The 230686-nt window shown below is 57.7% G+C and carries 219 protein-coding genes, 3 tRNA genes and 2 pseudogenes (2 of these 224 running past the window's edge); 121 read left to right on the top strand and 103 right to left on the bottom strand.

Annotated features, from left to right (window positions below):
* The 5 genes from G538_RS0102790 to hisC form a co-directional block, all read right to left on the bottom strand.
* Positions 1-323 carry the 5' end (the start) of a 2-oxo acid dehydrogenase subunit E2 gene (locus G538_RS0102790; RefSeq protein ID WP_029068112.1) on the bottom strand. The gene continues 1363 nt to the left of window position 1, outside the view, so the window shows 323 of its 1686 coding nt (coding positions 1-323); its start codon is at positions 321-323; its stop codon lies off the left edge, out of view.
* A gap of 30 nt (positions 324-353) precedes the next feature.
* A complete protein-coding gene (locus tag G538_RS0102785; protein WP_029068111.1) occupies positions 354-1376 on the bottom strand; it encodes an alpha-ketoacid dehydrogenase subunit beta in 1023 nt (340 codons plus the stop codon).
* Positions 1373-2713 carry a thiamine pyrophosphate-dependent dehydrogenase E1 component subunit alpha gene (locus tag G538_RS0102780; protein WP_029068110.1) on the bottom strand — a complete coding sequence of 447 codons (1341 nt, stop codon included), beginning with the start codon at positions 2711-2713 and terminating at the stop codon, positions 1373-1375. Before G538_RS0102780 ends, G538_RS0102785 begins: the two co-directional genes overlap by 4 nt.
* 426 nt (positions 2714-3139) lie before the next feature.
* A complete protein-coding gene (locus G538_RS0102775) occupies positions 3140-4399 on the bottom strand; it encodes an MFS transporter (protein WP_029068109.1) in 1260 nt (419 codons plus the stop codon).
* 305 nt (positions 4400-4704) lie between these two features.
* Positions 4705-5787, bottom strand: a complete 1083-nt coding sequence (hisC, locus tag G538_RS0102770; RefSeq protein WP_029068108.1) for a histidinol-phosphate transaminase — start codon at positions 5785-5787, stop codon at positions 4705-4707.
* A 78-nt stretch (positions 5788-5865) separates the two neighbouring features.
* On the opposite strand from hisC, the gene G538_RS0102765 reads away from it, so the two are divergent.
* The gene (locus tag G538_RS0102765; RefSeq protein ID WP_029068107.1) at positions 5866-6264 is read left to right on the top strand and encodes a phage holin family protein; all 399 of its coding nucleotides are present in this window, start codon (positions 5866-5868) and stop codon (positions 6262-6264) included.
* 124 nt (positions 6265-6388) lie between these two features.
* On the opposite strand, the gene G538_RS0102760 is transcribed toward G538_RS0102765, so the two are convergent.
* Positions 6389-7369, bottom strand: a complete 981-nt coding sequence (locus tag G538_RS0102760) for an LLM class flavin-dependent oxidoreductase (RefSeq protein ID WP_029068106.1) — start codon at positions 7367-7369, stop codon at positions 6389-6391.
* 295 nt (positions 7370-7664) lie between these two features.
* On the opposite strand from G538_RS0102760, the gene G538_RS0102755 reads away from it, so the two are divergent.
* The gene (locus G538_RS0102755; RefSeq protein ID WP_029068105.1) at positions 7665-9215 is read left to right on the top strand and encodes a GAF domain-containing protein; all 1551 of its coding nucleotides are present in this window, start codon (positions 7665-7667) and stop codon (positions 9213-9215) included.
* Here G538_RS0102755 and G538_RS0102750 read toward each other — a convergent pair.
* The 3 genes from G538_RS0102750 to G538_RS0102740 all read right to left on the bottom strand — a co-directional run bounded on the left by G538_RS0102750 (position 9205) and on the right by G538_RS0102740 (position 11999).
* Complete coding sequence (locus tag G538_RS0102750; protein WP_029068104.1) at positions 9205-10128, bottom strand: alpha/beta fold hydrolase; 924 nt, start codon at positions 10126-10128, stop codon at positions 9205-9207. The genes G538_RS0102755 and G538_RS0102750 overlap by 11 nt on opposite strands.
* A gap of 141 nt (positions 10129-10269) precedes the next feature.
* Positions 10270-11760, bottom strand: coding sequence for an alpha/beta hydrolase family protein (locus tag G538_RS0102745; protein WP_029068103.1), 1491 nt, complete (start codon positions 11758-11760; stop codon positions 10270-10272).
* Complete coding sequence (locus G538_RS0102740) at positions 11757-11999, bottom strand: hypothetical protein (protein WP_029068102.1); 243 nt, start codon at positions 11997-11999, stop codon at positions 11757-11759. Before G538_RS0102740 ends, G538_RS0102745 begins: the two co-directional genes overlap by 4 nt.
* Positions 12000-12247: 248 nt before the next feature.
* On the opposite strand from G538_RS0102740, the gene purB reads away from it, so the two are divergent.
* The 5 genes from purB (at position 12248) to G538_RS0102715 (ending at position 15825) form a co-directional block, all read left to right on the top strand.
* Positions 12248-13696, top strand: coding sequence for an adenylosuccinate lyase (gene purB / locus G538_RS0102735; RefSeq protein ID WP_035832789.1), 1449 nt, complete (start codon positions 12248-12250; stop codon positions 13694-13696).
* A gap of 191 nt (positions 13697-13887) precedes the next feature.
* Positions 13888-14364 carry a hypothetical protein gene (locus G538_RS0102730; protein ID WP_157544273.1) on the top strand — a complete coding sequence of 159 codons (477 nt, stop codon included), beginning with the start codon at positions 13888-13890 and terminating at the stop codon, positions 14362-14364.
* Between the two features lie 99 nt (positions 14365-14463).
* A complete protein-coding gene (locus G538_RS0102725; RefSeq protein ID WP_035832788.1) occupies positions 14464-14952 on the top strand; it encodes a glutathione peroxidase in 489 nt (162 codons plus the stop codon).
* Positions 14953-15017: 65 nt separating this feature from the next.
* A complete protein-coding gene (locus G538_RS0102720) occupies positions 15018-15425 on the top strand; it encodes a hypothetical protein (RefSeq protein ID WP_029068098.1) in 408 nt (135 codons plus the stop codon).
* Between the two features lie 37 nt (positions 15426-15462).
* Entirely contained in the window at positions 15463-15825 is a 363-nt protein-coding gene (locus tag G538_RS0102715) for a hypothetical protein (protein ID WP_029068097.1), read from the top strand.
* Between the two features lie 27 nt (positions 15826-15852).
* Here the strand turns inward: G538_RS0102715 and G538_RS0102710 are convergent, their stop codons facing one another.
* The 4 genes from G538_RS0102710 to G538_RS0102695 form a co-directional block, all read right to left on the bottom strand.
* Positions 15853-18033, bottom strand: a complete 2181-nt coding sequence (locus G538_RS0102710) for an alpha-galactosidase (protein ID WP_029068096.1) — start codon at positions 18031-18033, stop codon at positions 15853-15855.
* Between the two features lie 90 nt (positions 18034-18123).
* Positions 18124-19149: a LacI family DNA-binding transcriptional regulator gene (locus G538_RS0102705; protein ID WP_029068095.1), complete on the bottom strand. Its 1026-nt coding sequence runs from the start codon at positions 19147-19149 to the stop codon at positions 18124-18126.
* A gap of 231 nt (positions 19150-19380) precedes the next feature.
* Entirely contained in the window at positions 19381-19638 is a 258-nt protein-coding gene (locus tag G538_RS0102700) for a helix-turn-helix domain-containing protein (protein WP_051196496.1), read from the bottom strand.
* A complete protein-coding gene (locus G538_RS0102695; protein WP_029068093.1) occupies positions 19638-20273 on the bottom strand; it encodes a hypothetical protein in 636 nt (211 codons plus the stop codon). The genes G538_RS0102700 and G538_RS0102695 overlap by 1 nt, the downstream gene beginning before the upstream one ends.
* A 213-nt stretch (positions 20274-20486) precedes the next feature.
* Here G538_RS0102695 and G538_RS0102690 point away from each other — a divergent pair, with 213 nt between their 5' ends.
* Positions 20487-21314 (top strand): SDR family NAD(P)-dependent oxidoreductase, encoded by an 828-nt coding sequence (locus tag G538_RS0102690; RefSeq protein WP_029068092.1) that lies wholly within the window; start codon positions 20487-20489, stop codon positions 21312-21314.
* On the opposite strand, the gene G538_RS0102685 is transcribed toward G538_RS0102690, so the two are convergent.
* Positions 21301-22248 (bottom strand): YwiC-like family protein, encoded by a 948-nt coding sequence (locus G538_RS0102685; RefSeq protein WP_157544272.1) that lies wholly within the window; start codon positions 22246-22248, stop codon positions 21301-21303. The genes G538_RS0102690 and G538_RS0102685 overlap by 14 nt on opposite strands.
* Positions 22249-22393: 145 nt before the next feature.
* Here G538_RS0102685 and G538_RS0102680 point away from each other — a divergent pair, with 145 nt between their 5' ends.
* Together G538_RS0102680 and G538_RS14765 are read left to right on the top strand one after the other, a co-directional pair.
* Complete coding sequence (locus G538_RS0102680) at positions 22394-23269, top strand: hypothetical protein (RefSeq protein WP_029068090.1); 876 nt, start codon at positions 22394-22396, stop codon at positions 23267-23269.
* Positions 23262-23666 carry a GntR family transcriptional regulator gene (locus tag G538_RS14765; protein WP_051196494.1) on the top strand — a complete coding sequence of 135 codons (405 nt, stop codon included), beginning with the start codon at positions 23262-23264 and terminating at the stop codon, positions 23664-23666. Before G538_RS0102680 ends, G538_RS14765 begins: the two co-directional genes overlap by 8 nt.
* A gap of 46 nt (positions 23667-23712) precedes the next feature.
* Here the strand turns inward: G538_RS14765 and G538_RS14760 are convergent, their stop codons facing one another.
* Positions 23713-25095, bottom strand: coding sequence for a glutamyl-tRNA reductase (locus G538_RS14760; protein WP_051196493.1), 1383 nt, complete (start codon positions 25093-25095; stop codon positions 23713-23715).
* Positions 25096-25157: 62 nt separating this feature from the next.
* Between G538_RS14760 and hemE the strand changes: the two genes are divergently transcribed.
* The 4 genes from hemE (at position 25158) to G538_RS14745 (ending at position 30759) form a co-directional block, all read left to right on the top strand.
* The gene (gene hemE / locus G538_RS0102665; protein WP_029068089.1) at positions 25158-26219 is read left to right on the top strand and encodes a uroporphyrinogen decarboxylase; all 1062 of its coding nucleotides are present in this window, start codon (positions 25158-25160) and stop codon (positions 26217-26219) included.
* The gene (locus tag G538_RS14755) at positions 26216-27625 is read left to right on the top strand and encodes a protoporphyrinogen/coproporphyrinogen oxidase (protein WP_051196492.1); all 1410 of its coding nucleotides are present in this window, start codon (positions 26216-26218) and stop codon (positions 27623-27625) included. The genes hemE and G538_RS14755 overlap by 4 nt, the downstream gene beginning before the upstream one ends.
* Before the next feature lie 196 nt (positions 27626-27821).
* Positions 27822-28121 (top strand): hypothetical protein, encoded by a 300-nt coding sequence (locus G538_RS0102655; protein WP_029068088.1) that lies wholly within the window; start codon positions 27822-27824, stop codon positions 28119-28121.
* A 499-nt stretch (positions 28122-28620) separates the two neighbouring features.
* A complete protein-coding gene (locus G538_RS14745) occupies positions 28621-30759 on the top strand; it encodes a glycosyl hydrolase family 18 protein (RefSeq protein ID WP_169514081.1) in 2139 nt (712 codons plus the stop codon).
* A 119-nt stretch (positions 30760-30878) separates the two neighbouring features.
* On the opposite strand, the gene G538_RS0102645 is transcribed toward G538_RS14745, so the two are convergent.
* The gene (locus tag G538_RS0102645; protein ID WP_029068087.1) at positions 30879-31193 is read right to left on the bottom strand and encodes a pore-forming ESAT-6 family protein; all 315 of its coding nucleotides are present in this window, start codon (positions 31191-31193) and stop codon (positions 30879-30881) included.
* Between the two features lie 84 nt (positions 31194-31277).
* Positions 31278-31613: a hypothetical protein gene (locus G538_RS0102640; protein WP_029068086.1), complete on the bottom strand. Its 336-nt coding sequence runs from the start codon at positions 31611-31613 to the stop codon at positions 31278-31280.
* 161 nt (positions 31614-31774) lie between these two features.
* Here G538_RS0102640 and G538_RS17185 point away from each other — a divergent pair, with 161 nt between their 5' ends.
* From G538_RS17185 to G538_RS0102590, 9 genes are all read left to right on the top strand, one after another.
* The gene (locus G538_RS17185; RefSeq protein ID WP_051196491.1) at positions 31775-33163 is read left to right on the top strand and encodes an FHA domain-containing protein; all 1389 of its coding nucleotides are present in this window, start codon (positions 31775-31777) and stop codon (positions 33161-33163) included.
* Positions 33160-33414: a hypothetical protein gene (locus tag G538_RS0102625; RefSeq protein WP_029068085.1), complete on the top strand. Its 255-nt coding sequence runs from the start codon at positions 33160-33162 to the stop codon at positions 33412-33414. The genes G538_RS17185 and G538_RS0102625 overlap by 4 nt, the downstream gene beginning before the upstream one ends.
* A gap of 1 nt (position 33415) precedes the next feature.
* The gene (locus G538_RS0102620; protein WP_035832783.1) at positions 33416-34786 is read left to right on the top strand and encodes an EsaB/YukD family protein; all 1371 of its coding nucleotides are present in this window, start codon (positions 33416-33418) and stop codon (positions 34784-34786) included.
* Positions 34783-35544 carry a hypothetical protein gene (locus G538_RS18410; protein ID WP_029068083.1) on the top strand — a complete coding sequence of 254 codons (762 nt, stop codon included), beginning with the start codon at positions 34783-34785 and terminating at the stop codon, positions 35542-35544. The genes G538_RS0102620 and G538_RS18410 overlap by 4 nt, the downstream gene beginning before the upstream one ends.
* A complete protein-coding gene (locus G538_RS0102610; protein ID WP_029068082.1) occupies positions 35541-39512 on the top strand; it encodes a type VII secretion protein EccC in 3972 nt (1323 codons plus the stop codon). The genes G538_RS18410 and G538_RS0102610 overlap by 4 nt, the downstream gene beginning before the upstream one ends.
* Positions 39513-39627: 115 nt before the next feature.
* Positions 39628-40092, top strand: a complete 465-nt coding sequence (locus tag G538_RS0102605; protein WP_029068081.1) for a hypothetical protein — start codon at positions 39628-39630, stop codon at positions 40090-40092.
* Positions 40093-40246: 154 nt separating this feature from the next.
* Complete coding sequence (locus G538_RS0102600; protein ID WP_029068080.1) at positions 40247-40471, top strand: DUF2188 domain-containing protein; 225 nt, start codon at positions 40247-40249, stop codon at positions 40469-40471.
* Positions 40472-40887: 416 nt separating this feature from the next.
* On the top strand, positions 40888-41856 hold the full coding sequence (locus G538_RS0102595) for an AAA family ATPase (RefSeq protein WP_029068079.1): 969 nt from the start codon (positions 40888-40890) through the stop codon (positions 41854-41856).
* Positions 41849-44377: a S8 family peptidase gene (locus G538_RS0102590; protein ID WP_029068078.1), complete on the top strand. Its 2529-nt coding sequence runs from the start codon at positions 41849-41851 to the stop codon at positions 44375-44377. The genes G538_RS0102595 and G538_RS0102590 overlap by 8 nt, the downstream gene beginning before the upstream one ends.
* Positions 44378-45814: 1437 nt before the next feature.
* Here G538_RS0102590 and G538_RS0102575 read toward each other — a convergent pair.
* A complete protein-coding gene (locus G538_RS0102575) occupies positions 45815-46330 on the bottom strand; it encodes a hypothetical protein (protein WP_029068077.1) in 516 nt (171 codons plus the stop codon).
* Positions 46331-46674: 344 nt separating this feature from the next.
* On the opposite strand from G538_RS0102575, the gene hemC reads away from it, so the two are divergent.
* The 4 genes from hemC to hemL are packed head-to-tail and all read left to right on the top strand — an operon-like array spanning position 46675 to position 50912.
* Positions 46675-47706: a hydroxymethylbilane synthase gene (gene hemC / locus G538_RS0102570; RefSeq protein WP_029068076.1), complete on the top strand. Its 1032-nt coding sequence runs from the start codon at positions 46675-46677 to the stop codon at positions 47704-47706.
* A complete protein-coding gene (locus tag G538_RS0102565) occupies positions 47699-48613 on the top strand; it encodes a uroporphyrinogen-III synthase (protein ID WP_029068075.1) in 915 nt (304 codons plus the stop codon). Before hemC ends, G538_RS0102565 begins: the two co-directional genes overlap by 8 nt.
* Positions 48613-49584, top strand: a complete 972-nt coding sequence (hemB, locus tag G538_RS0102560) for a porphobilinogen synthase (protein ID WP_035832778.1) — start codon at positions 48613-48615, stop codon at positions 49582-49584. Before G538_RS0102565 ends, hemB begins: the two co-directional genes overlap by 1 nt.
* Entirely contained in the window at positions 49581-50912 is a 1332-nt protein-coding gene (gene hemL / locus G538_RS0102555; RefSeq protein WP_029068073.1) for a glutamate-1-semialdehyde 2,1-aminomutase, read from the top strand. Before hemB ends, hemL begins: the two co-directional genes overlap by 4 nt.
* A 103-nt stretch (positions 50913-51015) precedes the next feature.
* On the opposite strand, the gene G538_RS14735 is transcribed toward hemL, so the two are convergent.
* On the bottom strand, positions 51016-51675 hold the full coding sequence (locus G538_RS14735) for a TetR/AcrR family transcriptional regulator (protein WP_051196488.1): 660 nt from the start codon (positions 51673-51675) through the stop codon (positions 51016-51018).
* A gap of 319 nt (positions 51676-51994) precedes the next feature.
* Positions 51995-52216 carry a hypothetical protein gene (locus tag G538_RS0102545; protein ID WP_157544270.1) on the bottom strand — a complete coding sequence of 74 codons (222 nt, stop codon included), beginning with the start codon at positions 52214-52216 and terminating at the stop codon, positions 51995-51997.
* Between the two features lie 540 nt (positions 52217-52756).
* On the opposite strand from G538_RS0102545, the gene G538_RS18265 reads away from it, so the two are divergent.
* From G538_RS18265 to G538_RS0102520, 5 genes are all read left to right on the top strand, one after another.
* Positions 52757-53005 (top strand): metal-sensitive transcriptional regulator, encoded by a 249-nt coding sequence (locus G538_RS18265; protein ID WP_029068071.1) that lies wholly within the window; start codon positions 52757-52759, stop codon positions 53003-53005.
* Positions 53006-53099: 94 nt separating this feature from the next.
* The gene (locus G538_RS0102535) at positions 53100-53465 is read left to right on the top strand and encodes a heavy-metal-associated domain-containing protein (protein ID WP_029068070.1); all 366 of its coding nucleotides are present in this window, start codon (positions 53100-53102) and stop codon (positions 53463-53465) included.
* 248 nt (positions 53466-53713) lie between these two features.
* Positions 53714-56227: a heavy metal translocating P-type ATPase gene (locus G538_RS0102530; RefSeq protein WP_084617994.1), complete on the top strand. Its 2514-nt coding sequence runs from the start codon at positions 53714-53716 to the stop codon at positions 56225-56227.
* Positions 56228-56270: 43 nt separating this feature from the next.
* Positions 56271-56894 carry a copper resistance CopC family protein gene (locus G538_RS14730; protein WP_051196487.1) on the top strand — a complete coding sequence of 208 codons (624 nt, stop codon included), beginning with the start codon at positions 56271-56273 and terminating at the stop codon, positions 56892-56894.
* On the top strand, positions 56891-57739 hold the full coding sequence (locus tag G538_RS0102520) for a CPBP family intramembrane glutamic endopeptidase (protein ID WP_084617992.1): 849 nt from the start codon (positions 56891-56893) through the stop codon (positions 57737-57739). The genes G538_RS14730 and G538_RS0102520 overlap by 4 nt, the downstream gene beginning before the upstream one ends.
* On the opposite strand, the gene G538_RS14725 is transcribed toward G538_RS0102520, so the two are convergent.
* Positions 57713-58519 (bottom strand): HdeD family acid-resistance protein, encoded by an 807-nt coding sequence (locus tag G538_RS14725; RefSeq protein WP_051196486.1) that lies wholly within the window; start codon positions 58517-58519, stop codon positions 57713-57715. The two genes, G538_RS0102520 and G538_RS14725, sit on opposite strands and share 27 nt — an antisense overlap.
* Here G538_RS14725 and G538_RS18110 point away from each other — a divergent pair.
* Positions 58518-58679: a hypothetical protein gene (locus tag G538_RS18110; RefSeq protein ID WP_169514080.1), complete on the top strand. Its 162-nt coding sequence runs from the start codon at positions 58518-58520 to the stop codon at positions 58677-58679. The genes G538_RS14725 and G538_RS18110 overlap by 2 nt on opposite strands.
* A 9-nt stretch (positions 58680-58688) precedes the next feature.
* Positions 58689-61259, top strand: coding sequence for a lysylphosphatidylglycerol synthase transmembrane domain-containing protein (locus tag G538_RS0102505; protein WP_029068067.1), 2571 nt, complete (start codon positions 58689-58691; stop codon positions 61257-61259).
* Positions 61260-61266: 7 nt separating this feature from the next.
* Here the strand turns inward: G538_RS0102505 and G538_RS14720 are convergent, their stop codons facing one another.
* Positions 61267-62688, bottom strand: coding sequence for a YibE/F family protein (locus G538_RS14720; protein WP_245566768.1), 1422 nt, complete (start codon positions 62686-62688; stop codon positions 61267-61269).
* A 157-nt stretch (positions 62689-62845) separates the two neighbouring features.
* Positions 62846-63127, bottom strand: a complete 282-nt coding sequence (locus G538_RS0102495; RefSeq protein ID WP_029068066.1) for an HU family DNA-binding protein — start codon at positions 63125-63127, stop codon at positions 62846-62848.
* A gap of 223 nt (positions 63128-63350) precedes the next feature.
* Here G538_RS0102495 and G538_RS14715 point away from each other — a divergent pair, with 223 nt between their 5' ends.
* A complete protein-coding gene (locus tag G538_RS14715; RefSeq protein WP_051196485.1) occupies positions 63351-64517 on the top strand; it encodes a class I SAM-dependent methyltransferase in 1167 nt (388 codons plus the stop codon).
* 94 nt (positions 64518-64611) lie between these two features.
* Here G538_RS14715 and G538_RS14710 read toward each other — a convergent pair whose 3' ends face one another.
* Positions 64612-65832: a MalY/PatB family protein gene (locus tag G538_RS14710; RefSeq protein WP_051196484.1), complete on the bottom strand. Its 1221-nt coding sequence runs from the start codon at positions 65830-65832 to the stop codon at positions 64612-64614.
* 24 nt (positions 65833-65856) lie between these two features.
* Between G538_RS14710 and G538_RS17880 the strand changes: the two genes are divergently transcribed.
* Positions 65857-65994 (top strand): hypothetical protein, encoded by a 138-nt coding sequence (locus G538_RS17880; protein WP_157544268.1) that lies wholly within the window; start codon positions 65857-65859, stop codon positions 65992-65994.
* A gap of 11 nt (positions 65995-66005) precedes the next feature.
* Positions 66006-66539: a MarR family winged helix-turn-helix transcriptional regulator gene (locus tag G538_RS0102475; protein WP_029068065.1), complete on the top strand. Its 534-nt coding sequence runs from the start codon at positions 66006-66008 to the stop codon at positions 66537-66539.
* A 122-nt stretch (positions 66540-66661) separates the two neighbouring features.
* Here G538_RS0102475 and G538_RS14705 read toward each other — a convergent pair whose 3' ends face one another.
* Positions 66662-67483 carry an ABC transporter permease gene (locus tag G538_RS14705; protein ID WP_051196483.1) on the bottom strand — a complete coding sequence of 274 codons (822 nt, stop codon included), beginning with the start codon at positions 67481-67483 and terminating at the stop codon, positions 66662-66664.
* Positions 67480-68436: an ATP-binding cassette domain-containing protein gene (locus G538_RS14700; RefSeq protein ID WP_051196482.1), complete on the bottom strand. Its 957-nt coding sequence runs from the start codon at positions 68434-68436 to the stop codon at positions 67480-67482. Before G538_RS14700 ends, G538_RS14705 begins: the two co-directional genes overlap by 4 nt.
* Before the next feature lie 148 nt (positions 68437-68584).
* Here G538_RS14700 and G538_RS14695 point away from each other — a divergent pair, with 148 nt between their 5' ends.
* Genes G538_RS14695 through G538_RS14690 form a run of 3 tightly spaced genes read left to right on the top strand, consistent with a single transcriptional unit; the run spans position 68585 to position 71112 of the window.
* Positions 68585-69841, top strand: a complete 1257-nt coding sequence (locus G538_RS14695) for a histidine kinase (RefSeq protein ID WP_169514079.1) — start codon at positions 68585-68587, stop codon at positions 69839-69841.
* On the top strand, positions 69838-70524 hold the full coding sequence (locus tag G538_RS0102455) for a response regulator (RefSeq protein WP_035832776.1): 687 nt from the start codon (positions 69838-69840) through the stop codon (positions 70522-70524). The genes G538_RS14695 and G538_RS0102455 overlap by 4 nt, the downstream gene beginning before the upstream one ends.
* 51 nt (positions 70525-70575) lie before the next feature.
* Entirely contained in the window at positions 70576-71112 is a 537-nt protein-coding gene (locus G538_RS14690; protein WP_051196480.1) for a MarR family winged helix-turn-helix transcriptional regulator, read from the top strand.
* A gap of 37 nt (positions 71113-71149) precedes the next feature.
* Here G538_RS14690 and G538_RS0102445 read toward each other — a convergent pair whose 3' ends face one another.
* The gene (locus G538_RS0102445) at positions 71150-71845 is read right to left on the bottom strand and encodes a LysE family translocator (RefSeq protein WP_245566767.1); all 696 of its coding nucleotides are present in this window, start codon (positions 71843-71845) and stop codon (positions 71150-71152) included.
* A 25-nt stretch (positions 71846-71870) separates the two neighbouring features.
* Here G538_RS0102445 and G538_RS0102440 point away from each other — a divergent pair, with 25 nt between their 5' ends.
* On the top strand, positions 71871-72419 hold the full coding sequence (locus G538_RS0102440; RefSeq protein ID WP_029068062.1) for a CGNR zinc finger domain-containing protein: 549 nt from the start codon (positions 71871-71873) through the stop codon (positions 72417-72419).
* A 94-nt stretch (positions 72420-72513) separates the two neighbouring features.
* On the opposite strand, the gene G538_RS0102435 is transcribed toward G538_RS0102440, so the two are convergent.
* The 4 genes from G538_RS0102435 to dnaB form a co-directional block, all read right to left on the bottom strand.
* Positions 72514-73071: a hypothetical protein gene (locus tag G538_RS0102435; RefSeq protein ID WP_029068061.1), complete on the bottom strand. Its 558-nt coding sequence runs from the start codon at positions 73069-73071 to the stop codon at positions 72514-72516.
* Between the two features lie 297 nt (positions 73072-73368).
* Positions 73369-73968 carry a 1-acyl-sn-glycerol-3-phosphate acyltransferase gene (locus G538_RS0102430; protein WP_029068060.1) on the bottom strand — a complete coding sequence of 200 codons (600 nt, stop codon included), beginning with the start codon at positions 73966-73968 and terminating at the stop codon, positions 73369-73371.
* Between the two features lie 98 nt (positions 73969-74066).
* Entirely contained in the window at positions 74067-74822 is a 756-nt protein-coding gene (locus G538_RS0102425; RefSeq protein ID WP_029068059.1) for a tetratricopeptide repeat protein, read from the bottom strand.
* Positions 74823-75007: 185 nt separating this feature from the next.
* Entirely contained in the window at positions 75008-76381 is a 1374-nt protein-coding gene (gene dnaB / locus G538_RS0102420; protein WP_029068058.1) for a replicative DNA helicase, read from the bottom strand.
* 316 nt (positions 76382-76697) lie between these two features.
* Here dnaB and G538_RS0102415 point away from each other — a divergent pair, with 316 nt between their 5' ends.
* Positions 76698-78047 carry an MATE family efflux transporter gene (locus tag G538_RS0102415; RefSeq protein ID WP_029068057.1) on the top strand — a complete coding sequence of 450 codons (1350 nt, stop codon included), beginning with the start codon at positions 76698-76700 and terminating at the stop codon, positions 78045-78047.
* Between the two features lie 142 nt (positions 78048-78189).
* On the opposite strand, the gene rplI is transcribed toward G538_RS0102415, so the two are convergent.
* The 5 genes from rplI to G538_RS14685 form a co-directional block, all read right to left on the bottom strand.
* Complete coding sequence (rplI, locus tag G538_RS0102410; RefSeq protein WP_029068056.1) at positions 78190-78642, bottom strand: 50S ribosomal protein L9; 453 nt, start codon at positions 78640-78642, stop codon at positions 78190-78192.
* 19 nt (positions 78643-78661) lie between these two features.
* Positions 78662-78898, bottom strand: a complete 237-nt coding sequence (gene rpsR, locus G538_RS0102405; protein ID WP_015772766.1) for a 30S ribosomal protein S18 — start codon at positions 78896-78898, stop codon at positions 78662-78664.
* 61 nt (positions 78899-78959) lie between these two features.
* Entirely contained in the window at positions 78960-79535 is a 576-nt protein-coding gene (locus G538_RS0102400) for a single-stranded DNA-binding protein (RefSeq protein WP_029068055.1), read from the bottom strand.
* Positions 79536-79586: 51 nt separating this feature from the next.
* Positions 79587-79874: a 30S ribosomal protein S6 gene (rpsF, locus tag G538_RS0102395; RefSeq protein ID WP_029068054.1), complete on the bottom strand. Its 288-nt coding sequence runs from the start codon at positions 79872-79874 to the stop codon at positions 79587-79589.
* A gap of 206 nt (positions 79875-80080) precedes the next feature.
* Positions 80081-82384 carry a transglycosylase domain-containing protein gene (locus tag G538_RS14685; protein WP_051196479.1) on the bottom strand — a complete coding sequence of 768 codons (2304 nt, stop codon included), beginning with the start codon at positions 82382-82384 and terminating at the stop codon, positions 80081-80083.
* 216 nt (positions 82385-82600) lie between these two features.
* On the opposite strand from G538_RS14685, the gene G538_RS0102385 reads away from it, so the two are divergent.
* The 4 genes from G538_RS0102385 (at position 82601) to G538_RS0102370 (ending at position 87019) form a co-directional block, all read left to right on the top strand.
* Positions 82601-83209: a PadR family transcriptional regulator gene (locus tag G538_RS0102385; protein ID WP_029068053.1), complete on the top strand. Its 609-nt coding sequence runs from the start codon at positions 82601-82603 to the stop codon at positions 83207-83209.
* A gap of 48 nt (positions 83210-83257) precedes the next feature.
* Positions 83258-84349: an inositol-3-phosphate synthase gene (locus G538_RS0102380; protein WP_029068052.1), complete on the top strand. Its 1092-nt coding sequence runs from the start codon at positions 83258-83260 to the stop codon at positions 84347-84349.
* A gap of 104 nt (positions 84350-84453) precedes the next feature.
* Positions 84454-85719: an MFS transporter gene (locus G538_RS0102375; RefSeq protein WP_029068051.1), complete on the top strand. Its 1266-nt coding sequence runs from the start codon at positions 84454-84456 to the stop codon at positions 85717-85719.
* Positions 85720-86047: 328 nt separating this feature from the next.
* On the top strand, positions 86048-87019 hold the full coding sequence (locus tag G538_RS0102370) for a DUF559 domain-containing protein (protein WP_169514078.1): 972 nt from the start codon (positions 86048-86050) through the stop codon (positions 87017-87019).
* Between the two features lie 375 nt (positions 87020-87394).
* On the opposite strand, the gene G538_RS0102365 is transcribed toward G538_RS0102370, so the two are convergent.
* Complete coding sequence (locus tag G538_RS0102365) at positions 87395-87784, bottom strand: immunity 22 family protein (protein ID WP_029068049.1); 390 nt, start codon at positions 87782-87784, stop codon at positions 87395-87397.
* 311 nt (positions 87785-88095) lie between these two features.
* Between G538_RS0102365 and G538_RS17875 the strand changes: the two genes are divergently transcribed.
* The 9 genes and pseudogenes from G538_RS17875 (at position 88096) to G538_RS0102325 (ending at position 97911) form a co-directional block, all read left to right on the top strand.
* On the top strand, positions 88096-88404 hold the full coding sequence (locus G538_RS17875) for a hypothetical protein (RefSeq protein ID WP_157544267.1): 309 nt from the start codon (positions 88096-88098) through the stop codon (positions 88402-88404).
* Between the two features lie 174 nt (positions 88405-88578).
* Complete coding sequence (locus tag G538_RS0102360; RefSeq protein ID WP_029068048.1) at positions 88579-89034, top strand: hypothetical protein; 456 nt, start codon at positions 88579-88581, stop codon at positions 89032-89034.
* A 44-nt stretch (positions 89035-89078) separates the two neighbouring features.
* Positions 89079-90137, top strand: a complete 1059-nt coding sequence (locus G538_RS0102355; protein WP_169514077.1) for a peptidoglycan-binding domain-containing protein — start codon at positions 89079-89081, stop codon at positions 90135-90137.
* 2 nt (positions 90138-90139) lie between these two features.
* Positions 90140-90808 carry an ABC transporter ATP-binding protein gene (locus G538_RS0102350; RefSeq protein WP_051196478.1) on the top strand — a complete coding sequence of 223 codons (669 nt, stop codon included), beginning with the start codon at positions 90140-90142 and terminating at the stop codon, positions 90806-90808.
* 65 nt (positions 90809-90873) lie between these two features.
* Positions 90874-91950, top strand: a complete 1077-nt coding sequence (locus G538_RS0102345) for an FtsX-like permease family protein (protein ID WP_029068045.1) — start codon at positions 90874-90876, stop codon at positions 91948-91950.
* Between the two features lie 334 nt (positions 91951-92284).
* A pseudogene (gene glf, locus G538_RS0102340) lies at positions 92285-93472 on the top strand (UDP-galactopyranose mutase); the annotation flags it as partial.
* 257 nt (positions 93473-93729) lie between these two features.
* Positions 93730-96177, top strand: a complete 2448-nt coding sequence (locus G538_RS0102335) for a glycoside hydrolase family 3 C-terminal domain-containing protein (RefSeq protein ID WP_029068043.1) — start codon at positions 93730-93732, stop codon at positions 96175-96177.
* A 78-nt stretch (positions 96178-96255) separates the two neighbouring features.
* Positions 96256-96888: a hypothetical protein gene (locus G538_RS14680; protein WP_051196476.1), complete on the top strand. Its 633-nt coding sequence runs from the start codon at positions 96256-96258 to the stop codon at positions 96886-96888.
* Between the two features lie 6 nt (positions 96889-96894).
* Entirely contained in the window at positions 96895-97911 is a 1017-nt protein-coding gene (locus G538_RS0102325; RefSeq protein ID WP_029068042.1) for a glycosyltransferase family 2 protein, read from the top strand.
* On the opposite strand, the gene G538_RS14675 is transcribed toward G538_RS0102325, so the two are convergent.
* The 6 genes from G538_RS14675 to G538_RS0102295 all read right to left on the bottom strand — a co-directional run bounded on the left by G538_RS14675 (position 97904) and on the right by G538_RS0102295 (position 106189).
* The gene (locus G538_RS14675) at positions 97904-99397 is read right to left on the bottom strand and encodes an alanine racemase (RefSeq protein WP_035833016.1); all 1494 of its coding nucleotides are present in this window, start codon (positions 99395-99397) and stop codon (positions 97904-97906) included. The two genes, G538_RS0102325 and G538_RS14675, sit on opposite strands and share 8 nt — an antisense overlap.
* 26 nt (positions 99398-99423) lie before the next feature.
* Positions 99424-101283 carry an FAD/NAD(P)-binding protein gene (locus G538_RS0102315; protein ID WP_029068041.1) on the bottom strand — a complete coding sequence of 620 codons (1860 nt, stop codon included), beginning with the start codon at positions 101281-101283 and terminating at the stop codon, positions 99424-99426.
* Positions 101280-102329: a pyridoxal-phosphate dependent enzyme gene (locus G538_RS0102310; protein ID WP_029068040.1), complete on the bottom strand. Its 1050-nt coding sequence runs from the start codon at positions 102327-102329 to the stop codon at positions 101280-101282. Before G538_RS0102310 ends, G538_RS0102315 begins: the two co-directional genes overlap by 4 nt.
* Before the next feature lie 138 nt (positions 102330-102467).
* Positions 102468-104063, bottom strand: coding sequence for an ABC-F family ATP-binding cassette domain-containing protein (locus G538_RS0102305; protein WP_029068039.1), 1596 nt, complete (start codon positions 104061-104063; stop codon positions 102468-102470).
* A gap of 343 nt (positions 104064-104406) precedes the next feature.
* On the bottom strand, positions 104407-105270 hold the full coding sequence (locus G538_RS17180) for a DUF559 domain-containing protein (RefSeq protein ID WP_157544265.1): 864 nt from the start codon (positions 105268-105270) through the stop codon (positions 104407-104409).
* A 328-nt stretch (positions 105271-105598) separates the two neighbouring features.
* Positions 105599-106189, bottom strand: a complete 591-nt coding sequence (locus G538_RS0102295) for a hypothetical protein (RefSeq protein WP_029068038.1) — start codon at positions 106187-106189, stop codon at positions 105599-105601.
* Positions 106190-106406: 217 nt separating this feature from the next.
* Between G538_RS0102295 and G538_RS14665 the strand changes: the two genes are divergently transcribed.
* Together G538_RS14665 and G538_RS0102285 are read left to right on the top strand one after the other, a co-directional pair.
* On the top strand, positions 106407-107054 hold the full coding sequence (locus tag G538_RS14665) for a TetR/AcrR family transcriptional regulator (RefSeq protein WP_157544264.1): 648 nt from the start codon (positions 106407-106409) through the stop codon (positions 107052-107054).
* Between the two features lie 93 nt (positions 107055-107147).
* Positions 107148-108113: a DUF5692 family protein gene (locus tag G538_RS0102285; protein WP_029068037.1), complete on the top strand. Its 966-nt coding sequence runs from the start codon at positions 107148-107150 to the stop codon at positions 108111-108113.
* A gap of 164 nt (positions 108114-108277) precedes the next feature.
* Here the strand turns inward: G538_RS0102285 and G538_RS0102280 are convergent, their stop codons facing one another.
* Positions 108278-109759 carry a CCA tRNA nucleotidyltransferase gene (locus G538_RS0102280; protein ID WP_029068036.1) on the bottom strand — a complete coding sequence of 494 codons (1482 nt, stop codon included), beginning with the start codon at positions 109757-109759 and terminating at the stop codon, positions 108278-108280.
* 130 nt (positions 109760-109889) lie between these two features.
* Between G538_RS0102280 and G538_RS0102275 the strand changes: the two genes are divergently transcribed.
* From G538_RS0102275 to G538_RS14660, 8 genes are all read left to right on the top strand, one after another.
* Entirely contained in the window at positions 109890-110510 is a 621-nt protein-coding gene (locus G538_RS0102275; RefSeq protein ID WP_029068035.1) for an NUDIX hydrolase, read from the top strand.
* A 34-nt stretch (positions 110511-110544) separates the two neighbouring features.
* On the top strand, positions 110545-112956 hold the full coding sequence (locus tag G538_RS0102270) for a DUF6049 family protein (protein WP_029068034.1): 2412 nt from the start codon (positions 110545-110547) through the stop codon (positions 112954-112956).
* A complete protein-coding gene (gene murJ, locus G538_RS0102265; protein WP_029068033.1) occupies positions 112953-114614 on the top strand; it encodes a murein biosynthesis integral membrane protein MurJ in 1662 nt (553 codons plus the stop codon). The genes G538_RS0102270 and murJ overlap by 4 nt, the downstream gene beginning before the upstream one ends.
* A gap of 73 nt (positions 114615-114687) precedes the next feature.
* Complete coding sequence (locus G538_RS0102260) at positions 114688-116343, top strand: hypothetical protein (protein ID WP_029068032.1); 1656 nt, start codon at positions 114688-114690, stop codon at positions 116341-116343.
* A 118-nt stretch (positions 116344-116461) separates the two neighbouring features.
* Positions 116462-117403 carry a thioredoxin-disulfide reductase gene (trxB, locus tag G538_RS0102255; protein WP_029068031.1) on the top strand — a complete coding sequence of 314 codons (942 nt, stop codon included), beginning with the start codon at positions 116462-116464 and terminating at the stop codon, positions 117401-117403.
* A 24-nt stretch (positions 117404-117427) separates the two neighbouring features.
* Positions 117428-117751, top strand: coding sequence for a thioredoxin (trxA, locus tag G538_RS0102250; RefSeq protein WP_029068030.1), 324 nt, complete (start codon positions 117428-117430; stop codon positions 117749-117751).
* A 169-nt stretch (positions 117752-117920) separates the two neighbouring features.
* A complete protein-coding gene (locus tag G538_RS0102245; protein WP_029068029.1) occupies positions 117921-119231 on the top strand; it encodes an aminotransferase-like domain-containing protein in 1311 nt (436 codons plus the stop codon).
* Positions 119228-120211, top strand: a complete 984-nt coding sequence (locus tag G538_RS14660) for a D-alanine--D-alanine ligase family protein (protein ID WP_035832770.1) — start codon at positions 119228-119230, stop codon at positions 120209-120211. The genes G538_RS0102245 and G538_RS14660 overlap by 4 nt, the downstream gene beginning before the upstream one ends.
* Before the next feature lie 205 nt (positions 120212-120416).
* Here G538_RS14660 and G538_RS0102235 read toward each other — a convergent pair whose 3' ends face one another.
* From G538_RS0102235 to rpmH, 8 genes are all read right to left on the bottom strand, one after another.
* A complete protein-coding gene (locus G538_RS0102235; protein ID WP_029068028.1) occupies positions 120417-121559 on the bottom strand; it encodes a ParB/RepB/Spo0J family partition protein in 1143 nt (380 codons plus the stop codon).
* A gap of 35 nt (positions 121560-121594) precedes the next feature.
* Entirely contained in the window at positions 121595-122503 is a 909-nt protein-coding gene (locus tag G538_RS0102230; RefSeq protein WP_281170245.1) for a ParA family protein, read from the bottom strand.
* Positions 122504-122915: 412 nt separating this feature from the next.
* Positions 122916-123542 (bottom strand): 16S rRNA (guanine(527)-N(7))-methyltransferase RsmG, encoded by a 627-nt coding sequence (rsmG, locus tag G538_RS0102225; RefSeq protein ID WP_035832768.1) that lies wholly within the window; start codon positions 123540-123542, stop codon positions 122916-122918.
* A 66-nt stretch (positions 123543-123608) separates the two neighbouring features.
* Positions 123609-124109 carry a Jag family protein gene (locus G538_RS0102220; RefSeq protein WP_029068025.1) on the bottom strand — a complete coding sequence of 167 codons (501 nt, stop codon included), beginning with the start codon at positions 124107-124109 and terminating at the stop codon, positions 123609-123611.
* 32 nt (positions 124110-124141) lie between these two features.
* Positions 124142-125089, bottom strand: coding sequence for a membrane protein insertase YidC (yidC, locus tag G538_RS0102215; RefSeq protein WP_029068024.1), 948 nt, complete (start codon positions 125087-125089; stop codon positions 124142-124144).
* 67 nt (positions 125090-125156) lie between these two features.
* Positions 125157-125429 carry a membrane protein insertion efficiency factor YidD gene (gene yidD, locus G538_RS17660; protein WP_084617984.1) on the bottom strand — a complete coding sequence of 91 codons (273 nt, stop codon included), beginning with the start codon at positions 125427-125429 and terminating at the stop codon, positions 125157-125159.
* Positions 125429-125791, bottom strand: coding sequence for a ribonuclease P protein component (rnpA, locus tag G538_RS17655; RefSeq protein WP_084617982.1), 363 nt, complete (start codon positions 125789-125791; stop codon positions 125429-125431). The genes yidD and rnpA overlap by 1 nt, the downstream gene beginning before the upstream one ends.
* A gap of 5 nt (positions 125792-125796) precedes the next feature.
* Positions 125797-125934, bottom strand: coding sequence for a 50S ribosomal protein L34 (rpmH, locus tag G538_RS17650; RefSeq protein WP_084617980.1), 138 nt, complete (start codon positions 125932-125934; stop codon positions 125797-125799).
* A 542-nt stretch (positions 125935-126476) separates the two neighbouring features.
* Between rpmH and dnaA the strand changes: the two genes are divergently transcribed.
* From dnaA to G538_RS0102155, 11 genes are all read left to right on the top strand, one after another.
* The gene (dnaA, locus tag G538_RS0102205; protein WP_029068023.1) at positions 126477-127898 is read left to right on the top strand and encodes a chromosomal replication initiator protein DnaA; all 1422 of its coding nucleotides are present in this window, start codon (positions 126477-126479) and stop codon (positions 127896-127898) included.
* Between the two features lie 611 nt (positions 127899-128509).
* Positions 128510-129640, top strand: coding sequence for a DNA polymerase III subunit beta (gene dnaN / locus G538_RS0102200; RefSeq protein ID WP_029068022.1), 1131 nt, complete (start codon positions 128510-128512; stop codon positions 129638-129640).
* Positions 129641-129720: 80 nt separating this feature from the next.
* Positions 129721-131028 (top strand): DNA replication/repair protein RecF, encoded by a 1308-nt coding sequence (gene recF, locus G538_RS14655; protein ID WP_084617978.1) that lies wholly within the window; start codon positions 129721-129723, stop codon positions 131026-131028.
* Positions 131015-131563 carry a DciA family protein gene (locus tag G538_RS0102190; RefSeq protein ID WP_084617976.1) on the top strand — a complete coding sequence of 183 codons (549 nt, stop codon included), beginning with the start codon at positions 131015-131017 and terminating at the stop codon, positions 131561-131563. The genes recF and G538_RS0102190 overlap by 14 nt, the downstream gene beginning before the upstream one ends.
* A 254-nt stretch (positions 131564-131817) precedes the next feature.
* Complete coding sequence (gyrB, locus tag G538_RS0102185) at positions 131818-133860, top strand: DNA topoisomerase (ATP-hydrolyzing) subunit B (protein ID WP_029068020.1); 2043 nt, start codon at positions 131818-131820, stop codon at positions 133858-133860.
* A 71-nt stretch (positions 133861-133931) separates the two neighbouring features.
* Positions 133932-136553 carry a DNA gyrase subunit A gene (gene gyrA, locus G538_RS0102180; RefSeq protein WP_029068019.1) on the top strand — a complete coding sequence of 874 codons (2622 nt, stop codon included), beginning with the start codon at positions 133932-133934 and terminating at the stop codon, positions 136551-136553.
* Complete coding sequence (locus tag G538_RS18260) at positions 136550-137401, top strand: DUF3566 domain-containing protein (protein ID WP_245566766.1); 852 nt, start codon at positions 136550-136552, stop codon at positions 137399-137401. The genes gyrA and G538_RS18260 overlap by 4 nt, the downstream gene beginning before the upstream one ends.
* Before the next feature lie 143 nt (positions 137402-137544).
* Positions 137545-137618: transfer RNA gene (locus G538_RS0102170), tRNA-Ile, on the top strand.
* A 22-nt stretch (positions 137619-137640) separates the two neighbouring features.
* A complete protein-coding gene (locus G538_RS18195) occupies positions 137641-137760 on the top strand; it encodes a DLW-39 family protein (RefSeq protein ID WP_211218573.1) in 120 nt (39 codons plus the stop codon).
* Positions 137761-137775: 15 nt separating this feature from the next.
* Positions 137776-137848, top strand: a tRNA-Ala gene (locus G538_RS0102160).
* A gap of 253 nt (positions 137849-138101) precedes the next feature.
* A complete protein-coding gene (locus G538_RS0102155) occupies positions 138102-138437 on the top strand; it encodes a hypothetical protein (protein ID WP_029068017.1) in 336 nt (111 codons plus the stop codon).
* 57 nt (positions 138438-138494) lie between these two features.
* Here the strand turns inward: G538_RS0102155 and G538_RS0102150 are convergent, their stop codons facing one another.
* From G538_RS0102150 to G538_RS14650, 3 genes are read right to left on the bottom strand one after another with little or no spacing between them, the layout of a single operon-like run.
* The gene (locus G538_RS0102150; protein ID WP_029068016.1) at positions 138495-140147 is read right to left on the bottom strand and encodes an ABC transporter permease; all 1653 of its coding nucleotides are present in this window, start codon (positions 140145-140147) and stop codon (positions 138495-138497) included.
* Positions 140144-141112, bottom strand: a complete 969-nt coding sequence (locus G538_RS0102145; RefSeq protein ID WP_051196473.1) for an ABC transporter ATP-binding protein — start codon at positions 141110-141112, stop codon at positions 140144-140146. The genes G538_RS0102150 and G538_RS0102145 overlap by 4 nt, the downstream gene beginning before the upstream one ends.
* Positions 141112-141834, bottom strand: coding sequence for a TetR/AcrR family transcriptional regulator (locus G538_RS14650; protein ID WP_084617974.1), 723 nt, complete (start codon positions 141832-141834; stop codon positions 141112-141114). Before G538_RS14650 ends, G538_RS0102145 begins: the two co-directional genes overlap by 1 nt.
* Before the next feature lie 244 nt (positions 141835-142078).
* Between G538_RS14650 and G538_RS0102130 the strand changes: the two genes are divergently transcribed.
* The 4 genes from G538_RS0102130 (at position 142079) to G538_RS0102110 (ending at position 144945) form a co-directional block, all read left to right on the top strand.
* Positions 142079-142540 carry a hypothetical protein gene (locus tag G538_RS0102130; RefSeq protein WP_157544262.1) on the top strand — a complete coding sequence of 154 codons (462 nt, stop codon included), beginning with the start codon at positions 142079-142081 and terminating at the stop codon, positions 142538-142540.
* Between the two features lie 95 nt (positions 142541-142635).
* Positions 142636-143703: a CueP family metal-binding protein gene (locus G538_RS18190; protein WP_084617972.1), complete on the top strand. Its 1068-nt coding sequence runs from the start codon at positions 142636-142638 to the stop codon at positions 143701-143703.
* A gap of 147 nt (positions 143704-143850) precedes the next feature.
* Complete coding sequence (gene nrdI / locus G538_RS0102115) at positions 143851-144270, top strand: class Ib ribonucleoside-diphosphate reductase assembly flavoprotein NrdI (protein ID WP_029068012.1); 420 nt, start codon at positions 143851-143853, stop codon at positions 144268-144270.
* 27 nt (positions 144271-144297) lie between these two features.
* Entirely contained in the window at positions 144298-144945 is a 648-nt protein-coding gene (locus G538_RS0102110; protein WP_029068011.1) for a hypothetical protein, read from the top strand.
* Positions 144946-144997: 52 nt separating this feature from the next.
* On the opposite strand, the gene G538_RS14640 is transcribed toward G538_RS0102110, so the two are convergent.
* Positions 144998-146725 carry a BCCT family transporter gene (locus tag G538_RS14640; protein WP_051196471.1) on the bottom strand — a complete coding sequence of 576 codons (1728 nt, stop codon included), beginning with the start codon at positions 146723-146725 and terminating at the stop codon, positions 144998-145000.
* A gap of 193 nt (positions 146726-146918) precedes the next feature.
* Between G538_RS14640 and G538_RS0102100 the strand changes: the two genes are divergently transcribed.
* On the top strand, positions 146919-148133 hold the full coding sequence (locus G538_RS0102100; protein ID WP_029068010.1) for an amidohydrolase: 1215 nt from the start codon (positions 146919-146921) through the stop codon (positions 148131-148133).
* Positions 148134-148142: 9 nt separating this feature from the next.
* Positions 148143-149171, top strand: coding sequence for a pirin family protein (locus G538_RS14635; RefSeq protein ID WP_342664636.1), 1029 nt, complete (start codon positions 148143-148145; stop codon positions 149169-149171).
* A 50-nt stretch (positions 149172-149221) separates the two neighbouring features.
* Here G538_RS14635 and poxB read toward each other — a convergent pair whose 3' ends face one another.
* Positions 149222-150943: a ubiquinone-dependent pyruvate dehydrogenase gene (poxB, locus tag G538_RS0102090; RefSeq protein ID WP_029068009.1), complete on the bottom strand. Its 1722-nt coding sequence runs from the start codon at positions 150941-150943 to the stop codon at positions 149222-149224.
* 387 nt (positions 150944-151330) lie between these two features.
* Here poxB and G538_RS0102085 point away from each other — a divergent pair, with 387 nt between their 5' ends.
* Both G538_RS0102085 and G538_RS0102080 read left to right on the top strand, forming a co-directional pair.
* On the top strand, positions 151331-152677 hold the full coding sequence (locus tag G538_RS0102085; protein WP_029068008.1) for an AAA family ATPase: 1347 nt from the start codon (positions 151331-151333) through the stop codon (positions 152675-152677).
* 1 nt (position 152678) lies between these two features.
* Positions 152679-154202 (top strand): tetratricopeptide repeat protein, encoded by a 1524-nt coding sequence (locus G538_RS0102080; RefSeq protein ID WP_029068007.1) that lies wholly within the window; start codon positions 152679-152681, stop codon positions 154200-154202.
* Positions 154203-154249: 47 nt separating this feature from the next.
* Here G538_RS0102080 and G538_RS0102075 read toward each other — a convergent pair whose 3' ends face one another.
* Genes G538_RS0102075 through G538_RS0102065 form a run of 3 tightly spaced genes read right to left on the bottom strand, consistent with a single transcriptional unit; the run spans position 154250 to position 156893 of the window.
* The gene (locus G538_RS0102075) at positions 154250-155680 is read right to left on the bottom strand and encodes a glycosyltransferase family 2 protein (protein WP_029068006.1); all 1431 of its coding nucleotides are present in this window, start codon (positions 155678-155680) and stop codon (positions 154250-154252) included.
* On the bottom strand, positions 155677-156534 hold the full coding sequence (locus G538_RS0102070; protein ID WP_029068005.1) for a HEAT repeat domain-containing protein: 858 nt from the start codon (positions 156532-156534) through the stop codon (positions 155677-155679). The genes G538_RS0102075 and G538_RS0102070 overlap by 4 nt, the downstream gene beginning before the upstream one ends.
* Positions 156531-156893 (bottom strand): response regulator transcription factor, encoded by a 363-nt coding sequence (locus tag G538_RS0102065; protein ID WP_029068004.1) that lies wholly within the window; start codon positions 156891-156893, stop codon positions 156531-156533. Before G538_RS0102065 ends, G538_RS0102070 begins: the two co-directional genes overlap by 4 nt.
* A gap of 173 nt (positions 156894-157066) precedes the next feature.
* Between G538_RS0102065 and G538_RS17640 the strand changes: the two genes are divergently transcribed.
* Positions 157067-159016: an ATP-binding protein gene (locus G538_RS17640; RefSeq protein ID WP_169514076.1), complete on the top strand. Its 1950-nt coding sequence runs from the start codon at positions 157067-157069 to the stop codon at positions 159014-159016.
* On the opposite strand, the gene G538_RS0102055 is transcribed toward G538_RS17640, so the two are convergent.
* On the bottom strand, positions 158990-159517 hold the full coding sequence (locus G538_RS0102055) for a GNAT family N-acetyltransferase (protein ID WP_084618033.1): 528 nt from the start codon (positions 159515-159517) through the stop codon (positions 158990-158992). The two genes, G538_RS17640 and G538_RS0102055, sit on opposite strands and share 27 nt — an antisense overlap.
* A 160-nt stretch (positions 159518-159677) precedes the next feature.
* Here G538_RS0102055 and G538_RS14625 point away from each other — a divergent pair, with 160 nt between their 5' ends.
* The 4 genes from G538_RS14625 to G538_RS0102035 all read left to right on the top strand — a co-directional run bounded on the left by G538_RS14625 (position 159678) and on the right by G538_RS0102035 (position 162562).
* Positions 159678-160151, top strand: a complete 474-nt coding sequence (locus G538_RS14625) for a GNAT family N-acetyltransferase (RefSeq protein ID WP_051196469.1) — start codon at positions 159678-159680, stop codon at positions 160149-160151.
* 121 nt (positions 160152-160272) lie between these two features.
* Positions 160273-161295: an LLM class flavin-dependent oxidoreductase gene (locus tag G538_RS0102045; RefSeq protein ID WP_029068002.1), complete on the top strand. Its 1023-nt coding sequence runs from the start codon at positions 160273-160275 to the stop codon at positions 161293-161295.
* 122 nt (positions 161296-161417) lie between these two features.
* On the top strand, positions 161418-162080 hold the full coding sequence (locus G538_RS0102040) for a hypothetical protein (protein WP_029068001.1): 663 nt from the start codon (positions 161418-161420) through the stop codon (positions 162078-162080).
* 409 nt (positions 162081-162489) lie between these two features.
* Positions 162490-162562, top strand: a tRNA-Ala gene (locus G538_RS0102035).
* A gap of 349 nt (positions 162563-162911) precedes the next feature.
* On the opposite strand, the gene G538_RS0102030 is transcribed toward G538_RS0102035, so the two are convergent.
* The 3 genes from G538_RS0102030 to G538_RS0102020 all read right to left on the bottom strand — a co-directional run bounded on the left by G538_RS0102030 (position 162912) and on the right by G538_RS0102020 (position 166451).
* Positions 162912-164240 carry an ApeA N-terminal domain 1-containing protein gene (locus G538_RS0102030; protein WP_029068000.1) on the bottom strand — a complete coding sequence of 443 codons (1329 nt, stop codon included), beginning with the start codon at positions 164238-164240 and terminating at the stop codon, positions 162912-162914.
* A 331-nt stretch (positions 164241-164571) separates the two neighbouring features.
* Positions 164572-165192: a response regulator gene (locus G538_RS0102025; RefSeq protein ID WP_029067999.1), complete on the bottom strand. Its 621-nt coding sequence runs from the start codon at positions 165190-165192 to the stop codon at positions 164572-164574.
* Positions 165189-166451 (bottom strand): sensor histidine kinase, encoded by a 1263-nt coding sequence (locus G538_RS0102020; RefSeq protein ID WP_029067998.1) that lies wholly within the window; start codon positions 166449-166451, stop codon positions 165189-165191. The genes G538_RS0102025 and G538_RS0102020 overlap by 4 nt, the downstream gene beginning before the upstream one ends.
* A 150-nt stretch (positions 166452-166601) precedes the next feature.
* Here G538_RS0102020 and G538_RS0102015 point away from each other — a divergent pair, with 150 nt between their 5' ends.
* From G538_RS0102015 to G538_RS0102000, 4 genes are all read left to right on the top strand, one after another.
* Positions 166602-167693, top strand: coding sequence for an ABC transporter permease (locus G538_RS0102015; RefSeq protein WP_029067997.1), 1092 nt, complete (start codon positions 166602-166604; stop codon positions 167691-167693).
* Complete coding sequence (locus G538_RS0102010) at positions 167690-168391, top strand: ABC transporter ATP-binding protein (RefSeq protein WP_029067996.1); 702 nt, start codon at positions 167690-167692, stop codon at positions 168389-168391. Before G538_RS0102015 ends, G538_RS0102010 begins: the two co-directional genes overlap by 4 nt.
* A gap of 284 nt (positions 168392-168675) precedes the next feature.
* Positions 168676-170298: an SDR family oxidoreductase gene (locus tag G538_RS0102005; RefSeq protein WP_084617968.1), complete on the top strand. Its 1623-nt coding sequence runs from the start codon at positions 168676-168678 to the stop codon at positions 170296-170298.
* Between the two features lie 179 nt (positions 170299-170477).
* On the top strand, positions 170478-170864 hold the full coding sequence (locus G538_RS0102000) for a hypothetical protein (RefSeq protein ID WP_051196468.1): 387 nt from the start codon (positions 170478-170480) through the stop codon (positions 170862-170864).
* A 9-nt stretch (positions 170865-170873) separates the two neighbouring features.
* Here the strand turns inward: G538_RS0102000 and G538_RS0101995 are convergent, their stop codons facing one another.
* Entirely contained in the window at positions 170874-171995 is a 1122-nt protein-coding gene (locus G538_RS0101995) for a DNA alkylation repair protein (RefSeq protein WP_029067993.1), read from the bottom strand.
* 56 nt (positions 171996-172051) lie between these two features.
* Positions 172052-173224 (bottom strand): TIGR04053 family radical SAM/SPASM domain-containing protein, encoded by a 1173-nt coding sequence (locus G538_RS0101990; RefSeq protein ID WP_029067992.1) that lies wholly within the window; start codon positions 173222-173224, stop codon positions 172052-172054.
* 582 nt (positions 173225-173806) lie between these two features.
* Here G538_RS0101990 and G538_RS0101985 point away from each other — a divergent pair.
* Positions 173807-174514 (top strand): YitT family protein, encoded by a 708-nt coding sequence (locus G538_RS0101985; protein WP_084617966.1) that lies wholly within the window; start codon positions 173807-173809, stop codon positions 174512-174514.
* 301 nt (positions 174515-174815) lie between these two features.
* Here G538_RS0101985 and G538_RS0101980 read toward each other — a convergent pair whose 3' ends face one another.
* From G538_RS0101980 to G538_RS0101950, 7 genes are all read right to left on the bottom strand, one after another.
* Positions 174816-175628, bottom strand: coding sequence for an ABC transporter ATP-binding protein (locus G538_RS0101980; RefSeq protein WP_051196467.1), 813 nt, complete (start codon positions 175626-175628; stop codon positions 174816-174818).
* A 72-nt stretch (positions 175629-175700) separates the two neighbouring features.
* Positions 175701-176657 carry an ABC transporter permease gene (locus G538_RS0101975; protein WP_084617964.1) on the bottom strand — a complete coding sequence of 319 codons (957 nt, stop codon included), beginning with the start codon at positions 176655-176657 and terminating at the stop codon, positions 175701-175703.
* Between the two features lie 7 nt (positions 176658-176664).
* Complete coding sequence (locus G538_RS0101970) at positions 176665-177630, bottom strand: ABC transporter substrate-binding protein (protein WP_029067988.1); 966 nt, start codon at positions 177628-177630, stop codon at positions 176665-176667.
* 104 nt (positions 177631-177734) lie between these two features.
* The gene (gene atzF, locus G538_RS0101965) at positions 177735-179498 is read right to left on the bottom strand and encodes an allophanate hydrolase (protein WP_051196466.1); all 1764 of its coding nucleotides are present in this window, start codon (positions 179496-179498) and stop codon (positions 177735-177737) included.
* A complete protein-coding gene (locus tag G538_RS0101960) occupies positions 179498-180253 on the bottom strand; it encodes a GntR family transcriptional regulator (RefSeq protein ID WP_051196465.1) in 756 nt (251 codons plus the stop codon). Before G538_RS0101960 ends, atzF begins: the two co-directional genes overlap by 1 nt.
* 123 nt (positions 180254-180376) lie before the next feature.
* Positions 180377-181102: a M48 family metalloprotease gene (locus tag G538_RS0101955; RefSeq protein WP_029067985.1), complete on the bottom strand. Its 726-nt coding sequence runs from the start codon at positions 181100-181102 to the stop codon at positions 180377-180379.
* The gene (locus G538_RS0101950; RefSeq protein ID WP_029067984.1) at positions 181095-181469 is read right to left on the bottom strand and encodes a BlaI/MecI/CopY family transcriptional regulator; all 375 of its coding nucleotides are present in this window, start codon (positions 181467-181469) and stop codon (positions 181095-181097) included. Before G538_RS0101950 ends, G538_RS0101955 begins: the two co-directional genes overlap by 8 nt.
* A 122-nt stretch (positions 181470-181591) precedes the next feature.
* On the opposite strand from G538_RS0101950, the gene G538_RS14620 reads away from it, so the two are divergent.
* Complete coding sequence (locus G538_RS14620; protein WP_035832765.1) at positions 181592-182986, top strand: PepSY-associated TM helix domain-containing protein; 1395 nt, start codon at positions 181592-181594, stop codon at positions 182984-182986.
* Here the strand turns inward: G538_RS14620 and G538_RS14615 are convergent.
* Positions 182922-184463, bottom strand: coding sequence for an MFS transporter (locus G538_RS14615; protein WP_051196527.1), 1542 nt, complete (start codon positions 184461-184463; stop codon positions 182922-182924). The genes G538_RS14620 and G538_RS14615 overlap by 65 nt on opposite strands.
* 227 nt (positions 184464-184690) lie before the next feature.
* On the opposite strand from G538_RS14615, the gene G538_RS14610 reads away from it, so the two are divergent.
* Positions 184691-185248: a TetR/AcrR family transcriptional regulator gene (locus G538_RS14610; RefSeq protein WP_051196464.1), complete on the top strand. Its 558-nt coding sequence runs from the start codon at positions 184691-184693 to the stop codon at positions 185246-185248.
* A 128-nt stretch (positions 185249-185376) separates the two neighbouring features.
* Positions 185377-185627, top strand: a pseudogene (locus G538_RS17635) (alcohol dehydrogenase catalytic domain-containing protein); the annotation flags it as partial.
* Here the strand turns inward: G538_RS17635 and G538_RS0101930 are convergent.
* Positions 185606-186532: a LysR substrate-binding domain-containing protein gene (locus G538_RS0101930; RefSeq protein ID WP_029067983.1), complete on the bottom strand. Its 927-nt coding sequence runs from the start codon at positions 186530-186532 to the stop codon at positions 185606-185608. The pseudogene G538_RS17635 and the gene G538_RS0101930 overlap by 22 nt on opposite strands.
* Before the next feature lie 70 nt (positions 186533-186602).
* Between G538_RS0101930 and G538_RS14605 the strand changes: the two genes are divergently transcribed.
* Positions 186603-187511: a YeiH family protein gene (locus tag G538_RS14605; RefSeq protein ID WP_051196463.1), complete on the top strand. Its 909-nt coding sequence runs from the start codon at positions 186603-186605 to the stop codon at positions 187509-187511.
* Here G538_RS14605 and G538_RS14600 read toward each other — a convergent pair.
* From G538_RS14600 to G538_RS0101895, 5 genes are all read right to left on the bottom strand, one after another.
* A complete protein-coding gene (locus tag G538_RS14600) occupies positions 187501-189663 on the bottom strand; it encodes a catalase (RefSeq protein ID WP_051196462.1) in 2163 nt (720 codons plus the stop codon). The two genes, G538_RS14605 and G538_RS14600, sit on opposite strands and share 11 nt — an antisense overlap.
* A gap of 295 nt (positions 189664-189958) precedes the next feature.
* Complete coding sequence (locus G538_RS17865; RefSeq protein WP_157544261.1) at positions 189959-190135, bottom strand: hypothetical protein; 177 nt, start codon at positions 190133-190135, stop codon at positions 189959-189961.
* Between the two features lie 143 nt (positions 190136-190278).
* The gene (locus G538_RS0101905) at positions 190279-190725 is read right to left on the bottom strand and encodes an effector binding domain-containing protein (protein ID WP_029067982.1); all 447 of its coding nucleotides are present in this window, start codon (positions 190723-190725) and stop codon (positions 190279-190281) included.
* 154 nt (positions 190726-190879) lie between these two features.
* The gene (locus G538_RS14590; protein WP_157544260.1) at positions 190880-191401 is read right to left on the bottom strand and encodes a hypothetical protein; all 522 of its coding nucleotides are present in this window, start codon (positions 191399-191401) and stop codon (positions 190880-190882) included.
* 306 nt (positions 191402-191707) lie between these two features.
* Entirely contained in the window at positions 191708-192727 is a 1020-nt protein-coding gene (locus G538_RS0101895; protein ID WP_029067981.1) for an alpha/beta hydrolase family protein, read from the bottom strand.
* An 85-nt stretch (positions 192728-192812) separates the two neighbouring features.
* Here G538_RS0101895 and G538_RS0101890 point away from each other — a divergent pair, with 85 nt between their 5' ends.
* A complete protein-coding gene (locus G538_RS0101890; RefSeq protein WP_029067980.1) occupies positions 192813-193616 on the top strand; it encodes a PaaX family transcriptional regulator in 804 nt (267 codons plus the stop codon).
* Positions 193617-193664: 48 nt separating this feature from the next.
* Here the strand turns inward: G538_RS0101890 and G538_RS0101885 are convergent, their stop codons facing one another.
* The 9 genes from G538_RS0101885 to G538_RS0101840 form a co-directional block, all read right to left on the bottom strand.
* On the bottom strand, positions 193665-194000 hold the full coding sequence (locus tag G538_RS0101885; RefSeq protein ID WP_029067979.1) for a type II toxin-antitoxin system HicB family antitoxin: 336 nt from the start codon (positions 193998-194000) through the stop codon (positions 193665-193667).
* A complete protein-coding gene (locus G538_RS0101880; RefSeq protein WP_029067978.1) occupies positions 194000-194248 on the bottom strand; it encodes a toxin HicA in 249 nt (82 codons plus the stop codon). The genes G538_RS0101885 and G538_RS0101880 overlap by 1 nt, the downstream gene beginning before the upstream one ends.
* 773 nt (positions 194249-195021) lie before the next feature.
* Positions 195022-195225: a hypothetical protein gene (locus G538_RS0101870; RefSeq protein ID WP_029067976.1), complete on the bottom strand. Its 204-nt coding sequence runs from the start codon at positions 195223-195225 to the stop codon at positions 195022-195024.
* A gap of 63 nt (positions 195226-195288) precedes the next feature.
* Complete coding sequence (locus tag G538_RS0101865) at positions 195289-195747, bottom strand: hypothetical protein (RefSeq protein WP_029067975.1); 459 nt, start codon at positions 195745-195747, stop codon at positions 195289-195291.
* 117 nt (positions 195748-195864) lie between these two features.
* Entirely contained in the window at positions 195865-196203 is a 339-nt protein-coding gene (locus G538_RS0101860) for a hypothetical protein (protein WP_029067974.1), read from the bottom strand.
* Positions 196204-196257: 54 nt separating this feature from the next.
* Positions 196258-196530: a hypothetical protein gene (locus G538_RS14585; protein ID WP_051196460.1), complete on the bottom strand. Its 273-nt coding sequence runs from the start codon at positions 196528-196530 to the stop codon at positions 196258-196260.
* A gap of 191 nt (positions 196531-196721) precedes the next feature.
* Complete coding sequence (locus G538_RS0101850; RefSeq protein WP_029067973.1) at positions 196722-197072, bottom strand: hypothetical protein; 351 nt, start codon at positions 197070-197072, stop codon at positions 196722-196724.
* Between the two features lie 114 nt (positions 197073-197186).
* Positions 197187-197849 (bottom strand): Fic/DOC family protein, encoded by a 663-nt coding sequence (locus tag G538_RS0101845; RefSeq protein WP_029067972.1) that lies wholly within the window; start codon positions 197847-197849, stop codon positions 197187-197189.
* 12 nt (positions 197850-197861) lie between these two features.
* Entirely contained in the window at positions 197862-198065 is a 204-nt protein-coding gene (locus G538_RS0101840; protein ID WP_029067971.1) for a hypothetical protein, read from the bottom strand.
* A 234-nt stretch (positions 198066-198299) separates the two neighbouring features.
* Here G538_RS0101840 and G538_RS0101835 point away from each other — a divergent pair, with 234 nt between their 5' ends.
* From G538_RS0101835 to G538_RS0101820, 3 genes are all read left to right on the top strand, one after another.
* Positions 198300-198608 carry a helix-turn-helix domain-containing protein gene (locus tag G538_RS0101835; RefSeq protein WP_029067970.1) on the top strand — a complete coding sequence of 103 codons (309 nt, stop codon included), beginning with the start codon at positions 198300-198302 and terminating at the stop codon, positions 198606-198608.
* Positions 198609-198826: 218 nt separating this feature from the next.
* The gene (locus G538_RS0101830) at positions 198827-199096 is read left to right on the top strand and encodes a hypothetical protein (RefSeq protein WP_029067969.1); all 270 of its coding nucleotides are present in this window, start codon (positions 198827-198829) and stop codon (positions 199094-199096) included.
* A 578-nt stretch (positions 199097-199674) separates the two neighbouring features.
* On the top strand, positions 199675-200259 hold the full coding sequence (locus G538_RS0101820; RefSeq protein ID WP_211218579.1) for a DUF1349 domain-containing protein: 585 nt from the start codon (positions 199675-199677) through the stop codon (positions 200257-200259).
* Between the two features lie 82 nt (positions 200260-200341).
* Here G538_RS0101820 and G538_RS14580 read toward each other — a convergent pair whose 3' ends face one another.
* On the bottom strand, positions 200342-200557 hold the full coding sequence (locus G538_RS14580; protein ID WP_035832752.1) for a PLD nuclease N-terminal domain-containing protein: 216 nt from the start codon (positions 200555-200557) through the stop codon (positions 200342-200344).
* Positions 200558-200720: 163 nt separating this feature from the next.
* The gene (locus G538_RS14575; protein ID WP_035832750.1) at positions 200721-200951 is read right to left on the bottom strand and encodes a PLD nuclease N-terminal domain-containing protein; all 231 of its coding nucleotides are present in this window, start codon (positions 200949-200951) and stop codon (positions 200721-200723) included.
* A 283-nt stretch (positions 200952-201234) separates the two neighbouring features.
* On the opposite strand from G538_RS14575, the gene G538_RS0101805 reads away from it, so the two are divergent.
* The 12 genes from G538_RS0101805 to ptsP all read left to right on the top strand — a co-directional run bounded on the left by G538_RS0101805 (position 201235) and on the right by ptsP (position 214723).
* The gene (locus tag G538_RS0101805; protein WP_084617958.1) at positions 201235-201882 is read left to right on the top strand and encodes a biliverdin-producing heme oxygenase; all 648 of its coding nucleotides are present in this window, start codon (positions 201235-201237) and stop codon (positions 201880-201882) included.
* A 322-nt stretch (positions 201883-202204) separates the two neighbouring features.
* Positions 202205-204598, top strand: a complete 2394-nt coding sequence (locus G538_RS14570; protein WP_084617956.1) for an Svx/AvrXca family virulence/avirulence protein — start codon at positions 202205-202207, stop codon at positions 204596-204598.
* 186 nt (positions 204599-204784) lie between these two features.
* On the top strand, positions 204785-205684 hold the full coding sequence (locus G538_RS14565) for an HtaA domain-containing protein (protein WP_051196458.1): 900 nt from the start codon (positions 204785-204787) through the stop codon (positions 205682-205684).
* The gene (locus G538_RS0101790) at positions 205681-206865 is read left to right on the top strand and encodes a heme/hemin ABC transporter substrate-binding protein (protein ID WP_245566764.1); all 1185 of its coding nucleotides are present in this window, start codon (positions 205681-205683) and stop codon (positions 206863-206865) included. The genes G538_RS14565 and G538_RS0101790 overlap by 4 nt, the downstream gene beginning before the upstream one ends.
* Positions 206862-207893: a FecCD family ABC transporter permease gene (locus tag G538_RS0101785; protein WP_029067964.1), complete on the top strand. Its 1032-nt coding sequence runs from the start codon at positions 206862-206864 to the stop codon at positions 207891-207893. Before G538_RS0101790 ends, G538_RS0101785 begins: the two co-directional genes overlap by 4 nt.
* Positions 207890-208750 (top strand): heme ABC transporter ATP-binding protein, encoded by an 861-nt coding sequence (locus tag G538_RS14560; RefSeq protein ID WP_245566763.1) that lies wholly within the window; start codon positions 207890-207892, stop codon positions 208748-208750. Before G538_RS0101785 ends, G538_RS14560 begins: the two co-directional genes overlap by 4 nt.
* A 290-nt stretch (positions 208751-209040) precedes the next feature.
* Positions 209041-209802 (top strand): DeoR/GlpR family DNA-binding transcription regulator, encoded by a 762-nt coding sequence (locus G538_RS0101775; RefSeq protein WP_029067963.1) that lies wholly within the window; start codon positions 209041-209043, stop codon positions 209800-209802.
* Positions 209799-210746, top strand: a complete 948-nt coding sequence (locus G538_RS0101770; RefSeq protein ID WP_029067962.1) for a 1-phosphofructokinase family hexose kinase — start codon at positions 209799-209801, stop codon at positions 210744-210746. The genes G538_RS0101775 and G538_RS0101770 overlap by 4 nt, the downstream gene beginning before the upstream one ends.
* A gap of 1 nt (position 210747) precedes the next feature.
* A complete protein-coding gene (locus tag G538_RS0101765; protein ID WP_029067961.1) occupies positions 210748-211200 on the top strand; it encodes a fructose PTS transporter subunit IIA in 453 nt (150 codons plus the stop codon).
* The gene (locus G538_RS0101760; protein WP_029067960.1) at positions 211197-212714 is read left to right on the top strand and encodes a PTS fructose transporter subunit IIC; all 1518 of its coding nucleotides are present in this window, start codon (positions 211197-211199) and stop codon (positions 212712-212714) included. The genes G538_RS0101765 and G538_RS0101760 overlap by 4 nt, the downstream gene beginning before the upstream one ends.
* A gap of 30 nt (positions 212715-212744) precedes the next feature.
* A complete protein-coding gene (locus G538_RS0101755; protein ID WP_029067959.1) occupies positions 212745-213017 on the top strand; it encodes an HPr family phosphocarrier protein in 273 nt (90 codons plus the stop codon).
* Complete coding sequence (ptsP, locus tag G538_RS0101750; protein ID WP_029067958.1) at positions 213014-214723, top strand: phosphoenolpyruvate--protein phosphotransferase; 1710 nt, start codon at positions 213014-213016, stop codon at positions 214721-214723. Before G538_RS0101755 ends, ptsP begins: the two co-directional genes overlap by 4 nt.
* Before the next feature lie 95 nt (positions 214724-214818).
* Here ptsP and G538_RS17170 read toward each other — a convergent pair whose 3' ends face one another.
* From G538_RS17170 to rpmB, 7 genes are all read right to left on the bottom strand, one after another.
* Complete coding sequence (locus G538_RS17170) at positions 214819-216129, bottom strand: HipA domain-containing protein (protein ID WP_169514075.1); 1311 nt, start codon at positions 216127-216129, stop codon at positions 214819-214821.
* The gene (locus tag G538_RS17630) at positions 216122-216637 is read right to left on the bottom strand and encodes a helix-turn-helix transcriptional regulator (protein ID WP_035832748.1); all 516 of its coding nucleotides are present in this window, start codon (positions 216635-216637) and stop codon (positions 216122-216124) included. Before G538_RS17630 ends, G538_RS17170 begins: the two co-directional genes overlap by 8 nt.
* A 195-nt stretch (positions 216638-216832) precedes the next feature.
* A complete protein-coding gene (locus G538_RS0101735; RefSeq protein ID WP_029067957.1) occupies positions 216833-217270 on the bottom strand; it encodes a hypothetical protein in 438 nt (145 codons plus the stop codon).
* A gap of 50 nt (positions 217271-217320) precedes the next feature.
* Positions 217321-217857 carry a hypothetical protein gene (locus tag G538_RS0101730; protein ID WP_029067956.1) on the bottom strand — a complete coding sequence of 179 codons (537 nt, stop codon included), beginning with the start codon at positions 217855-217857 and terminating at the stop codon, positions 217321-217323.
* 144 nt (positions 217858-218001) lie between these two features.
* Positions 218002-218304: a 30S ribosomal protein S14 gene (gene rpsN / locus G538_RS0101720; RefSeq protein WP_029067955.1), complete on the bottom strand. Its 303-nt coding sequence runs from the start codon at positions 218302-218304 to the stop codon at positions 218002-218004.
* Positions 218304-218474, bottom strand: coding sequence for a 50S ribosomal protein L33 (gene rpmG / locus G538_RS0101715; RefSeq protein ID WP_029067954.1), 171 nt, complete (start codon positions 218472-218474; stop codon positions 218304-218306). The genes rpsN and rpmG overlap by 1 nt, the downstream gene beginning before the upstream one ends.
* A complete protein-coding gene (gene rpmB / locus G538_RS0101710; protein ID WP_029067953.1) occupies positions 218474-218710 on the bottom strand; it encodes a 50S ribosomal protein L28 in 237 nt (78 codons plus the stop codon). The genes rpmG and rpmB overlap by 1 nt, the downstream gene beginning before the upstream one ends.
* A 60-nt stretch (positions 218711-218770) precedes the next feature.
* On the opposite strand from rpmB, the gene G538_RS0101705 reads away from it, so the two are divergent.
* From G538_RS0101705 to ykgO, 3 genes are all read left to right on the top strand, one after another.
* Complete coding sequence (locus G538_RS0101705) at positions 218771-219073, top strand: type B 50S ribosomal protein L31 (RefSeq protein WP_029067952.1); 303 nt, start codon at positions 218771-218773, stop codon at positions 219071-219073.
* Positions 219070-220146 (top strand): GTP-binding protein, encoded by a 1077-nt coding sequence (locus G538_RS0101700; RefSeq protein WP_029067951.1) that lies wholly within the window; start codon positions 219070-219072, stop codon positions 220144-220146. Before G538_RS0101705 ends, G538_RS0101700 begins: the two co-directional genes overlap by 4 nt.
* Before the next feature lie 132 nt (positions 220147-220278).
* On the top strand, positions 220279-220401 hold the full coding sequence (gene ykgO / locus G538_RS0101695; protein ID WP_029067950.1) for a type B 50S ribosomal protein L36: 123 nt from the start codon (positions 220279-220281) through the stop codon (positions 220399-220401).
* A gap of 25 nt (positions 220402-220426) precedes the next feature.
* Here ykgO and G538_RS0101690 read toward each other — a convergent pair whose 3' ends face one another.
* The gene (locus G538_RS0101690; protein ID WP_245566762.1) at positions 220427-221377 is read right to left on the bottom strand and encodes a GlxA family transcriptional regulator; all 951 of its coding nucleotides are present in this window, start codon (positions 221375-221377) and stop codon (positions 220427-220429) included.
* A gap of 182 nt (positions 221378-221559) precedes the next feature.
* Here G538_RS0101690 and G538_RS0101685 point away from each other — a divergent pair, with 182 nt between their 5' ends.
* From G538_RS0101685 to G538_RS0101675, 3 genes are all read left to right on the top strand, one after another.
* Positions 221560-222189, top strand: coding sequence for an isochorismatase family protein (locus G538_RS0101685; protein WP_029067948.1), 630 nt, complete (start codon positions 221560-221562; stop codon positions 222187-222189).
* Positions 222190-222311: 122 nt separating this feature from the next.
* Positions 222312-223670, top strand: a complete 1359-nt coding sequence (locus G538_RS0101680) for a dihydrolipoyl dehydrogenase family protein (protein ID WP_029067947.1) — start codon at positions 222312-222314, stop codon at positions 223668-223670.
* Between the two features lie 69 nt (positions 223671-223739).
* Positions 223740-224666 (top strand): hypothetical protein, encoded by a 927-nt coding sequence (locus tag G538_RS0101675; protein WP_029067946.1) that lies wholly within the window; start codon positions 223740-223742, stop codon positions 224664-224666.
* A gap of 83 nt (positions 224667-224749) precedes the next feature.
* Here G538_RS0101675 and G538_RS0101670 read toward each other — a convergent pair whose 3' ends face one another.
* Complete coding sequence (locus tag G538_RS0101670) at positions 224750-225784, bottom strand: glutathione S-transferase family protein (RefSeq protein WP_029067945.1); 1035 nt, start codon at positions 225782-225784, stop codon at positions 224750-224752.
* A 152-nt stretch (positions 225785-225936) separates the two neighbouring features.
* On the opposite strand from G538_RS0101670, the gene G538_RS0101665 reads away from it, so the two are divergent.
* Positions 225937-226362: a YciI family protein gene (locus G538_RS0101665; protein ID WP_029067944.1), complete on the top strand. Its 426-nt coding sequence runs from the start codon at positions 225937-225939 to the stop codon at positions 226360-226362.
* A gap of 63 nt (positions 226363-226425) precedes the next feature.
* Here G538_RS0101665 and G538_RS0101660 read toward each other — a convergent pair whose 3' ends face one another.
* From G538_RS0101660 to G538_RS0101650, 3 genes are all read right to left on the bottom strand, one after another.
* Positions 226426-227946 carry a SulP family inorganic anion transporter gene (locus G538_RS0101660; protein WP_051196456.1) on the bottom strand — a complete coding sequence of 507 codons (1521 nt, stop codon included), beginning with the start codon at positions 227944-227946 and terminating at the stop codon, positions 226426-226428.
* A 175-nt stretch (positions 227947-228121) separates the two neighbouring features.
* Positions 228122-229450 carry an MFS transporter gene (locus tag G538_RS14545; RefSeq protein WP_051196455.1) on the bottom strand — a complete coding sequence of 443 codons (1329 nt, stop codon included), beginning with the start codon at positions 229448-229450 and terminating at the stop codon, positions 228122-228124.
* On the bottom strand, positions 229447-230686 hold the 3' portion of the coding sequence (locus tag G538_RS0101650) for a peptide chain release factor 3 (RefSeq protein WP_051196454.1). It continues 344 nt past the right edge of the window; the window shows 1240 of its 1584 coding nt (coding positions 345-1584); the start codon falls outside the window, past its right edge; it ends in the stop codon at positions 229447-229449. Before G538_RS0101650 ends, G538_RS14545 begins: the two co-directional genes overlap by 4 nt.

Here is a 230686-nt window from a genome sequence, read left to right as displayed (position 1 = left end):
GCGGGAGCGTCAGTGGCAGCCGCCACCTCGGCGGTGGCGCCACTTTCCGGTGCAACTGGTTCAGCAGGTTCACCATTGGGGTCAACATCCACCACCATAATGACCGTGCCCACCTCAACGGTGTCCCCCTGAGCACCATGAATCTGCGTGACCACACCAGCAAACGGTGACGGCAAATCCACCAAAGACTTCGCCGTCTCCACCTCAAGAATCACCTGGTTCACGGTAACCGTGTCACCAACGGCAACGTGCCACTCAACGATTTCAGCCTCAGTGAGGCCTTCACCGGCATCAGGCATACGGAACTGTTCAAACGTGGGCATTAGGGTCCTGTCCTCAGGGTTGCAGCGCGGTCAGTGAGCCATGACGCGGTCAACAGCGTCTAACACACGGTCCAGCGAGGGAAGATAATCGTGTTCAAGCTTCGCCACCGGGTACGGGTGATGGAACCCACCAACCCGCAACACAGGAGCCTGCAACTCATAAAAGCATCGTTCTGTGACCCGCGCTGCGATCTCCGCGCCCGGACCCATGTAACTCACGGCCTCATGAACCACAACGCACCGGCCTGTGCGCCGCACCGACTCAACAATGGTGTCCGTGTCCAGCGGTGAGATAGCACGCAAATCCACCACCTCAATGCTGATGCCCTCCTGGGCGGCAGCCTCCGCCGAACGCAACGCCGTAGCAACAGTTGGGCCATAAGCCACCATCGTGACGTCACTACCAGCGCGCGCAATAGCGGCTTTGTTCAGGGTGCCGGCCTCCACGCGTGGACCCACCGACAAATCGACGGGACCCTTCTCCCAGTACCGACCCTTCGGCTCAAAAAACAGAACCGGATCAGGGCTCGCAATAGCCTCCTGAATCATCGTGTACGCGTCATGCGCAGACCCAGGTGACACCACCCGCAACCCAGGAGTGTGCGCAAACAACGCCTCCGGGCTTTCCGAGTGGTGCTCAACAGCACCAATGCCCCCACCAAACGGAACACGAATCACAATAGGGAGCTTAATCCGCCCCTTCGAGCGGTAATGCATCTTCGCTAACTGCGTGGTGATCTGGTCATATGCCGGGAAAATAAACCCATCAAACTGGATCTCCAACACCGGGCTATACCCGCGCATCGCCAAACCAATAGCCGTACCCACAATGCCAGACTCCGCCAACGGGGTGTCCACCACACGGTGGTCACCAAACTCCGCCTGCAACCCCTCCGTCACACGGAAAACACCGCCCAACTTGCCGATGTCCTCACCCATGAGCATGACCTTGTCATCACGGCGCATCGCCGCACGCAAACCCTCAGTGATCGCTTTCGCAAACGGAAGGCGCTGAGTTGTCTCAGCAGTAGTGTCAGAAACTGTCGCGGTCACTGGGCTTCTCCTTGCGCGTCAACAAACGACGCCTCATACTCGGCGAACCACGCCTTATCCTCAGACACCAACACGTTCTCGGTGGCATACACGTGCTCAAACATGCTGGACTTCTCCGGCGCACCCAAACTCCGCACATAACCGCGCAAGTACTCACCAAAGCCCTCAAGCTCAGCGGACAAAGCAGCATCGTCAGTCTCAGACCATGCGCCCTCGGCCTCCAACGCCAAACGAATCCGATCAATCGGATCCTTCGCGCGCCAGTGCGCCTCTTCCTCGCGCGAACGGTACTTCGTGGGGTCATCCGAAGTAGTGTGCGCACCCATCCGGTACGTCACAGCCTCAATGAACACCGGACCATTGCCGTGACGCGCATGCTCCAACGCCCACCGAGTTGCCGCGTGCACAGCCAACACGTCATTACCGTCCACCCGTACCCCTGGCACACCAAACCCAGAACCGCGCAAATACAACGGCGCCTTAAACTGCAACGAGTTCGGTACGGAAATAGCCCACTGGTTGTTCTGGCAAAAGAACACCACCGGTGCATTGTTCACAGCAGCAAACCCCAGCGCCTCAGACACGTCACCCTGTGAGGTGGCTCCATCTCCGAAATACACCATGACAGCCTCTTGTGGAGCCTGCCCAGTGTGCGAGGCGTCCTGGCTTGTGTCGCCACGGAACGCCGCCGATGCTGAATCCGGTGAGGAAGCATCGGCCTGCGGTTGTGTTGTTCCCTGCTCACCAGCATCTGCGTCACCAAAGTGAGCGCCCGCCTGGGCGTCACTGTGTTGGGTAGCCGCATCATGCTGGGCTGCCGCGTCGCGCTGGGCAGTCATACGGGCGTCCTGCTGGATACCCATGGCATAACCGACCGCGTGCAACGCGTGAGACCCGATGACCAAGGTGTACAGGTGGAAGTTGTGCTCGAAGGAATCCCAGCCACCGTGGTCAACACCACGGAACAACTGCAAAATCTTCGCCATATCCATGCCCCGCGTGTGCGCAACACCGTGCTCGCGGTAGGACGGGAAAACCATGTCAGAAGCCGCCAACGCCTGCCCGGAACCAACCTGAGCGGCCTCCTGCCCAAGCAGGGGCGCATACAAGGCAAGTTCACCTTGGCGTTGCAAAGCGGTAGCTTCAATGTCGAACCGGCGAACAACCATCATGTCGCGGTAGAAGTTTTTGAGGTCATCCACATTCAAGTGCTCGAGATATCGCACAAACTGCGCGTTCTGCTGATTCTCAACACGCTCGCCGCGTTCATTAATGAACTGCAATGGCGCGTGCTCTGCAGTGAATTCCACCAGTGGGTGGTGCAACAAGTCAGTCACGCGACCCCCTTCTGTTCTACCGGCTGTCCGCTTAACGGGGTTTTCCCGAGCGATTCCTTCAACCTACGAAACCGTAGGCTACGCCAGCGTAACTTACGGATGCGTAGCCATGCCAGACGTCAGCGCCAACAAGGTTTTCCGTCGAAATTGTGGACATCGTACAACTAGGCACAGCAACCCGGTGCGAACTGGCTTAACTCCGCGACACCTCGGCGTGGCGCATGGAGGTATACAACAAAACACTACAGCCGATACCCGGCGAAAATCCACCGGTCGCAAGGGACCTCCGTCCCCTCTGTGGCGGGTTCTCAGTCAAGGCGCCGCCCCTGTGTGGCAGGTTTTTGGCGTATGTGGCACGTCAAGGACGTGCCACACGGTCCCAAAACATGCCACATGACCTGTGGCGGGCTCTAGGAGTCGGTTATTTCATGACGATGCAAGTTCTGCTTCCGTCGGGCTGCCCCGCCGCAGCACACCAACCCGAACCAGGAAAATTCCCTGCCCCGTTGCAATCGCCACCGCAACCCACAAAGAAGGCACCGCACCAACCCACGCCAACAGCAGTGCACCAACAAGGCCACCAAGAAGCATCGCCCCTTGCGTGACAGTCCGGCGAGTAGCAGCTACGCGGGCAAGATAAGTGTCTGGAGTTAAGGCCACAACAAGCGTTGCGCTATTCACTGACAGCACTCCCAGCGCTAACCCAAAGAGCGTGAACGACAGGCCGATGCTCCACACGGCTAAGTTTGGCCATAGCGTTGCCAGCGGAATAAGAGCAAAGTTCATTGGCATCAACAAACTAGCGAAAAACATGGCACGTAGTGGACCCCAAGCGGAGCCGAGGCGGGGAGCGATCAGAGCACCCATGATTCCTCCCACCGCACTGACTGACCAGATCGCGCCAAAAACAGCTGGTTCAATGTCAAGGTCTTTGAGGATGAACCATGATTGCGCTGCTTGATACACCCCAGCCGCGCAGTTATTTGTAGCTGTCGTGAGGATGACAGCGAGCAGGAGACGGTTGCGAGCCATGAACTTCGCTCCGTCGACGATGGCTTCTCTCATACGTTGGCGTGGCGATGCTTCTTGACCGGACACACGGTTCGCATCGTGTGGGATATTTTTCAACCCCACGAGCGCACTCAGCTGCCCAATGACTGACACCGCAAGAACACACGGCGCAGGTAATAGTCGGACAAGTTGCCCACCTGCTGCTGGCCCGGCAAGCGCAATGATCTGGTCAGATGCCATCAGCGAAGACGTGGCAGCGGGAATTCTTGCCCGCCCAACAAGGCGCGGCAAAATAGACGTGTGAGCGGCCATGAAGAAAACATCCGCGACGCTGACCAGGAAAACCACCACAAGCAGGTGCCATGGGCCAAGCCAGCCTGCAATGAATGCCACGACCGCACCAGCGTATGCCGCCATTCGTCCCCATGTGGTGACAATCATGACTCGCCGGTTTCCCCACCGATCAACAACAACTCCGGCAAAGAGCCCACATAGTAGTGGCCCAAGGCTGCTCAGTGGCGTGGCGAGCCCAACCTGAAATGCGGATGCATCCACAACGGTGACAAGCGTTACGGATATCGCAAAAACACCTAGCGAACGAGCGACCGTAGTTGATGCGTTGGCAAGCCACAGCCAGCGAAAGGGCCCTTCTTTCCAAACAGATTGTTCGCTCAAAACTGCGGCTCCCCTTGCCTGCGCTGATCAGCAACTCTTCAGTGGTGATATCAGGCTAGTGAAAACAGGGGGTTAGTGCGATCGTGGCGGGTTCTCAGTCAAGGCGCCACCCCTGTGTGGCATGTTTTTGGCGTGTGTGGCACGTCAAGGACGTGCCACACGGTCCCAAAACATGCCACATGACCCGTGACGGGCGGATGCGCGGGCGGATGCGCGGGCGGATGCGGGGGTGCAGTGGAGAAGGGGACGTGAATGAGGGAGGTTAGGGCGGGTGCGGGGTTCGTCAGCAAAGGCAGTGGGGCGGGTTAGCCCGTGATCCACCGCTCAGCGAGGGTGAGGAGGAGGTCGTTGGCCTCCGGTTCGCCGATGGTGACGCGCATCCCTTCCCCGGCGAATGGGCGCACAAGGAGACCTTGTTGGCGAGCATCGGTGGCGAGGTCAACGGTGCGGGCCCCGGTGGGGAACCACACGAAGTTGGCTTGGGAGGGTGGGATGTCCCAGCCCATGCCACGCAGTGCGGTCCATACGCGGGTGCGTTCGGTGACGAGCGCTTCGACTCGTTCGTTGAGTTCGTCAACTGCCGCAAGAGACGCGACAACGGCAGCTTGAGCGATGAGGTTCACCCCGAATGGGGTGCTGGCAGCGCGGATAGCGGCAGCAACATCAGGGTGGGCGATGCAGTAACCGACACGCAATCCTGCTAGTCCGTAGGCTTTGGAGAATGTTCGCAGCAGCACCACGTTGGGGTATTGCTCGGCGATGGCGAGCGCATCGAGTGCGTCGTCTTTTCGCACAAATTCTAGGTATGCCTCGTCAAGGACAACAAGGACATCGCTGGGGACTTTCGCCATGAATCGCAGCACTTGGCTGTGTGTGACGGCTGTCCCGGTGGGGTTGTTGGGGGTGCACACCAAGACAACCCGGGTGCGTTCGGTGATGGCTTCGGCCATGGCGTCGAGGTCGAGGCGGTGGTCGGGGGTCAGTGGCACGTGGACGCTACGCCCACCTGATACTGCGGTGATGATGGGGTACGCCTCGAAGGACCGCCACGGGTAGACCACGTCGTCGCCTGCGTCAACGAATGCTTGGAGGATGTGCCCGAGCACGGCCACGGACCCGGTGCCGAACACCAGTTGTTCTGGTGTGACGGTGTGGGTGTCGGTGGTGAGGTAGGTGGACATCGCGTCGCTGATGTCTGTGTTTCCCATGTCTGGGTAGCGGTTGATCGCCGATGCGGCGGTTGCGATGGTGTCAACAACGGACGGCAGTGGCGGGTAGGGGTTCTCGTTGGAGGACACCTTGTACGCGTGAACACCGTCAGGGATGCGAGCCCCGGGTACGTAGGCTGGAAGCGAGGCGACAGCTGCACGGATTTTTGGTGTAGTCACAGTAAATAGTTTCTCATCAGTGTGAAGAGGATCTGATATCACCTACGCTTTTGGGTCAAGCGCTGGCAAGATAACAGTATGGATTTTATTAAGAGACTTATTGTAACTGCCGTGGCGTTCTGGTTGACAACCCTTCTCCTGGGGGCAAATTTCCAGGTGATTGGGGAGTTCTCCATCGTGGACGGCAACGAGTTCATCAACCGTTCGGCGGTGTTCTTGGTTGTTGCTCTGATCTTCGCGTTGATCAACGCGATTGTGAAGCCGATTGCCCAGTTCTTGTCGTTCCCGTTGATCATCCTCACGTTGGGGTTGTTCTTGTTGGTGATTAACGCGGTGATGATTTTGCTTGCTGCGTGGATCACTCAGTCCAACTCGTGGGGTATTGAGGTCAACGGGTTCTGGTGGGCGATGCTTGCTGCTGTGATCATCGCGGTGGTTAGTTCGGTGGGGAACGGCTTGTTGCGTGCGAACGACTAACTGCTTGCAGGTTATGAGCTGCGCTGAGCGGTCGCTGAGCGGCTAAGCGGTTGCGTGGTGAGCGAGCGAGCGGGTGGGAGGCATCGTGATGCCTCTCACCCACTTTTTGTTGTGCTGGTGTTCGTTATTCTGCGAGCGCTTCGGCGAGGATTTCTATGCTGCGGAGGCGTTCGTCGAGTCCTGATACGGCGTGGGCGACGATGATTTCGTCGGCGCCGGTGTCTTGGATGAATCCGGTGATGTAGGGGCGGATGTCGTCGATGGTGCCGGTGGCTGTGTAGCGCATCATGTCGCGGATGGTGTCGCCGTGGGGTGAGCGCAGGATGGTGTCGATGTCTGCGTCGGTGAGGTCGTCTGCCCGGTTTTTGAGGAATCCGCGGAGGCGTTGGCGTTGGGTGCGGGCCATTTCGTGGGTGGCCCAGGTGGTGGTGTCTCCGGCGATGACGTTGAGGGCGGCGATGGTGTAGGGCGCGTCCAGGGTTTCGGAGGGTTGGAAGGTTTCGCGGTAGACGTTGAGTGCTTGGTGTAGTGCTGCGGGTGCGAAGTGTGAGGCGAATGCGTAGGGCAGGCCGAGGCGGGCGGCGAGTTGGGCGCCGAAGAGTGAGGATCCCAGGATGTAGAGGGGCACGTTGGTGCCTCGGCCTGGGTAGGCGTTGACGGCGTCGGTGGGGAGCCGGTTCCCGAGGTATGACTGGAGTTCGATGATGTCTGTGGGGAAGTTTTCGGCGTCTTGGGGGTTGCGGCGTAGTGCGGCGAGCATGGCCTGGTCGCCGCCTGGTGCGCGGCCTAGGCCGAGGTCGATGCGTCCGGGGTGGAGTTCTGCGAGGGTGCCGTATTGTTCGGCGATGGTCAGTGGTGAGTGGTTGGGGAGCATCACTCCTCCGGCTCCTAGCCGGATGGTGTTTGTGTGGGCGGCGATGTGGGCGATGAGCACGCTGGTGGCGGAGGACGCGATGCTGGGCATGTTGTGGTGTTCGGCGTACCAGACGCGGTGGTAGCCGGTGCGTTCTGCTGTTTGTGCGGCGGGGACGGTGGCGGCGAGGGCGTCGCTGATGTGTTGGCCGGGGGCGGTGATGGCGAGGTCGAGCATCGAGTAAACAGTCACATCGTGGTGTAACGGTTGGGGGCTGGTTGTTATTTCTTGGGGTGTGAGGTTTTTTCTGGGTGGCTTGTGGGTGTATCGAGGTGGTAGCGGGGTGAGTAGGGGGTGTGATGTGGAGGTGACACGCCGTCGTGACGTGGGGTGACGCATCGCACGACACGCCGAAGTGCAGCGCAGATCACCCATGAATCCCATTAATTCAACGTTGAACTATACCGATAGGGGTATATAGACAAGCGCTCCCCGTTGCGGCATCGCAGCCGTAGCCCAACAGTTTCCCCTACCGATTGGCCCACCCATGTTTCGACGTTCCTCTCGCCCGGACACCGGGATATCGCAGCAACTCCACGACGCTCAGGCTGACGTCCGTGCTGTCACTGACGTGGTTCAGGCGTTAGCTGTTGCCAAGACTTTTGATGCTGGCGCTGAAGCTGCGTTGCGTTTTGTGCGTGAACAGTTTGGGTGGGCGTACGGCTCGTACTGGGCGGTTGACCCAGAAGCTCAGGTGCTGCGTTTCGCGGTGGAGTCTGGCGATGCTGGGACTGAGTTTCGGCAGGTGACCCGTGAGGCGTCGTTCGCTCCTGGTGTGGGGCTTGCGGGGCGCACGTGGCGCTCGAAGGACATCGTTGTGGTGAAGAACTTGGGCGAGGTTGAGGATTGTGTTCGCGCCCCTGTTGCTGTGCGTGCTGGTGTGAAGTCTGGTGTGTGTTTCCCCCTCATTGTGCACGGTGAGGTTGTGGGCACGATGGACTTTTTCGCGTTGGAAGAGTTGGATATTCCGGCTACCCGGTTGGCTGCGTTAAAAAGTATTGGGGTGTTGGTGTCCCAAACGTTGGAGCGTCTCGCCTCTGCTGAAACTCAGCGTGAAATGCAGCAGGACACTGCTGCTAGTTCAGCGGTTTTGCGTGCTGTTACTGAAGCCCACAGTGCGCAGGATGCGTTGCGTGTCGCCCTTGATGAAGTGCGGAAAGGTTTTGGTTGGGCGTATGGTTCGTTTTGGCAGCTTGATGAGCGTGACCGGGTATTGCGGTACTCCACGGAATCTGGTGATGCTGGGCCTGAGTTCCGTAAGGTCACCCGTGAGGCTTCGTTTGCCCGGGGTGTCGGCTTGTCGGGCCGCACCTGGGAGTCCATGCAGTTGACGTTTGTGCCTGATCTTGCTGAGGTCAACGATTGTGTTCGTGCCCCTGCTGCGAGGCGCGCTGGTGTGAAGTCTGGGGTGTGTCTTCCCATTTTGGTGTCTGGCCAGTTTGTGGGAACGATGGACTTTTTCGTCACCGAGTACGTGGAGCTGTCAGCGAGCCGCCGTGCCGCGCTGCAGAACACGGCGTTCCTTATTGGTCAGGCGTTGGAGCGTTTTGGGGCTGCAGAAAAACTGGCCACTGCTGGCCGTGAGTTGTTGGAGTCCATTGAAGAGGTGGAACGTAACGTCATCACGGCAACAGGTGTTGCCACAGAGGGTCAAGATTTAGTGATCAACGCTGACAAGGACGTTGCTGGGTTAGGTAATTCCAGCAAGGAAATTGGTCAAGTTGTGAAGACCATTCAGTCCATTGCTGGGCAGACGAACCTGTTGGCGCTGAACGCCACCATTGAAGCAGCGCGTGCTGGTCAAGCTGGGCGGGGTTTCGCGGTGGTTGCCAGTGAGGTGAAGGAACTCGCCAATGAAACTGAGCGCGCTACCGCTGAGGTGGAGCAGAAAATCACGGCGATTCAGCAGCAGGTTGAAGCCACGGTGAAGTCACTGGCTGGTATTCGTGACGTGGTGGAGCGCATCAACGAAACCCAGAATGTTATTGGTTCAGTGCTCACTGAGCAGGTTGCTGTCACCAAAGCGATCATCGAGTAGTAGACGCCAAGGTGGAGTTGATGATCGCTGCCACAGACACGGACTGGTCGTCAACCACATAGTGGGAGGCGTCTGATACCACTTTGATGGTGACGCCAGGGTCAGCGCCGTCGGTGTACCCGTGGCGGACCATCGCCCCCACTAGTGGGTCAATTTCACCAACGAGCAGTGTGGTGGGGACTTTGACCATGGCCGATGCGCGCCCGGCTGCCAGGAGCCTGCGGGCTTGTGGGTGGATGAGTTGCCGGTGGACTTTCCCCATCGCTTTAGCCCGTTGAGGGTTGCGCAGTGGCACTAAGAACATGTCACGGTCTTGGGGTGTCCATACTTCGGGGTATGCCGAGTAGGCCTCAAGGAGGTGGGTGGCGAAACGTTGTTTGCCACTGGATATGGCTGTTGACCCTATCCCGGGCAACCACATCGCCACTTGATACCAAGACCGCCACAGGTGCCCAACCCACCCACTGTCAACGGTGAGGCTGGGTGGTGGTGCGGACATCGCAATATGTTGGTTGATGCGCCCCGTGTGGGAGTCCGCCAGGTGGTAGCCGATCAGTGAACCGTAGTCGTGGGTGACTAGCGCCGCACTGGGTATGGAGAGTACGTCCATGAGCGCCACAATGTCTTGGGCGTGGTCATCGACCGTGTACCCGGTGGCTGGGATATCACTCCACCCGGCGCCGCGGAGGTCTGGTGCAATGACCCAGTGATTCGCGGCGAGTGGTGCAATCACTTCACGCCATTCCCACCAGTTTTGGGGGAACCCGTGGAGCAGAATCACCGGCGGTTTGGTGGGGTCACCGGCTACCGCTACGTGGAGGCGGGTTGTTGGCAGGTCAAGCATCCAGTGCTCAACACCGGTCATGTCAGGAAAAACTCCCCGCACAAACTCACGCTGTGTGATCTGGCTCATATGCACACTCTAGAGGTGTGGAACTCAACCCGCACGACCAGTCTCCACTTCCACCCACACCTACTCGTCAAAATGGCGGAGCCGCAGTAACTATCCGGGGCAGCACGGGCTGCGCCCAGAAATCCAGCAGTTCAAGCAAGGTCAGTTGACCTTAAACCACGCTGCGGGCCCCTGGTACAGCGCCTCAGAACTCGACAGGGTGGTGCTTGAGGCTGGCCCAACAAGCGCCCCATCGAGTTGCCCGAAGATCTTTGCGCTCATGATGTCGAACGATTCGTCGCCAACCTGTTCAGCGTTACGGGCGATCTGCTCGTAGGTCCCCATATTGTGCGCGTCGTCTTCCACGTACCCCAGGACAGTTAGGCGGTTCACACCATCAGGGTTGCGTGCGGTATCCAACGCTGGAACAAAATCAGCACTATTTTCGATGTGCATCACAGGAATGTTCTCGTCCGTGACGATCCCCCCAGTTGGCCCACCGTAGGTCACCACTCCTTGAATGTCGTACCGTGCAGCAACATCATCATTGAGGGTGCTCAGCGCAGTGATCATTCCCGCTTGAGAGTGCCCGGCAAGGATGATTTTCTCCCCCGGTTCGACAAGTTTCGCTAATCCCTCTTGGTACAGAATTGACGCGGGAGCCGTAGAGTCTTGTTGCGCCATCAGCATGACATTTGACACCTGACTGCGCGCTTCTTGTTTGCCAACGAGTTTGGGGAGCCCCAATTGGGTTCCGGGCACAATAATGACCGACACCTTCTCCCCCTCTTTGGTGTACATCACTTGCTTATGCATGGTGGTTGTTTTCGCGGGAACATTTTTCGCAACCTGTGCGATATCACTGGCGGATCGCACCGGGCTGGCCTCGACACGTTGAACAGCTAGGCGCGCGCGGAAGCTCTTCCGCATCGCATCAGGGTTGAGTGGCTTGGCTAAAGCATGCAACCCAAGGCCTGCACCCAACGCGATAAAGGTAAAAAAGGGGTCTTGAGCGTCGCTCCGACGCTCAAACATCCCGGTCTTCTGATCGAGAAGACCAAAAGCTATTTGCGGCGCCGGGCTCACGTGGCGGGGAAACATCCCCGAGACTACCTGTGCCGCAAAGTCACCGACTTCATCCTTCCAAGCATGGTCCTTTGCCCCCATTTTCGTTGAGAAAATGGACAAACTCGATAGCGAGGCTCCTCTACGCGACATGTTGACAGTGCTGGAAAGTGGGATATCCATGCCACCAGGGCGCAGAGCCATGTTGTTCGCGACAATGTCGTTAGCGTGAAGATACTCCTGCTTGGTGAAAAATACGGTGTCTGCTAGGGCACTTATCCTCTCTCGGTAGTCTGAGATCAAGCCCGCATTCATATTGATGTCACCGGCTAAGGAATAGTATTTTTCGATGTCATAGGTGGTGAAGTTGTAAGACTGTTCGGGTTGGAAGCGTTCGGTGTAGGCGTACCCAGCGTCAGCTGCTTGTTCCAGGACCGTTTGGGCGGCCAAAAACTGGGACCCGACTTCCTCAAGGAGCGCACTGACCTTGTTCATGTCTTTGCCCGCGCGTTCAAGGTCAACGTAGTTCGCTGACATTCCACCTGGGCCACCGTAAATATACGTTTGTGGGCCCTCGTGATCCGTCACCGCACGACCTCAAGTTGAGGCAGAGGTAATGTTTGTGCGCGCACGGTGAGAGTGAACATGCATTCCGAGAGCGCCGCACGCAGTGTGGTGAGCAGCTCATACACCTGCTCACGGAATAGGTCGGCATTTGTTGACTGCCATTCCACGTCCAAGGTTTTTTCTAGGGCTTGGATCGCTTGGGTGAGGTTCCCTATGCCCTCATTCAAAGCGGTTCGCGCCTGCCTGACATACTCTTCCACGGCTTCTCCCTCCACGCTGTTGCTCGCCCCTAGCTGACGATGCCCGGCACAGAGCACATCACAGGTTTACTTCGCACCGTGCGTGGTCAGGTGTTGTGTATCCACAGTGGTGGATACACAACGTGGAACCTCCCCTGTGGACAACCCACCACCGCCCACCACACCCTTATGCGCATCGGGCAGCAGAAAGAACCCACCTTCCGGACCGCCTCACCACCACCACACAACAGCATGAAAGAATAGAAGCCATGGCCAACGCTTCCCGTGTACATTTCGCTGACATCACCCCTGCCATTGCGCTCGGCGCGCTCGACGGACGCTACCGCGGCGCCGTTGCACCGCTCGTCGATCACCTCTCCGAAGCCGCACTCAACCGCGAGCGCATCCACGTTGAGGTGGAATGGCTGATCGCGTTGACTGATGGCACACCTGCTGGGCCTATCGTTCCCGGGGCAGCAACCCTTAGCGACGCAGACAAAGCGTACTTGCGTGACATTGTGGCAACTTTTGGTGCGCCGGAGATCGCTGAGCTTGCTGAGATTGAGCGTCAGACTGTGCACGACGTGAAGGCTGTTGAGTACTTCATTAAGCGTCGGATTGCCGATGCCCCCCAGAAGGTTGGCGCTGATAGCGCGCTGCCCGCGGTGAGCGAGCTGGTGCACTTTGCGTGCACCTCCGAAGACATTAATAACCTGTCGTACGCACTCATGGTCAAGGGCGCTGTTGAGGGCGTGTGGCTGCCCGCCGCACACACCTTGGTTGAGCAGATCACGCAGATGGCCCGCGAGTTGAAGGCCGTGCCGATGCTGTCCCGCACGCATGGTCAACCTGCGACACCCACCACGTTGGGTAAGGAACTCGCTGTCCTTGCGCACCGACTAAAGCGCCAACTCACCCGTATTGAACGTGATGAGTACTTGGGTAAGCTCAACGGCGCGACGGGAACATTTGGGGCTCACAGTGCCGCGCTTCCTGGCGCGGATTGGCCCCAGGTATCCAAAGGGTTTGTTGAGCACTTGGGGCTGACGTGGAACCCGTTAACAACCCAAATTGAGTCCCATGACTGGCAGGCCGAGTTGTACTCGGATATTGCCCGCTTCAACCGGATTTTGCACAACCTCTCCACTGACGTGTGGACGTATATTTCGTTGGGTTTCTTCAAGCAGATCCCTGTGCCCGGCGCCACCGGTTCCTCGACCATGCCACACAAGGTCAACCCCATCCGGTTTGAGAACGCTGAAGCGAACCTTGAGATTTCTTGTGCGCTGTTTGACGTGTTGGGTTCAACGTTGGTGACCTCGCGTATGCAACGCGACCTGACTGATTCCTCGTCACAGCGCAACATTGGTTCTGCCTTTGGGCACTCCTTGTTGGCGATTGACAATGTTGCCAAGGGCTTGGACCGGTTGGCTGTCGATGAAGATGTGTTGCGCGGCGACCTCGACGCCAACTGGGAAGTATTGGGTGAGCCCATCCAGTCAGTGATGCGCGCAGCATCCGTTGCAGGCGTTCCGGGTATGGAAAACCCCTATGAGCGGCTCAAGGATCTCACTCGTGGTCACCGTATTGGTGGCGAAGAGCTTGTGGAGTTTGTGCGCGGGTTGGGTTTGCCAGAACAGGACACCGAACGCCTCGCCGCAATGACCCCGGCAACGTATGTGGGGTTGTCAGAACTACTTGTCGACAAGTACCTGTAACCATGCTGGGGCGGTGCATAACCGCCCCAGTGCTGCATAAATGCGGCTAGGATGCTTGGCACAGACGAGTTGAGGACAACACAATGACGCACAGCACCCAGCCACGATGGCGCGCCGTGATGGTGGCCGCATGCATTGTTGGCACCTTACTGATGAGCGGTTGCAGCACAGACCGGTCAGAATTTCCCCATATGTCAGGCACTCAGGGCATCGAAACGTCCGATGCTAGCGTGCAACAGTTCGCGAGCACCGTTGGGCCTGCGTTGGAGAACGCCTACCGCAGTGCGGTCCTTGGAGACATTGACGTTGCCCAAGAAGTGATTGCTACCGCTGGTTTGCAGGCAACCCCTGAGGTGACCACAAGTATTTTGACTGCGCTCGCCGATGAAGTGGTCAGCCGTGGGCGTAGCGACGCGCAGGAGGGCCCTATCGTTGAGACGGTGACGCCGCGGTTCACCGTGAATAGCGCAACGAGGCGTAATAGTGACCAAGCTATTTTGGTTGATGCCACGGTGACTGTGGCAACGACCTACCAGGGTGAGTCAACGGTGAGGGAAGAAGTCATCACTGTGCGGGCACTGCTCAATGGCACAAACGGTGAGGTCATTGATATTGAGCTTCTTGACAGCCCGGAAGACATCGAAAAGTCAACAATCGGCCAAGAGTAAACCGGGGACTAGTCACCGTTTGGGAACACCTCCGCGTGGTGTGGCGTTCATACTGACGTAAGACACACAACCGTTTCACCCCCTGCATGAGGAGTACTGATGGCAGCGAACATCAACGACATCGAGATCACACTGCTTGACGGCACCCCAACAACGATGGGTCAGTGGGACGACAAGGTGCGATTAATCGTCAATGTTGCCTCCCGCTGTGGGCTGGCCCCACAATACGCTCAGCTTGAAGCACTGCAAAAGCAATACGGTGAGCGCGGTTTCACGGTCATTGGTTGCCCGTCGAACCAGTTCCTTCAGGAGCTCGGTTCCCAAGAGAAGATCGCTGAATACTGTTCCACAACGTGGGGCGTGACATTCCCCATGACGGAGAAACTCAAGGTCAACGGCAAGAACCGGCACCCGTTGTACCAGGAACTCACCCAGGTTACCGACGCTGAGGGCAATGCGGGCAACGTGAAGTGGAACTTTGAAAAGTTCGTTATTGCCCCTGACGGTACTGCGTACCGGTTCCGCCCCATGACAAATCCCGATGCCCCTGCCGTCATCGCCGCGATTGAGGCGCATCTCCCCGGCTAGGTTTCGCCCCTCGCGCACCACTCCTTACAAAGCGTCACTCCTCGCCAAGGAGTAGCATTTTGGACATGCGAAATAAAAAGCGACACAAACGCGCCATCCACGCCTTAGCCTTGTCTGCAGCACTGTGCCTGACCGCTTCAGCCTGTGCAGAGGGTACGGAACCCAGCGAACCTGACTCGACTCAAACATCTGTTGACGATTCGGCGCCGTATGAGCGAGGCCCGGTGAAGATTACTGCGGCGTATAGCACTGACAGCGGAATCGAACTGGCTATCGACTCGTGCAACGGGGAGCCCGAGGTGGACGTGACCGAAACTGACTCGGAAATCAGAATCACCGTCATTTCTGAAGTGCAACCTGTTGGTGATTCCTGCTTGGACAACGTTGACGTCACCCTTGATACCGCCGTTGCAGGCCGCCCAATTATTGACGAATTCGACCAGCAGGAAGTTCCTGTGTCGTCCACTCGATAGGGTATCCAACACTCCGCATGAGGGATACTATTTGGACATGCGGAACAATAACCGACAGAAACAGTTTATTGGCCCACTTGCCGTTGTTGTGGCGCTAGGTTTCGCGGTGGTGGGGTGTTCAGATGGTTCAGGCCCTGCCGAGCGGGGTCCCGTCCCCATCGAATCCGCAACCACGACGGACACCGGCGTCCAGCTCAGTGTGGAGTCGTGCATGGGGAACCCTGAAGCGACCTACACTGAAACGGACACTGCGGTCACATTCAGCATCATTTCCGACATTGTTGACGTGGGGCACGCCTGTTTAGACAGCATCGATATTGCCCTCGATGGCGGGCTCGGTGACAGAAAAGTCATTGACCAACTCGGCGAACAAGAGGTCCCCCTCGACGGACATCAGTAAAAACTTCGTCCGTCGAGGGGCAGGTTTTTACGACACCTTGGTAACCCGCACCAGTGCAAGGGTGTCAGGGTTCAACTCAGGGGCGTACAGGCCAACCTGACCAAGAACCGCACCAGATACCTCAACCGGTTGCTTCCACCAACCCGGTTGGCGGCGCACCTCAGCCATCGCATCGGGCGCAAATTCAACACTGACCCGGTACGTGGCCTGCGGGTCCAAGCCCGGCAAAGTCAACCGGCCAATAGGCCACGAATCCGGTCGGTCAGTCGCAACAATGGCGAACAACGCGTCGTCTTGCTGCGGTGACACCACACCGTGCACAAGAATCGCGTCACCGTCAGACCCAGCCGCGTCACCGGTGTCAGCGCGAACCACTGTTCCGCCGTGCAGCAACGGACGCATCTGCTTGTACCGGTCAATCCAGCCACGCAAGCGCTCAACGTCATCATCGGCAGCCTTAGCCAAGTCCCACTCAATACCAAAGTGGCCAAACAAAGCCGTTCCAGCGCGGTAATCCAAATCGTGCATACGGCCCGTGGTGTGCGCACGCCCATCACCAACGTGGCTCCCCATCAACTCCGGTGGCACCATCAGTGTGGTCCAGCGTTGAATAGCTTGACGCTCGTGGGCGTCAATGCAATCCGAAGCCCACACCCGGTCAGTGCGCTGCAAAATACCCCAATCCATGCGGGCCCCACCACCAGAGCACGACTCAATTTCCAGAGTCGCGAACCGGGCACGCAGGTCATCCAACAACCGGTACGCAGCAAGCGTTTGCTCGTGCACAAACGCTGTCCCGGTTTGCTGCGACCCTGATTCCAGCAGGTCACGGTTGTGATCCCACTTGATGTAATCAACGTTCAAGTCAGCGATCACCGTGCTCATGGCATCGAGCACGTAGGCGTAAGCGTCAGGGTGCGCCAAGTTCAACACCTGCTGCTGACGGGCCTCACGCGGCATACGCCCTTGGGGTTTCAACACCCACTCAGGGTGATTGCGGGCCAGCTCAGAATCCGGGTTGATCATCTCTGGTTCAAACCAGATACCAAACTCCATGCCCCGGCTGTGCACATGATCAGCCAACTGGCGCAAGGTGTCATCAGGCCACACATCGGGAGAAATCTGCCAGTCCCCCAGCCCGCTGGTGTCATCGCGGCGCGACCCAAACCAGCCATCATCAAGAACGTAGCGTTCCACCCCTAGGTCAGCGGCCCGGTCAGCCAGGTCAACAAGCCGGTCGAGGCGGTGGTCAAAGTACACGGCCTCCCACACGTTAATGGTCACAGGGCGCGGGGTGGTTGGGTAGCGGTCGCGGGTGCGCATCTGCTCATGGAAACGAGCCGACACACCATCCAACCCCTGCCCTGACCACACACCCAACACCGTGGGCGTGGTGTACGACGCACCAGGTTGCAGGCGCTGCTCACCGGGGTGGAAGTACTCTCCCCCGCGGATCACTTGTTCACCTGTGTAGGTTTTCTCCGCAGTGACCCGCTGGTTCCCACTCCACGCCACATGCACAGCCCGCACATCACCGTGGCGGAACCCAAACCCTGAGGGCCCAGCAATTGTTAGGTACGACGAATCATGCCCGGGCTTACCTCGCACAGCCTCACGCACATGCGAACCCACCAGGAACGGGCGGCGTTGCGGGGCGCGTTCACGAGCCCAACGCCCCGTGAAGTCAAGGATTTCGGTGGCACTGCGCGGAACCGGTAACGCCAAACCAAGGTGGTCAAGCTGGTAGGTTTCCTCACCGGCGTTGGTGAGTGTGGCGCTGACCTGCACAACACCGGCGGCGGTCAACTCCACCACGAGGGTGAGGGTCAGGGCGGCGTCGGTGTCTTCGGCGTGCCATGTGGACCGTTGGGTTCCGGTGGCTGCGTCGTGGGTCAGGTTGTGGTCAGTGACCTGAAACGCTGTGGTCCAGGCGCGGCCTTCACGGGATCCAAGCAAGCCAGCACTACCAGGCCAACCAGTTGATGGTTCCGTTAGTAAGGACACGTGGGCGGGGCCGTCCACCGTGCCACCAGAAAATGAGGGTGTGTTCAACACGCCGATGCTGGTCAGCGCGGCGTCATCAATGTCGCCGAGGGCCGCCCCCCAGTAGGCGACCCGGGGAAGGTTTCGCTCTGGCGCATCGAGAATGAGGCTGACGCCAGCGGCAGTCAGGTGCACGGCTGAGGTGGGAGGTGCTGGTGTGGTCATGAGGAGGCAGTCCAGTGTGTGGTGCGGTCAGTAACCCCTCCATGAAAGCGCATATCAGAACGTTTGACAAGCGCTTTCACACGCTATTTTTCAGCGTTTCGGAACTTGCTGGTGAGAGTCACGTTCCACCAGTTCCGCACGCAATTCAACCACCACATCAGCGGCATGACCACCCAAACGCGAGTGAAGCATCGTAAAGGCTTTTTGGCCTACCGCACGGAAATCCTGGCGCACCGTCGTCAACGCTGGCCGGAGCATCGACGCGAACCGTTCATCATCAAAACCCACCACGCTCACATCATCAGGGATATTAATCCCCTCATCAGCGAACTTCGCATACACGCCCAACGCAATGTCATCGTTGCCGCACAACACGGCGCTCAGCTCGCCCGCCCGATACCGGTCCACCAACTGACCCGCACCCTCATACCCCGATGCTGGGTCATAATCGCATTCAATCATGTGCGGAATAAGAGCACCGGCGTCCTGCAACGCACGCCGCCACCCCGCATGACGACCGCGTTCGCGCTGGTCAACAGGGATCGCCGCATGATGAACCGTCGCATGCCCCTGATCAAGGAGGAACCGCGTAGCACGGTATCCGGCATCGTCATCATCAATAATCACACCCGGAACACCCCCACCCCGAGGCAGGCCCCCCGCAACAACCACCGGAATATGGGCAGGCAAACGCTCAAGGACCCGCTGCCCAATGGGGTCAAACAACATGACGATCACCCCAGCAATAGGCTGGCTCAGCACCAGATCGATAGCCCGGTCAACGTCAGAATCAGTTGCCGATTCCACCACCGCAATGGCCACGGAAAACCCGGCGTCCCGCGCACCATCCTGCACACCCTGCATCGTGGTGGCATAACCAAACCGCACCGTGTTGTGCGTAATAACGCCCACCATCGTTTGCTGCCCACGCGCCAAAGCGCGAGCCGCAGGGTTAGGCCGGTACCCTAACTCTGCGATGGCCTGTTCCACTGCTTCACGCCGCGCGGGGCTCACTGGCGCCGCGCCGCTCAGCACCCGAGACACAGTGGGCATGGAGACACCAGCTTGGCGGGCAACATCAGCAAGCGTAGGGCCTAATGCACGATGCGAGCGCATGGTCTACTCCTCAAGTGCGGGGTGCGTTGGGTGCTGGGATCCGGGTGGGGTGTCGGTCGTTGGTGTTCGGTCGTCGGTGCGGGCAGAACCACCATACCCACTCCGGTGCCCCCTTCCCCACCCTTCATCCTCCGCTCATCGAAAGTGGGATTGTGCCCACTTTCCCTTTCGAAAGTGGGCACAATCCCACTTTCGATTGGAAAGACGAGGGGGTGGAGCGTCGGGGGCGTGCTACTTTTCTGCTGCGCCGGTGGTTCCTACGGTGAGGACGTCACCAACATCGCAACCTAATGCCACGCAGATCGCGGTGAGGGTAGAGAATCGGATCGCTTTGGCGCGATTGTTTTTCAACACGGACAAGTTCACCACGCTCACGCCCACCAGTTCGGCGAGTTGAGTCAGGGTCATGTCGCGTTCAGCGAGGAGCCGGTCGAGGTGGCATTCGATGATGTAGGGCTCGGTGTTTTCATCGGTGGTGTTCTGCGGCATTAGACGAGCCCGTCCACATCGTTTTGGAGCTTACGCCCGTGAGACATGGCCGCAGCAAGGAGCGCCACCACAAAGGAGGCCAGTGCGGGCATGAAGTTCAGTGTGGTGCTCGTTTGCAAGGGGTTGATGCCCAAAGAATTGAATGTTTGCTGGGTGACCCATAGCCCTGTTGAATGCTCAGAGATCCACCCAACAAGTAGCGCCCCGCTCGTCACCCACATGAGGGCAACGTTAGTTTTCACGAAGGCCCGCCCACGCACCAGGTTGACAATGAACAGTCCCACACAGCTCAGCAGGGTCAACACGACCAGCGCGCTGAGCACTGTTTGGGTGATAATCGCGGTTTGTGCGCCGCTGGTGAGGTGCGGGACGGTGAAGGTCGCGGTATCAACTGCGGCGGGAACGAGCGTTTCACTGTCATCAAGGTCGAGGGTCACCTCTGGGCCCCAGAGTTCTACTGACACAGGGACGTTTTCATTGGTGACAACGTCGCTGATGCGCTGACCAACAAGCACCGCAATGACGATGAGTGCGAGGGCGATGATCATGGCGACAAACCAGCCACCGACTTGGTCGGCCCGGTCGAGGCCTATCGCATTTTTCCGCGCCTTGGCGGGTTTTTGCGGTGATGACATGACGGTTCCTCCAAAATGAGCCACAAGGCATATCGAATATCGTTGTTATCGTTTTTCGATATTATCGATTATCGATGCGCTCCGCAAGTGTCAGCACCACTCACAGGCTTTCCTCTGACTCCTCACGTAGGCTCGCGCCAAGCAACCCGCAAACCAAAGCGCAACGTCACCACCCCAGAAGCCCGCCAACACACCAAAACAAGGGACGCACCCATGAGCAAAACAATCGTGATCACCGGAGCCAGCGATGGTGTAGGTGCTGCAGCCGCCCGCCAACTCCACGCAGCTGGGCACCGCATCGTTATTGTTGGGCGCTCCCCCGCCAAAACCACCGCGATAGCCAACGAACTGGGCGCAGCACACTACATTGCTGACTTCTCAGACCTCACCCAAGTGCGCACCCTCGCCCAAGAACTCAGCCAGGCCTACCCCACCATTGATGTGCTAGCAAACAACGCGGGCGGGATCATGGGTGACCGCACCATCACAAGTGATGGCAATGAACTCACGTTCCAGGTCAACCACCTCGCGCCATTCCTCCTCACCACCCTGCTCCTGCCCACCCTGACCGCTAGCAAAGCAACCGTCATCCAAACAGCCAGCAGGGCCGCACGCGTTTTTGGCAAGTTCGACATTGAGGACCTCCAAAACGCCAAAAACTACGCCCCACACACGGCATACGGCAACGGGAAACTCGAAAACATCCTATTCACCAGCGAACTGCAACGCAGATACGGCAACCAAGGAATCAACGCCGTGGCGTTCCACCCAGGGATCGTCGCCACCCAATTCGCCGCCGACACCACACACCTCATGCGGCACATCTACCACGGCTGGTTCAAACGGTTCTTCACCATCACCCCAGAACAAGGCGCCGACCAACTCGTATGGCTCGCGCAAGGCACCCCTGAGGACACATTCACCCCCGGCGCCTACTACGAAGAACGAAAAATCGCCCAGAACATCAACCCCGACTCGCTCAACCCCGAACTAGCGCGCAGCCTGTGGGAAAAATCCGAAGCCCTCGTCAAAACGCCATAAGAACCAACAGCATCAACACACCCGATGCCACCAACTCCCCCACCCCCACTTGGCGCGGCGTGCCACCCACCTGCGGCATCAGCACAGCACGAGCAGCGAGCATCGTGAAAAAGGCAGCAAACACTGCGGCACCGCCGTCATGCAAAGCGCCTCGCGCACCAGATGCCAAAACAAACGGCACAAAAATTGCCGCCACGTGGTAACCCACGGAGGCCGCATAGTAGGCCCGCGAACCACGCTCACGGATCATCGTTTTGACGTAGAACACGGTGCCTAAAAAGTACACTCCCAGCAGCGCTGTTGCCTGCCACACCACGAACCCTAGGGCAGGCAAGGTCGCGAGGGGAGAAAGAGCTGGGTAGGGAGAAAACCCGCTTGTTGACAGCAGTGACAACGTTGCCGCGCCGCCACGATTTAGTTCAGCGATCTCATTTGCAACGTCAGCTGAGAAGTTTTGCCAGACGAGGTCGGCTGGTAGTTGGCCTAGCGACCACGCCAGGGGAAGCATCAAGGTGGCAGCGACAACTGTCACCGTGTCGTTGAGGAGTGAGCGGTCTGCGCGGCGGTGTGAGCAGTACAAACTCACAGCAAGTAACGGTGCATAAGGTGCTGCCCAGATTGCGACATAGGGGTTCATGATGAGCAGCGCCGCTACGGGAACAGCCGCGGCAATCGCATACGCGCGTACCGGTGGGAAGTAGCGGGATTTTCGGCCTGATTTGAGCCACACCCCTGTTGCGTAGAACGCGAAGTACCCTGCGTACCAAGCAAGGATGAGCGGGATGTGCACGACTGTTGGGTGACCGAGCACGATGCCGAGGACCAGCGGGATGGTGAGCATCGCCCAGGCGCCGTGTTGGTCCGGGATCCATCCGCGGGGTATTTTGCGGCGGGGGCGCGGTCGATCCGCTGGTGCGAGGGGCGAGGTGGTCACCAAGCCATTCTGACACACACCGCAATGCCGTCAGGATGAAAGAGGTATTTCCACCCATCGTTCACACCGATTGCCATCTTGTATTGACACAAAACTGAGAAGGTGTCACTCTTCTTGTACCAACCACCTGATACAAGAAGGTTTCATGGCCCCCCTCATCGCACTCATCGCCTTTGTGGTCATCCCGTGTACCCTGGCGTACGCACTGCGCCCCTCAAACAACAACGCGCGCATCACCGTCACCACCCAGTGGCGGGCAGTTCTTGCCGTACGGGTCGCCACAGCCCTCGCCGGAATCGCCGCCGCCGTCCTCATCATGAACACCCTGCCACTCGGTGCAGGCCTCTTCGCTATACCCGGAACCATTGGCGCATTCATCATGCTGGGCATCGCCCTGGGAGAATCTGTCATCCGGCCAACCCCCACCACCCGCACCGCAAGCTCCACACCCCGAAACATGCGCGGCTTTTTGCCACCTGCCCTCACCTGGGTAACCCTCATCATGGCAGTCATCGCCCTCGCAACCGGCACGTTCACCACCCTCACCGCCACAGCAGACGACATGGGAAGAGCAGGGCGAGCACTCACCGAAACCTGCGGCCCCCTCAGCAGTACCCGTAGCCCCTACCCGGGCTGGTATTACACCGGGCCAGCCCTCATCGGACTTATCCTCGCTGTCGTCTGCGCTGCCCTTGCGCTTGCTGTTGTCACCCGGCGAGCTCGCGGGTTCACCACACAACCCGGCGCAGACAACGCCCTACGCCACCGATCCGCCACCCTGATTGTTGTGACACTGCTTGCGAGCATCGGCATCACGACTGTTGGTGTGTCAGCACTCGCAGCAATGGCGCTAACACAAATGACTGACTGCGACTCGTCCCTTGGTCTGCGCATCACCGGCTGGGCATTCCTCGCCTCGGCTGCCGCGACCCTCGTGCTGCTCGGGTGGAGTATCACCACGCTACGCCCTGTGCACAGTGGCCAGCCTGCGGCTTTACCCTCAAAGGATGCACGTGGCTGACCTACACCTTGACCCCTCCACTCCGCTGCCTCCTTACGAGCAGATTCGCGCACAGCTCGCGACACACATCGCCACCGGGGCCCTCCCCCCAGATGCCCGGTTGGCTCCGGTTCGGCAGGTCGCCAGAGATCTTGGTATCGCCCCCGGAACAGTGGCGCGCGCCTACAAGGAACTCGAAAATGCTGGGTTAGTGACCACTCGCCGTGGCGGAGGAACCAGGGTTTCCATGCACATTCCCGCGGCTCAGCAACCTGTTCAACAAGAAGTGGCGGTAACGGACCTCGCCAGTTTGGTAGGTGCGGTGCGTTATCTGGCGCAGCGTCAAGGAACTTCCGTGCAGGCGGTCATGGATAGCGTGCAGGACATTCTTGACGATGCCCCACCCAGATCGCCCTGACACACCGCAGCCGTGCTGAAGCCCTGCGTCGTTACGAGGCGCTACGTTATGAGGCGCGTCGCTCTTGGGTGACGTACACGCCAAGGATTTCGTCGATTGCGGCGGCCACTGCCACTTCATCGAGGAGTTTGTCTACCGGGGTTCCGGCGTTGAGCCGAGTACGCACATCGTTAATGAGGTGGTGCAGCAAGGTGCCTGCGTGTGCGTGAACGCGGCGGGTAATGCGGTCACGTTGAGAGGCATCATCACGGGGAACGGTGGTGAGTTCGTGGGCGATGCGTTGGGTTCTGGCCTGTTCTACCTGGTCAACGAGGCGCACAATCACAGAATCGGCGGTGCGCACGCGTTCAGTGCACAAGTGTTCTTCTGTGGCTTGGGCGATGATGCGCTGCGCGGCGTCCACGGCTGCTTGGGCTACTGATGGTGCATTGGCGCGAATTGTTGACAGATCCATCAGGAGGACAGAATCAAGGTCCGCAACATGAGGGTCAACGTCACGGTGCAACGCCAGGTCAACAATAACCAGGGGAAACTCGTCCCCCTCTGGGTCGCCAGCCCGATCAGCGAGGTCTTCGCGTGCAGCCGCCACGGCGGCCTGCTCGAGGACAAACTCCACAGACGACATGGACGCGGTGGCAGGGTTGCGGTGCCCACCAATACCGGAACAGCACAGCACGATGTCCGCTTCACTGACCGCTTTCAGCAGGTCTGTGACCGGGGTGACTGGGTGGGTGGCCGCAAATACTTCAGCTCGCCCCGATGGTGAATACACGGCAATGTCGGTGACTCCACGTGATCGCAACGCTGCGACCGTGGCACCCGCATAAGCCCCAGTGCCCACCACGAGTGCTGCGGCACGCTGCCACTGCGGCAGTGAAGGTTCAGCAAGGTCAAGTGCGACCGACACAATGGACCGGCCATTTGCGGATAGTTCTGTGTTGTTCGCTACCGCTTTGGAGGTGTGTAGCGCCCGTTGGAACAACCGTTCCAAGCGCGGGTTTGTGGTGTTCTCCGCGTGCGCGGTGTCGAGGGCGCGGCGCACCTGACCAGCGATTTCGCGTTCACCAACCACCATGGAATCCAACCCGGCTGCAACATCAAAAAGGTGCCGGATCGCTTCGGTTGATCGGCGCACCGTGAAGGCGCTGCTCGCTTGCACGGCGTCAACACCGGACTGGCGCGAAATGAGTTTGATGATTTCGGTGGTGGCGTGTTGTAAACCGCCGTCCACGCGGATGTCTGCGCGCTCTGTGCGGGCAGCTAAAGCATCGTCTGTGTCGAGGTACACCTCAAACCGGTTGCACGTTGCGATAACAACGGCACCGGTGACCCCTGGGCAAGCGGCCACGATGTCACGACCGGCTGAGTGCGCTCCTTGCGAGAGTTGTTCAAGCGCCTCAAGGTCGAGCTCGTGGTGGCTTGCAGTCATTGATACGAAAACCACAGCGATTCGATTTAACCATTTATTGCGCGGGAAGGCAGAATCGTCTTATGACCCTGCCTGAATCCCATCCTCTCATTTCTGCTGGCACCAATTCGAGTGCACTGATAAGTGCTTTTCGTGGTTTGCCTCACGATCGAATTCCTGTGTGGTTTATGCGTCAGGCTGGCAGATCCCTCCCGGAGTACATTGAAGTACGCCAAGGCATCGGCATGTTGGATTCGTGCCTGCGCCCTGACCTAGCAGCTGAGATCACTCTGCAACCTGTTCGCCGCCACGACGTTGATGCCGCGATTTTCTTCTCGGACATCGTCATTCCGTTGCGCCTTGCCGGGGTAGACGTTGATATCGCCCCAGGTGTAGGCCCTGTTCTAGGCCACGCAGTGCGCACTGACGAGGACGTCACCGCACTCGAACGCCTCACTCTCACAGATGAGGCCATGGCCCCTATCCGTGAAGCGATTGGGCTGATCACTAGCGAGCTTGGTGCCCGCCCGCTCATCGGTTTTGCCGGTGCCCCCTTTACGTTGGCTGCCTACATGGTGGAGGGTCGCCCCTCTCGTGATCACCTCGCAGCCCGGCAACTGATGGTTGCCCGCCCTGACTTGTGGGCCCGCCTGATGACGTGGTCTGCACAGGTCACAGGCCAATTCTTGCGGGCGCAGGTTCTCGCTGGGGCTAGCGCAACGCAACTGTTTGATTCGTGGGCCGGGTCCCTCAGCCGTGACGTGTATGTCAAGCATGTTGCCCCTGCGTCGGCGGCGGCACTGTCGCACGTCATGGATCTAGACGTTCCGTGCGTGCATTTTGGTACCAACACGGGTCACCTTTTGCCGGAAATGCGCGAGGTTGGTGCCACGGTGATCGGGGTGGATTACCGCACTCCGCTCGACGAGGCGAACACCATATTGGGCGGAACGACGCCACTTCAGGGGAACATTGACCCCGCATACCTTGGCGCACCGTGGGAGGTGCTAGAGGCCCACGTTCGAGATGTGGTGAACCGTGGACGCCATGCACCTGGACATGTGGTGAACCTTGGACACGGCGTTCCTCCCACCACGGACCCCACTGTGTTGACGCGCATCGTTGAATTGGTGCACTCACTATGAGCACCGTTGCCGTTTTAGGCGCAGGTATCGCAGGGCTTACCGCAGCGCACCAGTTGGCAACAACAGGCCACAACGTCACCGTCATTGATGCGTCTACGCAGGTGGGAGGGTTCCTCGCGCCGTTGCGGATGACCGGCCCCCATGGGGATCTCCTCCTTGATGCAGGCGCTGAGTCCTTCGCGACCCGGGCCCCGGCTGTTGGTGAACTTGTGGAGGATTTGGGGTTGGCTGTCACTGCCCCGCAGGACCGCACCGGGTGGTGTGTTCCCGCGAATTTACGGGCTTTCCCCCTTCCTTCTGCAGGCGTGTTGGGGATCCCGGTGGATCCTTTTGCGCCCGATGCGTTGCGCGCTTTGGGGTTTGTTGGTGCGGTTCGTGCGTGGATGGATCGTCTTCTACCTGCTCGGGTTGGGGACTTGTCTAACCTTGATGCGTTTGTGCGGTCCCGGATGGGGTCTGCGGTTGCTGACCGCCTCGTTGCGGCGATCGTTGGCGGGGTGCATTCGACCTCCCCCAATCTGCTGGATGTCTCTGCGATTCACCCGTCGTTCCGGACTTTTTTCGCAGAGGAAGGCACGTTGGCTGGTGTGGTCAAGCGCATCCGTTCCGCTGCACCTGCCGGGCGGGCGGTGCACGGGATTGTGGGCGGGTTACACACTCTTCCCACCATGTTGCAGCAGCGTATTTCTGCTGCTGGTGGCGCTGTTTTGTTGGGTGAAGCAGTGGAATCGGTGACTCAGCGTGATGGCCGTTGGGTGGTGCGTGGCGCGTCGGGGGTGGAGCTCAGTGACACGGAGCGCCTCATTGTTGCGTTGCCTGCCCGGCCTGCGTTGGCTTTGTTGGGGTCTGCTGGGATTCTCGATGCTGGTGATCGGGCGACGACGGTGACGCGAGGGACGGATATCGCGTTGGTGACTCTGGTGGTGCGCTCTGATGAGTTGGCGCGTTTCCCGCGTGGAACTGGGGTGTTGGTGTCGCCTGCGGCTGAGTGTGAGGCGAAGGCATCTACGCACGCTAATGCGAAGTGGCAGTGGGTGGCCGATGAGGTGGAGCGGGTGTTTGGTCCTGGCCATCACGTGTTGCGGCTGAGTTTCGGGCGTCATGGTGATGTTTTGCCTGATGACGACTCTGTTTTTGTTGACGCGGCGACCCGTGAGTTGGGTGGGTTGTATGGGATGCGTGATGCCCGTGTTGTGGCCAGCGCTGTGGTGCGGTGGCCTGATGCGTTGGCCCCGGTGACACCCACGATGCGCGAGGTCGTGGGTGACGCCGTGGCTGCTGCTGCAGCGGCCGGGGTTGGGCTCACTGGTTCTTGGGTTGCTGGGACTGGGCTTGCTGCGACGATTCCGCATGCTGTGCAAACTGCGACAACAATGGGGATCTCCGACACCCTGAATGAGAATTAAATAAGGGTAGGCTTACTTAATTTCTCGCTGTTGAGAATTTGCTCTGCAATTCTTTTACTGACCACATGTCAGGTCAATATCACAGCAATTTTTCGCCGCGTTCAAAAATACATTTCGCGTATTTTTTCGATGCCTCTCACGAGTGGTGCGTCAACGTCGCCTTGCCCACTGCGACGTAGGTCGATAAAGTCACCTCATGCGTAAATTTCGGCGTTCTGCGACCTTCGTTGCTATCTCTTCCCTCCTCCTGATTGCCGGGCCTGCCCAAGCTGACTCGCCCAACAGCATCCCCACCACTGACGCTCCGGCTGACAGCGCCGAGGCACGCGATCTCCTGGTGGAAGTTGCTGGGACTCAATCGCTAGAGACGATCGCATACATCGTTGACGCTGGGCGTGCGCCAGCACTGCTTGTTGACTCCACAACAGGGAATACGGTCGCCGCTATCGACACCAACGCGTCTGGCCCGCTGACTTTCGCTGATCTTAACCGCTAAGAATTTTTGGCTTCCTGTGCGCCCCTGCGGGGGCGCACAGTTCCCATAGCGATCACCTGATGCTTCCACAAGGGGCATATCTACCCCCGGTTGGCACCGGCTAGCCGCACCACCACAAACTTTTTGACGTTTCCCCTGCTCAATGTGGAGCCGTGGGATGCGCGCATCGGAAAGTTTGTGCGCAAAATTCGCCCACACGTGGCACCCGCTCACAGATCTCCCCCACCGTAACCCTTGCCTTTACCGCGTTAGTTAGTAAAGATTACTAATTATTCGGGAGGACTCTCGATATCCGGCCACCGCACCAGCGGTCATACGGGCTGTGAAACAACGACGTTTCACAGCCACACCGACCGGATCAGCACGTCAACACCGCAAAGGAGGCTTCACAACCTCACGGATTGCCGCACCCGCCTCACCGACGAGGCCACTGGACCACGCGGCACCCAACCCATCCATGTCAGATCGCTGAAGACTCTCAGCAGAAAGCAGATGGACCATGAAAAGAACTCTCACATCAGCCATCACAACGGCGACCCTCGGGTTTGTTGCAGTATTCACTGCGCTCACAGCGCTACCAGCAGCCGCCCACGGGTGGGTCACCGACCCACCCAGTCGGCAAGACAACTGCGCCACCGGGGCAACATCTTTCGACTGTGGCTCAATCTCCTATGAGCCTCAAAGCGTTGAAGCCCCCCAAGGCTCACTCCAATGTTCCGGTGGCAACACCGAATTCAGCATCCTCGATGATGACTCCAAGCCCTGGCCAGTCAAGGACATCGACTCATCGGTGACAATCCAGTGGAAGCTGACTGCCGCCCACAACACCAGCACCTGGGAATACTTTGTTGACGGTGAACTACACGAGGTGTTTGACGAAGGTGGCAAACAACCGTCATCAACGATTAGCCACACCCTCACCGACCTGCCCGCCGGCGAACACACCATTTTAGCCAGGTGGAACGTATCGAACACACCCAACGCTTTCTACAACTGCCTCGACGTCAATGTCGCAGGCGGTGACGGCGGAGGCACCGATGGCAACACCGACCCAGGTGACGGCACCGGCAGCAGCGACGGTACAGGGGATGGAACGGGCACAGCCCCGGGATCTGGTACCGGCGGCAACACGTCACCAGAGACCTGCCCAGCAGCCTACTCCGCCACTGAGGTGTATCTCGCAGGTCAGCAAGTGACCCACAACAATGAGATTTGGCGTGCGAAATGGTGGACCCAAGGACAAGCACCTGGCACAACCGGCGAGTGGGGTCAGTGGGTCAAAGTTGGGCCTTGTGATTCCGACGGCGACGGATCTGATGGGGATGGGTCCGACGGTGACGGGTCCGACGGTGACGGGTCCGACGGTGACGGGTCCGACGGTGACGGGTCCGACGGTGACGGGTCCGACGGTGACGGGTCCGACGGTGACGGGTCCGACGGTGACGGGTCCGACGGTGACGGTTCCGATGGGTCGGATGGTGACGGGTCAGATGGTGGAGATCCTGGTGACGGCGATGGTGACAATGAGACCGACCGTGTTGTCGGGTACTTCACCAACTGGGGTGTTTACCAGCGCAACTACCACGTGAAGGACATCAAAACTTCCGGTTCAGCTGAGAAGATGACCCACATTCTGTACGCGTTTGGCAACGTCAAGAATGGTGAGTGCACTATTGGTGACGCTTTCGCGGACTTTGAGAAGTCTTACGCTGCGGCGCAGAGCGTTGATGGGGTCGCTGACACGTGGGACCAGGATTTGCGTGGGAACTTCAACCAGTTGCGTAAGCTCAAAGCCGAGTACCCGCACCTTAAGGTGATTTGGTCTTTTGGTGGGTGGACGTGGTCTGACGGTTTCGGGCAGGCATCGCAAAACCCGGAGGCGTTTGCCTCCTCTTGCCGCGACTTGGTTGAGGACCCACGGTGGGCTGATGTCTTTGATGGGATCGACATTGACTGGGAGTACCCCAATGCGTGTGGTGCCACCTGTGACAACTCTGGGTACGACGCATACACCGACGTTATTCGCGCACTTCGCGCCGAGTTTGGTACCGATTTGGTGACGTCAGCGATCACCGCGGATGCTACAGATGGCGGCAAGATTGATGCCGCTGATTATGCTGGGGCGGCCGAGTATCTCGACTGGATCATGCCGATGACGTATGACTTCTTTGGGGCGTGGGACGCTAGCGGGCCAACGGCACCGCATTCGCCGTTGTCGACTTACCCGGGCATCCCAAAGCCTGGGTTTGATTCCACTACCACGGTGAACAAGCTGACCTCAATGGGGATCCCGTCAGAGAAGATCCTTCTTGGGCTGGGGTTTTATGGGCGCGGCTGGACCGGTGTGACGCAGGATGCTCCTGGCGGCGCAGCTACTGGTGCAGCACCTGGCAGCTATGAGGCGGGCATTGAGGACTACAAGGTCCTCGCGCAATCGTGCCCTGCTACTGGCACTGTGGGCGGTACGTCTTACGGGTTCTGTAACGGGAACTGGTGGAGTTACGACACCCCGCAGGACATTGTGAAGAAGATGGAGTTCGCCTCGGCTCAAGACCTTGGCGGGGCTTTCTTCTGGGAACTGTCTGGGGATACCCCTGATGGTGACCTTGTCAACGCCATCTACACAGGTTTGCAGTAAGTGACAGTGTGGGGTGGGTGCTGTGTGCGCCCACCCCATGCGCCTGGCTCTCCGCCCTAGGCGCTTGGCGGCTTCACACGAGTGTGTGTGGGTTGTTCGCTGCGTCGCGGATGCGTTGGTTAGCCGATCGCTGCGACGGCGCTTTTCGCTTTGGCGAGTGCTGCTTGGGCGGTTTCGTCGTTTGTGGACATGGTTGTGCGCAGGGTGTTGATGATGTCTCGCACCCCACCTGCTGCGTTGCGCCACCGGAGTTCTTTGGCGGAGTAGTCATCTGCTACCCCGTCGGCTTGGTAGTCGGCCATCGCGGCGCGCACATCGGCGTCACGTTGGTCCATAAGTGCCTCTAGTTGGGATGCGACAGCAAGAAAGTTGTCTTGGGCGTTTTGGGATGCTGCGATGTCATAATCGCGGCGATCAGTTTGATTGCTGGCCATGATGGGGCTCCAAAAGGAAAAGTGGAGCGGGTGATTTTTTTCACCCGCTGGGAGTGTCCAGTAGTTGAAACGTGCGTGAGACAGTCAGCGCGTTGTGGAGAATCGGGCTGCGTCGAAGGACACGGCGGACTGGGTGGAGTGGGTGTTGTCAGTCATCGTTTGTTCGCCCTCTTGGAAGGAGCGGTCCATGGTGGAGATACCCGTCAGCACGTCGTTGAGTGCGGTGTTGAGTTCCCGTGAGATGGCATCCACGTTTGCTGTGAAATTGTCAAAAACTGCACGTGCGGACCCATTGAACCTCCCGTTAAGCGGTTCAGCGGCTTGGGCGAGTTGGCGCACGAGTGCACCAAGGTCGTCGGCGGAGTGGGAGGTTTTTGTGGTGAGCTGTCCAAGGACATCGACACCCATGGCGAACTTCATGGAGGGTTCCTTCGTTGTGGCGGGGGTTACTGGATGAGGCCTGACATTATTGACCGCACGGAACACGCCTCAATGGGGAGGTTACCCCTGTGGATAACTTTCGCCTTGCTGTGGATAGCTGGCGCACCACGCCAACAATTCACCAGTAAAGTGGTCGCGTGATGTCGTCCGCTCCACTTCCATGCTCCGTGTGCGGTGCCGCTTTGCCCGCACCATCGTGGGCGTGTGCACGCTGCGGTGCTTTCACCGCGCCTCCCGCCGAGGCGCCTGACAAACCTAGTCAACTTCTCGCTGGGTGCCGCCGCGTCACTCCGTATCGCGTAGCTGCCGCTTTTGTCATTGATGCAGGCAGCGTCGCACTGTTATGTGCCGGGGCAACCTTCACCCCACAACCAGCAGCGGGCATCGTATGGGCTACTGCTGCCGTTGTTGCTGCCCTCATCGTTTTCGCGGTCCGTACCACTGGCCGCAGCCTCGGTTTCCTCATCTTGGGCATACGTCTTGTTTCACGTGAAACCGCGAGCGCACCGGGGTGGGCATTTACTCCGTTGTTCGCGGCGGATGTGCGGCATGGTCGTGATCCTGTGACGGCTGTGTTTGAGCCGTTGGATCTTACTGCTGATGCTCCTGGTTGGGATGATTCGTCGTCGACGGGTAGTGCTCCAGCTAGCCCGCAGCCTCAGCATGCGTCGACGCGTTGGGCGCCGCATCATGCGCAGACTCCTCCGCCCCCGCCTGGTCCGTCTACTTCTCTACCTGCGCCTTTGCCGAAGCCTTCACCGGTGGCAGCTGTTCCTGGTTCGAGGGGTACTGCGGGTGAAGGGCATGTCACGACTGCGTCGTTGAGTACTCCTGTTACTCCGCATGATGGTATTGGCCCGTTGAAGGGTGGGGCGGCGGCGACGACTCAGTTGATGCCGTTGCCGGCTCTGAGCCGTTTTGATGGTTCTCCCTCTCCGATGCGTCGCGATGGTGACGTTGGTGGGGTGGGGGTGTCTGGGGTTGTTTCCCGTAGTGCGGTGAGCGCTGTGTCACCGGCGGATGATGACACGAGTCGCTCTTCATCGCGTGCTGCGCAACGCGGTCAACGCCGTTCGGCGCAGGTGCATCGTCCTGAGCTTCACCCTGTGGATGATGACACGCGTGCAACCGCTAGGTCGGTGGGGTTTTCTGATGGTGTTGGTATGACGCGCCACCGGCTGTCTCTTGTTCTTGAGGTGGATGGTGCTCGCCGTGTCCCGGTGGCACCGCGCATGGTTATTGGGCGTGACCCGGACACTGGCGAAGATCAAACCCCGGTCACTATCCCTGACCTCGCCCGCCAAGTGTCGCGCTCGCACGCCCACCTCGAACAGCATCATGACGGTAGTGTGCATGTGACGGATTTGGGTTCTCTCAATGGGACACACATTGATGGTGAGCAGGGTTTGCAGCGCATCCCGGCGAACACCACGGTGGTTGTTGAGCCCGGTAGCACGCTTGTTATTGGCGATCACCGCCTCACGTTGACGCCTCGCACCCCCGCACCCGCCGCTTTCGCTATCCGATGAGTAAACACACAGATCAGGCCCTGCTTGAGGCAGTGGCCATTCACCGCGAGCGCCTGCATGGCGCGTTCCTTCAGGGGCAGGGTGCTGCCCGTCGCCCGGTTGTGCCGGTGTTGCGTCGTCTTGTGGTGTCGGTTGTGGTTGCTGCTGTGGTGTGTGCTGGTTGTGTTGGGGTGTCTTTTGTTCGCTCCATGTTGGCTGATAATGCTGCGCAGCAGGCCACGTCAATGTCTGTTCATCAGGAAGGTCCTTGAGATGGGTTCGCATACACGGTTGACGGTGGTGGGTTCTCGTCGCAGGGGCACGGTTGTGGTGCCGTCATCGGAGCCGTTGGCGGTGATGGTTGGTGATATTGCGGATTTGTTGCGTGAGCCGGTGCCGTTGGGTGGCGAGTTGGTGTTGGTGACTTCCCTTGGTGGGGAGGTTTCTCTTGCGCAGTCGTGCCAGGATGCGGGTTTGCGTGATGGTGCGGTGTTGCAGCTTGTGCGTGAGGAAGACATTCCGGCACCCCCTGAGGTGGTGGATGTGTCCGATGCGGTGGGTGAGCATGTGCAGTCGGCTTTGGGCCGGTGGGGTGCGGCGCATCGTGAGGCTCTTGTTGGTGTGTTGGCGTTCTTTATTGGTGTAGCGGGTGCGTGGCCGTGGGTTGTTGGCCCGATGCGTGTGGGGGCGGGTGACCCGCAGGTTTCTGCTGCGTTGGTTGCTGTTTCGGTGGGTGTTATTGGCGCCGGTGTGGTTGCTGGGTGGTTGTCACGCAGTGTGACCGCGTTGGGTGCGTTGTCTTCAGTGTTGGCGGCTGTTGGGGTGGGTGTTGCCTCAGCTGCTGGGTGGTATCTCGCTGGGTCAGCAGATGTTGGTGTTGCTTCGCAGGTGATGGTTGCGTTGTGTGCGGCGTGGTTCCCGGTGTTCGCTATCGCAGGGGTGCGGTTACGCAGTGGTGCACCGTTGCTTGCTGCTTTGAGTGTGGTCATTGTTGGTGATGTCGCGGTGGTGTTGCCACTGGTGGGTGCCAGCGTGGTCGCTTCGGCTGCGACGGTGGGTGTGCTTCTTGTGGCCGGTGTGGGGATCGCACCGATGGTGGCGTTGCACGCTTCTGGTCTGACGTCTCTGGACGATGCAGTTATCGCAGGTGGTCAAGCGCAGCGCAGCACTGTCCAAGACCGGGTCGCGGCCGGGTACCGGCACCTTGAGTGGAGCCTCGCGGCGTTAAGTAGCGTCCTGGTGTGGGTGCTGTGGGTGTTGATCAGTGCAGGTGAACCATGGTCATGGGCGATGGCGTTGGTCATCACCGGGGCAGTTGCTTTACGCACCCGTGCTTTCCCCTTTGTCCGTCACATGTGGCCACTTTGGTTAGGGCTCCTCATCGGCGGTGTCAGTGGCGCAGTAACCTGGTGGCTCACCCACAGTGACCTCACCGCACCCCACCCCACAACCGGGTGGATGCTCACCATCGCAGTAGCTGCCGTGGCGTGCGCAACCGCCGTCGCTGCCCGGCCCCGCCCCCACACCCTCGTGACCTTACGCCGCCTCGGCGACACCGCCGAATCACTGTGCATCATCGCCACCGTGCCCATCCTCCTCGGAACCTGGGGCCTCTACGAAACCGTCCTAGGAGTCTTCGCGTGAACCTCACCACCCTCCTATCGCGCACCGGAACGTCCTGGCAACACGACGTCCTCACCGCAGCGACCATGATGGAACAACCACTAGCCACAGCACGGCGCGTATCAGTGATGTCCATGTTCCCCACCCCAGGGCCCACCACCACAGGGCACCTCACCTGGACCCTGGGAGCAGCCATCGGCTCACACCGCCCCGGCCGAGTACTCGTCGTTGACACCGCCATCAACCCCGGCGACCCCGGCATCACCACCGCACTACCCCCAGTCACCCTCAACGACCTACCCGCCGGAATCAACGCCCCCAAAAAACTCCTCCGCCGCCTACGCTACGCAACCGGAACACTAGGCTGCGCCGTCGACGAACTCCCCGGCGACCCAGACATGACCCGCTCATCCCTCGCCGCACTCTGGCAAGAACGCGTCGCCCCCATCAGCCGCTACTTCGACATAGTGCTCACCCACTGGCCACAAGTCGGCTCACTATTCACCGCACACCACCAAGCCGCAACCGGCCACGCCGTCGTCGTCGTCTCCCCACCCACCAGATGGCAAGCCGAACAAAGCATCGCCCTCGCCCGCTCCCTCCACACCACCGGAGTAGACGTCACCGTCGCCTTTGTCGACCCCACCACCACCCAAAGCCACTGGATCCGCCACATCACCCCCACCCTGAACATCCCCGTCATGGAATACACCACCCGCCACCGCGACCGCGACGCCCTGATCCTCGGCGCCTTCGCCGTCACAGGAAACACCCCATGACCGTCATCCACAGACCAGCACGAATCGTCGAACCCCTCACACCCCCAGAACCACACACCCTGGCAAACCCACCCCAACTCGGCGACGCCCCCACCGGCGGAATCCCCATCCAAACACTGCTCCCCGTCATCGGATCACTGTCCTCCATCACCATGATCGTGGTGCTACGCGCCAACCCCCTGATGGTCGGTGTTGGTGCAGTCATCCTCCTCGTCGCACTCCTATCCGCAGTCGGCATGACCTTCACCCAACGCGCCAACGCCGCACGCACACGCCGCCGCGCCCGCGAACGCTACCTGGACTACCTCGAACAACAACGCACCCACACACGCGACCTCCACAACACCGCCCGCACCACAGCGCTCGCGGTGTACCCGGCCCCCAACCGGTTGATGCACCTGGCCCGCAACCCGGAACGTTTATGGGAGCGGCGGCGGCGTGACGCTGATGCGCTGTCGGTGCGCATCGGCTCAGGTGCGGTTCCGTGGTTGGCGATGCACTTGCCCGCAGCACCCGACCCGGTGAACCCCTTTGACCCGTTGATGGCGGCCGCTGCGCAGCGTGTCTGTGATGCCGCATCCACTATCCCTGGTTTCCCGGCGTGGGTGTCACTACGTAGCCAAACCACCGTGTCCGTGGTGGGGGCACCTGACCTCACCGATGGTGTTGTGCGGTCAATGCTCGCCCACTTGGCTGTGTTCCACTCGCCACGAGACCTGCAGGTTGGGGCGGTTATTCCGCCCGCACGCCGGGCGCAATGGGCAGGAATTGATGGGCTACCGCACCTGCGAATGGACGCCTGGGATGGGCCTGTACTCGCCCGCCGTATCGCCCCTGATATGGCGACCCTCGGGGAGCTGATCGCCGCAGAAACCGCCGCACGCGCACAGCGCGCCATTGCCCGCAGCCACCTACCGGCACAGGCGGGGAACACAGAAGTTCCCCTGATCTTGCTTGTTGATGCCACGGCCCTGCCGGCAGGGCGTTTCCCCCTGCCGGTGGGTATAGAATCCCTCGCACAGCTGGGAATCACCGTCATCACGATGGTTAAGGACCGCATCGACGAACCCGAAGACACCTCGTTGCGCATTACCGTGCAGCAGGACCCCGCCACGGGCCGCGTCACAGCGCGGGTAGATCACACACCAGGTGCCGGTAACGGCGGTCTCAGTGCCGGTTCCAGTGCCAGCACGCCCCCAGCGCTACCCGAAACCCTCACCCCCGACCTGATGGACTCACGCGTTTTTGCGGCACTCACCGGGGAACTTGCCGGGTTGAGTTTGTCCGCAGCAACCAGCCGTGACACGGCAACCACCGCAACACCAGACGCACTCGATTCCTTAGGTATCACCGATCTGAAGGACGTTTCCCCAAGGCGGTGGCACCAACAACCCGCTGGTAGTTTCCTTCAAGCACCATTTGGTATCACCGACAACGGGGACACTGTCACGTTGGACCTGCGCGAATCAGCGCACGGCGGCATGGGCCCACACGGGATTTGCATTGGTGCGACCGGGTCCGGGAAATCAGAGTTTCTGCGCACCCTCATTTTGTCCCTCGCCGCCCGGCACAGCCCTGATGACCTCGCCATGATCCTCATGGACTACAAAGGTGGCGCGGCCTTCACCCCCTTCGCACGCCTCCCCCACGTCGCCGGAATCATCGACAACCTGGCCGACGATCAACAACTCATTGCCCGCGCCAAAGCTTCCATCGAAGGAGAAATTGTGCGCCGCCAACGCCTCCTCAAAGAGGCAGGCAGCCACGCCAGCATCACCGACTACCGGGCAGCGCGCGCCACAAACCCCGCTTTGGCGCCCCTGCCCCACCTGTTCCTCGTCATTGACGAATTCGGTGAACTACTCACCGCTGAACCTGAGTTCATTAGTGTGCTGCTGCAAATTGGGCGCATCGGGCGGGCACTAGGTATTCACCTTCTTCTAGCATCGCAACGCCTAGAATCTGGGCGCCTACGCGGGTTGGAAAGCTACCTGTCCTACCGGATCGCGTTGCGAACCTTCTCCGCACAAGAATCCACCATGATTCTTGAAACCCCTGACGCCCACTACCTGCCACCAATCCCCGGTGTTGGATACCTCAAAGTTGACACCACCACGTACGTGCAGTTCACCGCCGCGTACGTATCCGGGCCAGTTCCTGCCACCACGGCGCGCACCCTCGACACAGCGGACGACACCTGGGGTGTTCTCGCTGAACCGCCCTACAACACCATCGAAGTGGACCGCGCGGACATCGAACAACGCCCCGTCCAACCTGTCGCGGCCAGCAGTGGGCGGCGCATCATTGATGAAGTGGTCACCCGCCTGACAACCGACATACTGGCAACCACACCTGTGTGGTTGCCACCACTGGCCGACCGCATCCCCCTCATTTCGGTACTCGACGACCACCCGCGCACTCACCTGTCTATCCCTGTGGGTATCGAAGACATCCCGTCACGCCAAACCCAACAACCGTGGATGCTGGACCTCACCGCAGCTGGCGGGCACCACGCCATCATTGGGGCACCACACAGTGGGCGCACCACATTCCTACGCACCCTCGCCGCGGGTATCGCCACCACCCACACACCCCGCGACATCGCCGTGTACGGCCTTGATTTGGCTGGGGCGGGGCTTGCCCGGTTGGAAGCGTTCCCCCACGTGGGAAGCATCGCCACCCGGTCCATGCGGGAAGAACAACACCGGCTCCTCGACGAACTACGCCAACTCATCACTGACCGGGAACGGCTCAGCAAAAAGCACGGCATCGAATCGCTGCACGAGTTCCGCACCCGCCACGCACGCGGCGAACTTGGGGACGGCGCCGCTGACGTTGTCCTACTCATTGACGGGTACGCCCTGGTCCGCACCGAATTTGATAGCCTCGCCGACCCGATCGCAGATATTCTGGCGCGCGGCTCATCCCACGGGGTGCACGTTGTTATGGCACTGACCCGGTGGAACGACCTGCCGATGCGGTTGCAGCCGCTTATCGGAACCCGTGCGGAACTGCGGTTGAACGATGCCAGCGAATCCACCATTGGCCGTAAACTCTCCGAACTCATCCGCTCCGACCAACCTGGGCGGGCACTCACCCACGACGGCAACACCGCACAAGTTGCGTTGCCCGTTGTGGATGACCTGGGCGACGACAACCTCGGTGAAGCATTGGCAACACTGGCTGCTCAAGTTAGCGCGAGCTGGAATGGGCCCAGCGCATCCCCCATCCGGTTGCTGCCCGACACCCTGGACCCCGCGACGCTCCCAACCGCTGAGGAAACACCTGTGCAGGTTCCGTTGGGGTTGCGCCAAGACACCATGACCCCAGAACTGTTGGACCTCGACAACGGCGACCAACACCTGTTGATTTTGGGTGACTCCCGCAGCGGAAAAACCACCGCAGTGCGGCACATTATGGCCGCCCTCATGGAACGCCACACACCAGAAGAACTCGTTTTCGCGGTGGTGGAAACCCGCGGCGACCTAGGCACCAACTGCCCCGAAGAATACTTGGGCGGGCACGCCAACAGCCTCATCAAAGCGGAACAACTCGCCGCCGCGTTGGCCACGGAACTCGAAAAACGCCTCACCCACGACGCCCCCGCCACCATGCGGGTTGTGTTCATCATTGACGACCTCGACATTATTGCCGCAGGTGGGCGCAACCCACTGACGCAACTATTGCCGTTCCTGCCATCAGCACGCAACATCCGGTTCCACGTGATCGTGACCCGCCCCGTCGCCGGGGCGTCACGCGCACTGTATGACTCCGGGCTGCAGATGCTGCGCGACACCGGCGGCACCGGGATCGTGCTATCTGGGGACCGCTCCGAAGGCCCACTATGGCCAGGGGTGTACGCCAGCAACGCCATCCCAGGGCGGGCCACCATTGTGCGGCGCGGCCAATCCCCACGCCTCATCCACGTCGCGAACCGCGAAGCACTGGTATCCACACCTGTGGGTTAACAGGTGTGGATGGTGGGTGCAGGCGGATATTTGCCGCTCCAAAAGCGGACATAATGGCTACACGATGCGCCACTGCGCTTGACGCCACTTGGCGCGTGTTAGGCACGATAGGAGCATGACAACAGAGCAAGGGTGGATCGTCGGGCTTTTCATCGTAGGGTCGGTGGCTCAGGGTGCAGCGCTAATCGTGGCGGTGCTGAGCATTATGAGATCGGTTGACGCGGCGAGAAAGCGTCCCGCGATTTCCGAGGACCTGAACGCGCGATTTCAGGCACGTCGCAAAGAGGTTATCGAGCCACTCGAGGAAGCGATGAGAGGCACAGTGGCGGAGCGTCGGGAAGAGATCCGCGTGGCCAAGGAGCGAGCCGAGAATCAGGTCAGCAAAGAGTTCGCATGTGAATTCAACCGTCACGGCATGGTGCCCAACACCTACAACAACGAAAAACGCCAGCACTACACCGAATCGGTGTGGCAGATGAAATCCACGCTAAGGCCGCAAGTGTGGAGTGCTGGGCTGCTCGTAGTCGGGATTGTGTTCGAGACTTGGGCAAGTATCTGGGCGATCTTCATCATCGTTTAGCCACCAGAAACGCGAATGTCCTCTGCCTACAGTGACGTAGGAGTTGGGTTCTCGAGTATGTGAAGGTCGGAGAAAGTTCGGCAGAAATGTCAGTGACATTTGGGATACTTCCTGCACGGGCAGTCGGTCCGAATTGACGAGCAAAGGAGCAGTCATGGCCAAGGGTGATATCTCGACTTACAACGAAGACGGCGTGTGGAAGTCGAAGGTGGAAGGCAGCAACCGTGCAGCACACGCCGGCGGCACGAAGGCAGAACAGCAGGCGGTCGGGCGACAAATGGCGCAGGACAGAGGTGTTGAACACACTATCCGCAAGATGGACGGGACCATAGGCGAGAAAAACTCCTACGGCAACGACCCGCATCCGCCTAAGGGATAGCAAAGGCCACCCCTCGTTTGCAAAACAGGCTCGACCTCACTAGGGCCGCACGAAATTGCTTCACTTCAAGGGCACTGGCCGGACGGAAGAATGGTGTTGATAGTGCGTGGGGTGCGGAGCGCCCCCGTGCCGTGCCGTGCCGTACCGCACGGCACGGATGGGTGTACAGCACTTCGGCCAGGAGAAACGAAACATACAGTCGACTCCGGACACAACAAACAAGGCCAGAGTCCCCAACGTCACTCCGCAACGAAACCGTGAACCCGATCACGGCGGACCTCCTTGAGTAAGCGTTCAGTGAAGTGAGCTAATCAGTCCCTCACCAGCGTAAAACAAGAGATGTGATGTCTGTGTGGCCATCCCTAAGACTTTATAGACGCGCGGTATCATGGGGAGCTAGAAGAAGGAGGTGCACCGTGGCAAGTACAGCAGAACACATCACAGCGATGGTGCGTAGTCACGCTGCCGGTGACGATGCTGCCTTCTACTCCGTTGCACTCCAGGTCGCCGCTCGCGAAGCCAAACAAGGTCATCATGTCCTCGCAGGCGATATCAAGAAAGCTGTTGACTCTTCTCGTCAGCGCACCCCTCTGGGAGCTGTCACCTCGATGGCCCAGCCACGCGGAGAGCTTGCGGAGCTCGTCGAGGAGACACACGCCAAGGTCAGCCTGCGCCAACTTGTCGCACCGGCTGACCTTGTACTGCAGATCAAGCAAGTCATTGCGGAGCAACGGCAACGCAAAAACCTTCTCGAACACGGCTTCGCCCCCGCGCATCGCCTTCTACTGGAAGGCCCTCCCGGTACCGGCAAAACTATGACCGCGACAGTTCTCGCTACAGAACTCTCGTTGCCCATGATCACAGTGAGACTAGACGGTCTACTCAGCAAGTTCATGGGCGAAACCGCGAGCAAGTTGCGCCTCGTTTTCGACGCTGTCGCGCGAAACCGCGCCGTATACCTGTTCGACGAATTCGACGCCCTCGGCGCGGATCGCTCGGGCAACGACGTTGGTGAGGCTAGACGAATCCTGAACTCGTTTCTTATGTTCCTCGAGGAAGCTAGTCCGGAATCGATCGTGCTTGCTGCAACGAATCATCGATCAATCCTCGATAAGGCACTGTTTAGAAGATTTGACGCAGTCTTGACCTACGACCTCCCTGATACAAGGCAAGCGGTAGCAGTGATGAAGGCACGCTTGGGATCTCTTGTGACTGGCACAAGCCTGGCTAAATTAGGCGAATACACTAACGGGCTTAGCCACGCTGAACTCGTGAAGGCATCGGAATCAGCCGCCAAGGTTGCACTCATGCGCGGAGAAAGTCACGTTGACCGAGAAGACCTTATTACAGCCCTGAGGTCACGCAGAACGGCAAGTCTTGGCTGAGCAAGGACGTGGTCTCGATCATATCTACGTCCATGGCCACACAGTGGATGCTGACTTCCACCGCCCAAGAGGCGGTGGATTCAAACAACGTATCGTAAGGCGATGGGAGCATGGGCAAGGCATCCAGACAGAAGCGCAGACAGCCTTTGCTGAGGTTGAGGAGGAACGAGCAGTCCGCCTTCTCAACGATGAGGAACTCCGCGCGACCGGCGCCGTTATTGTTCTCGAAGGCGAGAGCGCAGATTATCCGCTGAAACTCGACTCTCTCGAAACCTACACTACTCATAAGATTGCCCGCCCCAAATGGATTCTGCTGTCTGTCCGTGAAGCCACCGAATACGATCCCGAGCGCGCTACCGTTTGGGTTGCGGATGAATACAGGCAGAAGTTCCTTCAAATATTCCAGGACTACCTCGAGAAAAACGGCCCTACTGGAAACCCCAAGAACCAGAATCTCGTCGCGAACATCGCACGCATACGCCACGCTGTCCTTTCCGATCTGTGGACATCCAACGACGAGCCTCCCAAATATGGGCAACATTGGTGGGAGCTCTGGCTCGACGCAGGCAGCGCACATGTTGACACTGTTCAAAGCTTCGCTGCAGCCAACGAGTTAAGAGTTCTGGAACGCTCGCTCAAGCTTCGCGACCGCGTGATCGTCTGGATCGAGGCAAGTTGGTCACAACTTGAGATCCTGCCATTCACAGCGGTCCCAATTACTGAGATCCGCAAGCCAGAGTTCATTGACACCGTCGAAGACCTCAGCCCTACTGAACAGGCCGACTATCTCGGAGATCTTGCCGATCGAATCACCCCAGCGTCGAAATACGCCCCTGCCGTATGTCATCTCGATACGGGAGTGCTCCGGACGCACATCCTCCTTCGTGACTCTCTCGCAACGAACGACCACCACACCATCATCGGAGTCTCTGGCAACGATTCCCACCACAATGGCCACGGAACGTCCATGGCCGGCCTCGCCCTCTTTGGAGACCTCGATCCGCACCTAATCAGCAACGAGTCGATCAAGCTCCGACACCGCCTCGAATCTGTCCGCATGTGGCCTGCACGCAGCGAACGCGCAATTGATCCGATCGACTATGGGAGCGCCACTGTCCAAGCAGTAGCACTCCCGGAGATCACAAACTCGCGGCGGCGCGTCTATTGCCTCACTCTCAGTTGCCCACCAGACAACTACGGTGAACCGACCCTCTGGTCCGCAGCCGTTGACGCCCTAGCAGTCGGAACTGAGAACGCCCGCGATGGTGACCGATTCCAACTCATTGGAGCCCCTGACCCTGATAGAGCGCGCCTTATTGTCGTGGCTGCAGGCAATGTTTCGTCGTACATTGAGGACCACCGCACCAACTCGGAGACTTCAGCGGTCGAAGATCCTGCCCAAGCTTGGAACGCTCTTACGGTCGGTGCTTACACTGACCGCGCGAACGTTCCTCAACATCCCCAGTACGCGGGTTGGAGAGCGATGGCAGAGCCAGGAGAGCTCTCACCTCACACTCGCACCTCGGTTATGTTCGACAAGCACCGTTGGCCGATAAAACCGGACATTTGCATGGAGGGCGGGAATGTACTCACTGACGGTGTTGGAGGAGTCGATGAGAGACACCCGCTGCTCTCTCTGCGATCGACTGGGAACGCTAATGATGTCACGCTCACTTCGGCTAACGCGACTAGCGCTGCGACAGCACAGGCATCACGGCTAGCGGCGCTCGCGATGGAGCGGTATCCCGAGTACTGGCCCGAGACAATACGCGGCCTCCTCACACATTCCGCGGAGTGGACCGGGCCGATGAAACGGGGTATTAACAACGCAGCAACCAAGACTGACCGACACCAGTTGCTACGTCAGTATGGATGGGGAGTGCCGACAGAACAGGCCGTTCTCAACTCCTCACGTCAGGCTGTAACCCTCATAACGCAAGACCAATTCATCCCCTTCGAAGGGCCAGATCTTGCAATGCGTCGCTTTCGCTTTCACTCACTCCCCTGGCCTGCAGAAGTCCTTGAAGAGCTTGGGAGTGCGGAAGTTCGCCTTCGACTCACGTTGTCGTACTTCATCGAGCCATCCGCTTCTCGGCGGGGCTGGCGAAATCGATATGCATACCGTTCCCACGGCCTCAGCTTTGATCTCCAAGACCCTCTCGAGAGCCGTCACGAATTCATCGCGCGCATCAACCGTGAAGCACAAAACACTGAGGAAGGATCCCGCCCCGGCAAAAACGCCTCTCAGCGCTGGCTAGTCGGACCGCAGTCTCGCAATCTTGGTTCACTACACCAGGACGAATGGCACGGAACTGGGGCAGAACTTGCGCGGTGCAACAATGTCGCAGTGATACCTGTCGGCGGTTGGTGGAAAAACAACCGTAGATCAGATAGGAAGAACCTTCCAGTCCGATACGCTCTCTTACTCTCCCTCCAAACAAGAGAACAGAATGTTGACCTTTACACACCGATCGCAACCCAACTGCGAGTACCGATCGCGGCCGAGATTCCATCAATGTGAATCACCACTGGTTGATATCTAAACAGGATGAACTGTTCGCGCGAATGGCAGCTGATAGGTCACGTTACGTCAGAATTGGAAATTGTCGAGGCTGACGCAGCCTCCCTTCTGGTCGAGTTGTTGGAGGTCTAGTTCCTGTAAGCCCGACATAGAGCATCGATGAGGCGCGGCCTCCATCAGAGACTTGTAGTTTTCAACGGGCGTTTCCCATTGCCCCTTCTAGCTCCTGTAGGTATTAGGTACTGGGTAGAGCCCCAAGACGTAAAGCCCTTTTTATGGATAGGAGGATCCGAATACCTCCCCGTCGACCTCATGCAAGGGATTGAGCCGTCATCGGACTAAGCACTCCTCGCAGTTATCGCGCCTCAAGGGCTTGGAATCAAGGAATATCTAACTTGAGCGGAGTCTTTAACCTCTTCACCGTCAAAGCCGCTCACCTGCCACACTCTTTGCAGGTACCCATGATGTGTAGGGAGTTAGGAGGGTCAAAGCGTCTAATGCGAACGTTCGTCTGTCAAAACCTCTACTTGCACGGGTGATTGGTGGCGTTGAGGTGCTTACTGGATCGAAGGAGTTGCACTTCAGGGCGATCTCATCGCCGGCGGTTCTTCTCGAGGCCAGATTCCGCTCGGAGTATAGGGTCGGGCATTGCTCCTGTGAGCAGGTTCAGGCTGAATTGGCGCGCTGAGGCTGTGCGCGGCATCAGCGCGAGAGTGGACCTTCATGATCATCACGACAATCACTGGAGCGAAGCGAGTCATCTTGAGCGCTTTCCAAATGCACACCAGCACAACGAGGTGAAGTCACTCGGGCTCCCCGTCACTGATGAGCGTGGTAGGCCGGTAGGCAACTGCGAGCTAGGGAATGTCCAGTAGTGTCGCTGAGGGCCTCAATTCAGTTGCTGCCTTGTGTGAAGAGCAACCAGACGGTCTGCCAAGAACCGGGAAGACGCGCGGAAAGTCAGTCACCGCTACCTAGGATCGTCCGTTGAGAGAGGAACAAAGTGATGCCTTGGCCCCGATGATGCGTGAGGCAGAGAAATGAGGTGGGTTCCCGAGACATGGCAGGACCTGACCGTGGCCAAAACCGAGCTCGTACCTGGGTGCAGTCCGACCCCAGCACCTCTGCAACGAACCTTGGCGCTGTTCGTCAACCATGAGTTCGGACTCCGTGGTGCGCGGTCTATGCCGGACGCATCGAGACGGCGGACACGTCGCCGAACCGATTGAAGCGTGCCGTCGATAAGCGCGAGCGGTCGCGAGAGGATGACGGTGTTCTGGCTGGCGGTGACGCCAGGCGACCTGATCGATCGTCCGGAACGCAGGGTGTGAGCAGTGCCAAAACGGGATCATCGACAGTGTGAGCAATACCGCGAACGAGTAAAGGAGCGAGAGCCGTAACGGTCGATATCTGGCGGGTGGTCGATTGGGATCGGCATCAGCGGATCTTTCTGTCACCCGTCTGTATGTCCGGACGTGCCGCCGAGATACTGTCCCGGACTCGAGCTAATTCTTGATCATCGGCAAGAACTACGTAGTATGAGCGTCCGTCTGTGGTGCGGATGCCGAAGCCAGGGCCCTTGCGGTTCGCGAAGGCGAGCACCCCTCCGGATGCAATCCTTAGCCCGATACCCGCGAACTCCCAAGGAGAGACTGCCGAACGGTAGTCAACTGATGCGATGTTTGCGTACGGCACGGTTCGGGTGAGGATGGGCCAGTAGCGAAGCCGCAGACCGTCCTCACTGCCAACCACCCAGTGTGCCGCGAATGCGAATGGCCACATACACAACATCATGAACGTAATAATGGCGAGCAGGAACCACGGGCTTCCATCCGGATCTGCAAACTCACCTGGGAGGAAGAACACTCCGATGAAGGGAGCCACAAAGAAGATAACTCGCAGCCAAAGCTGGAAGTGTACTCGGCTTGTCTTCCAGGTGCGGGTGTGGCTCACGGTACTTCGGCTCCAATTCTTTCGGTGTCCTGCTGTGAATCCTGCTGTAGGTTCCGCTTGCCCCACCAGTCCCCCTACGTTGCCGCGAGCACGAGGAGTAGCACCGATAACATCCGTCGTCACAGCTTCTCAAACTTGCCCTAACTACCGATTTCACACCGTAATGGTGGTTTGCAAAGCGAGCAACCGATGAGATCTTCTAGGGGCTCATGAACACATCAAGCATCCGCCCCCACACCGCTATCCCCGTCAACGTTCCTGCCTGAATCTCACCCACCAAACCCCAGCACCCACGGGGCCGCGAGCGCGCATCGGCAGATCAGTGACACAATGGCCGGGTGACTGTGACTTCCCTGCGACTCGGTACTCGTGGTTCTGCGTTGGCGATGGCTCAATCGGGTGCTACGGCGACCTTGATTGGTCAGGCTGCTGGCATTGATGTTGATTTGGTGCATATTCGCACTGATGGGGATGTGTTGACGGGGTCGCTTGCCACGATGGGTGGTACGGGGGTGTTTGTTACCGCGATCCGTCAGGCGTTGCTCAATGGTGATATTGATGTGGCGGTTCACTCCTTGAAGGATCTGCCTACTGCCCCGCAGGAGGGCACGATCATTATTGTGCCGGAGCGGGAAAGCCCTCAGGATGCGTTGTGTTCGCGTCATGGTGAGGGTTTGGATTTGTTGCCTGATGGTGCGTTGGTGGGTACTGGCTCGCCGCGTCGGGCTGCGCAGTTGCTTGAGGCGCGCCCGGACCTGCGGATTGTTGATATTCGCGGGAATGTTGATACTCGTTTGGCGCGGGCTGGTTTGTCTACGGCTGATAAGCCGAATATCCCTAATGATTTGGATGCTGTGGTTCTTGCTACGGCGGGGTTGCGGCGGTTGGGTCGCGCGCATGTGATTTCTGAGCTTCTTCCTCCGGCGACGATGCTCCCTGCCCCTGGTCAGGGTGCGTTGGCTGTTGAGGTGCGCGCCGAGTTGGCCACTGAGCATCCGGGGGTTTTTGCGGCGTTGCGCACGTTGCATCACACTCCGACGGCGTTGGCGGTTACTGCTGAGCGGGCGTTGTTGCGGCATCTTGAGGCTGGGTGTGCGGCGCCGGTTGGTGCGTTGGCCACGGTGCATCAGGGCACGATGCATTTGACGGGTATTGCTCTTGACCCGCGGACTGCGCCTGTTGGTGAGGCACCGGGGGCTGATGTTCGTGATATTAATGCTGCGCCTTTGGCGATGACTCGCCCTGCCGATGCTCGCCCGCCGTTGCGTGGTGAGGTCACCCGGGTGGTTGCAACAGATGAGGATGCCCGCCAGGTGGGTGTTGAGTTGGCGGAGTCGCTCCTCGCTGAGGGGGCTGCGGAGTTCCTTCGTGGCTGATTCGTTGGTGCTTGCGGGGTGTCATGCGTTGATTTTGCGGCCGGTGGACCGGGCGCAACCGCTTGTTGACCTTATTGTTGGTGCTGGTGGGCGGGCGGTGACTGCCCCGTTGATTACCCGTGAGTCCATTTCTGTTGAGCAACGCGGCGCCCTTGACGCCCACACGGCGAGCCTTGCGGGGTTTGCGTGGGTTGCGGTGACGTCTGTGAATGCGGTGACTGAACTTGTGGACTCCATCACCCGCACGCACCCTGGGCGTAGTGTTGCGGAGGTTGCGCGGGGCACCCGGTGGGCAAGTGTTGGCCGTGCAACAACGCGCGCTCTAGCTGAGCGTGGCATCGAGGTGGCGTTTGAGGCGAAGGAAAACTCTGCTACTGGGATGCTCAACGAGTGGCCTGCAACGCAACCCCCAACTAGTTCTTCCGCCGATGCGCCCCGTGTGCTGCTCCCGGTAGGGAACCTGGCGACCACCCAACTTGAGGACGGTTTAACCGCGCTGGGTTATGAACCTATTCGGGTTACCGCGTACCTGACGGTGCCCCACCAAGCGCCCGCTGGTGTTGTTGACACGTGGCATGGGGGCGGGGTGAACGCTGTGATCTTGACGTCAGGGAGCATCGTTGACCAGTTCGCCCACCAGTTCACCTACCCACCAGCCGCCGCCATGCACCAACCCCCCACAGCAACCCCGAGCGGCGTTGCCGGGTCAGAGCAACGCGCCACGGGCATCGGGAATCACCACCTGCCACTGATCGTTGCCATAGGAGAACCCACCCGCCGAGCAGCAACCCGCCACGGCATCCCCGTGCACGCGGTTGCAGCACGCGCCAGCAACGCCGGGCTGTTCGACGCCCTGGTGAGCGCATGGACCACCCGCGACACCACCCCACCGGAAGGAACACCCTGATGGACCGACCACGCCGCCTCCGCACCACCCCCGCGATGCGCGCACTCACCCGCGAAACCCGACTCCACCCCCGCGAACTCGTGCTACCCGTGTTCGTTCGAGAAGGTCACGGCGCGCCAGTGCCCATCGGGTCAATGCCTGGGGTTGTGCAACACACCCTCGACTCGCTGCCCGCAGCGGTAGAAGACAGTGTGGCCGCAGGTATCGGTGGGATCATGCTTTTTGGTGTCCCGGAACACCGCGACGCAGTGGGTACCGGGGCCACAGACCCCGACGGTATTCTCAACCAGGCGATTCGGGTTGCCGCGCAGGCAAGTGCGGGGCGCATCGTCATTATGGCGGACCTATGCCTCGACGAATTCACCGACCACGGGCACTGCGGGGTACTCACCGAATCCGGTGAAGTCGACAACGACGCCACCCTCGTGCGCTACCAAGACATGGCCCTCGCCCAAGCCGACGCCGGGGCAGAAATCCTTGGGCTATCCGGGATGATGGACGGGCAAGTCGCCGCAGTGCGTGACGCCCTCGACGACGCCGGGCACAGCAACACATCAATCCTCGCGTACTCCGCGAAATACGCCTCCGCGTTCTACGGGCCATTCCGCGACGCCGTGGAATCCACCCTCGACGGTGACCGCCGCACCTACCAAATGGACTACGCCAACCGCACCGAAGGCCTACGCGAAGCCGACCTCGACCTCCTCGAAGGCGCAGACATCGTCATGGTGAAACCAGCGATGTCCTACCTCGACGTCCTTGCCGGAGTAGCCGAACGCTCCTCCGTGCCAGTAGCCGCCTACCAAGTGTCCGGCGAATACGCCATGATCGAAGCCGCAGCTGCCAACGGGTGGATCAACCGAGACGCCGCCATCATGGAATCCGTCCACTCCATCCGGCGCGCAGGCGCCACCATCATTTTCACGTACTGGGCCCTTGAGGTCGCCACCTGGTTGAAGGACAACACATGACAACAAATGACACCGCATTCGCCCGCGCCCAAACCGTCCTGCCCGGTGGCGTGAACTCCCCCGTGCGCGCATACCGCAGCGTCGGCGGAAGCCCCCGCTTCATCACCTCAGCACGCGGCCCCTACATCACCGACATTGACGGGCGCGAATACGTTGACCTCGTCAGCTCCTGGGGGCCAGCACTCCTCGGGCACGCCCACCCCGCCGTGGTCGACGCCGTGCAACAAGCTGCCGCACGCGGACTGTCCTTCGGTGCGCCAACCGTTGGTGAAGTAGAACTCGGCGAAGCAATACGGGCCCGAGTCCCCTTCGCCGAACGAGTGCGCCTCGTCTCAACCGGCACCGAAGCAACCATGACCGCCGTACGCCTAGCGCGCGGCGTCACCGGGCGCCCCCTGATCATCAAATTCGCTGGCTGCTACCACGGGCACGTCGACTCACTCCTCGCCGAAGCCGGGTCGGGTGTAGCCACCCAAGCGCTACCCGGCTCAGCTGGCGTCACCGAAGCATCGGCCGCAGAAACCCTCGTTGTGCCCTACAACAACCTCGACGCAGTAGCCGCCGCGTTCGACGCCCACCCCGGGCGCATCGCAGCAGTCATCACCGAAGCCGCCCCCGCAAACATGGGCGTCGTGCCACCTGCACCAGGCTTCAATGAAGGCCTACGCGCCCTCACCACCAAACACGGCGCACTGCTGATCCTCGACGAAGTTCTCACCGGGTTCCGCACCTCCGCATCAGGCTGGTGGGGCTTTGAAAACACCACACTCGGCGCGAACTACACCCCCGACCTCGTGACCTTCGGCAAAGTCATCGGCGGCGGAATGCCCGTCGCGGCCCTCGGCGGGTCGGCAACAATCATGGACCACCTCGCACCACTTGGCCCCGTCTACCAAGCAGGAACCCTCTCCGGGAACCCCGTGGCCGTCGCTGCTGGCCTGACCACCCTCACCCACGCCACCGATGAGGTATACAACCGGGTCAACGAGGTATCCACCACCATCGCCGACGCAACCAGCGCCGCCCTCAGCGCGGAAGGAGTCGCGCACCGCATCCAGCGGGCATCGTCGCTGTTTTCCGTGATGTTCGGCGAAACCGCCCACACGCACGGGTCACACAACTACGCTGACGTCCAAGCGAACGACACATTCCGCTACGCGCCGTTCTTCCACGCCATGCTCGACGCAGGCATCAACCTGCCACCATCCGTGTTCGAAGCCTGGTTTGTGTCCGCCGCCCACGACGACGTTGCCGTTGGACGCATCCTTGATGCGCTCCCCGCAGCAGCCCGCGCGGCCGCCGCAGCGAGTGCGCAACCCGCCAACTAGCGCTCACTGCAAAGCACCGACCACCCCAGCACAACAAACCGGCCGATGCCCTCCCTATGTGGGGAGGGCATCGGCCGGTTTGTGTGGTGCTGAAAGTGAGACGCTACAGGGCGAAGTATGTATCTATCCGGTCGAGGTGTTCCTCAATGATGAGTGCGCGCATGAACCGGCGGGCGACTTCCATGTAATCAACATCGTCTGGTTCCAGTAGCCACTGAATTTGAAGGCCCTCAAGGAACCCGATGAGTGCGACTGCCGCAGCCTCCGGGCTGATCTCTGGTTTGAGAAGCCCAGCAGCTTTGATGGCATGAAGACCCTGGGTATATTCCGCCCGCATCGTTTTATATCGCCGCGAAAAAAATCCATTAGCTGGGTGTGTTTTATCCGCCGCGAAAACCGCCTGGGTGATGAAAAGTTCAATAAATCCGGGGTGTTCAAAGCTTAGTTTCATGAGGGAAACAAATCGTTGAACAAGTTCCCAAGCCTGCTCTTCACTTGGCTCTTCTGGGAGCTCGTCAAGAGCTACCAGATCGGTACCAATCTGCTCTCTTTGTGCCAGCACAGCGAGGAGAAGGTCCTCTTTAGTCTTAAAGTGATACCGCAATCCGGCGTGCGACACCCCTGTGTGAGCCGCAATTTCACGAAGCGATGCACCGTGATACCCGTAGCGGGCAAAGTGCGTGAAAGCGTGCTCAAGGATCTCCGACCGACGTTTTCGGCCGGACTCATATGATTGCGCTCGTGTTGTTTCGCCCCTGCTCATAGATTGCAGTATGGCAGGTGCCGCCCACTCCTGCCACTCACGCTAAACGTGTTAAATACCGATTGACCTGCAAAAACATGGTAGGCAGGCCTTCGCAACCAGTGGTTGACTGGGCGCAAAGTGAGACGCCAGTGCCCAAACCGCGCATCCATGTAACGTCCTGAGGACACTAAATGATCGGCGTCTTTCCAACGATGCAGACCGTCGCTAGGCGATCCGTAACGTTCAGGCACGGGGGCAAAGTGCGCATCGGCCTGCACGTTCACCGCATGAAAAGTATCCACTTGGCAATGTTTCACATGATGGACCACTCGCAGTCTCACGACGAGTTGCGGCGGCGGTTTCGATCAATCCACGAGAACAACGCAAACATCACCCCAAAGAACACCACAATCCGAAAAAGCGGATTCATTCCGGGGAGGAGCGCGCGCAGAATAATACTCACCCCAAGCGACACCACGAGGGACCAAAACAAAGAAGCTGAGGTGCTGATACCTCGACGCTCGGGGTCAAAACCAAAAAACCGTTTCAGGGAATCCACGCCCCCATCTTCTCCCACCCCGAGACCCGCGTCTACGCCACCCACCCCTCACCCTGCCCCCCCCACTCACGACCTCCCCCTTCCTGACTACCCCCGCCCGCGGCCCCACCACTTCCCGCCCTTGCCGTGTGGCATGTTTTGGGACAGAAAGGCATGTCCTAGGCATGCCACACACGCCAAAAACATGCCACACAGGGGCGGGAGCGAAGACGAGTGGGGGGGTGGGAGCGAAGGCGAAGGCGAGAGCGCGGAGTAGGTGAGAAACGCAGGTGAGGGCGGCACGTCGGTAGGCCGAGAGCGAACGTGTGTCGCGCATCGGCCAACACAGGTTGACAGCATACCCCCTAGGGGTATGCTGGGGGCATGGACCACAGCACGATGCTCCCCCCCGTTACCGACAACACTGCGGCCCCAGCTGCTTCTTCTGATGACGGACTCGGCAGTACTTCCAGCACACCGGGAGCGTCAGAGGCCGTTGAAGCGCCTGACGTTTCGGAAGCCAAACCACGGCGCGGGTACTCAGGCACAAAAGAGGAGTATTTGAAGCGGCTACGACGCATCGAAGGGCAGGTGCGCGGAATCGCGCGCATGGTCGACGATGACACGTACTGCATCGACGTCCTCACTCAGGTGTCCGCGGTGACAAAGGCGCTACAGTCGGTGAGCATCGGACTTGTGGAAGACCACATTGGGCACTGCGTGGTGAATGCCGCGAAGAGCTCTGACGCTGAAGGCAATGAGAAGGTTGCTGAGGCTGCAGCAGCAATTGCGCGCCTCGTGCGCAGCTAACACAAGCACAACAAACAAACCCAGGTGCGACCCCACTGGGCACCAAAATTCTGCAGACACTGCAGAACCGATAACACAACGAAGAGGTAAAACAATGTCAACTGTGACAACACTGAAGGTTCCTGGCATGACCTGTGGACACTGCGTTTCTGCAGTCACCCGCGAATTGGAAACCGTTAACGGTGTGGAGAACATCTCCGTTGAACTTCGCAACGGCGAAGAATCTGAGGTCACAGTATTTTCTGATGACCCACTAGCAGAATCAGCACTGCGTGAAGCTATCGACGAGGCTGGCTACGAGGTCGCTTCGCTCAGCGTTGACAACCAGGCGCTTGCCACCGAATCAGAGGAGCAAGGCCGCTCACAAAACTCTGTTGATGACCTAGGGCTCGTCTCCAAGGACGCCCCAGCTCAGGGTGCTGGTGGCGGCTGCGGTTGTGGAAACTGCGGCTGCAAGTAACCCGCTTCCCCACGGTGAACAACACGCCGTGAACGCTGCACGTTGAACGACGCGGGGTGCGGCACCTCAAACAGGTACCGCACCCCGCACCCACTTTTTACCGCACTGGGACTGACTGGTTGAGCGCTATGGCTTCGGCTTTGACGCAACATCACCACCCATCCGTATGTGCGCCGCCCGTTCCGGGCCCCATGAATGCGCGCCGATCTGCGGCATTTCCTGACGTATTGGTGAAGGATCTGATCACCATGGCAACACCTGAACGTTCTGCCCCCCACAACGCGCCCGCAACCTCTCCATCAACTGGTGACACTTCCGTGGCGTCTTCGGCTACTGAGCCGCCCCCCGCACCCGCTCCTGTTATTGCGCAGGTTGATCTTGCGGTGTCTGGGATGACCTGCGCGTCATGTGTGGCTCGTGTTGAGAAGCGCATCAATAAGATTCCCGGGGCTACTGCCACGGTGAATCTGCCCTTGGAATCTGCCCGTGTGTTGCTCACCCAACCGGTGAATGACGCGGATCTTGTTGCGGCCATTGAACGCGCTGGGTACGAGGGCGCGGTGACGTCTCGCACTGACACTGAGGAAGCAGCGGAAAGCGCCCCAACCGAACCCGCAACAACTGGCACCTCAACAACTGAGCCAGACACAACGCGCGACACGCACAACGCGCCTGACGCACACGACGCGTCTGACACCCCCGCAGCCAGCGCTGACACATCGGCTCCGACTCCTGATAGGGGTGCGGTGCTGCGTCAGCGTTTGATTGTCTCTTCGATCCTCACTGTCCCTGTGGTGGTGTTGTCGATGGTCCCGGCGTTGCAGTTCACGGGGTGGCAGTGGCTGGTTACCGCGTTGGCGTTGCCTGTTGTGTCGTGGGGTGCCTGGCCATTCCACCGGGCTGCTTTCCGGGCTGCCCGTCATGGTTCCTCCACGATGGACACGTTGGTGTCCACGGGGGTTATTGCCGCGACGGCGTGGTCGTTGTGGGCGCTGTTGTTTGGCGGTGCCGGTGAACTGGGGATGCGCATGACGGTGGCGTTGATCCCGTCGCGTTCTCACCATGGAATGGCGGAACTTTACTTCGAAGTAGCTGCTGTGGTGACCACGTTCTTGTTGGCGGGCCGTTATGCGGAGCACCGCTCGCGCCGCCAAGCTGGTGATGCGTTGCGTTCATTGTTGGAAATGGGCGCGAAGGAAGCCCGCCGAGTGGTGCGGGCTGACGGTTCGACGGTCGATGAGTTGGTTGCGGTCAATGACTTGACCGTGGGTGACGTTTTTGTGGTGTACCCGGGTGAGAAGATCGCAACCGATGGTGTGGTGCGCGAGGGCGCATCGGCTGTTGATACATCGTTGCTCACTGGTGAGCCTGTTCCGGTGGATGTTGCACCGGGCGATGCGGTGACGGGCGCGACGATTAATACGTCTGGTTCGTTGCGTGTTGAAGCGACGCGCGTCGGTAAGGACACCACGTTGGCGGCTATTGGGCGCCTGGTGACTGATGCGCAAACCGGTAAGGCGCCCATCCAGCGCTTAGCTGACCGCATATCAGCGGTGTTTGTTCCCATTGTCATGGTGATTGCGGTGTTGGTGTTCGCCGGGTGGTTGTTGTGGGGGCCTTCGGTTTCTGCCGCGTTCACTGCAGCTGTGGCCGTGTTGATCATTGCGTGCCCATGCGCGTTGGGGCTTGCTACCCCCACCGCGTTACTTGTGGGTACGGGGCGTGGGGCACAGTTGGGGATCCTCATTAAGGGCCCTGAAACTCTGGAGTCAACACGTCGCATCGACACTGTTGTGTTGGACAAAACTGGCACCATCACGGCTGGGCGCATGTCGGTGGAGTCGGTGCATGGCCCTGATGAGGTTCTGGATTACGCCCGCGCAGTGGAGGACGGCTCTGAGCACCCTATTGCCCGTGCCGTTGTTGAGTACGCCAACACGGTGCGCCCAACTGAACCTGACGTTGATGGGGTGGACCGTTCCTGGTCCACCACGGAGTTTACTTCTGTTGCTGGTGGCGGGGTTATTGGTGTGGTGCGTCTGCCTCATTCTGGGGTTGAGATGGGGGCGCGCGTTCTTGTGGGCCGCCCTGCTTGGCTCGCTGATCAGGGCGTCGACACCAATAACAGCGAATTACAGGAAATTTTCGATGCCGCTGAACAGGGTGGCGCAACAGCCATTGCGGTGGCATGGAATGGTGTGTGGCGTGGTGTGATCACGTTGCGTGACCAGTTGAAGGAAACCTCGGCGCAGGCCATCACGGAGTTCCGCGAGTTGGGGTTGACTCCGGTGTTACTGACTGGTGATAACCGGGGGGCTGCGTTGGCAACGGCCCGTGAGGCGGGCATCGACTCTGACCGGGTGTACGCGCAGGTCCTGCCGCAGGACAAGGTGCGTGTAGTCCAGGAGTTACAGCGTGGCGGCGCCACGGTGGCAATGGTTGGTGATGGTGTCAATGACGCGGCTGCGTTAGCGACCGCTGACTTGGGTTTGGCAATGGGCACAGGCACTGACGTTGCCATGCAGGCGTCGGATATTACGTTGGTGCGCGGTGACTTGCGGGCCGCTGCGACGGCGATCCGGTTGTCACGGCACACGTTGCGCATCATTAAGCAAAACCTGTTTTGGGCTTTTGCGTACAACGTGGCGGCGATTCCGTTGGCGGCTGCCGGGTTGTTGAACCCGATGATTGCGGGGGCGGCTATGGCTGCGAGTTCGGTGATTGTGGTGGCAAATTCGTTGCGGCTACGCAACTCACAGTGACGCTGTCAGCGCCTGTCCAGCCGTGCGGGATATCGTAGGGTTTATGCGCTTGTCACTTCGTTCTTTCACGATGCCCGCTGTTCTTGTCGCCGCTACTGGTGCGTTGGTTGTGGGCGGTGTTGCTGCCCCGGCATCCGCCCATGATGTGCTGTTGGATTCCTCTCCGCAGGATGGGGAAACGGTGGATCGTGCCCTGGAAGCTATCACCCTGACGTTCAACAACGAGGTTCAGGATCTGGGTAGCCAGTTGGTCCTCACTGACGGTGAGGGCACAGTGGTCGCGGAGGAGGAAGGTGCAGCGCAGGGCACGCTGGTGGCGTTTGAGTTCGACGAACCGCTAGCGAACGGGGACTACACCGTTGCGTGGCGGGTTGTTTCTTCGGATTCTCACCCCATTGAGGGGGATTTGGCGTTCACTGTCGATGACCCGTCCGCTGTGGTCGAGCCTGCTGAGCCTGCTGAGCAGGACACACCTGAACCTACCCAGCCACCTGCTGCTGACACCGAAACTCCCGATGCTCCAGCTGCTACCAGCGACACGGTTGCCGCTGAGTCTCAGGAATCTGAGGGTCAGTGGCCAGTCGCAGGAATCATCATTGGTGCCGCTTTAGGGGCGCTTGCGGGGCTTATTTTTGTTGTTGTGCAAAGGCGGCGGAACCGTCAGTGAACGACACACCTGCTGACCGGGGCCTCTCATCGGGTGACGCAGCCTCTGCCCCCGTAGGGCAGGGGCTGAGCCGCCGTGACCGGCTAATTATTGGTGCCGAAATCTGGATTCTTCTGGGCTTATCACTCGGGAGATCTGGGGTGTATGCGCTGGTCAACATTATTGCGCGGCTCACCGATTCCACTCCCCTTGCGCAACAAACCACGGCAATCAATGCGTCCCAGTCGACGCGACCATACCTTGACCTCACCTATCAGGTGCTGTCCCTGGTGTTCGCGCTCGTGCCAGTGGCGTTGGCGTTGTATTTGCTGTCAGCACGGGGGCGTTCCGTGGTGCGTTCCTTGGGGATGGACGGTTCCCGCCCGATGCGTGACTTTGGTTGGGGCATGGGGCTCGCCGCTGTCATTGGGATCCCCGGGTTGGCGTTTTACGTGTTGGGTCGCCAGTTAGGCATCACTGTTGGGGTGGAGGCCGCTGGGCTGGACCCCACCTGGTGGGCAATTCCCATTCTTATTCTTGCGGCCCTAAAAAACGGGGTGCTCGAAGAAATCATCGTGGTGGGTTACTTGTGGGAGCGCCTGCGTGACCTGGGGTGGGGTACGTGGCGCATCATCTGGACAAGCGCGCTGGTGCGCGGCTCATACCACCTGTACCAGGGCATCGGCCCGTTTATTGGAAACGTGGTGATGGGTGTTCTCTTTGCGTGGTTCTACCAGTCACGGTGGGGGCGCAACCGGGTGTGGCCACTGGTCATTGCCCACACTGTGATCGACATTGTGGCGTTTGTGGGCTACTTGGCGTTGCCTGATGCGTGGCTGTCAGCGTTGGGTGTTTCGGTTCGGTGAGTCAGTGATGCTGGGTGTTGCGGGTGGCGCATCGCTGGCGCCGTGAATGCCCGGCGTAGTGCTGTCTTCTGCTGAGTCGCTACTGGTGGCTGCCTGTGCCCGGCTGTGTGCTTGACGTTCTTGGATCGCTTGGAGGACCGCACTTTGCCCGGTGAGGGCTTCGTCAATGTCGCGGGCAACGGCCCGCACGGAGAACGCTGAAACAATTTGCACTGACCCGGCGATGAAGGCGTACACGCCGAAGACGATAGCAAGCACCGAGAGAGTCGCCACATTCCCAAACCCTCGGATCAGGAGAGTGGCGCCAAACAGTGTGGTGAGCAGTCCGAAACTCAACGCCCACGGCCACCCAAGGTCTTTATTGCGGGCGAGGGCCGCGGCAGCGATGATCGCTGTGATGCCCAGTGCGATGGTCCACATCAACAAGATGTACAACAGAACAACAGTTGTGATCCCGGGCCACAGCAAAATAAACCCAGCAAAAACAATGTCAACTAGGCCTTGAATGAGCCACCACTTCCAGCCTTCTTGCTGGCGGTTTGCGATGGCTTGCGCCGCCACAAGCACCGCGTCGACCAGCAAAAACACTCCAAAAACCCACACGAGTGTTGCCAATACTGCGAGCGGTTCGATCATGAGGAACACCCCAAGCAACACCAACGCTAGGCCGCGCAGTAACGGCAGCCACCACACCGCGCGTAGTGCCATGCTGACGCTTGAAACGATCTTGTCGCCCGTTGTGCTGTCAGTTGTGGATGATGGTGAGGTGGGGTCGGCCATGATGATTTCCTCGCTATGGATTGTGCCCTTCGCAACCCCACATAAAGGGCGCGATACCGCCATCCAAACACGGAACGTCCACACTCGCTCGGTGAACTCCACAACTCTTCCTGAGTTAATCCGTGAAAATCTCCACGACGCCAAGAAGTCTCTCACCTAGACTCGAAGCATGCCCAACCCCACGTCAGGCAGCGCTGAGGCGCGCGCGCTTGGAGGCTCTCGACCCTCCTGGTTTAACCGCGCTGCCTTGAAGTCTGCACAGCAGCCACCTGACGATGTCCTCATCATTGATGACGAGGAGCCACGAGTCCGGCAACCACGTGATGCTGTAGCCATTGGTTTAGCGATGGTAGGGGTTGCCGCAGTGTTGGCACTCTCCACCTACGCCCACGGGACAACTGAGGGCGTCCAAAACGATGTGCAGAACATTTCCTCTGCACTGACCCGCGTGTTGCTACTCCCAGTGGTGCTGCTGGAAACGCTGGTAACTCTCGTCATTCCGGTAGCTGTTTTTATTGAACTCACGATGCGCCGGATGGCCCGCCAAATCATTGAGGCCGCTGCTGCGTTGGCGCTTGGTTTACTTTTGGCGTCCATTTTTATGTACGCGGTCAATTCCCTGGGATCGGGTGAGTTGATTCGCGGGTTGTCGGTGGCGACCCGCGCAGGGCTGATCATTACGGTTCCCGGGTACATTGCGGGGATCGCTGGGTTGTTGACAGCCGCTGGCCCGCGGCAACGCCGGCGAACAGTGACATTCTCGTGGAACCTGGTGTGGTTCGCTTTGGCGATCACGTTGATTTCGGGGCAAGTATCTTTGCCCGGTGTTGTCATTTCGTTGTTGTTGGGGCGCACCGCTGGGCTGATTGTTCGTTATATTTCTGGGGTTTCTAGTGAGCGGGCGCGGGGGCGCGCCCTCGTTGAAGCACTACGCCGCGCGAACTTTGAACCCATCTCATTGATTCGGGTTCGAGACATTGCTGATGACTCTCCTGCCGTGGAATCAGCGGACATCAAACTCCTTGAGGACCCCACCGCGGTGGCGTTGTCTCGCACCTCTGACACTCGGGTGTATGCGATGGCGCAACTATCAGGGCCTCGCCTTGATGTCGTGGTGTTAGACGGCGACCGCCAAGTCATCGGTTTCTTGCAACGCCTGTGGCACTCCATCCGGGTGCGCGGGATTGAAGGGCGTTCCGCTATTTCGTTGCGCGCCGTCGCTGAACGCGCCGCACTTCTGACGTACGCGGCATCTGCTGCAGGGGTGCGTACACCACGCCTGCTCGGGGTCGCTCACGCCGAAGATTCAATGCTTCTTGTCCTCGAACACCCTGAAGGGGCCATTCCCCTTAACGAGGTGCCCTCAGAGGCTGTTTCCGATGCTACGCAACGCGCAATGTGGCGCCAGCTGGAGCTTGCCCACACTGCGGGGCTTGCGCATCGTGGGATAACTGGTGATGTGGTGTTGGTGGAGCGCCCCCAGGAATCTGGGCGCGATATGTCCCTCTCCCCCGTTGTGTGGATCACTGGGTGGCAAGCTGGAGACATTGCCTCACCGGCGTTCTCTCAACTCATGGATAATGCCCAACTCCTCGCAACGCTCGCGTTGAGTGTTGGCGCAGAACGCGCTGTGATGAACGCGGTCGACGTGTTGGGTGCGGAGAAACTTGCCGCTGTTGGGCCGTTGCTGCAGGGTGTGGTGTTGCCCTCCGCTACCCGCATCCGGATGCGGGCACACAAGAACCTGCTGACGGAGTTACGCTCCGCGTTGGTTCTTCGCCTCCCTGAAGCCAATGTTGAACCCCAGCAGATAAACCGGTTTTCCGTTAAGACGGTGGTGACCTGGATTCTTACTGTCGTTGCGGTTGCGGTTGTCTTCACCACGATCAACTTTGAGCAAGTCACCGCTGCCGCGTCGCAGTCGAACCCGTGGTGGTTTGTTGCCACGTTTGTGCTGGGGTTGGCCACCTGGTTCGGTGCGGCCATGACCTTCATTGGTTTCGCTTCGGTGCGGTTGCCGGTGTTTAAGGCAACACTGGTTCAGGCGGCGGCGTCATTTGTTGCTCTTGCCGCGCCCGCTGGTATTGGGCCAGCAGCCTTGAACTTGCGGATGTTGACTCGCCGAGGTGTGCCAACTTCTCTTGCTGTGGCGACGGTGGCTTTAGTGCAGGTTTCTGGCTTCATTGTCACAGTCCTGCTGTTGGTGTTGTTGTCTGTGGTGTCCGGCGAGGGTGGGGCATTGCGTGCGCTGCCATCAACGTCAGTGATTTTCTCGATTATTGGCCTCACCATGGTTGGTGGGGTCGTTTTCAGCGTTCCAGTGCTGCGCCGGTGGGTGTTGGCGAAGACCACACCAACGTTTAAGCAGGTGTGGCCGCGTTTGTCGGAATTGTTGTCCACTCCGTGGCGGTTGATGCTTGGTGTGTTGGGCAATGTGGTCATCACGTTGGGTTACGTGTTTGCGTTCCAAACCGCGTTGCTAGCTTTCAACGTGGAAGCGTCATTGATTGACCTCGCGGTGGTGTACCTGGTGGGTAATACGGTGGGGTCGTTGGCTCCTACCCCTGGCGGGTTGGGTGCTATTGAGTTCGCTCTGATTACGGGTCTGACAACAACCGCTGGGGTGCCTGCTGCGGTCGCGACGTCTGCGGTGGTGTTGTTCCGTTTCGCCACGTACTGGGCGCGCATCCCGTTGGGTTGGTTTGCGATGCGTTTCCTGACAAGGCGCGGCGACTTGTAGCACGGTGTTAGGCGTGGGCGTTGGCTGCTTCGCGCTCTGTCGCTGCCTCTTCTTGGTGTCCCACTGTTAACGCAAGCGCGCCAAGCATCGTGGTGATGGGGATGGCAAGAACCAGACCGATGGACCCAACCAGGGTGCGAACAACCTCAACGGCGATTTCACCAGCGGTGAGGGTCACCCACACGCTTTGATCAACAAGTGACACGATCAGGAGTAGCGGTAGCGCTGCCCCTAGGTAGGCAAACGTGATGGTGTACACGGTGGAGGCAATGTGGTCTCGCCCGATCCGCATTCCCCGGCTGAACAGTTCCCACACGCCCAGTGCCGGGTTCACTGTTTTCAGTTCCCACACCGCTGAGGCTTGGGTGATGGTGACATCGTTGAGGACACCTAGGCCAGCGAGAACCACCCCACATAACACGACGGCGCGCATCGAAACGCGCGGTTCCATCATGCCCAATTGGACGAGGTATTCGTCGAGCATCACGATGTTTGTGGTTTGCACCGCCCAGTTGGCGAGCAAGGTCGTTAGGACAAGCCCGATGATGGTGCCGAGGAGCGCGGTGGAGGTTCGTGCGGTGAATCCGTGGGCGACGTAGAGCACCACGAACATCACCACAATGGAGGTGATCAGCGCGGTGGCCAGTGGGTCTGTGCCCACGAGGAGCGCTGGCAGGGTAAAGAGCACCACGACCCCAAATGACACAACCAGCCCAATGATTGAGGCGAATCCGCGCCAGCGGGCGACAAGCACCACCAGGATGCAGTAGAACACGGTGAGGGCGCCGATGGGTTTACCGCGTTCAAAGTCTTGGAACACATAAGCGGAGCCTGATGCTTCAGCCTCGGGTATGTACTGGATTCGCATACGGTCGCCGGCTTTGATGCCAGCGTCAGCGTATTCCGGCCCCACCATGACAAAAACGTCCTCTGATCCGTACTCTTCATCGAGTTGCAGAGGGACGAGGTTGTCTGCGGTGACTGGGCCGGTGGCTGTTCCGGTACGCACTGCGTCGGGGTCCGCCATCGTCACAACGGTTCCACGCTCTGGGGCGTCGGATGGCCATAAGACCACCATGCCGCCTAGCGCGAGGAGAAGCATGGGGACCAAGAGAACAGCGAGGGTGATACGCACCCGGGTGGATGCCCGTGGTGCTGGTCCGTGTGCGTGGCTGTGACCGCCGTGCGAGTGGCCACCCTGGTTTGGTGGCTGGATGGGGTTTCCTGCCTCATCTGCAGGTGGGCGTGAGTAGGTTCGTGCGCCTGGGGCATGCACTGGACGCCGGGCTGTGCCGTGGAATTGTGTGGTGGCTATGGAAAATTCGTCGGCTGGTACAGCGGGGGGTTCCGGTTGTGGGCGCTCATCAGTGGTGAACGGCACGTTGGGGAACTGTAGTGGTGTGTTGTCGCCTGGCGTGGGTGTCGTCATGAGAGGCCCTGAAGGTTGTGGTGCGGTGTTGGCGCCATCCTAGCTGGCGTTGCTGGCAGCATCGTGTTGACACGACAGTGGGCCGCCCCCTCGCTGAAGGGGACGGCCCACTGTCACACAACGTGACGTGCTCAGTGTTCTCCGTGAGGAGAAAGAATCACTTAGCGACAGCCTTCTTCAAGATGCTGCCTGCTGAGATCTTCACACCGAAGCCAGCTGGGATTTCGATTTCCTCGCCGGTGCGTGGGTTGCGGCCGGTGCGTGCCTTGCGCTCTACGCGCTCGACGGAGAGAAGACCGGTGATCTTCACTGCCTCGCCAGCTTCAAGCTGCTCAACGAGCACTTCCTGAAGAGCGGAGAGAGCAGCGTCTGCGTCAGTCTTGGTGAGACTTGACTTGGCTGCGATGGCCGAAACGAGTTCGGAACGGTTCAATGCCATGAGGTTCCCTTCTGAAGCCCAAGGCTATGGCGTGTGGCCCTGGGGTGTGTTTCCACGCATTTCTGCGGGTCTTCCAGACACACATTAGGCCACCCGCGCAGTGTTTTCTCGCAAACTTGAGAGTTTTCCCGTGTTTTTTCAGTGTTTTTTTGCTCTCAGCGCATCTTGCCCCCTCAACCGTGTTCGTTTTGGGCGATTTGCAAGCATGAGAGACACTGGTGTTATGCCCCTGCGCTCCAAGCTGCATCCTGACACCTCCACGCCCCTTCAACAGCCCGAAGCCCCACGTTCGGCGGACGGCGTGGATCGCCTCCTCCTTGAGGAACTGACACACCTGCTCGATCAACTCCCCGGCGACACGCCGGGGCAACAACTCCAGGTAACACTCAGTGACGCAGTCAGCGCACAGTTCGTGTACCAGGTCGCTGACACCCTCACCGCCGCCCACCTCACCCTGCACAACGACTCCCTCCACGAGGCCACCACGCTCGACGCGGACATCGCCGCCCAATGCCCCCCTGACATCCGCGAGCGCATTTCTCGTGCCCCCTCCCCTGCGTTTGCTGATGCGTTGAACAGTGAGACGCGCATCGTGCTGATGCGGTTGCCGAAAGCCGTGGATCAGGTGGAGGAAGCTGCACATACTGTCGCGGCGCATGCCAGTGCGCAGGTGGCGGTATTGGCTGGTGGGCGTGTGAAACATATGACACGGCGACAAAATGATGCCCTTGGGGTGTCGTTTACGCAGGTGAGTGCTTCGTTGGGGCGGTATAAGTCGCGGGTGTTGCGGGCTTCTGGGCCGCGTGAGCCGTTGCCGGGTGCCCGGTTTCCGGTGCGTAGCGAGTTGGCGGGGATAAGTGTTGCTGCGCATGGTGGGGTTTTTGCGGGGGCGACGTTGGATATTGGGTCGCGGTTCCTTCTTGATGCGTTGCCTGCGTTGTTGACGAGTACCCCGGTTGAGCATCTTATTGATGTGGGCAGTGGTAATGGGTTGTTGGGGGTGTGGGTTGCGTACCAGTACCCGGATGTTGCGGTGACGATGACTGATGTGTCTGCTCTTGCGGTGGCTTCTTCGCGTGAGACGGCGCGGCTGAATGGGGTGGCGGACAAGGTCCGTGTGTCGTGGCAGGATTCTTTGTCTGCTGAGCCTGATGCGAGTGCTGACGTGGTGGTGTGTAATCCGCCGTTTCATGATGGGTCGGCGTTGACGACGTCTGCTGCGCAGCGCATTATGGCGGATGCTGGGCGGGTGTTGCGCCCTGGTGGGCGCATGTGGACGGTGTTTAACACCTCGTTGGCTTATGCCGCTGTGTTGCGCCGTGAGGTTGGGCCTACGAGGGTTGTGGCGTCTAATGCGAAGTTCACGATTACGGAGTCTGTTCGCCGGTGATTGACTCTGTGAGTGTGGTGAGCGTCCTGGCGCGGTAGCTTGTTTGCTACCGCGCCAGAGTAACCAGCGCTGCCCGTTTTAGTGCGGTGTTGGGTTAGTGTTCTGCGAGCGCTGTGGCGATACGTTGTACTGCTTCGGTGAGGATGTCGCGGCGGGTGGCGAGGTTGAACCGGGCGTGGCCTTGCCCGCCTTCCCCGAAGGTGTGGCCGGGGTTCACGGCGACAAGGGCGTGTTCGAGGATGAACTGGGCTGGGTCATCGCCTAGTGGTGTGCCTGATGCTGTGCGTACGTCGCGCATGTCGACCCATGCGAGGTAGGTGGCGTCTGCTGGGTAGATGCGGGCTGCTGGGATGTGTTCGGCGAGCAGTGCCTCGAAGTGGGTGCGGGCGTCGTCGATGTGGTGGCGGATGGTTTCAAGCCAGTCGCGGGCGTCGCGTAGTGCTGCGGAGTGCGCGATGATGGAGATTTTTCCGACGCTGTCTGGGACGTGCCCGGGGATTCGGGCAATGATGTCCGCTGCAGGTGGGTTGTGGATTGCTAGTCCGGCTTTGAACCCGGCGAGGTGCCAGCCTTTGGCTGCTGAGGTGACGGTGATGACTCGCGCGGGGCTGTCGATGCTCAGTATTGGGGTGAAGGCGGGGCCGCCGTGTTGGGCGTCGGCTCGGGGTGAGGTGAGGGGCCCGTGGATTTCATCAGCGATGACGGTGATGTTGTGTTTGTGGGCGAGTTCGAGGATTTTTGTGAGTTCTTCGCGGGTGTGTGCCACGCCGGTGGGGTTGTGCGGGTTGCACAGTAGGTAGGTGTCGGCGTGTGTGAAGTCTCGGTCAAGAGCGTCGAGGTCGATGCGTCCGTGGGGTGTTAGTGGTGAGGCTGTCACGGTGATGCCCATGGATTCTGGGTACCCCTGGAAGGGTGGGTACACGGGGGTGTTGATCACGACGTGGCGGGTGTTCGCGGCACGGAGCACTTCGATGATGCCGTGCATGACATCGGGCACTAGTGTCATGGCGGTGCGTGGGATACGCCACCCCCATGTGTCGAGGGCGAATGAGGCGAACGCTGCTTGGTAGAACTGTTCCCGGCCTGGGTAACCTACATCACCTGCTTGGAGTGATTCGGTGACTGCTGACACCACTTCTGGGGCGATGACCGCGTCCATTTCTGCGACCCACAGCGGGAGAACATCACTGGGGTAGCGGGTCCACTTCGATGAGTGGCGTGCACGAAGGTCATCGAGTGTGAGAATCTCCAACGGGTTTCCGGTGGCAGTTCTCTGGGTTGGGTCATATGGTTGGGTGTCGTTGTGGGCGGCCATGAACACGAACCTATCCCACACATCATGACCACGTCACATGCACTGGGCTGTGGTGTGATGGCAGAGCAGGTCATTCGTTGGCTGGTCGTAGAGGGGAACTCCTCCGCAACGGTGAACGTTCTACCTGTGGCAGTGCCCAACGGCGCTGTCCGCCACCTGTAAGAAAGAAGTCGATGTCGACAACGCATGACACCCAAGAATTTCCCGGAGCTGATCTTGAGCTCGCAGCACGTCACGAACTGATCTCTGTGCCCGTTGCTGACACCGCTACGACGGCGGCAATCATGGACCGGATTGAACGGTTGCGGAACTTGTCTGACGGGCTGATGAAGGGCATCGAAAAGTTCACGGCGCTCACTGTTACTGATGTGATTGTGCTGAAGACGATTCTTGCGGGGGTGTCACACCCCCGCCACATTGGCCGCAAGGTTGGCATGGACACTGACACAACGTGTGTACTTGTTGAGTCTTTGGTTGAGCGCGGTTTGGTGTATATCGAGGAACGTATTGGTGACCGCATCATTGATGTGCAACTCTCTGACGCCGGGCATGCCGCTTTAAACCAGGCTGAAGCTGTGCAGTTTCGGGCTGTTGATGCCCTCCTGCAGCAGGCGTCACCCACTGAAGTTCAAGATCTTTTTGAACTACTCGATGCAGCCGCAACCCGTGCCACCGTCCTGGTGGCCTCAGTGACCCGGTCTTCCTAGCCCGCCCCACCCCACACGGCAGTCACGTGGATGCCCACGTTGACACATCACTGTGGCCCACGTTCCTTCACGGAACGTGGGCCACAGTTGTTAAAGAGCCACAGTTATTGAGGTGTAAGCGGTTACTTCACTTCGCGCCGCACAGTGCGCAACACACCAAAGATGCCTGGCAGCACAACCCACACGGCGATACTCACCGCGTACTTGGCCACCGTGTCCGTGGTGAAGTCACCCTCCAAAATGGGCACTGATGCGATGTTGATATCCACCCACTGGGCGATGTCACGGATCGCGGAAACAAGCATCGTGAGAGTACTCAACACCAACGGCGCCACAAAGTACGTCACCAGTGCTGCAGCAGTGTTGTGCAACAACGCACCAAACGCAATACCTTGAGCAACGAGTACCACCATGACAATGGCATACCCAGCGATTTGTGAACCAGACAGTGACCAGTCCACTCCGTCACGCATCGTGCCACCCAGGAACGCGGTCACTGCGGAGAAACCTGCCACCACAACCACGCTCACAAGCGCGACAACCAAAGCAGCCAAACCTTTAGCGGCGAGCACCCGAACCCGTCGCGGCTCCCACATGAAGGTCGCCAAAGCGGTACGTTGCGACCATTCAGCAGTGGTCGCCAAGATCGCGATGACCGGGACCAGCAGGCTCACCAGTGAGATCCCCAGCCCGAAGTACACCTGGTAACTGGCTTGGGTTTCTTTATCGCCTAGGAACACCTCAATGATTTGCAACCCCAGCGCGCCAAGAAGCATCAACACAATAAGGATGCGAGCCGCGCGTGTGTCGAAGAGTTTCCGGAACTCCACGTGGAGCAACCGGGTAAAAGGGATACCAGGGCGGCCTGTTACTCGTGCGCCTGATGGCTGCACCGATGAGGATTGCGCCCCTGTGGCGGCGTCTGTGATGTGTGGTGAGCTCATGCTGGAAGTCCCTGCTGTGCGGTAGTTGACGAGGTCGGGGCGGGTGGTGTCGTTTGCGCGCCGGTGCCTTCACGGTCGTGTTCGCGAGTGAGGCTGAAGAAGAGATCTTCCAACGACCCTGTTGAACTTTGCGTCAGGGCGGTGAGGACCACGGAGTGCTGCAGAGCGGTTTCACCGACGATCCGTGGTGTTGCCGAGGTGACAACAGTGTCAGCCTGGGCTGGCTCTGCGGTGTATCCAGCTGCAACCAGGGCACGTGCCAGTGGGGCGACATCCACCGCTGACACCGTTGTTCCGCCACCCATGAGGAGGTTTTCTTTGGTGTCTTGTGCAACGATCGCGCCGCGGCCAATAACGACGATGTCGTCAGCAACTGCTTCAATCTCGGTGAGGAGGTGCGAGGACAAAAGCACTGTTCCACCGTCGTCAGCGAACCCGCGTAACAAGTCACGCATCCACCGGATCCCCGATGGGTCCAAGCCGTTGACTGGCTCATCCAGGATCAACACTTGAGGGTCACCCAGCAGCGCTGAAGCAATACCTAGACGCTGGCGCATACCAAGTGAGTACGTGCCTACTCGGCGTTGCGCTTCCTTGTGAGACAGACCCACGAGGTCCAGCATTTCTTTGACCCGCGCCCTGGGAACTCCGGTGGCGATGGCATCAAGCAACAACGTTTCATGCCCGGTGCGGCCATCATGGTGCGCGGTAGCGTCAAGCAACGCCCCAACATGCTTCGCAGGGTTGCTGAGTTGGGCGAACGACACTCCATCAATGAGTGCCTGGCCAGCATCAGCGCGCCCCAATCCACAAATAATGCGCATAGCAGTGGATTTCCCGGCACCGTTTGGCCCCAAAAAGCCGGTGACCCGGCCTGGGCGGGCGGTAAATGAGACGTTGGAGAGGGCGAGCGTGCTGCCGAACCTCTTGGTGACATTCTCAACTGTGATCATGTTTCTATCAAACGCTGTCGCACCTGGTGCGCGGATCGTGCTGAGACATCACGTGGGTCATACTTTCCGCTCTTTACGCACGCCAGCAGTCTGAGATCACAGGGGTAAGGATCGTGCCATGCAGGTGATGCTCGCTAGGCTGACACCCATGGATAAAGAAACCAGCCGGTGGCGAACACTGTGGGCGCTGCCCATCTTCCCGCCCCCTCGTTTGAGTGTGTGGGGCCGCGTATGGCGGTGGCTGGTTGTTGTCCTTGGTGGCATTGCGATGTTTTTCCTAGTCTATGGAACAATATTCCAAGCCCCTGAGTTCGCTGATTTCCCGGGAATGACCGTCGATATTGTGCAACGCATGGTCATCCTGGACCTCTTGTCCACGCCGCTGGCGTTCGTGGCGATGTCCCTTCGCCGCCGATTTCCCTTAGCCGCAATATGTTTAGCGGGACTGTTCTCTTCCGTCACTAGCCTCGGCAGTGTCGCCATTTTATTGACCACTATTTCTGTGGCGACCAGGCGCCAGTGGAAAGAAATCCTTGGCGGTGTTGCGGCGTGGACTGTGTCCGCTTCTTTCGCCTACCTGCTGTGGCCGCCCTATTTCATGGGCGGCATCGCCTCAACCTCGTTCTCCATTGTCACGATGTTTGCGATCTGTGTGGCCATCGGTTTTTACGTAGGTGGGCGCAGGGAAGCTTTGGCTTCGCTTCAAGCACGGGTGGAAGCCGCTGAAGAAACCCGCGACGCTCGGGCAGCTCAAGCCCGCGCCAATGAACGCTCCGTGATCGCCCGCGAAATGCATGACGTTCTGGCCCACCGCATCTCACTTGTTGCACTGCACTCCGGGGCACTAGCATTCCGCACCGATTTGTCGGCAACTGAGGTGCGAGAAACCGCAGAAATTATTCGGGAAAACTCCCACCGAGCCCTCACCGAATTACGCCAAGTATTAGGTGTGCTCCGTGACCCGCAGGCACTCGTTGACAGTTCCCCAGACGCACCCCAACCACGCCTGAGCGATATTGATCAAGTGGTGCGCGATGCACGGCTCGCTGGCACCCGCGTGGATGTCTCCATGGACGACGAAACCCGTGAAGCACTCCCACAACTCCAAGAAGCCGTGTCACGCAACGCCTACCGGGTGTTACAAGAATCCCTCACCAACGTGCGCAAACACGCACCCAATGCGCTGGCGCATCTCAGTGTCCACCGCACCGATGGCGGGTTAGAAATTGACGTGTGGAACTCCATGCGCACCGTCCAAGAGACTGACATGCCCGCATCGGGGTTTGGGCTTATTGGCATGAGCGAGCGAGTAAAGTCATTCGGTGGGCGGATCAGCTACGGCCCCACCCCCGACAATAGGTACGTTGTCCAGGTGTGGTTTCCCTGGGTGGAGGAGGAACAATGACTGGCACTGGTGACAACAATCAGGACATCGAGCAATTGCGGTTGGTCATTGTTGATGACGATGCGCTTGTGCGGGCTGGTTTGCGGATGATCCTTGGCGGAGACCCCGCAATAACTGTGGTTGCTGAAGGCACCAACGGTGATGAGGCGTTGGCTTTGTATGGGCAACACAAACCAGATGTCGTGTTGATGGATATTCGCATGCCTGTGCGCGACGGCCTCAGCGCCACTAACGAGCTCATTAACCGTTGGCCTGACGCCAACGTGCTTGTCCTGACCACCTTTGACACAGATGAATTCATCGTTAAAGCACTCCGTGCTGGTGCACGCGGGTTCCTGCTGAAAGACACCTCTCCCCCCGACTTGGTGCGAGCTGTGAAGCTCGCTGGCGAGGGTCAACCGACGTTATCTCCATCTGTAACGGCTCAACTCATTGCAAAGGTGAGCGAGGAGCCGGACACTCAAGCCCAACGAGCAGCACGCGCCGACGTCTCTACCCTCACCGAACGTGAGTTGGAAGTTGCCCGTCAGATTGCACGAGGTCTCTCAAACTCGGAAATCGGTCAAACTCTCTTTATGAGTATTCCCACGGTTAAGACTCATATTTCGCGTATTTTTGCGAAGTTCCAGGTGGAGAACCGTGTGCAGATCGCGATTCGCATGCATGACGCTGATATTGATTAGAAATCCGTCACACATCGTTTGATGATTCAAATAGTTGAGTATCCTGAGAACATGGCCTCACACACGCAAGACACCATCCAGTGGCTCACCACTGAGGAGAACGCCGCCTGGGTGGCCTTCGCGGACATGTTCTTCCGGCTTCCAGGCACTCTCGATTCGCACCTGCAACGCGAATGCGACCTGACCTTCTACGAATACATGGTCCTCGCGATGCTGTCTGAACAAGACGACCGAACCCTGGGCATGGGTGACCTCGCAGGCCTGACCTCAGGCTCGCTGTCACGCCTCTCCCACGTGATGAAGCGCCTGGAAAAAGCCGGCTTTGTGACCCGCCAACGTGACACAGCGGATAAACGCCACATGAACGCGACACTCACCGAAACCGGGTACGACAAAATTGTGGCTTCCGCACCGGTGCACGTGAACCACGTTCGATCCCTCATTTTCGACCACCTCAGCGCCGAACAGGTCACCCAACTCCACACCATCGCCAACACAGTGCGAGAAAACCTCTCAGCCCCCTCGCCTGGCGCTGGCGGAGACTGCCAAGGGCTGCACGGCACCTCTACAGACTCCCCGGACCAGTAGCCTACCCTCGGTGGCACGACTCATTTTCCGTTCCGGTTCATGCCTTAGCAGGAACCTCCCAGGCAAGCGCGATCGCAGCACAGCCAAGCAGAGTTCCTGTAGCCCTGCGCTGCCAAACCACCCAAAGTGGTCGTGCCACCAAGAAGCCCGCTATTGACCCGGCACACATAACAATTGCAGCGTTCACCAGGAGACTCACCGTCACCTGAACTCCCCCGAGCACAAACCCTTGCACCACCGTATTGCCGGTGTGAGGATCAATGAACTGCGGGATCAACGCAAGGTACATGACTGCCGTTTTCGGGTTCAGCAGGTTAGTTGCCAACCCCATTCCGAAAAGTTTGGCTGGTGAGTCCACACCGGTAGCTCCTGTTTCAAAGACCCCACGCCCCTGCGGCCTCAGCGCCTGCCAAGCGAGGTAGCCAAGATACAGAACTCCACAGACTTTTACGCCCACAAAGAGCGCAGGCACTGCAACAAACACCACCGCTAGCCCAAGGTTCGCCATTGTCATATACACCAAAAAGCCGATGCCCGTACCAGCGAGTGAGACCAATCCAGCAGCCCGCCCCTGGCTGATACTCCGAGACACGAGATACATCATGTTTGGGCCTGGAGTAAGGACCATTGTGAGCGCAGCCAATGCCATGCCAAGCACTGCGGATGCACGAACCTGCATGCCAACCAAACTCTGAGCAGCAGCAGACTGGAGCATCTGATGTGTATACGTCATGAGTACACAGTGATGTAATGGTCTTATGCATCTCAACCCTTACGGTGAATATGCAGTCCTCCTGGCAGGTTCCTTAGCTAATGGCTGGCCCACCGATCGTGCCGGCATCGTGGACCGCACACGCCAATACGGGATGACTATGCAGTTCCCGTCTCACCCCAACGACTGGGAAAAATGCCGCACCGTCATCGACCGGTGGCTCCGAGTTGTCGACACCCCCGACCCACAAACACGTGCTGAACTACTCAACGCGGACCTAGCCGCAGCCTCCGCGTACCCACGCCTCACCGATCACAACGGCGAAGGGTGGCACCTACACTACCGAGACGCCGACCAATCCCTGCCCCACGTTTTGGCCGCTGTCATCAGTGTGGGAACAGCACTACACCTCACCACACGCGGAATGCACAGAATCGCACGCTGCGCCGCCAGCACCACAACACACACCCCATGCAACAAGGTCGTTGTCGATGTCACCCGAAACGGCCGCCAACGCTACTGCTCCGTGCAATGCGCAAACAGGTCGGCAGTGCGCCGACACCGGGAAAAAACGGCACGCTCACGCAAGACTTAGGACGCCCCGGCCTCATTCAGACCAACAGTCCACCAGAAGTGAAAGCCCTGTCAATAATGGTCGTCAATTTTTGGGAAGCCAAACCGAAGAAAATTTAGCTTTCCTTGAACCTAGGATCGTTGGTAACCGAGGTAAAGTCACTACTATCGAGGCCAAGAGCCTCCTTGTAACGTAGCCAAACATTGCTCAAGTCCGAGCTTTTCTTCTTAAAGCCGGAATTTGCAATGCGTTTGTCCTCATCCTTGGTGATAATAGCAAAGACGAATCCCGAGTGATTTTGCTTAAGAAATTCCAAAACATCACCCGACTCACATGAATTGTTTTCCAGCTCGGAAAACAAACGTTCCGTCAGTGCACTTATCGGAATCATGTGCTCCAAGACCAACTTGTTAGCTGTATCTCCACTAAAGTATAAATCCCGCGCTTCAGGGCTCCAAGGAAAATCGAGGGGCCTTTTTAGTCTTTTTTTCCCAGACTTCGGCAATCGTGGTTCTTGCCATATCTTTTGCACAGCCTCTCGGGCCGTTCTATTCACAAAAGATACGTGCGTAAGTCGAAACGGAAGCAAGGCCTGAAAAACTCGAAATATGACCTCCGCATCCTCTTCGTCTTTTTCATTTCCAAGAGTCAGCAACTGTGGTTCAAGGTGCATTTTGTCTCCAAAATTTGGTCAGAGAAGGTTGGGCATTATTGCTACCAGAAAGCATAACTTATAAACCCTACTAAAAGCTAGCATTTGAAAGACATGATACGAGGTCACTTTTTCAGCACATGGGATGGACAACCATCAATGAACACGTTATTTAGAGAGAAATCATTAAGTAATAAACGTCAAGTTCTTACCACGGACCCGTCGAATCTCGAAATTTCGATATCTCCACCTGCGAACCCCAGCGATCCATAGGCCTTTTTTTGGAGTGATCAGGCGGGCAACACAGCTTCACCGCAGTCAGTCGCGGTCTTCGCGGTCCTCTTCACGGAGCCGTGGTTCCGTGCGAGATTGCGGGTGGAATCCCGCTTTGTCACGGTAGAACTCGCGGATAGTGTCCATGTCCTGGCGGACATCGCCGGTTGGGATGAAGGTCATTCCCAAGCCGAAGGTTCGGGTTGTGCGGTCCACATACCCCAAGGTGATGGGGAACCCTGTTTGCAGCGCAATCCGGTAAAAACCAGACTTCCAGTGCGTGCCCTTTCCACGGGTGCCTTCCGGGGTCACAACCAGCGCAAAAGCATCGTCGGTGTTGTGGGCTTGGTCAACAAGGTTTTCCACCAGCCCATAGGGGCGTTTGCGGTCCACGGGGATACCCCCCAAACCGCGCATCACCGGCCCCATGACACCTCGGAACAGTGAGTCTTTCCCCAGCCAACGGAACGTCAGCTTCATGTCCCAAGCGATCGCCAACATGATGATGAAATCCCAGTTTGAGGTGTGGGGTGCACCAATGAGGATCCGTGACTCACCAGGTTGAACCTGCACCGTCGAAACATGGTTCCAAGGGCTGAGTCGTGTCCCGAATCGCGCCACAGCGCGCCTGATCCCACCATTCATGGGTTCATTGTGCCTTACTGGCCTCACAAAAGACCAACGCCGGGCGGATGAGCGCCGCCCGGCGTTGGAGACTGTGGAGAGTTACCTCGCAGGTGCCATCAGTTGATGGAAAATACCCGGCGGGCCTCTTCGAAAGTGCGACGGGCATCGTCATTGCGACCCTGCGCGTGGTAAATGTCAGCGAGAGCCACGAGGCAATCACCGTACTGCTTGGTTTCTTCGCGTTCGCGGAACCCTTCGCTAGCTTGCACAAAGTATGGTTCAGCTTCATCGAACTTGTCGTCATACAGCAGCACGCGGCCAATACCCGCACGGCACTGGTCAACGCGCTTAGCACTGTCGTGCGCCTCGTAGTACGCCAAGGAATCACGGTAAGCCGCTAAGGCCAGGTCGTGTTCACCAGCGGACTCGTGAACGCCTGCGAGCGACACCTTAACTGACGCCATGTCATGGTCGAGTGACTCTGACGTGAAGTAGTTCAGTGCCTCAAGGTACAGGGCACGAGCGCGCGCAAGGTCGCCCTCTTTCCACAGCACCATAGCAAGGTTCATCGTGGCGTCAGCGGTTTGGCGTTCAATGTCAGCAAGCGCGAACTCGTTACGCGCAGCCTCGTAATAGTCCTTAGCGCGTTCAACATCTTCTTTTTTCCAGAAGTGGTCGCCAAGGTTCAACGCACAGGTGGCAGCCTGGGCGTAGAGGTTCTGCGAGTTGAAGAATGCGCGGGCCTGCTTCATTGCCTCGACTGCGCTACCGTCATACTGTCCGGTCCCCTGCTGGAGGGCGTCAACTGCACGCCGGACAGAAGCCTCCGCGAGGGAAGCTGTGTTGTCTTGTGAAACGTCAGATGGACTCATGGCTGAAACTTTAGTCTTTCCCCACCCGCTGGCGCGGACGTGTCGGCACGTGTCTTACAGGTCGGCATGGAGCCGTCTATCCATTGCTAAAGATCGGCTGACTCCCGCGAAACCTTAAGGTTCTTGGTTGTTTTTGCATCACCCAGTCAAGGTGCGTCTGGATGTGTTCTCACCATACCAATAGGTCACTGCTGCATATCGACAAATCGGGAGTAGTGCCCTTGGAACGCGACAGTAATATCGGCAGTAGGCCCATTACGGTGTTTCGCGACAATCAGGTCAGCTTCGCCTGCTCGTGGGTGCTCTTTCTCGTACGCATCGGGGCGGTGCACCAGAATCACCATGTCAGCGTCCTGCTCAATGGACCCAGATTCACGCAAATCAGAGATCGCGGGCCGTTTGTCTTGTCGTTGCTCTGGTCCACGGTTCAGCTGGGAAATCGCGATCACTGGAACTTCAAGTTCCTTCGCAAGCAATTTCAGGGCACGGGAGAACTCAGAAACCTCTTGTTGGCGCGATTCCACGCGTTTACCAGAAGACATCAACTGCAAATAGTCGATCGCAACAAGCTTGAGGTCATGACGTTGCTTCAGGCGCCTACACTTGGCCCGAATCTCCATCAGGGACATGTTGGGGGAATCATCAATAAACAGCGGAGCATCGGCCATGCGTGTTTGTGCTTGCGCGAGCCGCTGCCAGTCACTTTCATCCATGTCACCATTACGCAGTTTTTGCATGTGGATGCGCGCCTCAGCGGCAATAATGCGCTGTGCGATTTCGTTACGGCCCATTTCGAGGGAGAACACAACAGATGTCTGTTTGTGTTTGATAGACGCTGACCGCACCAAGTCAATACCCAGCGTGGATTTACCCATAGCCGGGCGGGCCGCGATAACGATCATTTGGCCTGGGTGCAGGCCGTTCGTGAGCCGGTCGAAGTCAGCAAGACCAGTGGGGACACCCGTCATTCCCCCAGGGTTTGACTGGGCGGCTTCAATCTCATCAATCGCATCGCCAAGGAACGTGCCAAGGGCGACGTAATCCTCTGACAGGCGGTTTTCGGTGATGTTGTAAATTTCCGCCTGGGCATTGTTGACGACATCGTCGACTTCTTCGCCTTCGGTGGCATACCCCAGTTGCACGATGCGCGTACCCGCCTCAACGAGGCGGCGCATGATGGCGCGTTCCCGCACGATGCGCGCGTAATACCCAGCGTTCGCTGCGGTGGGCACTGAGGCGATGAGGTCGTGAATGTAGGGTGCCCCACCGATACGGTCAAGGCTGCCACGTTTGTTAAGTTCAGCGACAACGGTGATGGCGTCAGCTGGTTCACCATGGCCGTAGAGGTCGATTACCGCGTCGTAAATCGCCTCGTGGGCGGGGCGGTAGAAATCCACTCCCTTAATTTGAGAGATCACGTCAGCGATAGCGTCTTTGGAGATCAGCATCCCACCGAGCACGCTTTGTTCTGCTGCGATGTCCTGTGGCGGTGTCCGATCAAAGGACCGCTCGTTGCCTCCCGAGCCGGAGTATGTGGGCGGGGCAGCCTCGACAGTCACTGTTCTCCTTCACGGGTTTGGGAACAACACAGGTGTTCGCACCCGCGTGAGACTATCGCGGATCATCTGTTGAAGAAAGTTTGGTGGCGCCCTCTGACAAAAAGTTATCCACAGGCTTTCCCACAGGGGTGGGGATAACTGTGCATTACCGCACGAGACTGCCACCCACACCTGTGGACGAATCTGGGGAAAAGCCAGTCTGCCTGTGCATATCGCACACCACACTGTCCACAACCCCTGTAATCATGGGGATCCGGCTGTGGATGACACAATGTGGTGAAGAAAAACTTCCCACAACCCAAGAAACGACCACCACGTGGACACCCCAGCATCCAACCACCAACACACCCCGGATCCGCGCGCCCTAGACCGTTCCATCCTGGCAATTGCTGTGCCCTCACTTGGCGCACTCATCGCAGAACCACTGTTCATCCTCATTGACTCTGCCATCGTTGGCCGCCTAGGAACCTACGAACTCGCAGGTCTCGGCGTTGCCTCCACAGTCCTGACCACCCTGGTGGGACTCTGCGTTTTTCTCGCCTACGCCACCACAGCCGCCGTCGCACGCCACCTAGGCGCTGACCGCCGCACCGAGGCACTACGAGCCGGAATCGACGGCCTATGGCTTGCCGGAGGGTTAGGACTACTCCTCACCGCACTCCTCATCACCACCGCGCGCCCACTCCTCAGCGCGCTCGGCGCTAACAGCGAAGTCCTCAACCAAGGCGTCATCTACCTCACCTGGTCAGCGCCTGGACTACCAGGAATGCTCATCGTCATGGCAGCCACAGGCGTACTACGAGGGTTCCAAGATGCCCGCACACCCCTGTGGATAGCCTCAGCTGGCGCCATCCTCAACGCCGCGCTATCCGCCACCCTGGTGTGGGGCGTCGGCATGGGAATCGCCGGGTCAGGGCTGGGCACCGCAATCACGCAAATCCTCATGGCGGTGGTGTTGGCAGGCATTGTTGTTCGCCGTGCACTGCGCGAAAACATTCCCATTGCCCCAGCCCGCGCAGGTATTCTCCTGTCGATGCGCGGTGGCGCACCGCTCCTGCTCCGTACCTTGTCATTGCGCATCGCGCTGTTGTTGACCGTGTTCACAGCAACTGGCCTTGGTGCGATCAGTCTCGCCGGGCATCAAGTTGTCTACAGCCTGTGGGGTTTCGCAGCGTTTGGTCTCGACGCTTTGGCTATTGCCGCCCAAACCCTCATCGGGAACAGGCTCGGGGCTAGTGACCGTGACGGCGCACGCACAGTCCTGCGCCGAACCCTTGGCTGGGGCGTGTGGGGTGGCGCGGTCGTGGGAGGTCTCATTGTTGCTGCCGGATTTTTCGCGGCCCCGGTTTTCACCGCTGACACCCAAGTACAAAACGCCATCGCCTGGGCGGCGCTGATCGCAGGCATCACGATGCCCATCACCGGGTGGGTGTGTGTGCTAGACGGGGTGCTCATTGGGGCGGGAGACGGCGTGTATCTTGCGAAGGTTGGGGTTCTCAACCTGGCCGTATACGCGCCGTTTGCCATTGCAGTGCACATGTGGGCGCCAGCCGGTGTGTGGGGTTTGGTGTGGCTGTGGGGCGCCTTTGCCGGGGTGTTTATGCTCGTACGAGCGGCCACTACAGGGTGGCGCATTCGTGACACACGGTGGATGCGCGTGGGCTAATCCCGTATGAGCGTGTCATGACTGCCCGTGAGTGCGCTGTCGAGGCACTGGGCTGACACAACGATGCCCCCGTCCACCAGTGGTGGGCGGGGGCATCGGATGGTCATCGTGTTAACGCCGGAGCGTTTACAGAATGATCAGATCAAGCAGCAACAACCTTCACCTTGATCGTTGCAGTCACTTCAGGGTGAATGCGAACGGTCACCGTGTAGTCACCAGTGGACTTCAACGGTTCAGTGATTTGGATCTTGCGGCGGTCGATCTTGTTGCCCTTGGCGGCGACAGCAGCAGCGATCTCAGCGGTGGTAACAGACCCGAAGAGTCGCCCTTCCTTGGATGCTGCGGCAGTCACAGTGACGCCTTCGGACTGGACGGCGTCACGCAGTGCGCGAGCGTCCTCAAGGTTTGCCACTTCGCGTGCCTTACGGGCACGACGGATAGCCTCGACCTGGGCTTCTCCACCCTTGGTCCATGGTGTGGCGAGCTTGCGAGGGATCAGGTAGTTACGAGCGTAACCAGCCTTTACCTCAACAACGTCACCGGCTTCACCGAGGTTGTCGACTTCGTGGGTCAGAATCAGCTTGTTAGTTGCCATGATTTATTCCACTCCCCTATCAGCGTGCTGACGATGAGTAAGGAAGAAGAGCCATCTCACGTGCGTTTTTCACGGCACGAGCGATTTGGCGCTGCTCCTGGACCGAAACACCAGTAACACGGCGTGCACGAATCTTTCCACGGTCGGAAATGAACTTGCGCAGCAGTGCGGTGTCCTTGTAGTCCACTGCGTCAATTTTTGCTGACTTCAGTGGGTTTGACTTCTTCTTGGGCTTACGCACAACGGTCTTTGCCATTGCGAAATGCTCCTTCACGAGGTGCCTGGCGTGAGCCAGACGGAATGTCTACGAGTAAGTATCAGAACGGAGGCTCGTCGGCGAATCCGCCGCCTGCCGGTCCCGCGGATGCCCACGGGTCATCGTTCCGACCTCCAGAACTTGCGCCGAACCCATTACCGCTAGGTTGGTTGAACCCACCGCCAGCTGGGGCGTTGTTGAATCCGCCCTGGTTACCACCCGCAGCTTGCGCTGCACCTGCGCCACCAGAGAATCCACCGGACCCTCCTGAACGCTGGTTGCGAGTAACTTTTGCTGACGAGTAACGAAGCGAAGGACCAATTTCCTCCACTTGAAGTTCGACGACGGTGCGCTTCTCCCCTTCGCGTGTCTCAAATGAGCGCTGAACGAGACGGCCCTGAGCAATGACGCGCATGCCCTTCGTTAGTGACTCAGCCACGTTTTCGGCAGCTTCACGCCAGATCGAGCAGCGAAGGAAGAGGGCTTCCCCGTCCTTCCACTCGTTTGATTGGCGGTCAAAGCTGCGTGGGGTAGACGCAATGGTGAAGCTTGCAACAGCAACACCAGAGGCAGTGAATCGAAGTTCTGGGTCCCCGGTAAGGTTCCCAACCACCGTGATGATGGTGTCTCCTGCCATGTTTTGTCTCCTTGTTAACCGTGGATGAGGTTGCTAGGGGGTAGCGTGAGCTCAGGCAGCGACGCGCAGGACCTTGATGCGCAGAACCGACTCGTTAATACCGAGTTGGCGCTCAAGTTCCTTGGTCGTTGCAGGAGTTGCGGTGAAGGTGATGACGGCGTAGATGCCTTCAGCCTTCTTCGCGATCTCGTAAGACATCCGGCGACGGCCCCAGATGTCGATACCGTCAATCTTGCCGCCCTCTTGGGGAACGACGTTGACGAGCTTCTCGATGTTGGCGTTGAGGTTACGCTCCTCGACGTCCGGGGAGAGAATCATCATCATTTCGTACTGACGCATGCTTTACCCACCTCCTATGGTCTAGACGGTCACGGTCTGTCCGTGACAGAAGGGCTTCATGCGCGGTGCGCTCGATAATCAGGTTGCCACAGGCATCTGACATGCCCAGATTCGAATCTGGGCGCACGAGGGCACAGCAATTGGCTACTTTACCTGCCTGCCGCCAAAAAAGGTATGTTTTCGTGGCGGCAGGCATGTAGATCACACTACGGATTACCGCCCGACGTATCTGTGCCGGTACCTCCTGTGCCACCAGAATTGCCGCCACCTTGGTTTCCGCCGCCTTGATTACCGCCGCCCCCGTTGTCCGGGTTAGTCGGTTCCTGAGTTGGCTCTTGCGTTGGCTCTTGCGTTGGCTCTTGCGTCGGTTCCTGAGTCGGCTCTTGCGTTGGCTCCTGAGTCGGCTCCTGAGTCGGCTCCTGGGTTGGCTCCGGTTCGGGCTCTTCAGTTTCTTCCGGCTCGGGCTCTTCAGTTTCTTCTGGTTCGGGCTCTTCGGTGTACACAGGTTCCGGCGCTTTTTGAACCACCGTGCGTGCAGGGAAGTCCTCCACTGGCTCGTCTTTCAGCACGCGGCCCATGTAATCCACCCAGATATCGAGAGGAACTGAGCTACCGGTGATTTCTGAGTAACCACCAAAGGGAGTGATGCTGTCCTGACCGCCAGTTTCAGTGCTCTGGTAGAGCGCGATAGCGGTGGCGTAGCTGGGGGTGTAACCCACAAACCATGCGGAACGGTTCTCGTTCGATGTTCCAGTTTTACCGGCAATGGGGTGGCCAATTGCTCGCGCCTTTTGACCTGAGCCTTCTTCCACCACCCGCGTCATCGCGTAAGTCGCTTCTGCACCTACATCTGAAGCCCATGCTTGCCGAGCAATGGAGGAGTGCTCGTACAACAACGTTTCGTTGCGTTCCACCCGCTCCAAGAAGTACGGCTCATGGTATTGACCAGAAGACGCAAATGTTGCGTATGTTCCCGCCATAGCAAGCGGCGATACGGTTGACGTTCCCAGCACATTCGACGGTGTCGCCGTAAGGTCTGGCGTGTCAGCGGGTATCCCTGCTGCTACGGCTGCATCAACAGTTGCTTGTGGTCCTACCTGCATATTGACGTCCACATACACGGTGTTCACCGAGTTAGCGGTTGCCTTTGCAAGGTTAATCTGCCCATAAGAAACGTTACCGAAGTTCGAAACTGGATAGCTACTTCCATTGTCGTCGAAGGTTCGAGGGGAACTACCGTCAAAGTATTGATTGTCCACAGGAATACCAGCGTTTAGTGCGGCAATCAAGGTAAACGGTTTGAAGGTTGATCCAGCCTGAGCTTTACCCATCGTGGCGGAGTTGTACTGGTTTTGCAGATAGTCAGCGCCACCGTACAAAGCTTGAATTGCACCACTCTTGGGATCAACTGTCGCCCCGGCAGCCAACATACGCTCAGAATGATCATCAGGCATATTGGACATTGCCTTTTCCAGCTGGCGTTGCATGTCCTTGTTAAACGTTGTCACGATACTCAAACCACGGGTATCGAGTTGGTCTTCCGTCAAATCAGTGCGTTCAAGCACCTCAGCGCGGGCCATAGCAAGCAAGAACCCCTTCGGGCCTTCATATTTCTGCTCTTGGTTGTACTCAACCCACTCAGGGAACTCTTGTTCATCACGTTCAGCCTGAGTAATGAAACCAAGATCAACCATGCCATCGAGAACATAGTTCCATCGTTCTTCAGACTTCTCAGGGCTCTTAGCGGGGTCCCAGTTCGAAGGTGAAGGAATAACACCAGCGATCATCGCGGCTTCCGAGATGGAAAGTTCCTCTGCAGGTTTGTCAAAGTACTTTTGGGCAGCTACCTCAATACCGTAGGCTCCACGCCCAAAGTAAATCGTGTTCATGTAGCCATCAAGGATGTCCGCTTTATCTTGGCTTTGGCCAAGCTTGATAGCGAGGATCGCTTCCTCTAGCTTGCCCCCGTAGTCCTGGAGTACATTGCCACTGCGGCCAATTGTGTCCTCGGAATAGAAACGCTCAGCGTACTGCTGGGTGATCGTCGAGGCACCAAGTTTCGTGTTGTATCGAACGTTGGTGTAAAGGGCACGAGCAATACCCTTAAAATCCACACCACTATTTTGGTAGAAGGTGCGGTCTTCAGCAGCAACAACAGCATCACCAACATGCTTGGGGATGACAGTGGTATCAATAACTTGACGATCTATTTCCGCAAATTCACCTAAAACAGTTTCGCCATCGGAGTAGTAGACCGTCGTTGTCTGAGCCTGAGCTGCATCAGTTGGGTCGGGGATCTCCACACTCGCATAGGCGGCAATAAGCAGCCCTGCCACGAGGGCAAACCCCATGAGGAAGGTCCCTAAAAAGAAACGCCACGATGGGACCCAGCGCATGAATCCCTTCTTGCCGTACCGGGGGTAGTCGATGATGCGTCTCTTCTTGGGTTTCCCGTAAGAAGTGCCGCGATTTGTTGAACCAGCCACAGGGGACCTTTCCTGACGTGCCATGGGGAGTGCTCCATAGTGAACTCTAATGTCTGAACCATTTTCGAGCGACGGTGTTGTGGACAAATTACGCAGTTCTCTATCAAGTTGCCCCACCCCACACCTGAGTTCTTCACATTTGAACGTGCGAAGTCGCTTGCGTCACTGCCTCGATCCGACATAACCTATCGATGTATCGGTTCGATACATCAATTCGCCATAGGTTGCTGAGGAGGTCACGTGCGCAGTCGCTCGACAGTGCTCGAGATCGCCATACTTGGCCTCCTCAAAGAGTCTCCACTCCACGGCTACGAGCTGAGAAAACGACTGAACCTCCTCCTTGGAATGTTCCGCGCTTTCTCCTACGGAACGCTCTACCCCGCACTAAAGTCGCTGGAAAAACGTGAGCTCATCAGTGCCCAAGGATCACAAGAAGCGCCATCGCACGCCCTCTCCGGGAAGCGGGCACGCATCGTGTATCACATCACTGAACAAGGGATTGATCACCTCACTCAATCCCTCGCGACGGCTGGCCCGTCCGCGTGGGATGACGACAATTTCGATGTTCGCTTCGCCTTTTTCGGGCAAACGGACGCCGACACAAGGATTCGCATCCTTGAAGGCCGTCGCAGTCGACTCAACGAACGACTCGAGACGGTACGGGAAACAAACTCCCGAACCCGCGGACGCCTCGATGAGTACACCCTTGAATTACAGAGGTACGGGCTTGAGCAAGTCGAACGGGAAGTTCGCTGGCTCGACGGACTCATCAACAACGAACGCAACCGCAACCAGCGCCAAGCGGCGCCACCAGACAGTGGCACCCCTGGCACCGGTTCGGACGTGTGATATTCCATGAAAGATTGCCCTACGGGGCACTGAGAACAAGGAGCGAGGATGTCTTCCATCCGCGTCGCCATTGTGGGAGTGGGCAACTGCGCCACGTCCCTCATCCAGGGTGTTGAGTTCTACAAGAACGCCGACGTCAACGACACCGTCCCGGGCTTGATGCACGTCCAGTTCGGTGACTACCACGTTCGTGACCTCGAATTTGTTGCAGCCTTCGATGTGGACGCCAAGAAGGTCGGCTTCGACCTCGCAGACGCCACCCAGGCTTCAGAGAACAACACCATCAAAATCACTGATGTCCCCCCCACGGGCATCACCGTGCTGCGCGGCCCCACCATGGACGGCCTTGGCAAGTACTACCAAGCCACCATCGAAGAGTCCGCTGAAGCACCAGTTGACGTTGTACAAGTCCTCAAAGACGCCAAAGCTGACGTCCTCGTGTGCTACCTGCCAGTTGGCTCCGAAGACGCCGCGAAATTCTACGCACAGGCAGCAATCGACGCCGGCGTAGCGTTCGTTAACGCTCTTCCAGTGTTCATCGCATCAGACCCAGAATGGGCTGCAAAGTTCGAAGCAGCTGGTGTGCCCATCGTTGGTGACGACATCAAGTCCCAAGTTGGCGCAACCATCACCCACCGCGTCCTCGCGAAACTCTTCGAAGACCGTGGCGTGACCTTGGACCGCACCTACCAACTCAACGTTGGTGGAAACATGGACTTCAAGAACATGCTCGAACGTGAGCGCCTCGAATCCAAGAAGGTCTCCAAGACCCAAGCCGTCACATCCAACGTGACCGGTGCACTGGCGAACAAAACCAGTGACCGCAACGTGCACATCGGCCCATCGGACTATGTTGCCTGGCTCGATGACCGCAAGTGGGCATACGTGCGCCTCGAAGGGCGCGCATTCGGTGAAGTTCCATTGAGCCTCGAATACAAACTTGAGGTGTGGGACTCCCCGAACTCCGCTGGGATCATCATCGACGCCGTGCGCGCCGCGAAGATCGCCAAGGACCGTGGCGTTGGTGGACCAATCCTGTCCGCCTCGACCTACTTCATGAAGTCTCCACCAGTCCAGATGGAAGACACCAAGGGCCGGGCGCAGCTCGAAGCCTTCATCAGCGGCGACATCGAACGCTGATCACCGCACGACACTGGTGGGCGCCCCGCACAATGCGCGGCGCCCACCGCTGTTCCACAAACACAGCACAACAAGCGCAGTCCGCCCCCAACTGACAGGCGACCATGGCCATCCGTCACGACCTCACCACCCTGCTACGCCTGCCAGCATTCCGCCGATTCTTCGCGATCCGCCTGCTCTGTCAGTCAGGTGACGGCATGTTCCAAGCCGCACTCGCCACGTTGTTCTTCTTCTCCCCACAATCCCAAGGCACCCCCGGCTCCATTGCCCTGGCACTGGTCGTCTTGCTAGCACCTTTCACCGTGATTGGCCCATTTGTGGGCGGTTTCCTCGACCGTTGGCCACGCCGCACAGCGATCATCGTGTCCGATTCGCTGCGTGTGGTCCTCACCATCATCATCATCGTGGTGATTCTCACCGTCGGCATGAACCCCGCCGTGTACGTCCTCGCGTTAGCGGCACTATCCATCAACCGGTTCCTCCTCGCGGCACTTGGTGCATCACTACCCAGCGTCGTGAAGCGTGAGGACCTACTCCTCGCCAACGCGATACTGCCCACCATCGGCGCAGCTGCCACGGGCATCGGCGCTGTAACCGGTCTAGGTTTAGGGCTGCTTTTCCCTGAAGGGCAATACCGTGATGCCGCGATGCTTAGCCTCGCGATCTTCGTGTTTATCGGCTCGATCCTTGTGGCTCTCGGCTTCCAACGCGGCCAACTGGGCCCCGCCCCACACGAAGTCACCACCATCACCCCCACCACAACACTGCGTGAACTTCGCGATGCGATTGTCACCGTGCGCCGCCTCCACAACCCCGCCCTCGCACTAGTCATCATGGCGCTGATGCGCCTGTCCTACGGCAGCATCTTCGTGGCATCGATTCTGATTTCACGGAACTACCTAGACCGCGGGCTTGAACTGTTTGGGCAGGTCATAGCTGTCACCGCCGTTGGTTTCGCTCTCGCCATCATCATCACCCCGATTGTGGTGCGGCGCATCGGGGAGCCCCGTTGGGTGATGTTTGCGCTGTCCACGTGCGCGGTCGCTCAGGCGATCGTGGTGGTGCACATCTCTGAATTCACGATACTCACCGCGTCGCTTCTCCTTGGCGTGGGCACCCAGGGCACAAAAATCGCGATCGACACCATCATTCAACGTGAAACCCCAGACGAATATTTAGGGCGCACCTTCACCGTGTACGACATGGCATTCAACCTCGCGTTTATGGGTGCCGGTGGGCTTGGAGCACTATTCCTGCCACTGGACGGAGTGAGCCCACGCTTCTTCGCGATATTTGGTGTGGTCTATGTTGTCTTGGCGTTTCTGGGGCGGCACGGTTTCGCAATCCAACCCACCCCCGTCAAAACCTGACCCACGCGGCGCACCCCACACCCCACACCCCACACCCCACACCCCACACCCCACACCCCACACCCCACACCCCAGCAGTATGTGGCATGTTTTGGGACCGTGTGGCATGTCCTAGCCAACACACTCAGTACGAAAACATGCCACATGCAAGAGTGGCTCGATGCGTCGGGGTGGCATAGGCGGTTAGGAGACGTCATCCCGCACGCATCGTGAAGGGTTTGGCGCTTTGGGTTGTCCACAGGGGTGTTCGGCGAGTCTTTACCTCAAGTTCCACAGGTTCTACGGCTCTGGGGAAATTCGCCTGCGCCAGTTCTTTACAGTCATGCATGTGCACAGACCACGGCCTCAAGTGCCACTCACTCGCCCCACCCTTCCCGCCATCATCACAAGCGCGGACATTTCGCGGGGCGAACTACGGAAACTCGTCGCGCAGCGGCGTCTGGTTCGCATACTCCCAGGGCGTTACGTAGATGCGGAACATTACCCGCATGGCAACTCTTTCGAGGACATTCGCAAGCGGCAATATGCCCATATCGCCGCAGTCGGCCCCTCTTTATCTGCGCGTGCTGCGATGAGTCACGCAAGCGCAGCGTTACTCCACGGCATGATCTACCCCGGTGACGAGACGACCGTGCACGTCACTGAAAGCCGGGGTGGCTCACGCGGCAAAGTGGGAGTAATTGTGCACCGGCAAGAGGTGTCACCAGGTCACCTCAGTACCCATGAAGGGTTGCCAATTACCAGCGCCGAGCGGACTGTTGTTGATTGTGCACGCCAACTCAATGTCGTTGATGCGTTGGTGGTCGCGGATTCAGCCGCTGCTCTCGGGCTTGACCGCGATGCGGCCATGGGCATTGTGGAGGCGATGCCCGATCGCCGTGGCACTAAACGGGCGGCGTGGGTTCTCAAACATGCCAGCGCAGGCAGTGAATCTCCTGGCGAAACACGAACACGAGCGTTGGTGGTCGCGGCAGGCTTACCGCCAGTCACCACACAGTTACCGATTCACACTGATCGGGGTCGGTACTACGCAGACCTTGCGTGTACGGACCTGCGCCTCATCATCGAATATGACGGCCGTGATAAGTACGGTTCCCGTGAGGACCTTTTCGCTGAAAAACTCCGAGAAGATGCGCTCCGGGCAGCCGGGTGGGCGGTGATGCGGGTGACTGCTCGCGATTTGCGTGACGCATCGGCGTTTGTGCACAAGGTTCGCGGGTTCGCGCAACGGTGCGGAGCCCGCAAACTTGGGTCGGTTGATGCCTTTGTGGTGGCTGCGTTCACACATTCGTTGCGGTGAGGTGCTGGTTTTGACAGCGCCTGAGGTTTGCCTGACTGGACTGCTGGATTGCCCTCACCCCCGCCTCCTACTCCTGCCCCCGCCTCCCGCATGTGGCATGTTTTCGTACTGAGTGTGTTGGCTAGAACATGCCACACGGTCCCAAAACATGCCACACGTGAAAGCGGCCCGATGCGCTGATCGGGTGGAGGCAGAAAGGCCAGGCAGCAGTTGGAGGGCAGGAACAGGAGAGAAGACCTGGCACCATAGGGCTGGGGAGGGGGCAGAAGCGAGAGCGAGGGACAAGGCTGGGGAGAGCGCCGGGTACCATGCACCGGGCACCAGGCACCATCGGGTTGGGGGCAACTAAATGTACTGCGGCACCGCCCTGCAGGGTTACCCGATTTCGTAGTCAAAAACGCCCAGCAACTGCATGCGGCTTTGCTCAACGATGCGAGCCTTTGAGCCGTCAATGTCGAAAATCACGTACAAAGCGTTGATTTTGCCGCCGTCTGGAAGGGTACGACGAACCTTGCTCGCGAACGAACGCCCGTGCGATACCCGAATCAGGCTGGCGTCAATGTCGCCGTGCACCGCTTCAGCTGCCTCAAGGTCATAGTCACCGAGGCGAACATCTTTCAGGAAACCGCTGGCCATGGGCTTGCCCTCGGGTGCGCGGACGTCTAGGTAGCTAACGAATGCATCGGCGTCGGGGAACCGCCCGCCCCACACGCTAACCTTGCGTGGAGCTTGGTACTGAGAGTGCTGAAAACGTGTCTTGGCCATAGGAGAACCCTACCCGCGCGATGCCCCTATTCCCCAGCCGCGAAAGTGGGATTCTGCCCACTCCTTGTATGAAATCATCGACCTGCTCAAGCTGGATTCGTATACTGCACGTTAGCCCATCTTATTTGTGAATATATAGTGAATTACCAGATGAGGCGTTGATTCATCAACCCCCCCACTGGTAACTTTCAGGTGTCAAACGATGCCAGCAACCGATGAAGGAAGTAGTATTCTTCTTCCTCATACTTCAGTTACCGAAAAAAGTATGCTTAAAGTGGTGCTGGTCAACAGACCCGACAGATAGGTAAAAAATGCGCAAGTTACTACGTTCATCAATCGCTGCAGTATGTGCAGCACTATTCGTCTTCGCCGGCATCACTCCGGCAAGCGCAGTTACTCAAGACACCATGTATCCGGTATGCGGCACCGAAGTAATTATTGCCTCACAAACATCAGGGGACACATACCACCGCACATACCTCAACGGCAAGATGGTATATGGGTGGTCGAAGGGCGTGAAGAATAATTCAGGCGCAACGAGTTACACGGGAAGAAATAACTGGACAAACACTCGAGTTCAAGCACCAAAAATCGCCTCCTCCGGTTACCGCTGCCGCTAGTCACGCCTGGGGCGCGCAGTACACTCTTTGCGCGCCCCTTCTCGTTGGACATGGAGTATTTTAGTGAAACATGTACATTTCAGAAGAATTACTTTGATATGCATTGCAATGTTGACATTCACAGCTTGTTCCCAGCTTTCTTCACAGGAAACAGACTGGGAGAAGCCTGAGTGGATGGCGAACAATGCCCAAGCGGAGGAGGAGTTCACCGCGAAACTTCAAGCCTGCATGGACGCCAAGGGGTGGGACCTCACACTTGATTCGTCCGGTGGGATCATTGAGATGTTCACTGATGAAACCGAAATGATGCGGGCGACAAAGGACAGCCAAGCCTGTACTAAAGACATTACGGGCATCGACCCTCTCAGCATTGGCACATCGGTCACCGAGGCCTCTGCGCGGGAGAACTACCAGTTCGAGACCGATGTGTACAACTGCCTCGTCGCGCAGGGCGTCAAGATGTCACGTGAAATGCCCTCCGAAGAGGAATACGTTGACACCGCGCTGTCTGGGGAAACGAGCAGCGCACCGTGGTGGCCTTATGGCGACCAAACCGTCCTTTCAATGAGTCTCGACGAGCAAAACAAACTCCGCCAAGAGTGCCCTGAACGTTGGGTCTTCGCCCAGTGAACTCAGCCCGAGCACCACGACGCGGCAAAACAGTTCTGTTGTGGATGTTAAGTATCGCCGTTGCCCTAGGGATTGGCGGCGCTGCCGCCTGGGCGGTGCTTTCTCCACCCACCACAGAACAAACGGTCGTGTCTGACCCGACGTACACAGTCGCGCAAGAAACAATCACACGGTCCAGCCAGTTCACCGCTGACATTGCGTGGAGCACTGCTGATGCTGGGGTATTTGGCGGTGGTGGCACGGTCACAAGCATCGGCGTTGCTAGCGGTGACACGGTCACGGCGGGTCAACTGTTGTACACGGTGGACCTCAAACCGGTGTATGTCGCGCAAGGTGAAGTCCCTGCGTTTCGTGATTTGACCCTTGGTGTGACCGGTGACGACGTGGCGCAGCTCCAAGCTTTCCTCGCCGAGCACAACCATTTTTGGGCTAACGCCAATGGAACGTTTGGGCCGGCCACGTTAACTGCTGTGAAAGCTTGGCAACGTGCCACTGGGCAGGAGGAAACGGGGGTCGTTACGTCGGGGACATTGGTGTTTCTGAGCGACCTGCCCCGCCGGGTGACCGTCCCTGAGGCCGTAACCGTTGGGGCGCGCATCGCGGAGGGCACGGTGATTCTTCATGATGTCAGCGCCACACCCACAGTCACGTTCACGGTTGGCTCCAACTCAGAGCCGCCGTTAGTGGGCACCCCGGTGTCCCTAGTGGTTGGTGAGAACACGTGGGACGGCATGGTGAGCGCCGTAGCAGACAAAGACGGTGCTGTTGTTGCAACGGTGACGTCGAAAAAAGGTAAACCCATTTGTGGGAAATCATGCAGCAAGATTCCGCTGAGCATCACTGGTGAACAGCCCTATATTGTGGCGCAGCTCGTCCCTGAAGCGACTGGCCCTGTGGTGCCCGTTTCCGCGATTGCTACCTCACCTGATGGTTCGTCTTACGTTGTCACCACTAGTGGTGACAAGGTCCCGGTGACCATTGAGGCAACGGACGGATCGAGGGTTGTGGTGTCTGGCGTTGATACAGGTCAGGTAGTTAAATTGTATGCAACTGGTACGGCTCCGGGGTCATCTCAGCCTTCCTCAACATCGTCAGAGGAATAACGATGCCCAACCAACAGGTCACACTTGGGTGTGACGCGTTGGCGTTCCGTTACGCCCGGAACGCCCCTAATATTTTCAGCGGTCTCACCCTGACGTTTCGCCCTGGAAGTGTAACGGCGCTTTCTGGGGCATCGGGTTCGGGAAAGTCCACACTTCTCTACGTTTTGTCTTTGTTGCTCAAACCATCAGCTGGTTCTGTGACGCTCAATGACCAGCCGGTGTCTCAACTGGACGATGCCACGCTGTCGCGGATACGCGGTAGTCACATGGGGTTTATTTTCCAAGACGCGATGCTTGACCCTGCCCGCACCGTGTTGGACAACGTGTGTGAGGCTGGTGTTTTTGCTGGTCTCACCCGCAAGGAATCCCGTGCCCAGGCGGCTGCACTGCTTGAAGAGTTTGGGGTAGAGCATCGTATTGACCACCGCCCTGGTGAGATCTCGGGCGGTCAAGCGCAACGTGTGGGGTTGTGTCGCGGGCTCCTGACGAACCCGGGCCTTATTTTCGCTGATGAACCCACCGGTAACTTGGACACGGACACCTCTGAGGTGGTGTGGCAGGCGCTGCAGACCCGCGCACGCCGTGGCGCAACAGTGGTTATTGCTACGCATGACCCAGATTTGATGAAGCGGGCCGATGCGCTCCACCGGATTGGTGGGGGCGCGTCGTGATTCCTCAACATTCTCGCCCACCCCAGCAGGTTCCGCTTGGTCGCGGGCCTCGCACGCTCACGCTTGTGGGTGATCAGTTGCGGGCGGCTGTGTCTCGCCCTGCTGCGACGATCACGGCGGCGCTGGTCATCGCGGTGGTGTGTGTCATTATTTTTGCCACGACTGGTCGTTCTGCGGCAACGGAAGCGCAGGTCATTGACTCTGTGAACTCCATGGGCACCCGCCTGATTACGGTGATTGACAACACTGGGAAGGCTGGTATTGATCACTCTGCGGTGGGGAAACTTGAGGCTCTTGAGGGTGTGGAATGGGCGTTCGGTATGGGCCCTGCAGTGACATTGTCTAACCCTGCGGTGGGTGTCACGATGTCTGTTGCCCCACCGATGCGCACGGTCATTGGGGACCTCCCGCCGGCCGTGGTGTTGACGCATGGGCGGGCCCCGGCTTCTGGTGAAATGATTCTTGGGGTCGATGCGCAACAAGCATTGGGTTTGAGCCAGGCCAGTGGCACTGTTGCTGCAAGGGATGTCGTGTTCCCTGTGGTTGATTCGTTCACTGCTGAGGGTGAGCTTAGTGCGTTGACTGGGTGGGGGTTGTTGCCCACTGATGATGTTGTGCCGTTGCGGTATGTGTATGTTTTGGCCGAACCAAACACTGATGTCGCGTCGTTGGCGCGCGCTGTGGAGGCGGTGCTCCCTGCTGCGGTTCCAGGCGGGGTGAGCATCGAGATGCCTGCCCAGGCAATCCAGTTGCGTGAGGTGTTGGCTGGGACGTTGGCGGGTAGTTCCCGCCAGATGATGATTTTGACGCTGCTCACGGCTCTGGTTTTAACGAGTATCACGATGTCTGGGGCTGTTGCTGCGCGGCGGCGGGACTTTGGGCGGCAACGTGCGTTGGGGGCGTCTCGTAGCGCTATTTGTGTTGCGGTGATTGTGCAGAGTTTGGTTGCGGGTGTGGTAGGTGTGACGGTTGGGTTGTTGGTTGGGTTGCCGGTGACTTTTTTCTCGAGCGGGCATTTGCCATCGTTGCGGTTTGTCGGCGGGGCGGTGGTGTTGTTGTTGCTCGTGGCGGTCATGGGGTCGTTGCCGCCAGCGGTGGTGGCTGCACGGCGTGACCCGGTGCGGATTTTGCGGGTGCCGTAGTAGTGGGCCCGGATCATGTCCGGTCAAACACCCTGCGCCAGCCGTGCGTCGCCACGTACCGGGGGCACCCGTGCTGGGGTAACACGTCTCACCTAGGCGCGCCGTCACGCATCGTTGGTCCGCTCTTCCTCAACCACGCCCCACACACCTCACCCCACCCCACTTCACCTCACCCCTGATCGAAAGTGGGATTCTGCCCACTTTCGAAAGGGAAAGTGGGCAGAATCCCACTTTCGCGGCGGACAGAAGGAGAGGGTGTGGCGAGTGGAAAGTAGGGTCCTGGGTGCCCACCCCGGGGGCGGGCTAGACTACTGCCTACGCCCGGGCCCACCACGAAGCCGCCATGCTCGATGTAAGGAAAAACGCTGTGACTGACCTTGTTGTTGTTGGGGCAGGTTTATACGGGCTCACCATCGCCGAGCAGTGTGCCTCGCAGCATGGCATGAAGGTGCTGGTCATCGACCGTCGGTCGCACATCGGCGGGAATGCGCACAGCGAGTTTGACCCTGACACGGGCATCGAAGTGCACCAATATGGAGCTCACCTTTTTCACACATCGAACGAACGGGTGTGGCAGTACGTTAACCAGTTCACCTCGTTCACCAACTATGTGCACCGCGTGTATTCCACACACCGTGGTGAAGTTTTCCCCATGCCCATTAACTTGGGCACCATTAACCAGTTTTTCCGCTCCGCATACAGCCCGGACGCTGCCCGTGAACTCATTCGCCATCAAGCCGGTGAACTTGGCGGGAAAACCCCAGAAAACCTCGATGAGCAGGGTATCTCCTTGGTGGGGCGCCCACTGTATGACGCGTTTATTCGCAATTACACCGCCAAGCAGTGGCAAACAGACCCGCAAGATCTTCCCGCCTCGATTATTTCGCGTTTGCCGGTGCGATACGCGTATGACAACCGGTACTTCAATGACACGCATGAAGGGCTCCCCACCGACGGGTACGCGGCGTGGTTCAACCGCATGGTTGATCACCCGAACATTGAGGTTCAGTTGGATGTTGACTTCTTCGATAACAGCCAAGCCGTTTCCAAAGCTGGCACGGTGGGCAACGTCCCTGTGGTGTACACCGGGGCGCTAGATCGCTACTTTGACGACTGCGTGGGCGACTTGTCATGGCGCACGTTGGACTTTGAACGCGAAACGTTGGATACCGGTGATTTCCAGGGAACCTCGGTCATGAACTACGCCGATGCTGATGTTCCGTACACCCGGATCCTTGAGTTCCGGCACTTCCACCCGGAGCGTGACTACCCACGCGACCGCACCATCATTGTGCGGGAGTTCTCCCGGTTTGCTGGGCGTGATGACGAACCATATTACCCGGTGAATGCTCTTGGTGACCGAGAACGGTTGACCGCATACCGCGAGTTGGCGCGCGCTGAGCGTGGTGTGCACTTTGGTGGCCGCCTTGGGACATACCAATACTTGGATATGCACATGGCGATCGCATCGGCTCTCACCAGCGTTGATACAGTGCGCGCGATGGGTACCACTACCACCTGATTGTGGCGTCGTCGGGTGGGAAACAACGGCTGCACGGCAGGTTATGCAGCAAAATTGACAGGTCGTGCCGGTGGCACACTTTGCCTGCTTGGTGCTCCCTAGACTCATTCTGAGTCCACAGCGTGCTCGCTGCGTCAACAATGGGGTCAGTTTCGACCGGCCGTTGCTTTCTTGCACAGCATGCACCTTCAACGCCCGCACTCGTGTGTGGTGGTTGTGGCGGGGACTTGCATACGTCTGTCGCAAAGGAGCCCCTGATGAGCACGCCCAATCTTGACATCGACACTGCCGTGCAGTCGATGACCCTGCTGGAGAAGGCTGCACTGCTCAGCGGTGAGAACGTCTGGGAATCACGGGCTGTGCCACGTCTTGGTGTGCCGTCGATGTTCTTCGCAGATGGCCCCCACGGTCTGCGTAAGCAAAGTGGTCCGTCAGACCACCTTGGCTTGCATGAGTCGGAGAAGTCCACGTGTTTCCCCACGGCTGCGACGTTGTCGAATAGTTGGGACCCCACGTTGACGCGCCGGGTTGGTGAAGCCATTGGTGCTGAGGCTGCGGAGCAAGGTGTTCAGGTTCTTTTGGGCCCTGGGCTCAACATCAAGCGCAGCCCGGTAGGTGGGCGTAACTTTGAGTACTACTCGGAGGATCCACTGCTCAGTGGGCATTTGGCTGCTGGTTTTGTCCAGGGTGTGCAGTCGCAGGGTGTTGCTGCTACCCCTAAGCACTTTGCGGCGAACAGCCAAGAGTTGCAGCGCATGGTTAATGATTCTGTGGTGGATGAGCGCACGTTGCGCGAAATCTACCTCACTGGGTTTGAGATTGTGGTGAAGCAGGCTGCCCCGTGGGCGTTGATGTCGAGTTACAACAAGGTCAACGGTGTGTATGCGAATGAGCACCGTGAGCTTCTTCTTGATATTTTGCGTGATGAGTGGGGCTTCACTGGCGCTGTTATTACTGACTGGGGCGGCGGTAACGATGCGGTTGCTGCGGTTCGCAACGGCAGCGCACTGGAGATGCCGTCACCTGGTTTTGATTCGGCTCGTCAGATTGTCGCTGCGGTGGATGCTGGCCGCTTGGACATGGCTGATGTTGATGCCCGCGTCACCGAACTGTTGACGTTGGCGCAACGCACCTCCACCCCTATTCGCCAAGTTGTGAACTACGATGCTCACAGCCAGGTGGCTCGTGAAGCTGCCGCCCAGTCGATGGTGCTGCTGCGCAATGAGGATGGTGTGCTACCTCTTGCTGCTGAAACCAGTGTAGCTGTCATTGGGGATTTTGCTCGTAGTCCCCGTTTCCAGGGCGCAGGGTCCTCGCAGGTCAACCCGACGTCGCTAAGCAACCCGGCCGATGCCATTGAGAGCGCCGCAGTGCGTTGCGTGAGTGTGGAGCGTGGCTTCCGCCGTGATGGTTCAGGTGACGCCGAGTTGGTGCAGCGCGCAGTAACTGCCGCGCAGCAGGCTGATGTTGCGGTGTTGTTCCTTGGACTGCCTGAAATTTACGAATCTGAGGGTATTGACCGCTCGGATCTTGCTCTGCCAGCGAACCAGGTGGAGTTGTTGGAGGCTGTGAGCGCAGCGAACCCGAACGTTGTTGTGGTGTTGGCAGCTGGTGGCGCGGTGGAGATGCCTTGGCGTCATCACACGAAGGCAATTTTGCACGGGTACCTCAACGGACAATCCGGTGCCGACGCCGTGTTCGATCTCCTCACTGGTGTGATCAACCCCAGTGGAAAACTTGCTGAAACCTTTGTTGAGCGTCTGAGTGATCACCCCACCGCGAAGTCCTTCCCCGCAGCTGGTCCAACAGCTGAGTATCGTGAGGGGATCTTTGTGGGGTACCGCTTCACTGAAACGACTGGTGCGGACGTCGCTTATCCCTTTGGTCATGGCTTGAGTTACACCTCGTTTGAGTACTCCAATGTTTCTGTTTCCGGCGATGTTGTGTCAGTGACCGTAACGAACACGGGCCCGGTTGAAGGCTCTGAGATTGTGCAGCTTTACGTGTCAGGGCCTGAGAAAAGTGCGGTGCCGCGGGCGAAGTTGTCGCTCGCTGGTTTTGCGAAGGTCACGGTTGCGCCTGGGGCTTCTACTCAGGTGAGCATGCAAGTTGCACCGGAGGCGGTGCGGGTGTTCGATGTGTCTTCCCACGCGTGGGCTGTGGAGAACGGAACGTACCGGCTTCACGTTGGTGCCAGCATCCGTGACCTGCGCGCCGATGTTGAGTACCGGGTGACCGATGGTGTTGCTCTTGGCGCCCCACCCAACGCCTCCGCGCTTGCTCCTTACTTTTCCGGTGACGTCCACAGCGTCTCTGATGACGCTTTCACTGCGCTTCTTGGACGCCCCCTCCCTCCAGCACAGTGGCGCCCAGGCCCACTTGGGGTGAACGACCCATTACGCCAGTTGAGTGTGGCGCGCAGCCCACTCGCTCGACTAGCAAGTCGCATTCTCAATGCACTTATCCGTCGCTCTGAGAAAAAGGGGAAACCAGACCTTAACCTCTTGTTCTTGGTGAATATGCCTTTCCGCGCTATCGCTAAAATGACAAATGGCGCAGTCAGCATGGACATGGTTGAGGCAATACTCGTCATCGTCAACGGAAAACACTTCCGCGGCATTTCCCGACTCACATCACTGTTTTTTGCTAATAAAAAGAACAACAAAAAAACTCGCAACGAACTTTCTGTTACATCCCAGTCCTAACGAGCAATACGTGGAGTGTCACTGGTGAGACTCCACTCCCCTTACCCTTACGCAGCATGAGTCTTGAGGAGTTGTCCGATGGTTTCACTTCGATCGTGGTGGGAGTCCTTCCGTGAGAAGCACCCAGAATTTTCCACTTTTGCCATGTTTTTCCTGGTCAGCAATGGTGTAACCGTACTCCAGCTGGCTCTTATGCCAATTTTTCGAAACATCTTCGCTGGCACAAACCTCATATCGACGGATTTCCAAGTGTTGGCAATCGGATCAAACGTTGATGGTTCGCAGTACTACATGTTTGATTACGCCGCTGGCGCTCTCCCTGAAGGAGGTGGCGGTCTTGCTTACTTCCTTGCAGTACAAATCACAATCCTCATCGCTCAAATCATCAACTTCTTCTTGCAGCGGAGTGTCGCGTTCCGGTCAAAGGCGGGCATCGCTAAGGCTGCATTGTGGTACTTCATTGCGTACATCGTCATCACGTTTATCGCCGCAGCAGCGCAAGGTTTCTACAAGGTTCCCATTTATGAGTTCTTTATGGGTAAGTGGGGTGGCGCAGGAGAAACAACCGCTGATGTCATTACCATGATCATCAACAGTGCGATCTCCTTCTGGGTCTTTTACCCCATCCTGAAGGTCATCTTCAAAGAAAAACGCGATGATCTGACTGATACAATCGACCCGGCATCCGCCGAGAATTCCGCCTCACAGTAAAAAGACATGAACTCGACTCTTCTAAGCATTATTGTCCCAAGCTACAATTCTGCTGATTACTTGCACCGCTGCTTGGACACGCTCGTGGGACCACCAGACGTTGAGATCATCATCGTCAATGACGGTTCACACGATGACACTCCACTTATCGCTGATCAGTACCGGGACCTCTACCCCGACACGGTGCGCGTGATCCACAAACCAAATGGTGGTCACGGCTCAGCGGTGAATGCTGGTGTTGAGGTAGCAACAGGGCAGTATGTGAAAGTCGTGGACAGCGACGACTGGCTGAATCAAAGTGCGTATCTCGCACTACTCGCCACGATCCGCACGTTCGCGGCACGCTCCGAAGACGTCGATGTCATTTTTACGAACTTCGTGAAAGAACGCGAAGGAGCCAAAAACAGCACCACCCGGTACACGAACGTCATGCCGCAGGGGCGGGTCTTCGAGTGGTCTGAATTGGGACAGTTCCGAACCCGTCAACACCTCATGATGCACGCGGTGTGCTACCGCACCAGCGTGCTGCGGGCATCGGGCATGCGGTTACCCGAACACACGTTTTACGTGGACAACCTGTTTGTCCTTGAACCGTTGGCGTACACTCGCACGGCCTACTACCTCAACGTTGATCTGTACCGGTATTTCATTGGCCGTGACGATCAGTCCATCAACCACTCTGTCATGATTAAACGCGCAGACCAGCACTTGAAAGTTGCGCGGCTACTCCTTGATTGCATGCCTAAACGCGGCACCGTGGATGACCGGCTTTTCTCGTACTACCTGCACCACCTGGAAATCGTGTGTGCAATCACCTCGGTGATTCTTTTGCATGCTGGTGGCCGGGATAACCTCAATGCCCGCACTCAACTGTGGGCTGACATCAAAGCGAAAGATGCCTGGCTTCACGCCCGGCTGAGACGCAGCTTGGTGGGGAAAACCAGTAATCTCCCAACCGTCGCGGGGCGTAAAATCACTGTCGCCGCCTACCACATCGCACGGCGGGTTGTCGGTTTTAGCTGAGTGGTTCACCACCAGCAACCATGACAGCATCCACCTCGTCGCGCACCCACTGTGAGCCGTGTGCAACAACGTTGGCAGCCAGCGGGATCTGGTGTGACGCTGACTCGAGGATGTGCATCAGGTAGCCTCCCGTGTTGGGGAACGCCACAATGTCACCGCAGGCCACTCCCTGTGGAAACACCATTCTTCGGCGCAGAATGAGTTCCTCTTCAATGCAGTACGCACCCACAAAAAACCCTGATTCGATCTTTTCCGGCGCCCCCGCCGCAGCAGGTCGCACCAGCACAGGGTCAACAAGAAAATCCGCTGATGTTGAGCGCACCTGCGTGCGGTTCATCATTAACCCCACCAACGGGATGCCGTCACTGGTGTGTTTGCGGAACGTCACCTGTGCGAGCGTCATACCGCACCCGTCCAGCAGCGAGCGCCCTGGTTCACATCGCAGTTCGATGCCGCGTTCCCGCAGGGAGCCGGCAATGGTGGGTTGGGTGGCGGTTGGGTGTTCGCCGTTTTGCGGCGCGCTTTCCTGTCCCGCACCAGCTAAAACACTAGGTGCGCTGAGTACCTGGTTCAGCCATTGTCCGCGTACTACGCTCTGATAGTAGGGGTAAACGCTCGGTGAGGGGCGCTGCGCTGCAGGGTCCACTAGCCCTAACTGGTCACCGCGCCACGTCACTTGTGAGGTGCCGGGCTGAGTGGCGTCGAGCGTGTGCCAAAAGTGTTGCCATTGGTCGGCATCGTCGAGGTATGACATGGGGATTCCGCCGCCCATATCGATGAAGTCTGGGGTGTGGCCTTGTTCGCGCAGCGCATCGATGACGGTGCATCCGTGGCGCAGTGCGATGGCGCGTTCTGCTGCGGAGTATCCGTTGAGGTGAATGTGTAGGCCAACCACGTTCACCGCTGATTCTGACGTGAGAGGTGCTGCCCAGTCCAACCATTGGGTGGAGGGTAACCCAAACCGGGTGGGGGCAATGTCGGGGTGTATGACCGCTAGGCGCAGCGCAACGCGTGCTGGTGTGCCTGCCTGCTTGGCCCGGTCTAGGACCAGTGCTGCCTCGTCACGGTTGTCCACACTGATGGTGACATCGTGTGTGATGGCGAGGTCAAGGGCTGCTGGGGTTTTCATGGCGGCGGAGAATACGATGCGTTTCCCTGGTACACCGGCTTCGAGTGTTTGCGTAAGTTCGCGGCGGCTGGCTACATCGATGCCTGCCCCTGCGTGGTGTGCGGCCTGCACGATGCTGATGGTTTTGTTGGCTTTGCGTGCCAAATACACCGCGAACCGGATGTCATGTTCCGCTGCTGCGGTGGTGAGTTCGTTGATGTTTCGGGCAAGTGGCCCGGTGTTGTGCACGTTGACTGGTGAGCCGTACTCCTCGATGAGGGCAGCGCATTGCTCTGCGTCGTCGAGTAGTTCTCGCATCCATGGTTCCAGGCGGGCGGTCAGCGGGGTTACTCCCTCGCAGTGTGGCGTGTGTGGCACTGGTGCTCTTTCTGTTGGTGCGGTGTTCACTGTGCTGCGGCCTGTTCTCGCACAAGTTGTTCCACCACATAGGTGGCCCAGGCTTCGCATTGGCCATGAAGGCGGTGGTTCAGTGTGTCGTGCCCGATGACTGGGTCTTCTGTGGGGCGACCCAATGCGAAAAGTCCCGGCGTTGGTACCCCGTTTGCGCCGATGCACCGGGTGGCGTGGTCTGTGAGGACGCCGCGTTCTCCGTGGCGTACGGTGACGTGCCCGTTGGCTAATAGCTCGTGCCATAGCGGGTCTGGTGTGCGTGATGCGACGTCAACGGTGGCAGTTATCGGCAAAGGTGCACTGTTAGGCGCAAGGGCCTTACCTGCTGTGGGATCAATGACCTCCACCCATGGGCGCGGGGCGAGGAGTACACCCGGTGGGCTTGTGATGGCGTTGATAACGCTGTCATCGCCCTGTGTGCTCGTTTCGAGCTTGCCTGGTTCACGGTTGGTCGTTTCGTGGTCAACTGCCTCATGGCCAACCGCCCCGAGGGCAGTAGTTTTCCAGGTCAATACACCGGACCGGGTCAGTGCGATGAGTTTACGAACTGTTTGTTCTGGTGGACCGTAAGCCCAACGTTCTGCAACTGCTGCGAACCGTTGGAACTCTTGCCACGCATCGGCTTGGCGTGGTTCGAGTTCTAGTGACCCAATGATGTCGCGGTAGCCCACGTGCCATACTCTCCCCCACACCCAGCGGGCATCGGGCGGGATGTCGCCTGCGTTCATGGCGAGGTGGGTGAGCATGCGGTCGAGGGCGGCGGCGGTGACGTCACGTGGTCCTTCAACGCCGGTGGGCGTGTTTTCCTCGGCATCAGGTGTTGGTGTCTCGAGGCTGTCCGGGCTGGTCAACGCGGCGCGCAATCCTGCCCGGTCGCAGGTCGCGTCACGGTGGATAGCGAACGCCGTTGCAGCGTCGACAAGGGTGTCCCACCACCGGGAATCAGGGAGGCCATCACCGGTGGGGTCGAGGTGTCGCAACCGTACTGTCGCGCTGAGGATTATGTCGGTGTCCTGCGGTGTCAGCGCTGGGGGTTTAGGTGACATTGGCAAACCGGTACGCGACAGCAACGTGATGTTTTGGGGTTCGTTGCCTGATGGCACGTACGTTAACCCCTCCGGTGTGCTGGTGGTGTTTTCCCATGCTCCACCGCGGCCCTGCGTGAGGGTTAAAACATTGTCGATGCCTGTGAGCGCCGTCCCTCGGATTGTCACGTTCGTTGCCGGTGAGTCAGCCACAGCCTGGTGGTCTGCGACGCTGACTGGTGACCTGTGGCCTGTTGCTAACAGCACAACGTCGAACCCGGAATGGGTGGTTCCGTGCTCGTCAGTAACGTTCCATGTTGTGTGTTGTTCGCTGCTGTTTTCCTGGTGAACGCTGGTGACCCGTACGGGTTGATGGGTTACCTGGTAGGTCGGTGAGGCTGCCAGCCCACCCCACGCGGCATGAAGGTACTCCCCCATCCGGGCGCGCGGCGGGTACTGCGCCCGCGCATCGTCATTGGGGTGCCATTGCGCCCATTGGCTGTATGACAACGGAAACGACGGCGCGGACAAGTCAACAATGGTTGGTGACACGTTCATCAGCAGATGCTCGGGGGTTTCCGGGTCCCACACTGCCCCACTACCCGGCGCATATGGGTCAAAGACTGTTATCTGCAGGCTGGCGCCGCCCACTGTGTCGCTGCGTGCTGTCAGCACGCTTTCGAGTTCGCATAGCGCCGCCACTCCTTTTGGCCCACCCCCAACCACCGCAACCCGCCATGTCACACTGGGGGATGCGTCGGCTGGGGAAGATGCCGCAGCAGCAGACCACACTGCACTATCCATCACGCTGGTACTGCCTTCTGTCATGCCGCCTCGACGAGTGAAGTGAACGGGTTACTCAGCGACAGTGTTGCGTCGCGTGCAGGGTCAACCCCATACGTGTCGTGTACCCACACGTCGTCGTACACGGTGGGCAGGTAGGGCAGCCCACCGTCGTGGACAAGGAACACCCAACGTTCTGATGGGCTTGCGTCAGCGAGTTGGTTACCTACTGCGGCAACTAGTGCGCCGGTTGATGCCCCGGCGAGGATTCCCTCACGGCGGGCAAGCATGCGGCAGCCGCGGATCATGTCTTGTTCGGAGATTCGCATCACCTGGTGGGGGTGTGCGCGGCGGGAAAGGTCGGTGACGAACCCGGCGCCTAAGCCGGGCAGGAACCGTTCTCCCGATTGTCCGCCGAAGAGGGCAGAACCTTGTGCGTCGACGGCTACTACTTGAGTGGAGGCACCCGTTGCTTCCACAGCGTCGAGGCAGCCAAGAACGGTGCCGGTGGTGCTTGTTGCCACAAAGAGGCGATCTGGTGTCCCGCCGAGTTCTGCACAAATTTCTGGGAATGTGCTGCCAGCGTGTGCACGTGGGTTCGCGGGGTTGCCGTACTGGTTTGTGGTGTAGGCGCCGGGGATTTTTGCAATGAGTTCTTGGACGCGTTCTACTCGGGCACGTAACCGGTTGCCATCGCTGGGTGTTGGGACGAGTTCCACGTGGGCGCCGTAGGCTCGCATGACCGTGCAGGCGGCGACGTTTGCTCGCTCATCAACAACGGCTATGAAGTTCACAGCGTGTACGGCGCATTGGCGGGCTAGTGCCATTCCGAGGTTTCCGGACGTTGATTCCACAACCGTCCCACCTGGTGTGAGGTCACCGTTGGCGATTGCTGCATCGAGTAGAGATTTTGCGGTACGTTCTTTCGTGCTCCCTGACATTTGGAGGTTGTCGAGCTTCGCGTAGATGCTTGGCCCTTGTGTGTCGGCAAACAGCCGGTCGAGGCGCACAGTGGGGCTGGGGAAAAAGCCCGTGTGATCAGCGGTCTCGTTGGCGCTGTTATGCGTTGTTTGGGTTGTTTTCGGGGACATCAGATCTCCTTACGTCCAGGGACGCCTGGCACTTAGCAACATTCGCACCAATCCCCCGTGTCCGCTCGCTGAAGCCCGATGCGGGGGTTTGGCCAGCGCCAACATCAGATCACCGGTATGATCCGCACTCATTCACCGTCACTGGCGCGCGTGCAGCCGCCCGTGAGCCGTCATGTCGATGGTCATGGTGACGTTGAGACGGTGCAGGAAATCGTCATCATGGCTGACCACAAGGAGCGCCCCACGGTAGGTGGTCAGAGCGTCAACAAGTTGATCCACGGTGTCGATATCGAGGTTGTTTGTTGGTTCATCAAGGATGAGCAGTTGCGCGGTAGGTTGGGCAAAAAGCAGGCGGGCGAGTTGCACCCGGAACCGCTCCCCACCCGACAGCGAACCAACTGGCCTAGTTACGGAATCGCCACGCAGGAGAAGGCGGGCAAGCTGGTTACGGAGCTCACCCACTGTCATTCCAGGGGCATCGGGCAGGATGTTGTCGAGGGCGCTTGCGGTGTCGTTGAGGTTGCTGAGGCGTTGCGGGAGGTATCCAACTCGCTGCGTGAGGAGTTCGCCGGTGATTCCACCGGGCATGGGCGGTGTGTTGTGCACGAGGTGATTCAGCAGTCGGGTTTTTCCCACCCCGTTGGGTCCAACTAGTGCAATGCGCTCAGGGCCTTGCAGGTGCAGGGTGCGGTGGGTGTCGTGTAGTTGTGCGATGCGCCGGGAGTTGGGCACGTCGGGGTCGGGCAGTGTGAGGTGGATGGCTTCGTCGTCTCTGAGGCGGGCTTCTGCCGCGTCGAGCGCTGTTTTGGCTGAGGTGACACGGGCGGCCATGAGATTGCGGGTTGCCCCTGCTGTCACTTCAGCTTTGCGTTGAAGCCCACCGGCAACGATGGGTGGCATGGAGGCTGCGGCTTTGCGCCCTTGGGCGGCGCGGCGGGCAAGTTTTGTTTCCGCGTCGATGCGTTGTTTCTTTTCTACCCGCAGGGTGCTTTCGGCGGCGCGGACTGCTTGTTCGGCGGCGGCCTGTTGTTGCTCTTGGTGTTGTAGCCACGCGCTGTATGGCCCGCCATAGGTGTCGAGTTGTCCATCTCGCAGTTCTGTGGTGGCTTCCATGGTGTCGAGGAGTGCTTTGTCGTGGCTGACGATGATGAGTGTTCCGGGCCATTTTTCCAACAGTCGATGCAGGTCATTGCGGGTGGAACGGTCCAGATTGTTGGTGGGTTCGTCGAGAAGTGTGATGGGGGCGGCACGGAGGCGCAGCCCGGTGAGGGCGGCAAGCATGGCTTGCCCACCGGAGAGGGTGTTGGTGCTGCGGTTGAGGGTGATGTCAGATAGCCCGACGCTGTGGAGTTGTTCGATGGCGCGCGTTTCGATGTCCCAGTCGTCGCCGATGGTGTCGAAGTGGTGTTCTGCCACGTCACCTTGTTCGATGGCGTGTAGTGCAGCAATTTTGTTGGTGATGCCCAGGAGGTCGGCCACAGTTGTGGTGGTGTTGAGGGTCAGTGTTTGGGGTAGGTAAGCGACATCACCGATGCAGCTGATTGTGCCGCTGGTGGGGGTGAGTTCCCCAGCGATGAGCCTCAGTAGTGTGGATTTACCGCTACCGTTGCGGCCAATAAGCCCTGACCGCGCAGCCTGGAACGTTCCAGAAACATCTGCGAGCGCACGTGACCCGTCTAGCCATTCGAAGGACACGTTGTGGAGGGTGACGGCGGGTGCGGGGTGTGATGACATGGGGGCCTCCCGGTGCCCATCAACGCGTTGTGTGCGGGTGGGCTGGTTGATGACAGGTGCGGTTGGGCGCTGTGCTCACCGTGTGTGGGAGTGCGCCGGAGCGTGTCGATCAACGTGTTGTCACATGCTGTCAGCGTAGCGTCACGTGGTTGGGGCTGTCAGGTTTTTTCTGCCCCTCCCCCTCCCCTCACCTCACACATCGAAAGTGGGATTGTGCCCACTTTCGAATGGGAAAGTGGGCACAATCCCACTTTCGATTAGGGGGCGGTGTTGGGGGCGATGTGGCGTGGGGGCGATGTGGCGTGGGGGTGGAAAGCGTGGGCGCACTTCAGGCGATCAAAGCTCAAAGCTCGCGGCCAGGCACCCAGCCACGGGACACTAGCTCACGCCGGACCATCGCAACCCACTGATGTGAGTCTTTGTACAGATCGTCCGCTGTTACCGTGAAAACGGCATACCCCAAGTCCCTCAACTGTCTCTTCTTCGATGCGTCACGCTGCCACACGTTTCGGTTCGTGCGGTGAACGTCCCCGTCATATTCAACGACCACTCGCCACCGTTCGAAAAGGAGATCGGGCATACACACGAAACTTCCCGACGCATCGTGAATCAATGCGTTGACCTGCGGTTGTGGAAGACCCGCTGAAACAAGCGCCAGCCGGGCATGGGTTTCAGGCACAGAATCAGTTCCCGGCGCAGCGTACTCGAGCGCCAGGCGGGCACGAACTATTCCGCGATAATTTTTGGCTGAATCTACCAACGTTTTCAGCGCCTGCATACTGGTCACAGGCGCTTTCCGCCTCATCAAAGCGTCAGCAAGGGCAACGGCGTCAACGTCGCTTAGGCGATGGCATTCTTGTAGCCACGCCCACTCTGGCGAGATGACCTGAAGCCCAGATACGGTGTGCGAAACAGCGGGCTTGTGTCGGTCAAGATGGTGAGAGACGACGCCCCGCATCTGCGGACGGCGCTGCTGTAGAGCGACTGTGACGTGGATTGTGTGGTCTCTCTCGAGGATGTGTGGCAGATCGATCCCGGCAAGCCGCAGCGCTGTGACATGCGAAAAGAACGCGTCGTCGGTGAGTTTCATACTGATCAGTGAGCACTGTTCGTTGACGTCCCCGGCCCGTTGAACCCGCCTACTTTGCCGGCGTGCAAAACTGGTCGACGGTGGCGCACTACTGAGAGGTGCGGTCAGTATTGTCATTTCTCAAGGGTGAGCGAGCGTCATTTTTTTTGTTTATCGATGCGCGCTGACGCGGTGGATAAGTTGGGTGCCGCTGCGTTTTTCCGCGACTGAGGACAACAAGAGTGCCGAGTTGTTAGCCTCTTGTCTCACATCCCCCCACTCAACCCGTCACCCCCTGCCCACTGACCGCTTCAACGCCTCAACGCCTCACACCGATCGAAAGTGGGATTGTGCCCACTTTCCCTTTCGAAAGTGGGCACAATCCCACTTTCGATTGCAGGAGGTACGGGGAGGTGTGGCGGTGGGATTGCGAACTGGGGTAGGGACGGCCTGCTGGAGGCTTCGATTAGCGGTTCTCGTTGAACGCGGCTAGTTGCGCCTCAGCGATTGGGCCGTATGTGTCCACGAGTTTCTGGGCGTGCCCAATAGATCCTTCATCTTCCCAGGTCACGGCGTGTACGCTCGCTGCTGCCGGTGTGAGGATCTGGTCCAGTCTAAGTTGCTCAAGCTCCTCGTGTGTCAACGTGGTGTCCCCTAGATCGAAAGCCAATACCTGCGACCCGCCGGCTTCGATTGTTACGAGCCCGCTGACATACCTAACATCATCATCTGATGGGTGGTACATGATGTGTGCATCCATGATGTTCACCGTGCGCCCCGTTGGGTTGGTGAGCACCGTGAAAAGCACATTATTTTCGCCAGCCTGAGCCACATAAAAGGGTGAATTGACGATATCGGTGGTAGGCAAGTTTCCACACCCCGATGTCCACTCTTCTTCACACTCGTAGTCAAACCACTCGCCGTCTTCACCAGCGGTGACTTCTTCTGTTGATGAGCACTGCGTGAACAAGATGAGGATCGCAAGTACGAGCGTCCAGATAATCAGGGGGCGTTCGCGGATTGATGGTTTTGGTTCGGGGTTATCAAGAATGCTCACGCAGGACACTTTACTCGTCTAGTGGTTGTTCGGACGTCCCTCTGGAGTAGGACTTTCCACACGGACCATCCGGGACCTTCGACTCATCTTCACCCGCAGTTATTGACGATGTGTCAATAGTGGACATACCGTGAAGGAGTACCGCGAGAAACCCGCGATACCGGGCACCATCACACAGCACACCATCACATTGGCTTCACACGACACAGGGGGCACCATGGCACACAGCGAGGGAACACAGCCCACTAGGGCTCCACGCACCGCCCCCGACGAGCGCATGCGGGACATCACTAATGCCGCGCGTCGCCTGTTTGCCACGCGCGGCATCATCAGAACCTCCTTCACCGACATCGCGCGTGAAGTGGGAGTCGCTCGCGGGTTGATTTACCACTATTTCCCTGACAAAGACGCCATCATTGATGCTGTTCTTGCGGGGTACATCGACGAATTTGTGGTTGCCGTCGAAGAATGGGACGCCGCACGCGAACCCGGGAACATCGACAAAGCCTTGCGGGACTGCATTAGTGTGTTCCGCACTCACATGCGGTCCATGGACCCGATGCACACCGAGCTTCAACGGGTCGAAAACACCGGTCTCTACAACCGTTTTCTCCACCGCGCAGTGACAGCAATCGTCGATTGTTTAGAGCTCACCACCATCGAGGCGTACGCGGCCCGTCACCGCATCGAAATTGCCCACGTGCGAGAAACCTTTTACGTGTTGATTTATGGATTAGTGGGGTTGTCACGGAACAACCCAGCAGTTGGCGATGATGTGCTCATCGACATCACCCGCCAGATTTTGCGCCTACCACCAGCTTCCCCTGCTGGTCAGGCAAGTGCGGGAGCGCCTATGGCTGGCTAAAGCGCGCTTCCCACCGCGCAGGGAGAGATGGACAGAGGGGTCTGTCACTTTTCCCACCCGCCGCAGTACGCGGCATGTTGTAAGGAGCACGTCGTGTTTCTCTTCGAATCCCTCACCTGGGCTCAGGTGTTGATGTGGTTTGTTGTGTTGGGGGCGCTTATTGGCCTCAACGAGTTGGTGCGCTGGTCGAAAAAGGCCGCGATCGGCATCTTCATTGTTTTGCCCATTATTTTGACCATCTTCGTGTGGCCACACACGGCAGGGGCCGGGTCATCCACCGGAACCTGGTTCCACTGGGTCAAGGTGTACTCAGCACTTGCCGGGTGTATCGGCTTCATGCTGATCCGCTACAACAAGCGCCTCGCATCGAACAAGTACATGCTGTGGTTCCCCCCAGCGATCCTTGGTCTGAACATTCTTGAAGCTGTTATCCGTGACTTCCAAGTCGCCGGTTTCGCTGAGGGTGTTGTTGACGGGGTGTACATGATCGGTGGCCCATGGAACATCATGAACGGTGTCGCTGGGATTTTGAACCTGGTGGCAATCTGCGGATGGGTGGGTATTTTTGTCACCCGTGACCGTTTCCAAGACATGCTGTGGCCTGACATGTTGTGGTTCTGGATCATCGCTTATGACCTGTGGAACTTCGCCTACGTGTACAACTGTGTTGGCGACCACGCATTCTATGCGGGTGCTGCGTTGTTGATTTCTTGCACCATTCCGGCGTTCTTTATTCGCCGCGGGGCGTGGCTACAACACCGGGCTCACACCTTAGCGTTCTGGATGATGTTCACGATGGCATTCCCAACCTTCGTGTCAGATTCACAGTTCGCGGTGGATTCCTCACGCAGCACAACTGCCCTGTTTGTCGTCAGCTTGGTGGCATTGCTCGCCAACATCGCACTGGTTGTCTACCAGGTCCGCACCATCATTGTGAAGCGTCGCCACCCACTGCACGACGAACTCTACCCAGAGCTCGCTGCCTTCCAAGCGATCGCCGCAGAACGCCCAGCCGATGCTCGTCCCGGCGAGGTGCACAACGCTACGGTCCCTGCGTAGCGACGTGGGCATCGGCTCCGTGTGGTGAACCTTCCACCACATCAGCAGGTGCTACGTGCGAGCACAGCAAGGCGGGCAGTGGGTATATACCCACTGCCCGCCTTGTGTGTTGGCGATGGTGTGAGGGGTTAGCCCCATCTAGCTCACTAGTGGTGCCCAACTTTTTAGTGCTGCTGCGCCCACCAGGCGATGAGTCGTTCGCGGGCTACTTCTTCACCGAGTGGTCCTTCTTCCATCCGCAGCTCAAGGAGGAACCGGTATGCCGCCCCCACATCGCGACCTGCCGGAATACCAAGGATCTCCATGATCTGTTCGCCGTTGAGGTCTGGGCGGATCGCGTCGATTTCTTCTTGTTCGCGCAGGGTGACGATCCGTTGTTCGAGTTCGTCGTAGGCGCGAGACAAGCGGCGGGCTTTGTTGCGGTTGCGGGTGGTGCAATCTGCTCGGGTGAGCCTGTGTAGGCGCTCTAGCAGGGCTCCGGCGTCAGTGACGTAGCGGCGCACTGCGGAGTCTGTCCAGGTCCCTTCGCCGTACCCGTGGAAGCGCAGGTGCAGTTCCACCAGCCGAGACACGGCTTTGACGGTGTCTTTGTCGAACCGCAACGCCCGCAGGCGTTTAGCGGTCATTTTCGCGCCAACTAGTTCGTGGTGGTGGAACGACACGGTCCCGTTTGCTTCAAACTTGCGGGTAGCAGGCTTTCCAATGTCATGGAATAGCGCCGCGAGCCGCAACACGAGGTCTGGGCCTGGGACTGCGCCGCCTATGCCGGTTTCTAGGTCCATTGCTTGTTGAACGACGGTCATCGAGTGTTGGTAGACGTCTTTGTGGCGGTTGTGTTCGTCGCTGGCTTCTTTCATGCCCGGGACTTCAGGAATGATGTGTGCAGCCAACCCTGATTCCACCAGCACATTGAGGCCGGTGATGGGTTGTTCGCTGAGCATGAGTTTTGTGAGTTCGTCGCGCACTCGTTCGGCCGAGACAATCTCGATACGTGCTGCCATCTGCTGGATGGCAGCGTATGCGCTTTCTTCCACAGCGAACCCGAGTTGTGCGGCAAACCGGGCGGCACGCATCATGCGCAGGGGGTCGTCGTCAAAGGATTGTTCCGCGGCGATGGGTGTGCGCAGAAGGCCTGCGGCGAGGTCGTCGAGCCCGTTGAAGGGGTCCGCGAACACGAGTTCCGGTAACCGGATGGCCATGGCGTTGACGGTGAAGTCTCGGCGGGACAAGTCACCGTCGAGGGTGTCACCGAAAACGACGAGCGGTTTCCGGGAAGATGGATCGTACTGGTCGGTGCGGTATGTGGTGATTTCTACGACGATGTCTTCGCCGCCATCACGCGGGTGGCGCATCGCCCCGATGGTGCCGAATTCTTTGCCGATGTCCCAGTGGGCGTCACCCCAGTGGCGCAGGAGTTCCAGCGTTTCGTCCGGGGATGCGCTGGTTGCGAAGTCGAGGTCGTTGGACACGCGCCCCAATAGTGCGTCACGCACTGGGCCACCGACGATTGCGAGTTCGTGACCGTGTTGTGAGAACAGTTCACCAAGTTCGATCACCGTGGGATTCATGTGCGCAAGTACCGCCGAGCTCCTGCGTTCGAGGAGGTCCCGGTCGAGGCGGGTGGGGGCATCATGTTGTGGCGTCACGCGTCGAGCTCCAGGTGGTAGTGAAGTAGTGCAGGGGCTTGCCCAACAACCCGGCAGATTTCGTGGTGAATGTGCGGGGCTCTCGGTCAGCCAGATCCCAAAGTTGTTCAGTTAAAGATAAGGTAACGGTATGTCCACCAACGAGCGCCCAGAAGACCGGTTATCGGTCCCCGCGCCTCCAGGTGGCCACCCATTGAGGATAGACCCCACGGCGCGCCGTCAGTTTCCGGTGTATCACAACCCACATCACGCGCAGCTCTCAGATTTACCAATCGTTGAGGAAACATCAGCGGGTGGTTTAGTGGTTGCTGTGATGGAATCAGTCTTTCATGCTGCGGTTATTGCGCGGCGTAATCGTGCTGGTCGCCTTGAGTGGTGCCTCCCTAAGGGGCACTTGGAAGGTGTTGAAACCGCTGAGGAAGCTGCTGTCCGTGAAATCCATGAAGAAACGGGTATCAATGGCGTTGTGCGTCGCCCGTTGGGGTCAATAGACTACTGGTTTACGGGTGATGACCGGCGCGTCCATAAAGTGGTCCATCACTTCCTTCTTGATGCAATCGGCGGGTATCTCACAGTGGAAGGTGATCCCGACTCGGAAGCTGAAGATGTGGAGTGGGTCTCCTTTGCTGACCTGCAGACTCGTCTCAGTTACCCTAATGAGCGGCGACTCGCCGCAATGGCGCACGACATCTTGATCAAGCGCCGCCAAACGCAAACTCGACCTCTGCCCCGGTTCCGCCCCCACCGGTGACCATGGCGTGGCCTGTTACGGACTTCTAGGACTCATGCGTCTGCAACTGCCCTCTCCAGCCATGATGCGCCCCCACACGGTGTGGGCGTTGATTGTGCTGTGTCTCTTGGCCCTCACACTCCCCGCGGGAGCAGTAGCTGCACCCGCTTCACACCCACTCTCACCAGCCATGACGGGTAGCACAGCCCTACCCATGCAGGGTGACAATGATGCTGGCGACTCCGTCAACGGCATGATGGTCCTCGACCGGCTCAGCCCGATGCTTATCACCGCTGACGATGACGTCACTGTTGAAGTGGTGGTCACCAACACCTCAGATGAGAAGCTCACCGACGCTTCCGTCTCGTTTAACCTCATGCGTTACCGGATTTCGACGCGTTCCGCTCTTGCCCAATGGGAACAGCAAGGGTTGGATGCGACGGTCGGCACACATATGGGTGCAGACAACATTAAAGACCTCGACCCTGGCGACTCTGCACGGGCGAAAATCACCGTTCCCGCACGGGACTTCCAACTCCTTGACGGTGAAATTGGGTGGGGGCCTCGCGGCATCAGCCTCGTGCTTGGTGGCACGCAAGAGGGGGAATACGCCCCCCGTGTGGACATCATGCACACCTATATTTTGTGGAACTCACGGGATAAAGACGCCGATGCGTTGCTTGACTTAGCAACCGCCGTCCCCGTAACAGGGCCTGCAGTTAACCCCGGTGACGCATCGGAAACTGCCCGGCGCTACTTGGAAGCAACCGGAACAGACAGCCGATTGGGTTCCGTCCTTGACCTCGTCCAACAGCATGACTTTGTGTCCTTGGCCGTTGACCCAGAACTTGTTCAAGGCGTTGCTGACGCAACGGTGACACCCATGTCAGACCTCGTAACAACGGGCGATGACACCGGCGAACCCGACACTGCTACCAGTGAACCCGAGGACGGCACCGAAGATGGCGCCGAGGGTGAAGGCGCAGAACCCGGGCAAGAGGACAGTGAACCTTTCGAACCCACCATCGAACAACAGTCGTCTTCTGAATGGTTGTCGAGTGTCACCAACCTCAAAGAGCACGAAGTGTTCTCCCTCTTCCCCTTTGACGCCGACCTCGCGGCATACGCTGTGGCCGAAAGCGCCCCGCAACCGGTGAACCTCTCGACGTACACAGTTGAGGGCATCGAATCATGGAAAACAGGGCTGTCTTGGTTGACCGGGGATTCCGTGGCAACCAGCACGTTGCACACGTCCTTGGACGCCAAACAACCGTGGACTCTGCTCGAACCAGGGCAAGTCACAGACCCCACACAGCAGGTGTACACCACAAGCTCCGCAACACCCGTTGAAACCCCAAACGGTGATGTGACCATGTTGGTCTCTGACTCCGTGCTCAGTGGCCTGCTCACTACACCAGGAACATCTAGTCCTGTGATGGCGCAACAGCGGTTGATCAGCGAACTCGCTGTGATTGCGAAAGAGCAACCATCAGAGGTCCGCGGGCTCCTGATTTCTGTTCCACGCGACTGGGCACCTGATACTGATGTTGCCGGCGCTCAACTTGAGGCACTGGACTCCCTGCCCTGGGTAGAGAACATCACCGTTGAGGAACTCGCCGAAGAGTCCTTACTCAACACCACAACATACTCACTGCCTGAAGCGCCTCAAACAACCGAACTACCCAGCTTTGACACGCTTGTCGCGGTGACATCATTGCGCGACAAAGTACGGCAGATTGCCACCGTCACCTCTGAACCGTCAACCTTCGCGGCCGGAGAACGCCGTCAACTCGCCGGGCTCCTCTCCGTTGCGTGGCGCGGTGACCAGTATCAACGCGGCCTTCTTCTCGATGCGACACAAACGCTACTGGGTGAAACAGTTGAAAGCCTCCAGGTCGTAACAAACCCTGACATCAATCTGATTTCAACAGGCTCTGAGATTCCACTGACAGTCCGAAATCGGCTAGACCAAGACATCAGTGTCACGGTGCGACTCACCCCCAGTGACTCAACCCTGCGCGTCCCAGAAGACATCGACGTTGACGTCCCTGCAGGAACCTCCGCAGCAATCAGAGTCCCAGTAGAAGCAGCTGGCTCAGGTGATGTCGATGTTGCCGTTGACGTACTCAACCAACAAGGCGACGTTGCAGCTTCAGCCCAATCATTCACCGTGCGAGTACGCGCTGACTGGGAAAACACCGGAACCATCATCATCATTGGGCTGTTGGTGATACTTCTCGGTGGGGGTGTCCTGCGCACACTACGCCGTGGACGCTCACAACGCCGCACCACCCCCGTAGACGTCCACGAAACTATTGAACGCCTCAAAGTCGAAACCGAAGGTGGCCCAGCCGCCGACACTGACGCCGGACATCATGACCCCCATGAAGACCACATCCGCGAAAATACAGAACGAGACAAAGCCCAGAGCACACCCCTGAACGAAGAAAACGAGGACAAGTCGTGACCTCTGGGACCTCCGCCCCTGAGCCAAAGAAGCAGTCACTAGGGAAAAGTTCACTGCTCATGGCCTCCGGCACAGCCGTGTCACGAGCCCTAGGACTAGTCCGAAACATCTTGCTCGTGGCAGTTATCGGCGCCACCGGATTAACCGCAGACGCCTTCGACGTAGCCAACAAAATCCCCAACATTTTGTATGCCATCATCGCGGGAGGCGTCCTCAACGCGGTGATCGTGCCGCAAGTAACCAGAGCCTACCGGTCAAAAAACGGTGACGAACAAGTCGACAAGCTCCTGACGTTCTCCGCCACCGTGCTCTTTGGCCTCACCCTGGTGTGTACTCTCGGTGCCACACTGATTGTTGCCCTCTACACCTCTGGAGACTGGACCGACCAGCAACTCGGCCTCGCCGTTGCCTTCGGTTACTGGTGCATCCCACAACTGTTCTTCTACGGCATCTACACGCTACTAGGCCAAGTCCTCAACGCTCGCGGACAATTTGGGCCATACATGTGGGCGCCAGCACTCAACAACGTCATCTCCATCATCGGGTTTGCAGCGTTCCTCCTCACCTACGGGCCACTAGCCATCGGGTCAGAAGACGACCTATCCCAGTGGACAGGACCAAAGATCGCCGTCATCGGCATCTCCGCAACGGCTGGTGTCATTGCCCAAGCACTCGTTCTCCTCATCCCCCTCTACCGCTCCGGCTTCCGATGGAAACTACGATTCGGGTTGCGCGGCTTCGGACTGCGATCCGTGGGGAAAGTAGGTCTATGGACCTTCCTGGCCCTCATGCTCGACCAAATCGCCGTATGGGTGACAACACGCATCGCCACGGCGGCACCGGGGTCAGCATCGTCCGGGGTAGACGTCATTGCTGGAAACGCGTCATATACCCAAGCTCTCATGGTTTATCTCCTCCCCCACTCCCTGGTCACGGTGTCCGTTGCGACAGCACTATTTACCGGAATGAGCGCGGCCGCCAGTGGCGGGGATATCGCCAAGGTTCGTGACCTCGTATCTCAAGGGCTTCGGGTCATTGCAGTGTTCACGGTGTTCGCCACCGCACTGTTCCTCGTCCTGTCGCTTCCCATCACCAAAGTCATGATCCCCACACTGTCTGTTGCTGAAGTAGGCGTTGTCTCCAACGTGCTCTTCGCCATGGCATTTGGGCTTGTCCCCCTTGGCGCAATGGTCATGATGAAGTGGGTGTACTTCGCCTTCGAAGACGGCAAGTCCATTTTCATGTTCCAAATCCCCGTCACCATCGTGCTGATGGGCGGGGCGTATCTGTTCACACTCCTCCTGCCAGGTGAACGGTGGGTCTTTGGCATTGGGCTCGCTATGAGCCTGTCAAACCTCATCGCCGTGATTTTGCGTGTCCGTGGTATCACAGAACGCCTCGGTGGGCTCGACGTTGCCCGCATCGTGCGACTCCACGTTCAGCTCATCGTTGCAGCAGGAATCTCCGGACTCGGCGGGTGGCTTGTCTTGAGCGTTTGGGGTTTCGACGCCTCCGATTCCTTCCTGTGGGCTGCATTTATCTGCGTCATTGTCGGAACAGTCATGACAGCGCTTTACCTACTCTCACTCCAAGTGATGAAAGTGCAGGAACTCACCGCATTAATGAACCCAATCCTGCAGAAAGTTTCACGCCGCTAAGACGATTTCCGCTAACCATGCACGTACGATGAACAGAGCACAGATCATCGGCAACACGGCAAGGAGAAAATAGGTGGCGAACCTACAGGCTGGCACCGTCATCGTGGCGCGCTACGATGTCACGGCGCGAACCCAGGTTCCTTGGGGAACTGGGGAAGCTTGGGAAGCCACCGACCGGATTTTCTCGCGTAATGTCCTCATCTATGAATTGTCTGCGGGGGCTGACTCTGCAGCGATGGACACCGCACGTGACATCGCGCAAATCACCCAGGACGGGATCATCCGAATCGTGGATATCCTCACCAAAGATGACCACCGCTACGTCATCACCGAAAAACCTGATGGCACCACCCTCTTTGGCCTCATCGCCGGAGGGACGCTTAGCGTCCGTCAAGCACGAGCAATCATTGGGATCGTTGCAACCACCCTCAAAGACACCCACGAACGCGGCTACGCCCACGGATCACTCACCCCCGCACACATCTGGCTTTCAGGCTCACGGATCGCGATCCACGGGCTTGCCGCACGGAATGTTCTGGGCGACAACAAAGCCCTCGGTGACGGTGCAATTGCCCGTGATATTCGCGGGCTAGCGGCCCTGTTCTACTTCGCGCTAACCGGCATCATGCCGGACTACAACAGCCGTGAACCCAACATTATCCCCCTCGTCGATGCCCTGCCTTCAGCCGAACACGACCTGAAAAAGCTCACTACCGGCATTCTTATGGGGAACACAGCTCTCATACACTCCGCCGAGGCTTTCCTCAGTACGCTTGGGCCGTGGAACACCGACGACATCCCATTCATTGATCTGCAGCCTGAAAAACTCTCCTCTGACAGTCCCGAAGAGCCACGGCCCGTGGTGCGCACCAGCACCCGCGCCACCCCCAGCACTGGCCGCGCAGAGCGAATTCCCGGTACACCACCGGTCGCACCCTACAAGCACTCCCCCGAGCCGTCCACGACCAGAGCAAAGATAGAACCTGTGACTTCACCACAAACACCTCCAATGATTCCGCAACGCACCCCCGTGCTTTCTCCACGCAGCGCTGCGGAACCGGATCAATCTCCACCCCGGCGTAACCGCCACGCATCGTCAACGGTCATCACTCTGGTGTTTTTCGGCCTTTTCCTCCTCGGAGGGTTGGTGTGGGCAATGTCCACATTCAATGCACCCTACGAACCAGCAATAGTTGCGCCATCTGGTCGCCCGGACCCATCCGTCGATGTGGTCGCTGGTGACGATGACAACGCGGACGGATCCGGCGGGGAAACAGCTGAACCAACAACCCCACCAAAGGTTGTTGTCCCAGTTATTGCTTCGGCGAAAGCGTTGGACCCTCAAGGGGACGAAAATGAGCACCCTGAACTTGAAGACCGCCTTGTTGATGGTGACTCAACGAGTATTTGGTACTCACGCACCTACAGCACCCCTAACTTCGGGAACCTGAAAACCGGAATCGGTATTGAAATCTCGCTTGAGGAAGAATCAACCGTTTCTTCTGTGTTGGTCTCATCCGCGAACACCGGAGGCAACATCGAGATCCGGGCCACCAACGCAAAGAACCCTGAAAAGGGCAAAGTGCTGGCAGAAGGCCCACTTGATGGCGAAACACAGTTCCGGTTCGACGATTCCGTTGACACCGATTCGCTCGTGTTGTGGTTCACCGAACTTCCCGTCCAGGAAGGCCAGAACCGTGCCTTCATCTATGAAATTAGCGTTACCTGATATTCCACAACCGCCTGGTATCTGCGTGAATTTCCGGTGAACACTGGCGTGAATAAAACGCCACATTGCTTTGTTACCCTAAGCGCAGCCACCAACCTGTTCGACCAAAGGAAACTACGTGTCCGAGAATGCAATCCACGACGTCATCATCATCGGCTCTGGTCCAGCAGGGTACACCGCTGCGATCTACGCTGCGCGAGCCGGGTTCAACCCGCTAGTACTCGCAGGGTCCATCACTGCCGGTGGCGCACTGATGAACACCACAGAGGTGGAAAACTTCCCCGGCTTCCCTGACGCTGTCATGGGCCCCCAGCTCATGGAAAACATGCAAAAACAGGCAGAAGCCTTCGGCGCCACCATCGAGTGGGACGACGCTGAAACCGTTGAACTACGCGGCGATATCAAAACCATCACCACCGCCAACGGCGACACCTACCAAGCAAAGTCCGTGATTCTTGCGACAGGTTCCGCATACCGCGAGTTGGGACTCTCTGATGAGAAGCGACTCTCCGGTAAGGGTGTTTCCTGGTGTGCAACCTGCGATGGCTTCTTCTTCCGCGACCAGCACATCGTTGTTGTCGGTGGCGGGGACTCAGCGATGGAGGAAGCAACATTCCTCACCCGCTTCGCAAGCAAGGTGACAATCGTTCACCGCCGTGACGAACTTCGTGCCTCAAAGATCATGGCAGAACGCGCTGAGAACAACGAAAAAATCGAATTTGCTCTCAACAACGAAGTCATCGCCATCCACGGTGAGGACAAAGTCACCGGCTTGCGCCTCCGCAACACGGTAACCGGCGAAGAACAAGAACTCGACGCGACTGCACTTTTTGTGGCTATCGGTCACGACCCACGCAGCACACTGTTCGCCGATCAAATCGACACAGATGCTGAAGGTTATGTCCTGGTCAAGGGCCGTTCCACACTCACCAACCTACCCGGTGTCTTCGCCTGTGGTGACCTGGTTGACCACACGTACCGCCAAGCCATCACAGCTGCCGGCTCCGGGTGCTCCGCAGCACTTGACGCCCAGCACTTCCTCGAGTCACTCAACGACTAACACCACCTTCCCCAAGGAGACACCATGGCGAACACCGTCGCCGTGACAGACGCAACATTCGATGCTGAGGTTTTGCAATCAGACCTCCCCGTTCTCGTCGATTTCTGGGCGGAATGGTGTGGCCCATGCCGTCAAGTAGCACCTATCCTTGAGGACCTCGCAGGCGAATACGAGGGACGGTTGAAGATCGTCAAACTCGATACTGACGCTAACCCTGCGACCACGATGAAGTTTGGTGTGGTTTCCATCCCCACTCTCAACATCTACCGTGGCGGAGAGTTGGTGAAGTCAATCACTGGCGGCCGCCCAAAGCGTCAACTTGCTGAGGAAATCGATTCGATTCTGTAACGTGAAGCGCTGACCGCGCATCACCAGTGTGAGATTCCCACCGTCATGGGGTGCCCGAGCATCGGGCACCCCATGACGTTTCTGTGTCAATGTTGTGAAGCGGTCCATATTGTGAATCGACACCAGAGCGCTGTGCGACTTTGCAGATGATGCGTGCGACACTAAAAGTGTGACCGCTCAAAAACCTCCCAGTAAGGGAACACGCCTCGATCCTTGGTTCGGCTCCTATGCGCAGCGCGCGCACAACATGCGAGCGTCTGAAGTTCGAGCGTTATTTGCGGTCGCGAACCGGCCAGAAGTTGTTTCACTCGCCGGTGGGATGCCCAACCTTGCTGACCTTCCGATGGATATCATCTCCAAAACCGTTGCGGATGTTGTCCTGCATGATGGCCTTGTCGCCTTGCAATACGGCTCCGGTCAGGGGCATGAGAAACTCCGTGAGCAGATCCTTGATGTGATGCGCCTCGAAGGTATCTCTGCTCACCCCGACGATGTTGTTGTAACAACCGGCTCCCAACAGGCCCTTGATCTTGTCACCCGCATCTTCATAAATCCCGGCGATGTCATTGTCGCTGAGGCCCCCTCCTACGTTGGTGCCCTCTCAGTTTTTCGTTCCTACGAAGCTGACGTCGCGCACGTTCCCATTGACGCACACGGTCTTATCCCAGAGCGGTTAGAAGAAACATTCCGCGAACTAGCAGCTGCCGGGCGCACTGTGAAGTTCCTCTACACCATCCCCAACTTTCACAACCCCGCTGGCGTCACTATCTCCCTGGAGCGCCGCCACCAGATTATTGACATCTGTCACCGCTACGGTGTTCTCATCATCGAAGACAACCCCTACGGGCTCCTCGGTTTCGATAAAGAACCTATCCCAGCCATGCGATCTTTCGACGAAGACGGCATCATCTACCTGGGGTCCTTCTCCAAAACGTTTGCCCCCGGCTTCCGAATCGGTTGGGCGGTCGCCCCGCACGCGGTGCGAGAAAAACTTGTCCTCGCCGCCGAGTCAGCGATTCTTTGCCCCTCCCATGCTTCACAGCTGGCAATCTCGGCGTACTTGGAAAACTGTGACTGGCAGGGCCAAATCAAAGAATTCCAACAGATGTACCGTCGCCGTCGTGACGCGATGATCTCAGCGTTGAGCGAGCATCTGCCAGAAGCATCGTGGAACGTTCCTGAGGGCGGTTTCTACACCTGGGTGAAACTGCCACCAGGCCTCGACTCTAAATCGATGCTCCCTCGAGCCGTCACTGGTCGTGTTGCCTACGTCCCCGGTACAGCTTTCTACTACGACGGCACCGGCGCAGACCACATGCGGTTAAGTTTCTGCTACCCCACGGAAGAGAACATCCGTGAGGGCATACGCAGGCTCGCAGCAGTAGTCAGCCAAGAGCGTGAAGCCGTCGAACTTTTCGGCACCTCACCCCAACTTGATGATGTAACAGACGTCGACGCACCAGGACCGGATATCGCATGAGCAGTTCAACACCTTACGTCGTTATCCTCGCCGGTGGGCTCTCCCACGAACGCGATGTTTCCCTGCGCTCAGGGCGCCGAGTTGCTGAAGCACTGCGCAGCACGGGCATCGAAGTTTCCGTTTTCGACGTTGATGCCCAACTCATTCCACGGCTCACCGAACGCCGCCCCGACCTGGTGTGGCCGCTGCTGCACGGGGCAAGCGGTGAAGATGGCTCAGTGCGTGACGTTCTCGAACTTCTTGATGTCCCATACCTCGGCACGCGCCCACGGGAAACCCGTGTGGCATGGAACAAGCCCGTTGCCAAGGCGGTACTCGCTGCTATGGGAATCCAAACGCCCTCGTATGTGACGCTGCCTCAGAGTCTGTTCCGTGAACTTGGGGCGCGTTCCATGATGGATGCGATCTCCTCAAAATTGGGACTACCCCTAGTGGTGAAACCAGCGCAAGGCGGGTCGGCGCTTGGTGTCACCTTGGTGACTCGTGTTGAGCAATTGCCGCAAGCCCTCGTTAACTGCTTTGCATATGGTGACCTAGCGCTTGTTGAACAAGCGATCACTGGAACCGAGATCGCTGTGTCGGTGTCTGAGAGCATCGAAGATGGTGAACGGGTCCTCACCGCTCTTCCCGCTGTAGAGATCGTTACAGAGGGTCCTTACGACTACGATGCCCGGTACAACCCTGGGCGCACACAGTACTTCACCCCGGCTCGCCTTAGCTCTGAGGTTTCCGATGCCGCTTCCGCAGCAGCCATCACCGCTCACCGCGCTTTGGGGTTGCGTGATATCTCTCGCACTGACCTGATCGTTGATGAACATGGTGTGCCGTGGTTCTTGGAAGTAAATGTGGCACCGGGTATGACTGAGACTTCTCTTTTGCCGCAGAGTGTTGTCGCCTCAGGAGCGCATCTTGCTCAGGTGTACAGCCAATGGGTGCGTTCAGCTATCGGTAATTATGCTGAAGAACCCGTTGACGCCTAGGACACCTAGTTCGTTGATGCAGGTGTAGTTTTGATTCTTGAAACAAGCAAATCTGGACGTTTTTCCCTGAAAGTCGGGGCAAAAACGTCCAGATTTGCTTGTGGAGGGCACTTTTAGTCCCCTATGGGGAATCATCCACGGGGTAGTGAGAATGTCACTCAGAGGCCCTGTTTTGTGAGTCCGATTTGTTATGTAATGTGATGATTCAGGATTCCTTGACGGGAGCGACCGTGCCGGTCTCCTCCGGAGCCATCATTGCGAGAATCCGATCTAAATCTTCGAGCGTCGCGAACTCAACAGTGAGCCGTCCCTTAGACCGGCCCATGTTCACCTTCACGCGTGTGTCAAAACGATCAGACAAACGAGAAGCGAGGTTCTCAACAATTTCGTTGCGCTCAACAACACGACGGCGAGGCGCACGTGGCGAATCACCATCGCCTCTCACTGCAACCGCTTCCTCAGTGGCACGGACCGACAAACCTTCTGAGACAATTCGCTGCGCCAACTTTTCCATGTCCGAAGAGTCTGTCAGCCCCAAAAGTGCGCGTGCGTGCCCTGCACTCAACACCCCTGCTGCCACCCGACGCTGCACGAGCGGGGGTAGATTCAAAAGCCTCAGTGTGTTCGAGATCTGGGGCCGCGAGCGAGAAATACGAGCTGCAAGATCTTCGTGTGTGCATCCAAAGTCATCAAGAAGTTGTCGGTATGCTGCCGCCTCTTCTAGTGGATTCAACGCACTACGGTGAAGGTTTTCGAGCAGTGCATCGCGAAGCATTGCTGAGTCATCGGTTTCCCGAATGATGGCTGGAATAGCCGTCAATCCAGCTTCTTGCGATGCTCGCCAACGCCGTTCACCCATGATGAGTTCATAACCAGAATCGTCGCGCTGCCGCACAACGATAGGTTGAAGAACACCAATTTCACGAATGGAACCAACCAGTTCCTCTAGTTCGCCTTCATCAAAGTTGACCCGTGGCTGGCGCGGGTTAGGGATGATCGCGTCAATTGGCAACTCAGCAAACCGCGCACCAGGAACAGGAACAAGCTCTGTTTCACGTGAAACACTCTGCGCACGCCGCTTTGAGGTTGGCGGTGCTAGCGCATCTGAAGTGAGTTGTGCGTCGTCAACCTGTACGGCAGCGGACACCGGTGTCTGCTGCGCACGGCGCCGCGGTGGTGCTTGCAGCACCTCACGCGCACCGTGCGATAGGAGGCTAGGCGTACGGTTTGATGCTTCTTCTGGTGAGCGGTTGTCTGGGAAGAAGACATCTACTGGTCGCTCGTTCTCGGCAGCCGTGGGAATGAGGGCACCCAAGCCGCGACCCAGTCCTCGCTTTTTCTCACTCATCGATCTGTTGTCACCTTTCTTCGACGACTGGGTCGTCACTGGTCGTGCTGACGCTTAGATGCCATCTCAAAGGCAGCTTGCCGATAAGCAAGAGCGCCCGTCGATGTCGGTTCATACGAAACAACAGTTTGCCCATAGGACGGCGCTTCGGACACTCGGACCGATCTGGGAATCGATGTCTCCAGTGTTTGCCGCCCAAAGTGCTCCCGGACTTCACGGACAACTTGCTGAGCCAGGTTTGTCCGACCGTCATACATCGTCAGCAGAATCGTGGAGACGTGTAATTCACGGTTGAGGTGAGACTGAATCATCTCGATAGTTTTCAGTAGCTGACTCAAACCTTCAAGGGCGTAGTACTCACACTGAATGGGAATGAGGACTTCGCGGCCAGTCACAAATGCGTTCACTGTCAGGAGCCCGAGGCTGGGTGGGCAGTCAACAAAGACATAGTCCAACCGAGAAAGACCTTGGTTTTCTCTTTCCTCGATGTACTGATCCAGTGCTCTGCGCAGTCTTGTTTCACGTGAAACAAGTGAGACCAGTTCGATTTCTGCGCCGGAGAGATCAATCGTTGCTGGAACAACAAGAAGGTTTGGGAACTCCGGGCATTGAACAACGGTCTCCCCCAACGGACGTTCCTCAACGAGCACATCGTAAATAGACGGAACCCCGGAACGGTGGTCAATACCCAACGCTGTTGATGCGTTTCCCTGGGGGTCGGAGTCAATGACAAGAACATTGAGGCCACCTTGGGCCATCGCTGCTGCAAGATTGACCGTTGACGTGGTCTTCCCCACTCCCCCCTTCTGGTTCGCAACCGTGACGATCCGAGTCTTGTCAGGTCGTGGGTACTGAAGGCCTTGTAACGTGAGACGACGCCTTGTGTCCTCAGCCAACTGTGCAGCAAGTGGCGTGGAATCGTCGATATCGGGGATGCTACTCACAACGTTCTCGATCCTTGTATCTCTTGAGGGGTGGGGGCAACGCTGTCAGATTCTCCAACGTGTAGCCAGTGCAGACCATGCAACCCTCTGCGCTTCTCACAACAATCCCAACGCCGTCGGCACTAGGTGTCACGACGTCGAGAGGCTGAGCGGACGGGCGCTCGGCGCATCATCGCATCGTGCAGTAACTCAACGATACTGTGCATTGAAGTAATACGCAGTCATCTGTTGGGAGTTTTCTTCAACTCGTTTTCCCGAGCAGCACCCTCCTCGTCTATGGTCCACTGATTCACAATGAATCTAGAGACGACTGAGGGCAGTGAATGTTTCACGTGAAACATTCACTGCCCTCAGTCAGCGAGCGAGCCAGCCGCCAGGATTACGGTCACATCGGCTGTATAACTACAGTGCGTCACCCCCGCACGGAACGCACAACTGTCGTGGCTTCAACAGCATCAATCGTTCTTGCTTCTAAGATCTCCGGCTCCGACATCTTAAACTTACGAAGCACCTTCCGTGCTGGTTCTATTTCCTGTTCCACCGATCGCCCCTTCAACACAACTAGTTCGCCGCCTGATTCAAGGAGAGGAACAGCCCAGCGCGATAGTTTGTCGAGTGCAGCAACTGCCCGTGCAGTTACCGCTGACACTGTGAAAGCGCCATGGAACTCTTCAGCCCGCCCACGCAGCACCTCAACCGAAGTGAGGCCCACGTGGTCAATTGCTTCGGTAAGCCAGGCACAGCGACGTTCCATGGGTTCAATCAATCGCACGTGTACATCCGGGAGCATACAAGCGATCACTAGTCCGGGGAGCCCCGCTCCACTACCAAGATCTGCCACGCTTCCCTGCACGGGAAGGTATGGGACAACCGCCGCTGAATTCAGAATGTGTCGATCCCATAACCGGTCTAATTCACGCGGACCGATGAGGCCGCGCACCTCCCCCTCGGCACCGAGTATTTCAGCGAACGCGTTGACGCGTTCCCATGATTCTCCGAAGTACTCTCGTACAACAGCTTCATCCAAATGAGCGTCCACGCTCCACTTCCTTTCTCCAACACAAAAGGCCCGCATAGTCATGCGAGCCTCTTGTGATGCAAATAATTACTGAGCTGGTGAGATCTCAATGTACCGATCAGGATCGACACCGTGTGACTCACTGGTTAGACCAGCATCCGTCACGACGTCGTGCACCACTTTGCGCTCAAAGGCGTTGAGTGGTTCCAGAGCAATGGCACGACCAGTTGATTGAACCTTGGCGATCGCGTCATTTGCCAGTGCAGTGAGTTCTTCACGGCGCCCTGCGCGGTACCCGGCAACGTCCAACATCAGTCGGCTACGTTCCCCAGTTTTAGCTTGAACGGCTAGCCGCGCAAGCTCCTGAAGAGCCTCAAGAACTTCACCTTCGCGGCCAACGAGGTGGCGAATAGATGCGCTGTCGTCCGCAATGATGGCGACAGACGCACGGTCGTGTTCAACATCAATCTCGATGTCACCATCGAGGTCAGCGATATCGAGCAATTCTTCAAGATAATCTGCTGCGACGTCACCCTCTTCTTCAAGTTGTGCAACGCGCTTGCGATCAAGCTGCTGTGCTGATCCCATGTTGTGCTCCTCAGTTACCAGTGGTCAAGTCTCTATTTTTTGCGCTTCTTGCGCTTCTTGCGCTGAGGCTGTTCGCGTTGTCCACGCGGCTGGATAACAGTTGGCTTCTCAGGCTCTTCAATGACGATGCCCTTTTTAGCCGCCTTGCGCGCATTACGTTCGTTCAGGCGCTTCTCTGCTTCTGAACCAGGTGTAGGCATGCGGTTGATGGTGTAGAACTGTTGACCAGTGGACCACAAGTTGGAAACAACCCAGTAGATCAACACACCAATGGGGAAGTTCACTCCGGAGATAGCCATCATCCCAGGGATGAGGTAGAGCATAATTTTCTGCGTCTGGGCCATCGGGCCTTGCAGCGCAGAAGCTGGCATGTTCTTCATCGTCAGCTGTCGCTGGGTGATGTAGAGCGTGGCACACATCAGGACGATGAGAATCGCCGAAACGATTTTAGTGTTGGTATCCGTCGGCTGGTGCAGGAACGTTGATGACAGGCTCGCACCGAACAACTCGGAGTTCTCAATCTGCTGAGCAACGCCCTGGTCAATAGGCCCAATGCTTGAACTCTCACCAGTGGCAATGTTGTTCATTCCGTTAAGAACACGGAATAGAGCGAAGAAGATTGGGGTTTGTAACAGAATGGGCATGCACGACGCCAGTGGGTTCGTGCCGTGCTTGGAGTACAGCCCCATTGTCTCGCGCCCCATTGCTTCACGAGATGCGGGGTCAGTACGGTTTTTGTACTTCTTCTGAATTGCTTGTAGCTCAGGCTGAATCATCTGCATCGCTCGGGATGCTTTGATCTGCTTGAAGAACAGCGGGATGATGATGATACGGATGACGATGGTCAACCCGATTACCGAGAAGATCCATGCGACGCCCTCACCATCAGGGAGACCAAGGAAGACGAAGAATTTGTGACATAGATACATAATCCATGCCACAGCCCATTCAATAGGCTTAAGAATTACAAAGAAATCCACTGTCTACTCCCGTGCCTGAGCACTACTTCTTATCTTGTGCGCGATCGAGGTCAGGCAGTCACTTGGGTTATGCGTTATCCCTGGGTGCCTGCTGTTGTTCTGTGCGGGCTGGAGGAACATCATCGATCCCTCCAGGGGTCCACGGTACGCACCTCATCAATCTCCATGCTGCTAACACAGTTCCACGTCCCGCACCATGAACTTCAATGGCAGTCTTCGCGTAACTAGAGCAACTCGGGTGATAGCGACAAGTAGGTCCCGTGAGGATCGATATATAGCGTTGGTAAAAGCCAATGACTGCGAGCAAGGATCGTCGAGGAACCTTGGTCCATGTTGTCATCAGCTTCTCACCTTGGCTTTTTTGTGTTGGCAGGTCACCAAAAGGCGATCGAAGTCTTGACCAAGCTGGTCAAACGAAGCCAACGAGGCATGCGGTAGCGCACGAACAACTAGCAACTCACCAGGAGTTAGACGAGGTAAACGTTCTCGTGTAATCGCCCTCAGTCGTCGTTTGACGAGATTGCGAGTGACTGCATTCCCAACTGCTTTAGATACAACAAAACCGACCGATGGCGGTGCATCTGGCGCCTCAGCGTTCGAGGCAAGATGGACCACCATGGTCGATTTTCCTGCGCGCACCCCGCGGCGTACTGCTAGACCAAATTGGTCCGAGCTGCGGATGCGGTGCGCAGAAGGTAACACCGCTGTCAGACGGTGAGTTCAGCGCGGCCCTTACGGCGGCGTGCTCCGAGGATTGCGCGCCCTGCGCGGGTACGCATACGCAGACGGAAGCCGTGGGTCTTTGCGCGACGCCGGTTGTTCGGCTGGTAAGTCCGCTTGCTCACGAGTTTCTCCAAAGGTTCTCAGTGCGTGGCCTCACGGATACGCACGGTGGTCTAAGTGTGTTTCAGTCTTCCCTGAGGATCAGGAACTCTGCGTCGTAAAAGCCCGGTTTTCGGGCGGGCAGAAGCATCTGAAACAACCCTAAAACGGTACGCCAAACGAGGGCTCTGGGTCAAATATTCTGGGCATGCGACCGCTGTGTTCATGGTCACCCAGCACTTCCACACCCCAAACGTCAGCTGTGGATAATCGCTCTGAGAGAAAAGAAATCCACAGGGTGAGGCGCGCAACTGTGGATAACTGTGATATTGACCAAGATGGCCAACCGACTCCTGTTGAAACTACATCGATGAGATTACCTGTGACCTGTTGAACCGCGCAAATACAAGGACTACGCTACGAGAACGCACTACGCACAGGCTGTGGATAACTTTGTGGATGACCCCTCTTGTGGGACACTGATCATCGCCCGCCTGTGAATTATCCACAACCCTGTTGATGAAATAATCCACAACTTTGAACACCTCTGTGAGAAGGACTGTCCGTGACGACTCAAGATGAATCCCTAACAACTTTGTGGGAATCAATCGTGACGGACCTCGAAGGAAGTCAGGATTCAACTCCACGGTTGATTGCCCTTCTCCGCGGCACCCGTCTGATGGGATTTCTCGATCAAACAGCAATCGTTGGTGTGGCCAATGACGGTCAGCGAGATTTCTTCGAACGGCGAGGCCGCCAAGAACTGACTGAGGCAATTTCACGCGCGGTTGGTAAGCAGATTCATCTGGCAGTCACTGTCAATCCAGAGCTTGAGCGGGCACCAGAACCAGATTTTGTTCAACAGCCCGTTCCACCAGCAGAAACGCGTCACGAGTCAACACCTTCACTTGTTGATCGCGAGCCTGTTCCTGTGAAATCTGCAGACGAAGGCAACAGGCTTAATCCAAAGTACATTTTTGAAACCTTCGTTATTGGTGCATCTAACCGATTTGCCCATGCCGCCGCTGTCGCTGTTGCTGAAGCGCCGGCCAAGGCCTACAGTCCCCTCTTTATCTATGGTGGTTCTGGCCTGGGGAAAACCCACCTGCTACACGCGATTGGTAACTACGCTCTCAATCTTTATCCACATGCAAAGGTGAAGTATGTGAATTCGGAGGAGTTCACCAACGACTTCATCAACTCCATTCGTGATGAGCGTGCCGGTGCCTTCCAACGGCGCCACCGTGAAGTCGACTTTCTTTTGATCGATGACATCCAGTTTCTTCAAGGCAAAGAAGCGACGATGGAAGAGTTCTTCCATACGTTTAATGCCCTCCACAATGCCAACAAGCAAGTAGTCATCACCTCAGACCTGCCGCCTAAGCAACTAGCTGGTTTTGAGGATCGTCTTCGATCACGGTTCGAGTGGGGTCTTATCACTGATGTTCAGCCTCCTGACCTCGAAACGCGTATCGCAATTCTGCGCAAAAAGGCGGCTGGCGAGAGGCTCGCTGCTCCAGATGACGTCTTGGAGTACATTGCGTCGAAAATTTCCTCGAACATCCGTGAACTCGAAGGTGCGTTGATTCGGGTTACGGCTTTCGCCAACTTGAACCGTCAGCCCGTTGACCTGGCTCTAGCGGAAATTGTCCTCAAAGACCTCATTACCGATGATGATGAAGCCTCGCAGATCACCGCATCTTCAGTGATTGCGCAAACTGCGGCATATTTTGGGCTGACCATCGAGGATCTCTGCGGTGCATCCCGATCACGTGTGCTTGTCACTGCACGCCAGATCGCTATGTACCTTTGTCGGGAGCTTACCGACCTATCTCTCCCAAAAATTGGCGCTCAATTTGGTGGCCGTGATCACACAACTGTGATGCACGCCAATCGAAAAATCGCTGAACAGATGGCTGAACGGCGCTCAATCTACAACCAAGTCACCGAACTGACGAGCCGCATCAAACAACAGCATCGCGGGTAGTCCACAGCATCCACAACCTGTGGACAACACTCTGTCAACAACCTGTGGAGAAGGGCGGGAGAACCGAAATTGCGCGGTTCTCCCGCCCTTTCTCTGTGCCATCCCTAGCTTTTCATCCACATCTCTGTGCACAAGAATGGGCCACTTTTCCACACCTGTTGACAAACATGTTGATAACAGGTGGATAACTCCTCAGACCTGTGTATGACGACCCCCTGATCTGTGGAAACGCAATGAATAACTTTTCCTCGTCCACAACGCGCATTTTCTATCCACAAGTTGTCCCCCTGTTCACCCACAGGCAGAACTGTTGATATGACAAGGCAAACAGCGGTTTTCCACAGTATCCACAGGACCTACTATGACTACTAACCATTGATAACTAGAAGAGGCGAACACCTTCGAAGGGCTGTGAGGGCGATGGAGCTCGATGTCTCCTGACACACATCCACACCTGTGTGCAAGTGCTGTGGATATCGCCTCGACACAACGGCCAGTTCAGCGCAGGCAAACCTACTAATGCATGAGATGATCTATGTTGACTAGACTGAGCGTCGATATAAACACTGTGGCTCACCGCTGATACACCTGAGCCGATGGAGGGAGAGCGAATGAAGTTCCGGGTTGAACGCGATGTACTAGCTGAGGCTGTCACCTGGACTGCTCGCACACTCCCCAATCGCCCGCCTGCTCCAGTACTTGCTGGAGTTCGCATTGAGGCAACTCAAGAGGGCATTCTCAATCTCGCATCCTTCGACTATGAAGTTTCAGCCCGAGCTGAAATTCCAGCGGATGTCTCTGAAGCAGGAACAATCTTGGTTTCCGGGAAGCTTCTTGCTGAGATCTCCAAGTCCCTGCCCAATAAGCCTGTGGACTTCTCCGTAGAGGGCACGAAAGTTTCAGTCGTCTGCGGAGCTTCACGGTTCAGCCTGCTAACGATGCCTGTGGACGAGTATCCGTCTCTGCCTCTCATGCCTGAACTAACTGGTGTTGTTGACGGTCAAGAGATGACTGCAGCAGTTTCCCAGGTAACAGTTGCTGCGAGCCGTGATGACACGCTCCCGTTGCTGACTGGTGTGCGCATCGAAATTGAAGGCGAAAAGATCACTTTGCTCGCCACTGATCGCTACCGCCTTGCTCTGCGCGAACTGACATGGAGCCCAACCTCCCCAGAGATTTCCACAGTTGCTCTCGTTCGGGCGCGAACCCTCAATGATGTCTCCAAGTCGCTTGGATCATCAGGCGAGGTAAACGTTGCCCTTTCTGTAGGCAATGGGGTGGATATGATCGGTTTTGAAGCCGGTGGACGCCACACGACCTCCCTGCTAGTTGACGGCGATTACCCACACGTACGCCGACTCTTCCCTGACGAAACACCCATTCACGCTGTCGTGGCGACGCAACCACTGATCGATGCAGCTCGACGTGTCGCGCTCGTTGCTGAGCGGAACACACCGATCCGCCTCAACTTCGCTGAAGGTCAAGTCATTCTTGATGCAGGGCAAGGCGATGACGCGCAAGCTTCAGAAGCGTTGGAGTCAACGCTTGTTGGTGAAGAGATTTCGGTTGCCTTTAATCCGCAGTTCCTCCTCGATGGGCTTAACGCACTGGGGACAGACTTTGTCCGTCTGTCTTTCACACACCCGAACAAGCCAGTTGAGTTCACGGGACAAGAATCGCTCGATGGCGAAGACTCGAAGCACTACCGCTATTTGCTCGTCCCCATCCGCTTTGCAAACTAAAGCTCTACGCAAGACCAATGGGCTGGGGATGTTTCACGTGAAACATCCCCAGCCCATTGGCGTTTCTCGGAGTAGATGACATGTATGTCTCTCACCTTTCACTCCTCGACTATCGCTCATACGAGCATGTCGATCTCGAGTTGAGTCCTGGCGTCAATATTTTGGTCGGCAGGAACGGGCAAGGAAAAACCAATCTGGTTGAAGCGATTGGTTACCTGGCTACTCTTGGTTCCCATCGTGTGTCTCATGATCAAGCACTTGTTCGGGTTGGGGCCCAGCGAGCGATCATCAAATCGCGAGTTGTCCGCGGAGAACGTGCCCAAGTCGTCGAACTCGAAGTCAACATCGGAAAAGCAAATCGCGCCAGGGTAAATCGTGGATCGCATTCCCGTGCGTCATCAGCGCTGGGGATCGTGAAGACAGTGCTGTTTGCGCCAGAAGACCTCGTCCTCGTGAAAGGCGACCCGGACGCTCGCCGCGCATACCTCGATGGTTTAACGGTGCTGATATCCCCACGTATGCGTTCTGTGCTCAGTGACTATGACAAGGTTGTTCGCCAGCGGTCTGCCCTCTTGAAAAGCCTAGGCTCCAGCCGTGCGGTGCTAAACGAAGCTGATCGCGCCTCTCTGGCGATCTGGGATGAACGCCTTGTGGAACTTGGTTCAACAGTGATTGCGCTAAGGCAGCGGATTGTTGCGGCTATCGCGCCGCATATTTCCACGAGCTACACCGTTGTGAGCCAGGCGCAGTCTATTGCTCACTTGGGGTATCGCCCGTCGTTAAATAGTTGGCTTGCCACTCCCCTGCCCCCCGTTGCTGCAGTTGAGGACATTCAAGAAGCATTCCGCGAAGCACTAGCTGCTGCACAGCGCAAAGAGCTCGACCGGGGTGTTTGCCTTGCAGGCCCACACCGGGATGACCTTGAACAGATGCTCGATGACCTGCCGGTGAAAGGTTACGCCAGCCACGGGGAAAGTTGGTCGTATGCGCTAGCGATGCGCTTGGCGTCATATACGTTAATGACTCAAGGGCCGGATCAAGATAACCCAGCGGCGGCTGAACTCGCAGATATTTGGTGGACAGACTCATCTGATGACACTGAGCCCATCCTGATTCTTGACGATGTGTTTGCTGAGTTGGACTCGCAGCGCCGCCGCCAACTTGCATCGATTGCTGCGAATGCACGGCAGGTCATCATTACTGCTGCTGTTCCCCAAGATGTGCCACAGGAACTTGTGGGTAGAACGTTGTATGTCACAAGGGGTGCAGTATCTTCCCAACAGCCAGGACCTGATGATGTTGTCCTAGGTAATGACAATGACACTCCCCTGTCCGATAGAGAAGTAACAGGGGCATCCGGTGGCGAGGAACCGCATGGAGACGCCTGAGGACCTTCCAAAACCGCGCCCGCGTAGTGTGGCAGAGGTTGATGGGTTGATGCCCCCATCGGCGGTGGCGAAACTTGCGCTCAATAGAGCTCAAGCCGCTGCGCGGTCGCGTGGCTTACACCCGACTAATCGTCGCCGAGCAGATGAACTGAAAGCTGAGGGCTCTCAATTAAGGGCTCGACGCGATCCGCAACTGTTTGGCGAAACGTTGGGTTCTCTTTTGTCCGAGCGCGGATGGAACGCCGATGTAGCAGTGGGTGGTGTCCTTTCGCGTTGGCCTGAGATTGTTGGCAAAGATATCGCTGATAATTCAACGGCTGAGAGCTTCGATGATGGAATCCTGCGGGTGCGTGCTCACTCCACTGCATGGGCAACCCAGCTGAAGTTCCTGACAGCGAACATTCTTGCGGCTATTGCCAAGGTGATTGGTGATGGTGTGGTTATTGAGCTAAAAATCGTTGGACCGGATGCCGGAAGTTTCTCGCGTGGTCGGTTACGTGTAAAGGGGCCAGGTGCCCGAGATACCTGGGGTTGATAGCATTTTTGAGGCTTCTCGCGGGCTTCATAGAAGCCCGCTGGGCGCGATGAAAGACACACAGACACAGGGGACCCCACAACACCTGTGAAAAACTCGTTTAATCGCAGATATTCGCGCGATTTCCGGTAGAATAGTCTAGACGATCCGGTTCATCAGATGGCCGGAAGACAAGCAAGAGCACCACAGGGCGGCCTACAGTACGTAAAGCCGCTTTGTTGTGTCCTGCAGGATGACTAGGAGCACCACCCCTCGTGGCAGAACTCAACAGCACAGCGGTAGAGCACACTAAGCCGGCTCAGCACCAAGGCTCATATGACGCCAATGCGATCACCGTTCTTGAAGGCCTCGAGGCGGTCCGTAAACGTCCGGGCATGTACATCGGTTCCACCGGAGAGCGCGGACTCCACCACCTTGTCTATGAGGTTGTGGACAACTCAGTGGATGAAGCCCTAGCCGGCTACTGCGACACCATCAACGTCACGATCCTTGAGGACGGGGCTGTTGAAGTGAGTGACAACGGCCGTGGAATCCCCGTGGCGATCCACCCCACAGAAGGCCGCCCCACCGTCGAGGTGGTTATGACAATCCTTCACGCTGGTGGAAAATTTGGTGGCAGCGGCTATGCGGTGTCCGGTGGACTTCACGGTGTAGGTATTTCCGTGGTTAACGCACTGTCTCAGCGGGTTGAAACCGTGGTGCGCCGTGATGGCTACACCTGGTATCAATCATTTGCTGATGGTGGTAAGCCGGTCGGTGAACTGCGTCAGGGTGAGGCAACAGACCAAACAGGAACAACTCAAACGTTCTGGCCTGACGGTGGAATCTTTGAAACCGTTGATTTTGATTTTGAAACCTTGCGTGCGCGGTTCCAGCAGATGGCTTTTTTGAACAAGGGCCTGAGTATCACGTTGACTGACAAACGACCAAACCACACTGATGTGTCAGGTGATGAGGTTGCTGGTTCTGAAGACACTCCAACCAACGAAAAAATCAAGTCCGTCACCTTCCGATACGATGCCGGATTGTTGGACTACGTTCGTCACTTGAACTCCGCTAAGCGCGTTGAGGTCATTCACGACGAAGTTATTGCGTTCGAATCTGAGGATAAAGAACGTCGTATCTCGGTTGAGATTGCTATGCAGTGGACCAACGCGTACTCAGAATCGGTTCACACCTACGCGAACACCATTTCCACAACTGAGGGAGGGACACACGAAGAAGGTTTCCGTGCGGCCATGACCTCTTTGATCAACCGTTACGCACGTAACAAGGGGATCTTGAAGGAAAAGGATGACAACCTCACTGGTGAGGACATCCGTGAAGGATTGACTGCAGTCCTTTCGATCAAACTTGGTGAACCGCAGTTTGAAGGGCAAACCAAAACGAAGCTGGGTAACACTGAGGCACGTACCTTTGTGCAATCCATCGTCAACGAGAAAATGAATGACTGGCTTGACGCTCACCCAGGTGAAGCGAAGGACATCATTCGTAAGGCAATTCAGGCATCCCAAGCGCGATTAGCTGCACGTAAAGCACGTGAAGCAACCCGCCGTAAGGGGTTGTTGGAATCTGGTGGTATGCCAGGTAAGTTGCGCGACTGCCAATCGAACCGGCCAGCGGAATGCGAAATCTACATTGTGGAGGGTGACTCCGCAGGTGGTTCCGCCGTGCGTGGGCGCGACCCTCACATTCAAGCGATCCTGCCGCTGCGTGGAAAGATCCTCAACGTTGAGCGTGCACGCCTTGACCGAGCGTTGTCTAACACTGAAGTTCAAGCACTCATCACCGCGTTTGGTACCGGGATCGGTGAGGACTTCGATATCAACAAGCTGCGGTATCACAAGATTGTGTTGATGGCTGACGCTGATGTTGATGGTCAACACATTTGTACGCTGCTGTTGACGTTGTTGTTCCGCTACATGCGCCCATTGATTGAACATGGTCACGTGTTTTTGGCTCAGCCACCGTTGTACCGCGTGAAGTGGACAAATGCTGAACATGATTACGTGTTCTCTGACAAACAGCGTGATGACTGTGTTCGAGAGGGTATTGCTGCTGGTAAGCGCATCCCTAAGGACAACGGTATTCAGCGGTATAAGGGTCTTGGAGAGATGGATTACTCCGAGTTGTGGGACACCACTATGGACCCCGAGCACCGCACTTTGCTCCAAGTGACTCTTGAGGATGCTGCCGCTGCTGATGAGATCTTTGCGATTCTCATGGGTGAGGACGTTGAATCGCGCCGTAACTTTATCCAACGCAACGCACGGGATGTCAGATTCCTCGATATCTGAGGCTTTCGCAGACACCGACGTTTCCCATCCCGCCTGATGCGTAGAGCGCAGGAAGATTTTTGAGGTAGATCGTGACAGACGAAAACATTCCCGGCCCGGATTTTGATAATTCTTCCGATGGCCGCGGGAACATTATCCACGGAAACATTGAGCAGGTAGACCTGCAAACAGAGATGCAGCGCTCGTACCTTGACTATGCGATGAGTGTCATCGTTGGGCGTGCTCTCCCTGAGGTTCGTGACGGGCTGAAGCCTGTTCACCGCCGCGTTATTTACGCAATGTATGACGGCGGGTACCGCCCTGACCGGGCGTATTCAAAGTGTTCCCGTGTTGTTGGTGATGTGATGGGTAAGTACCACCCACACGGTGATACGGCTATTTATGACACGCTGGTTCGCCTTGTTCAAGATTGGACGATGCGTTACCCACTTGCCGCTGGGCAGGGGAACTTTGGGTCGCCGGGTAATGACCCGGCTGCTGCGCCTCGTTACACCGAAACACGCATGGCACAGATTGCTATGGAGATGGTTCGGGACATCGACAAGAACACTGTCGATTTCCAGGACAACTACGATGGTCGTACCCAAGAACCAGCTGTTTTGCCGGCGCGTTTCCCGAACCTTTTAGTCAATGGTTCTGCGGGTATCGCGGTGGGTATGGCAACAAACATTCCGCCTCACAACCTCCGCGAGGTTGCTGATGGTGTGAAGTGGTATTTGGAAAACCCTGAGTGCAGCCGTGAAGAACTTCGTGAGGCACTGATCCAGCGCATTAAGGGTCCAGATTTCCCAACAGGGGCAACAATTCTGGGTCGCTCTGGCATTGAAGAGGCTTACCGCACTGGCCGTGGTTCCATCACGATGCGTGCCGTGGTTAATGTTGAAGAAATTCAAGGCCGCCAGTGCTTGGTTGTAACCGAGCTGCCTTACCAAGTCAACCCTGACAACCTCGCGCTAAAGATCGCTGACCTCGTCAAGGAAGGTCGCGTTCAAGGTATTGCGGACATCCGCGATGAAACCTCGGGGCGTACCGGACAGCGCTTGGTGGTTGTCCTGAAGCGTGATGCCGTTGCCAAGGTTGTGTTGAACAACCTGTACAAGCACACACAGTTGCAGGACAACTTCTCTGCAAACATGCTTGCTTTGGTGGATGGTGTCCCCCGCACGCTGTCTATTGATGCTTTCATTTACCACTGGGTTGCTCACCAACTTGATGTGATTTCCCGGCGTACGGCTTTCTTGCTGAAAGAAGCAGAAGACAAGATCCACATTCTGCGTGGATACCTGCGTGCGTTGGACAACCTTGATGAGGTTATTGCACTGATCCGTCGCTCTCCCACTGTTGATGAGGCTCGCAGCGGCCTGATTGAGTTGTTGGGCATTGATGAAATTCAGGCAACAGCAATCCTCAACCTCCAGTTGCGACGCCTGGCTGCGCTGGAACGTCAAAAGATCATTGACGAACACAATGAACTGGAACGTCAGATCATTGATTACCGCGATATTTTGGCTAGTCCACAGCGTCAGCGAGACATTGTTGGCAACGAGCTACATGATGTTGTTGACCGTTACGGTGATGAGCGGCGCACCACCGTCCTTCCTTATGGTGGGGAGGTCTCTATGGAGGACCTCATTGCTGAGGAAGAAGTTGTTGTCACCATTACGCGTGGCGGTTACGTTAAGCGCACACGATCGGACAACTACCGGGCGCAAAAGCGTGGCGGAAAGGGAATCCGTGGCACCCAGTTGCGTGAGGATGACATTGTTGATCACTTCTTTGTGACCACAACTCACCACTGGTTGTTGTTCTTCACTAACCTCGGCCGCGTGTACCGGGCGAAAGCTTATGAGCTTCCTGAGGGTTCACGCGAATCCAAGGGGCAGCACGTGGCGAACTTGCTTGCGTTCCAACCGGGGGAAACAATCGCTCAGGTCTTGGCGCTACGCAACTATGAGGACCACGAGTACCTTGTACTCACAACCCGCAGTGGTTTGGTTAAGAAGACACGTTTGTCCGAGTATGACACTAACCGTTCTGCTGGCCTTATTGCCATTAAACTTCGCGAGTACGAAGACGGCAGTGTTGATGAACTCGTGAAGGCCATGCCAGTGAATGCTGACGATGACCTCATCCTCATTTCTCGCCTTGGCCAGTCCATCCGTTTTACCGCTGACGATGCGACACTACGCCCGATGGGTAGGGGTACCTCTGGCGTTATTGGAATGAAATTCAGCGAGAGCGATGAATTGCTGTCCGCTGATGTTGTCCAGGACGACGCTGACCTCTTTGTTGTCACCGACGGCGGGTTTGCTAAACGCACAGCAATTAGCGAATACCGAGTTCAGGGGCGTGGCGGCCAGGGTGTAAAGGTTGCCAAGCTTGTTGAAGACCGCGGCCACCTCGTCGGCGCCCTCATCACTGATCCAGAAGATGAAGTTCTTGTGATCATGGAGAAGGGAAAGATTGTGCGTTCGGCAGTCTCGGGCGTTAACCGTACCGGTCGTAACACGCAAGGTGTTACCTTTGCTAAACCAGACAAAAATGACCGCATCATTGCTGTCGCCCGCAACGTTGAACGTTCCTTGAATGATGAGGAAGAAGACGTTGATGGTGAAGCACCCGTTAGCCCAGTGCTCGATGCGATCGCCTCTGACCCATCACCCGATGCCGTAGCCGAAGAGAACAACGCATGAGTCCACAGCCTAACGCGAAGAACACGTCACAGGGATCGAAGGCATCGCCTCCTGTCCCCCAGCCCGATACCGGAGGCAAGCCACGGAGCTTCGCACCCAAAACCGGAGCTCAGGCTAAGAAAGTCGGGGAGCCTGTCATTCCTGTAGCGAGTAAGAGCGGGTCCACCTCAACGGGAGCCGCACAGAAATCCGCTCCTGCAGCGAAAACCGCGCCTGTTTCTTCTGGAGCCTCAGGTTCTGGGCGACCAGGTAGCCCCCAAGTTAAGGGCGGTTCGGCGGCTAAGGTGTCAAGTGCCTCACCAAGCCCTGCTCCGGCCACGAAGGGTGGCGCAGCACAGTCGACTGCGGTCCAAGGAAAGATTTCCTCGGGCAGCGCGCCAAATAGGGAAAACCAGAAACCAGCAGCAACGCAGCAGGGAAAGAGCCAGTTCTCCTCTGTGATGAGCCCAGCAACATCTGGTGCGAAGCCTCGCCCAGAGTTGGGTGCCCCACGGCGTATCCGCTTGGCTCTGAATCGTATTGACCCGTGGTCAGCAATGAAGTTCTCGCTACTGCTGTCACTGGCCTTTGGGATCATGCTGGTGGTGGCGTCGGTTGTGTTCTGGAACGTTTTGAACAGCCTGAACGTCTTCACTGAGATTGACACAATGGTTAAAGACATCCTCGGCGAAGAGACTGAGGTCAACATCCTGCAATACGTTGAACTCAGCCGAGTGGTCTCACTCAGCACCATCATTGCAGTAGTGGATGTTGTATTGCTCACAGCCATTGGAACAATTGGTGCGTTCCTCTACAACATTGTGGCTAGCCTTGTTGGTGGCCTGCACGTCACGTTAACTGACGACTAATCGCTGTGTGCGGCTGAATACCAACGAATTTGTGAGGCAATGCGTCACTGTGACGAACGCCAATCGGATGCGATTTTGGAATCAGCCGCACATGCGGTAACTTTAATTGTCGTCGCCGGTTACGTAAGTAAAGGCAATGACAGGGGCCTATAGCTCAGGCGGTTAGAGCGCTTCGCTGATAACGAAGAGGTCAGAGGTTCAAGTCCTCTTAGGCCCACGACCAACCACTGGAGGGCACCATGAAGAAGTTTTTCTTCGTAGCTTTGACAGCTGCAGCAGGTTACGCTGTATGGCGTAAGATTACTGCTGAAGATGGACAACGCGACCTCTGGTCAGAGGTAACTGATACGATTGACTAGTTCAATCACGTGTTTGGGGCTATGGCGCAATTGGTAGCGCACCTGCTTTGCAAGCAGGGGGTTACGGGTTCGAGTCCCGTTAGCTCCACAGTGATGAAAGCCCCCGAACGAAAGTTCGGGGGCTTTCTTTTTTGTAATGGGTCATGATGCTATTGGTATGGAATGGTTTCAGTGGCCCGGTTTACCTCGACGAAGGACCGGTTAGTCAACTGCTCGATGTCCTCTGTGAGAGACAGACATGGTCCTCGATGCGCCGCTGAGCTGCGCGGAGTCGTTGGCGAATTTCTCGGACTGAACGACTGCACTATCGCCGTAACCGGACAGAAGCGAGCAGTGAAGACATGACAGTTGCGCAAGTATTTGAATGGTCTGCTCTCGTGACCAGCCCCTTCATAGCAAACGCGATCTTGTACCTTGCAGTTCCAACAGTTTCAAAGCGGTTTCCTACAACACATCAAGTCGTTGGATGGGTTGCATTGGCGATTGGCTTAACTTACCTTGTAGCACCTTTTACATTTAACCACTGGTTTGCATTGGCCAATTTGATACTGACCGCCATTATTTTTCGGTATATCTGGAATAAATCGTTAAAGAAAATTCAGCAAGAGCGTGGCACCATACCTGTAATTTTCTTTAACGACCCACCAAAGTACGGGAAAAACATGATTGGCGCTTAGTGCCTTGTGATGGTGTGTTGTGCCATCCTCGCGGTGTTGTCTTACAGCTGTGTAGCACTACACGTTATGTATGTCGCGCTGTCTCCAACCCGCTAGCCCAAGAACAATCCCCAACGTTCCAACAGCCGTCAGTGCCACAACAGGCGTTCCCGTGATGTCCTCGACGGGGAAACCCGCCAAATGACCAAAAACGTTGAGAGACAACACCGCATCAGGTAACTCAAGCAGCGGCCCAAAAGCCGACAACGCCCCAGCGCAACCCACAAGCAACCACCCAATAGGCATCGCAAATCGAGGTAGCCAACCAAAGAACGCAGCAACAACCCCCAGCACAGCAAGAACCGCTGGGAACTGATGCACTGACGCCACCATAGCGTCCGTGAACAAGCCATCAACAGGGGTTGCCATTGTTGCAACTGCCGTTGCCGCCATGACCAGGCCAATCATCACGAGCATCGAGAAAACGCCGGCAACAATGACACACAAGTGCGCAACCAACCACATGCCCCGCCCCATAGACGTTGATACGCCCAACTCTGCACGGCCAGATAACTCCTCACCACGCAGGTGCCCCATGGCGTTCACACCAGCTGCGGCAACAAACACCGCCAAAAACAACGACATGTATGCGACATAGCCAGCAATCATGTCCTGGCCTGCGAAAATCTGCGAAAACTCAGCAGGCAAATCGTCACCAGCATCAACCATTGTTTGGGTGAAGGAACCATACATTGCAGCGGTCAGAACCAGGGCAATGCCCCACCCGCGAAGACCACCACGCAGTGTTCGATAAGCCATCCCCCACGGCGTGCCCAAAAAACTGTGGGCGCTGCTTCGCCCAAGACGCGTCGGCAAAATTCCAGACCCCACATCACGTCGGGTAGACAAAACAAACCCACAAGCGGCGAGAAGCACACCACCACCAACTAGCGGAAGGAGCGGCCACGCGCGGTCCACAACATACGGCGCGGTTTGCTGAGCCCAAGCAAGAGGAGAAAACCACGACAGCGACGACCCCCCAGGTGCGGCCATGTCACCAGCCATCCGCACCACGTAAGCCAACCCCAGCACGGCCCCAGCAAAACCAGAAGCGCTGCGTGATGACGACGCCAACTGGGCAGTCACTGCGCCAAGCCCACCAAAGAACACACCAGTAGCGACTCCCCCAGCTGCGACGAGCATCGAACCAGTGAATGCGTAGCCTGCAGACACTGCACCACCAAAAACCAAAACACCAACAGCGAGGTTCGCAAGGACAGTAAGTATGAGAGCTGCTGTCAACGGTGCATGACGCCCAACAACGGTTGCTCTGACTAAGTCAGAGCGCCCTGCCTGTTCGTCAGCGCGAGTGTGGCGAACTACCGTGAAAATACTCATCAACGCGCACAGCAGATACAAGAACAGAACATATCCAGCTGCAAAGAAACGCTCATGCGTAGGAGCGTCCATGCCATAGCCGGGACCAACCATCATGCGCCCCACCGGGTCAGCGAACATGACGGTGAGTGACACTAACTCGCTGGTGTCCTCAGCAATCACCTGAATGGCATGTGCGAAGTAAAACCCTAAGAGCCCCAACCCAACCACCCACGCGGTAGTGCGCACCCGATCGCGACGGATCATGGTGCGCAGAAGACGCCCCGTACCAGTCAGAGTTGCTTGAGCAGGTGAGTGCTCGGTTGTTCGTTGTGTGGTCAATGTGCTGCTCATGGTGTGTCCTGGCGTTGTTCGGGCGCATTTCCTGAAGGTGAGGTTCCCGCCCCAGCAGCAGTGATGCCGTCTGTGGCGGTGCCATAGTGGCGCATCAAGAGCTGTTCTAACGTTGGTGGATGTGCAACAAGTGACCGCACACCAAGCGAGGTGAGCTTTGGCATGAGGTGAGGGACGGTGTCACCGTCAACATCGAAAGTGGTTTTTGACACCTCAACACGCAGGTTATGAACACCAGGCAGTGTCGCCAAAGAATCCGCAGGATGGTCGGTTTCGACCACAACCGTCGTGCGCGTCATGTGGCGAAGGTCAGATAAGGTCCCGGACTCAACAATTTTGCCGTGCCTAATGATGGAAATCTGGTCAGAAAGCGCTTCAACTTGAGCCAAAATATGGCTCGACAGCAGGACCGAGCGGCCTTCACGTTGCTCCTCACGGATGACCTCTTGAAAGACGACTTCCATGAGTGGGTCAAGCCCTGCAGTGGGCTCATCCAGGAGGAGAAGGTCAACATGTGACGCTAACGCTGCAACGAGTGCAACCTTTTGCCGGTTCCCTTTGGAGTAGGTGCGGTTCTTTTTCCGTGGGTCGAGGTCGAATCTCTCAATGAGTGTGTCACGGCGGCGCTGGTTGTATTGGCCACGTAACTGCAACATCATGTCAATCGTTTCGCCGCCAGTAAGATTTGGCCATAATTCCACGTCCCCCGGAACATAGGCGAGGCGTTTATGGAGGCTGACAGCGTCGCGCCACGGATCTTGACCACAGACTTTTACCGTCCCGCCATCGCTACGGAGTAGCCCGAGGAGAATCCGAATGGTGGTTGATTTACCGGCCCCGTTTGGGCCAAGAAAACCATGAATTTCTCCGGCCTCAACGTTGAAGTTCAGACCGTCGAGTGCTTGGACGCGGCCAAAGCTTTTCATCAGATCATGGGTAAAGATGACGGGGGTTGTTCCGCTCATCACTGTGCCTTTCCTGCATGGTTGGTGGAGTTCGAAGGGCTTGGTGGTGTTGACGAACCAGCTGAACCGTTCGATGAGAGGTGGTCAAAAACTCCTGGAGTGAGAACACCGTTGGTATAAATCTCAAGAACAGTGTCAATGTATGGTCCCCACTTTTCTGGCGGGTCATCAACCAGACTGGTGCCGATCAGCCGTTTCATATGTCGGTGAAGCATCATGCCGCCAAAGCTCCACAGGAGGATCACTGCGGCGCGGTGGTGGGCGTTCACGCTGGGAGTGACGACCCCTGCTTTTTCTGCTTGGGTGGTGTATTCCAATGCGTCGTCAACGAGTTGGTCAACGAGTGCGTCTATCCCTTCCCCACCAGCGACTAAAGCGTGGAAGAGGTAGCGAAGAATGGGTGCCCCTTCATGCATCTGTGTCAGAAGGTGTTCTGGGCCGATTCCCGCCCCGGTAGACATGGCCGCGATTTTCGATGCGTGTATGCGCTGAGCGACATACCTATCGCAGGCAGTGCGTAAGCCTGCTTTAGAACCAAAATGATGCATCACAAGAGGTGGTGATACCCCTGCCTGCTCAGCGATGTTTTTGATCGTGACAGCTGTGAAACCGTGCCTACCAAAAAGGTCAATGGCTGCGTCACGGATGCGCTCGGCGTTCGTGTGCTCAGGGGTGGAGTGTTGTGTCCCGCGGTAGTGATAGCCCATGCGGTGTTCCTTCATGACGCCCACCTCACGGTGAGCAAACAAGTGACTGAACAAGTGTTCAGTCTCGCTGTTCTTCACGCTATGCCTGGCTTTGTGGGCCGTCAACGACGCTGAATAATGTCACCCCATCGTTCAATGAGCCACCCGTGCTCCTCGCTGGAAACGAGACTCATCTTGTGTGCAGGCTGCGGCGAACATCAAGAAAAGACGGGGCCTGTGGTCCTACCCGGGTGGACGAACGGTCGGTAGTGTTGTGCTCGTGAGTATTCGACAGATCACGAGAAGAGTTCAGGGGCTGCACACTGCACCCGCTGGACCTCTCACTGTCATGCTCATGGTGGGTGTGCTGCTCGCTGGTTTGGTGTGGATGCACGTTGTTGGGCACCATAGCCCGTCAACGGCTGTGACTTCTGCGCCAGCAACTGACAGTGCCGTCATGGTTGGGGCTTCCTCGAGCCCAACGGCACATCACGGCGGGCACGGCGCGGCAAGCATCGGCGATCCTGTGGCGGCTTGCGCCACCTGCGGTGACCCAAGCTCTATGGCAACAACCCTGCTGTGTGTTTTGGCACTGTTGATGTTCACCGCACTTCTTGGTGCACCACGCCTTCTCGCACGCGGCACGATGCGCCTCCCGCAACGCCAGCCCATCCCACGTTGGCTGTTACTCCCGATTCCCCAGGCACCTTCACGCCTTCTTCTGTGTATTAGTCGCACATAAAACCTGCAGCGGGCGGTTTTCACGCCCGGCTTCGATTGAACCTTGCGCCGCATCACGATGTTGCGCGCACTCACACGACTTTGCAGGAGAAAACTATGTCCCAGCGCGTTCTTTCGCTCACCGCCCTTGCCATCGGAGCTGCTGTTGCGTTGACAGCATGCAGTTCTGACCCATCGCCCAGTGAAACAACCATCACCACCACAACAGAATCAACCCAAGACGTCACCGTGCACAATGACGCTGACGTCATGTTCGCGGTCATGATGATCGCCCACCATGAGCAAGCTATTGAGATGTCAGACCTCGTGCTCGGACGTGAAGGAATTGACCCAGGGGTAGCTGACCTCGCAGCAACCATTAAAGAAGCCCAATCCCCAGAGATAGCCCAGATGCAGGAATGGCTCACCAAGTGGGGGCAGGAAGACGCTGAACAAGACCTATCTCACGCCGGTCACGAGGACGGCATGATGACGCAGGAAGACATGGCAGCGCTGGATCAAGCGCCGGGTGAAGAAGCATCACAACTTTTCCTTGAGCAGATGATCGTTCACCACGAAGGTGCTGTGGACATGGCACAACAGCACCTCAACGATGGGAAGAACGCTCAGTCGCTGGATTTGGCAGGGCGTATCATCGCTGACCAAAACACTGAAATTGAGCTCATGCAGCAGATGATCACAGGGATGGACATTGCTGCAAGCAATGGTCTTGCCGGGTTGAGTGTGCAAGAAATCATCAACCACCTTGACGAGATGCCCATTGCAGACCGCCCCAGCACGCTTCTCGCTTCCGTGCGGCCCGCTAACCTTGTCCTGTCCACTGACGGACAAGAAGGTTCCCTCCCCATTCCTGATGACCAGTTCTACTTGTCATTTGCCCCATACGTGAGCGGAACCCACGACTGCCACTTCCACAGCCTCACCACATGCCGTGGGGAACTGCAAAACGTTGACATGCAGGTCACTATCACCAACGCAGAAACCGGTGACGTTCTCGTTGATGAGAAAAAGACATCATTCGACAATGGTTTTGTTGGTGTGTGGCTCCCCCGCGGTATCACCGCGGACCTCACTGTGTCCTATGACGGCAAGGAAGCATCGGCTGAAATTTCTACTACCGGTGATGAAGATGCAACCTGCGTGACCACCCTGAAACTCGCCTAAGTTGCGGCTCCAATCAGCTAGGTCACGACGCTGGTGTGGCATGGCAATGTGCCGTGCCACACCAGCGAATTACAGGCACGTGAGTGACGGTTAACGCGGGGCGAAGGGCCCACCGATGGTGTCAGGTACACGGATAGTGTTGTGAAGATGCGTCAGATTCCCATCTACTTTTACTCGTCAACCTCGGGGATGGTCCGGCAGTTCGCCCAGGCTTTAGGTCGACCTGTTTTTGATCTCACAGAGCGTGAGGTGCGTCAGTCTGTTCCCGACGGGCCATGGGTACTTCTCACGCCGTCCTATAAAACAGGAAACGCGGATAATGACACCATTCCTGAACCGGTGAAGAGGTTCCTTCACGACCCGGCCACCCGCCGCCGAATGGTTGGGGTGATGGGGTCCGGTAACCGGAACTTTGGCCGCCACTACCAGGCTGCGGCGAGAGATATCGCCGCGCGTTCCAAACGGCCAGTGCTCTTTGAGTTCGAACTTCAAGGCACGCAATGGGACGTTGAAGAAGCCAAAGAGCTCTTACGCGAGTTAGATGTGCAGTTCTCACCTCGTCAGTAACGATGCCACTCACCTAGGGTAAACACCATGATGAAACAGGTGTTTGCGGTAGTAGCTTTGTCCGTTGTGCTCACGAGCTGCGGTGCAACAGAGGTGGAGCCCGATGCCTCCAACACAGAAACAATAAGTCCTGCGCAAGAGGGGACTGACGGCGTTCAGGCAACGATGGAAACCCGTGACCTCAGTGACGGTGGCACCTGCACAACAGGTGAGGAAGTCATTATCGGAGTTGATCAGTCCAGCCCGGTGATTGATGGGGAGTGCGGTGTTGTCACAGTGCTTGCCTCAGAGGTGACGGGAAATATTGCTCAAGCAGAGCAAGTGGTCATCCTTGGAGAAGCGTCCACCCTGCTGGGCGAATCTTGGAAAGAAGCGGTTGCTGAGGGTGCGAAGTCAACAATGAACGTGGATGACATGGGCGCAGTCACTGTTGTTGGTGAGAGTTCCCACGTCACCACAAAAACCGCAGGAACAATGATTGTCACTGGTGATGACATTACGGTGAATGCCAATGACATTAGTTCGTTGATCAGCACGGGCAACAGTGTGAAGGTTGTTGTCTCGGGGGAGATCGGCGCCTTGGAGGTGCTGGGCGACAAGGGCACCTACAACTGGTCGAATGGTGTGGAAAAGCCCGACACTGACGAGGGGTCAAACAACACGTTTGTGCGCTGACCCCTCTCAGTGATGCGATGAAATTATTGTGTACTGTTACCGGCGCCCTGGGTTATTCCTTGGGTGCCGGATCTGTGACAGGTGGGGTAGCATCGGGCTGCGGTGCCACCTCAGGCGCGGTGACACGCGGCTTGCGTTTCTTCACCGGCCAGGCGATACGTGGCGCAGGAGTGCGCTGAGTGGGTTCTTCCACTTCCAAACCGTAGTAGTCACCAATGTGCTCACGGAACGCTGCCCGCTGTGCCTTTTGGTAGGCACGATCTTCGCGCGCGAAAGCAGTGAGAGTAGCCCAACACATCCCGATCATCACGAATGAGAACGGCAAGGCGATAAGGATCGCCGCTGTTTGTAGGGCGCTGAGTCCACCAGCGAGGAGAAGCGCAATAGCCAGAATTGAGCTGGTGCAGGCGAAGAAAACCCGCAACCAACGTTTGGGTTCGAGCTGGCCGCCCGATGCAATCATCGCCATGACCAGCGAGCCGGAGTCAGCTGAGGTGATGAAGAAAATTGCGATGAGGATCAACACACCAATGGTGAGGATCATGGTGCCCGGAAGCTGGGCGAGTAGCGCAAACAGTGAACCTTCGACGTCGACACTTCCGTCAGCGTTGATGAGTTGTGCGCCACCGGTCAGTTCAAAGTAGATACCGGTCCCACCAATGATGGAGAACCACAAGAACGTAACGAGCGTTGGAATGAGAATGACTCCAACCACGAACTGTCGTACGGTGCGCCCTCGTGAGATGCGGGCAATGAATACCCCAACAAAGGGTGCCCATGACATCCACCAACCCCAGTAGAACGTTGTCCACCCGCGTTGCCAGACTTCTCCGTCAGCGCCTTGGAATGCGGACACGGTGAAGGCAAGCCCAACGAAGTTCTGCAGGTAGTTACCGATGGATTGAACAAACTCGCGGAGCAGGAAGACAGTTGGCCCGGAAAAGAGAATAAAGAGGACAACGAAAGCAGCCATGATGAGGTTGATGTTCGACAACCACTTCATGCCCTTTGTTACCCCGGACACTACCGAGAAAATAACAAAACCCGTGATCACAACGATGATTCCGACCTCGAGTGAGCTAGATGCCTCAGCGACGTCGATTGCTTCAAGCCCTGCGGCGATCTGCAGAACACCCAACCCTAGTGAGGTTGCAACACCAAAGATTGTTCCAACGAGCGCGGTGATATCAATAGCATCACCAAGCTTTCCGTGAACCCTGCGCCCGAGGAGAGGTTCGAGGGTGTAGCGGATGGAGATGGGACGTTTGCGCCGGTGGATGGCGTAGGCCAAAGCCAAACCGACAACAACGTAGATGGACCAGGCGTGGATTCCCCAGTGAAGGTAGGTCTGGCGCAGTGAGTACTGTGCGAGCTGTTCTGAGGTTCCTGACACGCCCGGTCGTGGGTTGGCAAAGTGGCTGAGCGGTTCACTGAGTCCATAAAAAACTAGCCCGATGCCCATTCCCGCTGCGAACAGCAAGGCCAACCATGACATGTTGGAAAATTCAGGCTCGTCATCATCGTTTCCAAGTTTGATGTCGCCGTACTTGGAGAATCCGACATACAAACAGAACACGACGAAACCTGCAGCGATGAGTACGTAGTACCAGCTGAAGGAATCGATAACGTTCGTTTGGATGGAGTTGAACAGTGATTGAGCAGAGTCAGGGGCAATGATCGCGTAGGCCGCGAAGATCAGCACAACGATGGCCGCTGGCCAGAAAACAAACGGAGCAATTGCTGGTTGCTCGGTTTGAGTGGTCTTTGTGGTCGTCGACATCCGGTCACCTATCGTTAGGGCGCAAGGAAGGGTACCGTGCGCCACTTATGCAAAGAAACAGTAAAACACCGTGCCTATGAGTGCACCTTTTCGTGGCATTCCGTGGTCAGTGCCACAATAATCCCCGGGGTTGACGGGGCGAAATGCGCTACTCCAGGGTGATCCGCGTCACTTGACGTGCAACGATGGGGTGATGAGCATTGACCTAGAAGCGCTATACATCGACCTTCACCGGCATCCAGAACTATCCTTCCAAGAACACCGTACTGCGGCAGTGGTCGAAGAGCATCTCACCACCCTTGGATTTGAGGTGCAGACCGGTATCGGAGGTACCGGTCTGGTGGGAATCCTCGACAACGGTGAAGGGCCTACCGTCATGCTCCGGGCAGATATGGATGCCTTGCCCGTGGCGGAACAAACCGGTCTCCCCTACGCAAGCACTGCCACAGGTAAAGACCCTGACGGCAATACAGTTCCCCTCATGCATGCTTGCGGCCACGACATGCACGTCACCGCGCTCGTGGGGGCTGCCGAAACTCTCGCCGAAAGTGCTGATGAATGGTCCGGCACACTGATTGTTCTCTTCCAACCCGGTGAAGAGCGAGGTGGCGGGGCCCAGCAGATGGTGGACGACGGCCTCTATGACCTCATACCCACCCCGGACATCGTGCTGGGGCAACATGTCGCCCCACTCCCGGCGGGCTACCTTTCCCTTCACGCGGGTGTGGCAATGGCTGGAGATGACTCGCTAGACATCACTCTGCACGGAGTTGGTGGCCACGGATCCCGCCCTGAAACCACAGTCGACCCAGTGGTCATGGCCGCGAACGTGGTGCAACGACTCCAACAGGTCGTGTCCCGTGACATCGCAGCCACTGACGCCGTGGTTGTTACCGTGGGGCAACTTCATGCCGGGACGAAAAACAACATCATCCCCTCCACTGCGATGCTGGGATTGTCCGTGCGAACCTTTGATGACCATGTGCGCACCAAGGCGTTGAGTTCAGTGGAACGAGTTGTGCAGGCCGAAGCTGCTGCCTCTGGCGCACCTCAAGCCCCCGATGTGAACTACACGGAACGCTACCCCGTGACCTTCAACCATGAAGAGTCCACCGAACGCCTTCGCGAGGCATTCACTGACGCGTTCGGTGCACACAAAGTCGTAGATATCGGTGTGATCTCAGGCAGCGAGGACGTCAGCAACCTCTCGCTGGCAGCTGGAGTTCCCCTGGTGTATTGGTTCCTTGGTGGCGCTGACCCGGCACTCTTTGAAGAAGCCGCCACACATGATCGACTCCCAACGGACCTTCCCTCTAATCACTCGCCTTTTTTTGCGCCGGTTCTACAACCCACGCTGACCAGAGGAGTCGAAGCGTTAGTGACTGCTGCCCGAGAGTGGCTCTACTAGGCTGGAAACATGTCAACGTTCTCAGCTCGCGATGAGATGTATCTATGCCCCCAAGATGCTGGCGGGCACCAACCACAGGTCGTTACTGCCCCTGTAGTGCAGGTGCTCACTCCACGCGACGTCCCGTTGGGTGGTCCGCGCGCCATGACTGTTCGGCGCACAATCCCCCACCGTGAACGCTCATTCATTGGGGCATGGTGTTTTGTTGACCACTACGGGCCAGATGACACTGCGGCAACGGGTGGAATGAATGTTCCACCCCACCCTCACACTGGACTGCAAACCGTGACGTGGCTGTTTGACGGCCAGGTGGAGCACCGCGACTCAGGTGGCGTGCATGCAACGATTCGCCCGGGAGAAGTGAACCTGATGACGGGCGGTTCGGGCATAGCGCACTCTGAGGTGTCCACGACGGCAACGACCGTGCTGCACGGGGTGCAACTGTGGGTGGTGCTGCCCTTCAAGTACCGAAACCTCCCTCGCAGGTTTCAGCATTACGCACCACCAGTGGTTGGGGTCTCCCCCGGCGTTCAGGCACGCGTTTTCATGGGCGTACTCGCTACGGGGGACGCACCTCCATGCTCTGAAGGTGTTCCCCCATCCCCCATTGAGACCGCCACTCCACTCCTGGGAGTGGAGATCACCATGGCGGCTGGTTTCACGTGGAACATTCCCGTGGACCCCACGTTTGAACATGGGGTGCTCATTGATGCCGGGGATGTGGTGCTAGCTGACACTCCCCTAGCGCGCGGTGACCTGGGCATCGTCGATTGTGGCCCCAGTACCATCAGCGTCACCGCACACAGCGACGCCCGGTTTCTGCTTCTTGGTGGTGAGCCATTCACTGAAGAAGTAGTGATGTGGTGGAACTTCATAGCCCCTGATCACGCGGGCATTGTGGCAGCTCGTGAAGCCTGGCAAGCTCGTTCAGAGCGGTTTGGTGATGTGCTGGGATACACCGGTGACAAGGAAAGACTTGATGCCCCAGAACTCCCCAAAGTTCGCCTACGACCGCGTAACAGGCTAGGTAAACGCTGAAAGTTAGCGTACACACGGCACTCATCTAGCCAAGATTCTGCGAGATTCTCTCAGAACAACTGCCGCAAGTTACTCTTCGCAAGATCAAGAAGTTCATCGCCCCGCCCCGACATCACTGTACGAATCGCATACAACGTGAAGCCTTTGGCTTGTTCCGCAGTAATTGATGGTGGCATGGACAGTTCTTGCCGGTCTGTCACCACGTCAACAAGCACAGGCCCCTCCGTGGCAAAAGCAGTACGCAGTGCAGGCTCAACCTCAGAAGAGTTCTCCACACGGATACCTGTGATGCCCATGGCGTTGGCGAGAGCAGCAAAGTTTGGATCATCAAGTTCCGTGGCGAAATTGACGATGCCCGCAGCTTTCATTTCCAATTCCACGAAGTTCAACGACGAGTTGTTGTACACAACAATCTTTGCTGGCAACCCATGCTGACGCACCGTCAACAGCTCTCCCAACAGCATCGACAAACCACCATCACCAGACATCGACACCGTGGGGCGCGACGGGTCCTGAGCGAGCACACCAATGGACTGCGGGAGCGCGTTAGCCATGGTCCCGTGGCTGAAAGAACCAATGAGGCGGCGGCTGCCGTTCATGGTGAGGTAACGCGCTGCGTACATCACTGGTGAGCCAACATCAGGAATGAACACCGTATTGTCCGGTGCGATTTCATCAAGGAGCCGTGTGAGGTACTGCGGGTGGATTGGTTCGCCATCGGGTGTAGGACTTGCTAGGTCATCAAGTTTTTCCCGCGTTTTCCGGTAATGCTCCCTAGCGGTTTTGAGGTGCTTACCTTTTTTCTTCGTGACCAAAGGCAGCAACGCTTCCGCGGTTTCGCGCACACCACCGCGCAACGCCACATCCACTGGGTAGCGGCGGCCAATCTGCTCGCCGCGCAGGTCAACTTGGATAACGGCGGCCTTCTCTGGGATGAACTGTGGGTAGGGGAAATCCGTGCCCAGCAGCAGAAGCGCATCGGCATCTTCCATTGCCCGATACCCTGAAGCGAAACCCAACAGACCAGTCATACCAACATCAAAAGGGTTGTCGTATTCAAGGTATTCTTTGCCACGAAGCGCATGCACAATGGGTGCGTTGAGTACCTTAGCCAACGCCATCACTTCAGTGTGGGCGTCCTTTGTTCCCGCCCCACCCAAAATGGTGACAGACTTCGCCGAATTCAGGGCCTGTGCTGCGGCCTCAAGCTGATCAAGCGCCGGAATGATAGATGAACGAGTGGGCTCAATAAGTGTGTGGCGGTTTTGAGGAACGTCACCCAAGGCCACATCACCAGGGATAACAAGCACCGCAACCCCGGACTTCTCCACCGCAGTGCGCATCGCGATTTCTAGCAGGCGCGGCATCTGCTCGGCGCTCGCCACGTATTCGCAATACACCGAACACTCACGGAACAACTCTTGCGGGTGCGTTTCCTGAAAGTAATTGGTGCCAATTTCAGTGGTGGGGATCTGCGCGGCAATAGCCAACACGGGAACGCGATTCCGATGCGCGTCATACAGTCCGTTAATGAGGTGCAAGTTACCTGGGCCGCAACTCCCCGCGCACACTGTGAGGTTGCCAGTCATTTCGGCTTCAGCACCAGCGGCAAACGCGGCTGACTCTTCGTGGCGGACAGACACCCAATCAATGGTGTCTTGGCGGCGGATAGCATCGGTTAATCCGTTGAGTGAATCACCGGAAATACCGTAAATTCGTTCTACGCCGTTCAGGGACAGGGTTGTGATCATGTTCTCGGCAACGGTTGCCACAGGCCTCACGTCCTTCCATCTGTTCTTCCACACTAGGCTGAACCAGAGGAAAGCGAATCTCGAGCGGTGTCAGTGTGACGACATAGACGCCTCCAGTAGTGTTCGCCCCCTCCAACTGCGGCTCCTCCAACTGCGGCTCCTCCAACTGCTGCCCAGGCACTCCGTCCCCACTGTGCCGCTGCCCAGGCACCCCGTCCCTAACGAAAGTGGGATTGTGCCCACTTTCGAAAGGGAAAGTGGGCACAATCCCACTTTCGATTGATAGGAGAGCGACGGGGACTGATCACCACCGGCTCATTCCTGATCTCTCAGTAGAATCAAGCAGAATGCCCCCCACGGCCACCAACACAGCAGTCGCCTATCCGCAGACTGTGGAAAGAGACTGATGTGAACGAGCGAATTCTAAAACTTCTGCGTGACGCAGTTGCTGCTGACCCTAATGACACAGAGTTGCGCCTCGACCTCGCGGAAGCGCTCGTCACCGCCGGTAACCATGTTGAAGCGCTCACCCATGTCAGCGCCACCCTGTCACTAGATGCCACAAACACTCGTGCCCTTGCGCTGTTCCCCAGCATCGCCCAATCACTAGCGGCAGGTGGCGGCACATCACCGGTACAGGTTGCGCCCGTAGCGCCAGTTCAGCCCACAGAACCTGCACCAGCGCCACCGGCTGCAAGCCCTTCCGTGCCTGTCCAGCCGACGGAATCCGCACCAACCCCTGCAACCGCAACACCAGCATCGTCAGAAGCCGTTGATGGTTTTGATTGGGCAACTGCAGAATCTGACATTGGGGTGGATATACCGCCCGCGTTCACGATCTCAGGGGACAGCGACACCGAAGGTGTTGCCCCCATCGAACCAGAACAAGACGTCGTGACACTCGCCGATGTTGGTGGGCTCGACAACGTGAAGAAACGACTCAACGAGTCCTTCCTTGAACCGATGAAAAACGCCGAAATCGCCAAAGCATTCGGTAAAACACTCCGTGGCGGGCTTCTGCTGTACGGGCCACCAGGGTGCGGGAAAACGTTCATTGCACGAGCTGTCGCCGGGGAACTGGGTGCGCGCTTCATGTCCGTTGTTATGACAGACATTCTCGATGCGCACATTGGGCAAACAGAGAAAAACCTCAAAGCTGTTTTTGATGAGGCACGCAGTGAAACCCCAACAGTGCTGTTCCTCGACGAAATTGACGCACTGGGAATGAAACGAACCTCCCTGTCCGGCAGCGCCGCTTGGCTGCGCCAAATGGTCAACCAACTCCTCATTGAACTCGACTCCATGGCTGGTAACAACGACGGCCTGTACGTTTTGGCAGCAACAAACTATCCGTGGGATCTCGATGAGGCGTTACAACGCCCTGGGCGCCTTGACCGCACTATTCTGGTCACCCCACCTGATGCGCCCGCCCGTGAAGCGATTTTGCACTACCACCTGAAGAACCGGCCACTTGCTGGCATTGACCTGCGTAAACTTTCCGCTGCGACCGAGGACTTCTCCGGAGCCGACCTGCAACACCTCGCCGTCACAGCAGCCGAAAAAGCCATGATGCAGTCTATTTCGGCTGGTGAAGTGCTCCCTATCGACATGTCTCACATGGAAATGGCGCTGACAGAAATAAAACCATCCGCCACGTCGTGGTTGCACTCGTCGGTGAACGTTGTGCGCTTCGCAAATGCTGGTGGTCGATATGACGACCTCGCCCACTATCTGAAAAGTAAAAAGATTCGCTGAAATGACTGCCCAACTAGATTTTCCCAACCTCAACGCCCGCATTGAGGCGTTCATCGCTTCAAAACATTTTGATAACGCTATTGAGGTGTTGGACAGTAACGCAGCTGAATACTATGACACACCAGAGTTTTGGCTTCTTACAGCGCAGGTTTACCTTGCAGTTGAAGAAGCAATAGCGGCACGGGGTGGAGGTAGCTTTCTTCGCACCCGAATAACCCGTGAGGAAGCCCACGATAGGGCGAACAGCGCAGTGCTGCGGGTACTGGAAAGTCACCCAGATTCACCACAAGCTTTAGCGATGTATATTGCGGTTCTTGTTGCCCGTGGCGCGCATGATGAAGCGTTGAGCACCGCTTACCGGCTCACTGACTTAGCCCCGGATTTCAGCCTTGGCTACTTCTACGTCGCCTTGTTACTTTCGCGGGAGCGGGTCACCAAAACGAACCTCATTATGACTCAAGAAGCGATTGATAATTCGCTTCGGCTAGACCCGCATTCAGCTGATTCACTTGCTGTGGCGGCAATGGTCGCTGTGCGCAGTGGCAACCACAGGGCAGCCAAATACTACCTCAAAAGAGGCCTCGCGATTGATTCAACAAACAATCTTTTAATGTCGCTTGCGTCTGATGTGCGCGGTGCCAGACACGTTACGAACCACCTAGGAAAATACTACCGATGGCGTTTAGCGAACGACCCATTTGATAGTGAAGCGCGTTCTGGGTTGCGCCAATGGATTCTTACTCAAACGTTGGAATCAGACCTTTTCATTCTGATTCAGCTAACCATGATTGTTTTGGCGGTTGCGCTTCCTGCACCTGCTAACGCAATCGTGTATGCGCTAATGCTGACATGTTTCGGTTTCGTTATCTACCTTCGTTACCGTGTGATCAGTGGTGTAACGGACGGCGAATCGGTGCGTGAGGTTTTCACCGAATACGCATCGGCAAAAGCAGGGATTACGCTTTATGGCGTAGCAGTTGGCGGAGCAATTGTGCTTTCTGCCGGGATGTTAACTTTCCCGCCAGCACATTATCTAGCGGTCATCATGCCGGTCTTTGCGATCGTCATGTTCGTTGGGGCTTCGCTGATTATGCGGGCTCGGTCCCTAGAGCTCACTGATGAAGGGGCTCCCGACCGGCGCCTGTGGATGTATCGCATCGCCATGGATCACCAGATTACCTATTCATGGCCGTATTTCTTTGCGTTCCTTGCTTCAATACCTTTGTTTAGTATTTTGACCATTACTGACACCTTCAGGCCCGCTGGAATAATCCTGACCTCCTATGGTCTCTGGTATCTCATGCGCACCGGACGCATGATCTTTTTCATTCAACGAGCTGGATTACGCGAATCCCCATGGACGATGAACAAACACCTCAACCCCTCTGGGGGTCAGACAGCTATTTCAACTACGCGTGGTTTCTTCATTACTCTGTTCGCGATGGCGCGGCGAATCTACTTCGCATTTTTGCCAATTGCCGGCGGAATAGGTCTGCTTCTCGATGCGCCTTCCGGTGCCGGATAGACACCTCATGCTGCGACCTCATGAAGCTAATCTTGTGTGAGGTGTTGTCATGTGGTTTTGCTGGCGTCCTTCTGAACGAACCCAGCTCTCTGCTGTGAACCCCACGCACTTTCCTTCTTGAGGGTGTGCCGGTACAGCCCCTTGAGCCGCCACCAACTGTGCGCAAAGTAGAACCCAAACGGTTCGATGGCCGCGGCCATAAGGAGTTGGAGTGCGTCACGGGAGCGAGAAAGACGGAAGTAGTTCGCCTCTTCTATGAATACAGCTAGCGCTGAGACGATAAACCCAAGCCCTACCGAGGCCGCAATAGTTAGCCAGAATAGTCCCCACGGGATCCACCCCATGACCGCTGACACCACTGTGACTGTGAAACCAATGACACCGATGAGTGGTCCAAGGTACTCGAACAATAAAAAGTACGGCAATGTGAACATTCCAAGTACACCGTAACGAGGGTTACCAATCATCGACCGGTACTTAGTAAGAAGCTCACCTAAACCCTGAGACCAGCGCGCCCGCTGCCTACCGAGCGCTGAGAAAGTAGTGGGAACCTCCGTCCAACAGACGGGGGTGGGCACAAAAGTGATACGGCCGCGTTGACCTGCCTCGCGGGTTTTCTTATGCAGAGCCAAAACAATGTCAGCGTCTTCCGCGAGTGTGCGCGGATCCAAGCCACCAATGGAAATCAATGACTCTCTGCGGAACATGCCAAACGCACCAGAGATGATCATCAGCCCGTTCATTGCTGACCAGCCAGTGCGCCCAATGAGGAACGCACGCAGATACTCCAAAGCCTGGATTCGTTCGAGCCACGTGTCTGGTGCTTGAACCTCAGTGACTCGACCACGCTCAATGACGGCACCGTTTGCTGGTCGAACAACACCACCCACCCCAATAACCTGAGGGTCGATCAGGAAGGGCTCAACAACGTGCAACAGGGCGTCAGGTTCGAGGAGCGAATCAGCATCAATCATGCAGATCAACTCTTGATCTGCGACCCGTAACCCACAGTTGATGGCGTCACTCCGACGCCCTGTGCTGGCTTTACGGATCACCGTGACATCACCGGTGTGGTTTCTCCAGGTGCTCAGAACCTCTCCCTCTTGAACAACATCGTCACTGAAAGGGACAACGGCTTCCTTCAGATCAAGGTGTTCCTTGAGTAAAGCGAAGGTGTCGTCAGTGGAACCATCATCAACAATGACCAAGCGAACAAGGGGGTAGCGCAGTGAACGGAGTGCCTCAACTGCGGGAACGATACCGGCTGCCTCATTGTGCGCGGGAACAATAATGCTCACACCAGGGGTGAGCGGGTTCGCAAAAATTTCAGTGAGGGAAATTTGTCGAGGCCACCGAGTTTCTCGAAGAATATCAAGATTTGCACGAGTAAAAATAATAATAAATGAAATATTGTAGAGCGCATAGTAGATCGCGAGTGTTAGTGAGATAGCAACAAAAAACCACTGGTATTCGTTCATGACAAACTCAATTCAACATCGGCCAGTGCTTGACGTCGTGCGACCTCTTCAGCCTCAGACGTAGGAACGTAGTCCTCTAGTGCGCGCAGTGATGTCGGCATTCCCAGGTTCCCCAAGGACCCCAATGCGGCAAGACGAACCTCGGCACGCGGGTCCCTTAGAAGATGTTCTAACCGGGCGCGCCCATCAATAAGGTTTAGCGAACCCACAAGGCGAACCAAAAAAGCTGCTGTATCCGTCTTTACTTTGGGCAGAACGTTAAAGAAGGGGTTGGCGGAGCGGGGCGCCATGCGCATGATTGCCATCATGGCAACAGGTTCCGGAATGCTGCGTGGCCCATTACCCGTATGCTCCAGCAGCGCCGGTAAAGAATCTAGCGCTGCTGCCCGCCCCAAGGCGCGTGCAGCTAAAGCCCGCACTGCCCGGTTTCGATCTTCCAATAGTTTCTCTAACGGCGCTGGTTCCCTGTCCGCCAAAGGCAAATACAGGGTAATTCCTTTGGCGCGACGGCTCGCGATACGAGAATTCATCAGGTCGAAAGCTCGCCGTTCAACATCAACTCCGCGCAACCAGGCAGCCAAAATCGCACGGTCTTCTCCCCGAACTGATTGCGACAGCGAGATCACTAAAGTGGTGAGTTCTTTGCAGTCTTTGTTGGAGAGTTCCGGCAAGGGCTCCTCATCGAGAATGGCACTCATATGGGTACGCAAACGGGTAATACGCTGGTCTCGAGATGCGGTGCGTGCTTGACGGGTAATCCGTGTGATGACAACGAAAAGTAGCGTGGCCGCGAAAACCACCAGAGCGGCGATTAACACATACCGCGCCAGATCCTCGAACCACGTCTCGGTCATGAGGTGAGGGCTTCCACCCGGGCGGCAAGTTCACGTGGAGAGAACGGCTTCGATACGTAGTCATTTGCGCCAGCAGTGAGTGCGCGTTCAATATCGCTTTCCTGGGCTTTGGCGGTCAACATCAGGATTTTGGTGTTATCCATTTGCGGGTTTGCGCGCACCGCGACGCACACCTCAAGGCCAGAGAGGCGAGGCATCATCCAATCAAGGATGAGTAAATCTGGCGTGGTTGCAAGGGCTGTGGCAAGTCCGGATTCACCATCTGACTCCATGGTCACCTCGTGTCCAGCAGCACGGAGACGATGCTCGATCAGTCCAGCAACATCAGGGTCGTCTTCCACAACGAGGACTTTAGCCATGAAATACTCCTTTACCGACTAGGTATGTTTCGCTATCGTTATTCAGCATGGACACAGATAGCGGTTTGGGTGACTTTACGCTGATAACTCGCGAGCGAAAAGGTCTATGGGTTGTTCCTGTATGGTCTTGGCCGATCTTTGCCGTTTTTATTTTCATATTAGGTTACTACGGGGTGAATTTCTCACCGGCAGAGAATCAACCTGCGCTGTGGTGGCCAGCTGCGGGGCTGGCTGTACTTTTTGTTCTAGCCGCTCCTCCTTGGCACCGAGTTTGGGTTGTCGTCATTGTCCTGTTGTCGACTGGCCTGTCGAATTTTCTTGGCGGGCGGCCTCTAGATGTATCTGTAATCTTTAGTATCGCAAACGCCTCAGAAGTTGCAACTGTAGCGTGGATTCTTGGTTGGTCTCAGTATCGATTTACCCTTAATTCCTTGAATGCGGGCGTTCGGTTCGTTCTAGCAGCGATCTCCGGTGCTATGGTGGCAGGACTCATCGCCGGGATTGCAATCGCGCAGTTAAGAAGTGACGGGGTACTGATAGCGATGAGCGGGATCGTCGCATCGCATGCTGCCGCAGTTCTCATGATTTCCCCATTTGTTCTTCTCCCAGATCCCTTAATTTCACAAAGCAAAAGACCGGAAGTCCTCCTACAATCCTTCCTGCTTTTGATAACTATCGTCCTCGTTTTTCGGCCCGGCGCTAGCTATCCCTTGGCGTTTTTACCATTCCCAGTGCTCGCCTGGGCCGCCTTTCGTTTTCCGATAAAAATTATTTTGATTCAAAGTTCACTGTCCGCCGCTCTCATCCTCTTTATGAGTCTAGCCGGTGGTGGTCCATTCAATTCATCGATATTTTCTATTGCTACTACCGCCGCTCTCGTTGAGTTGCTGCTTGTCACGCTTACGAGCTTTTGTATTATGCTCGCAACGGCCCAATATCAAATGCAGTACGTCACTGCTCGTGCGTCAAACGTTGCAGATATTCTGAATAGCGGCTTCATTACCTCACGAGTTGGTCTTATTGTTGCTGAACTTAATAACACAAACTCTATAGTTATCTGGAAAAATCGGGCCGCCACCGGATTTCTTGCTGGCAGTTTCACCACAGATAATCAGTGGACAGGACCCCTTCAAGATGCAGCGCGTGAAGCATTAGGCTCACACACCGAAGTGACAGTTAACCTCGAAACTGACCCGCCGCGAACAGTCAGCGTCGTTGCGAACCCCGTCGAAACATCGACCACGGAGCCGAACGCAAAGCGAATGGCCGTTCAAATGCTTGATGTAACCACGACCGTCCAAGCGAATCGGTTGCAACTTGCCGCCGCGCAAGCAGAATCGGCCGCACTACTCACCCGAATAGACCTCGACCGGCAACGCGAAGGGTTTGTTGCAACTACCAGCCACGAACTACGCACCCCCATCACAAGCATTATCGGATATGGGGAGCTTCTCCTTGATTCCGAAGAACTACCCGACATGGAACGTAGCTGGGTGCAAGTCATTAGCCGCAATGCAACACGGCTCGGTGAGTTAGTGGAAGACCTCCTTACTCTCGGGAGAGCCAAGAACAGCGCCGCATCAGATCGTTTTGCAACCAGCCTGATTCTCAAAGACCTCGTGCACGACGTCGCCTCAAGCCAACGCATCACCGCCGAGAAAAAGAACGTCACCATGCAATGCGACATGGCCGACCAAACCATCTATGCAGTGCGCGCAGACATCAGCAGAGTCATCACCAACCTGGTATCCAACGCCATCAAATTCACGCCGCCAGGTGGGAACATCACCATCTCCACGGCGTCACGAGGCCGAGAAACACTGCTCTTCGTGCAAGACACCGGCACCGGGATGACCCAAGAAGCACTCGACCACGCCTTCGAGAGGTTCTACCGCGCCCCCGAAGCTGAACAAGGAAACGTCCCCGGAACCGGACTTGGGCTCTCGATCGTGGACGAACTAGTACGGCGAAACGGTGGAACCGTAGTCCTCGAATCACCACCCGGCGATGGGCTCCTCGTCATGGTGACCCTGCCATCGCGCGCCCCCGCAGGGCGAAGCGGCACAGAATACAGCGCAGAAACCCACTTCCAACAGTTAGCTGGACCGCCGTTCGATCAATAAAGTGTCCCGCCACACCCCAGCGCACGGCCCATACGTCATTAACGCGATCCGTTCCCGGCGCCCCACCTCACGGAAACCATGGCGTGCATGAAGACGCAAACTCGCAACATTCTCCGGGAAAATCACTGACTGAATAGTCCACACACCAACCTCCTCGCACCGCGCAATAAGCGCATCAAGAAGAATATGCCCAACGCCGCCACCACGCGCCGCTGACGACACATACACCGAATGCTCAATTACCCCGCGGTACACATGGCGAGAAGAAACCGGCGACGCCGCAATCCACCCCACAACACTGCTGTCAGGCGCCACCGCCACAAACACCAGCGCTGGGATCTTCCCCTCGATGAAACCACCCCAGGTAGCGGGAGGCGCGGGCTCAAACGTGGCATGACCACTCGCAATGCCCTGCTCGTAAATCTCCCGCATCGCAGGCCAATCACTATCACGAGCTTCACGCACATCAAGCGGGACCGGAGCAACAACGTCAGCATTCACAGCACCATTGAATACGCCCACCCTGTGAACATGCCTCCCCAGCCACCATGTGGCTACCGGCAAAACCGACAATCGGACACGATGCGCCACCTCCAACCCTGCAACGTCACGTTCAGATCACCGCGAGCAATCCCAACGAATCCGAGCGTTGAGTAATCATATGAGCGCATCACCCCTGATCAGTGACCTAGAACCTGGCGACCCGCGATGGGACACTGCCCTGCTAGTCCTCCAAGAACTGCGCTCACACCTCACCGCTGACACGTTAGACACTGTGCTGAGGGAGGGAACTCCCCAAGGACTGCGCTTCACTGGGATCTTTGTGGACGGGGTGTACGTTGCTATCGCAGGGTGGCGAATCATTTCGAACACCTCAGCTCTGCGCAAACTCTACGTTGATGACCTTGTAGCCGCTGCCTCGTTGAGGTCAGCCGGACACGGGCATCTGCTGCTTGACCACCTCACCGAGCGGGCGCGCCAAGCCAACTGCACCACAATCGACCTAGACTCCGGGGGGCAACGCTTCGACGCCCACCGCTTCTACCTGCGCGTGCCACGGTCATGTGTTTGTACTGAGTGTGTTGTCCTCGACATGCCACACGTGCCCAAAACATGCCACATGGGTGCGATGTAGTAGTGGGGAACCAGGCACTGCGCTGAAAACCTTGCTTAGCTGCTGCTGGGTTGCTCGGCGCTATGAGCAAGATGCGGGATAGCATCGGAATGTCAGCGCACCGCAACCCGTTGAGGTAAGCATGAAAAACATCGGATTCCTGTCCTTTGGGCACTGGACCCCACACCCAGACAGCCACACGCAATCCGCTGCCGACGTGCTGCACCAATCCATTGACCTCGCACAAGCAGTCGAAGACCTCGGCGCAGACGGCGCCTACTACCGGGTCCACCACTTCGCCCGGCAACTCTCCTCACCGTTCCCGCTACTCGCCGCCGTTGGGGCACGCACCAGCCGCATCGAAATCGGGACCGGGGTGATTGACATGCGGTACGAAAACCCCCTCGCCATGGTCGAAAACGCTGGCGCCGCCGACCTCATCGCCTCACAACGCCTGCAACTCGGTATCAGCCGTGGGTCACCAGAACAAGTGATCGACGGGTACCGGCACTTTGGCCACAACCCACCCGAAGGCACCACCGACGCCGACATGGCCCGCGACCACACCGTGACATTCCTGCGTCACCTCAACGGTGAAGGGTTCGCCGAACCCAACCCGCGCCCCATGTTCCCCAACCCGCCAGGCAAGCTCCGCCTCGAACCACACTCCCCCACCCTGCGTGAACGCATCTGGTGGGGGGCAGGCTCCGACGCAACAGCCAGGTGGGCCGCGAAATACGGCATGAACCTGATGAGTTCCACCTTAAAAAACGATGAAACCGGCGAACCGTTCCACGTGCAACAAGCCAAACAAATCCAAGAGTTCCGCAAAACGTGGGCGAGCGTGGGGCACTCGCGCGAACCACGCGTGTCAGTGAGCCGAAGCATCGTCGCAATCACCTCAGCGCAAGACCGCGCCTACTTTGGGGTGGGTGGAAACGAAAAAGACCAGATTGGGAACATTGACCCCACCACGCGGGCAATCTTTGGACGCAGTTACGCAGCGGAACCCGACGTGCTCATTGAACAACTCCGTGACGACCAAGCAATCGCCGACGCCGACACCCTCCTCATCACCGTGCCCAACCAACTCGGCGTGGACTACAACGCGCACCTCATGGAATCCATCATCACGCACGTCGCCCCAGCGCTCGGGTGGCGTTAGGAGGGCGGTGTTGGTGGGGTGCGTGGCTGCAGGTTGTGTGAGGGTCGGGTGAAAGCCGGGGCCGATGCGGTTTCCCCGCGCGTAGCGAGGCTGCGGTATGGGGTGCTAGGTACTATCTGTTCATGAGTGAATTGGATCTCCTTGTAAAAGCCATCTCTGAGGATCTTGGCGATCCTTCCGGTTGGGGTGGCCCGGTAGAGTTTCGCGACTCTCTTGCGCTTTGCGCCTTGAACTCCGCCTACTCTCTGCGCGGTAGCTCGGCTGCAGCGAAAGGGATGCTCGCTCGGTACCGAGCGATTCGCCCAACGGCAGACACCGATAGTGGTCTAGACCTGATGAACGCTATTGATAGCGCAGGTGGCCCCGCAAGTTTCGCCCGTGACGTTCTGCGCAACGAAAGTAAACTCCCGGGCACCAAGCGTCTGCGACCTGAAGGAATTTACGAGGGTCTTTCCCGGCTCGCAAACCTGGATTCTCCAGTGACCAACACAGAGCAGCTCAGAAATGCCGTGAACAGTGAAAATGCCTCCGTAAAGGCAGCATGGCTCTCGGTCAAAGGATTCGGGCCGCTCGCATGGTCGTACCTGATCATGAATGCAGGAATCACCACCGAGACAAAGCCAGACGTCATGGTGCAGCGGTACTTCGCTCGAGTTCTTGGTGATGACAAAAAAATAACTCCCGAACTTACACGAAAACTGTTGCAGCTCGCGGCCGCGGAGCTGAAGGTGGAGCCTCGAGACTTAGACCGAGCAATATGGCTACACGAGAGTCCATCGAAGTAGCCGCCCTTTGAAAGACTGGTTTTCGGGTACCACAGCCACCTGGCGCTAGAGATACGGATGAGCCCAACGAAGCCGCAATAGCCTCAGAGCGGTTTTATGAACTACACAGCTCTGAAAATCATTACTGGGATTGCTCTCCCAGCCGCCAGCTTCAAGGCGCTGAGCTAGGTAGATAAGGATCGCGTTGGCACTGTACTGAAGTGGTGCAGCGTTATTGGAGCCGTTTCCAGCCCAGTTTCAGAATTCCGGCCCGAGATGCTGGGTCAGGGAAAACCTTCCCGGGCAGGGTCCGGTTTGGTGGAAGCGGTACTGCGGGTCCTGGTGTTCATTGGGCCCAAGGTCCCAGCGCGGGTGAACTGGGCACCGGTAGAACTGTAGATGCGCTGCTCGGCAAGTTGCCGGTAGCAGTGGGGCTATAGCTCAGTTGGTAGAGCGTTTCGTTCGCAATGAAAAGGTCAGGGGTTCGATTCCCCTTAGCTCCACAATTGAAGACTTACTAGAACTCCTGACATCGGTTGATGTGGGGTCTGGTGTGAGAACAGCGGAGGTCTCAGCGAGTCGGATCGTCACCCTTTCGCCTTCGCTGATTTCGATGCCGTTGGTGAGGGCTTGGTCCGCCAGCCGCTTATTCAAGTCAAGCTTATGGCTGCGGGCGGTGGGGTGGTCGAGGAAGCTCTGGGTGACAGTGTGCTGGCAGCAACGAACATGGCATACAGGTAGGTCACTGTGGACATCTGCAATTGGATATCTAGTGTGTCGTGACTCAGCTCAACCTGACACCACCAAGGGGGGATGTTCGAAGTGCCTGGTTGGCGCTGCGGGAGCGCTGGTCTACTCGACTTTCACGTATGCATGTCTTTGCGGATCGTTGGACAGGCGTTCTTTGATCTTCTCGTGTGGCACGCCAAGCTCGGTAGCGACCCACGCCCTAGTGATGAGTACGCACTCCCGCCATGTATTCAGGACGTCGACTGGATCCGGCTCTCTACGGTTGGCGTGCTTGAGTCCGTTATATGTTGCGCAGGTCGAATCCACCCACGCCTGGCCGTCAAGTGGAAGTAAATCACCCAAATCTTCGAGAATTCGTTCGAACCGCTTTTTGAGTGGAGCTTCATTGGCTTGCTTCTTCGGAACCCCATCACGCAGCATCAGTAGATAGCCAAGCGCTTCGAGGCCTGGTCCGGTATGTGCGAGAAGTGTGTTGGCTGTTGAGCTTTTTAGTCCTATGCTGCTGATAACTGGATCAAGAGCACGTGCGAATTCATCACGCAGTGCAATCCAACGGAGCAGTCCCAAACTTTTTAATTCGTTGTACTCGAACAGATGCGGCCGGTGCCCTTTGGGTGCGCTCTGTGTTTCTGATCCGGGGATGACAACGCCACGCCACTGTTCACCGTGAGCCTTTTCATCCAAAGTACGCAAAGGATCGTCGAGACGCAGCGCAGAGAACTCATAACAGGACTCTTCATGCCAGCGGGATAGAACTAATAGATCACGAATAGCACGATGAAGTTTCAAATGGGCAGCCCAGGACTTGGGTGTTGAGCTACGAGTGACGCACCGTGCGAAATCGCTGAGGACCCGTCGATCACCATCATTCTCGTGACGGACTTCGTAACCAAATTTCAGAGTTAGCCGGACATCATAATGTTCGCCGACTTCGATGTCCGGTTGATTGACCGATTCTATCGAAATTCGTCTCTCTTGCGACTCGTACTCAATTATCCTTTTCCAGGAGGAAATGCCTAGCCAACTTCTAAGCCCGGAGACGTCAGTTTGGAGTCCATGGGGGTTTTCAAAGTCCGCTTCCTCGCTGACCCCCATAATTGCGGCTCGCGCCCACAATGTACCGCTCCCGGGGCCAAACATATTGCTATGGAAACCACGCGCGTAGCAACCGATGAGGAGTACGGAGCCATACGAATCGTGAAAAAGCACCTTCTTTGGGACGGTAGGACCCTCTAGGCGAGGCGAATTGCGGTTAATACCGCTATCGCGAAGGAACCAGGAAGCGTAAGGATTATCGTCACTTGACCAAGGAATGGTGATACTGATTCCGCGATCAGAATGTTCGAGTGAAACTTTGACCTCGGGGGTGTCTGGGTCGAAATCGATAAAATCCCCCACACGGCGAGTGCCTAAAGTGAGTTCGTTAACCATTGGGACCTCTCTCCTCCGGTAACACTGGGACGACAATGCTTCATTACGACTACGGCCAGAATAAACGTCGATGTCTACTTTGATTTTACGGCGGTCCCCGAAATAGGGCTCCTTCTCCCGAGAGCGCGAGGTGCTTCACCGCAGTCTGAGCCGACCAGGCGCGCAGGTTGACACAACAGGGCAGCAAAGGGTGCAGTAACCCGCCTGCGAACGCTTCCACCAGTGGGCGAACCTCAGCGGGAGATGGCTTAGGTCGTCAAGCTCGAAGTGCACGGGTAACCCGATAGGTGGAGTCACCAAAGCACGTCAACGGTACGGGAAGCCACCAGTTCTACCGCAAGATGCCAGCCTCACGCGCGGCAGCGACCGCGGCTGTTCGTGATGACACCCCAAGCTTGGTGTAAATATGCACCAAGTGGGATTTCACTGTGGCGTCACTGATGTACAGCGAAGCAGCGATCTCACTGTTCGATTCGCCGTCAGCGACACGTTGTAACACTTCGATTTCGCGGGCGCTGAGGCTGGGTTGAGGGGAACGCAACCGGGTGAGTAGACGCCCCGCAATGGCGGGGGCGAGCGCAGTTTCGCCCGCTGCAGCTGCACGAATCGCGGCGGTGAGTTCCTCGGGTGGGGCGTCTTTGAGCAGGTACCCGTTCGCTCCGGCTTCCACCGCACTCAAGATGTCGTTGTCCGTGTCGTAGTTCGTGAGAACCAGGACGGCCGGTGGGCTGGCCAAAGCGCGAATACGACGGGTCGCATCGGCGCCTGTTTGGTCAGTGCCGAACTGTAAATCCATGAGCACAATGTCCGGTGATAATTCTGTCGCAAGCGCGACCGCCTCATCGGGTGTTGCGGCTTCACCAACAATCATGAGATCAGGGTCGCTAGCCAGCATCGCCCGTAACCCGGTGCGAACAACCGGGTGGTCATCGGCAATCACAACTCGGATCATGACTGGTCCCCTAAGTTTTGCCTGACTGGAAGCCACGCGGTGACGGTTGTCCCTTGATCGCCGGAAGAGGTGATAGTGAGTGTGCCATCAAGTTGCTCAACCCGTTCACGCATCGCTGTGACACCAAACGAGTCACCGTGATGAGAGTCAGCACTGGCCGCAGACACATCAAATCCGCACCCATCATCGCGGACAACCAAACGTACTGAATCGTCACTGCCCGCAAGCTCAACCACGATGCGTGAAGCATCGGCGTGACGAACAGCGTTAGACAACGCGCCTTGGGCAATGCGCAGCAGGGCAGTTTGAATGCCCATGGGCAAGTCAAGATCCTCAACGTTGACATCAATGGGCACCGAAGAACGCCGCGACTGATCCTCACCAAGCCTGCGCAACGCTGCCGACAACCCGTTATCGAGGCGTGCTGGGGTTAATTCACGGATTATTTGCCGTGTTTCAGCCAAACTGTCGGCTGCAGTTTCACGGGCTAAAACCAGGTAACTGGCGCCTGGTTCAGGTGTGTCACGTTCGGCGGCGCGCAACAACATTTGGATTGATGAGAGCCCTTGCGCAACAGTGTCATGAATATCGCGGGCTAGCCGGGCCCGCTCTGCCAACGCACCTTGTTCTCGCTCAGTCTCAGCAAGCTGCTCGCGCGTTCTCAGGAGTTCAGTGAGTAACCGTTCCCGCTCTTGGGCTTCCTGCTTGAGCGCACGGTAGGCCAAACCAATCAACAAAGCGACACCGGCACCAATAATTGGGCCAATCACACCGCCGACACTGAAGCCATGATGTAACCCAAGCGCGAGAATTGCACCGGCAGTGGTGACAACAACGGCCACACCGCCAGCGGAGCCAGACAGCACATGAAGGTACAAGAAGAACAGCGGAAAAACGAGGTAAGCGCCATCCGGGGTGAGGAGCACAAAGAGTCCCCACAGCAGTGTGAGTGCAGTTAACCACCACAAAATATGACGATGCCTGACCCGGCTGGCACCCTCACCTGCGGGTGCGGGTGCGGGTGCGGGTGCGGGTGCGGGTGTGCCCTGACCTGCGGTGACAGGGGGTCGGTTTCTTGCAATCCACGCACCAGCGTAATAAACCCCCATAAAAGCGAGGCCAACGGCCAGTGTCCACTCTGAAAGCTGTGAACCCACAATGAAGGAGCGCGCAACAGCGAAGGCCGTCAACCCAATAATGAGGGCATTCAAGCCGATGCGAAGACCGGTAAAAACCGGCGTGAGGGTCGAATGTGACATGGCACATCAAGCCTATGCGATCCCACGGGTCATGGCATCAACCGAATTGTTGACTCCACATCCCATGCAATAGGCGATGCCCCGCATGCCTCTGCAGCCGGACAGTTGGAGGGTAGCTTGCGCAGAGCGTGTAAGCGGAAAGGTGCCAGAGTGTTTATCGCGTGGAGAGAGTTACGGTTCGCCCGGGGTCGGTTTGTGCTCATCGGGGGTGTGGTTGCCCTGATAACGCTACTTGTTGGTTTCTTAGCGGGATTAACCGGCGGATTGGCATATCAAAATATCTCCTCAGTTCTCCAACTACCGGGAGACCGTTTAGTTCTCCAACAATCAGAGAACAGCACCCCCAGCTTTTCAACGTCCACACTTGATAAAAATGTTGTGCAAGCATGGGAACAAGCGCAGGGGATAGAGTCTGTCACCCCTATTGGAATCATCCAGTCCCGCGCCACCGTCAGTGGCGTTGACGAGCCCGCGGGGGTTGCACTATTTGGGTTGCCACAGGGTGCGCAGGTCGCTGCGTCAAACACCCTGTTTGAACTCACACCCGAAAACGATGACGAGGTTGGCCTGTCCCAAGGTGCTGCGGAGGACCTCAACGTCCAAGTTGGTGACAGCATCGCCATCACCGGCACAACCTTCACCGTGCACGCAATCGGGGATGACCTCTGGTACAGCCATACCCCCGTCATCACCATGACCTCACAAGCCTGGAGCGAATCCAGCATTCGCGTTGGTGGCTCCGGTGACCCGACCGTGCTTGCCGTGAGCGGACCAGCCGACTACGAGGCAATCAGTGCCCAAACCGGCACCATCGCACAAACAACGCTGTCCAGCCTCACCGCTCTCGAAGCATTCCAGTCCGAGATTGGTTCGCTAGCACTCATGATCGCGATGCTGTTTGGTATTTCCGCTCTTGTTGTCGGAGCGTTTTTCACCGTGTGGACCATGCAAAGGGCCGGTGATATCGCCGTACTGAAAGCCCTTGGAAGCACAAACGGGGCGCTCATGCGCGACTCGCTTGGGCAAGCACTGATCGTGCTTGTTTTTGGAATCGCTGTTGGGCTCGTTGCGGTCCTCGGGCTGGGGGCTCTCGCCGGCCAAGCATTGCCGTTCGTTGTTAGCCCACTGACGACACTCGCCCCTGCGGCCGTCATGGTTGTGCTGGGCCTCATGGGCGCAGTGTTCGCATTACGTTCCGTCACCCACGCCGACCCACTCACTGCACTCGGGAGCAACCGATGATCACACTACAAAACATCACCCTGACTTTCCCCGACGGAGAGCACCGCATTACCGCGGTCAACAACGTCACCATCCACGGCGAGAACGGAACGGTCACCGGTATCACTGGCCCATCCGGCTCGGGAAAGTCGAGCATCCTTGCTGTGGCAGCGACCCTGATCCGCCCCGATGCGGGCGGAATACTCATCGGCAACGGAACTGACACGATTGACGCCGCACAACTGTCAAAGAAAGACGCAACTGCGCTGAGGCGCGAACGCATCGGCATCGTGTTTCAACAGTCGAATCTGATACCGGCCTTAACCGCACGGGAACAACTACAAATCATGGGGCGGCTCGGTGGTGGCACCGGCCGCACCAAACGAGCAAAGATCGATGCGCGAGTCAACGAACTGCTCGACGCTGTGGGTCTCTCCGCCCACGCCAATAAACGCCCACATCAACTCTCAGGGGGGCAACGCCAACGCGTCTCTATTGCCCGGGCGCTTATTCATGAACCTGAAGTACTTCTCGTTGATGAGCCCACCAGTGCTCTCGACCAAGAAAGCGGGGCGGAAGTCATGGGGCTCATTGCCCGCCTCACCCGTGAACGCAACACTGCCACCTTGTTGGTCACGCACGATCTTGTTCACCGCAACGTTTTTGACGACGTCATCACCATTGTTGATGGGCGGGTATCCGAGCCGGCCGCTGTGTGATTGAGAGCCGCTCTAGTCCTGGGGGTGGCTTTGAAAGGTGCATAAGCGGGCATATCGCACCGCCTTAGTAACACTTCTGGCCAAAAGTGTTACTAAGGTGGGCATGAAGTAACAGTTTTAGTCGGTTGTGATTCGCTGGTGGCAGCCCGCATCGCGACCCTACGCGGGCGCCGGTGACCTTCGCATTAATCACATGCCCTGTTTTCCAGTGGCGCACTAGCCGGGTTGTCCTTAAGTTGGCATCAGACGCTGCCCTGAGGCGTACCGCACCTTTGAGGAGCACCATGAACCAGCCCGCCAACGCCCCCAACGACGCCGAAGCGCACGATGACCTCACAACCCCTAACGATGATCCAGTTCACCCACCAGTTGACCTGACTGCCCCCACGGGGGAAGAGCCAGAGTTGCGCGCACAACCCCATGAAGATGGGACACCGCCACGCGTGTTGGTGCTGGGTGCCACTGGTTACTTGGGTGGGCGTTTAGTGCCGCGTTTATTGAACGCGGGCTACTTGGTGCGGGTCCTGGCCCGCACCCCGGACCGTATTCAAACGTTTACGTGGGGTGCGCATCCGAATTTGGATGTGATGGAGGGGGACGCTTCAGATACCCACGCCATGAATATGGCGACCCGTGATGTTGATGTGATTTACCATTTGGTGCACTCCATGTCGGGTGGCACAGACTTTGCGCAACGCGACCGGGCGATTGCGCATGTGCTGGGACGGTCGGCGGCTGCAGCGGGGGTATCGCGCATCGTGTATCTCGGTGGTCTACACCCCGATGCGCACGACTTGTCCCGCCACCTGGCTTCGCGCCAGGAAGTTGGTGACATTCTATTGGCGTCACACGTGCCAACAGTTGTGTTGCAAGCAGGTGTGGTAATTGGGTCAGGGTCCGCGTCGTTTGAGATGGTCCGCCACCTCACGGAGGTTCTCCCCGTGATGCCTGCCCCGCGGTGGGTGTTGAATCGTATTCAGCCCATTGCTGTGCGGGATGTCCTGTATTACCTGTTGGGGGCGGCGCGCATCCCTGGCACGGTGAACCGGGCGTATGACATTGGTGGGCCCGATGTGCTGCGGTATTCGGAGATGATGAACGGTTACGCGGCGGAAGCTGGGCTGCCGCGCCGCCGTATCGCGGCGTTGCCTGTGCTCACTCCGCGCCTCGCATCGCACTGGGTCAACTTGGTCACCCCAGTGCCACGGCAGATTGCCCGCCCTCTGGTGGAGTCGTTGCAACATGACTGTGTCATGCAAAACCATGACATTGACGAGGTGATTCCGCTGCCCGCGGAGGGTCTCATGCCGTACCGGGAATCGGTGCAATTCGCGCTGGGGCGCATGGACCTTGATCAGGTGGAAACAAGTTGGCGCGATGCGAATATTGCGCAAGCGCCGTCTGATCCGTTACCCAGCGACCCTGAGTGGGCTGGGCGCACCGCCTACACCGACGAGCGAGTGAAGGATTCCAGTGCACCGGTGGACGCGTTGTGGCGTGTGGTCATTGGGATTGGTGGCGAAAACGGTTGGTATTCCACACCTGTTTTGTGGGCGATCCGTGGGTGGATCGACAAACTGGTGGGTGGCGTTGGCTTGGCGCGGGGGCGGCGTAGTAGTTCCACGGTGGGGGTGGGAGACGCTATCGATTTTTGGCGCGTTGAAGCCCTCGATGAGGGCAGGTTGCTGCGGTTACGCGCCGAAATGAAGGTGCCTGGGTACGCCTGGTTAGAGATGCGATGCGAGCCCCACGGTGACGGGTCGCGGTACTCCCAGCGGGCAGTGTTTTTCCCACGCGGGTTGTCTGGGCGTTTGTACTGGTGGGCTGTGTATCCGTTCCATGGATTGGTTTTCTCAGGGATGCAGAACCGCATTGTTGCGTTGGCTGAGCAACGAGATGAGGTCTGAGGGTCAGGGAAACCCCTGAGTGAAATCATCCTGTGGATAGTAATTATCCACCTGAGGGTTGATGTCGCTGTCTGTGAAAATCCATAGAGTCAGATAAGTCAGCAGTCCGTTCGGTATCAGAAACATTCGGGTGAAGCGCACGTTCCGCCCGCGTCATTGTGTGAAAGGGTTCGCCTGTTATGACTCCACGAGCCACTAACCGTGCATCGGATCCCACAGCGATCATTTTGATCATTACCGCCGCTGCGGTCATTGCTGTTTCTGTCCTTGCGCTGACTCTCATAAATGGTGCATTCGCCACCCGAACCTTTACGCACCCGCCATGCAACGAACTACCCCCAGTAGAGACGGTAAAAACCGCTCTACTGACACATGCGGAGTTCGCGGAAACCATTGAAGCGCAAGGTCAGGGCATCCGGGTGGCTGTTGGTACCCCGTGCATGAGCCCCCAAGAGGTGGGACTCATTCAAGTTTCTTACGCAACTGACGCTGAGCTTGACGCCGTAGACGAACTCCTGACCCAAAGCAACGGGTTTGGTGTTCCCGTTCACCTTGTTGGGCGCTGACCCAACCGTTTACAAAGTTGTCTCCCCTGCCGGGAGCAGCATAAACGGAACAGGTTCTGTCGCTACCCCGTTGACTTGAAGAGCGATGGCGTGTGGCCCTGGGTGGTACCGGCGGGTTGTGATGAGTTTCAACGAATGGGACCGGGACAGTTGTAGTACCTCACCAGGTGCCAGTGTTCGGCTGGTGAGTTTAAAGGTCTTTGAGGTCTGGGTACCGTTAGCTTTGTGGTGGTAAACCACGTAATCAACAAGAACGTTCGCAGGCTCAGTGCCAATATTTTTCACGTGCCCTGCGAACGGCAAACTCTCCCCAATGGCGACGTGTGCGGCCCCCACAACAGGCCCACTAATCTCTATGGTCGCGGACGTTGAAAACCCCAAAACGTCCAGCGCCGCAGGGTCGCCGCGCTTCACGAGCGTGCGCAACGCACGCCGCACTACCGCATCGGTCGTCGGTGCGGGGTCCGCCAACCAGCGCCGAACCGTGGAAACCACAAGGTCAGGGTTGTTGCGGCTGAGGTCATTGAGGTGGTTCGCTACAGATGTGCGCACGTAGTCGCTCTCATCGCGGTACAGGGCATCCAGCACAGGTAGCGTCGCCTCTGGTTGCACCATGAGTTGCGGAACCCGAACACCCCACGGCAAGAAAGGGCGGGTACCCTCGCTAGCAAGCCGCCGAACATGATGATCCTGGGATGACACCCAACCCTGCACGATGCCCATCGCGCGCTCCCAGTCACGCAACAGGAGCGTCCTGATAGCGAATTCCGACGTCAAACGGCCCGTGAGGACAGCAAGAACATCCATCGCATCATCAAACACTTGGGGCGAGCCGTCATCCACCGCCCGCACCGCAACCGCCGACGTCACCGGCCATATCAGCCACCCCGCGAACGCATCCGTGTGGGCGTGGGCTGCACGAGCAACCGTTGCCAGGTCGCGGTAACTGTCTGGGAAAGTCGTGAGCAGCGCATCGCGCAGCAGGTCAGAGCGTTCACGCAACGCCAACCCGTCGAGCGCATCGGCGGCAGCCCGCACTGCGGCAAGGTCCCGTTCAGGCGCAACAGTAGCGAGGACATCAACCAGAGTTGCGGCGGCTTCCCGGCCCAACAGTTCATCAGCGAAAGGCATGATGCCATCACACCACACACCCCCGACACTGGCCGGTTTAGTGGCAGGGCTGGTGCTTACTCCCTAGCGACCGGAGCGTCGCCGGGTTGGTACACGCACGTTGGGTCTGACGCCAGCAGGTCACCGGTCACGGCGAAAGCGTGGGACCGCGAACCCCCGCACAGGTCATGGAATTCGCAGCGCCCGCACTTGCCATGAAAACCGTCAGGGTCGCGCAACGACGCAAGCAACGGGGAGGTCCGGTAAATCTCCCGGAACGACTGCTCTTTCACGTTGCCGCACTTGTGGGGCAGGAACCCTGACGGGTAAACGTCGCCAACATGGTCAATGAACGCAAACCCGCGCCCAGAGTTGATCTCGATCGGTGGGCGGGGTCTGCGTAAAGCACCAGCGCCGATGCGCGCCTCACGCAACGGCGCCACGGCGGCGGTCAGTTCACGGTACAGTTCCCCGCGTTCGCTTTGACCTGCGGCCGGGTTTTGGGTGCGTTGGATAACGACGCGGCGGTAGTGCGGTGCTTCGGTGGTTTTCACCGCGATAATGTCTGACACGTCGTGCAACCAGTGCAAAACATCTTCGACTTCTTCAGGTGTCAGGGCTTGCAGTGCTTGCCCGCGCCCGGTCGGGACGAGGAAAAACACGCTCCACAGGGATGCGTTGAGGTCCACCATGAGCTCAAGGAGTTGAGGCAGTTCGTGCACGGTCGCGCGGGTGACCGTGGAGTTGATTTGTAGACGGAACCCGGCGTCGCGCACCCACCGTGCCGCTTGGAGAGTTTTATCAAAAACACCGGGCACACCCCGGAATGAGTCGTGGGTTTCGGGGTGGCAGCCGTCAAGAGACAACGACATTGCCGATGCCCCTGCCGCACGCAGGGCGCGAAGCCGCTCCGGAGTCATGCGCGGTGTCACTGACGGCGACAACGCCATGTGCAGGCCTTTGTTGTGCCCATAGGTGACAAGTTCTTCCAGGTCAGGGCGCTCAAATGGGTCCCCGCCTGTCATAACGACAATGGGGAATGGTTTACCGAACCCGGCGATGTCATCAAGAAGCGCTTTGCCTTGCTCGGTGGTTAATTCTCGGGGGTTCCGGTGGTGTTGGGCATCCGCGCGGCAGTGTTGGCAGACCAGGGCACAAGCCCGGGTTGCCTCCCAGATGGTGATCATGGGGCGTTCACCGGCGTCGTGATGCAGGCGGCGCACGGAGCGTTGGTCTTCGATGACAGACATTTCCGCAGCTTTCCTTCAGCGAGGGTCACTGGGCGTGAGGGGCGCACGCCCAGGTGCAGCGCGCAGGCGTAAATCGCTGGGGTGAACCAGTGTGCCTGCGGTGAAAGCTGGGGTTGTGCACAGTCTATGGCTGCCGATGCGTGGGCGCGAATAAGCGGGAGAAACGTCAGTAACAGGTCACATCTGGCGGAGTGTTGGTTGGCAGTTTCCGATGCGCGACAAGCGCATGTGCGCGCCTCGCGCGGCGAGGTTGTGTCGGTAAAACGCAGTGTGGGACCACACTGCGGGACCAACCGTGTCGCCAACTGGGCTTGTGTGCTAAAACCTACCCGCCGCATCGTGCCGGGAAATACCGCAGAAAATCAACGAAAACCGCCCCTCACAGGCGTGAACATCCGACCTGACAACTCGCTCAGCTCAACCCCGGCTACACGGCGTTAACACAACGCAACCCACCATGAAACGGGCATGATTTATGGTGAGACCGAACAACCTGCACCATCATGACATCCACCGCTGACTACGACGCCACCCCTACGTCATCGCCCGCGGAACACGCCACAAGTGAGTCAAGGATCCCGCATGACAACTACCCCAGACGCGCCCGCGCAACACATTCCACCCGTATTCGCGGATAAGGCAGCACAGCCTTTCGCAAATAAGGCAGCACAGCCTGTGCCACCTCAGCGACCAGCGAACGTCGCCCACACCGCTGTGGAGGACATCTTTGGGATAGTGGCCGGGATTTTTGTCACCGGGTTTGCGCTGTTTCTCCTGCGTTCAACGGGAGCAGTAACGGGGGGTATTGCGGGTCTGTCGCTGGCAATGGAGTACTGGACTGGGGTGTCCGTCACCATTTTAATTGTGGTGTTAAACATCCCGTTTTTCATTATTGCGTGGTGGCAAAAGGGGCGACAATTCACCGTACGCACCCTGCTTGCTGTACTGGGAATAGCGGCAATGACTCACCTGATGGGCAGCGTCATCACGTTGGAAAGCATCAACCCTGTGTTTGGTGCGCTCACCGGTAATCTTCTCGCCGGGCTAGGCATGCTCATGCTGTTCCGCCACAATGCGAGCTTGGGTGGGGTCTCAATCACGGGGCTGGTTATTCAAGACAAAACCGGCTTCAAAGCTGGGTACACGCAGTTGATGTTCGATGCCTGCGTGGTGGCGATCTCCTTTGTCAGCGTCGCGCCGCTCATGGTGCTGTTGTCCATTTGCGGGGCTGGGCTACTAAACCTCGTCATTGTGCTTAACCACCGGCCAGACCGGTACATCGGCTACTAAACTTCTCGCGTCCGGCAGCGCTGAAGCGCGCTGCCCCTGCCTGTCGCACCCCACCCACCTGCGCGCCTGTCCCCACCCGCCTGTCGCACCGAGATCCTAGATTTCGGTGCGACATCCTTGTTCAGGGCAAGGATCTCATGCCGAGATCTAGGATCTCGGCATGAGGGGGTGGGAGGCGATCTCAGCGGTGTGTGAGGGGGCATGCGCCCGGTCCAGCACGGTCCGCCCGGTCCAGCACGGTCCGCCCGGTCCAGCCCGGTCCGCCCGTTCCAGCACGGTCCAACCACGCAAGCGTGGTGGGTTATTCAGTGGCGGTTGTGGTGAGTTCTGCGTGGACCAGCGAGCTGATGTGCCGTTTGATTTCGTTGAATTCTGGTGATGTGACGGACCGGTTTTCTCCCAGGGGTACGTCAACCACTTCGGCTATGTGCCCTGGTATTCCGTGGGATGCTCCGCCTTGCATGACCACTACCCGGTTGGAGAGGTACACGGCTTCTTCGATGGAGTGGGTAACGAACACGACCGTTGTTCCGGTGTCGCGGTGGATGCGTGCCAGTTCGGTTTGCAGGGTTGAGCGGGTCAGTGCGTCAAGTGCGCCGAAGGGTTCGTCCATGAGGAGCACGCTGGGTTGGTTGGCGAGGACGCGGGCGATAGCGACGCGTTGTTGCATTCCGCCGGAGAGTTCTGAGGGGTAGCGGTTGGCGAATCGTTCTAGTCCAACTGCGGCGATGTTTTGTGTGGTTCGGCGTTTCACTTCGTCGCGTTGGAGCCGTGATTGGCGTGGTCCGTAGGCGACGTTTTCTGCGACGGTGAGCCAGGGGAACAGTCCATAGTCTTGGAAGACGACGCCTCGTTCTGGGCTGGGTCCAGTGACTGGTTCTTCTGCGACGGTGAGGGTGCCGCTGGTGGCGTCTTCAAATCCAGCGAGGATGCGCAGGAGTGTGGATTTGCCGCATCCGCTTGCCCCGACAACGCACACGAAGTCACCGGCGGGGATGTCGAGGGTGACTCCGTCCATGGCCAGGACGCCGTCGGGGCCACCGTAGCGTTTGGAGAGGTCGTTGATGCGGATGGCTGCGGGGATAGCTGGGCGGGGGCGGCCGATGCGTGGCATGTGTCCTACTTTCCTGGTGCCGTTGTGGGGTGGGTGCGTGTCTACCACGCCTGGGGAGGGCAGTGCCGCGGGTTAGGTGAGGGTTGGGCGGCCTTTGGTGAGGACTTTGATGAGTCCCACGAGGAGCCGGTCTGCGAGGAATCCGGCTATTCCGATGATGACCATCCCAGCGACGATGAGGTCTGTTTTTGACATGTCGCGTGCTTGGGTGATGGTTGCGCCGAGGCCGGTGGAGATACCCACTGTTTCCCCAACGACGAGGATCACCCAGGCCAGCCCGAGGGCAACTCTCATTCCGGCGACAATGGACCGGGATGCTGCGGGGATGACCACTTTGTACAGGGTTTGCACTTGTGGTGTGCCGAGCATCGCGGCGGCTTCGAGGAGCCGTACTGGTACTTGTTGCACCCCGGCGACGGTGTTGATGAGGATGGGGAAGAACGCGGCGAGGACGACGAGGAAGATGGTGGACATGTCCCCGTAGCCGATGATGAGCATTGCTAGGGGTACCCAGGCGGTGACGGGGATGGGGCGGAGGAGGTTCAGCCCTGGTTCAAGCATGTCGTTGAGGATGCGTGAGCGCCCCATGAGGACACCGAGGGGTATGGCAAGTGCTGCTGCGATGGCGAATCCAGCGAGGACTCGTTGGGTGCTTGCCCACAGGTGGATCAGGAGTGTCCCGCTGAATGCGTCGTTGACGATCCCGCCGACGGCGAAGTCTGCGATGCGCCGTGCTACTTCAACGGGGGTGGGGAGGAACCCCATTTGGATGCCTAGTGGTAGTGACCAGGCTTGTTGGACTCCTAGTTGCCACAGGGCGAGGAACACGAGGGGAACGGGGAGTGCTAGTGCTATCGCCCCAGTTTTTTTGCGCAAGATTGTGTGTCGTTGTGAACTTTTGCTTGGTGATGCATTTTTCGCTGCTGCTGTTCCTTCTGCCGTCTTCGCTGTTGTTGCATCGGCGGCGGGCGCTGCTGTGTGGGTGCTTGGTGGGTGTGTGCTTGGGCTTTTTGTGGTGGAGGTTGTCATGTGGGCCTCAGTTCACGGTGACAGCGGAGACGAAGGTGGTGTTAACGAAGTCGCTCACTTGTGGTTCGGTGTCGATTTGGGCGTGGGTGAGCATTTCTGAGGTGAGTGCGGTGACTTTGGTGGTGTAGTCCTCGTCGATGTCCCAGCGCAGCCACACGTTTTCTGAGGCTTGGCGGGCGACTGCTTCGTCTACTCCGAAGGTGTCAACGAGGCGGGTGATCCATTCGTCGTGGTCAGAGTCCATGAGCTCGGTTGCGTTGGCGTGGGTGTTGACGAGTTCTTGGACGAACTCTGGGTCCTCTGTGATGGTGTCCCCCGCCACGTAGAGGGCGATGTTTACTGCACCGATGGGGGTTTCGTAGGGGGAAGCGACGTTGGTGGCTCCTGCTTGGAGGGCGGTTGCAGGCCCGGTTTCTGCGCTGGAGAAGGCGTCAATGCGCCCGGCTTGAAGGGCGCTGGCCATGTCGGCGAAGGGTAGGTTGACCAGTTCAACGTCTGTTTCTGCGTCGAGTCCAGCGGCGGCGAGGGTGAGGCGGAGCAGGATTTCTTGTGAGGAGCCTTTGGAGTACCCCACTTTGAGTCCGGCGAGGTCGTTGATGTCGGTGAGCCCGTCGCGCCCGACAATCCCTGATCCGCCGTCTGCTGCGCTTGCGACGACGACAACGTCTTGTCCGGCTGCGGCTCCTGCGATGGCGGAGGGGAGGCCGGCGATTCCGGCGTCGATTGCGCCGGATACGACGGCGTTTTTGATGTCGGGTGAGGTGTCAAAGGTGACGATTTCGTAGGTGGTGTCGGAGTCTACGTCTTCGTAAAAGTAGGGGTGCATCAAGTGTGGTTGGCCTTTGAGGGTCCCGATGCGTACGACATCGCCAGCTCCTGTTTCGTTTGCTTGACCGTCGGGTGAGCAGGCGGTGAGGGCGATCATGCTGGTGAGGATGGCGGTGGCGGTGATTGCGAGGCGGGGAGTGTTCACGGGTTTCTCCTTGAGCGAGGTGGGGGTGGTTTTTTTGGTGTGTGGTGGTCAACCGGCTTGCGGCCAGTGGTTGTTTGGTCGTTAGACGTGTGGTGGTTAGACGGTCAGACGGCCAGTGTGTTGTTGTTGCTGGTGAGGTAGGCGACCCAGTCTTTGTGGTGTGTGATGTCGAGGCCGGTTGGTGTGCCGGCGGCGGTGAACCCTAAGACACTGCGACCTGTGTTGAGGGTGATGTGGCCAAGGGCGAGGGGCGCGGCTATCTGGGTGGCGAGGGTTCCCAGGGCTGTGGGGGTGATGAGCCATTCTTCGCCGGTGATGTTTGTGCCGTCTGTGGCTGGGATGATGGCGGGGCGTGCGGGGAGGCCGTTGTGGGCGGGTAGCGCGAGCATGCGGTATCCGGCGGAGGTGGTGACGGTTCCGTGGTAGCGGGCTCCGAGGTTGGTGAGTTGGTGGTGGAGTGGTTGCCCGGTGCGGTGTGCTCCGAAGACGACGATGCGTGTGGCGGGTTGGGTGAGGGTGGGTGGTGTGTCCCCGGTGAGTTGGGCTGCTATGTCGATGCCCACTTGGTCGTCGAAGGGTTTGGTGACCACGGTGACGCCGAATGCGCCTTCATGGGTGGTTCCCCAGGGGACTGCTACTCCGGCGAGGTCGAGCAGGTTCATGAAGTTTGTGAAGGTGCCCATTTCGGTGTTGACGGCGGCTGGGTTGTTGAGGGTTTCTTCGAGGGTGGGGTGCCGTGGTGCGGTGGGGATGAGCAGGGCATCGATGCTTGCGAGTCGCGCGGTGAGGCGAGCTTTTGCGGCGGTGAGGTCATCTTGTGCGTGGAGGTATTCGATGGCGCTGAATTGTGCTCCACGGTCAGCGATGTCGGCGACAACGTTCACGGTTCCTTGTGGGCGGTGTGCAATGTGGTGGTGGAATGCGGCGGCTCGTTCTGCAACGAGCGCTGATTCGTAGAGCATTTTCGCTACGGTGAGGAACTCTGAGAGGTCGATGCTGGTGATGGTTGCCCCGGTGTTGCGCAGGTGGTTGGTGGCGTTAGTGAATAGTGCGCGGGTTTCGGGGCTGAGGGCGCCCAGGGTTGCGTCGTCGGGCACCGCAATGTGGGGGTTTTTCGGTGCTGTGAGGCGGGTGGTGGTGGGCCAGGTGCGCCCGGTTGGGTCGTTGAGGTTGGTGCCGATCATGTGGCTGAGCACTTGTGTGGCGGTGGTGAGTGTGGGGGCAAGAACGGTGACGGCGTCGAAGGACACGCATGCGGGGATGACGTGATCTTTGGCTACAAGGCCAAGGGTTGGTTTGATACCAACGATGTTGTTGAACGCTGCGGGGATTCGCCCGGAACCGGCGGTGTCTGTGCCGAGGGCGAAGTCAACCATTGCGTGGCCGACTGCCGCTGCTGAACCGGAGGATGATCCTCCGCTGATGCGGTCGGGGAACACGGCGGAGCGAACGGGCCCAAATCCGCTGCGGGCCCCGGTGAGGCCGGTGGCGAATTGGTCGAGGTTTGTTTTTCCGACGACGATGGCACCGGCGTTTTCTAGTCGGGTGACAACGGAGGCGCTGGTGTGGGCGATGCGGTGTACGTCTGGGTGTCCGGCGGTGGTGGGGAGTCCGGCGACGTCAATGTTGTCTTTGACGCCGAAGATCGTCCCTGCGAGGGGGAGGTTTTCTCCGGCGCGGAGGCGTTCTTCAACGCCGTGGGCGGCGGCGAGGAGTTCTTCAGTGGACTTCATGTGCAACCAGATGGTGGGGTGTTGGCTGATGAGGTCGTTGTCGATGACTGTGGTGAGGAATTGTTCGACTCGTTGTGTTGCTGCGCCTTCACTGCCCCATTGGTGTGTGTGGGGGATGGTGGTGAGGGTGGTCATCAGTGTGAACCTTCCTGTTGGGCGGTGAGTTGGGCCATGGCAAGTGCGCGTGCGGCGCGTTCCATGACGACGTCTTTGGACACTCCAACGTGTTCGCGGAGCGCCTCGAGGGCGGCGGGTAGTTTCCCACTGAGGACGAGGTCGAGGATCCCCATGTGTTCGCTGATTGTGGCGTCGAGGCGGTCTTCGGTGAGGTAGTCGTACATGCGCACTGCTCGGATGCGGGCGTTTACTTGGTCCAAGGTTGCGGTGATAGAGGGGTTTCCTGCGGCGTCGAGCAGGGTGCGGTGGAACAGTTCGTCTTCTGCCACGAAGGACGCGCTGGGTTCTCTGCCCGATGCGTCAAGGTCCACCCAGCGTGACAGTTCTGTTTCGAGGCGTGCCCGGTCGTGGTGGATTGTTGGGTCTGATATTGCGCGAACGATGCCTTGTTGTTCCAGGGTGATGCGTAGTTCGTAGAGGTTGGTGAGTTCCGCGAAGCTGGGCATGTGCATGAAGAGGCTGCCGTCGCGTTTTTCGATGAGTCCGTCGGCGAGGAGGCGGGCGAGGGCTTCTCGCACGGGGGTGCGGGACACCTCGTAGCGTTGTGCGACCCGTTCTTCGGTGAGCCGGGTGTAGGGCGAGAACACTCCGCTCATGAGGTCGCTGCGGAGTTGGTGGTAGACCTGTTGACGGCGTGACACGGCGGCTGGTTTTTTCAGCGTTGTCACGGCGGTTGAGCCGTGCTGCGCATCGGCCGGTGTCGGTGTATCCATAGTTGTATACAGTCCTGCATACACGTTTCGGGCCTGGTGTTTTACGGTTACCGGTTGGTTAGATTCCGTTTCACGGTGGTAACAAAGTCTGGTACGTATGTGCCGTTGTGGCGGCGGTTTGCGTCACGGGCGCAGGCGTGCGGCGCGCAGTTCGCAGGCTTGGTTGTTGGTTGCGGAGGCGACTTGTGTCAGTGCTGCGGCCAGGTGAGTTGCGTGGTGCTCACGTGCGGCTGCGTCGTCGGCTGCTAATTCAACAAGGATCCGTGTGCCCCGGTGAACGTATGGTCCGGCGCCTTTGCTGAACAGTAAGTGTGAGTAGGCAGCTGCCAGGAGCACGATGCTGTGGTGGCGTTGCACCATGTGCGCTTTTTCGTGGGCAACAACAGCATCTATTTGCTCTGGCGTGAGTAGTTCACGCAGCGACCTACTGACGGTCAGGTGCCCGGTGATGGCAATGTGCGCGGCAGGTTGTTGCGCCTCTGATGCTGTGGAGGGCGCCGTGCAGGTAAGTGCGGCGAGGCGGTGCTGCATCAACGGTGAGGCGTGAGAGTGAGTGTGCGCCAGGATCGCCCCGCAGGCTAAACACGTTGACCACGCAACAATGGTTGCCGCGATGTTGTGCAGTGTTGTCGTTGAGGAGATGATGCCTGTGGCTATCAGTGTGCACGTGGAAACTGCTGACACCGTCAGGCTGATACCCAAGGTGATGATCGCGAACCACAGGGTCATGGTGGTGCGGGGGTGCATGACGGCCCATCGGTTAATCCGGATTGCATAGGGCCCCCATACGGTCACCGCAATACCAGCGAACAGGGCTGGGCACCAGTAGCTGACGACGGTGTCAGTCACTGGTGGGTTCAGCGTTGAGGGCTTTACGCAGGATGGTGAGGTCTTCGTCGTTGAGTTGTTGCGCAAAGTGCAGCAGGGTGCTGTGGGGGTTTGGTGTATTGCGCAAGGTAGTGGTCATCAGCGTGCTGGCATGATTTTCGATGCTTGTGGCTGCGGTGAACCGGGCACGGCGCGGGGACCCGGTGCGCACCACGTCGCCTTTAGTGGTCAGGCGGTCAAGGACAGTCAGGATGGTGGTTGGTGCCGGGGGTGTGCCGGGCAATTGCGCGGTGATGTCTTTTGCGCTGAGCGGTTCATCGTTGTCCCACAGGATTGACATGACTGCCGCTTCAAGTTCGCCTGGTGCGCGGTTTTTTTGCGGGTTCATCTGAGTCCTTGCGTGGTGGTTTCTCTCATTGTAGGTGCGGTGAACACCACCAAACTAACTCTACAACACGTAGAAATAAGTGTAGAGTCACACCAGACAACTCCCCAGAACAGGAAAAACCCGTGCCCACCAACACCACACCCTGGCTCACACCACTCCTCCAACGACTCCACTTCTACGCCGGAATCCTCATCGGACCCTTCATCCTCATCGCCGCACTATCAGGAACCCTCTACGCACTCGCCACACCAGCCGAAAAAATCATCTACGCCGACATCCTCACCGTAGAACCCACCGGCACCCCACTCCCCCTCGCCCAACAAACCACCATCGCCCAACAACACATCAACAACAACGCCACCCTCAAAGCCATCCGCCCCGCACCAAACCCCACCACAAGCACCCGCATCCTCTTCACCGACCCCACCCTCGGCGACAGCGAATCCAGAACCATCTTCATCAACCCCTACACCGGCGACATCCTCGCCGACACAACCACCTACGGCACCAGCGGCGCACTACCCATCCGAACCTGGATCAGCTCACTACACCGCAACCTCCACCTCGGAGAACCAGGCAGACTCTACAGCGAACTCGCCGCCTCATGGCTAGGAATCGTCGCGCTCGCAGGCGCGGCGCTATGGGTTACTCGCATCAAAAAAACCCGCCAACCACGCACCCTGCTCATCCCCCAACGCAACACAACCGGGTACCGACGCTGGTTCACCTGGCACGCATCGACAGGCATATGGGTACTGGTTGGGGCACTATTCCTCGCAACCACAGGTATCACCTGGTCAACGTATGCCGGTGCGAACATCAGCGAACTACGCTCCACCCTGAACTGGTCCACGCCCTCCATCAACACGGCGCTACCAGGCGCCACAGCAGCAGATTCCTCAAGTACGTCAAACACAGGCGACGGTGCAACACCAGATATCGCTGCGATTGACGACGTTCTTGCCGTTGGGCAACAGATCAATATCAACACCGGACTCGTTGAAATCAAACCCCCCACCGACGCCACCAACGCCTGGGTCATCCAAGAAATCCAACGCAGCTACCCCACGGAAGTTGACGCCGTCGCCATCAACGGAACAACCCTCAACGTCACCGACCGCACCGACTTCAGCGAGTTTCCCCTCGCCGCTAAACTCACCCGCTGGGGCGTAGACCTGCATATGGGAACCCTCTTCGGCCTCCCAAATGCCATCGCGTTAGCCGCCCTAGCCCTCGGCATCACAGCAATGGTGATCATGGGTTACATCATGTGGTGGAAACGCCGCCCCCGCCAAGCAAAGCGCTACCAGCCAGGAAAAACACCAGGGCGCGGTGCACTACGCACCGCGCCCTGGTGGGGAGTCGCCCTCACCGCAGGTTTTGCACTGGCGGTTGGCTGGTTCCTCCCCCTCGTGGGCTACACGCTCATCGCGTTTCTCGCCATTGACGTTGTTAGCGGGTTTGTTGCTCAACGACAGGCGCGACCACGGGACGCTTCCGCAACACCACGGCCATGAAGATCGCAGCGCTCGCGGCAATGATCGCCCCAACGAGTGAGGTTGCGTCGGCGCCGAGCGCAAATGCCTCTTTGGCGTGTTCAAGGAGTTGCTCCCCCACTGGGGCGGGCAGGTTGTTCGCTACCTCAACGGCGCCGCCGAGTGTTTCGCGTGCCACTGCGGCATCGGTGTCGCTGACGCCGCCAGGTATCACCAGTTGTGTGCGGTACACGGCGGTGAGAATACTCCCCAGTACGGCGGTACCCAAGAGTGCACCCAGCTCGTATGCGGTCTCGGAGATGCCCGATGCTGCCCCGGCTTTGTTCGGTGGGACAGACGCGAGGATCGCATCGTTCGTAAGTGTTTCGGCGAGCCCAACACCCAAACCAACAAGGGTGAACGCGGTGATCAGTAGCGCCACAGATGTGTTTGCACCCAGTTGGGTGGCGACCACAAAACCGGTGGCGGATAGGGCAAGCCCCGCCGGGATCAGTACACGCAGTGGGAAGTGTTCCGCAAGCCGTACAGCGGTCAACCCAGCCAAGATCGTCCCGATCAGACCCGGTAGCAGCATCATTCCGGCGCGCATGGGGTTCAGGCCCAGCACAAGTTGGAGGTATTGGGAGAGGAAGAACAGCATCCCGGTCATGGCAACAACGGCCATGAGGTTCGCTAGCACGGATGCGGAGAATAGCCGGTTGCGGAACAGGGCCATGTCGAGCATCGGCGATTCGAGGCGGAGCTGTCTGCGCACAAACCACCAACCGATTCCGGCACCAACCACCATGCACGCGGCACCGAGGAGTGGTTTCTCGGAGGCGATTGATTTGATGCCGTACACCACGGCGAACATGGCGCTGATGGAACCGAGGACGCTGAGGAGGTCGAGGCGGCCGGGGTTTGGGTCTTTGGATTCTGGGATGAGGAATGGTGCAGCGGCCAGCAGGATGAGCAGCACGGGAACGTTAATGAGGAACACTGACCCCCACCAGTAGTGCTCAAGGAGCCAACCACCCATGATGGGGCCGAGTGCTGCCCCAGCAGAGAACCCGGACGCCCAAATCGCGATAGCGAGGCGTCGTTGCAGGTCATCGAGGAACAGGTTACGCAGCAGAGCGAGGGTGGAGGGCATGAGGGTTGCCCCGAAGAGCCCTTGGAGTGCGCGGGCGGCGATGAGGTGTTCAGGGGTGGTGGAGAACGCGGCGTAGAGCGATACGGCTGCGAAACCGGTTGCTCCGATGAGGAGGAGTTTGCGGCGGCCAACCCGGTCACCAAATGACCCCATGGCCACAAGAAGGCCGGCGAGGACGAGCGGGTACACGTCAACGATCCACAGGAGTTGGGTTCCGGTGGGGCGCAGTGTGCGGGAGATTTCGGGGAGCGCGAAGGACAGCACAGTGTTGTCGATGGAGACCAGCAGTACGGGAATCATCAGTGCCGCTAGGCCAAACCAGTTGCGGGTTGTGGCCTTTGGTGGGGCCAAAGTGGGGGTGTTCATGCGCTTTCCCTCGTGTCGTGCGGTGTATTGGTTGTTCGGTGTTGTGCTGCACGATGCGTTCGCGTGCGTGCGTGCGTGCGTGCGTGCGTGCGTGCGTGCGATGTGACGGCGGGCCAGCGGGACCCACAAAAGTTACTGTACCGTCTGGACGGTATAAGTCAATGCTACTGTGGAGGACAGTAAGATCAAGAGTCTGTGAGCGAGCCCACCACGCCGGAGGTCAAAGGATGGAAGCCCACCAACCTGACACAAAACACAAACGAGGGTCAGGGCGCGACCGCGTCCTCGACGCCTACATCGACGTACTCCTCACCGACGGAGTCGCCGCCGCGACACTCGATGAAGTCGCACGGCGGGCAGACATCTCCAAAGGTGGCTTGCTCCACCACTTCAAATCCAAAGACGACCTCGTCGAAGGACTCCTCGCCCGCTTCACCGCCGCCAATATCATCGAAGTGGAAACCACTCTCGCCTCAACAGACGGCGCCGTACTCGGATACCTCAATGGAAGCTTGGTTTCCGGTGAACAATTCGCTGACCTCTACATGGCGGTACTACGCCTCGCGGGGTCCAACGATCCACGCGTCGAAGGAGCCCTCCGCGCCTCCCATGAAGCCTGGTTCAACGGCCTCAAACAGCACATTGAAGACCCAACCATCGCGCGCGTCATCCAACTCATCGGCGATGGCATGTACCTCCACACCCTCCTCGGTGGAAAACGAACACCGCGAGACGACACCGCCATCGCGTTTGCGCATCGATTAGCGCAAGAAAACAGCAACTAAAACACTGCTGAGGTACTGAACCAGTCCTACCAAAACGCGGCAAGAAAGCAGCACAGGCGCTTTCCAGATGCCGCGTGTGACACATCGGCCTAGTGTGGAAACTCCGAGTTCACCGCACAGGAGGAACGATGAAAGCTCTCACCTGGCAAGGAAAACGCCCGTTGAATACAGCGATGCTCCGGACCCAATACTGCGTGAACCCACCGACGCAATCATCCGCGTCACCTCAACCGCGATCTGCGGCTCTGACCTACACCTGTACGAAATCATGGGCCCCCACATGCACCAAGGTGACGTGCTGGGACACGAATGCATCAAGGTGGTGCTCAATCCGGAGTGTTTAATCCGCAACGCGCTTCACCGCGAACGAGGTGACCGTTGAGCGGCTGCTTGCTGGGCAACAGCAACCAGCCGCTCAGCCGCACCAGGAGCCCGATGCCCCTGCCACACAGCCCGAATCTCCCGGCGCATCGTCACACCAGTAACAGGAACCCGCACCAACTCGCCTTGCGCGAGCGACCACGCCACCGCTAACTCACTGAGCACGGCCGGGTCGCCGCCCGCCCGCACCGTTGACCGGATAGCAGCAATGGATTCCAACTCCAATGCAGGCGCCACCGGATGGAAAGACCGCAACGCCTCATCAAAAGCTTTACGGGTGCCAGAGCCCCGCTCACGCACAACCAGCGGAGTGGCAGCCAACTCCTCAGCTGAAACGCTCCCACCACGCCGTGCCTTGTCAGCCCACGGGTGTGTGGGGTGAGCAACCACCACCAGGCGATCATGCGCCACCACGACGGAACGAAGGCCAGTGCGGCGTTGCGGTGTTTCCACAAAACCAAGGTCACACTCCCCCGCCTCAACGGCGTCATACACACCCGAGGAATTCACCGCAGTCAATCGCACACTGATCCGTGGTTCAACGTCGCGCAACGCAACCAACCACTCGGGGAGCAGATGTTCAGCGACCGTCATACTCGCCGCAACCCGCAACTGTGCGGGGCGATCCACCGCGAGGTGACCACTGGCGTCGAGAAGCGCTTGAGCGGCGCTCACAACAAGGCGAGCATGCCCCACCAATGCAAACCCGGCATCACTGAGTTGTGAACCGCGCGGGAGACGGGCCAACAGTGTCACCCCAAGGTCACGTTCCAGCCCTGCCACCGCACGGCTTGCATTAGGTTGGGCCATGCCCACGGCGCGGGCACCAGCGCTCAAACTTCCGTGCTCGCTGATCGCGATGAGCAGCTCCAGAACGCGAAGATCAGGCCACTGCTGAGTCATATCACCATGATATGCCTACATGCGACCTTGGCCCCTACCGAATCATCACCGGCTACGGCACGGTAGAAACATGCCCCTGATCAGCCCACTTTTGCTTGCCATCATCGCTGGGGTGATTGTGGCAAACACCGTGACTCTCCCCGCCCGCGTGCAACGAACCGTGGATGTGGCCGGAAAATATGCGCTACGCGGGGGCATTATTCTGCTTGGCCTCCAACTGCACCTCACCGACCTAGTAGCCCTTGGGCCTGGTGCACTTCTCACCGCAATTGCCGTAGTGACCATCGGGATTTGTGCCACCCTCACCCTTGGTTCTGTGCTCGGGATCCACCGAAACATGACGCTACTCATCGCCTGTGGTTTCTCCATTTGCGGGGCAGCTGCGGTGGCTGCAACAACAGGGGTAACCCGGGAAGACGACCGCGACGAATCGGCCGTAGCGATTGCGCTGGTTGTGGTATTTGGGACAGCAATGATTCCCCTCATCCCGATGCTCGGGCACCTGTTTGGTTTGAACGACACCACAACAGCAATGTGGGCGGGAGCGTCCGTGCATGAAGTTGCCCAAGTAGTGGCAATCGGTGACGTGCTTGGTGAACCGGCGCTCCACGTGGCCGTGGTGATGAAACTGACCCGCGTGCTCCTTCTCGCCCCAGTGTTAGCGCTGGTCAACGGAGCCGAGCAGCGCCGCCACCCCACACCGGTGGACGTGAAACGCCCACCGGTGGTTCCCCTGTTTGTGCTGGGATTTGTGGCAATGGTTGCGTTACGCACCACAGGTGTTGTGCCCGAGCCGCTGGTAGCAGGGGCTGGCATCGGCCAAACTGTCTTATTAGCTGTCGCAATGTTCGCCCTTGGAACAGGGGTTCAGGTGCGCAAACTCAAACATGTGGGGGCCCGCCCCGTCATCCTCGCGGCACTGTCCACCGTGGTGGTTGGCGCCGTGGGGCTGACCGGGGCGGCACTCGTTACCGCCTAGTGGATGGTTCGGGTTGGAACCTGTCCCACGCCCGGTGGTGGGACAGTAAGTCAATGGCGTCGTCCACAGCTGTGGACACCGCCGTGTTCATAACCCCCGGCGTATCTTCCGCGATACCCGCCTGCGTCAACACATCGGGGTCAATGCCCGCAAGCAGGATCGCTTTGCCTTGCCGGTAGGTTTCCTGCAACAACAGCACGATGCGCGGGTCAGTGAGGTCAGTCCCCGGCGTTGGTAGAGCCGCCTTGTGGTCAAGGTCAGGGATCGCATCGGGAGCTGGCATGGGTTGAGCCAACAACACCACAGCATCGAACTCAATGGACCGGGCAGTGAGGAAAGAACGGTCAACTTGCTCACCGTTTGGCAACACACCACCGTGTGGAGCAATGGTTTTGGCGGTGAGGCCGTTGGCAGTCGCACCAGAAACGACGGCGGTAATGGCATCAGCGTCAGTGGCATCATCCACCACCACACCTAGCACCCGCCCATCAGTTGGCCACTGCTGACCGATCTGCGCAACAGTGGGGCTGAGCGTGCGGTCGGGGACCTCCACGGTTGGGGTGGGCACAGGTAAACCGAGCCCGTCTGCCACGGTGGCACACAGGTCAAGGTCGATGTTCGCCAACGCCTGGAGCTGCCTGCGACGCACCGTCAAGTTTGTGCATTTACCCAGTTCAAACGAGTAAGCCTGCTGAACGTGAAGCTGTTCCGTGTGGGTCAGTGACCGGTAGAACATGCGCGCTTGGCTGAAGTGGTCCTCAAAAGTTGCTGGCTCAGCACGCTCAGTGAGGGCATCGCGAATCTTTTGTGGGACATCAATAAACGCCTGAGCGTTCGCAATGTCCTGGGGGGCTTCCAGAATCTCTTCGCGTTCTTCCGGCAGAGCCCCTTTCGCGTCAGGTTGACCGCCACCAGCCATGAACGGGCAGCCACCGTCCAGAGAGTTCGGGGAGTACGGTGCTTTACCGCCATGCACGTACTGCTGGTGGAACCCATCGCGTTGCATGTCATTCACCGGTGCGATGGGCTGGTTAATGGGGATCTGCGAGAAGTTCGGACCACCAAGGCGTGTGAGCTGCGTGTCGATGTAGGAGAAAAGGCGCACCTGCAACAACGGGTCGTTCGTGACGTCGATGCCTGGCACAAGGTGCCCTGGGTGGAAAGCGACCTGCTCGGTTTCCGCGAAGTAATTCGACGGGTTGTGGTGCAACACCATTTTGCCTACCGGCTGCACCGGGGCGAGTTCCTCAGGGACAAACTTCGTCGGGTCAAGAAGGTCAATGCCTTCGAACATTTCCTCTTCAGTATCCGGGAAAACCTGCACACCCAGTTCCCATTCTGGGAATGCACCAGCTTTGATTGCTTCAGCGAGGTCACGGCGGTGGAAATCAGGGTCCTGACCGTTCGTGAGGAGCGCTTCATCCCACGTCAAAGAGTGCACACCAAGTCTCGGTTTCCAGTGGAACTTCACCAGTGTTGTGTCGCCCTCCGCGTTGGTGAGGCGGAACGTGTGAACCCCAAACCCCTCCATGGTGCGGTAAGAACGCGGAATACCGCGGTCCGACATGTTCCACAGCGCGTGCGCCTGCGCTTCAGTGTGCAGTGACACAAAATCCCAGAATGTGTCATGGGCGGATTGAGCCTGCGGAATTTCCAGGTCAGGTTCAGGTTTCACGGCGTGCACAACATCGGGGAACTTGATGCCATCCTGAATGAAGAACACCGGAATGTTATTACCCACCAGGTCGTAATTACCCTCAGTGGTGTAAAACTTTGTCGCAAAACCACGAGTATCACGAACAGTGTCAGCAGAACCACGTGAACCCGCGACAGTTGAGAACCGAACAAAAACCTGGGTTTCTACCCCTTTCTGCAAGAACGCCGCTTGGCAAATTTTTTCAGCTGTACCGTAGGAGAAAAACGTGCCGTGCGCCCCAGCGCCACGAGCGTGTACTGCCCGCTCCGGGATGCGCTCGTGATCGAAGTGCGTGATCTTTTCTCGCAGGTGGTGGTCTTGAAGGAGCACGGGACCACGTGGCCCTGCTTTCAAGGATTTGTTGGTGTTCTTGAGCGGTAGCCCCTGGGCGGTTGTCAAGGCGTCACCTTGCGGGTGGGTGGCGCTCACGCGTGGGTTGGTGTTGTCGTTCGTCATTGCTGCTCCTCACAGTGTGCGGTGCTCTGGTGACGGGGTCGACGAATCGCTGCGGAGCCTACGATACGAAAATTACTGTGGAAATCGTGGTGCGGTTCCGACAGTGTCCCCCTCTGTCAACCGCCACCCTACGCGTGAGGTGTCAGGGTTTCCTGTTGAACAAACACCCCGATGCGTTGTTGCACGTGGGGTGTTTGTGTGGTGACGCATCGGGTTGCTCCTATTGGCGGGGCAATGGGGGTGATGCCGGCGCGTACGTTTTTGCCAGCGCGTTGAGGTGCGTATGCAGCAAGGGCTATTTAGTTGGGCGATCTTGACGGCGGTAGAGGTAGACGGAACTTGCACCAAGCCCAACCCCCACGATAATTGTGCCAATGCCGGGGCCCATTGTCCCCGGACCGAAAATCCATGAGGTTCCGAGCGCAATGAATCCCAGTGCAATGAGAAGCCGAACAATAAATCGCATATTCATGTTGTGCACCCCCAAAATGCCACAGTAATGTGAGGAATTTTGCAACCCGATAACCCGATGTGTTCCTGAGAGTCGGTTGCGTGTACCGTTACACTCGTTTGTCTTGGAGAGTGCCATGAGCACTGAGATATCTCTCGGCATGCCTAACTTGCTTGGTTGTTTGTGATGATGGGTACAAGGCAATCCACTTCGCCTTCGCGACGGTAGTGCTCAATGTGAGGTCGCTCTGCGTCGTGGTCCGCTCTCCGAAAGAGTTCTTCGAATGCGGGGGCAATCTTCTCGTAGACCGCTGGCGCATCCCCACGAAGCCTGAGCCGGAGATATTTCCCGCCGGGGATCAGGGTCTCGTCCAGAGCAGGCGTGTTGTCTCGGTCGCGCTCTAGACGAATCGTGGCCATCCGATAAAACTCATTGTAGATCAAACCCATCATCTTCCGCCCTTGGAGCGAATCGAACATACCCTCGAACTCCGGCCATGCGGATTGTACGGCTGCGAGGTCATTGTTCACGTCCCGGCTCAAAGCCGGCGTGTGGTTGAGTGTGACGATATCGATACGTCCAAGACTGTGTGCCACAGGATAATCAGCCATGTTCACCAATGTACTAGGTTTTCTTTTAAAACATTCGAAAAACGAATAATAGGTTGGTGATGACGCCAGCGGCGAGCAGAAACTTCCAGAATGTTCCCATCCGACTTTCTAGCGCCCGCAGTGCTAGGCCTGAAGGCAAGACGCTGTGAGTGCTCTACTCTTCTGGTTTAGCGCCTAAGCATTCATGTGCTTTGGTTAACGCTGATTCAGCGACTACTAGTTTCTTACGTGACCATTCGACTGGTCCCCACGGGTCATCATCTCCAATTTCGATCCATGACACGTATGGGATGGGGGGCCCTGGCTCGGTGGTCAGAAATGATCGTACTCCTGCGTCCCTTGAATCATCTGCTGGTAGTTCAAAGGCGACGATCCACCACTCCTCTCCGGGGATGAGGCCTTCGCCTACCTTGACCTGGGTGGAACGCGTGTAGTTGCCGAATCTGAAGTTGATCTCCTCGGGTGCTTCGGGTTCGAACGCGTCGCATGACATTTTTTTCATGAGGGAACGGTCCGGCTCGATGGGAGGTGGGGATGGTTCTTCTTCGTCTTCGGGTTCTTCAACGTAATCCAGAACCACGGTAGGTGTTTTCGTTCCATCAGGTGTGGGCGAGGTGGAGCTTTCCGATTCAGGTGCTGCTTGTCCGCTGCAACTTGTCAGTAAAAGAGCGCTCACAAGGCAAGCTATAACAGGAAATACCTTTGAGGTAGTCATAAAATTGCCGTTCCTTGTCCTGGATCGAAGGGTGCCCATGTCGTTGCGCGGAGCTCACACCAAAGTCGTTCTATTCATGTAAAGCGCAAGGCAAACTGAAACCACCATATTGGATATTTCAACGGGAATACAGCCTGATGTATAAGAATCTGAACCTGGTTCCGCGCATGCGGGTTGGTCGGCCTTCATATTGGCGGCAACTGCTGCGTGGCATGCTGGCCGCCCGCGCATCGGCATTCTTGGGATCGCGCACGTTATTTATGGGGGCTACGGAATGCGCGCGAGAAACGCTGTGTAGTCGTCGATGACACCTGGGGCGAGAAGGGTGCGAGGCCACACCGTGCCAGTGAAGATTCCAACAACATCGTTGTCTTCCATGACGGGGCGTGCGAGGGAATGGGCTGCATCGAAGCGGGTGATCGTCAGCGAAGAGTCGAAGATCGATTGGTATGTCGCTTCAGTTTCCGCGACGTCAACATTGCGGTCGTGTGTGCCAAGCATGAGGTGCACGGGAATCGGTTTGGCGGCAGAAGCGATAAGGTCGGCTGTCGCGTCGGACATGACGTTCCGATGTACGAATGCCCAGCGCGCTTCTGTCATGGGAGTAGCGCTCCCTGTTGATGCGATGTACTCCTCATACGAGGCTCCGCGTTCGAGGAGCCTGCGCGTGTGGTCGCTCTCCTCAATGGCGGCCTCTCGTTCTTCAGTGTTTGCGCCGTTGTGCTCAAGCTCGGCAAGAAGGTTGTAGCGGCCTTGGCGGAGCCAGTTGATAGCGGGGCTGACTGCCACGACGCCGTCAATGTCGTTGCGTTCACGGGTGACTTTAGGAAGGACCCAACCGGCTTGGCTCGCCCCCCACAGCACGATTGTGCTGGTGGGGATGTCGCTTTGTGTGTGTGCCCAGTCGATCGCAGCCGAGACCTCCGTAGCCCGGTCTTCCATGGACTGTGTGAGCCAGTCTCCGCCTGAACCTCCGATGCCTGGTTTGCTCCAGGAGAGCGTGGCGAAACCGGCGTCAGCTGCGCCCTCAAACCATGGAGAGTAGAGACCTTGTTGTGTCGCCTCGACGGGGCCGTCGCCGTGGACCATCACGACGAGTCCGCGAGCAGTGCCGTCTGGTGGCAGTGTGAGGACACCGGCGAGATCTCCTTCGGGCCCGGGGACGGTTATAGATCTCTGGTCGAAGCGATAGTTGTTGCCGGCCAGGGTGATGCAGGCAAGGATCACTGTCACCGTGACGATGCCAATGAGTGTTGCCACAACACCCTTACGTTTCTCCTTGCGCACGTTCGTAGTCTATGCGATAGATTTGGGGTATGGGAGATGACAACATGGATGAAGATCGAACCGAGATAAAGCGAACGGTTGGCTGATGGCGGCACGCCTCTCTCCGAGAACCGTCATCGAAGCTTTCCTCCCTTTTGCTGGGAGTGTGCCACTGGCGGACATCTACGACACCGCCAATCTCGCAGGTATCGCTGACCAGCCAATCCGGCTCGCAATCCGACGCATGGTTTCCAGTGGCGATATCGAGCAGACAGGGCGTGGCCGTGCTGGATCACTTACCCTCACCAACAACGGCCGCAGACGACTAGAACGTGATCGGGAGAGCCTGACCCTCGCATATGCCCAAGATGCGGGCGGAGTGCTGTGGGATGGGCGGTGGCGGTTGATTGCCGTGACTGCCCCAGAGCGTGAGCGGGCAGTGCGCGACACGTTGCGTCGCGAACTCTACGAATTAGGCGCGGTCGCTATCTCAACCAGCCTTTACGTGACCCCTCATGACATAGTTGCCGAACTCCCACAGGATGCGCGGCGCTACCTGTCAACAGCGTCAACAGGTGACCTCGAGGTTCGAGGAATAGCAGAACCGCGAAGCATAGCTGAGGCGCTATGGCCAAGCAAACCCACCATTGCCGCCTACTCACCACTCGCTGAAGCGATCAATCGAGATGCCTCAGCCACTGACATCCCCGTTGTTGTGCGTATGCTCCTGCTTGCAGATGCGCTCGAACAGGCTATCCGCGAGGACCCGCTCCTGCCCCTAGAGCTTCGGGCCGTCCCTTGGCCGCCATCGGAGGTTAGGGCAGCATGGGCCGACCGGTGGGGCGCATTGTCCAAACAAGCCCACACTTCTCTTTACCAAGGGTGGTGGCCTCAAGCGCCGCACTCATAATTGACATACAGCGTTCTTGATCGTGAAGATCAACTCATCATCTTTACGTTAGTTGCGTGTGCCAACTAGTCGTGTAGTGGCGAGTCGGTTGAGAGAAACGTTTTGCTCAGCTGCTTCGATGGCAAGTTGTCGGTGTAGTTCCGGTGGGACACGGACCATGAAATTGCCTGAATAAGAGCGTTCTCCAAATGGTTGCGGTGGGGTCTCTCCGGTCTGTTCCATATCTTCAAGGACACCGATGACAAGATCACGAATACCCTGAGTCGCTTCAACAGATGTCTCAGCGATCCACGACAAGGATGGAAACTCCGCCACCGTTGCAACGCACGCTTCATCTTCAGCTGACCACCGCACACGGTAGGTGTAGTGCTCTACATTCGTCATCACCGCTCTCCTTCCATTTTCGCAATCGCGTTCAGCACCTGTTTGACCTGGTAAGGCTTGGCCTTGCCGTGATCATTTTGGATATTGACACGCGGGTCTCCTTGCCAAGGTGTTCTGTATACCTTGTGCGAACTACCACTTTGGCGTGCTGGCCCAAAATACGATTCACAGACTTTCACCAAGTCTAAGAAGCTGACCCCTTTCGGATTATTGCGCATCTTCTCAACGAGGCGAGGCACTGAAGTCATACCCACACGGTATCACTATTGATACTATTGCGCCATGCTAGGGGCGATCACTGCACGCGCCACCACAGCAACCATTCACAATGAACGAGGTGGACAGTGCGCTTACCTCCCTAGACATTCCCCCAACGTTCTAGCAACGTAAAAAGTGGTGGGTCCCCGCCGCTTTTGTGTCCTAGTCATAGGCGCGCATGCGCAGAATACAATCTGTTTCCCCGATAAGAGGTAGCGCTTCCGATAGTTGATGGAATTCTCACCTGTGCCGCAAGAATTCTGGGATCAGTAGATACCAGTGAGAACGTGGAACCACGATCTGTCGTCGCGTGCCACGTGGTCGCGAGTACTTGATGTAACGATCACGTGTGTACTCGTCCAAGGGTAAGGTCCCAGGAGTCTCGATACCTTTTTGCGTGAAGTGCCACTTGCTGGTACCTAGCCGCTCAAACCCTTCTTCAACCGGCATATAACCGCTAACGGGGCCGAGGATGAGTTCATAACTATCCGGTGCAGTTTTGAGCCACAACCCCCAAGTCGAGTCGAACCTTTCCATGCCCACGCGAACAAAGAGGTATTCCTCGCCGTCAGCAAAAATCAGGTCACACGTCGGCATGACAACAAGACTGGTCGGCTCCACAATTGAAACTTTATGGCAATCTACCGTTGTGCGCTCAAGATCATTCAACGAACTAGGCGTCTATCTAGACCTCTAAGTTTTCGGCGTACCTGGCCGTGCTGGACGATCCTTCTTTGGGAGGTTTCTTGACGTGTCACGTGTTTTAACGGCCGAGGATGTGCCGATCGCCCAGTTCGCTGGCTTCTTCGATGGTGATCTCACCACGAGCAAACTGAACAGTGATCTCGTTTAGGTATGGGTCAGTGACTTGGTGGCCTGCGGCCCCTAACGCTGCGTCAGCGAAAGCTAACCTCTCGGCGGCTTGTTCTTCGGTGAACTGTGGTGTGCGTTGTATTGAGTCGTTCATGAAATCACCCCACGTCCGCTCAGCCTGATGGAAAGTAAGTTTGCTCGCTCCACGAAAAACAAATTATTCCGCTGGAATGCTTGCGGTGACGTCCGCTCGGGCGATTCGCGCGTAATATACGTAACTTAAAACACTAGCAACGATAGAGGTGATGAGCGCCAAGGGGCTATGGAACACGATGGATTCGAAACTAAAACCGTCAAGGGCGGTGACGATAGAAATCGTCAATATCGCGATGAAAAGAAACAGAAAGAAAGAAGCAGCAGCAACAACCACACGCTTCCGGCGTGCTTCGACCTCTGCACCCAAAACATACGCTCTGAGCTTTATATCTATTAAGCCGAAAATGAAGCCGAAGAACAGCCCGGTGGGAACCAGGGTGCTCATAGTGAGCATGAGTATTCCGAGATTTGTGGGCACCGCGTTTAACCCTTCTGCAATCAGAACGGGGATAAAGAAAACTAGGACGACCCCAAGCGGAACAAGCGCGCCGCCCAACATCCATCGCAAGAGGATTTTCACACTGCCCACTCTAACGGTGAGGGTCAGGTATAGCCGTGCCGCGCCCATGCCGCAGCGCGGCGCTAGATGGTGACGCTCGCGCGCTGATGGCGTTGAACACCAGTAGACCTCGTCACCCTAACCAGGCATACGGCGCTGGACGACTTCTTCATACATCGCATCATCAATCAAGCCGAAATCTGCTGCCAACTCGACTTGCATGAATACGTTGCTTTGGTCCTGCTCGTGTTCGCCGAATTCGTTCGCTGGATGGTACGGGCCAAAGGGCCATTCGCTGAGTTGACGCACAGTTTCATCACGACTCAACAGCCCTGCAGCGTAACGTTGGCAAAGTTCCATGGCGCTGCCAGCAGCAAACAGTTCACGTACATCCGGCGTCGACTCACAAGCTTTTAGTGCCTTCGCTACTGCCGGCTGCGAGATTCCCAGCGTTTCGGTCAACTCGGCTTCAATCAATGTGCCACGAACCTTCTTTACAGTGTGTGTCTAACGGAGTGTTTGAGAGTTCCTTCAAGCGATGTTCTGAGCTTCACGGCGATCGCCGATTTCCTCATAGAGTTCAGCTTCGATAAGCCCACGACGCAATGCACGCTCCAGATCAGCGACGGATCCAGGTTTGTTGATGATCAGATCATCGACCAAACTCTCAGTGCGAGCATTCGGGGTGTATTCCCACCGGGTCAGTTCATCCACGAGCTGGTCACGACTAATCAGACCAGCCGCATACCGCTCACAAATCTCATACGGGTCAGCCCCCGAGAACCCTTCCACTGGTTTAGTCATCGATTCCGCACGCTCCTGCTACAGTCCAGATCCGCAATCTCGCGCCTAGAGTTAGCCTTCCGCATAGCAACAGCCTCGACTGGAATATCCATGATCGCTCCCTTACTTGATCAAAATACGAGCTGAATTTGTTCACGGCCATACTTTCGTTTCAAAACGCTGACGTAACTCTTCTAGGTCCAACTTCCCGCTCATGCAGCAAACTTCGGAGCGTCAACCGGCAAGGAAGCCCACAGCTCGCGCAACTCCGCACGCTTGGCTTCAATCGCAGACTTACTGCGGTGATCAACAGCCCGCACTTCAGCATTGAAACGAAGCATTTCACGCTGCCAATGCTCAGCTTCCTCAGTGGTCTTCGCCTCACGCTTCCATGCAACATACTGACCACTAATCCGCGTAGCAAACTCACGCATCGCGTCATAAATCATCGGGTCAAACACCCGGTCATCATCAACATCATCCTTCCAAAAAGCGACTGACACCGGTTGTGGACAGAGTGTTCGTTGTGGATAACGCTCAGAGAACATCTGAATGGCTGCCATGTACATCTATGTGCCTGGGGATTTTCAACCGGTCGCAGCGGCGGTCTTCTCACTACGCAAGAATGGGTTGCCAATCGTATCGGCTCTGACGAGTTTTCAGTTCGCGTGTTCCTGCTACGGCTGCATTGGAGAGATAGCACTAGCTAAAAAAGCGGCGAGCTTGCCGTTGTTTCCGGTGTCTTGGCTATGGAAGCGGGCTTGGACAAACTCATCACGCAGCGGGTTGCCGGGCCGGAAGGCTTCAGTGTCTAAGCGGTAGCCAGCCTGATCACACACCTGGGAGAAGAACGCGAACTGGGTACGGGTGTTGCCTTCCCTAAAGGAATGCACAACATTCAGCTCACCCCACCGCTCAGCCAACTCAGCCACGAACGGCCCCCGATCCAACCCGCGAAGGTGATCCGCTTTCGCGAGTTTGGCGTACTCCGCTTCGGCAGCCGCAGTTAATGCTGGCCCTGCTGGGTAATAACTGTGACCAGCCTTGGTCATCGGCCCAGCCCTGGGTGCGGTGCGTTCCTGGCCTGCCCACTCATAAACGTCCTGAAACACATAGGCGTGAATAGCCTTCATGTGGTCATAGTCAAACCGGCCCTCAATGGGATTAGTGCGTAACTCTGCTATCCGAATACTGGTGAAATACTCCTCTAGAGCGGTGATTCTCGCAGGATCAGTCTCACCGTAGGGCTTCTCCGAACTGGTGAAGTTATTGCGCAACACAGAAGTACCCGGAATGAAGTAATCATCCCAGGTACGTGTGCGTGACTGCTGACGCGCCATCCCTATCGCCCCTCAGTTACCGCTGATGTGCTTCCGACCCAACTCACGGGCCTGATCACCAGAAATCTCGCCACGTGCATGTTGAGCAAGCAACTCTCGCAAATAAGGATCAGTGACCTCGTGTCCCGCAGCTCCCAACGCCGCCTCCGCGAAAGCCAACCTGTCAGCGGCCTCCTCATCGGTGAACTGCGGATTGCGCGATGTCGATTGGTTCATTAAACCTCACCCCTTAAAATTAGAGTAATTCTATCAGTGAGAGCCAAGCAATATCTGTTCGTGTTACGTGAAGTATAGAGTCGGATTGGCAATAATGTTCAATATTAATTTATGAAACCGCATGTCAAATTAAAAGGCGTGCACAAGCAAGATAGATGGATCACTTTTGCACTAGATTGGGAGGGTTATCAAATCATTTACTTGGTAGAGGGTCGAAGTGAGAAGATGGGCTACATGAAAACTACCCCGTGGGAAGAAGCTCACGAACAAGCCCTCGCTGCGATGACTCCTGAAGGGCGCGCAAAATATGAGGCTGCCAGCATTGAAGCCGAGGCGCGGCTACAACTGGCTGAACTTGTCTACGATGCACGCATCGATGCTGGACTTTCTCAAACAGAACTCGCCCAACGTGCCGGAACCCGACAAACAGTGATCTCCGCAATAGAGAACGGCGCCCAAGCACCAGGCTGGGTGATGCTTTCACGCATCGCCCATGCTGTGGGTGGAAAACTGAGTATCGACAAAGCCACGCCACCCGCTTAGGGGTGCGATCTATCGGGATGGGGCATTTCCCTGCCTCCAGTTACGGAAGACGATTCTGTACAACGGGCAGGCTTTTTGCACGCAATGTGTGCATAAAACTCATCAAATATCCCATCGCTGAGGGAATGATTTCTCTAGCATGAGGTTTCCGGTAAAAGGGACATCATGAGTAACCCTGAGGGATGAACGACTGTCCACCTGTTGGGAGGATGCTTTTGATGAATGTTGATGATGATCGGGTGTTTAACCCGACGATTTATGAAGCGATGCGTGAGCTTGCGACACGTATTAGTGGTCGTTATGTCGCTTGGCAGCGGGCCGCGGAGACTCCGCAGGAGGCTGAGCATTGGCGGCGTGTGATGTATCGGTTGAGTGCTGAGGTGCGGGCGGTTGATTTCGACAGTCGCTCTGCGATTGAAGCCAAGCGCGCAGAGTTACGCGAGCTGTGGGCTTCCTTGCCAGTTGATGCTCCAAAGTTTGAGGACTGAATGGTGCCCTAATGGCCGGCGAAGCCACTCCCCGCCCAGAGAGAAGATATATGGAGACTCAAACACTCGAAACCCCCACGCCCGTGTGGAAAACAGTGATGTGGCCGGCAGTAGCATTAGCGATCTCTCAGACCGCGTATTTCGTTCTGATGGATTCGGAATTATTTTGGTACGTTGTACCGCTTCTTTATATCGGTCCTATCGTCATCCCGGTTGGTGCGTTCATACTGATGATGTGGACGTCGAAACCAGCCCCACCGCTGTACGCGTTGCTGGTTCTCCCCGTGGTGCTATATGCCAGCGGTATGCTGTCGTGCATCTTAGCCTGGTGGATTGACGGCGCCCCCTCGTACTGGTTTCCACTGTCATCCGACATCTGGAAGCCGAATAGTTTATATACCCTATATGGGCCATATAGGGTATATGGGGTGACGGCTGCGGTCGTGTGGGTGGGCTGCTTGATCCACACATGGAAACACGCGCGCACAACCCGACGCGCTCTCATAAACAACGAAAACTAGAAGAAGAAATAGGCTAATACCTGCGCAGCAATAAGAGTGGTAAGAATGGGGCACAAAATGGTGACGAACATGGAATGGTCACACGGTGCGTGGACTAATGAGCCGGTTCGGGTAGACGAAGACGGTTCGACACTGCGGGTGACCGCCCAAAAAGGCAGCGATGCGTGGCGCACAACGTCGTATGGGTTTGTGCACGACACTGAACATGCCCTCCTCGCGGAGTTTCCAAAGGATTCAGCCATGGAGGTGACGTTCCGGTTGGACTTCACCGATCAGTTTGATCAAGCGGGCCTGTTTGTTCGCGTTGATGCACAGAACTGGACAAAAGTTGGTGTGGAACTCAGTGACGGCATCGAGAACCTTGGGGCAGTGGTTACCCGTGGCATGTCGGACTGGTCGCTGTCACCCGTGCCAAGCTGGGCGGGGCGCAACGTCACTATTCGTGGGAGCCGGTCTGGTAATGCGTTAACCATCCGGGCGCGGGTGGACGACGAGGCCTGGCAACTTGTCCGGGTGGCGCCGCTAGACGCCACAGCAACAGTCACAGCCGGGCCGTTTTGCTGTGCACCCTCGCGTTCCGGATTTACGGTGGACTTTTTGTCGTGGCGTATGACTGACGCTGATGCGAGTCTGCACCCCTGACACGGGGGACAGAGAGGCGTTTTCGCAGCAACCCCACTCAATCGCGTCACCGACATGCGGCTTTTCTCTTGCAGGGTGCAAGTCAGTGTGTGAGGTCTTCGTTGCCTGGGGTGTTGGTTGGTTTCTTGGGGCGTGCGATAAACCAAGCAATGGGGCCAAGCAGAGGCAGGAGCATCACAACTGCGAGCCAGATGATTCGGCTTGTGAGTTCTAGTGCTGGTGAGCACAAGATGCTGATGATCGCAGCGATGACAAGCGCGACGCCGGCATATAGCGCTAATAGAAAAACAAAATCCATGCCGCCATACTAAGCAATTTTAATTCATTCTATCTTTCTGAAACTCATTTCATAATTTGTGACCATTCTCCACCCGTGAGATTCCGGGGTGGAGAGGGCCGGTTTTGTGCCAGCCCATCCATGAGCGCCGCCAAAAGCCGAGGGTGATCCCGAGCAGGGGTAATCAGTGCGTGAAGTGCTTGTTGCTTGGGGTGTTGGTTGGATTTTTGGGGCGTGCGATGAACCACGCGATTGCGCCAATGACCGGGAGCATCAGCACGACGACCACCCAGATGATCCGGTTCGTTTGGTCAAGCGCTGGAGTGCGCATGACGCTCACAAGCGCGGCGATAGTGAGGACTGCACCTAGCGCCATGAGGAGCAATATTGTGGAAATAACATACGAAGGAGACACGGATTTACCTTTAGTTTTCGATGGAACTAATAAGAACTATTTGCGGTGAACATAGTGCGTTTCATTGTCGTGGCAGTGTGGGGTTTGTTGGGCGTGCGACGAACCAATCAGTAGATTCCATGAAGAGATGATAACCCGTTATTCGTTGAGCATCCTTTTTGGGGCATACCTTCACAGTTCTTCGCGACGTCTCACGGTCGTACGTCAGCACCTCGCCCGTGCCACATATTAGTGACCTAGATCACCTAGGGTTACCTTACTTTCTCGTTCTATACTGGCTGTCATGACAGTTAATGTGACGACCCGTCAGAACCAGATCACACTTTCACGGTCGGAGCGGCTTCGTGAGTCCACGATGGCTGAACACAAATCCGCAGAAAACAAGACATACATCGGCTCGCTGATGGGCGGTGAACTAGACCTCGGCGAGTACGCCCGCTACCTGTCCCAACTCGCCCCTGTCTACGTGGCCCTGGAAGCGCGCGCTAACCCCAGCGACCCGGCGTTCCTGCGCGACGCGCGACTACACCGAAGTGCAGCTATTGCATCGGACTTGATTGCTTTGGGTTACCCAGACTGGCGCACCCGCTTCCCTGTTCTCGATGCCACTGCCGCCTACGCGGCGCACCTCGCCGTAGTCAGCGACCAGCACTACAGCATCTACCTGGCGCACCACTACACCCGCTACCTCGGGGACCTCTCCGGGGGGCAAATCATTGCCACCATGATGACCCGCCACTATGGGGCAACTGACGAGCAACTCAACTTCTACCAGTTCGCAGGAATCGACAAACCAGTGCCCTACAAGCGGTCATACCGGGAGCAGATCGATGCCCTTGAACTCACCCCTGAGCAGGACGACCGCCTCATCGCTGAAACCCGGCGCGCATACGAACTCAACGCCGCCGTTTTTGATGCCCTCGGCGCGTAACACACCAGCACGCAGCCAACGGCAAGCAATTAACAAGCAACTAACCCCAGCAATCAAGGCACAGCCAGCCCCAGGCTGTGCCTGTTCGTTTCCCACCCGCCCAGGTTATCCCGTGGCCATGGGGTAGTTCCGAACCAGCCCGTCTGGTACTGAGGTCGCCTGTCCCCCGTTGCTATGAACCGGTTCGCTGCGGCGACACTGCGAAAACATGGTGCAGTCAACCCGTGGAGAATGGCCGATAGTTATCTCCCCACCCCTCCCGTAGTGTCGGGAACCAGCACGTGCAACCTAATCAATCAGGAAATAACGTAAAGGGGTGACAATGAGACAACGACGTATCAGTCGTCTGTCAGGAATCGCGCTCGTTGGTGCATTATTCGGTTCAATGCTGAGCATTCCCGCCGCAGCAAACGCAGCAACCACAACCGGAATAACAAAAGCACCAGTAGCTACCGCAACCAGCGCCACCTGCACAGCAGGCACATGGACCACAGACCCAGCGGTCAAAATGTTTCCAGAGCAATACACTTCCGAACATTTCTCGTTCCGGTGGAAAAGCTCCGACATCAAAAAAGCTGATGTAGAAACGGCAGCGAAATCCCTTGAGGAAATTTGGGGCCACTTCATGACCGCCCCCATTAGTTTTCCCGAACCGCACTGCGACTCCTCCACAAAACGCCGAGTCAACATCGAAATTGACCCAAGCTATGCCCTGACTGGTGGTGTCACCGGTGAAGGCGCAATGGGTATGTGGATTGGCCCCGGGGCGCTCAAAGACCGGTGGGGTCTTGCCCACGAACTCACTCACGCGTTGCAAGGATCAACCAAGTCATTCCGTGACTCCCCCTATGTGGGGTGGATCTGGGAATCCCACGCCAACTGGATGACCCACCAACTCCCCGAGTTCCGCAGTAACGTGCACTGCTCCGAACTGTTCGTCAATAACACCAACCTGTACTACGGCTCCACCCGCAACAACTACTGCAACTGGCAGTTCTGGGAGTACGTCAAGATCAACCACGGCATCGACGCGGTACAAGGCTTGTGGAAAAACGCGCCAAAACCTGGAACATCTGGTTACAACACCGCTGACCCCTTCGCGGTGTTGATGAAAAACCAAGGCTGGTCCATCGATCGTCTTAACGACGAATTTGGGAACTGGGCGATGCGTAACATCACCTGGGACTACGGCACAGACACGTACCGCAAAGCTTATGGCGGTTTCGACAACCTCACCGGTGACCGCACCATGCGCCTCACACCACTGAACACCGTTGATGGTGTGGCTGGACGTTACTCCGTTCCCTTTGAGGCAGCCCCACAACGCTGGGGTTACAACGTGGTGCGCCTGATGCCAGACGCTGGGGCATCAAGCATCACCGTGGGTTTCAACGGGATTGTGCAAGGCGACTCAGCTACTGCGAAACTTCCCGGCTTCGAGAATGAACCATCCAACCCCGGCAAGGCAGCGTCCGGGTGGCGTTGGGGTGTTGTTGTGGAAGGCGCTGACGGTAAACCGCGCTACTCCGCACTGAACAAAACCACTAACGGAACGGTTAACGTGCCCCTAAAATCTGGGGATAAAGGCGTGTACCTCACGGTGCTTGGCGCTCCCACTGAACTCCAGAGCATCAAGCACAACCAGCCGTACTACTCGATCTACCGTTACCCCTGGACTGTTGACCTCACGGGTGCAAAGCCCGCTGAACTACCAAAGCCGGCAGGTCGCGCACACAGCAACGGAGGCGGTTGGGTAGCAAACGGTGCCACTGTCGCACAGTCAGCGTATGTAGGTCCCCGCGCCCGAGTACTGGGCGGGACAGTGTCCGGTAACGCACGGATCGAAGACCACGCCACCATCATGAGCGGCACCGTCACCGACAACGCAGTTGTTCGGGGGATGTCCCTTGTGCGCGGCAACGCAAAGATCAGCGGAAACGCGGTCATCAACACGACGTTCCGTGGTGTTGGTGCATTCCAATCAAACATCACCGTGTCGGGTAACGCCCAAATCCACGGTGACAATGAACTGTGGCCCACCAGTTTTGAGTCCGGGGTGTGGTACGGGTTTGCTGATGACGACACCAAAAAAACCCACCCGATGCGCAACCTCACTGCACCGGTCAGTGAAGTGACACGCAAACCCACCGCAGCCGACTACACGGCGAAACCACCAGTGTCGGGCGGCGAGCCAACAACACCGGCGCCTGAGCCGACGCCTGAACCAGAACCCACTAACCCGGCACCAACACCACAACCAACCAACCCAACAGACCCCACCACCCCAGGGGCGCCGGTCACGGCAACCCCGGTGACTGTGCAGTCGTATAACTTCCCACAGCGTTTCATTCGCCACCAGCACTACGTGGGCCGGATTGACCCGTTGCAGAACACTGACGACTGGAACTGGAAGCGAGTCGCTGGGCTCAGCACCGGTGACGGCACCAGGGTGTCTTTTGAATCAGCGAACTTCCCCGGCTATTACCTGCGCCAAGTTGGCCGGGAAGTGAAAGTGGAACGCAACGACGGCACAGCTGCATTCGCCCAATCGGCAACGTTCCGCGAGATACCAGGGCTTGCCGACGCATCGGCGGTGTCTTTCGAGGCAGTTAGCGCACCTGACCGCTACCTACGGCACTACGGATACGTGCTGTACGTTGACCCGGTTCTCACCGCCGTTTCACGGGCTGATGCAACCTGGCGGGTTGTGAAGTAGGGCCCCGCAACATAACGATGCGTGTGCCCGGTAGTCGTGATGTCACGGCTACCGGGCACACCTCTTTCCATCAACAACCAGCCTGTGGGCTTAGGTTGACCTAACTAGGCCTGAAGGCCTAGTCTCAGGACGTTAGATAAGGATTACCTCACCTAACTCATCCGTGCTGAGCGATAGAGAGAGCCGATGCCCGCCCTGCATCTTCCCCCAACCCGCAGCAACCGCCGGGTTGCCGCTGTAAGTGCAGCTGCGCTTGTTGTGCTTACCTGCGCTGCAGCGTATCCAGCCCACAGTGCAGTCGTCACGAACATGGCAAATGAAACCAGTAACACTGCTGCTGAAGGTGCTTTGACGTGGGGGTTTAAGGAATCTTTCCGCTCATACATTTCAGGGACTATCGCCAAGGGCGAGTGGGAAACCCTTAACGGTGCTTCATATGAAACCCCTCAGTTTTCATGGCCCACAAACAATGCGACGTTTGATGTGCAAACATTAGTTGGTGACATCGAATTTGTAGGAGATGTCCACTTCACGGGGCATAAAGGGCTACTTGACACCACTATTTCTCATCCCACGTTGCGCCTTGATGGTAGTGACACCGCTATCTTGCACCTTGACGTTGCTGGGGTCACCATGGACGCCGCAATGTCTGGTGAAGACAGCGAACCTGAGGTCACTGAAGACGTCCCATTTGCTGCAGTGAACGTCTCTGACCTACGTATTGACTCAACCAGCGACACTGTGACAGTCACAGGCGAAGATATGCCTGCGGTGATCACTGAGGAAGGGGCAGTTGCTTTCCCTAACTATGAAGCTGGTTCAGAACTTGACCTCATCACCGTCGTAGTGGACCTTCCTGTGTCTGATGGTGCGGATGCAGTCGCGCAAGATGCTGACACAACTGCCGAAGGCGCCGCCGCAACACAGGACACAGGCACGCCCGCTGATGCTGCACGCAGCGATGAGGCATCGGACGCATCCGCACAAAGCCGCAACCTGGTGCCTGCGGTCGCAGCCGGGGCAGGTGCTGTGGCACTTATCGGTGTGGTCGGCGTTGTTCTGATGCGTAAGCGAGCTCGCTCATGACTGGTCTTCTCGACAGTGCCACCCCGCATCTGCACCCCCGCCGCCGCCGCAGCCCCCGCCGTTCGATGTTGGCGCGGTTCGTTGCTCCTGTTGTTCTTGCGGTGTTGGTGGCGGGCGGGTGCAGTGCCCCGTCTGCGACCGCCCCACGTGATGATGCCGCCACAGCACCTATCTCTCAGGTTGCACTGTCTGACCTTGATGTTGTGGAGAGCCCACGTGACTATGTTGGCGAATCCACTGCTGTGCTCCCCAACGCGGCTATTACCCCAGTTCAGGAGTCACCTGAACAGCGTTTGCCTTCCACTGTCACCTCAAACGATCTTGGCGGAGAGCGTGAGGTGACAGTGGGCGACACGTCTCGGGTGGTGACTCTTGATATGTCGGGGTCTATTGCCGCCACGGTGTGGGGTCTTGGTTTTGGTGACACTCTTGTGGGCCGTGACCAGTCCACGTCGTTCCCTGGTGTTCAGGATTTGCCGGTGGTGACTTCTGGTGGGCACACCATTAACGCTGAGTCGGTGATTGGTCTTGCCCCGACGTTAGTGATTACTGATGGTTCGGTGGGGCCGCGTGACGTGGTGGAGCAACTGCGTGACGTGGGTATCACTGTGGTTTTTGTTGCGAATGACCCGTCATTTGCCGGTGCGGAACAGCTCGCTCATGATGTGGCGGACGTCTTTGGGGCGCCTGAGGCGGGGGATGCTTTGGCGCAGCAGATTTCCGCCGATGTTCAACGCACTGTTGATGACATTGCTGCGATTGCCCCCACTGAGGATGGCGAACGGTTGCGGATGGTGTTTTTGTATTTGCGTGGTTCGGCTGGCGTGTATTACCTGTTTGGTGACGAGTCGGGTGCGGATGACCTCATTGGCGCGTTGGGTGGCGTGGATGTTGCCGGTGAGTTGGGCTGGGACGGCATGAAACCTCTCACCGATGAGGCGATGGTTGCTGCTGATCCTGATCTGATTCTGGTCATGTCTAAGGGCCTAGAGTCCGTTGGCGGGGTTGACGGGTTGTTGGCGGATAAACCGGCGATTGCGTTGACCTCTGCTGGTGAGCACAGGCGGTTTGTGGACATGGAGGACGGCCAAATTTTGTCTTTTGGTCCGCGTAGCGCAGCCCTTCTCGACGCTCTTGCCCGCGCCGTGTATGCACCTGCAGCTTCGGGTAGTACCTCGTGACGCGGCGGGGCATTGCCCTCGCCGTCACCTCATTGTTGCTCCTGCTGGGTGTTGTGTTGTCAGCTGGTTTGGGGCAACTTCCCATTGGTCCAGCCCAGGTGTTGGGGTCGGTGGCTCAACGCATCGGGATTGCGAATTCGTGGGCGCCTGACCAAGTGCTCATTGAGCAAACGTTGTGGCAGATTCGTTTCCCACGTGTGGCGATGTCATTGCTGGTAGGGGCGCTTTTGGCGGTTGCTGGCGCGGTGATGCAAGCAATTTTTGGCAACCCTTTGGCTGAGCCTGGTGTGGTGGGAGTGTCCTCTGGTGCCGCGTTAGGTGCTGCCGCAACTATTGCAACCGGTGTGACGTTTCTGGGGGCGTGGACCACGGCGGTAGCCGCGTTTTTGGGTGGTTTAGCGGCAACTTTGGTGGTGTATGCGACGGCTCGTGCTCAGGGGCGCACCGAAATTGTGACGCTTTTGCTGACTGGTGTCGCGGTGAATGCTTTTGCTGGGGCGGGGTTGGCGTTGTTTATGTTTGCGGGAAGTTCCGCAGCGCGCGAGCAGATTGTGTTTTGGCAGCTTGGCACAATGAACGGGTCACGCTGGAATGAAGTGCTTATCGTGGCGGTTGTGGGAATTCCTGCGGCCATTGTGGCGATAACTCTTGCTCACCGTTACGACCTCCTGGCGTTGGGTGACCGCACAGCCTCCCACTTGGGTGTGCGGGTGGAACGGTTACGTATTGCGTCTGTGGTGATTGTTGCTCTCCTCACTGGTGTTGCGGTGGCATTTGTTGGGATCATTGCTTTTGTGGGGTTGGTGATTCCCCACTTGATCCGCATGCTCCTTGGACCTTCTCACCACACGCTGCTTCTCATGTCCCTGCTGGGTGGGGCAACCCTCATGGTGTACGCGGACCTCCTAGCTCGCACGCTGATTATCAGCGCTGACCTGCCCATTGGTTTGTTGACGTCACTGGTGGGTGGGCCGTTCTTTTACTGGCTGATCCGCCGTAACCGCAAGCTTGCTGGGGGGTGGGTATGACAACCCGCCCGATGCCTGCCCAACCTGGTCCATGCCACGGGGCGCCGCGTAGCCAAAGGGTTACACCCCAGGCTGGCTCATCTGCGTTTTCAGCGGTTGGTGTCAGCTACGCAGTCGGTTCAACGCAGATTTTGCGTGACGTGACCGTGCATATCCCTTACGGCCGGGTGCTTGCGCTTGTTGGCCCCAATGGCGCCGGAAAATCAACGCTCCTTGGCGCCCTTACCGGTGATGTCACCCCCAGCGCAGGGCAGGTGTTTCTTGACGGGCAAGCCCTGTCGCACTGGCAACCGCGCGACCTTGCCCGCACCCGTGCAGTTCTCCTCCAAGCCAATGCTGTGGCGTTTTCGTTCACTGCCCGCCAAGTCATCGAGATGGGTAGGGCGCCGTGGATTGGCACCCCACAATCGGACCGTGACGAGGAGGTGATCGCCGCCGCGATCACCCGCACGGACGTTGCTCACCTGCAAGAACGTTCCTACCCGACGATGTCGGGTGGTGAACGGGCCCGCGTGTCACTAGCTCGTGTGCTGGCGCAGGAGACACGCATCGTGCTGCTGGATGAACCCACCGCAGCGTTAGACCTACGCCACCAAGAAGACGTGCTCACTATCGCCCGCGAACTCGCCCGCGAAGGGCGGGCAGTGGTGGTGGTACTCCACGACCTTTCCTTGGCGGCAGCCTACTCAGATGACATTGCCGTTATGCAGGGCGGGAAAATTGTTGCTCACGGGACACCGCATGAGGTCCTCACTGAGGAACTGGTTGAACGGGTCTACGACACCCCGGTGCGGGTCATGATCGACTCCGACACTGGCGCCCCGATTGTCATGCCCCGCCGCACTCGGACATCGTAACGGACATTGCATCGGACATAACACGGCGCGCACACAGCCCCGTGCTGCTCACCATGTAGTCATTTAACGTCCACGCGTCACCCACAATTCACCAATGGATACAGGTATACCGGGTGGAAACTTGGAACATCCGTGCAGGTAACAACGGTGCTTTACCCCCGAATCTTTTGGTTAATGTCCGACTCTGTTTGTTTTAGTTGACCGCGTGTTCACACTCGGGCATAATCGGACTATCGCAACAACGACTGTGCGACCCAGCTCAAAGCGGCGCTGACAGAAGGGACAAGGACGTGTACGCCCCAGAACGACACACCGAAATCCTCTCCCGCGCACGCTCAGCCGGCCGCGTCGAAGTCACCGCCCTAGCAACCGACCTCGACGTCACCCAAGAAACCATCCGCCGCGACCTCACCGCACTCGAACGCCGCGGCCTCCTACGCCGCGTACACGGCGGCGCAATCCCCGTCGAACGCCTCGGCCTCGAACCCGCCGTCAGCGAACGCGAACACACCAACCCCGAATCCAAAGACGCCATCTCCCGGGCAGCACTCAACGAACTCCCCGAAAACGGCTCCATCCTCCTCGACGCCGGCACCACCACAGTGCGCCTCGCCGCACTCATCCCCCACGACGCAGAACTTGTCGTCGTCACCCACGCCATCGCCGTCGCCAACGCACTGTCCAACCACCCCGGCATCACCCTGCACCTCGTCGGCGGACAAGTCCGCGGACGAACCCTCGCAGCAGTCGGACCCTGGGCGCTCGCAGCCCTCCAAAACATCCACGTCGATGTGGCATTTGTTGGAACCAACGGGCTCAGCGTGGAACGAGGACTCACCACACCAGACATTGACGAAGCCGAAGTGAAACGCGCACTCGTCCGAGCAGCCCGGCGCACCGTCGTCATGGCTGATCACAGCAAACTTGGACGCGACGAATTCGCGTCCTTCGCACCGGTCACAGCAATCGACACGCTGATCACCGATGCCACAGCAGAAACAGAAATCCTCAGAGACCTCGACCTTCAAGGCGTGACGGTGGTGCAAGCATGATCATTACACTGACCCCAAACCCGAGCATCGACCGGGCTTATGACCTCACCACACTGGTGCCAGGAGAGGTGAACCGATCCCACGCCTCCCACGTTGACGCAGGTGGCAAAGGTATTAACGTCTCCCGTGGCCTGCACCTCAACGGTGTGGAAACTACGGCGGTTATGCCCTACAGCGGCCCTGACGGTGATCTGTTGGTGTCACTACTCAGCGCAGCAGACATCTCCGTTCTTCCGGTATGCGGGCAAGGGGACACCCGCTCCAACATCACCCTGGTGGAAGAAAGCGGCTCCACCACCAAAATCAACGCACCAGGCCCCATCCTCACCGAAACTACGCTCAACGGGATCCTCAAAACTGTCGCCGATGTCCTGCATGCAGGTGACATTGTTGTTGGGGCTGGGAGCCTGCCCGCAGGTGCACCAGACGACCTCTACGTGCAACTCGCCCAGGTAGCCGCAGCCAAAGGCGGACAACTTGTCCTCGACACCTCAGGGACACCGCTCGCCACAGCTGTTGCAGCTGGTGGGCTCGCCCTCATCAAACCCAATGAGGACGAACTCGGTGAACTTGTCGGTCGCACCCTGCACACCGTAGGAGAAGTCGTCACCGCTGCACGCGAAGTCATCAACCAAGGAACCGAGGCAGTACTTGTCAGCCTCGGCGCCAACGGTGCACTTCTCGTCACAGCCACTAACACCTGGTGGGCCGGCGGGCCCGCCCTGATTCCCGCATCGACCGTGGGGGCCGGAGACATGACCCTCGCCGGTTACCTGTCCGTACCCAACGCGGACATCCCAGACCGACTGAAAACAGCAGTCGCCTGGGGGCGGGCGGCAGTACTCCTCCCCGGAACAGCTGTCCCCACCCCCGACCTTATTGACGTCGCATCCGTGCGACTTGTTGCTGAACCTGACCCCTCGACCCCCCTCAAGGAGCTGTGACATGAGTACCCCCCTCATCCTCCCCGAACTCGTCGCCGTCGACGTTGACGCGGCGGACGCAAACGCTGTAATCGACATTCTCGCTCAGCGTCTCGCAGAAGCAGGCCGCGTCACCGACGCAGCTGTTTTTGCTACCGATGTCCGTGCCCGTGAGGCAAAGACATCAACCGGTATGCCAGGTGGAATCGGCCTACCACACGCCAAATCCGAAGCCGTTTTGGCTCCGTCACTTGCTGTCGCAAAGGTGCCAGCAGGTGTTGATTTTGGTGCACCTGATGGACCAGCAACCCTCGTCTTCCTCATCGCAGCGCCCGCTGCTGGTGAAGGCGACCACTTAAAAATCCTTGCCGCACTTGCCCGGAAACTTGTCCACGCAGACTTCAAAGATTCACTGCGTGCGGCACCAGACGGCGCTGCAGTAGCGGCCATCGTGAATGAGGCGGTGTCATTGTGAAATTCGTAGCAGTAACCTCATGCCCAACGGGCATTGCACACACATACATGGCGGCGGAGGCCCTCGAGCAAGCTGGTAAAGCAGCTGGCCACGAGGTCACCGTAGAAACACAAGGTTCCGCAGGAACCGACGCCATTGACGACGCCGCTATTGCAGCAGCAGACGGTGTCATCTACGCAGCCGACCTAGAGGTCAAAGGCCGTGAACGTTTCGCCGGCAAACCTTTCGTTGACGTTGGTGTGAAGCGCGGCGTCCACGAAGCAGCCAAAGTCATTGAAGAAGCTGTTGCAGCAGTGGAACGCGGAGTTCCAGCAGGGTCCGCAGCAGCGGCCCCCGCAGCAGGTGGCCCCGCGACCAAGGTCGATGCAAACGCCAGTGTTGGCACCAAAATCCGCCAATGGCTGATGACCGGTGTCTCCTACATGATTCCGTTTGTCGCAGCCGGTGGTATTCTCATCGCCCTCGCATTCATGCTCGCAAACGTGGCATGGGGCGGCGCTGAAGGTGCCATTGAAGTTACCGCTGTTGACCAAGCAGCTGTATGGGCTGATTTCGACTGGGGTAACCTTCAGCACTACGCCGTGGCGTTGTTGGGTGTTGGTGGCCTAGCCTTCGGGTTCCTTGTTCCAGTGCTCTCCGGTTTCATCGCCTACGGAATTGCTGACCGCCCCGGTCTTGTACCAGGCTTCGTTGGTGGAGCAGCGTCAGTAGCTGTTGGCGCTGGGTTCCTCGGTGGTTTGGTCACTGGCTTCCTTGCCGGTTTCGTTGCCCTGTGGATCAGCCGTTGGAAGGTCGCCAAGGGTGTGCGTGGGATCATGCCAGTGGTCGTTATCCCACTACTGTCATCCCTGATCGTTGGGTTCTTGACCCTCGTAGTTATTGGTACCCCCATCGCTGCGCTCATGCGTGGGCTGGAAAGCTGGCTCGGCGGCCTGGGCGGAAACCAACTGGTACTCCTCGGTCTTATCCTTGGAGCCATGATGGGCTTTGACCTCGGTGGCCCAGTGAACAAGGTGGCTTACACCTTCGCCGTCACCGGTTTGGCAACAACAGGTCTTACCGCTGACGCAGCCCAATACAAGATCATGGCAGCTGTGATGGCTTCCGGTATGGTCGCACCACTGGCAATGGCGCTCGCCACCACAGTGCGTAAGCGTCTCTTCACCGAAGCGGAACGCGAAAACGGTAAAGCAGCGTGGCTGCTCGGTGCCTCCTTCATCTCCGAAGGTGCCATCCCATTCGCTGCCGCTGACCCGCTGCGCGTCATCCTCGCGTCGCTGGTAGGTTCATCAGTGACAGGTGCACTGAGCATGGCATTCGGGGTCACCCTTGTTGCCCCACACGGTGGTGTGTGGGTGCTCCCACTCATCGGTAACCCGATTGGGTTCCTGATCTCCATCATCGCTGGTGTGCTGGTCGCCGCACTGATCGTGGTTGTCCTCAAGGAGATCCGCTACAACAAAATCAACGCAGCACAACAGGCACCGCAGCACACTGCGGTTACCACCGCATAACAAAACCCACAGGCTTCGAGAGGACCAATCATGTCAAGCCGCATCGTCACCGTCGCATCGTCCGCTGGACTTCACGCCCGCCCAGCCACCCTCATCAGTCAAGCAGCAGCCAGCGCAGGAGTGCCCGTTACCATCGGGCGCCCCGGCCAAGAGCCAGTGGACGCATCCAGCGTCCTGCTCCTCATGACACTGGGTGTTGGGCACGGCGAAGACGTCGAGGTCACCGTTGACGGTGACGATGCGGTACTCGATTCCATCGTGGAACTCATCACGACCGACCTTGATGCCGAGGACGCATCATGACCACCACCGTTCTCAGCGGAACAGGTGTCGGCCGTAAAGCTGTCATCGGTCCCATCGCGCAGGTGCGAGCATCAGTAGATGCCGCCCCTGACGCGGTGGTGACCCGTGACGGGGCTGAAGTACCAGCAGACCAACTCCCAGACCTCATTGCTCAATCCTTCAAACAGGTTGAGCAGAACCTGAAAAACCAGGCAGCAGGGGCATCAGGAAGTTTGGCAGCTGTCCTGACCGCAGCCGCACAAATCGCAGCAGACCCAGCGCTTGTCGCGAAGTCACAAGCGAACCTCAAAGCCGGGAAACCAGCAGTCGCCGCCATCGACGACGCGGTGAACGAATTTGTTGCCCTCTTTGAAAAACTTGGCGGCATGATGGCTGAGCGCGTCACAGACCTCAAGTCTGTGCGTGACCGTGTCATCGCCGCACTGCTCGACCAACCACAACCTGGTGTGCCAAGCCTGGACGTCCCCAGCATCATCGTTGCGGAAGACCTCGCCCCCGCTGACACAGCAGCACTGGACCTGGACAAGGTCCTGGCAATTGTCACCGAACTTGGCGGCCCGACCGGCCACACGGCAATTATTGCTGGCCAACTAGGGCTCCCCTGCCTGGTGCAGGTACGCGGCATCACGAACTTGGAAGACGGCACCGTTGTTGCGGCTGACGCCTCAACGGGGAAAGTCACCGTCAACCCTGGTGACGACATTGCCGCTGACATTCAAGCGAAAGTTGAGTTCGAGAAGCAACTCGACGCTGACACCGAACCAGGTGCCACCGCTGACGGGCACACCATCGCCCTGCTCGCAAACATTGGGACCGCAGCCGACGCTGTGCGCGCCTCAGCTCGCACAGATGGCCACGTGGTTGAAGGGTCAGGGTTGTTCCGCACCGAGGTGCTGTTCCTTGACTCCCCGAAAGCTCCCTCAGTGGAGCAGCAAACCAAAGAATACGCGGGTGTGCTGTCCGCTTTTGAGGGGCGCAAAGTTGTTGTGCGAACCCTCGACGCTGGTGCTGACAAACCCCTCGCATTCGCTACCCAGCCAGATGAAGAAAACCCGGCGCTTGGTGTGCGCGGTTTCCGCAGCGCACGCCTACACCCGCAACTTCTCAGCGACCAGTTGGCTGCCCTCGCCCAAGCGTCCCATGACACGGGGACAAAACCGTGGGTGATGGCACCAATGGTGGCGACACCAGCAGAAGCACGGGACTTCGCTACTCAAGCCCGCGAACACGGGTTGGAGAAAGTTGGGGTCATGGTGGAGGTGCCGTCAGCGGCGCTCCGTGCCCGGGCGATCTTGGCTGAAGTGGACTTTGTGTCCATTGGGTCCAACGACCTCGCCCAGTACACGATGGCCACCGACCGGTTGCGTGGGGAACTATCTGACCTGCTCGACTCGTGGCAACCAGCGATCCTCGACCTGATCGCGTCCACCGCAGCGGCAGGCCGCGAACTGGGTAAACCTGTGGGTGTGTGCGGCGAATCCGCGGCAGACCCCCTCATGGCCCTAGTGCTCACCGGGCTGGGTATCACCAGCTTGTCGATGTCCTTGGGTTCAATCCCAGCGGTTCGTTTCTCACTGCGCCGCCACACATTCGCGCAGTGTGAAGCGATCGCCCAAGCAGCGTTGGCTGGGAACTCCCCAGAGGAATCCCGTGCCAACGTCATTGAACTCCTCGCACCTGAGGTGAAAGCGGCGCTCGTCGTCTAACCTCCACAGCAACTCACCGCCACAGTGAGATGCACCAACAGAGGGAAGCCCCGGCATTGTGTGTTGCCGGGGCTTCCCTGTATTGTGGCCCGTTTTTACTCCTGGGACTCTGGTGACAGCAGATGCTTGACACGTTTAGTCTGAGAGAAAATCACATAAGGCAAATTTTTTACTGCCTGTAGTTGTTGATATTCGATTGGCAGTTCCTCGATTACGTCGATCAGAATTGCCTGTATGTTTGCTGCGACATATGCGGCAAAAACTGCTGAATAATTGGGTTCTAGTTCGCATTCTCTATTGATCTCATTTAACGAATCAAGAGTGAAATCACCAATTTTGAACTTCTTGTTGACGGACATGGCAAGTGCGACATTGTCGAATGCTGTGTAATCTAAAGCTTTACAGGTACTTTCCAGCTCGAAAGCCAGACTGCAGTTAAGGTCGTAGAGAGGTGTCAAAGATACATTGTTGGGAAGGATCCTCACAGAAAAGTTTTTTGAATGGGCATCTGCATGACCCATGATCCAAAAGAAAACCAGACTGTGTGCCAGAGCTCTTCTGGCGCTCTGAATGAATTCAGGATTCACGTGCTTAGTGATGACGCTGAGCATGTCTTTGTAGCCTGGGCCCCCATCGCTCTCGTACTTTCTGAGGACAGGGGTTCCTGTTGCTTGGGCGAAGTCCTCTTGATGGATCCTGCGCAGACTACCGCCGTAATACTCTCTGTCGAATCGTTCGACTACGAGAACATGTTCGCCATCGAACTGCCTGATCGAGGTTTGTGCCGTCTCTAGACCTAGTTGTTCCGCAACACGCATCATGACGTGCTCGGTGATGTCTGATCCGTCGAAGTTGTTGACGCCAGGTTTGAAGATGTGCGTTGATGGGTGTGCGCCTGACGGTTCAAACCACTGGTTATCAACCAACGCTAGAGCGAACTTCCCCTGAGCGCCGCCTAGGGAAAACTGTCCGCCAGCAGTGTCTTTCATGTTCCACTGGGTAGAGTCATTCCGGATCTGCCGTATGCGAGCGGCGATGGATGCATCAGTAATAGGTGTTAATGCAGTCTTTCTCTGTTGAGATTTCTCGTAAGGGTAGATTTCAAGTCCGCCAGCTACATCCTCCCCGTAGATTGCAAGGAGGTCAAAGGCGTCAATGCTGTCGAGACCCGCGTCCCGAGCCCACTGTGTTCTCACTTCTGGTCTATCAGGAAGCAGGTTCTCCAAAAAGAACTCCACAGTTTTCCCCGAGTAAGGTGTTGTTGTCAGTGGAAACTGGAGTGAGATCGGGGCACTTTGATCGTCGAGTACATATTGAGCGTCGTATTGCAGCGAAATGATGCGATCATCCCGCACGATGCGTGCGGCTAGAGCGTCATACAAGTAAATGAAGAGTGTCTCAGTCACCAGATTCATCCCGACTAGTCTCAATACTGCTGACTCGATTTACCTTTTTGTGGTCAGCAAGAAGCCCCTCTGTGGCATCCCTAAGGTGGAGATCCACCATAGATCCAAGTGTCTCGTTGACGTTTGGGCCTTTAATTGCTTCCAGAAACGTTGTAAATGGTTTATTCAAAACTTTTGCTGATCGTGTTGTCAAAGGTGTTTGCGACGTTGAATGCTGCGATAGTTTCTGCGAAAGGCCTGTTACCCAGTTCCTCTCGGGTGTCTCAGCTTGACCCCAGCTTGATGTGTCGTCGGTGTGGCTTTCCGGTTGACCAGTCAACGTGATGTCGAGTTCCTTAAACACTGCGAGGTAGGTGTCGAACGATGCCCCACCTTTGCCTTGTTCGATGCGTGCGATGGTTTGCCGTGTGACACCAACGCGTTCAGCGAGTTGTTGCTGAGTGATCTCAGCGAGAACACGGCTGGTGTGGATCAATCGCGCTGCTTCGTGGGCGCTAGTGATCTTCATGAGCCCTCCAACGTGTTCGAAACATGTAACACCGCCTCGGGTGTATCAAAAATGTAACACACTACGCTGTGTTAATGATATAGAACATGACCCGTTGCACAGTGTTGCACATCGCTCTTCACCCTGGGTGTGTGTTCGTTTTTTATAACCTGTTAGTCATGTTATAAAAAACGAACATGTCTGACTGCTCTTGTCCTACGACTCTTCTAGCTTGCCAGTTTCGCGTTCAATCCATGGTGTAAGAACAAGCCAAAGGAGTACGGCAAGCAAAGCAGAGAGAGCAGCGCCGAGAAAGTTATCAAAGTAAATAAGAAGCAGGGGTGTAGTGAGGCCCCACTCCGCAGCAGCCTGTACCGCTTGGTGTGTGAACGGGTTCAGCGAAAAAAGCGGGGCAAGCACTTTTGTAAAAGCCTCGGTGATTGTGGAAATAAGGTAAACAACGGGAATCATCCACAGGACGTGGAGCAGGCTCCAACCGGTGATCCCGTCTCTCAACGTTCCTATTTCAGGAATCAATGACATGGCAAAGACACTTAGCGCTAACGGTATGCCAACCCCAACGATGGCAAAAAGCACGAGACCTAGTGTAGCCAACCCTCCAAGCCAAGTGGTTGCTTTTTCGTCGTCATTCACAATGCGCCACCCTTTGGCTGAACGATGAATGTCCAGCAGTCAGCATCGAACTATCTCCTAGAGCTCATCTCTCGAACAGTCAGGGGTATAGGGAGCCGGTTTTTGTATCCCAGAAACGCAACTCCGCCTATTTGCCCGGCGAAAAGGATGAACGTACTAAGAGTAAAGGGACCTATCCAGTAATCGATCCCAGATGTTATGAAAGACGCGATAAGCGCCACCAAGACGAGGGTTTTGGCCTTGGCAAGTGGAACCTGATAGTAGACGTCCCACTGTTCTGTGGCGAGTGGTGCATCGTAAACGTGTAACGGTGGCGGAGTGAACATAGCGCGCTGTGCGCCCAACGCCACGCCGGTGATCACGCCTGCTGAGAAGAACAGTGGGCCCATGAATGCATAACCTTCAACGACCCAGCGGCCAGCCGCCGCAATTGTCATCAGGTGCAGCAGATAGAGACACCCTAAAGCGGCCCCAAGGGTGATCAGTTTTTGCCGGAAACCCGAGAAAACGAAAACTGTTGGCACCGCCACGTGGGCCAAAACTGCGGTGATCACCATGAGAATAAAAAATGCCAGCAGATCAATCATCGGCGTTGTGAACTCCTTGAACACTGAAGGCTGTACCGTGCACAGGGGCAAGCGCCGGTGAACTCATTTTATGCACATAGTGTTTAAAAAGTGCATCAAGGGTGGGGCCGCAGTCAACCACTGCGGCCCCCCCTTTTCCCCTCCCTACCAGCTGCTTTTCGTGATGCCTGGGAGTTCACCACGAAGCGCGAGCTGGCGGAACTTGACGCGGGAAATTCCCGCTTTGCGGATGTATCCGCGTGGGCGGCCATCGGACACGTCGCGGTTGCGTAGCCGGGTGGGGCTGGCGTCGCGCGGTAGGTCGTTGAGTTCACGGAGCGCTGTTTGCCGCTCGGCGAGGGTTGCGCCGGTTCGGGCTTGTTCTTTGAGGGCGGCGCGTTGCTCTGCGTAGCGTGCGACGGTTTCTTCGCGGCGGCGCTGCGCGGCGATCTTGGATTTCTTGGCCATTACCGTTCCTCTCGGAAGTCAACGTGCTTGCGGATTTTGGGGTCGTATTTGCGGATCACCATGCGGTCGGGGTTGTTGCGCCGGTTTTTGCGGGTGATGTAGGTGTACCCGGTGCCGGCGGTTGATCGTAGTTTGATGATGGGCCGCAGGTCGGTGGATTTTTTGGCCATCAGATTTTCCCGTCTCGCGCGATGATTTGTGCAACAACAACCTCAATGCCTTTGGCGTCGATGGTTTTGATGCCGCGTGCGCTGACTCGTAGCGTGACGTGGCGCCCAAGGCTGGGCACCCAGTAACGCTTCTTTTGGATGTTGATGTTGAAGCGCCGTTTGGTGCGGCGGTGGGAGTGGGAGATTCGGTGTCCGAATCCAGGTTCAGCTCCCGTGACCTGGCAGATGCGGGCCATGTGTTCCTCCGTGTATGCTACTGATAATCATTATCGTTACCAGATGCTAGCAGAGGAACCATGAAGAAGAACATCCACCCCGATTACCACCCCGTCGTCTTCCGAGACAAAGCAGGCGGACTCACCTTCCTCACCCGCTCCACCATCACCAGCAACGAAACCATCGAATACAACGGCCAAACCTACCCACTCGTTGACATCGACATTTCATCCGCAAGCCACCCCTTCTGGACCGGAAACGCCCGCGTCCTCGACGCGGAAGGGCGCGTTGAACGCTTCCGCCGCCGCTACGGCCAATCCTCCGATGCCACCTCAGCACCGGAAGGAGCCGCACCACAGGACGGAACAGGAGCAACCGCATGACCCCGCCACCAGTCATCCTCGTCACCGGGACCTGCACCGAATCCATGGCCGCAGCAACCATGACCATGCAATGGGACCTGCCCGGGGCGGTCGTGGTTCGCCACGACATCGACGTGGTCAAAGGGCGCCTGTACCGCATAGTCAGCGACGCATCGGGAGTGATTGAACACGTCATCCTTGACCTTGAGCACGCCTGCGTGAGCTGCGCCATCCGCGAAGACATCGTGCCCACCCTTCGCCGACTGTCCGATGCGCGCCGCTGGGGAGCGATCATCGCCCACCTGCCCGTCGGTGCCGAGGCACTACAGGTGTGCCGGGTCGCCGCATGGGACGACGAAACCTCCCGCCACCTGCACATCAGCGCCGTTGTCACCACAATCAACGGGCCGCAAACCCTAGACGACCTCATGGGTAACGACCTACTCGTTGAACGCGGAGTACACAGCGCCGAAGACGACTCACGCGGGGTCGCCGAAACCCAATGCGCCATGGTTGAACACGCCGACATGGTCATCACCGTGGGCCGTGCAGGGCGCACCGGCGAAGAGCTCCTGCGAGCACTTGCCCGCCCCGGGGTGCCCCTGGTGCGTGGCATCGAAAGAGTCGACACCTCACTGTTGATGAAAGGTGTTCACGACCACAAAGCCTCCGAACAATGGATTGCACAAGTACGGCGTGGCCACGTGCCCACCCCCACCAGCGACGACGTGTGGACCCTTGACCTGAACTCCACCATGCCATTCCACCCAGAACGCCTCCTGGAACACATCGAACGGCTCGGTGGGCATAACTTCCGGGCCCGCGGATGCTTCTGGCTGCCCACCCGCCCCGAATACGTGTGCGCGTGGGACGGAGCAGGCGGCCAACTGTCCATCGGAACATGGTCACACTGGGAACACGCCACACCACTGTCACGCATCGTCGTCACCGGGACGGGCGAAGGGCGCGACGAGTTAGAGCGCGCATTCCGGGAAAGCCTGGTCACCGATGTTGAAGCAGTGTCCTACGGGCTGGCCTGGGACACCCACGAAGACGGGCTTGAACCGTGGCTCGGAGATATCGCCGTGGCCTAAACGCAGTTAAGCCGGGGCTTAACTGCTGCCCAACCGCTGCTTCTAACCTGCGCTTAACCGCTACGTGCACGCGCTCACACGGCACTTCTCAGCCGCACAACCTACCCAGCACAACCCCATGAAGGAGACATCATGAAGGTCCGTAACTCGTTGAAATCATTGAAAAACCAACCCGGTTCGCAAGTAGTGCGCCGCCGTGGGCGGGTGTTTGTCATCAACAAGAAAAACCCGCGCCTCAAAGCACGCCAAGGCTAAACCTGTACATCCCAGGTCACGGCGCTCAGGCCCGGGCGTCGAACCTGCGTCGGTAACTTGACGGGGTGCTGCCAAACGCGGAGGCGAAGTTCTGCCGGAATGTTACGCCACTGCCGAACCCGCATTCTGCGGCTACTCGGTCAATGGGCATGTCGGTTGTTTCCAAGAGTCGGCGCGCCTCGTCAAGGCGCCGCGACCGTACCCAAGCTGCCGGGGTGGCTCCTGTGGAGTCTCGAAACGCGCGGATAAATGAGCGCCTACTCATGTGCGCAACCACGGCGAGTTGGTCAACATTGAGGTCGCCGTCGAGGTGTTCAAGTGCCCATTGGGTGGCTACGGCGATGGGGTCGTCATCGGCGCGGGCGGCAATGGGGCGTTCAATGTATTGGGCTTGTCCGCCTTCTCGGTGTGGGGCGACAACGAGGCTGCGCGCTACTTTGTTCGCTGCGTCGGCGCCTAGGCGGGTGCGGATAACGTGCAGGCAGGCGTCGATTCCCGATGCTGTTCCTGCGGAGGTCAGGACGTCGCCGTGGTCCACATAGAGTACTGACGCATCGACGGTGATGTTTGGGTGGCGTGTGGCGAGTTCGTCGACAGCGTGCCAGTGGGTGACGGCTGTGCGCCCTGCAAGGAGACCTGCGTCAGCGATTGCTATTGCGCCAAGGCATAAACCGACGATGCTCGCCCCGCGTTGGTGCGCGGTGTGCAGGGTGTGGCGTAGGGCGTCGCTGAGTTCTTTGCCGTGTGGCAACCAGGATGGAACCACCACAATGTCGGCGTCTAGGGCAGCGTCAATACCGCTGATGTTTGCGACGGGGTACCCCTCGGATGTGCGAATGTTCCCAGGGGTTTCGGAGAACAACACCGTCGTCCAGGTGGCAAGATTTTGACGCGTGACCTCGTCAAACACCATGTGCGGTACGGACAGGTGGAACATGGTGATGTCGTCAAAGGCGTATACGGCGATTTTCATCATCAGTTCTCCAGTGGTTTCTAACCAGCACGGGTGGTGCGCTTGGTGGGACATAGCGGTCATCGTCTTTGGCGCAAACTCATCATAACCATGCACTTGTGCCAATGGTATGTGAGGTGGTGGCGGGGAAAGATCAACGTAGGGCAGAAATCACTGCCCTTGTCCCCCACAAGGAGCGAATAATCATGGCCATTCCGCGCCGCGCACTGATCATTGTTGATGTTCAAAACGAGTACGTCGATGGGCCGCTGGAAATCCAGTACCCGCCTCATGCAGAGTCGTTGCCGCGCATCGGCGAAGCAATTGATGCAGCCACAGCCGCTGGTATTCCGATTGTCATGTTCCAACACACAAGTGGCGAAGGTGCGCCAGTTTTTGACCCGACCACTCCTGGCTTTGACGTCCACCCGGACATCGTCCAGCGACAAACACCTGAGTGGAAGACGATCACCAAACAGTACGGAACGGTGTTTGCAGGTACTGACCTGTTGGAATGGTTGCGCGACCACAACGTCGACACGGTGACTTTTGTGGGGTACATGACAAACAATTGCATTCTTGCTTCTCTGGCTGAAAGCGAAACCCACGGGCTTGCTGCTGAGGTGCTTTCCGACGCAACTGGTGCGATCAATATCGCTAACGCGGCTGGTGTTGTCAGTGCAAAAACTGTGCACACCACGCTGATGGCGTTGTTTAACTCAAACTTTGCAGCTGTTGCTCTCACCGATGAGTGGAAGGTCGCTGTTCTTCAGAGCGAAAGCCTCGCCAAGGACAACTTGGTGAGTTCCGCGATGCTCGGCGCGACATCCGCCTAAAGCGCGCGGTTTCCCCCTTGCGTTGTCTGTGTTCTTGCTCCTCACCGATTGCGGCGCGCTCGACTGCGGGTGACAGTGGGATGAGCAATCATCCCCAGCACGTCGGTGAGGAAGGCCAGCATATGAATGAGCACGTTGATGCCGTAGTGATCGGTATGGGGCCAGGCGGGGAAGTTGCCTCCTCCGAGCTCGCTAAAGCTGGCAAACGGGTTGCCGTTGTGGAACGGGAACTCATCGGTGGGGAGTGCGCCTACTATGCGTGTATCCCCTCGAAAGTGGTGCTTCGCTCCCCAGAGGTTGCGCAGGAGGTGCGCAACACCGCTGGGGTGTCAGATGCCCACCTCAACTGGGAAAACACCCGCACCTACCGTGATGAGATGATCCGCCACCTTGACGACGCCAAACAGGTGTCCTCCTACCAGGACCAGGGTGTGCTGGTGTACAAAGGTGAGGCGCGCATCGTGCGGGCGGGGGTGGTCGCCGTGGGCGACACCCAACTACACGCGGACACCATCATTATTGCCACGGGCACCCAGGCTTTTGTGCCGCCCATTGATGGGGTGGACACCATCACCGCGTGGACAAACCGCGAGCTGTACACGGTGAAGGACCTGCCTGGTTCGGCAATTATTGTGGGCGGCAGCGCGGTTGCGCTTGAGTCGGCGACATTCCTGGCCCGGTTTGGGGTGCAGGTGACCGTTCTCAACAGGGGGCCGCACCTGCTGAGCCGTGAGGACCCGTGCGTGGGTGACCTGGCGCAACAACACATTGCCGATGCTGGTGTCACAGTGCGTCTGGGTGCGGAACCTGTGTCAGCGGAACGCGACGAGGCGACGGGTGCGAGTGTTCTGCACCTGAATGACGGGTCCACAGAGTCCGCTGATGTTGTTATTTTTGCGACGGGCCGTACCCCACGAACTAGCGAACTAGGTGTCGAAAATGCTGGTGTTCACCTGGGGGAACACGGCGAAATTATTGTGGATGAGCGTTGTCAGGCAGCGCCTGGCGTGTGGGCGGTGGGTGATGTCACCGGGATTATGCCGTACACGCACGTCGCTAAATATCAGGGACGAATAGTCGCCGATGCGATACTCGGCGGGCAGCGCACCGCAACCTATGACGGTGTGCCGCGGGTTGTGTTCGCCGACCCGGAGATCGCCGCCGTTGGGGTGACCGCACAAGCGGCCCGTGAACAGGGTATTCGCGTGGTTGAGAATGAACTGGACCTCACCGCAGCGTTAGCAAAACCGTGGCTTTACGAACAAGAACCACACGGCACACTGGGTGTTATTGCTGATGCGGACCGGCGCGTCCTTGTGGGGGCGTGGGCGGTTGGGCCACTGGCCAGCGAATGGATCCACTGGGCTGCGTTCGCGATTCGCACCCACACCCCCATTGATGTGCTCCTTGACCAAATCCCACAGTTCCCGACCTACCACGAGGCGTACCTCTCCGCGATTGGCGGGTTGGATCTCGACTGATTGTGGGGGGCGTGGGCCTGGGCAGGAAGTCTCAGAGATAACGGATACACCACACCGTAGGTTTGGTTCATGACTCATGAGGACGTTCCGCGGCGTGAAGAGGAACTGCTCGGTTCCCTCCCGGCGTTGTTCTTCTTTTTGTCGTTGTCTTTTATGCCCCGGGAACACTTAGACGGTTCTGCGGTGCAGCCTGAGAGCATTCTGCAAGGCAATGACAAAGAGATCCTGTTCCGCCTCGAACAAGCAGTCCACGAAACAGGGCTTGCTGCGCTGCGCGGTTCTATGGAACACGTCATCGCCCATGTTGGCAGTGTGGCAAGTGACCTGAGTTGGGGCTGGTTAGCGCCCTTAAACAGGCCTGAGTACACACTGTTCCAGTACCGCGAAGTTTTCCGCCCACTCGCCCGGCACATAGCAACTGACCCCGCGTATGACTGGTGGTGGGAGGGCGGCGGCGGGCAATGGGTGACCGCAAAAGATACCGGTAGTTCAGACTGGTCGAAGTTGAACGACCGGCAACACTGGTCAAACCAGCCCCGCTACGCCCACTCCATTCAAACAACACCAGGCCCAATCGGGTCTGCGGCCAGTACCCTTGCCGTGTGCGTTGACAATGACACGATGCCCCAAGGCGATCACCGGGTCATGCAGTTTCAAGGCCCCATGAGCGACAACGGAGTACGCATTCGCGGAGTCGATGATTGGAAACACCTGCTGTCGCTGGGGTCCGCGCGCATAACAAGCACCCAAACACGCAAAGACTGGGATGCTTTCCTCGGGCGCCACCCACGGTGGGTTACTCCCGCTTGGGAGAACATCGTTGAACACGTGTCATGGGTGGAGCTCACGCTCGCTGGTTTCCTGACCACCGCCTACCGGCCCATCACTGTTGACGGCGAAACAACCGCCATTATCGGCTGGAACCCCGGGGCAACAATGCACTTCAACGTCGACCCCACCCCGTACACCAGCTGGGCCGACACCGACCACAACTAACCAGCCATGCCGCCAAACGACAGCGTTCAATTTTTCTCGTGTTCAATCAGAAATGAACACCAGAAAAACTGAACAGCCTTGAGCTACCCGATGTCGGGGACTTTTTCACCGTCGTGTGGTGGCGGCGGTGGGGTGCCATCACCGAAGGGGCGCCCACCAAGTTCTTCACGCCCATGCTCACTCAACCAAGCAGACGCATCGGGTCCGAGCGGCACAATCCCGGAAGGGTTGATGTCGCGGTGCACCTGGTAGTAGTGGTCTTTGATTTGTTGGAAGTCGATGGTGTCACCAAACCCGGGGGTTTGGAACAGGTCGCGGGCGTAAGCCCACAGCACGGGCATCTCGATGAGTTTGTTGCGGTTGCATTTGAAGTGGCCGTGGTAGACCGCATCAAAACGCGCGAGCGTTGTGAAGAGTCGCACGTCAGCTTCTGTGATGGTGTCGCCAACGAGGTAACGCTGTGTGGAAAGCCGTTCACTCAACCAGTCGAGGCGGTTGAACAGGGTGTTGTAGGCGCGTTCATAAGACTTTTGCGACCCGGCGAACCCCGCCCGGTACACGCCATTGTTGACGTCTTGGTAGACGAGTTCAGCGACCTCATCGATTTCGCTGCGCAAAGCCTCCGGGTACAGGTCTGGCGCCCCGTTGCGGTGGAACTGTGTCCACTGTGTTGAAAAGTCGAGAGTGATTTGCGGGAAGTTATTGGTGACAACCGCACCTGTGGGAATGTCTACCATCGCAGGCACGGTAATGCCGCGCGGGTAGTCGCGGAACCGGGCGAAGTAAGCATCTTGGAGGCGTTCAATACCCAGAACAGGGTCAACACCGTCAGGGTCGAGATCAAACGTCCAGCTGCGTTCGTCGTGTACCGGGCCGGGTGTGCCCAAGGAGATGGCATCTTCGAGGCCAAGGAGCCGCCGCACAATGATCGCGCGGTTAGCCCACGGGCAGGCCCGCGCCGCAACAAGACGGTACCGGCCAGCCTCAACAGGCCAACCATCACGTGCATCGGCGGTAATACGGTCCTCAATGTATTGAGTGTCGCGGTCGTAGTCCTGGCCGGGTTCAACGTACTTACCGGGGGTGGAATGAGTCTTGTTAATTTCACGTTCAACCATCACTCCAGCCTACGTGACCCCAGCGAAGTGCTCTCGGCGAACGAGGTGGTTGAAGAACTCGACACCGAATCGGGTTCAAGGAGCGGTACCTGCACTGCCGTGCCATGCTCGGAACTGTCAGAGGTGTCAGAAAAAGCAGAGAGGGGACCGCAATGGCATACATGCTCATCATGCGGGCCACAGAGGAATCCCAGGCAGCAGCTAAAGGCAAGTCGTATGAAGATGTCATCAACGCCATGGGGATTTACAACGAAGCGCTCATGGACGCTGGTGTTCTAGCAGGCGGTGACGGTCTCGCAGACCCCAATGAGGGGGCGGTTGTTGAGTTCACGGGCGATGCCCCAACAATTCGCCTCGGCGCGTACGGCGGTGTCAGTGAACGGTTCAGCGGGTACTGGGTGCTCAACGTCGCGTCGTTGGATGAAGCAACGATGTGGGCGGCGCGGTGCCCCATGGTGCCTGGGTCCTCGCTTGAAGTGCGTCGTATTACTGACGAGTCTGACTTCGCTGAGTTTGAGGGAAACGAATACCTCGAGAAAGAGAAAACGTGGCGTGAAACGTTACAGGGAGACAGCTGAACGCTGCCTCCCTGCACAGTGAGGTGATTGAACTATCGTGCTCGATGCGCGCGACGTGCTCGGTTAGTGGCCTTCGCCCATGTTCCCGGCAAGGCGCCCGTGACGCTCAGCGGAATCTTCGTTCAAACCAATGATGGTGACGTTTTTGCCTTTACGCCGGTATTTTGTGGTGATGGCGTCGAGGGTGGCAACAGTTGAGGCATCCCAAATGTGGGCACCAGACATGTCGATCACAATGTTCTTGGGGTCACCGGTGTAGTCGAATTGGTACACCAAGTCGTTGGAGGACGCGAAGAACAACTCGCCCTTCACGGCGTACACGCGCTCGTTGTCGTCATCGGTTTTGTCGAGGCGAACAACCTCGGTGAAGTGCGCAACGCGACGCAAGAACAACAGCGCCGCGACAATCACGCCGACGAGAACACCAATGGCCAGGTTGTGTGTGGCAACAACAACGACAACCGTTGTGAGCATGACGATGGTTTCGGACTTTGGCATGCGGCGCAGTGTTGCGATCTGGATGGAGTGCCAGTCGAAGGTGGCCACGGATACAACAATCATCACGGCAACGAGTGCAGCCATTGGGATGATCGCGACGACGTCGCCCAAGCCAACGATGAGAGCGAGCAGGAACATTCCGGCGAGGAACGTTGAGATCCGGGTGCGAGCACCAGAAACTTTTACGTTGATCATGGTTTGACCGATCATCGCGCAACCACCCATACCACCGAAGAAACCGGTGATGATGTTTGCGGCACCTTGGCCCCATGCTTCACGGGTTTTATTCGAGTGGGTGTCAGTGACGTCATCCACAAGCTTTGCGGTCATGAGGGATTCCAGCAGACCAACAAGAGCCATCGACAGTGCGAATGGCGCGATGATCTGGAATGTTTCCCATGTCAGGGGGACGTTCGGGAAGAACAAGGAAGGCAATGAACGGGGTAGTTCACCTTCGTCACCGACGGTGGGGACGTTCATTGCGAAGGTCACGGTGATGACCGTGAGAATAACGATGGCAACCAATGGCGCTGGAACAATCGTGGTGAACCGCGGCAGTACAAAGATGATCACGAGGCCCAGCGCGATGAGTCCGTAAACCACCACAGGAACATCACGCATGTGAGGCACCTGGGCGAGGAAAATAAGGATAGCCAGTGAGTTCACAAACCCGACCATCACGGAGCGCGGGATGAAGCGCATCAGCTTCGCAACACCGATGACCCCAAGAACCACCTGGAAAATACCGGCAAGAATCACCGTGGCAATGAAGTAGTCGAGGCCGTATTCTCGCGCAACAGGGGCGATAACCAGTGCGATTGCGCCAGTTGCGGCGGAAATCATCGCTGGGCGTCCACCGAGGAACGCGATAGATACGGCCATCGTGAATGAGGCAAAGAGACCGATCCGGGGGTCAACGCCCGCGATGATTGAGAAGGAAATAGCTTCAGGGATCAGGGCGAGTGCAACAACAAGCCCAGCGAGTACCTCAGTTTTCAGCCGTTTAGGGGACTTCAGTGCTGCAAGCACTGAGTGCTGTTCATCTGCCTCAGGGGGTGCAGAGGGCAGGGGTTTTTCAACAGTCATTCACAAGTTCCGTTCACATGTTGAGCCGTGGCCCGCAGGAATATGGCGCGGCAGGGCCTCAGCACGCTACGCCGCGCAAAAATCAGGTGGTGGAGGTGACGCCAGCCCCGTCGGGTGGACTCACAGCGCCGGATGAAACTCTACCCTAACGTTACGGAAGGGTGTAGTGGCAATCTCAGGGCCTGGACGCGCCATCTTTGGTACTTGTGCCTTCGTGTTGTTTAGGGCGCGATCCGGGTTCGCGCGCAAAAACCGCCCATCCGCATAGAGCGAGAGGCGCAAACATAGAGATGTAAAGCGCCGGGTTGTAGGTGCCAGTTGATTCAAAGACAGTCGCGAAAAGTAGCGGTCCACAAGCGGTTCCGCCCACACTGATTGCCGCAACAAGACCACGAATCGACCCGATATATTGCAGTCCGAAGTAGCGGGGGAGGGCTGCGGCTTCAACAGCTCTAATCATGCTTCCCGCTGATCCCAGCATGGCCCCAAAAGCAATTGCCGATATGCCCGGGCTCACATGTGTTCCCCACCACAAAGCGCCTGCGAGGGTGAGCATCGACCCAACAATCATCCATCGCCCAGCGAAACGGTCCATCAGGTACCCGGTTATCAATGTTGCTGCGAGACCAGCGACCGTTTGCGGAATGAAGTTTGCTGCTGCTTGCGCGGCGGTGAGGCCTCGTGAGGTGAGTAACGAAATTTGGTGGAATGACACAGCTGTTGTCAGAAGCCCAGAAAGGGCGACCGCCGATGCGATAAGCCAAAAGTACGGTTCACGTAATGTTTGAGCGCGCGTGTAGGAGACATGAGGCTCATGCAAAAATTGCGCGGTAGGTGCACCGTGTGTGTCACGGTGTTGCTTTGGTGTTGGCCCATCAGGTCGCTGTTTCAGATCAGATGGTTTGTTGCGGATACCGAAAAACGCTAGGGGGAGAACAATCACCCAAATGGCAAGGCCCTCAACCACCCACGCGGTACGCCACCCATGTTGAAGAAGGTACCCCTCCAAAATCAGTGGGGTCGATGAGATTCCAATCGCCCCGATAGCTGACACAATCCCCGTTGCGAGACCGCGACGGCGGGAGAACCACATCGCAACCGATGTTGTGGCAACAAGTCCAAGCGCCCCTTGCCCTGCCATGCGAATGCCAACAAAGCCAGCGGTCAAACCAACGATGTCATTGATCAAAGACATCGCCATGAGGATGCCACCAAATGCGAAACCAATGACTAGCATCGAGCGGCGAATACCAAACCGGTCAATGCCCCGCCCAATCCAAGGCAAAGCAAATGCTCCTGCCAAAGTACCAAGCATGTAGGCGGTAGAGATCGATGACCGGCTCACCCCTAGGTCAGCGATGAGCGGGTCAATGAACAGTGAAACACCAACGGTCTGCCCTGGCCCCGTTGCGGCGAGGGCAATGGAGGCATAAACCACCATGTGCCATCCGTAAAAACCACCCGGTTCAAGGGATTCACGGTGTATTGCTAGTGGTGATTTCACTGGGGCTGTGCCTCAGCGAACAGGGTGGGGTGGTTGGTCATGAGTGTTTTGAGTCGCCACTTGTCGCGAATTAATGCCACGGCTGTGCCGTTGCTACGGCGAGCAATTTCCACACCGAGCGTCCCGCTGATCGCTGCGACATCCGCTGCGCTGGCGTTGCGGGCCACCGAGTACTCCAAGTGGTCTGTGATGATGGGCGCGTGGAATTCTTGTTCCATGCGGAACGCTGCAACCTCGAATTGCAGTGGTCCCACGGCGGCGAGGATTGGTGAAGCGTCACCGCGGTTCTCAGAGATGAGAATTTGGATGACACCTTCTTGTTCCAGTTGGGCAATTCCTTTTCGGAATTGTTTGGACTGGCTTGGGTCTTTCACGCGCACCGTGGAGAAGTGTTCTGTTTCGAAGTGCGGCATGGGTGGGTATGAGCCGCCTGGTGAATCAGTTGAGTGGATGGTGTCACCCACGTGGAGGGATGATGCGTTCACTAAACCAACAACATCGCCGGGGTACGCGGTTTCGATGGTGGAACGATCGCGCCCAAAGACTGACAGTGCGTACTTGGTGGCGAAGGAACGCCCAGTGCGTTCCTGAACCACAGTCATCCCACGAGTGAACTGCCCGGAGCACACCCGCACAAACGCCAGGTGGTCACGGTGTGCCCGGTCCATTCCGGCCTGCATTTTGAAGACAAACCCGCTGAAGGGTGCATCGATAGGGCGTGGGGTTCCGTTTGCTAGCGCACGCGGCCCAGGTGATGGTGCCACAGTTTCCACCACGGACAGCAGTTCACTGACGCCGATGTTCGTTAAAGCGGCCCCGAACAGTAGCGGGGAGGTGGTGCCTTCGTGGAATGTGACGGGGTCGTATTCACCGAGCAAACCGGACGCTTCAATGGCTTCGGTGACGTCTTCTGGGTGGCGGGTCAACGCCTCGTCGAGGGTGACGGTTTCTGACAGGGCCAGTGTTGCTCCACCAGGTGCACGCTCATAGAACGTGACACTGCGGTCACGCAGGTCAATGATCCCTTTCATCTCCCCAGCGCGGCCAATGGGCCAGGTGATGGGGGTGGGGGTCAGGTTGATGCGTTCGGTGAGTTCGTCGCACAGTTCAAGTGCTTCTTTACCGAGGCGGTCCCACTTATTGATGAACGTAATAACGGGCACTCCGCGTTGGCGGCACACCTCAAACAGTTTGAGAGTTTGTGGTTCCAACCCTTTGGAGGAGTCAATGAGCATG

This window comes from Jonesia quinghaiensis DSM 15701 (genome assembly GCF_000423205.1).
Lineage (GTDB): Bacteria > Actinomycetota > Actinomycetes > Actinomycetales > Cellulomonadaceae > Jonesia > Jonesia quinghaiensis.
This window is presented reverse-complemented; position numbering and strand designations above follow the sequence as displayed.

What these genes read in the sequence shown, in the direction of transcription:
- G538_RS0102155 (WP_029068017.1), top strand. Translation starts at nt 138,102, where the DNA reads ATGACAGTTGCGCAAGTATTTGAATGGTCTGCTCTCGTGACCAGCCCC.
- G538_RS14600 (WP_051196462.1), bottom strand. Translation starts at nt 189,663, where the DNA reads ATGACGAACGACAACACCAACCCACGCGTGAGCGCCACCCACCCGCAA.
- G538_RS14680 (WP_051196476.1), top strand. Translation starts at nt 96,256, where the DNA reads ATGGTTTCACTTCGATCGTGGTGGGAGTCCTTCCGTGAGAAGCACCCA.
- G538_RS0101830 (WP_029067969.1), top strand. Translation starts at nt 198,827, where the DNA reads ATGAATGTTGATGATGATCGGGTGTTTAACCCGACGATTTATGAAGCG.
- G538_RS0102145 (WP_051196473.1), bottom strand. Translation starts at nt 141,112, where the DNA reads ATGAGCGGAACAACCCCCGTCATCTTTACCCATGATCTGATGAAAAGC.
- rpsF (WP_029068054.1), bottom strand. Translation starts at nt 79,874, where the DNA reads ATGCGTCAGTACGAAATGATGATGATTCTCTCCCCGGACGTCGAGGAG.
- G538_RS0101840 (WP_029067971.1), bottom strand. Translation starts at nt 198,065, where the DNA reads ATGAACCAATCGACATCGCGCAATCCGCAGTTCACCGATGAGGAGGCC.
- G538_RS0102335 (WP_029068043.1), top strand. Translation starts at nt 93,730, where the DNA reads ATGAGCACGCCCAATCTTGACATCGACACTGCCGTGCAGTCGATGACC.
- G538_RS0102620 (WP_035832783.1), top strand. Translation starts at nt 33,416, where the DNA reads ATGGGTTCGCATACACGGTTGACGGTGGTGGGTTCTCGTCGCAGGGGC.
- G538_RS14665 (WP_157544264.1), top strand. Translation starts at nt 106,407, where the DNA reads ATGGCACACAGCGAGGGAACACAGCCCACTAGGGCTCCACGCACCGCC.
- G538_RS0101690 (WP_245566762.1), bottom strand. Translation starts at nt 221,377, where the DNA reads ATGATGAAAATCGCCGTATACGCCTTTGACGACATCACCATGTTCCAC.
- G538_RS0102065 (WP_029068004.1), bottom strand. Translation starts at nt 156,893, where the DNA reads ATGGCTAAAGTCCTCGTTGTGGAAGACGACCCTGATGTTGCTGGACTG.
- G538_RS14705 (WP_051196483.1), bottom strand. Translation starts at nt 67,483, where the DNA reads ATGAGCTCACCACACATCACAGACGCCGCCACAGGGGCGCAATCCTCA.
- G538_RS0101980 (WP_051196467.1), bottom strand. Translation starts at nt 175,628, where the DNA reads ATGCCACGCATCGGCCGCCCCCGCCCAGCTATCCCCGCAGCCATCCGC.
- G538_RS0102400 (WP_029068055.1), bottom strand. Translation starts at nt 79,535, where the DNA reads ATGGCAGGAGACACCATCATCACGGTGGTTGGGAACCTTACCGGGGAC.
- G538_RS0101790 (WP_245566764.1), top strand. Translation starts at nt 205,681, where the DNA reads ATGACTGGTCTTCTCGACAGTGCCACCCCGCATCTGCACCCCCGCCGC.
- G538_RS0102325 (WP_029068042.1), top strand. Translation starts at nt 96,895, where the DNA reads ATGAACTCGACTCTTCTAAGCATTATTGTCCCAAGCTACAATTCTGCT.
- G538_RS18110 (WP_169514080.1), top strand. Translation starts at nt 58,518, where the DNA reads ATGATGATTTCCTCGCTATGGATTGTGCCCTTCGCAACCCCACATAAA.
- G538_RS0102305 (WP_029068039.1), bottom strand. Translation starts at nt 104,063, where the DNA reads ATGTCATCACACCCCGCACCCGCCGTCACCCTCCACAACGTGTCCTTC.
- G538_RS0102655 (WP_029068088.1), top strand. Translation starts at nt 27,822, where the DNA reads ATGCGTAAATTTCGGCGTTCTGCGACCTTCGTTGCTATCTCTTCCCTC.
- G538_RS0102640 (WP_029068086.1), bottom strand. Translation starts at nt 31,613, where the DNA reads ATGAAGTTCGCCATGGGTGTCGATGTCCTTGGACAGCTCACCACAAAA.
- G538_RS0102475 (WP_029068065.1), top strand. Translation starts at nt 66,006, where the DNA reads ATGTCGACAACGCATGACACCCAAGAATTTCCCGGAGCTGATCTTGAG.
- G538_RS0102440 (WP_029068062.1), top strand. Translation starts at nt 71,871, where the DNA reads ATGCATCTCAACCCTTACGGTGAATATGCAGTCCTCCTGGCAGGTTCC.
- G538_RS0102695 (WP_029068093.1), bottom strand. Translation starts at nt 20,273, where the DNA reads ATGTCATCACCGCAAAAACCCGCCAAGGCGCGGAAAAATGCGATAGGC.
- G538_RS0102505 (WP_029068067.1), top strand. Translation starts at nt 58,689, where the DNA reads ATGCCCAACCCCACGTCAGGCAGCGCTGAGGCGCGCGCGCTTGGAGGC.
- G538_RS0101665 (WP_029067944.1), top strand. Translation starts at nt 225,937, where the DNA reads ATGGCATACATGCTCATCATGCGGGCCACAGAGGAATCCCAGGCAGCA.
- G538_RS0102755 (WP_029068105.1), top strand. Translation starts at nt 7,665, where the DNA reads ATGTTTCGACGTTCCTCTCGCCCGGACACCGGGATATCGCAGCAACTC.
- G538_RS0102355 (WP_169514077.1), top strand. Translation starts at nt 89,079, where the DNA reads ATGTTAAGTATCGCCGTTGCCCTAGGGATTGGCGGCGCTGCCGCCTGG.
- G538_RS0102315 (WP_029068041.1), bottom strand. Translation starts at nt 101,283, where the DNA reads ATGACAGAAGGCAGTACCAGCGTGATGGATAGTGCAGTGTGGTCTGCT.
- G538_RS0102750 (WP_029068104.1), bottom strand. Translation starts at nt 10,128, where the DNA reads ATGAGCCAGATCACACAGCGTGAGTTTGTGCGGGGAGTTTTTCCTGAC.
- G538_RS14635 (WP_342664636.1), top strand. Translation starts at nt 148,143, where the DNA reads ATGTCAACGTTCTCAGCTCGCGATGAGATGTATCTATGCCCCCAAGAT.
- G538_RS14615 (WP_051196527.1), bottom strand. Translation starts at nt 184,463, where the DNA reads ATGAACACCCCCACTTTGGCCCCACCAAAGGCCACAACCCGCAACTGG.
- G538_RS0102455 (WP_035832776.1), top strand. Translation starts at nt 69,838, where the DNA reads ATGACTGGCACTGGTGACAACAATCAGGACATCGAGCAATTGCGGTTG.
- G538_RS0102040 (WP_029068001.1), top strand. Translation starts at nt 161,418, where the DNA reads ATGAGTGAATTGGATCTCCTTGTAAAAGCCATCTCTGAGGATCTTGGC.
- ptsP (WP_029067958.1), top strand. Translation starts at nt 213,014, where the DNA reads ATGACCACCACCGTTCTCAGCGGAACAGGTGTCGGCCGTAAAGCTGTC.
- rpsN (WP_029067955.1), bottom strand. Translation starts at nt 218,304, where the DNA reads ATGGCCAAGAAATCCAAGATCGCCGCGCAGCGCCGCCGCGAAGAAACC.
- atzF (WP_051196466.1), bottom strand. Translation starts at nt 179,498, where the DNA reads ATGACCACCCTCACCACCATCCCCCACACACACCAATGGGGCAGTGAA.
- G538_RS14720 (WP_245566768.1), bottom strand. Translation starts at nt 62,688, where the DNA reads ATGACGACACCCACGCCAGGCGACAACACACCACTACAGTTCCCCAAC.
- G538_RS0102070 (WP_029068005.1), bottom strand. Translation starts at nt 156,534, where the DNA reads ATGACCGAGACGTGGTTCGAGGATCTGGCGCGGTATGTGTTAATCGCC.
- G538_RS14610 (WP_051196464.1), top strand. Translation starts at nt 184,691, where the DNA reads ATGGAAGCCCACCAACCTGACACAAAACACAAACGAGGGTCAGGGCGC.
- G538_RS0102425 (WP_029068059.1), bottom strand. Translation starts at nt 74,822, where the DNA reads ATGAGTCCATCTGACGTTTCACAAGACAACACAGCTTCCCTCGCGGAG.
- trxA (WP_029068030.1), top strand. Translation starts at nt 117,428, where the DNA reads ATGGCGAACACCGTCGCCGTGACAGACGCAACATTCGATGCTGAGGTT.
- G538_RS0102005 (WP_084617968.1), top strand. Translation starts at nt 168,676, where the DNA reads ATGAACCAGCCCGCCAACGCCCCCAACGACGCCGAAGCGCACGATGAC.
- rpmG (WP_029067954.1), bottom strand. Translation starts at nt 218,474, where the DNA reads ATGGCCAAAAAATCCACCGACCTGCGGCCCATCATCAAACTACGATCA.
- recF (WP_084617978.1), top strand. Translation starts at nt 129,721, where the DNA reads ATGTATGTCTCTCACCTTTCACTCCTCGACTATCGCTCATACGAGCAT.
- G538_RS0102535 (WP_029068070.1), top strand. Translation starts at nt 53,100, where the DNA reads ATGTCAACTGTGACAACACTGAAGGTTCCTGGCATGACCTGTGGACAC.
- G538_RS0101835 (WP_029067970.1), top strand. Translation starts at nt 198,300, where the DNA reads ATGAAAACTACCCCGTGGGAAGAAGCTCACGAACAAGCCCTCGCTGCG.
- yidD (WP_084617984.1), bottom strand. Translation starts at nt 125,429, where the DNA reads ATGACAACATGGACCAAGGTTCCTCGACGATCCTTGCTCGCAGTCATT.
- hemE (WP_029068089.1), top strand. Translation starts at nt 25,158, where the DNA reads ATGACCCTGCCTGAATCCCATCCTCTCATTTCTGCTGGCACCAATTCG.
- G538_RS0102010 (WP_029067996.1), top strand. Translation starts at nt 167,690, where the DNA reads ATGATCACACTACAAAACATCACCCTGACTTTCCCCGACGGAGAGCAC.
- G538_RS0101890 (WP_029067980.1), top strand. Translation starts at nt 192,813, where the DNA reads ATGGCGGCACGCCTCTCTCCGAGAACCGTCATCGAAGCTTTCCTCCCT.
- G538_RS0101990 (WP_029067992.1), bottom strand. Translation starts at nt 173,224, where the DNA reads ATGTCTGTCATCGAAGACCAACGCTCCGTGCGCCGCCTGCATCACGAC.
- G538_RS0102350 (WP_051196478.1), top strand. Translation starts at nt 90,140, where the DNA reads ATGCCCAACCAACAGGTCACACTTGGGTGTGACGCGTTGGCGTTCCGT.
- G538_RS0102190 (WP_084617976.1), top strand. Translation starts at nt 131,015, where the DNA reads ATGGAGACGCCTGAGGACCTTCCAAAACCGCGCCCGCGTAGTGTGGCA.
- G538_RS14700 (WP_051196482.1), bottom strand. Translation starts at nt 68,436, where the DNA reads ATGATCACAGTTGAGAATGTCACCAAGAGGTTCGGCAGCACGCTCGCC.
- G538_RS0102435 (WP_029068061.1), bottom strand. Translation starts at nt 73,071, where the DNA reads ATGCACCTTGAACCACAGTTGCTGACTCTTGGAAATGAAAAAGACGAA.
- G538_RS14660 (WP_035832770.1), top strand. Translation starts at nt 119,228, where the DNA reads ATGAGCAGTTCAACACCTTACGTCGTTATCCTCGCCGGTGGGCTCTCC.
- G538_RS0101995 (WP_029067993.1), bottom strand. Translation starts at nt 171,995, where the DNA reads ATGCCTTTCGCTGATGAACTGTTGGGCCGGGAAGCCGCCGCAACTCTG.
- G538_RS0102710 (WP_029068096.1), bottom strand. Translation starts at nt 18,033, where the DNA reads ATGACCACACCAGCACCTCCCACCTCAGCCGTGCACCTGACTGCCGCT.
- G538_RS17880 (WP_157544268.1), top strand. Translation starts at nt 65,857, where the DNA reads ATGACCACGTCACATGCACTGGGCTGTGGTGTGATGGCAGAGCAGGTC.
- G538_RS0102690 (WP_029068092.1), top strand. Translation starts at nt 20,487, where the DNA reads ATGAGCAAAACAATCGTGATCACCGGAGCCAGCGATGGTGTAGGTGCT.
- G538_RS0102270 (WP_029068034.1), top strand. Translation starts at nt 110,545, where the DNA reads ATGCGTCTGCAACTGCCCTCTCCAGCCATGATGCGCCCCCACACGGTG.
- G538_RS0102705 (WP_029068095.1), bottom strand. Translation starts at nt 19,149, where the DNA reads ATGCGCTCGCATCGTGCATTAGGCCCTACGCTTGCTGATGTTGCCCGC.
- G538_RS0102030 (WP_029068000.1), bottom strand. Translation starts at nt 164,240, where the DNA reads ATGGTTAACGAACTCACTTTAGGCACTCGCCGTGTGGGGGATTTTATC.
- G538_RS0102700 (WP_051196496.1), bottom strand. Translation starts at nt 19,638, where the DNA reads ATGCCGCAGAACACCACCGATGAAAACACCGAGCCCTACATCATCGAA.
- G538_RS0102380 (WP_029068052.1), top strand. Translation starts at nt 83,258, where the DNA reads ATGTCTTCCATCCGCGTCGCCATTGTGGGAGTGGGCAACTGCGCCACG.
- G538_RS14725 (WP_051196486.1), bottom strand. Translation starts at nt 58,519, where the DNA reads ATGGCCGACCCCACCTCACCATCATCCACAACTGACAGCACAACGGGC.
- G538_RS0101660 (WP_051196456.1), bottom strand. Translation starts at nt 227,946, where the DNA reads ATGACTGTTGAAAAACCCCTGCCCTCTGCACCCCCTGAGGCAGATGAA.
- hemB (WP_035832778.1), top strand. Translation starts at nt 48,613, where the DNA reads ATGGACCGACCACGCCGCCTCCGCACCACCCCCGCGATGCGCGCACTC.
- G538_RS0102150 (WP_029068016.1), bottom strand. Translation starts at nt 140,147, where the DNA reads ATGAGCAGCACATTGACCACACAACGAACAACCGAGCACTCACCTGCT.
- G538_RS0102020 (WP_029067998.1), bottom strand. Translation starts at nt 166,451, where the DNA reads ATGTCACATTCGACCCTCACGCCGGTTTTTACCGGTCTTCGCATCGGC.
- G538_RS0101975 (WP_084617964.1), bottom strand. Translation starts at nt 176,657, where the DNA reads ATGACAACCTCCACCACAAAAAGCCCAAGCACACACCCACCAAGCACC.
- G538_RS0101960 (WP_051196465.1), bottom strand. Translation starts at nt 180,253, where the DNA reads ATGGATACACCGACACCGGCCGATGCGCAGCACGGCTCAACCGCCGTG.
- G538_RS0102080 (WP_029068007.1), top strand. Translation starts at nt 152,679, where the DNA reads ATGACTGCCCAACTAGATTTTCCCAACCTCAACGCCCGCATTGAGGCG.
- G538_RS17865 (WP_157544261.1), bottom strand. Translation starts at nt 190,135, where the DNA reads ATGAATATGCGATTTATTGTTCGGCTTCTCATTGCACTGGGATTCATT.
- G538_RS14570 (WP_084617956.1), top strand. Translation starts at nt 202,205, where the DNA reads ATGAGACAACGACGTATCAGTCGTCTGTCAGGAATCGCGCTCGTTGGT.
- rpmB (WP_029067953.1), bottom strand. Translation starts at nt 218,710, where the DNA reads ATGGCCCGCATCTGCCAGGTCACGGGAGCTGAACCTGGATTCGGACAC.
- G538_RS14760 (WP_051196493.1), bottom strand. Translation starts at nt 25,095, where the DNA reads ATGACTGCAAGCCACCACGAGCTCGACCTTGAGGCGCTTGAACAACTC.
- G538_RS0102645 (WP_029068087.1), bottom strand. Translation starts at nt 31,193, where the DNA reads ATGGCCAGCAATCAAACTGATCGCCGCGATTATGACATCGCAGCATCC.
- G538_RS0102045 (WP_029068002.1), top strand. Translation starts at nt 160,273, where the DNA reads ATGAAAAACATCGGATTCCTGTCCTTTGGGCACTGGACCCCACACCCA.
- G538_RS0102430 (WP_029068060.1), bottom strand. Translation starts at nt 73,968, where the DNA reads ATGAATGGTGGGATCAGGCGCGCTGTGGCGCGATTCGGGACACGACTC.
- G538_RS0101755 (WP_029067959.1), top strand. Translation starts at nt 212,745, where the DNA reads ATGTCAAGCCGCATCGTCACCGTCGCATCGTCCGCTGGACTTCACGCC.
- G538_RS14730 (WP_051196487.1), top strand. Translation starts at nt 56,271, where the DNA reads ATGCGCTTGTCACTTCGTTCTTTCACGATGCCCGCTGTTCTTGTCGCC.
- G538_RS0102100 (WP_029068010.1), top strand. Translation starts at nt 146,919, where the DNA reads ATGAGCATTGACCTAGAAGCGCTATACATCGACCTTCACCGGCATCCA.
- G538_RS0101880 (WP_029067978.1), bottom strand. Translation starts at nt 194,248, where the DNA reads ATGACTTCAGTGCCTCGCCTCGTTGAGAAGATGCGCAATAATCCGAAA.
- G538_RS14560 (WP_245566763.1), top strand. Translation starts at nt 207,890, where the DNA reads ATGACAACCCGCCCGATGCCTGCCCAACCTGGTCCATGCCACGGGGCG.
- G538_RS0102730 (WP_157544273.1), top strand. Translation starts at nt 13,888, where the DNA reads ATGTCAGGCACTCAGGGCATCGAAACGTCCGATGCTAGCGTGCAACAG.
- G538_RS14650 (WP_084617974.1), bottom strand. Translation starts at nt 141,834, where the DNA reads ATGAAGGAACACCGCATGGGCTATCACTACCGCGGGACACAACACTCC.
- G538_RS0102605 (WP_029068081.1), top strand. Translation starts at nt 39,628, where the DNA reads ATGACAACAGAGCAAGGGTGGATCGTCGGGCTTTTCATCGTAGGGTCG.
- G538_RS0102000 (WP_051196468.1), top strand. Translation starts at nt 170,478, where the DNA reads ATGACTCCACGAGCCACTAACCGTGCATCGGATCCCACAGCGATCATT.
- nrdI (WP_029068012.1), top strand. Translation starts at nt 143,851, where the DNA reads ATGCGTCAGATTCCCATCTACTTTTACTCGTCAACCTCGGGGATGGTC.
- ykgO (WP_029067950.1), top strand. Translation starts at nt 220,279, where the DNA reads ATGAAGGTCCGTAACTCGTTGAAATCATTGAAAAACCAACCCGGTTCG.
- G538_RS0102445 (WP_245566767.1), bottom strand. Translation starts at nt 71,845, where the DNA reads ATGACGTATACACATCAGATGCTCCAGTCTGCTGCTGCTCAGAGTTTG.
- G538_RS18195 (WP_211218573.1), top strand. Translation starts at nt 137,641, where the DNA reads ATGAAGAAGTTTTTCTTCGTAGCTTTGACAGCTGCAGCAGGTTACGCT.
- G538_RS0101765 (WP_029067961.1), top strand. Translation starts at nt 210,748, where the DNA reads ATGAGTACCCCCCTCATCCTCCCCGAACTCGTCGCCGTCGACGTTGAC.
- G538_RS0101805 (WP_084617958.1), top strand. Translation starts at nt 201,235, where the DNA reads ATGACAGTTAATGTGACGACCCGTCAGAACCAGATCACACTTTCACGG.
- G538_RS0102625 (WP_029068085.1), top strand. Translation starts at nt 33,160, where the DNA reads ATGAGTAAACACACAGATCAGGCCCTGCTTGAGGCAGTGGCCATTCAC.
- G538_RS0101685 (WP_029067948.1), top strand. Translation starts at nt 221,560, where the DNA reads ATGGCCATTCCGCGCCGCGCACTGATCATTGTTGATGTTCAAAACGAG.
- G538_RS0102495 (WP_029068066.1), bottom strand. Translation starts at nt 63,127, where the DNA reads ATGGCATTGAACCGTTCCGAACTCGTTTCGGCCATCGCAGCCAAGTCA.
- G538_RS0102530 (WP_084617994.1), top strand. Translation starts at nt 53,714, where the DNA reads ATGGCAACACCTGAACGTTCTGCCCCCCACAACGCGCCCGCAACCTCT.
- G538_RS14690 (WP_051196480.1), top strand. Translation starts at nt 70,576, where the DNA reads ATGGCCTCACACACGCAAGACACCATCCAGTGGCTCACCACTGAGGAG.
- G538_RS0101870 (WP_029067976.1), bottom strand. Translation starts at nt 195,225, where the DNA reads ATGAACGACTCAATACAACGCACACCACAGTTCACCGAAGAACAAGCC.
- G538_RS0102765 (WP_029068107.1), top strand. Translation starts at nt 5,866, where the DNA reads ATGGATTTTATTAAGAGACTTATTGTAACTGCCGTGGCGTTCTGGTTG.
- G538_RS0101950 (WP_029067984.1), bottom strand. Translation starts at nt 181,469, where the DNA reads ATGAACCCGCAAAAAAACCGCGCACCAGGCGAACTTGAAGCGGCAGTC.
- purB (WP_035832789.1), top strand. Translation starts at nt 12,248, where the DNA reads ATGGCCAACGCTTCCCGTGTACATTTCGCTGACATCACCCCTGCCATT.
- G538_RS14735 (WP_051196488.1), bottom strand. Translation starts at nt 51,675, where the DNA reads ATGAGCAGGGGCGAAACAACACGAGCGCAATCATATGAGTCCGGCCGA.
- G538_RS17630 (WP_035832748.1), bottom strand. Translation starts at nt 216,637, where the DNA reads ATGAAGATCACTAGCGCCCACGAAGCAGCGCGATTGATCCACACCAGC.
- G538_RS17185 (WP_051196491.1), top strand. Translation starts at nt 31,775, where the DNA reads ATGTCGTCCGCTCCACTTCCATGCTCCGTGTGCGGTGCCGCTTTGCCC.
- G538_RS0101770 (WP_029067962.1), top strand. Translation starts at nt 209,799, where the DNA reads ATGATCATTACACTGACCCCAAACCCGAGCATCGACCGGGCTTATGAC.
- G538_RS0102715 (WP_029068097.1), top strand. Translation starts at nt 15,463, where the DNA reads ATGCGGAACAATAACCGACAGAAACAGTTTATTGGCCCACTTGCCGTT.
- G538_RS14695 (WP_169514079.1), top strand. Translation starts at nt 68,585, where the DNA reads ATGGATAAAGAAACCAGCCGGTGGCGAACACTGTGGGCGCTGCCCATC.
- G538_RS0102110 (WP_029068011.1), top strand. Translation starts at nt 144,298, where the DNA reads ATGATGAAACAGGTGTTTGCGGTAGTAGCTTTGTCCGTTGTGCTCACG.
- dnaN (WP_029068022.1), top strand. Translation starts at nt 128,510, where the DNA reads ATGAAGTTCCGGGTTGAACGCGATGTACTAGCTGAGGCTGTCACCTGG.
- G538_RS0102725 (WP_035832788.1), top strand. Translation starts at nt 14,464, where the DNA reads ATGGCAGCGAACATCAACGACATCGAGATCACACTGCTTGACGGCACC.
- G538_RS0102680 (WP_029068090.1), top strand. Translation starts at nt 22,394, where the DNA reads ATGGCCCCCCTCATCGCACTCATCGCCTTTGTGGTCATCCCGTGTACC.
- G538_RS0101850 (WP_029067973.1), bottom strand. Translation starts at nt 197,072, where the DNA reads ATGGCAGCCATTCAGATGTTCTCTGAGCGTTATCCACAACGAACACTC.
- G538_RS0101700 (WP_029067951.1), top strand. Translation starts at nt 219,070, where the DNA reads ATGACCCCGCCACCAGTCATCCTCGTCACCGGGACCTGCACCGAATCC.
- rpsR (WP_015772766.1), bottom strand. Translation starts at nt 78,898, where the DNA reads ATGGCAAAGACCGTTGTGCGTAAGCCCAAGAAGAAGTCAAACCCACTG.
- G538_RS0101985 (WP_084617966.1), top strand. Translation starts at nt 173,807, where the DNA reads ATGACAACTACCCCAGACGCGCCCGCGCAACACATTCCACCCGTATTC.
- G538_RS14580 (WP_035832752.1), bottom strand. Translation starts at nt 200,557, where the DNA reads ATGGATTTTGTTTTTCTATTAGCGCTATATGCCGGCGTCGCGCTTGTC.
- G538_RS14715 (WP_051196485.1), top strand. Translation starts at nt 63,351, where the DNA reads ATGCCCCTGCGCTCCAAGCTGCATCCTGACACCTCCACGCCCCTTCAA.
- G538_RS14625 (WP_051196469.1), top strand. Translation starts at nt 159,678, where the DNA reads ATGAGCGCATCACCCCTGATCAGTGACCTAGAACCTGGCGACCCGCGA.
- G538_RS0102720 (WP_029068098.1), top strand. Translation starts at nt 15,018, where the DNA reads ATGCGAAATAAAAAGCGACACAAACGCGCCATCCACGCCTTAGCCTTG.
- G538_RS0101885 (WP_029067979.1), bottom strand. Translation starts at nt 194,000, where the DNA reads ATGACGAATGTAGAGCACTACACCTACCGTGTGCGGTGGTCAGCTGAA.
- G538_RS0102075 (WP_029068006.1), bottom strand. Translation starts at nt 155,680, where the DNA reads ATGAACGAATACCAGTGGTTTTTTGTTGCTATCTCACTAACACTCGCG.
- G538_RS14685 (WP_051196479.1), bottom strand. Translation starts at nt 82,384, where the DNA reads ATGGCACGTCAGGAAAGGTCCCCTGTGGCTGGTTCAACAAATCGCGGC.
- G538_RS0101930 (WP_029067983.1), bottom strand. Translation starts at nt 186,532, where the DNA reads ATGACTCAGCAGTGGCCTGATCTTCGCGTTCTGGAGCTGCTCATCGCG.
- G538_RS0102235 (WP_029068028.1), bottom strand. Translation starts at nt 121,559, where the DNA reads ATGAGTGAGAAAAAGCGAGGACTGGGTCGCGGCTTGGGTGCCCTCATT.
- G538_RS0101905 (WP_029067982.1), bottom strand. Translation starts at nt 190,725, where the DNA reads ATGGCTGATTATCCTGTGGCACACAGTCTTGGACGTATCGATATCGTC.
- G538_RS18260 (WP_245566766.1), top strand. Translation starts at nt 136,550, where the DNA reads ATGAGTCCACAGCCTAACGCGAAGAACACGTCACAGGGATCGAAGGCA.
- G538_RS0102375 (WP_029068051.1), top strand. Translation starts at nt 84,454, where the DNA reads ATGGCCATCCGTCACGACCTCACCACCCTGCTACGCCTGCCAGCATTC.
- G538_RS14565 (WP_051196458.1), top strand. Translation starts at nt 204,785, where the DNA reads ATGCCCGCCCTGCATCTTCCCCCAACCCGCAGCAACCGCCGGGTTGCC.
- G538_RS0102310 (WP_029068040.1), bottom strand. Translation starts at nt 102,329, where the DNA reads ATGTCCCCGAAAACAACCCAAACAACGCATAACAGCGCCAACGAGACC.
- G538_RS0101705 (WP_029067952.1), top strand. Translation starts at nt 218,771, where the DNA reads ATGAAGAAGAACATCCACCCCGATTACCACCCCGTCGTCTTCCGAGAC.
- G538_RS14605 (WP_051196463.1), top strand. Translation starts at nt 186,603, where the DNA reads ATGCCCCTGATCAGCCCACTTTTGCTTGCCATCATCGCTGGGGTGATT.
- G538_RS0101730 (WP_029067956.1), bottom strand. Translation starts at nt 217,857, where the DNA reads ATGATTGATCTGCTGGCATTTTTTATTCTCATGGTGATCACCGCAGTT.
- G538_RS14710 (WP_051196484.1), bottom strand. Translation starts at nt 65,832, where the DNA reads ATGGCCGCCCACAACGACACCCAACCATATGACCCAACCCAGAGAACT.
- G538_RS0102360 (WP_029068048.1), top strand. Translation starts at nt 88,579, where the DNA reads ATGGCGAACAATGCCCAAGCGGAGGAGGAGTTCACCGCGAAACTTCAA.
- G538_RS0102220 (WP_029068025.1), bottom strand. Translation starts at nt 124,109, where the DNA reads ATGGGATCAGCACAGCAGCTTGATCGCAAGCGCGTTGCACAACTTGAA.
- G538_RS0102275 (WP_029068035.1), top strand. Translation starts at nt 109,890, where the DNA reads ATGTCCACCAACGAGCGCCCAGAAGACCGGTTATCGGTCCCCGCGCCT.
- G538_RS0101675 (WP_029067946.1), top strand. Translation starts at nt 223,740, where the DNA reads ATGACTCATGAGGACGTTCCGCGGCGTGAAGAGGAACTGCTCGGTTCC.
- G538_RS0101845 (WP_029067972.1), bottom strand. Translation starts at nt 197,849, where the DNA reads ATGGCGCGTCAGCAGTCACGCACACGTACCTGGGATGATTACTTCATT.
- rplI (WP_029068056.1), bottom strand. Translation starts at nt 78,642, where the DNA reads ATGGCAACTAACAAGCTGATTCTGACCCACGAAGTCGACAACCTCGGT.
- G538_RS14745 (WP_169514081.1), top strand. Translation starts at nt 28,621, where the DNA reads ATGAAAAGAACTCTCACATCAGCCATCACAACGGCGACCCTCGGGTTT.
- hemL (WP_029068073.1), top strand. Translation starts at nt 49,581, where the DNA reads ATGACAACAAATGACACCGCATTCGCCCGCGCCCAAACCGTCCTGCCC.
- G538_RS18190 (WP_084617972.1), top strand. Translation starts at nt 142,636, where the DNA reads ATGTCCCAGCGCGTTCTTTCGCTCACCGCCCTTGCCATCGGAGCTGCT.
- G538_RS0101820 (WP_211218579.1), top strand. Translation starts at nt 199,675, where the DNA reads ATGGTGACGAACATGGAATGGTCACACGGTGCGTGGACTAATGAGCCG.
- G538_RS14755 (WP_051196492.1), top strand. Translation starts at nt 26,216, where the DNA reads ATGAGCACCGTTGCCGTTTTAGGCGCAGGTATCGCAGGGCTTACCGCA.
- G538_RS0101680 (WP_029067947.1), top strand. Translation starts at nt 222,312, where the DNA reads ATGAATGAGCACGTTGATGCCGTAGTGATCGGTATGGGGCCAGGCGGG.
- G538_RS0102365 (WP_029068049.1), bottom strand. Translation starts at nt 87,784, where the DNA reads ATGGCCAAGACACGTTTTCAGCACTCTCAGTACCAAGCTCCACGCAAG.
- G538_RS14585 (WP_051196460.1), bottom strand. Translation starts at nt 196,530, where the DNA reads ATGACTAAACCAGTGGAAGGGTTCTCGGGGGCTGACCCGTATGAGATT.
- G538_RS17875 (WP_157544267.1), top strand. Translation starts at nt 88,096, where the DNA reads ATGCGCAAGTTACTACGTTCATCAATCGCTGCAGTATGTGCAGCACTA.
- G538_RS0102025 (WP_029067999.1), bottom strand. Translation starts at nt 165,192, where the DNA reads ATGATCCGAGTTGTGATTGCCGATGACCACCCGGTTGTTCGCACCGGG.
- G538_RS0101670 (WP_029067945.1), bottom strand. Translation starts at nt 225,784, where the DNA reads ATGGTTGAACGTGAAATTAACAAGACTCATTCCACCCCCGGTAAGTAC.
- G538_RS0102610 (WP_029068082.1), top strand. Translation starts at nt 35,541, where the DNA reads ATGACCGTCATCCACAGACCAGCACGAATCGTCGAACCCCTCACACCC.
- G538_RS14640 (WP_051196471.1), bottom strand. Translation starts at nt 146,725, where the DNA reads ATGTCGACGACCACAAAGACCACTCAAACCGAGCAACCAGCAATTGCT.
- G538_RS17180 (WP_157544265.1), bottom strand. Translation starts at nt 105,270, where the DNA reads ATGACAATACTGACCGCACCTCTCAGTAGTGCGCCACCGTCGACCAGT.
- G538_RS0102600 (WP_029068080.1), top strand. Translation starts at nt 40,247, where the DNA reads ATGGCCAAGGGTGATATCTCGACTTACAACGAAGACGGCGTGTGGAAG.